Genomic DNA, 230,686 nt, shown 5'->3' with positions numbered 1-230,686 from the left:
TGGTGGTATTCCTGAAGTTATTGAACCAGGCATTTCAGGCTTGCTTGTGTCAGATCAAAGTCAACAAGAGATGGTGGAGGCTCTAAGATTTTATCTTACGAATAAGGAAGAAATTAAAGCTCATGGCATTGCGGCGAGACAAAGAGTTGAGGAAGCATTCAGTATTCAAAGAATGGTAAAAGAGCTAGAAGGAATTTATAGATCATTGATTGCTTAGATTGATAGTTGGATATATCCAAATCCATTTTCTTGCTTTATATTAAATGTCGTATTTTTGGGTAAATATTTAGTTTCTTGAAGAAAAAACTGGTTCGCATTACTACCATCCCATTATCCCTCAAGTATTTGTTGGGAGGTCAGTTGGGCTTTATGAATCAGCATTTTGATGTTACTGCCATCTCCAGTCCAGGAGTGGAATTAGACGAACTCGAAAGCGAAGGAATTAATATAGAGCGAGTATATATGACTCGTAAAATTACGCCCCTGCAAGACTTGCGAGCATTAATGGAGCTGTATCGAATATTCAAAAAAATTAAGCCTAATATAGTCCATACACATACTCCAAAAGCAGGTTTGCTAGGAATGCTCGCGGCTAAAATGGCGGGTGTTCCAGTGAGGCTGCATACTGTAGCTGGACTCCCGCTGATGGAGCGTGAGGGAATGGAGCGCTCCATGCTTGAAGGAATAGAGAAACTCACGTATTCCCTAGCTCATAGAGTTTACCCAAACTCACAAGGACTCAAGGGTTTTATTCTTGATAAGAAACTAGCTGAACCAAATAGAGTCGAAGTTTTGGCAAATGGCTCGAGCAATGGAATCAACTCTCAGTTTTTCGATCTCAATGATGAAATTGAAAAAGAAGCCAATTCCTTAAAGACTTATCTGAAGTTGAATGAAGGCGAAGTGATTTTTCTTTTTGTAGGTAGACTGGTGGCAGACAAAGGAATAAATGAGTTAATAAAAGCATTTGATTCTCTTTCCAGAAATTATTCAAATTCACGCCTCATTTTAGTGGGGTCAATGGAGGAAGACTTGGATCCTATCAGTGGTGAAAGCCTTATGATTCTAAAAAGGAATAAGCGCATTATCCAAACGGGGTTCAAAAAAGACATCCGGCCCTATCTACATTTGAGTAATATCTTTGTGTTACCAACCTACAGGGAAGGATTCCCAAATGTAGTACTGCAAGCCGGATGTCTCCACCTTCCATGCATTGTTACAGATATCAATGGGTGCAATGAAATAATAGAGGATGGAGTGAATGGTTTGATAATTCCTCCAAAATCTACAGAAAGACTCCAAAATGCAATGATAAAGTTGTTGAACCAACAAGAGTTGAGAAAGCAGATGGCTTCTCAAGCAAGGGCAATGGTGGTGAGAAGATACGAGCAAAACGTGGTTTGGGATAGTTTACTGGAAGAGTATCAGCGATTTTTAAGTCAGAACGTCGCTGGATGAAAAACCGCAAAACGATATACCACTTTTTTAAAAGGCTGTTCGATATTGCTGTATCAATTGTGGTTTTAATTGTTCTTTCGCCAATCATTTTAATATTAATTATAGGCTTATTTATTTCGCAAGGAGGAGTGTTTTTCCGGCAAGAAAGACCAGGCCTTAATGGTGAAATATTTACTGTTGTCAAATTCAAAACGATGTCTGATCAAAAAGATAGCAATGGCCAATTGTTACCTGATGCAGAGAGATTGACTAGAGTTGGTCGATTTGTAAGGAAGACTTCCTTAGATGAATTGCCACAGCTCTTGAATGTATTGTCAGGTAAAATGTCACTTGTTGGGCCACGACCATTGTTGGTTGAATATTTGGGTAGGTATAATGAATTTCAAATGAGAAGGCATGAAGTGAAACCTGGAATTACAGGATGGGCTCAAATAAATGGTAGAAACACTCTTACTTGGGATCAAAAATTCAATTATGATGTTTGGTATGTAGATAATTGTAATTTTATTTTAGATATAGAGATTATATTGAAAACTATAAAAAGAGTATTTGGGCAAAAGGGAATCAATGCAGATGGCCATGCAACTGCTGTAAAATTTAATGGAGATGGATAAATTCATTTTGTTTGGAGCAAGTGGTCACGCAAAAGTAATCGCAGATGGAATAATGGCGGGAGGAGGAAAAATAATTGGACTCATGGATGATGATTCCAATAAAGAAGGCTTTTTCGGGATACCATTTTTAGGAAATTACAATTCTGAACTGTTTACTGATAAGCCAATTTTAATTGCAATTGGGAATAATAGGCATCGTAAGTCAGTAGCTCAAAAAGTGAGACATACTTTTGGAAAATGGGTTGATAAAAGTGCTAAGGTTTCAAAGCACATAAAAATTGATGAAGGTACAGTAATCATGCAATCTGCTTGCGTTCAAGTAGACGTAAGTATAGGAAAGCATGTAATAGTAAATACAGGATCAACAGTTGACCACGATTGTTTTTTAGCTGATTTTGTGCATATTTCGCCTGGAACAACGTTATGTGGTAATGTAAAAGTAGGAGAAGGAACAATCATAGGGGCAGGTTCCGTAGTGATTCCAAACATAAGAATAGGAAATTGGGTTACCATTGGAGCTGGCTCTGTGATAATTGAAGACGTACCGGATTTTGCCGTAGTAGTTGGAAATCCCGGAAAAATTATAAAAATTGTAGAATGAAAGATCGGATTTACCTTTCCTCACCTCACATGGGCAATGACGAACAAAAGTTTGTTGAGGAAGCTTTTTTAACTAACTGGGTGTCTCCAATGGGTGAGAACATCAATTTTTTTGAGAAATCCATTTCAAATTATACTGGTGCGAAAGCAGTTGTTGCACTTTCGTCAGGCACTGCTGCAATTCATCTGGCACTTTCCATATTAGGCGTTTCTCAAGGAGATGAGGTTTTATGTTCCTCTTTCACTTTTGTAGCTTCGGCTAATCCGATTGTTTATTTAGGAGCTAAACCCATTTTTGTTGATAGTGAAAGCGAGACTTGGAATATTAGTCCAGACTTGTTGGAAGAAGCTATAATTGATAGAATTGCTCAAGGTAAAAAACCTAAAGCGATAGTTATTGTCCATTTATATGGCGTCCCAGCCAAAATGGATGAACTGATGACTATAGCAGCTAAATATGATATTCCTGTAATTGAAGACGCTGCTGAAGCTTTAGGTTCTACTTATAATGGCAAGCATCTTGGAACATTTGGTGACATAGGAGTTTATTCCTTTAATGGAAATAAAATTATTACTACTTCTGGTGGTGGAGCGTTAGTCTCCAATAATCAGATGTATGTTGAAAGAGCAAAATATCTCGCTACCCAAGCAAGAGATGATAAGCCTTATTATCAACACTCCGAAATTGGATATAATTATCGTATGAGCAATATCTGCGCAGGAATTGGTCGTGGCCAAATGAAAGTGCTAAATGAGCGAGTACAGCAAAGACGTGCAAATTATAGTTACTATAGAGAAAACCTTTCTGAATTTCCGGAAATTCAATTCGTTGATGAGCCAAAAGGTGGTTTTTCAAATCGCTGGCTTACTTGTATTACAATCGATGGCGACTTTGGCAGAAACTCAATTGAGGAATTAAGGTCACTCTTAGCTATTGATGAAATTGAAAGTCGTCCACTTTGGAAACCTATGCACCTGCAACCAATATTTGAAGATTGCCCATTTTATGGAGACGGCACATCTGATAAGCTATTTTTAAAAGGTTTATGCCTTCCTTCCGGAAGTAACTTGAGTGTGGCGGATTTAGATAGAGTAATTGATTGGGTAAAAATATTTGTAGAAAAGAAATACAGCAAAAAGGCAGTCTAATTCTGACCTTCGCAGTTTTCAAGTATTTCTACAATTTTCTCCGTTTCAATTAACCCAATTTCATTTCCCCAAGTATTGCCCACATAAGTTATGATTTGGGCAATATCCAAATTCTTTAGCGTTGGATTGGCTGGCATAGGTTGGTTATAAGTAATTCCATTTACTACAATTTCTCCTTTTAGCCCATTTTTAATTCCACAAACTGAGTTGGCCAAATTGTTTTTTAGATAATCAGCTCCTGCCAAAGGAGGAATTAGCTTTCCTAGTCCTGAGCCATCTTTTTGATGGCAATTGCTGCAATGTATCGTATATAGGTTTTGGCCTTCCAGCATGTACTGATTAAACCTGATTTTCGAATTATTATCGAGTTTTTGGTACGCTTCACTGTTACTTGCGGGGCCGGCATCACAAGAAATCATAAAGAATCCCATAAGTAAAAGACCAAGACTAAAGTTCAGTTTCATATTCTTTCAATAATCTCGGTATATCTTTTATTAATCTATCCACTTGGTCTTCTTTGGTGCCATCATAGATTCCGCGAATCCTTTGATCCTTATCTACTAGCAAAAAGGCTCCACTATGCACAAATCCTCCTGGTTCTGAGACATCTTCCGTTGCGCTTACCATGTATTTAGTTTGCCCAATCTTGTAAATCTCATCCTTATCTCCAGTCACAAATTTCCATTTCTTATTATCCATCACACCAATTCTTTCGGAGAAATCTTTCAGAAGAGCTACGGTATCATATTCAGGATCAATAGTATGGGAAAGAATCATTACTTCTGGATTGTCTTTAAACTCCTCAAATACGCGTAGCATTTGTGTTTTCATTATTGGGCAAATGGTAGGGCAGGAGGTGAAAAAGAAGTCTGCTACATATATTTTACCTTCAAAGCTTTCGGGTGTTACCCACGAGCTATCTTGATCGACAAAACGGAAATCGCCAATCGTATGGTAAATAGTATCTTGGATTGTTTCGCCATTTAACACTTTCTCAACCACTTCCTTGCGCCCTAAAATTGGCAGAGATTCTTGAGAACCGGAAGTGCTGCTTTCGCAACTTATTAGACCTGAAAAAAAAGTAATTGCAATTAAAATCGAGGAAGAGAATTTCATGATCAAAGGGAGTTGTAATCTCTTAAATACAAATAATGGAAGGTCAATGTTCCTTTTGGCGAAAAGATTTGTAAATACGAATTGCTAGCATCAGCACGGCAGTGAATAACACCAAACCTACCAATGCCCAAACCATATCTAAACTATTTTTCAGTACAATAAGAAACACAATAGCTACCAGAAAAATAGTGGCTACTTCATTCCAAATTCTCAATTGATTAGAAGTCCATTTTGCTTCTCCATTTTGTAGTTGTCTATAAATTCTCTGGCAGAAAAAGTGGTACAAGTAGAGGAAAAAGACAAATGTCAACTTCAAATGCATAAAGCCTTGCTGCAAATAGCCAGGCATTAATACGAGCATCCAAGTGCCAAATATCAAGGTTAGAATTGCGCTTGGCCATGTGATCCCAAACCATAATCTTTTCGCCATTATTTTGAATTGCGCTGTAAGAATACTCCGCTCTGGTTCTTTTTTACCTAAAGCTTCTGTTTGATAAATGAAAAGCCTTACGATATAAAACAAGCCAGCAAACCACGTAACAACGAAAATAATATGGAGCGATTTTACATAAAGTAATGACATAGGATCAAATAGATAAGGCAAAAATTTAGGCCTTGGTTAGTAGTTCTGTAATCAACATCACTCTTGAGTTTTCCTCTGCAATGCCAAAATGCTGGCGAATATCATTCACAAGTCCTTCTCTCACTACAAGCAAAATGGATCCAATTCCTTCCTCCATTTCAAGAATGCTTTTTAGTGTATCATAAAAACCTTCGTTTTTTAGTTCAAGTGGACCAATTTCATCGATAACCAATAATTCAGCAGTTTCGTTTTTTGCAGCATTTAGCAATACTTCAGAGGCTTTGTCGAAGGCCGATTTGGAGAAATTGTATTTGCCAATGGTTAAGCTTTCTTCATTTTCTGAAGCTTCCATCGCCCATTCTTCACCAGTTCTAATAGATTTGAAATACCTTTTTTCATTAATTTCTGGGCTCAAAATGCCAACAACTCCTCCCGCTTTTCTTTTTATCCAGTTTTCTACTGCGGTTGATTTGCCACTTCTTTTAGAGCCGGTTAGTATAATTACGTTTTTCATTTTCTGGGAATAAATTAATAAGTAGTACTTTACTAAAATAAGTAAATTGATTGAATTTCGTTTGATTTCTCGCCTGATTCCAAGATTCTTTTACAATCCATTTTGTTTCGGGCATTAAACCAAGTACTTGCGAAATATCTTTCGACATGTCCGATTGTTTCTTTGCCATCCAACTTTTGAAGTAGTTCATTAGTAATGGCCCAATTATGAAAAGCCAGCCAGCAATTACTAAAAATGATCGGATCAACAATTGGGCGATTCGTTGCTGAGGAAGTAGTTCAAGGTCTGAGTTGAATATTGGCATTATCAGTAGGATAAGCAAAATTATCCAAATCCACACAATTAGCTTTTTGCCTATCTTTTTTCTTCTGCTTTTCTTTTTTGGATTTATTTTTTCATCAGTTTCAATAAAATTAGCATCAAAAATCAGATCGGGATATTTGATTCTATACTGAGCGATTTTGTTTGGAACTGTTCCACCAAGCCAGCCAAAAAATAAACCTGCAATACTGTAAATACCTAAATACACAGCCAAAATAGTCCAAATATACTGTTCATTCGAAATGCCAAATTGCCCAAGTACATAGCTTACGAATTCATCCAATGCTACCCAAACATCTTGACCAAACACTATGGTAGTTACGATCAATTTTTGCAAAGCGGATTCTAATAAATTGATAAGTCCTAATAAGATGGCGCCAAATCTAAACGATGGTACGGTGGAAAAAATAAGCCAGCCCATCGAGCCCTGAAAAAACACAGCGAAGTATGCACCGAATGGTGAATGCGGTGCTAAAAGTCCTTTGATCAACATTACCAAAATAGTAGCAGTGAGTATGTCCTTGCGGGAGGAAGTGTAATAGGCTAACATGCAGATATATCCCACTGCCAATCCACCAACCAATATTCCGGTGATAGGAATTTTGAGACCATGCAAAATACCACCAAGCATCGATTCACTCAATGCCCAAAGTGCTGTGATTCTAAAAAAATGCTCTTTTTTGGCTGTATTCATTTAAGGATTTTCACTTCGTCTCCTATTCTAATTTTGCCTTTTTTGAGCGAAACCATATTTTGCCCAAACAATACCTTATTTCCATCTCTTCTATATTTACTTAGTGTGCGTAAAGGTTCTTTTCCTCGTTCAGCCGTTTGTTGGTTTATGGTTGTGATCTCACATCTTGCGCATGGTTTTACAATTTGGAAGATACATTCACCAATTTGGATTTCCTTCCATTTGTCTTCTTCAAATGGTTCTGATCCACTTACTACAATATTGGGCCGAAATCTATTCATTTCCACTGGCGATTCGAGCCGACTATTCAAATCGTCTAATGAGGCTTGAGAAATAATGAGAAAGGGAAAGCCATCAGCAAAACTCACTTGAATTTCGGAATCGACGAATCTAGAATCTGCCAAACGAGATGTATTTCTTCCAATCTTCACAAGCGAAACTTCCTGCTTTAGCATTTCCGATAGTTGCTGACTGGCTTCTTCACTCACATTTTCAGCAAACATGATATCATCCCAAAGAGCCACTTTGCTTGTGGCAAACATGCTTTCATTTAAGCCCAATTGAACGTGAAAATTTTTCTGAAACCGATGAGTAATCTTAAGTTTATCATTATCAATTTCTGTTGTCAACAGACTTAGTTCTTTGAACTCTCTTTGACTTATAAATTTCCCTTGTTTATTTACAAGCATCCAATTGCGATCGTAGAGGAGTCCTCGCTCGTTTACTTCTGATTCGGTAAGGTCAATTCCAGCAAAAGATTTTATGGGGTAAATTGTAATATCTTGTAAGCGCATGTGGTTTCAATCTGGCTCACAAGATAGCTATAAAACAAAAAACCCCGACATCTCGTGCCGGGGTTTCAACCTTAGTTCCTCCAGATTTACCTAATTGAGGATCTTCTGAAGTTCTTCCATCTTGGTTTTAGCTTCTTCATGGCCAAGATTAACGGCCTGTCTGTATAAATCCAAAGCTTCAAGATATGTTTCTCTTTTCTTTTTAGGAGCTAATCTAGTTCTGTTAGCAGCTTCTTCTACCGCCTGACCTCTTGCGAAAAGTGCATCAGCTTGGTTTACTTTAGCAGCTTCGAATAAACCCATTATGCGGTTTTCAAGTAGCTCAAGTTCTTGTCTTTTGATTTCAAGCTCAGTGTCCTTTTGCATGATTTCTTCTTCACGCATTGTCACCGCAGTGATCAGATCTTGATTTTCAACTTTGTAGCGAGTTACTTGTTCTTGTAAGCCTACCACTTCGTCATTTTTACTTTGCAACTGTTGTCTTAAGCGGCTAATTGTGCTAGCATACGCTTGACTTTGATTACTTGTTGTACTCAAATTTGCTTCCAGTTCAGATATTTTACTTTCTGAATCTTTTACATATTGATTGATCGCTTCCATACGAGCAACAAAATCGTCACTCTGAATTCCTCTTTCAAGGCTAAGCTCCAAGTTCTCTCTTCCGCTATCAATTGAATCCATCCAAGCACCTACTTGCTGTAGAGTTTGTACCGCCAAAGTAGTTGTTTGTAATTCAGCCCGAAGAGAGTCGGATTCTGCTCTTAATTGTTCGGTTTCCGTGTTATTTCCGCAAGAACTTACTAGAAGCCCTGCAATTACTACAAAAAGAGAATTACTGAGAATTTTCATTTTTGTGGTGTTTTTGATAGTTAACATAATTGGTTTGTTTGTTAATAGTTACGGCCTAGTATAGCAAATTATAGACCACAATTTTTAAATCGTAAATAATTGATTTTGAGTTTATAAACTCACCATATCATTAAACGAATTTTAGTGGTTTCCATTGTCAATCTGGGTCTTAATTCCTTAAAATATTTCTCTGCAATGATGTTTTTTTTCGCTTATTAGCTAATTTCATGCATGGCAATATCTCGCAAGCCCAAGCGCTTTCCTCCTGAATATTATGTTGATGGTATTTTAAATCACGATAGAGTAATTTTAAGTCAGTCGATTACTCTAGCTGAGAGTCATTTGCCTTCAGATCAAGAATTATCTTCGTTGATTTTGGACAAGCTGATTCCTCATAGCGGCAATTCCATAAGGATAGGAATTACAGGCGTGCCGGGTGTTGGGAAAAGCACTTTTATTGAAGCGCTAGGCACAAAACTAACCGAGGAAGGCAAGCGATTGGCAGTACTGGCGATCGACCCGAGTAGTCAGCGATCCGGTGGCAGTATTCTTGGCGACAAAACTCGTATGGTTGCTTTGGCTCATAATCCAAACGCTTACATCAGACCCTCAGCAGCTGGCAGGGCTTTGGGTGGGGTGGGATTCAAAACACGAGAAGCCATCATTTTTTGTGAAGCAGCAGGCTTCGATGTTATTTTTGTCGAGACAGTAGGCGTAGGACAATCCGAAACAATGGTGCATGGAATGGTAGATTTTTTCTTGCTGCTAATGCTTGCTGGTGCGGGGGATGAATTGCAAGGAATCAAGAAAGGGATCATGGAAATGGCCGATACCATTGTAATAAATAAGGCAGATGGCGAAAATGAGAAAATGGCCAAAAGAGCCAAAGTAGAATATCAGAATGCATTGCATCTATTTCCTCCCGCCGAAAATGGATGGTACCCGAAAGTGCTTACATGCTCATCTTTGCAGAAAAATGGTTTGGATGAAGTATGGCACTTAATAGAAAGTTATAAAACTGAAATGGAGCAAAACGGATTCTTCATCAAAAACAGGCAAGAGCAAAATGTTAATTGGATGTTCGATGCCGTGAAATTTCATTTGGAGCAGCGGTTTTACAGTTATGAATCTATACAAAAAGCCGCAACGGAACTAAAGCGGGAGGTTGAAGCTGGGGTGAAAGCTCCAATTAGGGCTGCCTTAGAATTATTGCGGCTTTACGATATTAAGTAGTAAATAAGAAATTGTGGTTTATAGCTTTCTGATTGAAGAAGCTCCACTTGTTTTCAATTGACCTGTTGTGGCGTTGCCTTTATAGCTGATTTTAGAACTTCCGCTTGCATTTACATCTATTCGTTCAGCTACATTTACATCTACTTTGCTCGCGCCTGATAGATCGAGAGAAGCTATATTAGAGGGAAGTTCAAAAGCTGAAAACTTACTTGCACCACTCAATTCCAAGTCTAGGTTATTACAGTTTCCTGCCAAAGTGGTATTACTTGCACCTGATCCGCTGAATTCCAGATCGTTCACATATAGCCTTAAATCCAGTTTGCTAGCACCGGAAAGGTCAATTTCCATATCATTACCTCGGATGTCGGTAGTAGCGGATACTTTGCTGGCGCCACTAAAACTCATTCTCTCTAATTGAGCGAATGTAATGTAAACTGCCATTTTTCTTTTGGTAGTGATTCTGCCATTGGTTTTTACATATAGTGTATTGTTTCTCACTTCTACATCTATTTTATCGTGAAGCTTGTCTTCTACTTCTACTACTACTTTGTGGTCATTTCCTTGGGTGAGAATTACTTCAAATGCACTTCCTACATCAATTCCTGTAAATGATCCTACAGGTCGATCTTGAGAAGTAGTTTGCCCATTTGCTACAAAAGCGATGGATATTAACGCATAAAAGAAAATGAAAAATTGGGAGCTGAATGTTGTTTTCATGATGTTGATATTTTTTGTGGTAAGATGCATAGCTTGTCCAAAAGGTTGCAGCAAGCTTCAGAAAATTTTAATATTCTTTTGAAATGATTTTAAGACTTATCTTTAGTTGAAAACGAATCTTAAAATCATTCTTATGAAAAACGTCGGTCTTACCCTAATTCTTATTTTATCTATTGTAACTAATGTCTTTTCGCAACAACAGGACTTCATCAATAATATGCGAGCTTATTGCGGAAAATCATTTGCAGGAGTCCCAGTTTTCCCAATTGAGGATAATCCGATGGGTAATGAGCGATTGATAGTGATATTCGAATCTTGCAATGATACAGAAATGAGAATGCCTTTCCATGTAGGTGCAGATAAGAGTCGCACTTGGATCCTTACACAAACTCCAGATGGCTTACTTTTTAAACATGATCATCGCCACGAAGATGGCACACCCGACGAGGTGACTAATTACGGCGGCTATGCCAATTCAGCAGGAAGCTCCCTCATACAGTATTTTCCAGCCGACAAATTCACTAAAGAACTGATACCCTACGCGGCAGGCAATGAATGGTCTTTTGAAATGGATCAAGAAAATAAGCAATTACATTACGTACTGAAACGAGATGGAAACCTTAGGTTTAAGGCTACTTTCGATTTGAGTAAGGAGGTGTTGTAGAAGAACTAAGAAAAATGCTTAGAAGGACCTTAGAATTAAGAGCCCTTCTAAGTTTAAAAATTACTTCGAAGCCGAACCTTCCAATGATAAATCTTTGATAGTATTTTGATAAGTATCAGCTGGTTTTGGGGCAGGTTTTTCCTTTTCAAGTGCCAAGGCAGCTTTTCGTTTTTTAGCTTGATCTATCTTGATTGGACTACCAAAAATGGCATATAACTTTTCCCCAAAAGTGTCGGCTTCTTTCACATCTTTCCAAATTTCCTTATACTCGTGAAAATTGATATGCAAAGGATTGGCTTTGTGTTCGATATTGGTGGTAAGTCCATAGGCTACTTTTTCTCCTTCAGGCTCATAGGTGCCAAATATTCTGTCCCAAATAATAAATGTTGCTCCAAAATTTCTGTCGATATACTGCTCTTGTGAGCCATGGTGTACTCGGTGATTACTTGGAGTCGCAAATATGTATTCAATGGCTGGATGAAGCTTACGGATGTATTCGGTATGAACCCAGAATTGGAATAGCACAGCGATTTGGTTCGTGACAAAAATGATAATTGGGTGAAAACCTATAAGCATCGCAGGTATAAAGAAAATTAACTTGATATGCTGCACCCAGCTTAGTCTGAATGAAACGGTCAAGTTATACTTCTCGCCTGAGTGATGTACGATATGGGTAGCCCACCAGAAACGCTGACTATGGGAAACTCTATGTGCCCAATAGCTACAAAAATCCCAAAATATGTATGCAGGAATGAATGTCCACCAGTTAAGGTGCATTCTCCAAGGTACCAGATTGTAAATAACTACTACCACTAACAATAGTGCCGCTTTTATCAGAAAGCTAATAAGAACATTTCCCAATCCTACTAAAACCGAACCGAGGGTTTCTTTAGATTCATAAAAGTCATGATTTTGCTTTTTCGAAATATAGTATTCTAGAATTGCAAAAAAGAACATGACAGGTGCTGCCCAAACAATAATTTCAGGTGCACTTTTTTCAATAAATCCTAAATCATCAAGAGATATTGGAGGAGCTCCGAATAGAGACACTAAATCCATAAATAATTTTATGTTATAATTCGATAAAAAATAAACCTCAATATAGGGATTATACGCTTAATGTGACAATAAAAAGTATGTAGATGGGATGAGCTTTTTGGATTTTAAATTAAGGAATTAATGCAAATACCCTACAAGGTGCACCATCGGCTTGATCAATTTTAAGCGGTGCTATAATTACTGAGAAGCGTTGAGTAGGTAACGTTTCTAAGCCAACTAAGTTCTCAACAATCAATATATCATTTCTAAAGAACAGTTTATGCTCATTGTAAGGTGCCCCATCCGGCGTAAAAGAATCTAAACCTACGATCCTTACTTTCTTATCCACCAGCAATTGTGCTGTTGCTGGACTTATTACAGGATTTCCAACAAAATAATCTCCGCTAATATTTTTAATATGGTCGGTATGGAAGAAAACAAAATCACCCTCCCTCACTTCTTCCAAATCATGCGCAATGCTAGATTGACCTCTCACATCAATGACAATCGCTTCACCTATAAATGTTTCTGGCGGAAAATCAGTTAGTTTTTTTCCATTTTCTAACATATGAAAAGGCGCATCTATATGTGTGGCAAAGTGCGTCCCAAACGAATATCGGAGTGCATTCCAACCTTGATTAGCTATAGTTGCAGCAGGTTCTATGGTTGGACGCTTGTCTCCTGGGAAAACAGGAATTTTATCTGTAATGCTCAATGTTAAGTCAATAACGGCCATTTCTATTCAAGATTTATTAAATTTTGAGCCTCAATTTGTAACCTTATTTGAAATTTATCAAAATACTTTTTGAAGGTTTAGTGAATTATTTTATTGGTGGTAAATCCAAAACAATTTTTCAAATGAGGCTTTATGTATAAATTACACAACTTTTAAAAAATCAATAGAATAATTTCTTCGTTACTGCCTTAATGACTCTTTTTCAAAGGCCCATATTTTACTTATCTTTAATGGTATTTTTGCAGTTTTTTGCGAATACGGATGTCTATGGACAAGATCCTCAATTCTCGCAATTTTATGCTTCACAGCTGTACCTAAATCCTGCCTTTACAGGAGGTGGAGAAGAAGGTCGTATGGGAATCAACTATCGCAACCAATGGCCTTCATTGCCTTCTTCATTTGTGACCTATACAGCTTGGGCAGATTTTGCGCTGCCTGAATACAATAGTGGCCTTGGCGTATTAATTATGACCGATCAAGAAGGAAAAGCCGGACTTAGATCTACGACGGCAGCACTTAGTTATGCTTATCAATTGCAACTGAACGAAGTGCTCACCTTTAGGCCGGGTGTATCTGTTGGCTATATGCGTAGGAATGTAGATTTTAGTCAATTAGTCTTTGCCAGTCAGTTGGATCCTACGGGAGGCTTCGACCCCAATTTGCCAAATCTCACAAACAGTGGCTTAAATACTAACCTACTATCTATTGATTTGGGAGGGCTTTTTTATACTAAAACTGCTTGGTTGGGAGCTTCATTTTCTCACGTGAACCAACCAAATGAAAGCCTTACAGGCGAGATTTCTACTTTACCAATGCGTACTTCCATTCATGGTGGTTGGAAGATTCCATTATCCTCAGGCCCAAGAAAATATGAGCTAGCTTATACATTCAAAGAAAGAGCTTTGGTTCCTGTATTTCAATACAGATCACAGGCGGATTTTCAGCAATTAGATATTGGTTCATATTTGTATTTGGAGCCTTTGGTTGTTGGCTTATGGTATAGAGGCTTGCCAATTAGCATGCTCAATACTTTGCCATACAATGAATCTGTAATTATGCTTGTGGGTCTTAGCTACGACAATCTCTCAGTCGGATATAGCTATGATTTCACAGTTTCACGATTCGGCTCAAGTTCTGGAGGTGCACATGAATTATCACTTACCTATTTGTTTCCGATAAGCGATGAAAGAAGACCTGTTGTAAACAAAAGGCCAATACCTCTACCAAAATTTTAGTGTATGAGTAGTACATCTATTTTAGTGATTATTCTAATCATCACCATTGCACACTTTCTTTTTGATCGTTGGTTATCTTGGTTGAATTTGAAACGTTTTTCACCAAAACTACCAAAAGAAGCGGGAGGAATTTACGATGAAGAGAAATATGCCAAGGCTATGGAATACCAGAAAGTCCGCAGCCGATTTGCATTGATTAGTTCTACCATTAGTGCGGCATTTACTATTGCTTTATTATCATTCGGGCTTTTTGGTGAGTTGGATATTTATCTTCGCCAATGGATCGAAAATCCCTTTTGGCAGCCATTTTTATTCTTTGCAGTGCTAGCGGTAGTTTCTGACCTTTTTGGCTTGCCATTTCAGTTATATAGCACTTTTGTAATCGAAGAGAAGTTCGGCTTTAACAAGACTACATTCAAGGTTTTTATTGCAGATAAGCTCAAAGGCTACTTGCTAGGAGCTATACTCGGTGGAGGGTTATTATTTGCATTTTTGTACATCATAGAAAAGCTAGGTTCAGATTTCTGGTGGATATTTCTCTTAGTCATGATGGCCTTCTCGCTGCTAATGAATCTATTCTATGCCTCGTGGATATTACCAATTTTCAATAAACTTAAGCCGCTTGCAGATGGCGAGCTAAGAAATGAAATAGCCGAATTCGCCAAAAAGGTTGATTTTCCACTCACAAAAATCATGGTAATTGATGGCTCCAAAAGATCTTCCCGTGCCAATGCATTTTTCTCCGGAATGGGTCGTAAGAAGCAAATTGTGCTTTATGATACATTGATCAACCAACACGAAACAAATGAGCTAGTTGCAGTATTAGCACATGAGGTCGGGCACTACAAATTGAAGCATATTCCTAAAAGTATGGCTCTATCTTTTTTCACCACCGGTCTAATGCTTTTTGTACTGTCGTTATTATTGTTTGAGTCTAAACTATCGCTTGCTTTGGGAGGAGACCAATGGGCAATTCATTTGAACTTACTCGCATTTGGGATTTTGTATAGCCCTATTTCTTTTTTGATTGGTCTGTTGGGTAATTTGCTAAGTCGCAAAAATGAGTTTGAGGCGGATAGTTTTGCAGCCAAATATTATGCAGCAGCGCCATTACAAAATGCTTTAAAAAAGCTGTCGGTGGAAAATTTAGCTCATTTGACACCGCATCCTTTGTATGTGTTTTTCAATTATTCACATCCGCCTTTATTACAGCGGCTGGCCAATTTAGAAAAGACGAAAAACGTAAATTGAACCTGATTGATATTACCTAAATTCACGCTGACCAGGGCGGGTGGTAATAAAATCGTTGAAGCGCGCCGAGGATGAGCCTGAAAAGTCTATGCCGAATGGATTGATATCTCCAGGTAAGTTTGGATAATAAGCCAAACGCATCTCAAAAGCACGGAAGGTCAAATTATCATTTCTGATTCGAAGCCCCAAGCCAATACCATTATACATTCTGCCCGAAAATATATTAACCTTACTTCTGTTAATATACCCTATATCTGCAAAGCCATAAAATGCTACTCTAAAGCCGACACCTTCAATAGGTGTGAAAGCAACTGTTTCTAAATTAAGTTTCAGTCGTTGTGTGCCTCGGAAAAAGGGACTACTTAAGCCTCTAACTCCATCTTGATTGTTGATTGTAATGAACTCATCATTGAATCGATTGAGTCCATGTGTGTATTGAAAAGTGATAAATTGGCGAAATCTCCATTTCTTTATTTCGAGTAAGTTGGTGAAAAATAATTGCTCCAAATCAATTCGGCCTTGCTCTTTGATTCCTCCCGCTTTGAGAAAGGTTTCATAAGAAAAGGATGTATATAAATAGCCTAATTGGTTGATAAAACCTCCCTTTGAAGCTTTAAATCCAACATAATTACGGTTATAAAATTCCCTTTTTTCTAAACCAAATGTAGCTTCAGCATAATATCCTATGGGAATATCCTCCGTACGTCCATATCCATAAATCAACCTATCTTTATAGTAGTTTCTTTGAGAAATTGCGATTGCTCCTAGGAATAAATTCGAATTTTGAAAAAGCTGGTTTGACTCTTCTGTTACAAAAAAGGGTCTATTGATATAGTCGGTGCGTTTGAACCTCCCGCTTAATATTAGTCGGGTTCTTTCATCAGCATCTTCATTGGCCAAGCCCAACTTGAAAGCGTGACCTAGCCAAAAATCTTGCTGATTGTAGGTGCTATAAAAGAATATTGTTGACGTGTCAATTGGCACAAATCTTTCACCGCGTTCTTGTAAATGGCTAAGTTCTAATCCTCCCGCCCATTTTATCTGAGGTGTGATGAAGTCTCTGTAAAAATTGGCTCGAACACCTCTTTCCCTATAATTATTGCTAAAAGAAAATTCGCCAACGGTAAACGATCTGCGAATGTTTGGTATCCTGATCAAACCTCTATAATTCACAACTTGATCTTGATTGTTGGAAATCTGAAGTCGATTGTCAAATTCATAGCCAAGACCAAATAAATTTCTTTGGTCTATATCTAAAATTCCTGCATCTATATCTCGCGGTTCGATATTGAAGGAGTAGGGAAATACATCTTGAGTGATAAGAACTAAATCAACTGTATCTGAATTTGGTCGGGGTACTACTTCGATACGAGCATCTCGGATAAAGGGCAGTTCACGTAAAATACGCTCAGCATCGGCAAGGCGGGAGGCGGTTACGGTTTCACCTTTTTTTACTGTAAGGTTGTTGCGAATCACATTACCACTTGTTTTCCAGTGTAATGCATTGAATGCGCGCTGAAATATCGTTTTAGCTGTTTTGGTAGTATCGTCGACTTCAGGGCCAAACACGGTTAGCTTATTCAAAGCTACATCGCCTATGATTTTTCCTTCGTAAGGATCAAATGGCTGGGTGCTTTTGGTGAGCTTTGCTGAATCCACGACAAACTGGTCTCTAGGTACAGAAATGAGCGCATCATAGATTGCCTTTGTAAGTTTTCGCCTTCCCATTCTCGTTTTCAAATCCTCAAGAATTTCTTTGGTTACTTGCTTGGAATCCCGCTTGTATTTGATAGTATCGGCCAGAATCAATACAGTATCCGATTCGAAAAAGTACATGGAGTCAGCTATTACGATATAGCTTTTTTCTGGCAATCTGAGCGTGTCATATCTAATAACTTTTGTGCGTTGAGCTATTCCCACATGGCAGACCAACAGGAGGAGAAAAAGTAGAAAATATGTAAGACAGATTTTGAACACCTAAGAATCGAAATAAGACTGTACTAATTACCCAAATGATATGCCAATAATAGGTATTGCAGCTAAACTTATAAGCTGATTTATTTTAATTCGAAGTTTGAATGCTTTTTTTTGAAGAAAAAGCCCTAGAGAAAGTCGATATCGACATTTAGTGGGTATTTCATCAGGTAGTTCAATGCGGTTTCTACAGGTAAATCTTCGAAGAGTACTTTATGTAGATTTTCGGTGATTGGAGCTCTCAAATTGGCGCTTGTCGTGAGTTTAGTTATGATTTTCACTGTATTCACACCTTCAGCTATTTCCTCCATACTTTCAATTATTTGCGGTAGGCTTTCTCCTTTGGCAAGTCTGTAGCCAACCGTAAAATTACGGCTGAGGGTACTGGTACAAGTGGCTACCAAATCGCCAACTCCGGCCAAGCCTATAAATGCTTCGATATTTCCACCAAAAGCTTTGCCCATGTGTATCATCTCCACAATGCCTCTGCTTATGAGTAAGGCTCTGGCATTATCGCCATAACCCAAACCGCTTAATGCGCCAGAAGCTATGGCAATTATATTTTTGAGCACACCGCAAAGTTCTACACCTGTGATATCCTGATTGCCATAAACCTGAAAACGATCGCTACGAAGGAGTTTCTGACCTTGTAATATCACTTCATTGTATCTGCTGGCAATTACCGTTGCTGCAGGCTGCTTGTCCGCCATTTCCCTTGCTAGATTGGGTCCTGCTAAGCAGCCCACTCTTACGACAGAGCTTTCGTCGGTGATTACCTCGCTCATTGTGCGAACATGCTCACGAGTAAGTTTGAAATCAGGATCATCTAATCTTGCGCCTTCGGGTAATTGAATATCCAAACCCTTGGTGCCATGAATCAAAATATGATAAGGATGTAAATATGGCCCAAATTGGCTCATCATTTCCCGAAAATTGGAGGATGGGATTATCGGGAATATAACCTCGCATTCCTCTGCAACTTGTTGGATATTATTAGTAATAATTACATTATCATGCAATTGCTGTTTACTGCTTTTTCGGCTTAGGTTTATTTCAGCCGCTTGTTCAGCCCTACGGACATACAAAAGAACTTTATTATTCTCTGCCAAGCAATTGGCTATCACAGTTCCAAAACTACCTGCGCCAATTACGCCAATAGGTTTTTCAGATGATTTTCTCAAGATCGTATCCCTCCAGTCTGTTGCGATAATAATATAGTAGATTGAGATCCTCACTTACCAAATCTCCATCTTTATTTTTCACCAAAGGTCTTTTGGCGTGGTACATTCCTACATTGCTCAAACCATGGGCTATTACCTCATCCAAATCCTCCGTAAGGTGGGGAGCTAAATCACAAATTCCATTTTCGTATTGTCTGAATAATTCCTCCCGCAATTTGAAAAAAGCATCCCGGAATTGATCATAAGGAATGATTAGCTCTTCTACTGGTAAGCGCAAAAATGAATATAAATCTAAACGCTTATGCTTTTTTCTCAGAATACTAAAGGCTGCATAGGCGACCAAATGGCTAGAAAACACACGACTAATTCGATGAAATTCTTTTACAATTACTCTCCCAAGATTATCGGTATATTCCTGCTCTCGCTGTTTGTCTTTCTGCACTTTTCCGCTGCTTAGGAAATAGTCTTTTGTGTCGATGATTTTGCCATGCTTATCGAGACTATTGCCTTGCATATCTACGGGATTGCCCAATATATCCATTCCTTTGCCTATCGAAACAGAAATGTCAGATCCTTTGGTGAAGAACTTCAATAGGAAAGTCAGAATTTTGTAGGAGCCTGAGTATTCATCTTTTTCTACATAATAACGCTCTTGACCTTCTTGTTTCAAATGCTCATTGATTAGTGCAGGAGCTTCCAATACGAAATGGTAATTGAGCACTACCGGAACGATGAAAATCTTGCGGTTTCCATTTTCTTCATAGATTTCTCGCTGTGCTTCCATTGCTGAGCCCAATAGTCCAAGTTTTAACTTGCTCTCGATCATACCTGAGCGAGAACGAGTCCCACCTGGGAAGAACAAACTATGGCAGCCATTTTTGATGGCAAGGCGGGAATAGGTTTTGAGTGTTTCGAGGTAAATTAGGTTCTTTTTGCGGCGATCTACTTTATAGGCGCCAAGGCTATTCATGAAATAGGCAAATATACCAATATTGAAAAGATTGAGCCCAGCGCCATAAATAAATGGTGGTAGACCCATCGTATTAATTACCCAGCCTATAAGTATCGAATCCAGATTGCTAAAGTGTGTGGGAACTACTACCACAGTGCCAATTTTTGATAGCTCTCGCATTTGCTCAGTCTCGCCTACTATGTGTATTTTATCCTGCATAGTAAGTTGATTGCTAAAAATGGATTTGAATCCTAAACGACTGGCATTTAGTAATCTCGAAAAGCCAAAATTTGCTACCGTTCTGGCAAATCGATAGCTCGAAGGCTTGAAATTACCTGCAATTTCGTTGGCGTATCTGCTTACAATCTGCTCCAGCAAATCTTTTACAACTTCCTCGTCGTAATCCTCAGCGCGTGAAAGTGCGATAAGCTGTGAGCGGATTTTATTCCAAAAAGGAAGTTCATCGTCAGGGTCGACCAACCAAGGGTTTTGCTTAATTCTAAGCCGCTCCTTGTACATAGTGAGCTCCACTTCATCTAGCAAGGCTTGTGGTGAAATGGTAAGCTCAGAGATTTTGGAATGGCTAGCTTGAATTACCTCTTCGATAAAATTTTTGCGATTTTTGGCCAGCTTTACTACCGGCCATTCATCCGACCCAGCCAATATAGGCTCATAGACCTTTTTGGTGTTAGGTTTTACTATGGGTTTGGTATAGCTATTCTTATTTTCCAAGACTTATTTAAAAATCCAAATATACGGCTATTTGTTACATCTTTAATGTTGGGGTAATCTTGGAAGTAGTTCTTTCAGTAAGTCCCTGAGCTGGAGTATTTCCTCTTCGCTGTTGTATTGATGTATTGTTACGCGCAGGCGTTCCTCACCTTCGGGAACTGTGGGAGACAAAACAGGTCGCACATCCAATCCATAGTCCAGAAGTTCCTGCGATAGCCATTTCACTCGATGATTGCCTGGAATGATCAATGGCTGAATTGCATAAGGCTGAGCTTTAAACGCCACATCATCAGCCCAGCTTTCAAGGTCGTTCAAATATTGATGGCACAGTTGGATATTCGTGTTGAGGCCATCTACCAACTCAGGGTGCACAGCTAAAAACCGAAATGCTTCTCGAATTGCCAGCAAACTGTGATTGTCCATAGCCGTAGTATAAATGAATGGCCTACTGAAATTGATCAGGTATTGAATTAGCTCTTCGCTACCAGTAATGCATGCGCCATGTATTCCCATAGCTTTACCAAAAGTATATACCACAGCCAAAAGCTCTTTTTGGATTCCCAGTTCGCAGGCAAGTCCATTTCCGTATCGGCCTGCTACGCCCGTGCTATGCGCTTCATCTACAATCAGATAGCATCCGTATTTATTGCACAAAGCGGCCATTTCTTTCATAGGTGCTACATCTCCATCCATAGAATACACCGATTCAATTCCTACATATACATTGCCTTTGGCTTTCTTTATTTTCCGCTCCAAATCTTCTAAATCATTATGGCGGAAGGAGTATCGGTCTGCGAAACTGAGGCGTGCACCATCTTTTACACATGCGTGAATAAGTTCATCGTGGATGATCGTGTCGCCTTTTTGCGGGAGGGCAGAGAAAATCGCCAAATTGGCCATATAGCCCGATTGAAATAGTAAACTTGCTGGAGCATTGAAAAGTGCGGCTAATTCACTTTCTATTTCTCTGTGCAGTTGATTGTTTCCAGTTAATAATCTACTTCCTGTAGCTCCGTTTTGATTGTGAGTGAGCTTATTATGAGCATCGGAAATGCGCATGCGGAGGCCTTCGGAGCGAGCCATGCCTAGATAATCATTCGATGAAAAATCAATATTGCTTTGAATGCTTGGTAGCTTCCTTAGATTACCTTTTGCTACTCTGTCGGCTAACTTTTTATGAATGTTTGGTGGGAGGTTTTTCATAATGCATTTTTAAAAAGTTTGTGCTTTCATTGACAATTTCTTGTGCATAGTCAGGCAGGTTTTCCTGCGTCCAAGGATGCTTACCACCAAATGTGTGGCCAGCTCCTTCCATTACTATCAGCTTAGCATCCGGTTTCCAGGATGCTAAAGTATAAGCTGTAGAAACCGCTAAAGTTTCGTCTTGATCACCATGAAAAAGCAGTAATGGCGTCGAAAGCGTTTTTATTCTATTTGGAATATCAAAGCGATCTTTACTAGCCAAAAAATCCTCGACTGTCTCCCAATATACGGGTAAATTTTTACCTGTACGACCATTTAGTACATAGAGTACGCCATCTTGTTTCCACTTTTGTAGCATTGCGGGTGGGTATCTTGTGGAGAAGTCATGCACACCTGCAAGACTTATGGTAGCTTTTACTCTCGGGTCTTCTGTGGCTTTCAATATGACCAACCCGCCGCCACGACTATGCCCCATTAGGCTAAGTTGATCCAGATTTAGTTCTTGACCTACAATTCCTCCCGCTTCTTTCTGTACCCAATCGATTACAGCGCCAAGGTCATTCATTTCATCGCTGAAGGTATTTCTTCCAAAGGCTTCTTCATCTTCAATTTCCATTGGACTGCTTTCTGTAATACCATTCATCGAAAAATTGAATCGAATAAATACAAATCCATTTTTCGCCATTTCAGCACTAAGCATGGGGAAATGTCCCCAATCCATAAATCCCTTAAAACCATGTGCGAAAATGATAATTGGCTTTGCTTTGCTATTTGGCCTAAAAGTCATTTTTCCAGTAATTTTTTTACCAGATCTAGCTCCCTCAAGAGAAAATGTACGTTCTTCAATTTGATTCATAACAATGTAGGCGCAATTCTATTTAATGTAATAAAATAAGAATCTTTGGCAAAGGAAAGTCAAGGTCGTAATATTGCAACAATTAAAACGGCATGTCGCAGAAAATAAAGCAAATTCAAGCACCCATTTTGACTGAGATGACGGAATTCGAAAAGCGATTCCGCCAGTATATGAAAAGTCGTGTGCTGCTTTTAGATAAAATCATGGGCTACATTGTGCGTCGCAAAGGCAAGCAAATGCGCCCAATGTTTGTGTTTTTGACTGCGGGTGCTGTTGGCACGATAAGCGATCAAACCTATCGTGGGGCGGCCTTGATCGAATTGCTACATACAGCTACTTTGGTGCACGATGATGTGGTGGATGATGCGAACTATCGTCGGAGCTTTTTTTCGCTAAATGCTTTGTGGAAAAATAAAATCGCTGTATTGGTCGGAGATTACCTTTTGTCTCGCGGACTATTATTGTCGGTAGATAATGGTGATTTTGAATTGCTCAAGATCGTGTCGGAAGCTGTGCGAGAAATGAGTGAAGGAGAATTGCTGCAAATAGAAAAGGCGCGTAAACTGGATATTACCGAAGATGTATATTATGACATCATCCGCCAAAAAACTGCCTCATTGATAGCAAGCTGTTGTGGTGTGGGAGCATGTACTGCTGGCGCATCTCCTGAGCAAGTAAGCTTAATGAAGGAGTTTGGCCTCAAAGTAGGCATGGCTTTCCAAATCAAAGACGATTTGTTTGACTACGGTGATGCTGAGATTGGTAAACCCGTGGGTATTGATATCAAAGAAAAGAAGATGACTCTGCCGCTAATTTATGCCTTACAAAATAGCAGTTGGCTGGAAAAGAGAAAGATAATCAATATTGTGAAAAACAATAGCGAAGAACCCTCTAAAGTGGCTTTTGTTATAGACTATGTTAAGCAGAGCGGCGGTTTAGAATATGCTCAAAAACGCATGATGGAATACTATGATGAGGCTATAGAAATTCTCAATAAATTTCCTGATTCAGAATACAAAACCTCCCTTGGAGAGTTGGTGAAGTTTACGATTGAGCGGGTGAAGTAGGGCTGTATTTGCTGTGGGGTAAGGCTCCTTCAATTAATAATTTCACTTATTTATTGAATCTTCTTTACCACCTGCTGCCGCATTCCCGTGGGCTGATGAATAATTTCCACAATAAAATAAGCATTTGAATACACACCGGGTAGTTCTATTTCCGAAGTATAGAGCAGAGATAATGGCGCATAGGCTTGAGAAATCATCTCACTATAAAAGCCAAATATGGCTTCTTCTCTAAAGTAATGTTCTTGTATATTTTTGATTTTTGCTTTTGCTGCAATTGAATGAAAAAAGGTGTTTGGGTAGGTAAACCAAGTTACAGGTCTTTCATGCGAAGTCCTATATTTTAATATCATTTCATTGGGCTTTGGGTTGTCATTTGGAACCCATAAATGTAGCGGTGTTGGCTTCATTGTATTAGGGTCTCTATTAACTGCAAGTGGCCCTGTGTAATGTTGAGCATTGAACCCTAGAAATGGTTCATGACTTGAACAATTTAAAACTAGGTGGTGGCATACATAATCAGTATTTCTATAATGTACAGAGTTTGGTTTTTCTCTTGTGTCTGTAGTTGTAGCTCTTTTTCTTTTTGCTGAAATACTTACTTCATCTAATAATACTCCTATACTTTCCAAACTGAAATCATACGATTTTTTATTACTCTGGATGGAAATGCGAGTAGGAATTTGAGAGAGAAGTTCGGGTAATTGATCTTGGATTTTTTCAATGTCAGGAAAGTTCAAATTAACATTAATATTTCCTTGAAAATTATCATGACTGACAATATGATAGTCATCATCGAGTAGGGCATAATCGTATTGATCAAAAAAGTAATTACCCTCTTTATCGCTGTTGTAATACAATTCTGCTTCTCTATTGAAAACAACAATTTTTTGATTGCCTTCCTGTTTTCCTTTTTTGTGAGAGTGAAGTATTGCAATCGTATTTTCTTCGAATTCATGTGAAGAAAATGGTATTTCACCTGCAAAGCTTTCATTCATCAATAGCTCGGGGAAATCAGTAATAGAAATTTTAAGAGAGAAGTCTTTCAAATCTACCCAAGGATTGATTAATTGAGTTAGTTCAAATTTACCTAAAGTGTCATTAAGTTTTTGAAAGTTAATATCGGTTTCATTGAGTGTGAGTAGCGGATTTTGAATAGTGAGCAAATCTAATTCTTCTCCACCGAACATTAAGGTGATATTGAGTTCTCCTGGAGGTAGTCTTCTAGCGGGAATGATCACACGTTGCTGTTCGCTGCTGCTATTGGCCGCAAATAGGACGCTATGTTTTTGGGAAAACTGTAATGTAAAATTTTCTGCACTATCAGGCTTTTCAATGATTATCTCCCAGTTGTCTTCAATAAGTTTTGCATTCAGCTTGGAAGACTCAATAGCGGGAGCTTGAGAAATTTTAGGGCCAAATTGAAAAGTGATATTACCTTCTGCTTCTGGATGATTTACCTTTTCCCAAGAAGTTTTATTAGTAGTAGAAAGTTTTTTCCATTCATCTAGTAAATCTGTTTTATTGGGCATTATATCCACATGTGCATAAGCAATGGTATTTGGAGCTACTTTGGGCAGGGCAAAAAGGATAAACTCACCATATCTTTTCCAATTTTCGTCTATATAGAAACTTCCTTTGGAAACTGGTGCGAATGGTATGTGAATATTGAAGTCAATAATTTTATTCTCTACAGGATCTACCCAAAGCACATAATGCGGCGTGTTGAGATAAGCACTGTCAACTTGCAAGTAATAGTCGATAGGCTCCTGTTGAAACACCACACTCTTTTTCAATTCTAAGGAATGTTGTGCGATGGCTATTCCTCCTAGAAACGAGATTGAGATGATTGCAAGAAATATTTTTAGATAAAGAGAATTCATTTATATGAATTAGTTGTTTCAATATAGTATTTTATTCTTCAACTGAAAAGATCGTTTGAATTATTTTTCAAATTTTCAATTATCTAAAACTGGATTTGGGATAATACATCTTATGAAACGTAATTTGCTGTATGACATTAGCTACCATCTTTTTCAAAAATCTAAAAGTCCTAGAATTAGCCTCAGTATTAGCAGGGCCTTCTGTAGGGCAGTTTTTTGCAGAGCTGGGTGCGGAGGTTATTAAAATTGAAAATCCTGAAACTAATGGGGATGTTACCCGATCTTGGCTAGCCAAAGATGAGCAGGGTCGTAAAGGTAGGTCCGCATATTTTTGTGCAGCAAATTGGGGTAAGCAATCTCTGGCTATAAATCTAAGCACAGCAGAAGGCCAGTCCATTGTAAAGGATTTGGCCAAGCAAAGCGATATAATTCTGTCCAGCTACAAAGTAGGTGATGCAGAGAAATTTGGGCTTGACTATCAAAGTCTAAGTCGCATAAATCCAGCTCTTATTTATGGCCATATTGTTGGCTATGGAGCAGATGATCCTCGCGTGGGTTACGATGCACTTATCCAAGCCGAATCTGGTTTGATGTCGATTAATGGAAAGGCAGGTAGCGATGGCTTGAAATTACCCATTGCATTTATCGATATTTTAGCTGCTCATCATTTGAAGCAAGCTATTTTGATTGCCCTAATCAATCGGCAATTCGAAGCCAAGGGAGTCTATATCCCAGTTTCACTTTTCGATTGCGCAGTGCAATCACTGGCTAACCAAGGCACCAATCATTTGATGAATAATTCTTTGCCGAAACCAATGGGAAATGAGCATCCGAATATTGTGCCTTATGGTGCCGTATATAAGACCATTGATAATCGTAAATTAATGGTTGCTATTGGTGGTAATCAACAGTTTAAAAGCTTCTGCGAAATTTTGACACTACCCATATTTGATAAGTTTGCCGATAATAAAATCCGTGTAGAAAAGCGGGAGGAATTGAATGCTATTTTGGCAAATCGAATCAAGCAATTAGAGGCTGATTTCATTCTCACCCAGTGCAACAAATTGCGCATACCAGTAGGCGAGTTGCGCAACATTTCGGAGGCGTTTTCAGAGCCCGAAATTCGTAATTCTCTACTCAAATCTGATGCTTTTCCAGCTGCTTTTGGACTGCCATCTTTGGCGGTTTCTATAGGGCTTTTTTCAACCTCCCGCTTACTCCCTCCGCCTATTTTGGGTGAGCATTCTGAGCAAATTCTAACAAGTAAATTAAACTATTCTAAGGAATATATTAATATCCTAAAGAGTAGTCGAATTGTTTTTTAATCTAATCCCACTCCATACCACTTTCTGCCATTTTTAATTTTGTCTTGATTTAAATAATTGTAAATGAATTGTTTACAAACTTATTATCCTGCGCTCATTTTTCTACAGAATTGAGAAATGAGACTGATTTTTTCATTTTTTAAAAAAATGTGGTAAAAAGTGGGAGAAAGTGGTGATAAATGTCAATTCTTTCGTTAAGTTTGCGTAAGGGACTAAATTTTAATCAAGCTCATGTCATTTTTCACAAGCGAATACGAATGCAAGCTAGACGCCAAAGGGCGCTTGGTTTTGCCGTCTCGCATCAAGGCGAACTTGCCGGAGTCAGCTCCAGGTGAGTTAGTGCTGCGCCGTGGATTTGAGCCTTGCTTGGTTTTGTACCCGATGATTGAGTACAAGAAGATTTTTTCACGTATTGCATCCCTTAGTGAATTCAACGAAGAGTACAGATCCCTTCAGCGTAATTTTTTCAGAGGCAATACGGAGGTTGAATTGGATAGCATGGGGCGTTTCCTAATTCCAAAATCCATGATGAAATACGGGCAGCTTGAGAAAGATGCTATCGTGGTGGGAATGGGCAATCGCATAGAGATTTGGAATCCGGACTTGTATGAGCAATACCTCATCAGCGATCCGAGTGAATTTTCGAAGCTGGCCGAAAAGTTTTTAGCTGAATAGCCATGATGGATTACAGTTATCACCGGCCAGTCATGTTAGATGAATGCATGGAAGGCTTGGCGCTTAAGCCAGGCGGAATCTATATAGACTTGACCTTTGGTGGCGGAGGCCATACAAAGGAAATACTTAGACAACTGCACGGAAAAGGAAAAGGCAGTGTGTTCGGCTTCGACCAGGACGATGACGCCCGGTCGAATGCCGAATTGATTGAGGATTCATCCTTCACGTTTGTGCAGGCCAACTTCAGGTATTTTGCGAAATACCTCAAGCTGTACAAAGTGAGCAAAGTGGATGGAATTTTAGCTGATTTGGGGGTTTCCTCACATCAGATCGACGAGCCGGAGCGTGGTTTCTCCACTCGATTCGAAGGCCCATTGGATATGCGAATGGATCGTAGCAAAGGACATACAGCTGCTGAAATTTTGAATGAATCTAGCGCAGAAGAACTGCAAAAGATATTTGGAATGTATGGCGAAGTACGAAATGCCAAAACCCTAGCCGGAGCAATTGTGAGTGCTAGAGTTAATAAGCCCTTTGAAGATACAGGAGCATTTGTAGCGTTTTTGAAATCTTTCGCTCCTCGGGGCAAAGATTTCAAATACTACGCCCAGGTTTTTCAGGCATTGCGCATAGCGGTGAATGATGAAATGGCAGCACTAGAAGAAATGCTGCTTCAATGTGGCGATGTACTCAATGAAGGCGGGAGGTTAGTGGTAATGTCATATCACTCGCTAGAAGATCGCTTAGTGAAAAACTACATTAATTATGGCAATGTAGAAGGTAATCCTGAAAAGGATTTTTATGGAAATCTATTGAGGCCTATCAAGCCAATCAATAAAAAGCCTATCGAGGCGAGTGAAGAAGAAACTAAGCTCAATAATAGGGCGCGTAGTGCAAAGCTGAGAATTGGAGAGAGACTATGAAAGGCAGCAACACCATACGGATAAAGGATACAAAGCAAAAGAGATGGAGTCTCTTTTCTGTGCTTTCAGGCTATTTCAAATTAGATGGCCTTTTTGGTGAAGGATTGCCGACTCGCTACCTCCCGCAAGCATTATTTATCTCCTTGCTAGCTATTATATACATATATAATACACACATGGCAGATCGCATGGCTCGCAATATCGATAAGCTTACGCTGGAAGTGGAAGATTTAAGAGCCGACTTTACTACACTGAAGTCGGAATATATGGTGCAAAGCAAGCGCTCTGAGATAAGCAAAAGAGTTGCGCCTATCGGATTAGAATTAAGCAAAGAACCTCCATTTAAAATTTTGGTGGATAAGAATGAATATTAAGAAGTCCATATTGCTCCGCGTACGAATTGCCTTTTTGGTGGTAGCCTTATTTGCTATGGCCATTATTGGTAAAATCGCGCACATCCAATTCAATGAGGGTGAGCATTGGACAGCTATGGCCGAGGAAGCCGGTATTCGCTATATGAAAGTAGGCGCCAGTAGAGGCAGCATTTTTTCTGACAATGGCAGTTTGATGGCGACTTCATTGCCATTTTACAGATTGGCCATTGATGCTACCATCGCATCAGATGAAAAATGGAGATCAGGAATTGACTCACTTTCATTGCTTTTGAGCAGACATTTCAGAGACGAATCACAAGCGAGCTATAAGCGCAAGTTGCAAAATGCTCGCAATCAAGGAAAGCAATACATCGCGATCAATAGCAAATCCATCGACTTTCAAGCCAAAAAGAAAATGGCGGATTGGCCAATTATCCGGGATGGTAGAATGCGTGGAGGGGTTATTTTCGAAAAAGTAGATGTACGATATAGACCATTCAATCAATTGGCTATGCGTACTGTCGGATACACGGATGATACTGGAAATGGAGTTGTAGGCCTTGAATACAGCTTTAATGATCAGTTAGCAGGCAGAGAAGGTGAAGCACTTTTCCAAAGAATATCTGGAGGCACATGGAAGCCATTATTTGATGGAAATGATATTGAGCCAGAAGATGGTCTTGACATTATCACAACTATAGATGTGAATTTGCAAGATGTAGCCGAGCAAGCTTTACTGAGTTCGCTATCAAAGCATGAAGCCGAATACGGCTCAGTGGTATTGATGGAGGTTTCTACCGGTGCTATCAAAGCAATGGCAAACCTGAGTCGCGATGCAAATGGCAATTATGGTGAGCGGTACAATTATGCAGTTCAAGGAACAATGGAGCCTGGTTCTACTTTTAAGCTAATCTCACTATTGGCTTTACTAGAGGATGCCAAGCTCAGCCTAAATGATACAGTTGATACTAAAAACGGAGCACATCGCTTTTACGATCGCATTATGCGTGACTCCAATGAAGGTGGCTATGGTATACTTACGCTAAAAGAAGTTTTCCAGAACTCTTCTAATGTTGGTATCTCCAAATTGATTCAAAGACACTTTGGCGCCAATCCGGGCAATTTCATTAAGTACGTAGAAAAATTTCACTTACATGAACCAATTGGCTTTCAGCTCAAAGGTGAGGGCATTCCATACGTTAAAAGTCCAGGCACAAAAGAATGGTACGGTACAACGCTACCTTGGATGAGCATTGGCTATGAGTTAAAACTTTCGCCGCTTCAAATGTTGAGTGCATACAATGCAATTGCAAATGACGGTGTGTTAGTGAAGCCTTATTTGGTTTCAGAAATCAGAAGAGGAAGTGAGGTTGAGCAAAAATATTCTGTAGAAGTGATTGAAAATTCGGTGGCTTCCGATCGTGCAATCAAAGCTTTGCGCGAAGCAATGGAAGGAGTGGTAGAAGAAGGAACCGCGACAAACCTGAAAGGTGCTCACTTCAAAATCGCTGGTAAAACAGGCACTGCACAAATCGCATTCGATCAGTCGGGCTACCGTCAAGGAAATAAGATTACTTACCAATCATCCTTTGCAGGATATTTTCCCGCTGATGATCCACGCTATTCATGTATTGTAGTAGTGGGTGCGCCATCTACGAGTAGCTATTATGGCAATGTAGTGGCAGGGCCGGTTTTCAGAGAAATTGCAGATATGGTATTCACGGGCAATAATGAATTCCATAAATCAATGGCTTTGACTTCTGACGAAGATAGCTATCCACTTATAAAGGCAGGCTATGCGGAAGATTTGGAGACCATAATTAATACGCTTCAAGTGAAAGCTGTAGCCAATTATAGTGAGCCGGTAGAATGGGTTCGTAGCTCGGTGCAAAATCAAGAAGTGAAATTTGCTCAAATGGCAAATACAGATGGCCTTATGCCAAATGTAGAAGGAATGACTTTAAGAGATGCGCTATTCCTATTGGAAAATAGAGGCATCTCTGTTCGATATAGCGGAAGAGGAAGAGTAAGTCAGCAATCAACTGCTGCTGGAACAAGAATAGCGGGTGGACATACAGTAAAGCTACAATTGAAATGAAGGGACTGAAGGACATATTATATAAGGTGCAATTACTTGCTACATCGGGAAATCCTGATGTAGAAGTTGCGGGCATCACTATGGACTCCAGACAAGTCCAGAAGGATTTTGCATTTGTAGCAATAATGGGTTCTATAATAGATGGGCATGCATTTATACTTAAGGCAATTGAAAATGGTGCTTCGGTAATTATATGTGAAGAAATGCCGGAAAAATTAGCGGGAGGTATTTCTTACGTCCAGGTTAAAGATGCTTCGAAGGCTTTGGGAATCATGGCTTCTAATTTTTATGATAATCCATCCTCCCGCCTTCAATTGGTGGCAATTACCGGAACTAATGGCAAAACGACTATTGTGACTTTGCTATATCAGCTTTTCCAGCAATTGGGCTATAAAGTTGGAATGCTTTCCACGGTTGTTAATCGAATAGACGGGAAAGATTTTCCCTCCCGCCTTACCACACCTGATGCTATTGAAACCAATCGACTATTGGCAGAAATGGTGAAAGCAGGCTGTGCATATTGCTTTATGGAAGCTAGCTCGCATGCGATTGTACAAGAGCGAATTAGTGGGCTTACTTTCAAAGGAGCTGTTTTTACAAACATTACACACGATCATTTAGACTATCATCAAACATTTGATAATTATATCAAGGCTAAGAAAAAGCTTTTTGATGAATTGCCCAAAACCGCTTTTGCGTTGGTAAATGCCGATGATAAACGCGGGCAAGTGATGTTACAAAATTGCAAAGCCAGTAAGCATACGTATGGTATTCATTTCCCTGCTGATTACAAGGCCAAGATTTTGACCAATTCACTGCAAGGCTTAGAGCTGGATATTGACAATAAGCAGGTTTGGTTTAGGCTAATTGGCGACTTCAATGCAAGCAATTTGATGGCTGTATTTGGTGTGGCTGATTTACTTGGTGAGGATGAGGAAGAAGCTTTGATGGCATTATCTCAGGCAGATCCTGCTTCAGGACGTTTTCAGCAGGTTGCCAATAATGCCGGAATTACGGCAATTGTAGATTATGCTCACACGCCTGATGCCTTGGAAAATGTCCTTGACACCATAAAATCGGTGCGAACTGGACAGGAGCAAGTGATTACGGTGGTTGGTTGTGGGGGCAATCGCGATAAAAGCAAAAGACCATTGATGGCGCAGATAGCTTGTAAGTTTAGCGACAAAGTGGTGCTTACTTCTGACAATCCTAGAGACGAAGATCCTGATCAAATACTGCAAGAAATGTATGATGGTGTGAGCGTGACTAATCGTCGTAAAGTACTCACAATTAGCGATCGGAAAGCGGGAATTAAAACCGCCTGCACATTAGCAAATAAGGGCGATATAATATTGGTGGCTGGAAAAGGCCATGAAACTTATCAAGAAATAAAGGGTGAAAGATTTCCTTTTGATGATAGGGAAATAGTAAAGGAATTTTTGGCAATGTTACACGAAAAGCAAGGATAAATGCTGTACAACCTATTCAGCTATCTCGACCAACAGTTTGACCTACCGGGAGCAGGTGTATTCCAGTACATCTCATTCCGTGCAGGTATGGCTGCTGTATTGTCTTTGCTGATTACGATTTTCTTTGGTAAAAAACTGATCGCCATGCTTCGCAAAAAGCAAATTGGTGAGGAAGTTCGTGATTTGGGATTACAAGGCCAGATTGAGAAAAAAGGTACACCAACAATGGGTGGACTGATTATTATCTCAGCCATTGTATTTCCAGCATTGCTTTTCGCAAGACTTGATAATATTTATATCATTTTGCTACTGACTGCTACTATTTGGTTAGGCTTGGTTGGCTTTGCAGATGATTATATTAAAGTGTTCAAAAAGAACAAAGCTGGCCTAGCAGGTAAATTCAAAATCATTGGGCAAGTAGGTTTGGGACTAATTGTAGGTCTCACATTATTCTATCATCCAGATGTGAAAGTAAGAGAATTTACGGGTCCTGTGGCAGTTGAGCAAACTGTTGATGGTGAAGCTATCAATTTTGAAGATGTGAAATCTAACAAAACCACAATTCCATTCTTCAAAGACAATGAGCTCGACTACACAAGAATTTTCGGTTTTCTAGGTGAAAATGTTACACCAATTCTATTTGTGCTTTGGGTGGTGCTAATCATCACTGCCGTATCCAATGGAGCAAATATTACCGATGGCTTAGATGGCCTCGCAGCAGGAACTTCCGCGATCATCGGTTTGGCTTTAGCTATTTTTGCTTATATCTCAGGCAATGCCATTTTCTCCCAATACTTGAATGTAATGTACATACCCGGTTCTGGCGAGTTGGTGATTTTCTGTGCGGCATTTGTAGGTGCTTGTGTCGGCTTTTTATGGTACAATGCCTATCCGGCTCAAGTTTTTATGGGAGATACAGGTAGTCTTTCCCTCGGTGGTGTTATTGCCGTCTTGGCTTTGACAGTACGTAAGGAGCTGCTCATTCCTGTGCTTTGTGGCATTTTCCTAATCGAAAATTTATCAGTGATTATACAAGTCTCTTATTTCAAATACACCAAAAGGAAATACGGAGAAGGTAGAAGAATATTTAAAATGTCGCCTTTGCACCACCATTATCAAAAGATGGAAATGCATGAGTCGAAAATAGTTACAAGGTTTTGGATTGTTGGGATACTCTTGGCAATCATCACATTGGCAACACTTAAGTTGAGATAATGAGCAAAAGAATCGTCATACTAGGAGCAGGAGAAAGTGGAACAGGTGCTGCGCTTTTGGCAAAAGCCAAAGGCTACAAAGTATTTGTGTCTGATGCTGGATCTATTGCCTCAAGCTATCGCGATGAGCTTATTGCCAACCAAATCAAGTTCGAAGAGGGTGGCCATAATTTGGAGAAAATTCTCAAAGCTGATGAAGTAATCAAAAGCCCTGGAATACCAGATTCTGTGCCTGTGATGCAAGCGATTATCCAGAACCGGATTCCAGTAATTGGTGAATTGGAGTTTGCTTGGCGTTTTGCGAAAGGACGCTTTATCTTGATTACGGGCACCAATGGCAAAACCACCACTACTTTGCTTACGCATCATTTATTGAAGCAAGCTGGCAGAAATGTGGGTTTGGGTGGAAATATCGGAACCAGCCTTGCCAGAATATTGCTTGATCAGAGCTACGAAACCTATGTGCTAGAAGTGAGCAATTTCCAGCTCGAAGGCATGTCCGAATTCAAAGCGGATACAGCTATTTTACTGAATATCACACCAGATCATTTAGATAGATATTACAATCATTTCCAGAGCTATGTAAATGCGAAGTTAAAAATCACGCAGAACATGACTGAGAATGATCGCTTCATTTTCTTCCAAGATGATGACGTGATAAGTAAGGAGGTAATAACTCGTGGTTTGGACGTGGATATGCTACGGGTCTCTAGAGAGCGGGAGGTAAACAATGGAGCCTACTTTAAAGACGGCCAATTGTTCTTTAAGAATCCTGATGGCAGTTTAGCTTTTACTATTTCAGAGGATGAAATTCCATTGCGTGGTCCACACAATATGGTAAATGTAATGAGTGCCATACTGGCTGCATGGAAAGAGGGACTTACTGAAAGTGAAATTAAAGAGGGTTTAAAAAGCTTCGTAAATGCCAAACATAGATTGGAGCCAGTTGGTGAAATCAATGGTATCAAATTCTTTAATGATTCCAAAGCTACAAATATTGATTCTACATTTTTCGCGCTGTCTAGTTTCCATGAGGATATTGTATGGATAGCGGGAGGAAAAGACAAAGGCAATGATTACAATACGTTATTGCCACTTGTGCAAGAAAATGTAAAGGCACTAGTTTGCCTTGGAGCTGACAACCAAAAGCTGATACAATTCTTCTCGCCATACTTGCCTGTTGAAGATACTCATAATGAAGTGGACGCTGTGGATGCAGCACTCAATTATGCTAACTCTGGCGATGTGGTAGTGCTTTCACCAGCTTGCTCAAGTTTCGACTTGTACAAAAACTACGAAGACCGCGGCGACAAATTTCGCAAAGCGGTTGCAAATAAAATATCAGGTACTCATTCAATAAACCAGGAGGTAGAATCATGAAAGAGTGGGTACAAAAGAATTTAAAGGGTGATCCGGTGATTTGGGGGATAGTATTCGCGCTCTCAATCATCAGTATTCTGTTGGTTTACTCCGCCACCGGAACCCTTGCATTCAAGCGAATGGGAGGAAATACTGAGCATTATTTATTCAAACATTCCGCATTGGTAGGCTTGAGTTTGATAGTAATGTGGGTAGCTCATAAAATTGACTATCGCTATTATTCCAAATTGGCAAGATTGAGCCTGTGGCTTTCTGTACCATTATTAGTAATTACTTGGCGCTACGGTCTCAATTTGAATGAAGCTAGCCGTTGGTTAACGATTCCGATTATCAACCAACCATTCCAGCCTTCCGATTTTGCCAAATTGGCTTTAATTGCCGGTTTAGCTAGTTATTTATCTAAACGTCAGGCCAACATTAGAGAAAATAAGGAAGCATTTATTTACATCTTATTGTGGAGTGGAGCTATCTGTGGCCTAATTGCTTTAGCCAATTTAAGTACGGCTATTCTATTATTTTCCACTTGCATGCTAGTGATGTTTATTGGCCGCGTACCCATGCGCTATTTGGGTATGATGATCCTGATTGGGGGATTAGCTGGGAGCTTAGCATTAATGGTTGGTCAAAGAAAGGAAACTGCCATTAACAGGGTAAAGACTTTTCTTTATTCTGAGGAAGTACCTTATCAAGCGCAACATTCATTTATCGCTATTGCCACAGGAGGTATTACTGGAAAAGGCCCGGGCAAAAGTGAGCAAAGAAACTTTTTACCGCATCCATACTCAGATTTCATCTTCTCTATTTTGGTGGAGGAATATGGGATGATAGGAGCAGTATTCGTAGTATTCCTCTATTTGGCATTGCTCTATCGAGGAATGCTTGCAGTATCCAGAAGTAATAGAGCCTTCGGTGGATTACTGTCTGCTGGACTCACTTTCGCATTGGTATTACAGGCCATGGTCAATATGGCAGTTGCAGTAGGATTGGGGCCAATTACCGGACTTACCCTCCCGCTTGTCAGCATGGGTGGTACTTCACTATTATTTACCGGCTTAGCATTAGGAATTATCCTAAGTGTAAGTCGTGGCGATATCGAAGAAGCCACCATGCAAACAGCTTCACCAAAACGCAAAAAATTAGCATTAGCATGAGCCAAGCAAAATTACATAGCGTCATAATAAGCGGTGGAGGCACAGGAGGTCACGTATTTCCTGCAATAGCAATTGCGAATGCTTTGAGGGAAATCAACCCTCACATTAATATCTTATTTGTAGGAGCAAAGGGTAAGCTGGAAATGCAGAAAGTACCTGAGGCCGGATATCCAATCAAAGGTCTTTGGATTAGTGGACTTCAAAGGAAATTAACTCTAAGCAATTTGTTATTCCCTGTTAAGTTGGTTTGGAGCTTACTAAGTGCTAATGCGATTATAAGGAAATTTAAACCTCAAGTTGCTATAGGTGTCGGCGGATATGCTAGCGGACCCTTATTGAGAGTTGCGGCATCAGCAGGAATTCCTTGTCTATTGCAAGAGCAGAATTCTTATGCAGGACTTACCAATAAATTATTAGCCAAAAAAGCGAAGACTATTTGTGTCGCTTATGAAGGAATGGAAAAGTATTTCCCGGCAGAAAAAATTGTTCTTACAGGTAATCCAGTAAGGTCAGATATTATGGTTTCTGGTGGAGATCAAGCCAAAGCAAGAACTCATTTCGGTCTTAAAGCTGACAAACCAACACTATTGATTTTGGGAGGAAGCCTTGGAGCTCGCTCTATCAACAATGCAATAGTTGAGCATTTGGAAACCTTGGCTGGCAGTCAGATTCAAGTGATCTGGCAAACGGGCAAATTGTACGAAGCTGAAATGCTCCAACATATAATTGATCATGGTGGGCCATTTGGTAATATTATTCCAACATCATTCATCAAAGAAATGAATATGGCTTATGCGGCTGCCGACGTGGTGATTTCGCGTGCTGGGGCATTGTCTATATCAGAACTGTGCATGGTTGGCAAACCGGTGATTTTTGTGCCGTCAGCCAATGTTGCCGAAGATCATCAAACCAAAAATGCAATGGCTCTTATGGCCAAAAATGCTGCTAAAATGATAACTGATGCTGATGCGAAAGCATCCTTAATCCCTGCAGCTTTAGAATTGCTTATTGATGAAACTGAGTGCAAAAGATTAGCAGAAAATATAAAAGGCATGGCTAAGCCAAATGCCGCAAAAGAAATTGCAAACGAAATATTAAAACTAGCGAGTTGATTTTCAATAAATACCATATCGTTTATTTCATTGGAGTAGGTGGCATCGGCATGAGCGCACTTTCTCGTTGGTTTATTTCCAATGGAAAGCGAGTGTATGGCTATGATAAAACGCCATCGGCAATTACTCAGAAATTAGAAACGGAAGGTATTGAAATCAGCTTTGAGGATTCGATAGAAGCCATTCCGGAAATGGTGAAATCGAACAAGGAACATACTTTGGTGATATACACACCAGCAATTCCAAAAGCGCACAAAGGCATTAATTATTTGCGGGAGGAAGGCTTTACGATTCTGAAAAGAGCGGAGGTTTTAGGCTTAATTACTAAGAGCCATCAAACGATTGCCGTAGCTGGTACGCATGGCAAAACCAGCACTTCTGGAATGATTGCCCATGCACTATATCATGCAGGAGCGAATGTTACTGGCTTTTTGGGTGGAATTATTCGGAATTACGAATCCAATTTCATTCAAAGTAAGAAAAATAGACCTGATTCTTTAATGGTAGTGGAGGCTGATGAATTTGATCGTTCATTCCTTCAATTGGAGCCAAATATTGCCATTATCACTTCTGCTGATGCCGATCATTTGGATATCTATGGAGACCGTGAGCAATTGGTACAAGCCTATAGAGATTTCGGAATGAAAGTGCGGGAGGATGGATATTTGATATTGAATGCAGCAATCGCTTCAACCATCAAAGAAGACACAGATTTTCCTGCCACAATCATTACCTACGGTATTGAAAAAGGTACTTACCAAGCAAAAAGAGTACGGATTGAAAAGCATCGTTTTGTATTCGATTTGCTAGGACCTGATTTAGATATTCAAGGCATCACCCTCCAAATGCCAGGCTTCCATAATATTGAGAATGCCGTTGCAGCCATTATTTCCATGCATTTGAGAGGTATTTCATCTGAAAAAATCAAAAAGGGTATCGAAAGTTACAAAGGTGTTAAGCGCAGATTTGAAACAGTTTATGCTGGTCCTGATACTATTTATATAGATGATTATGCTCACCATCCTGCGGAAATAGAAGCATTTATCAAATCGGTAAGAGCGATGTACAAAGGCAAAAGAATTACGGCTATTTTTCAACCGCATCTTTTCACCCGCACTAGAGATTTTGCCATTGGCTTTTCCAATAGTTTAAGCTTGGCAGACGAGGTGATATTACTACCCATCTATCCAGCAAGAGAAGAACCTATTTTAGGTGTAAAATCCGAAATGCTACTTGATGATATCAATGCTGATGATGTGCGATTAGTGGAGAAAGACGACTTGATTGATGAATTGGCAACTCGTCGATTAGAAATTCTGCTGACAATCGGCGCAGGAGATATAGACAGATTAGTAGAGCCTATTGCTAAACATTTAAAATCCAGAACCTATGCAGATTAAAAAATCGGTACGATATGGATTTACTTATGCGGTGGCGGTTCTGATGCTTATTGGACTGATTGGTTTGGTAGAGCATAAGCAAACCTCCCGCAATATTACCAGCGTGGCTGTGGAACTTGATCAGCCCAATGGACAATATTTCCTCGAGGAAGCAGATATCCTTTCGCTGATCACTGAAGGAGGGCATGTGGATTTTGCTGGAGTAAATATGTCAACATTAGACTTACGTCTTTTAGAAGAAAAATTAGAGAGCCACCAATACACAGAGAATGTGGCTGCATTTATCGATCAAAGAGGAAACCTAACAGTTCGCTCCAGTCAAAAGGTGCCAATGGTGCGTTTTGCCGATGAAAAAGGAAATGATATGTACATGGATGAGTTCGGAAGATTGCTTCCCTTATCTGAAAAATATACAGCCAGGGTGTTGATCCTTTCCGGGCAAAAAGCCTACGAAGCGATCAATGCAGCTATGAACTCTGAAGACAAATTGCAATTGATGAAGCTGCTAGATTTCATCCATGCCGATGAATTTTGGAAGGCTCAGATTGCAGAAGTGGTGTGGGAAAAGGACGATGTAGTCCTATATCCACAAGTTGGTAATCAGGTAATCGAATTCGGTGACCTGAGCAAAATAGAAGAAAAGTTTAGGAAACTGATGATCTTCTATAAGCGGATTTTGCCCTCACAGGGGTGGAACCGATACGCAAGAGTAAACTTAAACTATGAGAACCAGATCGTTTGTGAATAATAACTCAGCTATGTCAAACCAAGAAATAATTGTCGGACTCGACATTGGCACCACCAAAATATGTGCAATAGTGGGGTGCAAAAATGAATATGGTAAGCTCGAAGTGTTGGGAATGGGGAAAGCCGTTTCTGATGGCGTAAATCGAGGCATTGTTACCAATATTGATAAAACCGTAAGAGCTATTCAGAAAGCTGTAGAAGAAGCAGAAACTCAATCAGGCATTGAAATAAATGTGGTGAATGTAGGTATTGCAGGTCAGCATATCAAGAGTAGTATCTATCATGGAAGTATCACTAGAAATTCCAATGAAGATGAAATCAGTTTAGAGGATGTAAATCGCCTTACTGAGGACATGTATCGGATTGTGACGCCACCAGGTAGCCAGATTATCCATGTAATGCCGCAAGACTATATTGTGGATTACGAAGATGGTATTATGGATCCTGTTGGAATGACAGGAGTTCGTTTGGAAGCAGATTTTCACATAATTACCGCCCAAACGAATGCAATCAACAATATCAACAAATGCGTGAAGCGTGCAGGTCTCAAAATCCAAAATCTGATTTTGGAGCCTCTTGCATCTTCTCTTGCCGTGCTGAGCGATCAAGAGAAAGAAGCGGGCGTTTGCTTGGTAGATATTGGTGGGGGCACTACAGATATTGCCATTTTCCACGATAATATCATTCGCCATACGGCGGTGATTCCATTCGGCGGCAATATCGTAACAAGCGATATTAAGCAAGGCTGCATGGTGCTGGAAAATCAAGCAGAACTGCTAAAAGTGAAGTTTGGGAAAGCGATTGCTGAGGAAGCTAGCCTAAACGAAGTAGTATCTATTCCGGGTATGCACAATCGCCCACCAAAAGAAATCTCGATCAAGAATCTGGCTCATATTATTGAAGCGCGCATGCAAGAAATCATCGAGCATGTACATAATGAAATCATCACATCAGGCTATGTGAAAAAACTAGCAGGAGGAATTGTAGTGACTGGAGGCGGTTCTCAATTGCAAGGTGTGAAGCAGTTGTTTGAATTTATGACTGGTATGGATACTCGAGTTGGCCATCCAAACGAGCACATGGGCAAGGGAAAAGTAGATGAAGTGAAAAGTCCAATGTATGCTACTTCGGTAGGATTGGTATTGAGCGGATTCAAAGCGTTAGATGACAGAAACCCAAGTTGGGGATCGAATCCAAACGGCATGAATCGTCCGTTGGCCAAGCCAGTGAAAAAAGAGAATTACTTCTCAAGATTGATCACCAAGACCAAAAGCATCTTGATAGATGACTTTGAGGATGAAAGAGATTACTAAAACAAGGAACCCATTTTTTAAAATATATAAATAACCATTTGTCATGGAAGATACCTATAAGTTTGAATTACCAAAGCACCACAAATCTATCATCAAGGTGATAGGTGTGGGAGGAGGTGGCAGCAATGCTGTCAACCACATGTACAATCAGGGGATTAAGGACGTGGAGTTTGTAGTCGTGAATACTGACATGCAAGCGCTTCGTTTTTCACCTGTACCCAATAAATTACAAATTGGGACTAGCCTTACCGAAGGTTTAGGAGCTGGAGCAAATCCTGATAAAGGACGTCAAGCTGCTATCGAAAGTAAGGAAGATGTTCGCGATATGTTGAGCGATGATACCAAAATGGTATTTATCACAGCAGGTATGGGTGGTGGCACCGGCACAGGTGCTGCTCCAGTAATTGCGAAAATTGCTAAAGACATGGACATCCTTACTGTAGGGATTGTAACTGCTCCATTCTCTTTTGAAGGCAAGCGTAAAATTCAACAAGCCTACGATGGTATTCGCGAACTCAAGGAAAGTTGTGATACCGTATTGGTAATCCTCAATGATAAGTTGAGAGATATTTACGGCAACTTGTCCATCACTACAGCATTTGCGCAAGCGGATAATGTATTGCTTACAGCTGCGAAGGGTATTGCCGAAATCATCACAGTAATTGGCTATATCAACGTCGATTTTGAAGATGTGAAAACGGTAATGAAAAATGCTGGTGCTGCCGTAATGGGCTCCGCTACAACAGCTGGCGAAGGCCGTTCACTCAAAGCTGCCGAAGAAGCGATCACATCTCCATTACTTAATAGCGTTGATATCCTTGGCGCAAGGAAGATTTTACTTTCTATCATATCGGGAGAGCAAGCTGAGCTACAGATGGATGAGCTTACTGAGATTTCTGAATACATCCAATCCAAAGCAGGAGATGAAGCTGAAGTAATTTTCGGTCATGGTATCGACACTGATTTGGGTGAAAGTATTCGTGTTACAGTAATTGCTACAGGCTTCGATCAAGGTGAGGTGAAAAATAAAACTGAGCAAGAAGCTAGAGTAATAGATTTGGAAAGCGGAAAAGTTAAGCCAAAGAATCAAATGCCATTGTTTCCTGAAAAGAAGGTTGAGCAAAAGCCTGCAGGTTACACACCAATAACTAATCCTTCTATTGGCAGCAGACCAGCTCAGAGTTCGCCTTTTACTACTAAACAAGCTAGGCCTGCTGAGCCAGCAAAGCCTGTAGAAAAGCGGGAGGAAAGCTACACCAATAAAGTGCTTAGCGAGTTGGAAGGCTATGAAATTGAAGACAAAACACCTTCTAAAGTAGCAGAGCAGCCAACAGCTGATTCTACTCCAAAAGCAAAACCCGCGGATTCATTGGATGAAAAGCGCAAGCAATTGATCGAAGCTGCAAAGGAAAGAATCAACAGATTGAATGGCTTAAAAAGCTCTAGCATGAATCAAGATGAGTTCAAAGAAAAATTGGACACACCTGCTTATATGCGTAAGAAAGTAGCATTACAAGAAGTAACGCCTTCTAGAGAGAAAAATATCAGCAGATTTCAATTGAATGAAGACAGTCAGATACTCGGCAACAACCGTTTTCTGCACGACAATGTGGACTAAAGCTTAATAAGCTCGTCCATTTGAATTTCTAGAAACCGCTGATATATCGGATTCTGAAGTGTATCCTCTGACAAATGGGAAGCTATCTGGGCAAGACGTGGCTTAGTCGCCAATACGTTCATGCCCAGATAGTTTAATATATCAGTTAGATGGCTCAAGGCCAAGCTAGCACCTTGCACACCGGTGGATACACCCACCAAAGCCGCCCACTTTCCGGCCAATGGGCTTGGATAGGGCAATCCATCAAAAAATGTTTTTAATACGCCAGGGAAGGAATTATTGTATTCAGGTATTACAAATACTATTTTATTGGCTTCTCTCAATCGCTCTACAAATATATTGAATGCCTGGTTTTTACCCGTATTCTCATACAAAGCTGAAAAAGCAAAGTCTTCCGGTAACTCCTCCATACTCAGTATTTCCGCATCCTCCCGCTTTTCTTTCAACATGCGCTGATAAAGTTTCGCTACTGTTTCAGAGTTAGAGTTCTTCCTATTGGTGCCAATTACGATTTTTATCATGGATGCAAATGTATCATTAAGATGTCAAAACCATCAAAGCAATCGAATGGTTTACAATTGTAAATTGAAATTTTAACCTCCAAATGATATGGATTTCTAATTCCATTTATACAAGCTCATTATTCCTTAACTTTAGCCAAAATTTATAGCAGTGAAATACATAGATCAAGTAAAAGAAACGACTGAATTTTTAAGAAGCCGTATTCAAACTATTCCAGAAACGGGGATCATCCTAGGAACAGGTTTGGGTGCATTAGCTACAGAAATTGAAGTAGAAATTTCCTTTCCATATACTGAAATTCCCCATTTCCCGGTATCGACCGTAGAAAGCCATAGCGGGAGGTTGATTTTCGGCAAACTAGAAGGTAAGCCTATAATGGCGATGCAAGGACGTTTCCATTACTACGAAGGCTATAATATGAAGCAGGTTACTTTTCCAGTTCGTGTGATGAAGTTTCTCGGCGTCAAGCGCCTAATGGTAAGCAATGCAAGTGGAGGCCTAAATCCAGATTATAAAATTAGCGATTTGATGTTTATCAATGACCAAATTGATTTGTTTCCTGAGAGTCCACTTAGCGGCGCAAATGATAATGAATTTGGGCCGCGCTTTCCAGATATGAGCGAGGTTTACGACAAGGGAATGATTGCGGAAGCTCATAAGATTGCCAAAGAGCATAATATACCAGTACAAGAGGGAGTTTACATAGGAGTGAAGGGGCCCAATCTGGAAACACCAGCCGAGTATAAATACTTAAGGATTATAGGAGGAGATGCTGTTGGTATGAGTACAGTTCCAGAGATTACTGTAGCTTGCCAAATGGGATTGCCTGTATTCGCTATTTCTGCCATTACAGATTTGGGTGTAGAAGGGAAAATCAAAAAAGTATCATTGGAAGATGTAATTGGTGCGGCAAATAAGGCCGAACCAGGCATGACAAAAATTATTCGTGAATTAATCGCAAGACTTTAATAGACAAATATGAAATTAAAAAATAAGCTCGCCGTAGTAACAGGGGTATCAAAAGGAATAGGACTGGCGACTGTAAAGGCTCTTTTAGAAAAAGGAGTAATTGTAGCTGGTTGGGGAAGAACTGAGCCTGAGATTGAAAATCCAAACTTTCATTTTTTCCAAGTAGATGTAGGTAACTTTGAGCAAGTGAATGCAGCATGGAAAGCTACATCAAGCAAATTGGATATGCCTTGCCATATTTTGGTAAATAATGCGGGCTTAGGCTATGAGTCAACATTTGAGGAAATGGAAATTGGCCTTTGGGAAGAAATGTTCCGTACAAATGTCCATGGCCTTTTTTATTGCTCTAAAGTGATAATACCACAAATGAAGGTAATGGAAGCTGGGCATATCGTCAATATTGCTTCTATTGCGGGTACTACAGGTATAGAAGGTATGGCAGGTTATTGTGGAACCAAATTCGCAGTAAGAGGTATTTCACAATCGATGTTTAAGGAGCTTAGAAAATCCGGGATCAAAGTGACTACCATCAATCCTGGTTCTGTGAATACAAACTTCTTTGATCCGATCGAATCGGTGAATGCTAATGAGAATATGATGCGTGCGGAAGATGTTGCAGAGAGCATTATTTATGTGTTGCAAACTTCTGAAAACTATCATCCAGTCGAATTGGAGGTAAGACCACTTAGACCAAAAGGAAAATAAGCCTATGTCTGTAAGGGTTGAAAATCTTACCAAAATGTATGATGATCAGAAAGCGTTAGATGACCTAAGCTTTGAAGTGACCGAAGGCCGAATATTGGGCTTTTTGGGGCCAAATGGTGCAGGGAAATCTACCACTATGAAAATCGCCACCGGATACATACCGCCAAGCCAAGGTACTGTGTATGTAAATGGAATGGATGTGAGAAGTAATTCCCTTGCTATTAGAAAGATTACAGGCTATTTGGCCGAACAAAATCCGCTTTATTCAGAGATGTATATTGCGGAATTTCTACGTTTTTGCGGTGGCTTATACGAATTGAGCGGGAGGAAACTCAAGCAAAGAGTAGGTGAAATGATGGATTTGTGTGGGCTAATGCCTGAGCAGAAAAAGAAAATTGGGAAACTTTCCAAAGGTTACAAGCAGCGAGTAGGTTTAGCTCAAGCTCTCATTCACGAGCCAGATGTGATCATCTTAGACGAACCTACATCGGGCTTGGATCCCAACCAAATCACCGAAATCCGTAATTTGATAAAGCATCTAAGTTTGGACAAAACTGTATTGCTTTCCACACACATAATGCAAGAAGTAGAAGCGCTTTGTGAAGATGTCGTCATTATCAATAAAGGTAAAATTGTTGGCAGCGGCACAGTCGATGAACTCAAAAGCAAGTCGGAAAAAGGAATGGTGCTCATTGTGGAATTTTCTGATGTGCCAGCTGTAGAAGTTCTTATGAGAATCGATGGTATTTCTGAAATAGAGTTTGAGAGCAAGAGTAAAATCAGATTGTATTGCAGTAAAGATGTGGATCCTCGCTCGGCAATTTTTCAATATGCAAGCGAAGCCAAACTAGAATTACTTGGTCTCCAAGTTCAGAAAAATTCATTGGAAGAAATATTCACTCAATTAACCAAAAAATCGGATAAATGAGGAGGATATTAGCCAAAGAACTCAATGCTTTTTTCAGCTCAATTGCTGCTTATTTGGTGCTTGGAATCTTCTTGGTTGTTACCGGATTGCTCATGTGGGTTTTCCCTGATACTGCAGTTCTAAGCTACGGTTATGCTGATATGAGCACGCTGTTTACATTTGGGCCTTATATATTTTTGTTCCTTGTTCCAGCCATTACGATGAGGCTTTTTGCTGAAGAAAATAAAGGTGGAACAATGGAGTTGCTGCTTACTAAGCCACTTAGGGATTGGGATATTATTGTGGGCAAATACTTTGCAGGCATCATTATCATTTTGGTGGCATTAATTCCTACCCTTATTTATTATTACAGTGTGTATGCCTTGGGCAACCCTGTCGGCAATATAGATTCAGCAGGAGTTACGGGTTCATATATAGGATTATTTTTGTTAGCAGCAGTGTTCTGCGCTACAGGATTGTTCGCATCATCGCTTACCGAGAATCAGATATTAGCCTTTCTCTTAGGCGCATTTTTATGTTTTTTGATCTATGCAGGCTTCGATGGTTTGTCTCGCATGAGTTTATCAGGAAGTGCTGCTTATATGATGGAGCGAATAGGTATTTTGTATCATTACGAAGCCATGAGCAAAGGCCTTTTGGATTCACGTGATATTTACTATTTCATATGCACCATTTTGCTTTTTCTATTTCTCACCAAGATGAAAATATCCTCTAGAAAATGGTAAACTGGGAAAGCAAAAAACTGACAGATTACCTTGGGCTTGGGATATTGCTTGCCACTTTGAGCTTATTGGGTTTGTTTGGGAATGATTACTTTTTTCGATTAGACCTTACAGAGGAGAAGCGTTATACTTTATCGCCAACTACCGAGAATTTACTTGAGGAAACCACCGAAGAAATATATGTCGAACTGTATTTAGATGGCGACCTCCCGCCTGGTTTTATCCGATTGAGAAAAGCCATTATTGAGACTTTGGAGGAGTTCAAACATCAATCTGCTAGTGGATTGACCTATAGAATTATCGACCCAAATAAAACAAGCAGCGAAATAGCTAGAAATGAATTTATTCAGAAACTTGCAGAAAAGGGAATTCCACCTACTGATGTTTTTGCGACTGAAAATGCACAGCAAGTACAGAGACGAGTATTTCCTGGAGCCATTGTGACATATCGAGGAGAGGAAGTGGGCGTTAATTTCCTTAAAGGCGGCCGTATGGGATCTGCGGAGGAAGCTCTTAATCAATCCATTGAAGGTGTTGAATATGAATTAGCAGCTGCAATTCAGCAATTGTCAAGGCCAGCTAAAAAGCGGATTGGCATAGTGCAAGGGCATAATGAATGGGATTCTCTGGATATTGCTGGACTTACTGGCTTGCTAAACGATCGCTATGATGTATTCCGAATGAGACTAAGCGATAGACCGAAAGTTATCGGTTTTGATGCGTTGATTGTAGCAGGGCCAAAGGATAAATTCACTGAAGCTGATAAGTACAAGCTTGATCAATTCTTAATGAGTGGCGGTAAATTGCTCTTTTTTTTGAACTCGCTCTATGTGAATATGGACTCTGCGACCAATGCCGAGCAGAATAATTTTGCCATTGCTGTGGACTTGAATTTAGATGATTTGCTATTTAAATATGGCGTTCGAATAAACGGAAATTATATTCAAGATATCAATAGCGGTTTTTACCCTGTCGTCACTGGTAATTTTGGCGACAGACCCGATATCCGACTGATGCCCTGGCCTTTTTATCCCGTTATCAACAACTTTGCTAACCACCCGACGGTTCGTAATCTCGATGCAGTTTGGACACGTTTTGTTAGTAGTATGGATACCGTAAGAGCAGATGGAATTAAAAAGCATCCGCTATTGATGACTTCGCCATATACTCGAGTAATTACTGCACCAGCTCAGGTTCGAATTAACGATGTACGCGACCTTACTCCGAGTGATTTTCAAAGTGGAACAAAAGCTGTTGGCTATTTGCTTGAAGGCTCATTCAGTTCCCTTTTTAAAAATCGCTTTTTACCCGATTTGGTAGATACTACTGAGTTTAGAGGAGATGGTTTTCCAAGTCAAGTTTTGGTGGTGGCAGATGGAGATTTTGTGCGAAATGAAAAAAGTGTACAAACGAATCAGGCTTTCCCAGTAGGTTTCGATCCTTATGATAACCAACAATTTGCCAATGGCGATTTTATAATTAATGTATTGCAGTATATGCTCGATGAGCAAAATTTAATTTTGGCGCGCAACAAAACAGTACAAATACGCCCGCTAGATCGGGTGAAGGCCGAACAGGAAAAAACACTTTGGCAAGTATTGAACATAGCCCTCCCGCTGTTTTTCGTTTTGATTTTTGGTGTTGTTTGGCAATTATTTTATCGAGCAAAATATAGACGCTAATGGCACGCAAGAATAAAATATTGACTTTCATATTAGTGCTCTTGGTTTTTGCCAATATAATTTTCTGGCTTAATCCATTTTCATCAAATCAAAGCAATCAAGCCAACATGCAGTTTGCAGTTGCCGATACAGCCGCTATTACACACATTAGACTTACCAAAAATGACACAACGATAGTACTTTCTGAGCAAGAGGGAGTATGGAAGGTGGATGATAGATGGCCAATCGAAAAAAGCTGGGAAGTGAATTTGAAAGCGATTCTTTTGAGACAGCAGGTTAGAAGAACCTTGGGAGAAAGTGAAGTAGAATTGTTAAAAGATGAAGTGTCCAATTGGGTGAATGTAGAAGTTTATAATGGTGATGAGTTGATTCAGGCTTTCAAAGCTGGCGGGAATGCCACTCGAACCCAATCTTTGATAGAAGCGGGAGGTGAAATATACGCCACTTTTGTGCCCGGCTACGATAGCTACCTTACAAGTATTTATGAATTAGGGCCTTATGAATGGCGTGATCGAACATTGTATAGAGGTACCGAAGGTAGTTTGCGCACATTTACAGTCACAGCCATTAAGCAAGATTTGGCAAATTCATTTACAATAGCTTATGAAGCAGGCGCCTTTCGAAGTAAAGAAAATGGCGAATTGGATGAAGAAGAAATCAGGAATTTCATGAGAAACCTGAATGGTTTATATGCTGATGTTTGGGTGCCATACAATCAAAACGAAAAAGTACAACAATATTTGACTATGCCAATGGCTGAATTGACATTGGATGATTTATCAGAGGAAAAAAGTATTCAATTGAAGTTTTATGATTTGCCAGAAGATCCAAGGTTTTACTTAGGTGAAATTCTAGGTGAGGAAGATTACTTTTTGATAAGCAGACCAAGATTATTGCCCATTTTGCATGGACCCAGCAATTGATATATTGCTTATTTATTTGCTCGAAATCATGCTGAAAACATAAATTGAAAATCTCATTTGCAATAAACTGCTTATATTTTGATGTTTATTTTTAAATTTACCCATATTTGTTTCACACGAACCAAAAGCCATCAATAGATAATGAAGTTTATAGTATCATCAGTCGCGTTGCTTAAGCAATTGCAATCCATAAATGGTGTAATTACCACCAACCCAGTAGTTCCTATTCTTGAGAATTTCCTTTTCGAAATCGAAGACGGCCTTTTGACGGTAACAGCTTCTGATTTGCAAACTTCCATGACTACCCAAATGGGCGTGGAGGCAAAAGAAAACGGAAATATTGCAGTGCCTGCGCGAATTTTGATGGACACTCTCAAGAACTTACCAGAGCAGCCGGTAACATTTACTATAGACGATGAGACCTATAGCATTGAAATTAGCTCAGATAATGGTCGCTATAAATTGGCTGGTGAAAATGCCACTGATTTTCCGAAAGTGCCAAAAGTAGATAATGGCTTCAATGTGAAGCTATCTACCGATTTATTAGCTAGCGCAATTGGCAATACGATTTTCGCTACTAGCAATGATGAGCTTCGTCCAGCGATGACAGGTGTTTATGTAAATTTCTCTGATACCAACATAACCTTTGTAGCAACCGATGGGCATCGTCTTATCCGCTATCGCAGAGTAGATGTTACCTCAGATACCAATATGTCTATCATTATTCCTCGCAAAGCGCTGAATTTACTGAGAGCAACATTGCCAGCTGAAAATTTGGATGTAGATATGGAATTCAATGGCTCACATGCATTTTTCAGCTTTGGAAATATCCGCATGATTTGCCGATTGATAGATGAGCGTTTTCCAGATTACGAAAATGTAATACCAGGAGATAATAACAACCACATTATATTGGAAAAAGCTTCTTTCTTAAGTTCACTACGTCGTATTGCAATCTATGCGAATAAGACTACTCACCAAGTACGCTTAAAGATCACTGGTAGCGAAATGCAGATTTCGGCTGAAGATTTAGATTTTTCAAATGAAGCTCAAGAACGTATTAGCTGCGACCATACTGGCGAAGATATCCAAATCGGTTTCAACGCGAGATTCCTTGTGGAAATGCTAAACAACTTAGATTCTAAAGAAGTGAAACTTAGCTTGGGCAAACCAAATAGAGCAGGCTTAATTGTACCAACAACCAAAGACGATGCAGAAGACATTCTGATGCTCGTAATGCCTGTAATGCTTTCCAACTACGGATCATAAGAAAAAATATTTATACCAATCAACCTTCAAAAAGTCCCTTAATTGGGACTTTTTTTGTTTTACTTCCGATTTTCTGCTAATATGATAATCAATATGAAGGTGTAGTGTAGAAATGAATTTTGAAGCTTTTTTGCACAGTTCATAAATCAATCTAAATCCATATTTTCCATTACTATGATGAATACAATTAGGACATACGAGGAATATCAAGAAGCATATGATAAGAGCGTGAAAAACCCAGAAGGCTTTTGGAATGAAATAGCTGAAAGTTTTTATTGGAGAAAAAAATGGGATAAAACGCTTGAATGGGATTTCGAAGGGCCGAATGTAAAATGGTTCATCAATGGAAAATTCAATATCACCGAAAATTGTATCGATAGGCATTTAAAAACTCGTGGGAACAAGCTTGCATTGATTTGGGAGCCAAATGATCCTAAAGAGAAATATATCAGATTTACTTACAAAGAACTTCATGAGCGTGTTTGCCAAATCGCAAACGTGATGAAAAAGCATGGAGTCCAAAAGGGCGACAGAGTTTGCCTTTATATGCCGATGATTCCTGAGTTGGCTTTTTCTGTATTGGCTTGTGCTAGAATTGGCGCTATCCATTCAGTTGTATTTGCGGGTTTTTCAGCCCATGCCTTAGCAGATAGAATCCAAGATGCTGAAGCCAATTTCGTGTTCACCTCAGATGGATTGAATAGAGGCACAAAGCAAATTCCCGTAAAGCGGGTGGTAGATGAAGCACTGGAAAGATGCCCATCTGTGAAGAAAGTTATGGTAGTTGAAAGAGTTGGCTGGGCAGTGAATATGGTCGAAGGCAGAGACTTTTGGTTGCACGAAGAATTAGAGGGAATTAGCAAAGACTGTCCGGCAGAAATAATGGATACGGAGGATAATTTGTTTATTCTCTATACTTCTGGATCTACTGGCAAGCCAAAAGGAGTTGTTCACACTTGTGGTGGGTATATGGTTTATGCAGAATACTCTTTCCGAAATGTATTCCAATATGAAGAGAGCGATATATTCTGGTGTACGGCTGATGTAGGCTGGATTACAGGGCACACTTATCTGGTATATGGCCCTTTGTTGGCTGGAGCTACCACTGTGATGTTCGAAGGAGTGCCAAGCTATCCTGATCCAGGCAGATTCTGGCAAGTAGTAGATAAATGGGGTGTCAATATTTTCTACACGGCGCCAACAGCTATTCGCTCATTAATGGCAGCAGGCGAAGACCATGTGCTTTCGTATAGTTTGGATTCGCTCAAAACATTGGGAACAGTAGGCGAGCCTATAAATGAAGAAGCATGGAATTGGTACAACATAAATGTAGGAAAAGAGCAATGCCCGATTGTAGATACTTGGTGGCAAACTGAAACTGGAGGAATAATGATCACCTCACTCGCTGGAGTAACACCCCAAAAGCCTTGCCACGCCACCCTCCCGCTTCCTGGCATACAGCCTGTTTTATTAGATGCTGATGGGAAGGAAATTACCGAAAATGAGGTTGAAGGATATTTAGCTATGAAGTTTCCTTGGCCTTCACTTTTGCGCACCACTTGGGGCGATCATGAAAGATGTAAGTTGACTTATTTTAGCACTTATAAAAATTATTACTTCACAGGCGATGGTGCCAAAAGAAATGCCGAAGGCCAATATCGAATTATTGGACGTGTAGATGATGTGATAAATGTATCTGGTCACCGATTTGGAACCGCGGAAATTGAAAATGCCATCAACCAAAATAAGCATGTTGCAGAATCTGCAGTGGTCGGATATCCGCATGACATCAAAGGTCAGGGAATTTATGCTTTTGTGATCACTCGAGATAAGCCAAATTCTGAGGATAATTTGAGATCCGAAATTGTTCAAACTATTGTGGCTGAGATTGGTAAAATTGCTAAGCCGGATAAAATTCAATTTGTAAATGGCCTGCCAAAAACTCGATCGGGAAAAATAATGAGAAGAATTTTGCGCAAGATTGCTGAAGGAGAAACTAGTAGCTTAGGAGATACATCAACCTTGCTTGATCCGCTAATTGTAGATGAAATAATTGAAGGAGCAATAAAATAACGATTCGTTTACATGAGTAAGTTGTAACTAGGATTTAATTACCCGAATTTTGCGCCAAATTATTTTACAAATGAAAAACTTTAAGTCTATTGCCTTTTGCCTGTTATTGGCAGTAACAATTATTAGTTGTACTCAAGAAAAGGAACAAGAGCCAGAGAAAAATTTTCTTTTGCTTATTTCTTTTGATGGCTTCAAATATGATTACTTCGAAAGAGCTAATACCCCAAATTTTGACAAGTTTATAGCGGGAGGAGCAAAAGCTGATGGCTTGATTCCAGTTTTTCCTACCAAAACATTTCCTAACCATTATTCTATCGTAACTGGACTTTACCCTGAAAATTCGGGTATTGTATCCAACACCATGTACGATAAAGAAATAGACAAATATTACAGAATAGGTGATAGGGAAGCCGTAGAAAATCCTGCTTGGTATCAAGGTGAGCCAATTTGGAATACCGCCGAAAGACAAGGGCTGACTGCTGGAACATTATTTTGGGTAGGGTCCGAAGCTCCGATTAATGATAAATATGCTACCTATTGGAAAATATACGATACCAATATGGACGAAAGAGCTAGAATAGATACAGTTGTCAATTGGTTTACCCAAACAGATAAGCCAAATGTTGATTTTGCTACACTGTATTTTTCTGAAGTAGATACTCAAGGTCATGGCAGAGGTCCAAATGCTGATTCAGTAAATGTGTATATAGAGCAGGCAGATGAATTGCTTGGATACTTGGTGGATAGACTAGAAGAAAAGGGCATTTATGACCGTACAAACATTGTGATTGTTAGCGATCATGGAATGTCTGAATTGTCAGCTGATAGAGTCGTTTTAATTGATCAGATAATTGATGTTACTAGAGTACAAATGGTGGATTGGACGCCAGTTTCTATGATTAATTTCACGGATAGTACCTATAAGGATGAGGCCATTGCAAAGCTTAAAGAAGCTGAGAAAGAAAATGGAAACTTTCGAGTATTTACCAAAGAGGAAATTCCGGATTACTGGCACGTTAAAAATCATCCGCGAACGACAGACTTAATAGTAGTAGCAGATAATGGTTGGCAAATAACTAGTCGTAATAGGCTCAACTTTTTTATTCAAGGACTTCCTGCTGGTACGCATGGTTTTGATAACCAAGAAAAAGATATGCAAGGTATATTTTTAGCTCATGGGCCAAATATTGCAGAAGGCACCAAAATTGAAGCATTCGAAAATGTGCATATTTATGAAATGATGTGTGAGCTTTTGGGTATTGAACCAGCGAAGAATGACGGCAATATTGAGATATTAAAATCAATTTTAAGATAGTAAACTTTTGACTTGAAATATTGCTATTTCAACACAATTAGACTTTGGTATTCAACACATAACCGTATCCAGAATGATTGAATTCTGGCATGTTTTTCCTTAGCATTCAATGGAAAGAAGTGAATATGATGAAGCGAATTATGGTGGAGCCTGAGAGGTGATTGAAGATTGATGAGAGATTAACTTACAATCTCTCAATCTTTGCTCCTAGTGCTTGCAATCTTTTATCAATATGTTGGTAGCCACGATCAATTTGCTCCACATTGTCGATAATAGATTCGCCTTTGGCACTTAATGCCGCAATGAGCAATGCGACACCAGCTCTAATATCTGGACTACTCATTCTGATGCCTTTCAGATCATATTTACGGTCTAGCCCAATAACGGTAGCTCTATGTGGATCGCACAAAATAATTTGAGCGCCCATATCAATTAGCTTATCTACAAAGAAAAGTCTGCTTTCGAACATTTTCTGATGTACGAGCAAAGTGCCTCTTGCTTGTGTTGCAACCACCAAAACAATACTTAATAAATCTGGCGTAAAGCCTGGCCATATTGCATCGGAAATGGTCAGGATGGAGCCATCAATATAGGTTTCGATCTCGTAGCTGTCTTGAGCTGGAATATGAATATCATCGCCAATAATTTCCATCTTAATACCAAGCTGCTGGAATTTCAATGGAATTAATCCAAGGTGTTCAACACCGGCATTTTTGATGGTGATAGCAGATTGTGTCATTGCAGCTAGCCCAATAAAACTACCAACCTCAATCATATCAGGCAACATCGTATGTTCTGTTCCAGAAAGTGAATCAACACCTTCAATAGTCAATAGATTAGAGCCAACACCCGAAATCTGAGCCCCCATGCGATTAAGCATTTTGCATAACTGCTGTAAATAGGGTTCACAAGCGGCATTGTAAATAGTAGTAGTACCTTTGGCCATTACTGCCGCCATCACAATATTGGCAGTACCAGTAACGGAAGCTTCATCAAGTAGCATATAGCAGCCTTTCAAATCGGACCCATCGATGTAATACATACTTGAGTCAGATTCGTAGCGGAATTTTGCGCCTAATTTCTGGAAACCAATAAAGTGAGTATCTAGCCTGCGACGACCGATTTTGTCTCCACCAGGCTTAGGAGCTTTGCCTCTACCAAAGCGAGCCAACAATGGGCCTAATATCATTATGGAGCCTCTTAGTGATGAGGCTTGTTTTTCAAATTCAGCAGAATCGAGATAATCAAGATTTACATCTGATGCGGTAAATCGAAAAGTCTCTTCAGATAATTGTTCCACTTTCACGCCCATGTCTTTGAGCAGCTCTATGAGCTTAATTACATCACGGATTGCGGGAATACGGTGAATGGTTACTGGCTCAGAAGTGAGCAATACTGCGCAGATAATCTGGAGAGCTTCGTTTTTTGCCCCTTGAGGCGTGATTTCTCCACTAAGCTTTAGCCCTCCGGCTACCTTGAATGAACCCATTTAGTTTCTTCTTTTTTTGTAATGCGGCTTGCTGCCACGTCCTTTTTGATTTCTGTTACGCATGTTTTGTGGAGTTCCTCCCGCTTCTTTTTCTTGGTTGCGCTCTCTTATGTTCGAATCGAAGAGATTTTCAGCTCTTACTCTTTCCAAATCAATTTCGAGTTTGCCTCCAGACATTTCCTTTATGTTTTTCACAATCACACTATCATCGATATTGTCCTTGTTCCAAGTGCTGTAAAATGTCTTCATCAATTTACCTAAGTAAATAACGGCAGCATCAATCTCTTCTGGATCTTCCAACTCCATTGCTCTTTTTATCAGCAACTCCACGCTTTTGCCGTAGTGCTTATAACGAATGTTGGTAGCAGGATATTCTACCCTTTGAGGTCTCTTTTTTAAGAGTGTTGCTTCAGGGTTTGGAAATGGCGCATCTACATCTAATTCGAAATTAGACATGATATAAATGTCGTCCCAAAGCTTTTGCTCATATTCAGGATAATCCTGTACCGTTGGCGCAACTTGTTTCATCAAGCTTACCAAGGTATAAGCCAAACGAGTTCTTACATCGCGATCTGGCTCTTCTTTAATAAAGCTTACTATATTATGGATATTTCTGCCGTACTCTCTCAGAGTAATATTAATGCGGCTCGTATTGTATTCGTGCATCTAATATGTAATTAATGGGGAATTCGGATTCCTGTGGTTCAATTATCAATTATCCGAAGCTTTGCAAAGCTAAGTAATAATGTTTTCTCTCCAAAATGATCAAAACTAACCTTTGCTTTTCTGTTTGCTCCTTCTACTTGCATTTGGATTACAGAGCCTTCGCCAAATTTAGGATGCTCCACCCGCATTCCTTCTTTCAGACTTGATGTATCCGATGCCACAAAATCATCAGCGGGTTTTATGCCTTTAGGAGGTACAGAGCGGGAGGTTGTTCGCAATGGCATTTTTGGTAATGAACTCACTAAGTTTTTTGCATAATGGCTACTGCGCATAGCTGGTTCTCTACTGCTGTATAGTTTGTCTACTTTTATATATTGTCCATCTATTTCCTCCAAAAAGCGGCTTGGGTCACAGTTTTTCAAATTACCAAAACGATAACGGCTCAGAGCATAGGTCAAACTCAATTTTTGCTTGGCGCGAGTAATAGCTACATAAAAAAGCCTTCGTTCTTCTTCCAAATCGGCACGGCTGCTTAGCATCATTTGAGATGGAAAAAGTTCTTCTTCCATGCCAACTACATATACATGATTAAACTCCAAGCCTTTGGCCATATGGATGGTCATTAGCGTCACTTTATCTTGATCCTCGTCTTTATCTTCATCTACACTAGATACCAACGCGATTTCTTGCAGAAAGGCCGTCAAATCTTTGTTTTCGGTTTCTGGATTGTCCACAAATTCCTTAATTGAGTTTAGGAGTTCCTGTACGTTTTCATAGCGATTTAGCCCTTCGACTGTGCGATCCGAATAGAGTTCTTTTAGAATGCTCGAACCCTTGGCTATTTCCATTGATGCTTCATAAGCATCTTTTTCGCGAACTTCCACCATAAAACTCTTGATCATCACAGCAAAATCTTCCACAGCATTTGCCGCTCTGCCCGTAAGAAACTGGCGAATATTACAAAGGACTTCCCACAGTGATAATCCATGATCATCTGCCGCCACGATTATCTTATCTACAGTAGTATCACCAATTCCTCTTTTAGGATAATTGATTATTCGCCTCAGCGCTTGCTCATCATTTTGGTTGATGGTGAATCGCAAATAGGATATCAAATCTTTGATTTCTCTACGTTGATAAAACGAAAGCCCACCAATAATTTTATACTTAATACTCAACTTCCGTAGTGCTTCTTCCAAAGCTCTGGATTGGCTATTAGTACGATATAGTATTGCAAAATCTGTATTGCGTAAATTCTTTTGAGCCTTTTCTTCAAATATCGAAGTTGCCACCAATCGACCTTCTTCATTGTCACTGGCAGCTTTGATAAGCGAAATGTGGTCGCCATTATCATTGGCCGTCCAAACATTTTTCTGTAGCTGAGCTTTATTTTTCCCAATTACGGAATTGGCTGCATTTACAATTGTTTGAGTCGATCGATAGTTTTGTTCAAGCTTAATGATTTTCAGCTCTGGAAAATCCTTCTCGAAGTTCAGAATATTGCGAATGTCGGCACCTCTAAAAGCATATATACTCTGAGCATCATCGCCAACAACACAAATATTACGATGCACAGCCGCAAGTCTTTTGGTAATTAGGTATTGGCTAAGGTTGGTATCCTGAAACTCATCCACCATCACATATTCGAATCGATGTTGGTATTTGTGCAATATTTCGGGATGCCTTTTGAATAGCAAATTGGTGTTGAAAAGCAAATCATCAAAGTCCATCGCGCCAGCTTTGAAGCAACGCTCAGTGTAGGCCTTGTAAATATGAACTGTCTCGGGCCTATTGGTCATGGCATCATTTTCCATCAGCTCGGCATTAGCCATATATTGCTGCCAGCCTATCAAGTTGTTTTTAGCAGAGGATATTCTGCCAAAAACTGAATTTTTCTTGTAAGCCTTATCGTCCAGTCCTTTTTCTTTGATGATAGTATGAATAAGCGATTTGGAATCGTCTGCATCGTAAATAGTAAAATTGCTCGGATAGCCAAGCAAATGCCCTTCTGATCTTAAAAGTCTTGCGAAAACGGAGTGAAAGGTGCCCATCCAAAGACTCTTAGCATCGCCACCAACCATAGCTTGGATTCGGTGGCGCATTTCTCCTGCGGCTTTATTGGTAAATGTAAGTGCCAACACTTTGAATGGATCAACATTTTTTGCTTTGAGGAGATAAGCTATTCTATAAGTTAAAACACGAGTTTTGCCAGAGCCTGCACCTGCAATAATCATTGTAGGCCCATCAGTGTGGATTACTCCTTCTCTTTGAGGAGGATTCAATTCATCGAGAAAATCAATCGCTTCATTCATACCGTTGCAAGTTAATCAATACAGAGTTTACAGCGTAAGGATGAGCCTTTTTTTGGCGGGAGGAGGTGGATTATTCCACAATTTTAATTTGAGTTACTACAAATTTACGCTATTTGAAATTCAACATCACCCAAGTTTCACTTCAAAATCTCAGCGAAATACTTCTCATAAGCCTTCACGGTATTTTCCAATGAGAAATCTACCAAAGCGGTATGTTTGCCTTTGAGGGCAAGTTTATTTCTTAGAGTTGGGTTTTGGTATAGGAGGCTAATAGCACTGGCGAGTTCCTTGATATTTCCTTCTTGGAATAGCAGGCCGTTTACCTCCCGCTTTATCAAATCTGGATTGCCGGCAGCGTCTGTGGCGATAACAGGAATGCCCAGAGCCATTGCTTCAAGCAGCGATTGTGACAATCCTTCCATATTCGAAGCCAATATTTTTATGTCAAATAACGGGTAATAATTCAGTATTTCATTAGCGCCAATTTCTCCCTCGAAAAACACTTGATGTTTTGCAGGCAATTTCTCCAGCCATTTTTCTAGATCAGCTTCTTTTCTTATTCCAACAAAAATCATTTTCACTGGAAATTCAACAAAAGCCAATGCTTGCAATATTTGCTCTTGTTGTTTGCGTCTAGAAACACAGCCAATCACAAAGTCATTTTCTTTGATTTCAAATTTATTCCTGAGATTTTCAGTTTGAATAGGATCCAGATTTTGATATTTCTCTATTGGCGTACCATTATTGATCACTTTTATTTTTTTGGGGTCAAGTCCCATCTTTTGAAGGCCATCTGCCACTCCATTGCTCACGGCTACAAATCCATCAGCGCCTCTGTTGTATAAGAAGTTTTGCAAGAATCCACCCATACTCAATGGTCGCTGCCTTCGAGTATGGATAATCTTTACTGGGAGTTTATATCGCCATTTGGCAAATATGGATGTATATCGATCCCAACTACTTTGAGCGTTGATAAGTTGGATACTATATTTTTTTACAGCGAATTTTATCTGCTGCATATTTTGAAAGTCAATTTTGCCAGAGAAAGTCATGGCTATAAGATTGACCTTGCTACCTTCGAGCATTTGATATATAAGGCTTTCTTTGCGGCAACCAAGGTAGATTTGATGTCCCTTTTCGGCAAGTGCTTTGGCCAGCATAGCTATGGAATTGGTGCTGCCCGCCATGTCGCCTTGGTAGGTCAGAAACAAAATTTTGAGAGAAGGCATGGCGTAAAAATAACCATAATTGATACAGAAGGTATAATATTATGTGAAAGCAAACTGAAATTAAGTTTGCGGATAGTAATTGTTTAGTATTTTTGGAAATCTTATGTCGGAACAAGAAAAGCCTATTCTATCAAAAGTTGAGAAACAGCGCATATTCGAGAACGAATTTATGCCGCATATCAATAGCATGTACAATTTTGCGTACAGGCTTACTTTTGACGAAGACGACGCCAAGGATTTGGTGCAGGATACTTATTTGAAGGCATTCCGATTTATCACCTCTTTTCAGGCCGGAACTAATGCAAAAGCGTGGTTGTTCCGAATTTTGAAAAACAGCTTTATCAATGACTTCCGTAAAAAGAGTAAGCAACCTTCAAAAGTAGATTATCAGGAGGTTGAGAACTTTTACAACTCTGACGATGTAGATGAAGCAATCACCACAGATTTGCGCGTAGAAACCGTGCAGGATATGATTGGTGATGAAGTTGCCATAGCACTTAATGCACTAGACGTAGATTTCAGAACAGTAATAATTCTTTGCGACCTTGAGGGGTTCACTTACGAGGAAATGGCCAAAATATTGGACATCCCAATTGGTACCGTACGCTCCAGATTACACAGGGCTAGAAACTTGCTAAAAGAGAAATTGAAATCTTATGCTAAAACAATGGGTTATAAATAAAACGTAATTATGGGTTTACATTTTACAAAGTGGTTTCAGTGGTCGAGGGGAAAGCATGAAAAGCCATGTCCTGATAGAGAAGAATGCCTGAAAGCACTTCAGCTTTATATCGATGGCGAAGCTGATATGGAGTTGGAAGGAAAGCTGAAACTAAAGCTTGAGAAATGTATGTGTTGTATCGAAAACTACAACTTAGACAGAAGCATTAAAGAAGCGATTAAAACAAAGCTAGAAACCAAATGCTGCCCTGAAGAACTGGCGAATTCCATTCGAATAAAGATCAAAGAAAGCGTCTGATAGTTTCGGATTTTTCTTAAACCCAAGCCTCTTACATTATGCCGGAAGGAAAAGCCTTCATATTCGCCGCACCTTCTGGGTCGGGAAAAACAACCATCGTAAAGCATTTATTGGAAGCCTTTCCTACACTAGGATTTTCCATTTCGGCTAGTACTCGCGATCGACGCGGGAGGATGGAGCAAAATGGCAAAGATTATTATTTCCTCAGCAAAGACGAATTCAAACAAAAAATTGATCGGGATGAATTTGTGGAATGGGAGGAAGTGTACGAAGGAAATTATTACGGTACTCTCAAATCTGAAATAGAGCGAATTTGGTCTGAAGGCCGCCATGTGATATTTGACGTGGATGTAAAAGGAGCCCTCAACCTCAAGAAGTACTTTGGCGACAAAGCGCTGGCAGTTTTCGTGAAAGTGCCATCAATGGAAGTTTTGAAAGAGCGACTTACCGATCGTGGAACCGAATCGCCTGAGAGCTTGTCGAGGAGAATTTATAAAGCCGAGTTTGAAATGGGCTTTGCCAATAAATTCGATGTAATTTTACTCAATGACGATCTGGAAAGTTCAGTAAATCGTGCCAAGCAATTGGTAGAAGACTTCCTCAAAAAATGAAAGTAGGCCTTTTTTTTGGTTCTTTCAATCCCATTCACGTTGGGCACCTGATTATCGCAAATGTGATATTAGAGGAAGCCAAATTGGATGAGCTGTGGTTTGTAGTTTCTCCGCAGAATCCCTTCAAAGCAAGTAAGCAATTGGCACATGAATTTGATAGACTTCGAATGGTGGAGCTGGCCATCGAGGATCACTGGAAATTTCGTGCAAGTGATATTGAATTCCACATGCCTAGACCGAGTTATACAAGTGATACCCTAGCATGGCTTAGCGACCGATATCCAAATCATCACTTCCAAGTAATAATGGGAGAGGATAATCTGGTAAATTTCCCTCAATGGAAGAACCATGAAACCATCCTCAATCAGTATGGGCTAATTGTATACCCCCGCCCAGGTTCTAAAAAATCAGAGTTGCTGGAACATCCCAATGTCCATAGAGTGGAGTCCCCTCAATTCAATATCTCAGCAACGTTTATCCGTAAACTATTTAAGAAAAACCGCAGTCCAAAATATCTATTGCCAAATTCGGTAATTGATTATATTGTGGGAAAAGGGTTATACAATTAAGCTAAATTTTGTTTTCTCAGTATTTTCCTCCCGCTTTTGAATATTACCGATTTGGAAATAATCAATATCCATAGCTGAAATAGCTTGGGCAAAAAAGCACAAAAAAAGGTGCCCTTAAGAGGCACCCATTTGATATTTATTTAGACAGGTTTTTAAACAGTCATAATTTCAGCTTCTTTCTTAGTGTAGGCTTCATCGCATTTTCCGATAAACTTATCAGTAAGTTGCTGCACGGTATCTTCTGCTCTTTTCACATCATCTTCAGAAGCACCTTCTTTTTGCAATTTTCGCAAAGATTCATTTGTGTCTTTACGGATATTTCTAATGCTAATTTTGCCATTCTCAGTTTCCATTTTAGCCTGTTTGGCTAGTTGCTTTCTTCTGTCCTCAGTAAGCGGTGGAATGTTTAGACGAATGACCTCTCCGTCGTTTTGTGGGCTTAAGCCTAAATCAGAATTAATAATTGCTCTTTCGATTTCGCTCAACAAGGATTTTTCCCAAGGCTTGATCAATACTGTACGTGCATCGGGCACAGTAACAGATGACGCTTGATTTAGGGCAGTAGTTACGCCATAGTAATTGACGGTGAGTCCATCGAGCATTGAAGGTGATGCCTTGCCAGCTCTGATTTTACCAAGCTCCAAAGATGTATGCTGAACTGCTTTTTCCATGAGCTCTTTTGCTTCATCCAAAAATAATTGAATCTCTTCCATGATTTTCTATTATGCGGTTATGAGCGTTCCAATTTCTTCGCCCAGTATAAGTTTCTTTAGATTTCCCGATTTGTTCATATCAAAAACGATGATCGGTAGATTGTTTTCATGACAAAGAGTAAATGCCGTCATGTCCATTACGTTGAGGCCTTTTTCATATACTTCTTGAAATGAAATATTAGAGTATTTTATTGCGCTTGGGTCTTTTTCTGGATCGGCGCTATATACTCCATCAACTCTAGTGCCTTTTAATACAGCATCAGCTTCTATTTCAATCGCTCGCAAACTAGCAGCTGAATCTGTAGTGAAATACGGGTTGCCAATGCCAGCTCCAAAAATAACAATTCGCCCTTTTTCTAAATGTCTTACAGCTCTGCGTCTAATAAAGGGCTCACAAACTTGTTCCATTTTGATGCCTGCCATTAATCTGGTGAACATGCCATGTTTTTCGAGTGAACTTTGAATAGCCATTGAGTTGATAACTGTAGCCAACATGCCCATGTAATCTCCCTGTACTCTATCAATTCCACTTTTCTCAGCATCTACACCTCGGAAGATATTTCCACCGCCAATGACAATAGCGATTTCGATTCCGAGATCTTTAATCTCTTTGATTTCTTGGGCATATTGCTCAAGTCTTTGTGGGTCAATGCCGAACTGTCTTGTTCCCATCAGGGCTTCACCACTTAGCTTGAGCAAAATTCTTTTGTATTTCATATAAGGGGTAAATATAAAAGGTATGTGGGTTTATTTGTTAGTTTTCGAATTCAATTAGGATTTGATTTTTCTCAACGCTGTCTCCTTTTTTCACAATTATGGCCTTGACTACACCTTCACCTGGAGATTTGATTACATTTTCCATTTTCATTGCTTCCAATACCAATAGCTGATCTCCTTTGGCTACATTGTCGCCTGGAGCTACTTTTATATCCAGAATAAGACCCGGCATTGGAGCTTTCATTTTGCTTAGTTGTTGAGAATTGACTGCACTTAGTCCCATCTTATCTAGAAGCAGATCAAATTTGTCTTTTAGGGCAACTTCAAGGATTTGACCGTTAATCTTTAAAGAAACTAATTTTTCCTCCCGCTTTATTTCAACTACTTCGGCATTGTAAGAGACATTGTTTAATAGTATGTGGAAATGTCTATCTGAAATTCGAGATATATCCCAAGGGAAGTCTTTGTCTTCTATGGTGAAATTAGAGTCATCTCTTTGAACGCGGTATGATTTCTTGTCTATAGTTGCTTGATATTCCATAATAGGGTTGATAGGTTCAAAAAAATATTAAGGGTAAAATTAAGATGGATGATTGAAAATACTATTGTAATGGAGTATAGAATATCGAAATTTCGAGAAATTAGGCAGATGTTGAAAACTAAATGAAAGAAAGGGAGATATTTTATTTGAAAAATTTGATTAAACGAAAATTGCCATTAATTTTGCACTTCCTTTCTCAAAAGGCCTAGTTCGAAAGAGGTTTGAGAGGAAGAATTTGGGGAGATACCAAAGCGGCCAACTGGGACGGACTGTAAATCCGTTGTCTTATGACTTCGTAGGTTCGAATCCTACTCTCCCCACAACTCGAAAGAGTTTAATGTTATAAAAAGCGGGTGTAGCTCAGCTGGTAGAGCGGCAGCCTTCCAAGCTGCAGGTCGCGGGTTCGAACCTCGTCGCCCGCTCTTTTTATATAAGCGGATTGCGGGTAACCCATGATACTTACCGGTTCCCGAGTAGTTGGTGTAAGCCGATGTAGCTCAGAGGTAGAGTACTTCCTTGGTAAGGAAGGGGTCACGGGTTCAATTCCCGTCATCGGCTCAAGGCATTGAGAAATTTAAAAACGAATAATTTTTCATCTAAACTGAGACTTTTCAAATATGGCTAAAGAAAACTTTGACCGTTCCAAACCACACGTAAATATTGGAACAATTGGTCACGTTGATCACGGAAAAACTACATTAACAGCTGCAATTACAAAAGTGTTGGCTGAAAAAGGTTTTGCTCAAATGCGCGATTTCTCTTCAATTGACAATGCTCCTGAAGAGAAGGAAAGAGGTATTACTATTAATACATCACACGTTGAGTACACTACTGCTAACCGTCACTATGCACACGTTGACTGTCCAGGTCACGCGGATTATGTAAAGAACATGGTTACTGGTGCTGCTCAAATGGATGGTGCAATCTTAGTGGTTGCAGCTACTGATGGCCCAATGCCACAAACTAGAGAGCACATACTTCTTGCTCGTCAGGTTGGTGTACCAGCTCTTGTTGTGTTTATGAACAAAGTTGACCTTGTGGATGATCCTGAGCTTCTTGAGCTTGTTGAAATGGAAATCCGTGAACTTCTTTCATTCTATGACTTCCCAGGTGATGATATTCCTGTAATTCAAGGTTCTGCTCTTGGCGCGCTTAATGGCGAAGCTGAGTGGGTAGAAAAAGTAGTTGAATTAATGGAAGCTGTTGATAACTTTATTCCTCTTCCAGAGCGTCTAGTTGATCTTCCTTTCCTAATGCCTGTAGAAGACGTGTTCTCGATCACTGGTCGTGGTACAGTTGCTACTGGTAGAATCGAAAGAGGTATCGTTAACTCTGGTGAAGGTGTTGATATCTTAGGTATGGGTGCTGAAAACCTTAAATCTACTGTTACGGGAGTTGAAATGTTCCGTAAGATATTAGATAGAGGTGAAGCTGGTGATAATGTAGGTCTATTGCTTCGTGGTATTGAGAAATCAATGATTCGTCGTGGTATGGTTATTTGTAAGCCAGGTTCTGTTAAGCCTCACGATCACTTCAAAGCTGAAGTTTACGTACTTTCAAAAGAAGAAGGTGGACGTCACACTCCATTCTTTAACAAATACCGTCCTCAGTTCTACTTCCGTACAACAGATGTAACTGGCGAAATCAAACTTCCTGAAGGAGTTGAAATGGTAATGCCAGGTGATAACGTAACTATTGAAGTTAACCTTTTGAGCCCAATTGCAATGGAAAAAGGTCTTCGTTTTGCGATTCGCGAAGGTGGACGTACAGTAGGTGCAGGTCAGGTAACTGAAATCCTATAATATAAAATCAAATTAAACGGCGCGTTTCTGAGTAATTTCGGAAACGCGCTTGTTTATTACTTGAAATTCACTAATTTTGCAGTCCTTTTGGCTGTATACGGGTGTAGCTCAATTGGTAGAGTAGTGGTCTCCAAAACCATTGGCTGGGAGTTCGAGTCTCTCCACCCGTGCTAAGATTGATAATTTATCACTATGGTAAAACTAACAGATTTTATAATGGGCTCAATTGATGAGCTTAAGAATAAGGTGACATGGCCTGACTATAATAGCCTACAAAGTAGTGCAGCTTTAGTTTTGGTTGCTTCTCTTATCATATCACTAATTATTGGAGTGATGGATTTGGGATTCGAAAATGTTATGTCTTGGTTTTACCGTAACTTCTAAAATTATTTAGCTGGAATGAGTGAAACTAACTGGTATGTAGTAAGAGTAGTAAGTGGCCAAGAAAAGAAAGCAAAGACTTATCTTGAAAATGAAATTGCTCGTCAATCATTGGAAGAATTCATTCCGCAGGTAATGATACCATCGGAAAAGGTATATGAAATGCGTAACGGAAAAAAACGTGTACGTGAAAAAAACTTTTTCCCTGGTTATATGATGGTCCAAGCGGACCTCACACATGGTGAAGCTTACCACACTGTTACAAGTATTCCTGGTATCATTGGCTTCCTTGGTTCGGGCACTGGAACTTCAAAGACTCCCGTTGCTTTACGCCAAAATGAGATAAACAGGATTTTCGGTAAGGTTGATGAAATAGATGAAGAAGAAGTGACACATAGCACGCCGTTTATCGTAGGAGAATCGGTTAAAGTTATGGATGGGCCATTTAGTGGGTTTACGGGAACTGTGGAAGAAGTCTTCCATGAGAAGCGTAAACTAAACGTAATGGTTAAAATCTTCGGCAGGAACACACCTGTTGAACTTAATTACATGCAAGTAGAAAAAGTTGACTAGCAGATGGCTAAAGAAATAACTGGATATTTGAAATTACAGGTTAAGGGTGGCCAAGCCAACCCTGCGCCTCCGATTGGTCCTGCCTTGGGTTCGAAAGGATTGAACATTATGGAATTCTGTAAGCAGTTCAATGCAAGAACCCAAGAAAAGATGGGTCAAGTTTGCCCTGTTTTGGTAACCATCTATTCTGACAAGAGTTTTGAATTTGTTGTAAAAACTCCTCCAGCTGCTGTTTTGGTTCTTGAGGCTGCTAAAGCTAAAAAAGGATCAGAAGAGCCGAACAGAAAAAAGGTGGGTAGTATCACATGGGATCAGGTAAAAACAATCGCTGAGACGAAAATGCCTGATTTAAATGCCTTCAAAATTGAATCTGCCATGAAAATGGTAGCTGGTACAGCCCGTAGTTTAGGTATCACCGTAACAGGTGCTGCACCTTGGGACAATTAAATAAGAAGAAATAATGGGTAAGCTAACAAAAAACAGAAAAGCTGCACTAGAAAAATACAACCCTTCCCAGGCCTATTCGCTGGAAGAGGCCGCTTCCCTGGTGAAGGAAATTACCAATACTAAATTTGATTCATCTGTAGATATTGACATTCGTTTGGGTGTTGATCCTCGTAAAGCTGATCAAATGGTAAGAGGTGTTGTAGCATTGCCACATGGTACTGGTCGCGAAGTTCGTGTATTAGTATTGTGTACGCCTGACAAGGAAGAAGAGGCAAAGCAAGCAGGTGCTGATCACGTAGGGCTTGACGACTATATTGCTAAAATTGAAGGCGGATGGACTGATATCGATGTTATCATTACCATGCCTACAGTAATGGCAAAAGTTGGTAAGCTTGGTAGGGTTTTAGGTCCAAGAGGTCTAATGCCAAATCCGAAAGCCGGTACTGTAACACTGGATGTCGCAAAGGCTGTACAGGAAGTAAAATCTGGTAAAATTGATTTTAAAGTGGACAAGTTCGGAATTATTCATGCCAGCATTGGTAGAGTTTCTTTCGGCCCTGAGCAAATCAAGAAAAATGCTGAAGAAATGATTTTAACTATTTCAAGGTTAAAGCCTGCTTCATCAAAAGGAACTTACTTCCGTAGTATTTCATTGTCTAGCACAATGAGTCCGGGAATTAATATTGATAAGAACGGTATCCCAGGAGTGTAATCATGACGAAAGAAGAAAAAGCTGCGATAATTGAAGGCCTGGTAGAAAAGTTCCAGTCAAATGGACATTTCTATATTACCGATGCGGGTGGTCTTTCAGTAGCAAAAATCAATAACTTCCGCAAAATGTGTTTTGACAAAGGAGTGGAGTATAAAGTGTATAAAAACACTTTAATCGCCAAAGCTTTGGAACAAATGGACACAGATTATACAGATTTTTCTGATAAGGTATTAAAAGGTTTTTCAGGTGTTATTTTCTCTCAGGAGAATGGTAAGCTTCCTGCTCAAATCTTAATCGATTATCGTAAAAAGTCTGGTAAAGATAAGCCTTTGTTGAAAGGTGCCTCTATTGATAGAGATGTATTTGTTGGTGATGACCAATTGAAGACACTTAGTCAGCTTAAGTCTAAACAAGAGCTTATTGGTGAAATCATTGGCCTATTACAATCTCCTGCAACTAATGTTATTTCTGCTCTTCAAAGCGGTAAGCATACGTTGGCAGGCTTAGTAAAAACCCTTTCTGAAAGGGAATCATAATTTTCGAAATCTTTTCTTTTATCCTAAAATAAATAATAAAATGGCAGATCTTAAAGCGTTCGCTGAACAGTTGGTAAATTTAACTGTGAAGGAAGTTAACGAGCTGGCAACTATTCTTAAAGACGAGTATGGTATTGAGCCTGCTGCTGCAGCTGCACCTGTAATGGTTGCTGGTGGTGGCGGAGACGCTCCTGTTGCTGAAGAAAAATCAACTTTTGATGTTATTCTTAAGTCTCCAGGTGGTGCTAAGCTTGCTATCGTTAAGCTTGTTAAAGATCTTACAGGTCTAGGCCTGAAAGAAGCTAAAGAATTAGTAGACGGCGCTCCAAAAGCGGTTAAAGAAGGCATAGCTAAAGACGAAGCAGAAGCCCTTAAAAAGCAACTGGAAGAAGCAGGAGCTGAAGTTGAGCTTAAATAACTAGCTTGTCTATTTGCCCCTCACACGGACAAATAAGGAATTTAGGCCTGGCATTTTCGTCAGGTCTTTTCCCGTTTATACACTATACAACCTTGCTTCCCTGATTAAAAGCCGTTTCGGCGGCTTCTAATTTTTCTTAACCCTTTAAATTTCAAAGCCTTGGCTAAGATAGTTCATAACAACAGGATCAGTTACTCTTCCATAGTAACGTCCTTGGATTACCCAGATTTTTTGGACATCCAGTTACAATCATTCAAAGATTTTTTTCAACTTGATACGCCTCCTGAGCAGAGAAATCAAGATGGTCTTTTCAAGGTTTTCTCTGAAAATTTTCCAATTTCAGATTCCAGAGAAAATTTTGTCTTGAGTTTCGTTGATTACACTGTTGATCCTCCCAAATACAATATTGATGAATGTATCGAAAGAGGTCTGACTTATTCTGTGCCGTTAAAAGCCAAGCTTAGGTTGGAATGTAATGATGCCGATCATGAAGATTTTCAAACAATTGAACAAGAGGTATTCTTGGGTAACATCCCATATATGTCTGCCAAAGGTTCATTTGTTATAAATGGAGCCGAAAGGGTAATTGTAAGTCAGCTACATAGGTCACCAGGGGTATTCTTTGCTCAAAGTAAGCATACCAACGGTACTAAATTGTATTCTGGTCGTATCATACCTTTCAAAGGTTCTTGGATTGAGTTTGCAACAGACGTGAACAACGTAATGTATGCTTACATTGATCGTAAAAAGAAATTCCCTGTTACCACTTTGCTTCGTGCAATTGGTTTCGGTACTGATAAAGAAATCCTTGATCTATTCGGCTTATCTGAAGAAGTTCCAGCTACTAAAAAGGATTTGAAAAAAGTAGTCGACCGTAAATTGGCTGCTAGGGTTTTGAAAAAATGGCAAGAAGACTTTGTCGATGAAGATACTGGAGAAGTTGTATCTATCGAAAGACACGAAGTGTTATTAGAAAGAGACTCAGTTCTTGCAGAAGAAGATATTGAAATGATTATCGATTCTGGTAACAGCTCCATTATTGTACATCGTAAAGATGTAAATATTGCTGATTACACAATCGTTTACAATACCCTACAAAAAGACAATAGTAACTCTGAGAAAGAAGCAGTAGAGCAAATCTATCGTCAGTTGAGAAATACTGATGCTCCTGATGAGCAAACTGCGCGTGATGTAATTCACAATCTATTCTTCAGTGATAAGCGTTACGATCTAGGTGAAGTTGGTAGATATAGAATTAACAAGAAGTTAGGTCTTGACATTGATTTCAATACGAAAGTATTGACTACACAGGATATTATTTCTATCGTCAAGTATTTGATTGGTCTTATCAACTCAAAAGCTGTAGTTGATGATATTGATCACCTTAGTAATAGAAGAGTTCGTACAGTAGGTGAGCAACTTTATTCTCAATTTGGTGTAGGTTTGGCTCGTATGGCTAGAACCATCAAAGAGAGAATGAATGTAAGAGATAATGAAGATTTCAAGCCGGTTGATTTGATCAACGCAAGAACCTTATCTTCAGTAATCAACTCATTCTTTGGAACTAACCAGTTATCTCAGTTTATGGATCAAACCAATCCACTTGCTGAGGTTACGCATAAGAGAAGAGTTTCTGCTCTAGGGCCAGGTGGTCTATCGAGAGAGCGTGCAGGTTTCGAAGTTCGAGATGTTCACTATACTCACTATGGTCGACTATGTACCATTGAGACTCCTGAAGGTCCAAATATTGGTCTAATTTCGTCTCTTTGCGTGCATGCGAAGGTAAATCACATGGGCTTTATCGAAACACCATACAGAAAATCTGAAGGTGGAAAAGTTTCTCATGATGTAACTTATCTTACTGCAGAAGAGGAAGATACTCATAATATTGCGCAAGCAAATGCGCCACTTGACAGTAATGGCAAGTTTATCAATGATAGGGTTAAAGCTCGTTTCGAAGGTGACTTCCCAATTGTTGAACCGAATGAAGTTACATTTATGGATGTCGCTCCGAATCAGATTGTTTCGGTGGCAGCCTCACTTATCCCATTCCTTGAGCACGATGATGCAAACAGAGCCTTGATGGGTTCAAACATGCAACGTCAAGCAGTTCCTTTATTAAGACCACAAGCTCCAATTGTAGGTACAGGTCTTGAAAGAAGAGCTGCTATTGACTCAAGAGCATTGATATTGGCTGAAGGTGATGGCGAAGTTGCATTTGTAGATGCTACTAAAATTGTTATCAGATATTATCTCAACGAAGATCAAAAATTGGTGAGTTTTGGTGCTGAGGAAAAGACTTATGAATTGACAAAATTCAGAAGAACTAACCAAGACACCTGCGTCAACTTGAGACCAATTGTTCTTAAAGGAGATAAAGTATCCAAAGGACAACCGCTATGCGAAGGTTATGCAACTGAGGATGGTGAGCTTGCATTAGGTAGGAATCTAATGGTCGCATTCATGCCATGGCAAGGTTACAACTTTGAGGATGCAATTGTAATCTCCGAGAATGTTGTTCGTAATGATGTATTCACTTCAATACATATTGATGAATATGAACTTGAAGTAAGAGATACTAAGCGTGGTGAAGAAGAACTAACATCTGAAATACCAAACGTAAGCGAAGAGGCAGTAAGAAACCTTGACGAAAATGGTATAATCAGAATTGGTGCTGAAGTGCGGGAGGGTGATATCCTTATTGGTAAAATCACACCAAAAGGTGAATCTGATCCAACTCCTGAAGAAAAGCTACTTCGTGCAATCTTTGGTGATAAAGCTGGTGATGTGAAGGATGCTTCAATGAAAGTACCACCTTCTATTCGTGGTGTCATTATTAACACTAAGTTGTTCTCTCGTCCTAAAAAGGATAAAGATCAACGAGCGAAAGCTAAAGAAGAAGTTAAAGTACTACTTCAGAAATACGAGAAAGATCTTTCTAAGTTGAAGGAGCAAATGATTGAAAAAGTAATCGTGCTTCTTAATGGAAAGACATCTTTGGGTGTTCGTCACAAATTCAATGACGAGGTGATGAGCAAGGGAGTTAAATTCAACGAAAAGAATATACGTGAGAATTTATTCCCAGAGAGAAATCCTTATAGAGATGAAACCAATTATGCAGTACAAGCAGAAGTAAACCTTATAGGTGATCTTCTTTTGGATAATTGGACAAGCGATGAGAAGACCAATGAAATGGTTGCTCAGATCGTTAAAAATTATATAAATGCCCGAAACGAAATTACTGGTATTTTCAAACGCGATAGGTTTACACTAGAAGTTGGTGATGAATTACCAGCTGGTATTGTAAAACTAGCTAAAGTATATCTTGCTAAGAAGCGTAAGCTGAAAGTTGGTGATAAAATGGCTGGTCGTCACGGTAACAAAGGTGTGGTTGCTAAAATTGTCCGGGAGGAAGATATGCCATTCTTAGATGATGGTACTCCGGTAGATATTGTATTGAACCCACTTGGTGTACCTTCAAGGATGAATATTGGCCAGATATATGAAACCGTACTTGGTTGGGCTGGCTTGAAGCTTGGAAGAAAATATGCTACTCCTATATTCGATGGAGCTTCTGAAAAAGAAGTTGTAAGTGAACTACAGGAAGCTGGACTACCTGAATTCGGGCGTACATATCTTAACGATGGACTTACAGGTGATAAATTCCACCAAAAAGTTACCGTTGGGGTTATTTATGTGATCAAACTAGGTCACTTAGTCGATGACAAAATGCACGCTCGTTCAATCGGACCATACTCATTAATTACTCAACAGCCGCTTGGTGGTAAAGCACAATTCGGTGGTCAGAGATTTGGTGAAATGGAAGTTTGGGCTCTTGAAGCTTTTGGTGCTTCTCACGTATTACAAGAAATTCTAACAGTGAAATCTGATGATGTAATTGGTAGAGCTAAAACGTATGAAGCAATTGTTAAAGGAGAGAATTTACCTAAACCTAATATCCCAGAATCCTTTAATGTACTTGTACATGAATTACGAGGCCTAGCCTTGGAAATCACAATGGATTAAGTTTAAAAGGGTATTAGAAATTCCGAAAGGAAAGGTTTTTAACATTTGAATTACAAAAACTATGGCTTTCAAAAGAAATAAGAAAATAAACAATGACTTTAATAGAGTCATCATAAGCCTTGCTTCACCAGAGTCAATTCTTGAAAGCTCTCATGGAGAGATTACACAGCCAGAAACTATCAATTACCGGACATATAAACCGGAAATGGGTGGTCTCTTCTGTGAGAGGATTTTCGGACCTGTGAAAGATTGGGAATGCCATTGCGGTAAATATAAGAGAATAAGATATAAGGGTATTATCTGTGACAGATGTGGTGTTGAGGTAACAGAGAAGAAGGTTCGTAGAGAAAGAATGGGTCATATCGAACTTGTAGTGCCAGTTGCACACATTTGGTATTTCCGTTCATTACCAAACAAAATTGGCTATCTTCTTGGTCTTCCAACTAAAAAGCTTGATCAAATTATCTATTACGAGCGCTATGTAGTAATACAGCCAGGTATCAAAGAAGAAGATGGTGTAAACTATCTAGACTTCCTTACCGAAGATGAATACTTGGACATCATGGACAAGTTGCCTAGCGAAAATCGTCAGTTAGATAATAAGGATCCTCAAAAATTCATCGCTAAGATGGGTGCTGAGGGTCTTGAAGATTTGCTTTCTCGTATTGATTTAGATACACTTTCCTATGATCTACGCCACGCTGCTTCTACTGAGACTTCTCAGCAGAGAAAAGCTGAAGCACTGAAAAGATTGAAAGTAGTTGAAGCATTCAGAGATGCACGAACTCGTATAGAGAACAAACCAGAATGGATGATTATCAAGATGGTTCCAGTAATTCCACCGGAATTGCGCCCACTTGTTCCTCTTGATGGCGGACGTTTCGCTACTTCCGATTTGAATGATCTTTACCGTAGAGTAATTATCAGAAATAATCGTTTGAAGAGACTAATTGATATCAAGGCTCCTGAAGTAATCCTCAGAAATGAGAAAAGAATGCTTCAAGAAGCTGTAGATTCTCTTTTTGATAACTCTAGAAAAGTAAATGCAGTAAGATCTGATGGTAACAGAGCGCTAAAATCTTTAAGTGATATGCTTAAAGGTAAACAAGGTCGTTTCCGTCAAAACTTGCTTGGTAAGAGGGTTGATTATTCTGGCCGTTCAGTTATTGTAATTGGACCAGAATTGAAACTTCATGAGTGTGGCCTTCCTAAGGATATGGCTGCTGAGCTATTCAAGCCTTTCGTTATTCGTAAGTTGATCGAAAGAGGAATTGTTAAGACTGTGAAATCAGCAAAGAAAATTGTTGATAGAAAAGATCCAGTAGTGTGGGATATTTTGGAGAATGTATTGAAAGGACATCCAGTTCTTCTAAACCGTGCTCCAACTCTACACAGATTAGGTATCCAAGCCTTCCAGCCAAAACTGATTGAAGGAAAAGCAATCCAGCTCCACCCGCTTGCCTGTACTGCATTCAACGCCGATTTTGATGGTGATCAAATGGCGGTACACGTACCACTGGGACATGAGGCTGTTTTGGAAGCATCTTTATTAATGCTTGCATCGCACAACATTCTAAACCCAGCGAATGGTGCCCCTATTACTGTACCTTCTCAGGATATGGTGTTGGGTCTCTATTATGTAACCAAAGGAAGAAAATCCACTCCAGAGTATAAAATCAAAGGAGAGGGAATGACTTTCTATGGTCCAGAGGAAGTGATTATAGCTATTAATGAAGGAAGTATATCTATTCACGCTCATATTAAGGTGCGTGTAGATGTGAGAAAGCAAAATGGTGAAATTGTAAATGAACTTATTGAAACGGTTGCGGGAAGAGTAATCTTCAATCAATTTGTTCCAAAAGAAGTAGGATATATTGATGAGTTACTTACCAAAAAGAAATTACAAGTAATCATTGGTACCGTATTCAAAATTGCAGGTCAGGCTAAAACGGCAAACTTCTTAGATGATATCAAAACTCTAGGTTTCCAAATGGCCTATAAAGGCGGTCTTTCTATCGGTTTAGATGATATTAAGATTCCTGAAGTTAAAGAATCATTGATCGAAGAAGCTAAGGCCGAAGTAGAAGTAGTTTGGAATAACTACCTAATGGGTCTTATTACTGACAACGAAAGATACAACCAAGTTATTGATATTTGGACGCGTGTTAACTCTAAGATTACCAACACTCTAATGAAAGAGTTGGAGGAAGATCAAAGTGGGTTTAACTCAATCTATATGATGATGCACTCCGGAGCACGTGGTTCTAGAGAACAAATCCGTCAGCTAGGTGGTATGCGTGGTCTTATGGCTAAGCCACAGAAAAACCTTCAAGGTTCGGTAGGTGAAATTATTGAAAACCCAATTCTATCAAACTTTAAAGAAGGTCTTGATGTAATTGAGTATTTTATTTCTACTCACGGTGCACGTAAAGGTTTGGCTGATACAGCCCTTAAAACTGCGGATGCGGGTTACTTAACTCGTCGTCTAGTAGACGTTTCACAAGATGTTGTTATCAATGAAGATGACTGTGGTACCTTAAGAGGTCTTACTGTTTCAGCATTGAAAGACAATGAAGACGTAGTTGAGTCATTATTCGAAAGAATATTGGGTAGAGTATCGGTTCACGATGTTTTAGATCCGATTACTGATGAACTTATTGTGTCTGCTGGTGAAGAAATAAATGAAGAATTAGCTCAAATTATCGACGAAAGTAGCATCGAGGAAGTTGAAATTCGCTCTGTACTTACTTGTGAAACTAAGCGGGGGGTATGTGCTAAGTGTTACGGTCGTAATTTATCAACAGGATCTATGGTTCACATAGGTGAGGCTGTTGGTGTAATTGCTGCACAGTCTATTGGTGAGCCAGGTACTCAGCTTACACTTCGTACATTCCACGTTGGTGGTACAGCTTCCAACGTTGCTGTAGAGGCGACATTGAAAGCGAAATTTGATGGGATTGTTCAATTCGAGGAATTAAGAACTCTAGACACAACCAATAATGATGGTGATTCAGTCACTATCGTAATGGGCAGATCTGGTGAAATCAAGATAGTTGACGAAAAGTCTGGTAAGACTTTAGTTTCTAATCACGTTCCTTATGGAGCATTCCTTAAAGTGAAGGAAGGACAAAAAGTTGCTAAGAACGATGAACTTTGTAATTGGGATCCATATAATGCGGTAATCCTTTCTGAATTTGACGGTAAAATTGACTTCGATGCTATTGAGGAAGGTGTTACTTACAAAGAGGAATCAGATGAGCAAACAGGTCACAAAGAGAAAGTAATTATTGAGTCTAGAGATAGGACTAAAAATCCAGCACTTATCGTTGAAGGTAAAGATGAAACCAAAGGATATAATATTCCAGTTGGTGCTCACTTAGCTGTAGACAAAGGACAGAAAATTAAGGCAGGTCAAGTTCTTGTGAAAATACCAAGAATGATGAGCAAGTCTCGAGATATTACAGGAGGTCTTCCAAGAGTAACTGAATTGTTTGAGGCGAGAAATCCTTCAAACCCTGCAGTGGTTTCTGAAATTGATGGTGTTGTAACATATGGTACTATCAAGAGAGGTAATAGAGAAATCTATATTGAATCAAGAGATGGCGTTAAAAAGCGCTATATGGTGCCATTATCTAAGCACATTTTGGTTCAGGACAATGACTTTGTAAGAGCTGGACAACCACTTTCAGATGGAGCAATTACTCCTGCTGATATCTTATCGATCAAAGGTCCAACTGCAGTTCAAGAGTATGTTGTGAATGAGATCCAAGAAGTATACAGACTGCAAGGTGTGAAAATTAACGATAAGCACATTGAGTGTATCGTTCGCCAAATGATGCAGAAAGTAGAAATAATGGATGCAGGTGACACTAGCTTCTTGCCAGGACAGATTGTAGACAGGTTCTTGTTTAGAGAAGAAAATGATACAATTTTGGATAAGAAGGTTGTGATAGAAGCAGGTGATTCTGGTAAGATGAAGCCAGGTCAAATTGTAACAGCTAGAGAACTGAGAGACGAAAATTCAATGCTTAAGCGTAAGGATTTGAAAATTGTAGAGGTAAGAGGGGCTGAACCAGCTGTCTCAAAGCCAACACTACAAGGAATCACATCCGCTTCCTTAGGAACTGAAAGCTTTATCTCTGCTGCATCATTCCAAGAGACTACCAAAGTGCTTAGCGAAGCTTCTATTAGAGGTAAGGCTGATTATTTGAAAGGTCTCAAGGAGAATGTGATTGTAGGTCATTTAATTCCAGCAGGTAGTGGCTCAAGAGCTTACAGAAATCTAATTGTTGGTTCTCAAGAAGAATACGACAAATTGGTTGCGTCTAAAGAGACGTCTTCTGAAAAAAGTACAGTTGAAATTTAAATCGCCTCTAAATGGCAGATGATATAAAAGATAAAAGCAAGCAACAGGGCCAGATTAATATAGAACTACCAGAAGATATTTCTGAAGGTGTTTATAGTAATCTGGTTATGATTGCGCACTCTAATAGTGAATTTGTATTGGACTTTATTAGGCTAATGCCAGGGGTACCTAAAGCAAAGGTGAAAAGTAGAGTTGTAATAACTCCTGATCATGCAAAAAGGCTTTTGGCAGCACTTAAGGACAATATTAGAAAATATGAAGAGAGTTTTGGTCCCATCAAGCAAAATGATGAGGCACCAAAGTTTCCTTTAAATTTTGGAGGGACAATTGGTGAAGCGTAAAAAATCTATACTATACAATTTGTTTAGTTTCAGTATTTAATTACCTTTGCAGTCCCAATTTTGAACGTGAAATAGTTTAACGAATTTAATAAATGCCTACGATTCAACAGTTAGTAAGGAAGGGTAGGAAGAAACTTACTTCCAAGTCTAAGTCTCCTGCTTTGGATTCATGTCCTCAGCGCCGTGGTGTATGTACCAGAGTGTACACGACTACTCCTAAAAAGCCAAACTCAGCAATGAGAAAAGTGGCTAGGGTAAGATTGACAAATAGCAAAGAGGTCAATGCCTATATCCCAGGTGAAGGTCACAACCTTCAAGAGCACTCAATTGTGCTTATACGTGGTGGTAGGGTAAAAGATCTTCCAGGTGTACGTTATCACATCGTTCGTGGTGCATTAGATACGGCTGGTGTTAGTGGTCGTTTACAGTCCCGTTCAAAATATGGTGCAAAGCGTCCTAAACCAGGTCAAGCAGCAGCAACCGGTAAAAAAAAGTAAGATAAAATTATAGCTTACCTTAATAATGAGAAAAGCAAAACCTAAAAAGAGATACGTCCTCCCAGATCCTAAGTTCTCGGACGTAATGGTGACCAAGTTTGTCAACCATTTAATGTTGGATGGTAAAAAAAGTACCTCTGCAACAATTTTTTATGATGCCATTGAATTGGTTTCTAAAAGATCAGGTGAAGATGGGATTGAAGTGTGGAAAAAGGCTCTAGGTAATGTAATGCCTTCTGTGGAAGTAAAATCTCGCAGAGTGGGTGGAGCTACTTTCCAAGTGCCTCTTGAAGTTAGACCCGAAAGAAAAAGTAGCCTTGGAATGAAATGGCTTATTCTCTATTCTCGTAAAAGAGGAGAAAAAACCATGATGGAACGCCTTGCAGGTGAAATCATCGCAGCAGCTAAAGGTGAAGGCGCAGCTGTTAAAAAGAAAGAAGATACTCATAGAATGGCTGAAGCAAATAAGGCATTCTCTCACTTTAGATTTTAAATTGTAAATGGCTAAGAAAGATCTTCGGTATTTAAGAAACATCGGCATCATGGCTCACATTGATGCTGGGAAGACAACAACCTCAGAACGTATTCTTTTCTATACTGGACTTACGCACAAAATAGGTGAGGTTCATGATGGTGGAGCTACGATGGATTGGATGGAGCAGGAGCAAGAAAGAGGTATTACAATTACTTCAGCTGCAACTACTACATTTTGGAAATATCCAACTACTCAGGGGCAACCAAATGACGAGACAAAGGATTATAAAATCAATTTGATTGATACTCCAGGTCACGTTGATTTTACTGTAGAAGTTGAACGTTCTTTGCGTGTTCTTGATGGTGCTGTTGCATTATTTTGTGCAGTTTCTGGTGTTGAACCTCAGTCTGAAACGGTTTGGAGACAGGCTGATAAATACCATGTGCCACGTATTTGTTTTGTAAATAAAATGGATCGTTCTGGCGCTGATTTTTTCAATGCTGTTAAAGAAATAAAAGAAAAGCTAGGAGCTACTCCAGTTCCTTTGCAAATACCAATTGGTGCTGAAGATACCTTTAGAGGTGTGGTTGATCTAATCACTAATAAAGCACTAATCTGGAATGAAGAAGATCAGGGCATGACTTATAAAGTTATTGATATCCCTGAAGATATTGTAGATACTGTAAGAGAGTATCGTCAAGAATTGATTGAAAGAGTAGCTTCTTATGATGATGCTCTTCTAGAGAAGTTCTTTGAAGATGAGAACTCAATTACTGAGGAGGAAATGAGAGCTGCAATTCGTAAAGCAGTAATCAATATGGACTTCTCTCCAGTTTTGTGTGGTTCAGCATTTAAAAACAAAGGTGTTCAAGCCTTGCTTGATGCTGTTTGTTCTTTCTTGCCATCGCCTATGGATTTGCCTCCTGTTGTGGGACTAAATCCTGATACAGACCAAGAAGTTACTAGAAAACCAGATGTTGATGAGCCATTCGCTGCATTAGCTTTTAAAATTGCTACTGATCCATTTGTTGGTCGCTTAGCTTTTATAAGAGTGTATTCAGGTAAACTCGATTCTGGTAGCTATATACACAATATGCGTACTGGAAAGAAAGAGAGAATATCTCGTCTTCTTCAAATGCATTCCAATAAGCAAAATCCTATTGACAGAGTAGAAGCAGGTGATATCTGCGCCGGTATCGGATTCAAGGATATTAAAACTGGGGATACTTTAGTCGAAGAAAAGCATAAGATTATTCTTGAATCAATGACTTTCCCAGAACCAGTTATTGGTTATGCTATTGAGCCAAAAACTCAGGCTGACGTAGATAAGTTGGGTATGGCAATCTCTAAACTTGTTGAAGAAGATCCTACACTTAGAGTTGAGACTGACCATGAGACTGGTCAAACGGTTCTAAGAGGTATGGGTGAACTTCACCTTGAGATTATAATCGATCGTTTGAAGAGAGAATTCAAGGTTGAAATTAATCAGGGTGCACCACAAGTTGCATACAAAGAAGCTATTACTAAGACTGTTGAACATAAAGAAGTTTATAAGAAGCAGTCTGGTGGTAAAGGTAAATTTGCTGATATTGTTTTTGAACTTGGTCCAAAAGATGCAGATTACGATAAGTCAGGTTTACAATTTGTGAATAATATTGTTGGTGGTGTAATTCCAAAAGAATTTATCCAACCTATACAAAAGGGTTTTGAATCAGCAATGGTTAATGGACCTTTGGCCGGATTCCCAGTGCAGGAAATGAAAGTAAGATTGTATCATGGTAGTTTCCACGATGTCGATTCTGATTCACTTTCATTTGAGCTAGCTGCTCGTATTGGCTTTAAAGAAGCTGCGAAAAAAGCTGGACCTGTGTTGCTAGAACCAATTATGGCGGTTGAAGTAATCACTCCAGATGAATATACTGGTCCAGTTACTGGTGACTTAAATAAGAGAAGAGGTTTGATGAAAGGTATGGATACAAAAGGTGGAGCGCAAGTTGTAAAAGCTGATGTACCTCTTTCAGAACTTTTCGGATACGTTACCGATTTGAGAACTATCTCATCAGGTAGAGCTTCGGCTTCTTTGACATTCTCTCATTACGATCCAGTTCCGACTAATATTGCTGAGCAAGTTATTTTGAAGTTTAAAGGTGAGTCGGCTAAATAATTCAGGACATGACACAGAAAATTAGAATCAAATTAAAATCATATGATCACAGCTTGATCGACAAATCAGCTGAAAAGATTGTACGTGCAGTAAAAACTACTGGTGCTGTTATTAGCGGACCGATTCCACTTCCAACAGAAAAGGAAATCTTTACTGTCTTGAAATCACCTCACGTTAACAAAAAAGCTAGAGAGCAGTTTCAGATGTGTACTTACAAAAGATTGGTGGATATTTATTCATATTCAGCCAAAACTGTTGATGCATTAATGAAACTTGAATTGCCAAGTGGAGTTGATGTTGAAATAAAAGTTTGACGAAAAATTCTTATGAGAATAAGGGCCAATACGTTAAGATTATTGGTCCTTATTTTTTTGCCCGAGAGTAACGAAAATAGTTGCTTGAGGTTTTGTAAAGGCGTAAAATATTCATAACTTTGCAGTCCTTTCGCAGAAACACTAGCAAATTGATAGTTAGCGATTTATAAAAACTAAGACAAAATGTCTGGAATAATAGGTAGAAAAATAGGAATGACTAGCATCTTTGGTGCCGATGGACGTAATGTTCCATGCACAGTTATAGAGGCTGGTCCTTGTGTAGTAACACAAGTAAAGAACATGAGCAAGGACGGCTATAATGCTGTTCAAATGGGTTTTGGTGAGCGTAAAGAGAAAAACACTCCAAAGCCTTTGAAGGGACATTTTGCTAAGGCAAATACAACACCCTTATCTAAAGTTGTTGAATTTCGTGACTTCCGTGAGGAGTTTGAAGGACAGATTAAGATAGGTGATGTTGTTACGCTTGAGAGTGTCTTTAAAGAAGGTGACTTCTTGGATGCAATTGGTACTTCTAAGGGTAAAGGATTCCAAGGTGTAGTAAAGAGACACGGTTTTGCAGGTGTTGGTCAGGCTACGCACGGTCAGCACAATCGCTTAAGAGCACCTGGTTCTATTGGTAATGCTTCGTATGCTTCAAGAGTAATGAAGGGTATGCGTATGGCAGGTCAAACTGGTAATGCTCGCGTTAAGGTTATCAACCTTCGTGTTCTAAAAATAGTACCTGAGCAGAATTTACTCGTTGTGAGTGGCTCTATCCCAGGTGCAAAGAATTCATTTGTCATTCTTGAGAAATAGTATCATGGAATTGTCCGTAATAAAAAGCACTGGAGAAGATACTGGACGCAAAATTACTTTGCCGGAAGAGATTTTCTCAATAGATCCAAATGATCACGTAATTTACCTTGATGTGAAAAGTTACTTGGCTAATCAAAGACAAGGGACGCATAAAGCTAAAGAGCGTAACGAAATTGCTGGATCTACCAGAAAGATTAAAAAACAAAAGGGTACTGGTACAGCAAGAGCTGGTAGTATTAAAAATCCTTTGTTTAGAGGCGGCGGTCGTATTTTCGGCCCTGTACCACGCGATTATTCTTTTAAGGTCAATAAGAAGACCAAGAAATTAGCGCGTAAGTCAGCCTTGTCATATAAAGTAAAAGATAACGGTCTTGTTGTTTTAGAAGATTTCAACTTCGATAAACCAAGTACAAAAGCATATTTGAACCTATTAGGAGCTCTTTCTTTAAATGGGAAAAAGACTTTAATGGTTCTTCCTGAAAACAATAAGAATGTTGTTTTGTCAGGTAGAAACATCAAAGATGCTAAAGTTACCACAGCTTCTGATATTAATACTTATGATTTGCTAAACGCAGATTTTGTAGTCTTAAGTGAAGGTTCAGTAAGCATAATTGAAAACCTTTTGAAGTAAGAAGCTATGATACTTAAAAGACCATTGGTTACAGAAAAAGTCTCAGCTCTAAATGAAAGTGGAGTTTACGGATTTGTTGTTGAGAAAACAGCAAACAAAGTTGAGATTAAGAAAGCTATAGAGCAGCTCTATGGTGTAACTGTCGAAGGTATCCGTACTATGAGATACCAAGGAAAAAGTAAAACCAGACAAACCAAAAGTAAGATAATTGCTGGAAGGACTCCTTCTTTCAAAAAGGCTTATGTAAAGGTTAAAGAAGGTGATGTAATTGATTTTTATAGCGGCGTTTAATTTTTGAGTCTCAATGGGTACTAAAAAACTAAGACCAATGACTCCAGGGCAACGATTTAGAGTTGCCCCTGACTTTAAGGAAGTAACAGCTTCTACACCGGAGAAATCTTTATTGGTTTCTCTTAAGAGGTCTGGAGGAAGAAATAATTCTGGTAAAATGACCATGCGCTACATGGGTGGCGGTCATAAAAAGAAACTAAGACTTATCGATTTTAAGAGGAATAAGACTAATGTTCCTGCAGTTGTTCAATCGGTTGAGTATGATCCAAATAGATCTGCTCGTATTGCTTTGCTTTATTACGCTGATGGTGAAAAAGCATATATAATTGCTCCTGAAGGACTTAAAGTTGGTCAAACAGTTATTTCTGGTGAAGGTGCTGCTCCTGAAGTAGGTAATTCACTACCAATGGCTAATATACCTCTTGGTACTATAATTCATAATATAGAATTGAAGCCTGGTAAAGGTGCTTCTATGGCTCGTAGTGCAGGTACATACGCACAATTAGTCGCAAGAGATGGTAAGTATGTAACCCTCAAATTACCTTCTGGTGAAATGAGATTGGTACTTTCAACTTGCGTTGCTACAGTTGGTGCTGTTTCTAATTCAGATCACATGAACGTAAGTTTAGGTAAAGCTGGTAGAAATAGATGGTTGGGTAGAAGACCAAGAACAAGAGGTGTTGCAATGAACCCTGTAGATCACCCAATGGGTGGTGGTGAAGGCCGTTCTTCTGGTGGACATCCACGTTCTAGAAAAGGACTTTACGCTAAAGGCAAGAAAACTCGTACTCCTAAGAAGTACTCTAACAATTTAATCGTTAGTAAGAGGAAAAAATAATGGCAAGATCACTAAAAAAAGGACCCTATATTGACTTTCGCCTTGATCAAAAGGTAGTTAATATGAATGAGTCAGGCAAGAAGTCTGTAATCAAGACTTGGTCACGTAGATCCATGGTTTCTCCAGATTTTGTGGGTCATACTTTCGCTGTACATAATGGGAATAAGTTCATCCCTGTTTATGTAACAGAAAATATGGTAGGACACAAAATGGGTGAGTTTGCACCTACTAGGAATTTCAGAGGCCACGTTGGGAAAAAAGATAAAGGTAAAAGATAAGAGATGGAAGCAAGAGCTATACTCAAGGATATTCCTACCTCTCCTCGTAAAATGAGGTTAGTTGTGGATTTAATAAGAGGTCAAAAAGTAAACAATGCTTTAAGCATTTTGAAATTTGATTCTAAAATAGGTTCACAGTACGTTGAAAAGCTTCTTTTATCAGCTATTGCCAACTGGCAGTCTAAGCATGATGATGTGAAACTTGAAGATGCTGACCTTTTTGTGAAGGAAGTAAGAGTTGACGGTGGAAGAATGTTGAAAAGACTTCGTCCTGCTCCACAAGGTAGAGCACACCGTATTCGCAAGCGTTCTAACCACGTTACAATCGTGGTAGCTAACGCCGCTGCTAATGTTATTGAAAACGAAGAGAATTAATTAAGATAACAGGTCAATAAATAATGGGACAAAAAGTTAACCCGATTGGACTAAGACTTGGAATAGTTAGAGGATGGGACTCGAGCTGGTTCGGAGGAAAAGATTTTTCTGACAAGCTAGTTGAAGATCATAAAATAAGAAATTACCTCTCTGCTAGAATTCCTAAAGGTGGTATAAGTAAGGTTGTAATTGAAAGAACCTTAAAGCGTATTACACTAACCATTCACACTGCCAGACCAGGTGTTGTTATTGGTAAAGGAGGATCTGAAGTCGACAAGATTAAGGAGGAGTTGAAGAAGCTAACTGGAAAAGATGTCCAAATAAACATTTTTGAAATTAAGCGTCCTGAACTTGATGCGAAATTAGTTGGTGAAGCAATCGCTCAACAACTTGAGGCTAGAATTTCTTTCCGTAGAGCTCTTAAACAAGCTATTGCTTCCGCAATGCGTGTTGGTGCTCAAGGAATCAAAGTCAAAGCTTCGGGTAGATTGGGTGGAGCTGAGATGGCTAGATCAGAGCAATACAAAGAAGGTCGTATTCCTCTTCACACGTTAAGAGCTGATATTGATTATGCTCTTAGTGAAGCTCATACAGTGTATGGCAAAATAGGAATCAAAGTGTGGATATTTAAGGGTGAAGTCTTTGGTAAAAGAGATTTGTCTCCAAATATTGGCATGGGTAGTAATGAACCTCGCGGTGGTGCTCCTGGAGCGGGAGGTAATAGAAGAAAGCGTGGAGCAGACGCACCTCGCAGAAGTAAAAGAAAATAGCTTTTGGCGATAAATTAATATAGAAGATGTTACAGCCTAAAAGAACAAAATTTAGAAAGCAGCAAAAAGGTAGAATTAAAGGTATAGCCCAAAGAGGTCATACTCTATCCTTCGGCAACTTTGGTATTAAGTCGCTAGAGCCGGCTTGGATTACAAGTCGCCAAATTGAAGCTGCTAGGATTGCCGTTACACGTGCAATGAAGAGAGAAGGTAAAGTTTGGATTCGTATTTTTCCAGATAAGCCTATCACAAAGAAGCCTGCTGAGGTAAGGATGGGTAAAGGTAAAGGTGCTCCTGAATATTGGGTAGCAGTAATTAAACCTGGAACCATAATATTTGAATCATCTGGAGTAAGCTTAGAATTGGCTCAAGAGGCATTACGCCTTGCTGCTCAAAAGTTACCAGTGAGAACTAAGTTTGTGACAAGTAGAGATTATCAGGGTTAAGGTCATGAAGAACGCAGAAATTATATCATTAAGTCAGGAAGAATTGGCTGAAAAAATAGCTGTTGAAGTTGAAAATCTACAGAAGCTTAAATTCGCTCACGCTATTTCTCCTTTGGAAAACCCTATGAAAATAAGGGAAGCTAAAAAGCTTATTGCCAGGCTTAAGACGGAAGAAACGTCAAGAAACCTTTCAAATTAAACGACAATGGAGTCAAGAAATCTGAGAAAAGAAAGAATCGGAAAGGTAATAAGCAACAAGATGGAGAAAAGCATCACTGTTGCTATTTCCCGCAGGGTAAAGCACCCAATGTATGGTAAGTTTATCGGTAAAACGACCAAATTTATGGCTCATGACGACAACAATGAGGCTAATATTGGTGATACTGTTAAAATCATGGAAACTAGGCCATTGAGCAAGAATAAAAGGTGGAGATTGGTTTCAATTATTGAAAGGGCTAAATAACAATGATCCAGCAAGAAAGTAGACTATCAGTAGCAGATAATAGCGGTGCTAAAACTGTACTTTGTATAAGAGTATTAGGTGGCACGCGTAGAAGATACGCTAGTATTGGCGATAAAATCGTCGTTACCGTTAAAACTGCCCTTTCTTCTAGCAATATGAAGAAAGGTACGGTTTCTAAAGCCGTGGTTGTAAGAACCAAAAAAGAGATTAGAAGAAAAGATGGCTCATATATTCGCTTCGAGGATAATGCAGCTGTTTTACTTAATAATAATGATGAGCCTCGCGGAACTCGTATTTTCGGGCCAGTGGCTCGTGAATTGCGTGAAAAGCAATTTATGAAGATAGTTTCTTTGGCTCCTGAAGTTTTATAATAATGGAAAGAAAGCAAAATAAACAGCCTAAACTAAATATTCGTAAAGGAGATACTGTCAAAGTAATCACTGGAAACGATAAAGGTAAATCTGGGCAAGTTCTGCAGGTATTGCTTGAGAAACGTCAAGTATTGGTTGAAGGAATTCGTATGGTTACGAAACACGTGAAACCATCTGCTTCAAAACCTGAAGGTGGAATTCAAAAGAAAGAAGCCCCTATCCAAATCAGTAATGTGATGCTTGTTGACCCTGCTACAGGTGAAGCAACAAGAGTTGGTCGCAAGATGGATGATGCAGGTAAATTACAAAGGTATTCAAAGAAAACAGGGGAGGTTATCAAGAATGGCTAATCCAAGGCTAAAAGTAAAATACACTAGTGAAGTTGTTCCTATGCTTAAGGAACACTTTAATTATAAATCTGTAATGCAGGTACCTACGATTCAAAAGATCGTAATAAATAAAGGTATTGGTTTGGCAGTGTCAGATAAGAAAATGGTTGATGCTGGTGTTGAAGAGTTGACTTTGATCTCTGGTCAAAAGGCTGTTCCAACAATAGCAAAGAAATCTGTTTCAAACTTTAAGCTTCGTGAAGGCATGCCTATTGGAGCTAAAGTAACTTTACGTGGAGTGAAAATGTATGAGTTTTTAGATAGACTTGTATCTGTTGCCCTCCCGCGTGTTCGTGACTTCAAAGGGATAAATGATAAGGGTTTCGATGGCCGTGGTAATTATACATTAGGCGTAAAAGAGCAGATTATTTTCCCAGAGATTAGCATCGAAAAAGTAAATAGAATATCTGGTATGGATATTACAATTGTTACTAGTGCTAATACTGACGAAGAGAGCTTTGAATTGCTTAAGGCATTAGGAATGCCATTCGCATCAAAAAATAAAATTCAATAAACATGGCGAAAGAATCATTAAAGGCTAGAGAGCGCAAAAGAGCTAAACTTGTTGCCAAATATGCTGACAAACGTGCACAGTTAAAAGCTGCAGGTGATTACGAAGGGTTGGATAAACTTCCGAGAAATGCATCTCCAGTACGTTTACATAATCGTTGTAAGTTAACTGGTAGACCTCGTGGATACATGCGTAAGTTTGGTATCAATAGAGTTACCTTCAGGGAAATGGCCAGTGATGGTAAGATTCCTGGAATTACAAAGGCAAGTTGGTAAATTTTCCTTCGTTTGGTTTCAATACTCAATTAGTTTCTCTAAATTTGCAGGCCATTTTAAATTCGCCTTAAGTACATAATAGCAATGAGCGATCCAATAGCAGATTATCTTACAAGACTTCGTAATGCGATTAAAGCAAATCATCGCATTGTAGAGTTACCTGCTTCAAACTTGAAGAAGGAAATTACAAAGGTTTTGTATGAAAAAGGATATATTCAGAATTACAAGTTTGAAGACAGCCCAGTTCAGGGTTCAATCAAAATTGCATTGAAGTATAACCCTTCTACAAAACAGTCAGCAATCCAGAATTTAACTAGAATCAGCAAGCCTGGTTTGAGAAAATATTCTGGTAGCAGTGAAGTTCCTCGTGTTCTGAATGGTTTAGGTATAGCCATTCTTTCTACTTCTAAAGGCGTGATGTCTGATAAAGAAGCTAGAAAAATGAATATCGGTGGTGAAATTTTATGTTACGTCTACTAAAGTCCGACCAAAATGTCAAGGATAGGTAAGAAACCAATAAGTCTTCCAACGGGAGTAAGTGTTACAGTATCAGATAGCAATATCGTCACTGTTAAAGGTCCTAAGGGAGAATTGACTCAGGAGGTAAATCCTGATATCATCGTGAAACTTGAGGATGGAATGGTCGTTGTTGACCGTCCAACTGAACAAAAAAGACATAAAGCTCTACATGGGCTTTACAGATCTTTGATAAATAATATGGTGATAGGTACCAGTGAAGGGTACAAGAGAACATTAGAATTAGTTGGTGTAGGTTATAAAGCTACAGCTGCTAATAATATTCTAGAGTTAGCTCTTGGTTATTCACACAGTATCTATTTCTCCATTCCTGCTGAAATAAGCGTAGTTGCAGAAACTCCAAAAGGTAAAAACCCAACCATTACTCTAGAGGGTAGTGATAAGGAGCTTATCGGACAAGTAGCTGCTAAGATCAAAAATCTAAGACCTGTTGAGCCTTACAAAGGCAAAGGTGTACGTTTCGTAGGAGAATTTGTAAGACGTAAAGCTGGTAAAACTAGCGCTAAAAAATAATAAGTAATGGCTAAGAATAAACTAAGTAGAAGGTCACGAATTAGAAAGGGTATCAGAAAAAGAATTACTGGTAATTCTGGCAGACCTAGACTTTCTGTATTTCGTAGTAATACGGGAATTTATGCTCAACTTATTGATGATCTTACGGGTAACACATTAGCTGCAGTTTCATCTAGGGAGCTGGGTTTTGAGAAAAATGTGAATGTAGAGAAATCAAAAGAGGTAGGTAAGAAACTAGCTGAAAAAGCTCAAGGTGCTGGTATCTCTGCAGTTGTATTTGATAGAGGTGGTTACCTTTATCATGGTAATATAAAGGCCTTGGCAGATGGTGCTAGGGAAGGTGGTTTAAATTTCTAATTGAATTATTATGTACCAAAGCAATATTAAATCAGTTAAGGCCAGCGATATCGAGCTTAAAGAAAAGGTTGTAGCCATTAAGCGTGTAGCTAAAGTGGTAAAAGGTGGTAGAAGATTCAGCTTTTCAGCAATTGTAGTAGTTGGTGATGGTAATGGTGTTGTAGGTTATGGCTTAGGTAAAGCAAACGAAGTAACTGATGCTATTACTAAAGGTATCGATGATGCTAAGAAGAATCTTGTAAAGGTTCCTGTTTTGAAAGGAACTGTACCGCACGAATCCATTGGTAAATATTCTGGCGGATTAGTTCTAGTGAAACCCGCTGCTCCAGGTACTGGCGTAATAGCTGGTGGTGCGATGCGTGCTGTGCTTGAAAGTGCTGGTATTCATGATGTCCTTGCAAAATCTAAAGGATCTTCGAATCCGCACAATGTTGTAAAAGCTACTTTTGACGCTCTTACTAAAATGAAAGATCCATTTGCTGTAGCTCAGCAAAGAGGAGTTAAATTGTCTAAAGTATTCAACGGTTAATTCCATGGCTAGAGTAAAAATTACCCAAATCAAAAGTACTATTGATAGACCAAAGAAGCAGAAGCTAACTATTCAAGCTCTTGGTCTTGGTAAGATTAACAGAAGTGTAGATGTTGAGTTGACTCCCCAAATTGCTGGAATGATTAACAAAGTTGAACACCTCGTAACTGTAACTGAACTTTAATTATGAAACTTCATACATTAAAACCTGCAGAAGGTTCAATAAAAAATAGTAAGCGAATTGGTCGTGGACCTGGCTCTGGTAGAGGTGGTACTTCAACTCGTGGACATAAAGGTGCTAAATCAAGATCTGGTTATTCTAGAAAGCTTGGATTTGAAGGTGGTCAGATGCCACTTCAAAGAAGAGTGCCTAAATTTGGATTTAAAAATCCTAATAGAGTAGAATATAAAGCTGTGAACCTTGAGGCACTTGAGGCTTTAGCATCGAAATTAAATATAGCTGACATTACTGTTCAAGTTCTAATTGAAAATGGTATTGTCGGAAAAAGTGACCTCGTAAAAGTTCTAGGTCGTGGAGAGCTAACTGCAAAGATTAATGTGTCTGCACATAAATGTTCTGCAACAGCATCCCAAGCTATTGAAAAATTAGGAGGCACTGTAACTATTATTTCTGAATGAAACGGTTTTTCACCACCATACGAAACATTTTTGCAATAGAGGAACTAAGAACACGTATCTTCAACACGATTGCTTTATTAGCAATTTTTAGATTAGGTTCTTTTGTTGTATTGCCTGGAGTAGATCCAAATCTACTTACAGATGATGCGGGAGGATTTTTTGGACTTCTTGATACCTTCTTAGGTGGAGCCTTCTCTAGAGCCTCCATATTCGCATTAGGTATTATGCCATATATCTCCGCTTCAATTGTATTGCAATTGTTAACCGTGGCGGTGCCTTACTTCCAGAAACTTCAAAAAGAAGGTGAAACTGGTCGTAAGAAAATCACTCAATACACAAGAGTTCTTACTATTGTAATTACTCTTGCTCAAGGTTTTGGCTATTTGTCAACAGCAGTTCAGCCAGAAGCAATTCTTATTGATACTAGTTTCTTCTATTTCTCCTCACTTGTAATTTTGAGTGCTGGTACCATATTCTGTATGTGGTTAGGAGAAAGAATTACCGAAAGAGGTATAGGTAATGGTATTTCCATGCTTATTATGATCGGGATTATTTCTCGATTCCCAGGTAGTATTTTAGCGGAAGGTGCTTCAAAAGGATTTGGTGGTGGTTTAGCTTTAATTATTGAAGGTTTAATACTTTTTGCTGTTGTAATGTTCGTGGTAATGTTAACCCAAGCAACTCGTAAAATCCCAGTTCAATATGCGAAGCAGGTTGTAGGTAACAAAGTATATGGTGGACAAAGACAGTATATACCTCTTAAGGTGAATGCTTCTGGTGTAATGCCAATTATATTTGCTCAGTCTCTAATGTTCTTGCCAAGTACAGTGGCAAGTATCTGGGCTGATGATAGCGATACCGCTTCCTATATATTTACTACCTTCTCAAACTTTGAGTCTTGGCAGTATAATGTGTTGTTAGCATTTATGATTATCATATTCACATTTTTCTATACAGCAATCACTGTCAATCCAAACCAGATTTCTGAGGATATGAAGCGTAATGGTGGTTTTATTCCAGGGATCAAGCCAGGAAAACCTACCTCAAACTTTATTGATGATGTATTGACGAAGATTACTTTACCAGGTTCTATATTTCTAGCAATAGTTGCTGTATTACCTGCTATAGCTGTGATATTTGGTGTGACAAGGGAGTTTGCTCAATTTTATGGTGGTACTTCATTGCTAATCATGGTTGGTGTTGTATTAGACACCCTACAGCAAATTGAAAGCTATCTCCTAATGAGAAAATATGAAGGCTTGATGAAGTCTGGCAAATTAAGAGGTCGTTCACAAAATGTAGCCGTTGCCGGATGATTCATTTGAAGAGCTCAGAAGAGATTCAATTAATGCGTGAAAGCGCAGAGATTCTTGGAAAAGCTCATGGTGAAGTAGCCAAGTTGGTTGCTCCGGGTATTCAAACTGCTACTTTAGATAAAGTAGCAGAAGAATTTATAAGAGATTCAGGAGCCACAGGCTCTTTTAAAGGGTATCAGGGTTTTCCTGCTACACTTTGTATATCAGTGAACGAAGTCGTCGTTCATGGTTTTCCTGGGAAGTATGTTCTTAAAGAAGGTGATATTATCTCCGTTGATTGTGGTGTTTTCTATAAGGGCTTTCATAGTGATTGCGCCTATACTTACCCAATTGGAAATGTATCTCCTGAAATTAGTGCTTTATTAAAAGAGACGAAGGAATCCCTTTATCTTGGAATAGCCCAGGCGAAAGAAGGTAATAGAATCGGTGATATTGGTAACGCTATTCAGAGCCATGTTGAAAAGTTTGGCTATACTGTCGTTAGAGAACTCGTTGGACATGGAGTAGGTAAAAACTTACATGAGAGTCCTGAGGTTCCTAACTATGGAAAAAGAGGAAGCGGAACTAAATTGAAGAAGGGTTGTGTTATCGCCATCGAGCCAATGGTAAACCTAGGTACTAGGTTCATTTTTCAGGAAGCAGATGGCTGGACAATTAGAACGAAAGACCGAAAGGTTTCTGCTCACTTTGAACATACTGTAGCAGTAACTGAAAATGGTCCTGAGATCATAACAACTCATAAATACATTGAAGAGGTTTTAAAATTTTAGTATGGCCAAACAGTCATCAATAGAGCAAGACGGTACTATAGTTGAAGCATTATCTAATGCTATGTTTCGAGTTGAATTAGAGAATGGGCATCAAGTGATAGCACATATATCTGGTAAAATGAGAATGCACTACATTAAGATTCTTCCTGGAGACCGTGTTAAACTAGAAATGTCACCATACGATTTATCAAAAGGTAGAATTGTTTACCGATATAAGTAATCATGAAAGTAAAATCTTCCATCAAAAAGCGCAGCACCGAATGTAAGATCATTCGTAGAAAGGGCAAGCTGTACGTAATCAACAAGAAGAACCCTAAGTTTAAACAAAGACAAGGATAACTATGGCAAGGATTGCAGGCGTAGACATTCCGGATAAAAAAAGAGGCGAAATAGCTCTTACCTATATTTTTGGTATTGGGCGTAGTGCTGCACAGCAAATTTTGTCGAAAGCCGGTGTTGATAGTAACAAACAAGTAGCTGATTGGACTGATGAGGAATCAGTGGCAATACGTGCGGTAATTACTAATGAATTCAAAGTTGAAGGTGTATTGAAATCTGAAATTCAGATTAACATCAAAAGACTTATGGATATTGGTTGCTACCGTGGACTTAGACACCGTAAGAGTCTTCCACTAAGAGGACAGCGTACGAAAACTAATGCTCGTACTAGAAAAGGCAAGAGAAAAACTGTTGCTAATAAGAAGAAAGCGACTAAATAGTACTTATAAGCGATGAGTCAGAAAAGAAAAGATAAAGCGAAAAAGAGAGTTGTTGTTGTTGAGTCAATTGGTCAGGTACATATAAAATCTACCTTCAACAACATCATTATCTCCGTTACCAATAGCACAGGACAAGTTATTTCCTGGGCTTCAGCGGGTAAGATGGGTTTCAGAGGTTCTAAGAAGAACACTCCTTACGCTGCGCAAGTAGCTGCCCAAAACTGCTCCCAAACAGCTTTCGACCTAGGTTTACGCAAGGTAGAAGTTTTTGTAAAGGGACCAGGTGCCGGACGTGAGTCAGCCATCAGAACCATTCAGAATATTGGTATTGAAGTTACAATGATTAAAGATGTAACTCCACTTCCACATAATGGATGTCGTCCTCCAAAGAGAAGAAGAGTCTAATTCACTGTTAAGAATAAAAAGATAATATAATGGCTAGATATAGAGGCCCCAAGGCAAAAATATCAAGAAGATATGGAGAGCCAATTCTTGGTCCAAGTAAAGCTCTTCAAAAGAAAAGCTATCCTCCTGGACAGCATGGTAAAGGTCGCAGAAGAAAGCAATCTGAATATGCAGTACAGTTAATGGAAAAGCAAAAGGCTAAATACATCTACGGTGTTTTAGAAAGACAATTTGCTAATCTATTTGACAAGGCTTCCCGTAAAGATGGTATCACTGGTACTACTTTGTTACAGCTTCTTGAAGCTCGTCTTGACAATACAGTTTTCCGTCTAGGAATCGCTCCAACAAGAAGAGCAGCCAGACAATTGGTTTCACACAAACATATTACCGTAAATGGTGAACTTGTGAATATTCCATCTTACACTTTGAAAGAAGGTGATGTAGTTGGAGTAAGAGAAAAATCTAAATCTCTAGAGGCTATCTCTGATAGTTTAGCTGGTAGAGGTGGTAAAAGATATTCTTGGCTAGAGTGGGATGGAAAAGAGATGGTTGGTAAGTTTATTACCAAACCAACTAGGGATGATATCCCTGAAAACATTAAGGAGCAGCTAATTGTCGAGCTATACTCCAAGTAATAATTCTTTTGAATTTTTAAAATACTGACACATGTCTATTCTTGCTTTTCAAATGCCAGAGAAGGTAGTGATGGAAAAAGCCGATGATACCAAAGGCCTTTTCACATTTAAACCACTCGAAAAAGGTTATGGAACTACCATAGGTAATGCGCTAAGGAGAATTCTCCTTTCCTCTTTGGAGGGTTACGCAATTACTGGAATTTCTATTCCTGGTGTGCTTCATGAATTCTCCACTATAGAGGGAGTTGTTGAAGATGTAACTGAAATTATCCTAAACCTTAAAACTGTAAGGTTCAAAAAGGTTGACGATGCATTAGTTGATAACAAGATTCGTGTTCAAGTTAAAGATCAAAGTGTTTTTACTGCTGGTGATATCGCTAACTTTACGAATTCATTTGAAATACTGAATCCTGATGCAGTAATCTGCCATCTAGATGAGAACTCTTCATTTGAAATTGAATTGAATCTTGAGAAGGGTCGTGGTTATCTGCCTGCTGATGAAAATAAGCCAACAGAACAACTATTCGGTTATATCCCTATTGATGCTATCTTCACGCCTATCAAAAATGTGAAATATAGCGTTGAGAATACAAGGGTTGAACAGAAAACTGATTATGAAAAATTAATCATTGAAGTTGATACAGACGGTTCGATCCATCCGGAAGATGCTTTGAAAGGTGCTGCCGATATTCTGATTCATCACTTTAGATTATTTACGGATCAAGACATCACTATCGAGAAAGAGCCAACGGGTGAGCCTGATGTTGTAGATGAAGAATTATTGCATATGAGAAAGCTATTGAAGACTTCTCTAAGTGATCTTGATTTATCTGTTAGAGCTTACAACTGTCTAAAGGCAGCTGAGGTTAAAACTCTTGGCGATTTGGTTCGTCTTGAAATCTCAGATATGATGAAATTCAGAAATTTCGGTAAGAAGTCCCTTGCTGAGTTAGAGCAATTAGTTGCTGAAAAGAACCTAACTTTTGGAATGGATTTGAGTAAGTATAAACTTGAGGAAGACTAATATACCATGAGACACGGTAAGAAATTTAATCATTTAGGGAGAAAGACTGCACATAGACAAGCTATGCTGTCTAATATGGCAACCTCTCTTATAATAAGCAAAAGAATCTCCACTACGCTAGCAAAAGCAAAGGAGCTTAGAAAATACGTTGAGCCTCTTATAACGAAAGCAAAAGATAATACTACAAACTCTCGTAGAGTAGTATTTTCATATCTTCAGAATAAAGATTCAGTTACTGTTCTTTTTGATGAAGTAGCTGGAAAAATTGGTAGTAGACCAGGCGGTTACACTCGTATTTTGAAAACTGGCTCTAGATTAGGAGACAATGCTGAAATGGCAATCATTGAACTTGTTGATTACAATGAGGCTATGATGGCAGAATCTGCAGCTAAAACTAAAACTCGTCGTAGTAGAAGAGGTGGCAAATCCACAGCAACTGCAAAAACAGAAAAAGTGGAAGCTAAAGCAGATGTAGAAACAAAATCAGCTTCAGAAGAAACTGATACAACTGATACAACAGAAGAGAAAAAAGATTAATGTTTTCTCAACACATATTGAAAAAGGACTGGTTTTTAAATCAGTCCTTTTTTTATTTAAAATGATAGCCATATTTTTGAGTCAAATTTAAATTACATTATGTCTTATCCACTTCAATCAATCAACAGAAAACCTGCTTATTTACTTTTAGAAGATGGAAGCTTTTTCGAAGGTAAGAGTATAGGTAAAGAAGGTACTACTGGAGGCGAAATTTGCTTTAATACTGGTATGACCGGATACCAAGAAATTTATACTGACCCTTCTTACTTTGGTCAAATTGTAGTGAATACTACTTCTCACATAGGTAATTATGGCGTTGTTGAAGATGAACAAGAATCAAGTACTCCAAAAATTGCAGGACTTGTTGTAAGTGATTTCTCAATTACATTCAGTAGAAAGCAAGCAGACGAAAGTTTACAAGCATATTTAGATAAAAATAATGTTGTTGGTATTTCTGATATTGACACAAGGAAATTAGTGAAGCATATTCGTAGTAAAGGAGCTATGAATGCAATTATTTCGACCGAAATAAGTACACCTGAAGAACTTTTGAATGAATTGAAGAAAGTGCCATCTATGGATGGTTTAGAATTGTCTTCGATTGTGTCCACGAAAGAGGCGTATGAAGTTGGAAACCCAGAAGCAACATTTAAAATTGCAGCTTTAGATTTCGGTATTAAAACCAATATTCTTAGAAACTTCGTGGCGAGAGATTGTTTTGTGAAGGTTTTTCCTGCGAAAACCACTTTTGCTGAAATAGAGAAATGGAATCCTGATGGATATTTTCTTTCGAATGGTCCTGGAGACCCTGCAGTGATGGCTTATGCGGTGGATACTGTGAAAGAAATTTTGACTGCCGATAAACCAGTATTTGGAATTTGTTTAGGTCACCAAATTCTTGCCTTAGCATGTGGTTGTGGTACTTATAAAATGCACCATGGACACAGAGGCTTGAATCACCCAGTTAAAAACCATGTTTCAACATTAGGTGAAATTACTTCCCAAAACCATGGCTTTGTGGTTAATATGGAGGATGTGCTTAAATCTGATATTGTGGAATTAACTCACAGTCATTTGAATGATAATACTGTAGCAGGAATTAGGGTCAAAAACAAGAAAGCATTCTCAGTGCAATATCATCCTGAAAGCTCACCTGGGCCACATGATTCTCGTTACCTTTTTGATGAATTTATTGAATTACTAAAAAAATAAAATTTTTCTAATGAGTCTGATTGAATCAATACATGCCCGCCAAATATTAGATAGTAGAGGAAATCCAACTATTGAAGTGGATGTTGTGACTGCTGAAGGTTATGCAGGAAGAGCTGCTGTGCCTTCCGGCGCTTCTACTGGAGTGCATGAAGCAGTTGAGCTGCGTGATGGAGATTCCTCCCGCTTTATGGGTAAAGGTGTATTGAAGGCAATAGATAACGTGAATGGTCTAATCGCCGAAGAACTGATTGGCTTTTCTGTGCATGAGCAAAATTTGATTGATAAGATCATGCTCGAGTTAGACGGGACTGAGAATAAATCTAAACTTGGGGCCAATGCAATCCTTGCAGTTTCATTAGCTTCAGCGCGTGCTGCTGCTCAATCTTTAGGAATGCCATTGTATAGATATGTGGGTGGTGTAAGTGCCAACACGCTTCCAGTACCAATGATGAATATTTTGAATGGTGGCAGCCATGCAGATAATTCTATCGATTTTCAAGAATTTATGGTAATGCCCGTAAATGCTCCATCCTTTTCTGAATCTTTAAGAATGGGAACGGAAATATTTCACCATTTGAAAAGTGTTTTGAAGGCAAAAGGTCTTTCAACAAATGTTGGAGACGAAGGTGGTTTTGCACCAAATATTGCCTCAAATGTTGAAGCTATCGAAGTGGTGCTTATGGCCATTGAGAAAGCTGGCTACAGACCCGGCGAAGATGTTTTTATTGCGATGGATGCTGCAAGTTCTGAGTTTTACGATGCCACAAACAATGTTTACCATTTCAAAAAGTCCACTGGCGATAAGCTTACACCAAGTCAAATGGCGAGCTACTGGAAAGAATGGGTTGAGAAATATCCAATTATTTCTATCGAAGACGGAATGGCCGAAGATGACTGGGCTGGCTGGAAACTCCACACCGAGGCTATCGGCGATAAAGTTCAATTAGTTGGTGACGATTTATTTGTGACCAATGTGAAAAGACTCCAAAAAGGAATTGATGAGGGTATCGGTAATTCTATTCTAATTAAGGTGAACCAAATTGGAACCTTGACTGAAACGATTTCAGCTGTAAATCTAGCTAAACAGAATTCTTATACTTCTGTAATGTCCCATCGCTCTGGTGAAACGGAAGATTCTACCATTGCTGATTTAGCAGTAGCACTCAATACTGGACAAATTAAAACTGGTTCGGCTTCAAGATCAGATAGGATGGCAAAATACAATCAATTGCTCCGAATAGAAGAGGAATTAGGCGAAACAGCCTATTTTCCAGGTAAAAACTTTAGGTAATATGAGAGATTCCGGTTTTTGACCGGAATTTTTTTTATCTTTTCATCAACTATTAGATATTTTGAAAAAATTACCTTCCATATTTAAGAACTTCTACTTTCTGGCAAGTTTATCCTTCCTTATTTGGATAGCTTTTTTAGATGGGAATGACTTGATTTCTCAATTTAAGCTCAAATCTAAATTGAATAGCCTTGAAAATGAGAAGGAACATTATTCTCTTCAAATAGAACAAGTTAAGAAAGAAAGAGAAGCATTGTTCAATGATCCTGTCCTTTTAGAAAAATTTGCAAGAGAAAGGTATTTTATGAAGAAACCCACAGAGGATATCTTCGTAATTGAAGAAGATTAAATAATCTATCTCATGAATTTTTCCAAACTACTTTTCACCACATTATTTGTTCTACTTTTTCAGTCTGCAATTGCTCAAATCCAAACAGATGATGTGAAGGAACTTAGCACTATGGAGCGGATTTATGGAGGTGGAAATTTCAGTTTAGGTTTTGGGAATATCACTTTTGTGGATATTTCTCCTCTCGCCGGATATATGATTACTCCTCAGTTTTCAGCTGGCCTAGGAGCTACCTACCAATATTTGAGATATAACAACTTCGATCAGAGTGCGAATGTATACGGCGGACGGATTTTCATGCGCCATAACATAATGCAGCGCTTTTTCGCTCATGCCGAATATGAAAGCATGAGTGTGGAATACCCGCAATATGATGATAATCTAAATGTGGTAGTCCGTAGAGAATGGGTGCCCGGCTTATTAGTAGGCGGAGGAATATTTAACGGCTTTGGTGAGCGTGGCGGAATGAATCTAACTGTGCTCTACAATTTAGTCCACGACAATATTCGCTCACCATACGGAAGTCCATTAATAATTCGTGCTGGTTTTATTTTCTAAGCTTACCAGCCGAATTCTACATCTAGTTTTTTAGCAACTTCTCTTAAGTCCTTTTTCACTGCTTCCAATAGTGGTATTCCTTCATTTACTCTTATTGCTTCTAAAAGTCTTTCAGGGTCGCCTGGTATTAATACTTCTTTTCCTTCCACAGGAGTTGCATTTCTAAATCGATTGATCCAATTGTCCATATTAGCTTTGAATTCATCAGCCGGCCTGAAAGCGTCCACCCTCATAGCACCAACAAAATGTCCAATTCCTTCGCCTACAGGATCCGATGGAGGTTCAAGAAATGCTACAAACGGTGGAACCCAAGGGCCATAATTTGCTCCAGACAATACTGCCGAAAATATATCTACAATAGAACCCAAGCAATAACCTTTGTGGCTTCCATGGTCTCTATCCGAACCGAGTGGAAGCAATGCACCACCACTTTTTAGCTCATCGGGATTGATCGAAGAATGGCCTGTTTTATCCTGAATCCAACCCACAGGAGCCAATTCAGATTTGCGCTGTAGTATTTCTAATTTCCCATTCGCCGCTGTGGTAGTTGCAAAGTCAGCAACAAATGGTGGTTGGTGTTTGGCTGGAATTGCTACGGCAATTGGATTAGTACCCAGCATTCGCTCTGTCGAAAATGTAGGTGCTACCAATGGGCTTGCATTGGTCATTGCCATACCAATCATATCTTTCTCCAATGCCTTCATTGCATGATAGCCGGCTATGCCAAAGTGGTTAGAATTTTTTATGGAAACCCAACCTGTTCCTACTTTCTCAGCTTTTTCCATCGCTACTTTCATTGCAAATGGTGCTGACACTAGACCAAGCGCTCCATCCGCGTCTATGACAGCCGTTGAGGGAGTTTCATGCACTATACGAATGACTGGAGTGGCATTTATCCTCCCGCGCTCCCACAGCCTTACATAGCCTGTTAGTCGTGCGACTCCATGAGAGTCTATTCCACGCAAATCTGCCGCAATCAAAACTTCTGAGGCGAGCTTAGCATCTGTTTCAGAACAGCCTATTTTCAAAAAGACATTTTTCGTAAATTCTTGTAAATCCTTAAAATCTATCATTGAAATTTTTGACCAAAATTAATAAGCTTTTTTGGAATGAGTATTGTAATGACTGAATTGATTCTGGCTGAAGATCGATTCTTTTCGTATGCATCAATGAAATCCATTTCTAATTGATTTAAGACTTGCTCAACGCCAAATTCATTTTTATCCACCATTAAATTTTTTATTATGCGCTTAATTCCAACTTTGCTGATTTTGCTATGCCTTGGTGCTCAAGCCTTAGCTCAGCAAACCATTTCATCCAAAGTGAGTGATGTAGTGGTTTTTCCAAATGCAGCTCAAATTAACCGAACTGGTGTTTTGACACTTACGCCTGGCAATCAAAGTATCCGCATAGGCGGCTTACCTGCTGACTTAGATGTGTCTCAATTTACATTTAATATTAAGGATGCTGACTTTAGAATAATTAGTCAAAGTTTTAATCGAAATTTTTTGACTGAAGCTAAGCTTAGCTCAAAGGAGAGAGAATTCAAAGAAAGAATGGATGCCATTGCAGTTGAAATGTCTACTCTAGAAAACAGCAAAATGGTATTGAGGCGGGAGGAACAATTCCTTGCCGATGCCTATGCCAAACAAGCCTCCAACCTAAATGCAATTACGGAAGCAGCGAGGCTTTTATCTCAAAGGCTTGCAATTATATACGCTGAAATTACAAAGATTGATAAAAAACTAGCTGAACTACATAGTGAGCGATTGCAGATTGAACGCCAGCAATCTCAACTTTTTCCAACCAAGGTTGAAAATAATGGAGAACTCACTTTAATAATCAACTCAAGTTTGCGTGGAAATTTTGCATTTGAACTGGCTTACCAAACCAATAGGGCAAGATGGGAACCTAGATACGATATCTACTCCAATGGCTATGGCGAGGATTTGAGTATTGCACTGAAAGCAAATATCCACCAAGCTACTGGCGAAGATTGGGACGGAATAAAGGTTGTATTAACTACCGCTAACCCAAATAGTTGGAATACTCTGCCTGAGTTGTATCCATGGGTTTTGGATTTTGTGGATGATAGGGTGATGGTTAGGCTTAGAGGGCAAGCCAAAGGAATGCAAATAATGGAGGTGGCTGATGAAGAGAGTATCTCTGACTTTAATGTGGAGGCTGGAGAATCAGCCACAGCATTAAGCTTTACGCTTACAGGTGATTATTACGTGCCTACTTCAATTGCTCCTTTTGAAACAGTGCTAACAGAAACTAATAAAACAGCTAATTACAGGTATCAGATTGCGCCGAAATTTAATCCAAAGGCATTTTTAGTCGCAGAATTGACGGAATGGCGGGAGGTTTTTACCTTATCAGCACAAGCAAATGTGTATTTTCAGAATCAGCTTAGCAACAGAACTTATGTCAATGCAAATATGATAGAGGATGAAATGCTTATTTCACTAGGCGCAGATGAAAGAATTGTAGTGGAAAGAAAGCAAATTTTGGATAATACGGGAAGAGGTTTCTTAGGATCTAAACGTACCGATATTCAAGATTTCGTAATTTCTATTTATAATCCGCGCAGTGAGGAAATTGAAGTGCGAGTACAAGATCAAATTCCTTTAAGTAGAAATGACGAATTGGTAATTAAACTTCGTGACGGACAAGGCGCTGAATTGGATACAGAAACTGGTATTCTTACTTGGAACTTGAAAATTGGTTCTAAAGAAACGAAGGAAATTAAATTCGGCTTTAGTGCGGAATATTCTAAAGACAAAAAGGTAAGATACTAAGCTAATTTAAATAAGTAATCTTGGACTGCTCCATATTCACAGTATGGAGCAGTACTCCTTCCTTTAAAGCGTACGCAGAAGCACGAAGCTTTTTGATGCTCGTTTTGTTCAGGATAAATTGAATTAAACAACAAGCTACTACAATCATATCTACCCGCATTTCTACCATCCCGGGAATAGCAAGTCTTTCTTCCCGCGTTTTACTTATTAAATCTAAATATATCTCATCGAAACTAGTTTTGTCTAATGGCAACTCAGTTTCGTCAATATACTTCAAGATTCCCTTTTTCAATCTATGGATATCACTTAAGGTATCAAATGTACCAGAACATCCAATAAGTGTTTTTGGCTTGTGCTTTTTTACTGCTACAAAGAGGTCTGCCAATTGAATTTCTAGATAACTGTATAGTTCTTCAATCTCACCCTGTTCTATTGGATCCGATTGATGATAGAGATCAAGCATTCTTTGTGCACCAATTTCAAAACTACCTACCCATAAAATTGCATTTTGTTTGCAAATAATAAACTCGACACTACCACCGCCGATATCCACAATTAAGCTAGTACTATCACCAATTTTCAATGCTTTATTTACTCCATAGTAAATTAGTTCAGCTTCCTCTTCTCCACTTATTATCCGTACATTAATAGCCGTCTCTTCGTAAATTTTATTAGCTAGGTCTTGTCCATTTTTAGAGATGCGCATTGCACTCGTGCCAGTTGCGTATGTAGCAAAGACCTTTTCTTTATCAATTATTTTCTTAAAAGCTTTTATTGTATTTATGGCTCTTTCCTGCGCTTCTTCTGTGATTAAGCCTTTGCTAATTCCGTCTTTTCCCAATCGAACAGCAACCTTTTCTTTTAACAGAATTTTAAAACCATACTGATCTAATGATGCCACCATTAGATGAAATGTATTGGTACCCATGTCTATTATGGCAATTTTTCTATTCATACATTCCGCAATTCAAAGCGCGCGCAATATACAATTTTTACTAAGTTTAATAGGATAATGTATGTTACTGTTGTTTTAATTGTAATGTTTTGTCCCACCGATAAAAGTGTATTTCGGGAAATGGGCTTACGGGACTATATTTGAAAATATTTAACAATAACAATAATCGCTACAATGGACGAAACCAAAAGAATATATACCATGCCTACCAATGAGCAGAAATACGAATTGCTCAAAAGTAAAAATGCTGAAGCACTTGTTGGTGGTGGAGAAAAAAGGATTGAGTCACAACATAAAAAGGGAAAATTGACTGCCAGAGAGCGGATCGATTTATTGATAGATGAAGGTACTTTCGAAGAGATTGGGAAATTTGTAGTCCACAGAGCAAAGGATTTTGGATTAGACAAGGAACATTATCTTAGTGATGGGGTTGTTACAGGCTACGGAAATGTAAATGGTAGATTGGTCTATGTTTTTTCTCAAGATTTCACCGTTTTTGGTGGGTCTTTATCGGAAACACATGCCGAGAAAATTTGCAAGATTATGGATTTGGCCATGAAAAACGGTGCACCCGTAATTGGTTTGAATGATTCTGGTGGCGCAAGAATTCAAGAAGGTGTAGTGTCCCTTGGTGGCTATGCAGATATCTTTTATCGTAATACCTTGGCATCTGGAGTAGTTCCTCAAATATCTGGAATCATGGGTCCCTGTGCTGGAGGTGCTGTTTACTCTCCAGCCATTACGGATTTCATCTTGATGGTAGAAAATACTTCTTACATGTTCGTAACAGGACCAAATGTAGTAAAGACTGTAACTCAAGAAAATGTAAGTTCAGAAGAGCTTGGTGGAGCAAGTACGCATAGTGCCAAAAGTGGTGTGACTCATTTCAGCTGTGCAAATGAGGTCGAAGCCATCAACAACATAAAACAGCTTCTTTCTTATGTTCCTCAAAATTGTGAAGAGCAAGCTCCAATTTACCCTTATGAAGAGAAGGCTGATGAATCGAGGCCAGTATTGGACAAAATAATTCCTGATAACCCTAATCAGCCGTATGATATGCGGGAGGTAATCGAAGGCATAGTTGATCAAGAATCCTTTTTTGAAGTTCATAAAAACTATGCAGAGAATATTGTAGTTGGTTTTGCAAGAATTGGCGGTCGATCAATTGGTGTAGTGGGCAATCAGCCTGCGAGTATGGCCGGTGTGTTAGATATCGATTGCAGTAAAAAAGCAGCTCGATTTGTTCGTTTCTGCGATTGCTTCAATATTCCATTGTTGGTAATGGTGGATGTGCCGGGCTTCTTGCCAGGTACTGATCAGGAGTGGAATGGAATTATTACTAATGGAGCTAAGTTGTTATACGCGTTCAGTGAAGCAACGGTACCTCGTGTTACGGTAATTACGCGCAAAGCTTATGGTGGAGCTTATGATGTAATGAACTCTAAGCATATAGGTGCAGACTTCAATTATGTATGGCCAACAGGTGAAATTGCAGTAATGGGAGCTAAAGGAGCGGCTGAAATTATTTTCCGTAGAGAGATTTCCGAAGCGGAAGATCCAGAAGCTAAGTTGCAAGAAAAGGTAGATGAATACACGTTGAAATTTGCTAACCCGTACCGCGCTGCGCACAGAGGATTTGTAGATGAGGTAATATTGCCATCTGATACGCGTAAGAAGCTTTTGAGATGTTTCAAAATGCTTGAAAACAAAGTAGATAAGTTGCCAAGAAAGAAACATGGCAACATACCTTTATAATGATTGATAATGGAAAACAACGAAAAATTTTTATTTGAATACCTTAATAATCCTTCGCCTACAGGTTTCGAAGCCTCAGGCCAAAAGTTGTGGATAGATTATGTAAAACCATTTGTTGACTCTTATTTCACCGATTCCTATGGTACTGCTGTAGGTGTGGTAAATGACGGCCAAGAGTGTAAAGTTGTAATTGAAGCCCATGCTGATGAAATCTCATGGTTTGTAAATTACATATCTTCAGAAGGCTACATTTATGTTCGACGCAACGGAGGGTCTGATCATCAGATCGCACCTTCCATGCGAGTAAATATTCATACAGACAAAGGTATTGTTCATGGTGTATTTGGTTGGCCAGCCATCCATGTTCGCGATGCAGCCAAAGAAGAATCTCCTACACTCAAAAACATCTTTATTGATATTGGCGCTACATCCAAAGAAGAAGTAGAGAAAATGGGCGTACATGTGGGTTGTGTTGTAACATTCAAAGACGAGCTACTCGACCTCAATGGTAAATACTATGCTGGCCGAGCATTAGATAATAGAATTGGTGGCTATATGATTGCTGAGGTGGCTCGACGACTGAAAGAAGAAGGAGTAAAACTTCCATTCACATTGTATGTGGTAAATTCAGTTCAAGAGGAAATTGGTCTACATGGCGCTCAAATGATTGCTCAGCGATTGAAGCCCTCATTAGCTATTTGTACGGATGTTTGTCACGATACTACCAGTCCAGGTTACAATAAAGTGGTAAATGGTGACCTTACCGCTGGCAAAGGGCCTGTACTAACCTATGGTGCTGCCGTACACAAAAAGCTTCTCGATTTGATCATTGATTCTGCAAAGAAAAATGATATCGCATTTCAACGAGCTGCAGCATCAAGAGCAACTGGCACAGATACGGATGCATTTGCCTATAGTAATGAAGGCGTACCTTCAGCACTTATTTCCCTCCCGCTTAAGTATATGCACACTACAGTGGAAACGGCAAGCAAATCAGATATCAATCAGGTTATTGATTTGATCTTTAATTTCTTGAAAGAGTTCGATCCTGAATATGATTTTCATTATTTGAGATAATGCTTAACAGTGTATTTACAGATCAAATAAACAGAAAAATAGAGCTAAACGATGTGCCCAAGCGGATAGTCTGCTTGGTGCCATCGCTTACTGAATTACTTTTTGATTTAGGCTTAGAAAATGAGGTGGTGGGAATCACCTTTTTTTGTGTACACCCGAAGGAAAAAGTGGAGAATGTAGCCAAGATTGGAGGAACAAAAACAGTCAAAATAGACAAAGTTCAAGAATTAAAGCCCGATCTTGTAATCGCCAGTAAAGAAGAAAACATTAAGGAACAGGTTGAAGCAATTGAAGAGTTTTGCCCAGTTTGGGTAAGCGATGTGGTTGATTTGACATCTGCTCTAGAAATGATCAAAATGCTAGGTCAAGTACTTAATAAAACGGATCAAGCAGCAAGTCTTATAGAGAAAGTAGCGGGAGGATTTGAGGCAATTGCTCCAATTGATGCATCAGCTATTTATCTGATTTGGCGTAAGCCATGGATGTGTGCAGGAAACGATACTTTCATCCATGATGTGATGTTAAGAGCAGGTTTTCAAAATGTAATTCAAGACCCACGCTATCCGCAATTGAACGATGAGGAAATTCGAAGTCTGAACCCAGAATTCATATTACTATCATCAGAACCGTATCCGTTCAAGCAAAAGCATATGGAGGAAGTAGCGAAAATCGCCAGTAATAGTAAAGTAGTCCTAGTAGATGGCGAAATGTTTTCTTGGTATGGAAGTCGATTGCTCAAAACTCCGGATTATATCAATGAATTACAGGCTAATCTTGGCGTGTGATTATCTCCTCAATTTTCTCATGAGCTTTGAGAACATTGTTTTTTAGTGGCTCCAATCCTTGTCTTTTATACGAAACTCCTCCATCACTTTTCACTGTGAGTTTCCATTCAGCACCTAATTTTTGAATTACAATTGTAAGTCGCTCATTTTTCTGCCAAATCTTTTCGTCTAAGCGAAATTCAAGCTTCAATTGATTATCAGTTTCTTTTTGGTTGGTGATTTTCCAGCTACTTTCAGCCAATTTAGAAATCAACAAATGTTTTAAATCAGTGAAGGTGTTATTGGTAATAATTTCATTGGAATAAATCCATTCGTCTCTATAGCTAGAATATGAAACTGGAAAAAAACTAAAAATCAAAGCGAGAGCAAAACCGAAAAAGAGTGAGAAATAGGGATCATATCCTTCTCTATTTACGAAATAGGTGATCAAAAAATGAAAGCCACTTAAAAGCAAAAACGTGATGAAAAATAGTAAAGGTGATTTTTTATTTATCGACTTCATAACTACGCAATTTCAAAACCAGCGAATTTAAGATCGTCCCAAAAGCTAGGGTAGGATTTTACTACCACATTCGGCTCTTTAATTTTAACATCCATCAAAGTACATAATGGAGCAAAAGCCATTGCCATTCGGTGGTCTTCGTAAGTTTCAATTTCTACTTCAGCGGGTAGCTTTTCAGATGGTATCAATGTCCATTCGTTATTGCTTTCAATAAGCGATGCGCCTATTTTATGAAGTTCATTTTGCAAAGCTGCAATCCGGTCGGTTTCCTTAATCCGTAAGCTTTCCAAGCCAGTAAAAGTGCATTTCTTACCTAATGCAGCACAAGTCAACGCAACGGTTTGCGCCAAATCTGGGCAATCGCTAAAATCAATATGATTGAAGCTGTTTTGCGATTTTTTGAAAATTCGAACACCAGTCGAGCTAAACTCAGAGCCAACTCCCAGTTTATCCATTATCATCACAATGCGAATATCTGCTTGCAGTGAATTTGGTCTTAGTCCTTTCAAAGTGAACTCAGCACTGCTTGCCAAAGCCACTATACTATACCAATAGCTCGCTGCTGACCAATCTGATTCGATGCTAATATTACCTCCCGCATATTTTTGGTTTGCTATACGGATTGTATTTCCATTCCATTCATTTTGCACACCAAATCTTGACATTAATCCCAAGGTCATTTCTATATAGGGCCTGCTTCCAATTTTACCTGTCAGCTCTATTTCTAATCCATCCGGCAAACTGGCTGCAATCATCAGCAATGCAGAAATATATTGACTGCTAATATCACCACGAACTATTATCCTATCTTTTTTCTGGCGGGTAATTCCTTTTATTTGGATTGGAGGATAGCCTTCTTTATCTAAATATTGAATTTCTGCACCAATTTCCCTTAGGGCATCTACTAATATTTTCAACGGTCTTTGCTGCATTCTTTCTGAGCCAGTGAGTTGTTTTGGTTGGTTCGTTGCTGCTAAATAAGCTGTGAGAAAACGCATCGTAGTTCCTGCATCAATCACATCTAATATCGCATCTGAGGATGCCAATAACCTTAGCATCGTTTGCGTATCTCGAGCGTCTGATAGGTTTTGGATATTGATTTTCTCATCCGATAGCGCTTGAATTATCAACATCCGATTGCTTTCGCTTTTTGAAGCAGGTAAGGCAATCTCACGTACCCGAGGCTTAGGACAGTTTTTTAAAAGTATTTGGTCTTTCATGCAATTCAAGAAAAGATAAAGGTAAATAATGAAACCTTACGGGGTGTTTTGGCCGTTGTATATAGTGTATTAGATAAATTCATTTAATTATAAATACTATTTTTTATGGAAGATAAGTTAAAATCAGCATTAATGTTTTTAGGCGGAGTAGCCGTAGGTACCATGGTAGGTGTATTACTTGCTCCAGAATCAGGTGAAAAAACTAGAAAAAGATTAGGAAAGCAATTCGACGATTTAAAGGACGATTTGGAAGGCCAATGGACTTCCAGCAAGTCTAAGTTGCAAGGTCTCAAAGACGAAGCACTCGCTGAAGCTGAGAGATTGAGTAAAAAAATATCCAAAACTACAGAATAATTTTAAGGTGCTTCGGCACCTTTTTTTATGCAATAAACCTTAGAGACTCTAGTATTTCTGAGCTGTTTATCTTTATATCAAATTGAGGGCTGCCAAATCCAGCCAATAAGCAGCAAAGAACTTCACCATCTTTATTTTTCTTATCTTGTAGCGTCAAACTGACAATTTTTTCCAGATCATCATTTTCAATACTTAGCTCAGAATAAGTGTTTTTGATATAGTTATAAACTTGATTTGCTTCATTCTGATCCATATCAAGTTTCTTTACTGACAACCAAGTCTCAGCCATCATTCCAAGTGCAATAGCCTCGCCATGCAGAAATGGCTCGTCACTTTCCAATCTATATGACTCAATAGCATGCCCAATTGTATGGCCGAAATTGAGCACTTTTCTCAATCCTTTTTCAGTCGGATCTTGGGCAACGATATTACTTTTTACTTTAATTGAAGATTCAATAATCTCCTTCCAATTAAGATTCGGAAAATCTGAGTTTAGAAGGATTTCTCTACCAGCCTCATTACTGATTAATGCATGTTTTATTACTTCAGCAAATCCCGATCGTAATTCGCGGGAGGGAAGAGTTTTCAAAAATACATCATCAATCAGCACTGCATCAGGATCTTTAAAAAAGCCGATGTGGTTTTTAAATCCTTGAAAATCTATTCCCAATTTTCCACCTATGCTAGCATCGACCATCGATAGGAGAGTGGTTGGAATATTGATAAACGGAATGCCACGCTTATAAGCTGCAGCTGAAAATCCACCCATATCGCCAATAACTCCACCACCTAGATTTATCAACAATGCATGTCTATCCCAGCCTTCTGCTGTCATCCATTCCCAAATTTTCTCACAAGTTCCAAGACTTTTCCATTTTTCACCATCTGGAATTTCTAGGATACTATGATTTGGCAATAAGCTTTTGATAATTGGATAGCAAAGCTCAATGGTATTTGAATCTGCTAGAACTCCAATCTTACTATAGGAAGTTTGTTCTAAGTAAGAGGCTAGTTGATTTTCAATATTTCCAATCTTAGGATATTGCATTGTTCAATGTCGGTTTTTTACTGATTTGGAACTCTTGTCTCTTTACAGATTCCTCGTGAATTGCAAATAAGAGGTTTTTCATAAACTTTTCACTCATCTTTTTCTTCAATCCTTCTTCTATTCGTGAATTCATCACCTCTTGCCATCTGTCCGGTTGGAATACGGCCAATTTTCTTTCACTTTTAAATTCACCAATTTGATCTATCACCTCAAACCGTTCACTCAGCAAATCTAACAATTGCTTGTCTAAATGATCCACTATCCATCTGAATTGGTTCAAATGCTCATCTGAAGTTTGATCTTCAATTACCTTTCTGTAATCCAATGATGCTAAAATCTCCTCAAGCTTAGCTGGTGTAATTTGTTGTGCGGCATCGCTCCAAGCTTGATCCGGATTTGGGTGAGTTTCTATCATAAGTCCATCCAAGCCGTAATTCATGGCTTTTTGGGCGACTTCTTGGATCATTTCTCGCTTCCCGCAGATGTGACTAGGGTCGTTGATCACTTGCATTCCGGGCCACTCTCTTTTCAAGTGAATAGCCATGCTCCAATTGGGTTTATTTCTGAAGCGCTTATCGTATGCGTCCGCAAAACCTCTATGGATAGCAGCAAGTTTTCTAATTCCTACTGCTTCTAGTCTTTCCAAGGCTCCAAGCCAAAGTTGAAGATCCGGATTCAAGGGATTTTTCACCATCACTGGCACATTTGTCCCTCTCAGTACTTCAGCAATTTCCTGTACGGAAAATGGATTTACGGTAGTTCTAGCACCAATCCATAATACATCAATTCCTGCTTTTAGAGCTGCTTCCGCGTGTTGTGCATTGCCAATTTCTACAGTTACAGGAATTCCAGATGCTTCACGAAAATCAACCATCCACTCCAGAGCTTTTTCGCCCAAACCTTCAAAATTTCCTGGTCTTGTTCGTGGCTTCCAAACTCCACCTCTGAACAATTGCACCTCCCGCATTTTTTTCATGGGTTCTACCATGCTTTGGATTTGCGCTTGTGTTTCGACACTACAAGGGCCTGCAATTACAAGTGGTGCAGTCAAGCCTAACCCCCAATCTTCAATTTTTGTGTGACTCATATTTTTAGTTTTTGGACATAAAAAAAGCCCGACTCTGTGTGAATCGGGCTGTAAATTTTTTTGTTGGTTTTTGATTATAGCAGCAAGCTCCGATCCATCTGATGTTGGGCGGTGTAAAAATAAAAGTAAAAATATGTTGCTTGCGTGTTGCTCATCGAGTCAAATATAGAAATTATTTTTATTTCAAAAACTTATTTTCTTTTTTCGAAAAGGACAAACTCAGTAAAATTTCGATTGCTGGAATGAATATTCTCTTGAATGATGGTGAGATTATACAAGTGTGCAGTTTGAGTTGCGCAAATAACAGCCACATCTGATTTTTGAGAATTCAGTAATTTGGAAGCTGCTGAGGAGGTGCTATTAAATTCTTTCCATAGTGCAGTGGGAAGTTGCGAATTGAGAAAAGGCAAGCATTCTTGTAATGCTTTTGCATGTGACCAAACTTGCTTAAAATTCTCAATTGGTGAATCATTTAGACTGGCCAGACAAAGCTTGACAAGAAAATTGTAGCACTTGATTTTGTTGAAAGATTGATCAATAATGAGCTGATTATTTTCCACCAATCCGGCAATTGAATTCCTTACGGCAATCCAACCTCGACCTTCATTTTTTGTGGCAGCAAATATCTGATCAAAATTATCATGTAGTTGAATATCAACAGCACCATGATGATGCTCCAAAGCCAAATGGTGAAAAGAACCTTCTGGGCCAAGTGTGTGAAAACGATTATTCAAGCTCTCCATTCCCATTGAAAATTTCTGTTTGAGATTTTATTGAGGCCTGATGAATTTGCCTATAAATATCCAAGATAAATTCCTTATCCAAATTCATTGAATCGCCCCATTCGGGTCTGCTTTTGAATACCTCTTTCCATCGTTCTAATTGGAATATAGCCACATTATTCTCCTTTTTGTAATGACCAATTTCCTCAACCAATCGCATCCTACGTGCAATTGCCTCAAGGATTTCCTGATCAGCATTGTCAATCTGATGACGGATTTCTTCCAGACGATTTATGGAAAAGCTATTTCTAAATGAAGAGTCCCGCATTTTGAGTTTGCCAAGTAAATCAATGAGCACTTCTGGCGTGATTTGTTGAGCAGCATCACTTAGAGCTTTTGGTGGATTTGGATGCGTTTCTATTATCAATCCATCATAATTCAAATCCATAGCCTTTTGCGACACATTGGCTATTAGATCCCTATTGCCTGTAATATGACTTGGATCGCAAATAAGCGGGAGGTCGGTTCGGAGGCTTTTTAGTTCTAAAGGAATTTGCCAAAGTGGGATGTTTCTGTACTTCGATTGTTGCAATGAACTGAAGCCTCTATGGATTGCGCCAGTTCTGCTAATTCCAGCTTTCTCAATCCGCTCTATTGCGCCAAGCCATAAAGCCAAGTCTGGATTGATTGGATTTTTCACCAATACAGGAATGTCAACTCCCACTAATGAATCAGCTATTTCCTGAACAGTAAATGGATTTACTGTGGTTCGTGCTCCTAGCCAAAGCAAATCGATTTCATATTTTAAGGCTAGCTCCACGTGATGTGGATTGGCTACTTCTATGGCGAATTTTACCTTGAATTCTTTCTTAAGCTCAGCAAGCCATGGCAAGGCTTCTGCGCCCATACCTTCGAAACTGCCAGGTCTAGTACGAGGCTTCCAGATACCTGCACGGATAAATGGGATATTGCTGGCAGCAAGCTTTTCTACAACCTCCCGCATTTGTTCAGGTGACTCAGCACTACACGGGCCGGCCAAAACAAAAGGCTTCGTAAATTGATTCCACCAATAGTTTTTTACCTGTGTACCGTTAAAATTATTTCTTGACATATGGTAGAATAACTAATTTATTGGAGCATCTGTTTGTTATATATTTGCATGCTGATTTCTAAAAATATGGAACCACAAAATACTATATCTTTTGATAACCTAGAGGTAGCTTTTGCTTCTAAATCAAATAATGCATTAAAGAAAATGTATTTGCTTTTCGCTACCCTCAACAATAATACTTTGGTAAAGGTAGGTTCTGCGCTTACAAAGTTTGCATTAAAAATTCATTTGCCAATTAAGGGTATTATACGGAATACGGTTTACGAACAGTTTTGTGGTGGAGAAACCATCGAAGATTCTGAACCGACAATACAAGAATTGGCTCAATTCAACATAGGCACTATTCTAGATTATTCTGTGGAAGGTGCTACTACGGAGAAGGGCTTTGAATCAACTGCGAATGAGATAATCAAAACGATTGAAAAAGCAGCTGTAAGTAAGCATATTCCTTTTTCAGTATTTAAAGTAACTGGTATTGCTTCAACGCCATTGTTGGAAAAAGTGCAAAGCAAAGCAAAATTGACAGATGCTGAAGTGAAGGCTTTTCAAGCAATAAGAGAGCGAGTTGATCGTATTTGCGGTAAAGCTTATGAGCATAGCGTTAGAATTTTTATTGATGGCGAAGAAAGTTGGATACAGGATGTGATTGATGACTTGGTATATGAAATGATGGAGAAATACAACAAGGAGCAAGTGATTGTATATAACACCTATCAAATGTATCGCCATGAAATGCTTGGAAAACTGAGAAATGCCCATCAATTGGCTACTATGAAACAGTTTTATTTAGGTGCCAAATTAGTGCGTGGTGCTTACATGGAAAAGGAAAGAGAAAGAGCTGCCGAAAAGGGTTATCCAGATCCAATAAATAAAACAAAAGAAGCTACAGACAAAGATTATAATGAGGCATTGAAGTTTTGTCTAAATAATAAAGCAAGAGTTGCGCTTTGCTCAGGTTCTCATAACGAATACAGCAATTACTATCTAACTGTGTTGATGGAAAAGCATAGCGTGAAGCGCAATGATCCAAATGTATATTTTGCGCAGCTTTATGGAATGAGCGATAATATTTCATTCAACTTGGCAAAAGAAGGTTACAATGTTGCCAAATACGTTCCTTATGGTCCGATAGTACATGTAATGCCCTATTTATTTAGAAGAGCAGAAGAAAATACTTCTGTGGCCGGACAAAGCAGTAGAGAGTTTACCTTAGTAAAAAGGGAAATGGATCGCAGAAAAAAACAGAACAAAGCAGCATAACGAGCAATTTTGTACTTTTGCAAAATTCTTTATTTCACCGAAACTTAAGGCATGAGTATTTTACTAAGCGAGCAAGAAATTATTAGAAGGCAGGAACGTGAAGAACTTCTAAAATTAAATATAAATCCATACCCAGCAGAAACCTTTGAAGTAAGTCATACTGCGGAGGATATTTCCCAAAATTTTCAAAAATATATTGATTCTGGTGAAGATTTGACGTTGGCAGGCAGATTAATGTCTCGTAGGGTTATGGGCTCAGCTTCGTTTGGTGAGTTGCAAGACTCCACCGGCAAAGTCCAAGCATATTTCAGAAGAGATGATATTTGCACAGGAGAGGACAAAACGTTATATAATACGGTATTCAAAAAGCTGCTTGGAATTGGCGACATAATTGGGATTACAGGAAAAGTATTCCTCACTCAAACCGGTGAGGTATCTATCCATGTGTATGATATGAAAGTGCTTACCAAAGCGCTAAAACCATTGCCAGTGGTAAAGGAAGTAACGGATGAGGAAGGCAATAAAAAGACCTATGATGCCTTTTCTGACCCAGAGCAAAGATACCGTCAGCGTTATGTTGATATGATTGTGAATCCGCAAGTGAGAGAGATTTTTGTAAAGAGAACTCGCTTGGTGAATACCATGAGGGATTTCTTGGCACAAAAAGGATACTTAGAAGTGGAAACGCCAATTCTTCAACCAATCTATGGTGGTGCGGCTGCGCGTCCTTTCAAGACACATCACAATACTTTGGATATGACGCTTTATTTGAGAATTGCTAACGAGCTATACCTCAAAAGGCTGATTGTAGGTGGATATGATGGTGTATTTGAATTCTCCAAAGATTTCAGAAATGAAGGAATGAGTCGCTTTCATAATCCTGAATTTACTCAAGTGGAGCTTTATGTAGCCTACAAAGATTATTACTGGATGATGAATTTGGTGGAGGAAATGGTCGAAAAAGTGGCTATTGCACTACATGGAGATACCAAAGTAAAAGTGGGCGAGCATACAATTGATTTCCAAAGACCTTGGAAGAGGTACACAATGTTCGAAGCAATTGAGCATTTTACTGGAATTGATATTTCACAAATGGATGATGCTGAGCTTAAAAAGACAGCAAAAGACTTGGGCGTTCCTGTGGATGATTCCATGGGTAAGGGAAAGTTGATAGATGAGATATTTGGTGAGAAATGCGAGAAATTATTGATTCAGCCAACTTTCATTACTGATTATCCGGTTGAGATGTCGCCATTGGCTAAGAAGCATAGAAGCAAGCCTGGTTTGGTAGAACGATTTGAAGCAGTATGTAATGGCAAAGAAATTTGCAATGCATTCTCAGAGCTGAACGATCCTATCGATCAAAGACAACGCTTTGAGGAGCAATTGGAGCTTGGAAAGCGCGGTGATGATGAAGCGATGGTGTTGGATGAAGATTTCCTTCGTGCACTTGAATATGGCATGCCTCCTACAGCTGGCTTGGGTGTCGGTATCGACAGATTGAGTATGATCATGACCAATTCGCCATCTATCCAAGAAGTGCTATTTTTCCCGCAAATGCGTCCTGAGAAACAAGTGAAATTAGTGACTGATGAGGAATTAACTGAGCGTGGTGTTAGGGCAGATTTGATTCCTGTATTGCGTAAAGTGGGCATAAATACATTGGAAGAATTAGACGAGAAAAACGCGAATAAGCTCTTCAATGATGTGTGTGGAACGAGAAAAAAATTAAAGCTTAATGATGTGAAAAACCCAAGTTTAGAAGAAGTTCAATCTTGGCAACGTTAAGCTTTTAAGGAGATAAACAATTTAGCCATGTGATTATTCGCATGGCTATTTTTTTGCCCAAAAATGGCGGGAGGTAAACTTTTAGAATTGATCGAGTCTCTTGCTGAGTTGGCCAATTACCTATCATTCAAGTTTCTTCGTCTGTTGATTTTCAAGTCTTGAAGTAGGGAGGATTTAACTTGTAAATCCACTGAATAGGAAGTAAATCGGCCAAAAGGCACCCAATTAACACGTAGCTCCCAGCAATGGAGATCTCTATTGATACTAATTGTGGTGTGAGTTAATTCTTTCGTAGCTAAGTCATAACCCGAATTAAAATTGATTTTCCACTTTTCAGTAATGGAGACATCACCATTAAAAGTTAACGCCTGGGTGACGTCTGCTTCACGGAAACCATCTCGCCTATAATTTAGGTTGTAGCTAATATTAATGTTCCATGGAATAGTGAAGTCAACGTAGTTGTAAGGTGAGTTCATTATCATCATTGCTTCTAAGTCTCCGCTATCTGCAAGGTTTTGGGCTCCAGCTAAGCCAGTATCACTTACGCCGTCTCCCATCATTCCTGTGGGACTCATTCTATTGAGACCTGCGCTTGAGGCCCCACCTTGGGTTCCTTTGGCTGCAGGGTTTAGGTTAGTGCTTAAGTTTAAAGTCACATTACGAATTCTGCCAATACCTTGTCCATTATTCCATGCAAATTTGTCTAACCTTCTTTGAAAAACTTGCCCTGTGTCACTTATAGAATCGAGCTGAGTAAGGTACGGATCTATTTCTGCTCCTATATTCACATTAAGTGCTCCTTGGAAAAGATTAGTCCTTAATGCCGTCCTGATATTGGATAAACCGAAAGAATCGGCAAGAAAATTATAGGAAGTGCTGATTCCAAAGTTATCTATCAATTTCACTTTTTCAGCCTTGGTAGCACTATCTCCTTTGGCTGCTTTTTTCGCTTCTAGGTTGTTCTCCAATGAGAAGTTCAGAGAAGCACTCTCTCCAATTGATGGAGCTCCGTATGCGAACCCTTCATATTTAGAAAGTAAACGAGTGTCTCCCTCTTCATTAATCTGGACTTCTTGAAAGTAGCCGTACTTACTATTAGAGTAATCTGGCCTATAACTAAATCCCACAGTTGGAGTTACCATATGCCTAATAGCCTGGATGTTCCCTTTTTTCAAATTATAAGTACCATAAATTCTAGTAGCAGCTCCAATACTTGCATTATAAGTTCCAGCTCTTTTGAAACCAGGAATTGTATCTAAACGCACAGCATTCTGATCTGCCTGCCAAGTATAACGAAGCTCTTGTAAATACCATAGTTCTTCATAATTGAAGCTTGGACTGACATTAATATGCTTTAATACATTGAATGTGGTAGAAACAGGGATTTGATGTCTGCCACCAATTCGCGCATTTCTCAATAAATAAGGAAGTGTCTCAAAATTGAACGGCATAATCGAATCGGTTGGGATGTCGCTAGGATTCGATAAGGTAATACCACTAGGAACCCTCCCGCTTGGTCTGTTCGAAATATTGCTTGTGAGATTGAAGTTCCAGGCAAAATTTAAGGAATTCACAAAATCAATATCTGAATCTTTAAAGGGTGTTATCCTATTCATGTTGAAAGCTGCTTCTGGCAAAGTTACTTGTACTCTTCCATCTCTCACATTCTGACTATGCCTAGCATTTGCCGACATATTGAATGGCGTGCCTGTGAAGTTTTTTTGATATTGAACAGAAGATGAAAATTCAGAATTCACATTTCGTTCAAAATTTAAAGTGTTGTTATTGTTGTAAGTTGATGTACCTGCTCGTACGGAAGCGGAAAATCTACTGCTTCCTTTAGGAACTGGTCTGTGGCTCCAATCCACCCAAAAATCATTAATGGCAATTGGATTAAGTTCTGTTTCATCACTATTGAAGCGCGAATAATTGAAACGGAAGCTGCCTTGATAGGAATATCGCTTGTTATAGGTAGACTGTAATGTGGCTCCATAGCCACCTTTTGAATATACTTCACCCATCACACTTAAGTGTATGATGTCGTTTAATGCCAAATAATAACCACCATCTCGTATGAAGAAACCTCTAACTCTTTCCTCTCCATAGGTAGGAAATATGATTCCTGAGCTACGTTTTTTCTTTTGATCTGGAAACATCCCAAAGGCAAAACCTAGCGGCGTAGGAATATCATTAAATCTAAGGTGGAAAGGTCCAGAAACCAACTTATTTCCTGGAATGGCCTTAATCATTTCGGATTGGATGTGAAAGTGAGGATGCTCTAAATTACAAGTCGTGTAGCGTCCATAATATGTGAAAAGCTCTCCAGATTGAGTTTTCTTAATGGATTCTGCTTGCAAAAAACCTTCCCCTTGTTGAGTTACAGCTCCAGTAATATAAGCTTTGCCAGTGGTGAAATTATAACGGAGGGTAGTGGTTTCATATGTTTCTATTCCTTCCTTGAAAATAGGCTTTCCTTGTAGCTTACCAGTAGTATCTGGAATTCCCGTGGCATATAATATGTTGTTTGCCCAGTCGAGTTCTATGTAATCAGCTTTGAGCTCAATTGGCCCGTATTTGATCTCAGCATTGCCATACAGATATGCAATGTTTTTGATCACATCGAGTCTTATGGAATCTTCGGCATTGTAAATGATAGTAGTCTTTACATCACCAATAGTATCTCTAACTATGCGCTGCCTTGTAATTAATAAACTGTCAGGAGGAATGGTATCGAGCAAATTTGGAGGAATTGAAAGCTCTAAACTGTCCCTAAAGGGAATAGGAGGCAGGTTTTCGGTTTCAAGTACTCTCTCTTGCGCACCGACCCAACTGCCAAAGAATAATAGTAATAGAAAAAAACCGTTTTTATATCTAAGCACCCTAACTTTCGGTTTATCCGAGAAATTCACAAATTTGCATTCAAAGTTATTTATTCTCCACCAACTAAGTCGTATTGCGTGAAAAATATTGTAATTATATTCTTTCTGTCCACTGCGCTGCTGCTCGGTACTACAACACAAGCTGGATTAAGAGCCTATTCAGTTAAAAGGGTAGTAATTGATGCAGGACATGGCGGGCATGATTCGGGAACACTTGGTCGATCTTCAAAAGAGAAAGACGTCGCTTTAAAAATAGCTCTAGAGCTAGGCCGAATTATGAATGAATACCTGCCTGATGTTGAAATTATCTACACCCGTAAATCTGACAAATTCCTCGATCTCAAAGAACGAGCCAGAATAGCCAATAGAGAGAATGCAGATCTATTTATTAGTGTCCATTGTAATGCAGCAGGAAATAGGAGTGTATATGGTACTGAAACTTTTGTAATGGGTTTGTCCAAAGTAGCCGGAAATTTTGAAGTGGCAAAGAGAGAGAATGCGGTGATATTACTAGAAGATAATTATGAAGAAAAGTATGAAGGCTTCGATCCCAATAAAGAGGAATCCTACATTCTATTCAACATGTATCAAAAGGCATTCTTAAGAAATAGCCTTTCATTGGCAGCTAATGTCGAAAATCAATTTGCTACTCGAGTTGGTCGTAAAAGTAGAGGTGTGAAACAAGGGCCGTTTTGGGTACTTTGGGATACATCCATGCCTAGTGTTTTGATAGAAACAGGCTTCCTTTCTAATCAATCTGAAGAGAATTATCTAAATAGTGAAAAAGGACGTGTGTATATTGCATCTGGTATTTTTAGAGCGGTACGGGACTACAAGAATGAACTTGAAGGAACAAACTAATTCTTCAGCCTAATTTTAGGCTTTAATAAATTTTTTAAAGATATAGCTAGTCAATTTTGCTAAATTATTTTGATATTAGAATATGAGATTCTCAAAGGAATTTAAAGTAGGTTTATTAGTTACTGCTGCCATCGCGATATTCTACATTGGTTTCAATTATCTTAAAGGCATTGAAGTATTTAATAAGTCAGCAAAATATTATGCTTTATATGAAAATATAGATGGACTTACAGTTTCCAATCCTGTAGTCATTAATGGTCTGAGTGTCGGCCGTGTTTCATCCATACGTTTGGATCAAAAGAATAATAATCAAATAGTAGTGGAAATCCAAGTGGAGGAAGGCTTGGAGTTAGGAGATAGTACGGTTGCACTTCTAATCAATAGTGATTTCTTAGGAAGTAAAGCGATTGAACTGCAAATTGGGTCTTTAACAAATAGACTAGTAAGCGGAGACACATTAATAGCCCAAATAGATCCAAGTATTACTGAATTTTTGAAAGACAATGCTTTACCTGTGGCCAATAGTTTGGGAGCCACGCTTAGAGCAATCAATAATATTCTAGAAGATTTTTCAGGCAACGGACCAAAAGTAAATGATATGGTAGATCAAGTACAAGCTACTACCCATATCATCAGAGATATGGCGCAAGAAAATAGGCGAAATGTGCGTGTGCTCACCCAAAATCTATCCGAATTAAGTGCTGAATTAAATCTAATCTCAAAAGACATAGGTCCTTTATTGGGCAAAATGGATGTGGTGGCAGATTCTCTTCAACAATTAAGCTTTTCAGAATCATTTAATAAAATAAACCAATCGCTTGATGAGCTAAATTTATTTCTCGCCAAGCTCAATGAAAATGACGGTACACTTCAAAAAATGCTTGAAGATGAAGCTCTCTATAACAATCTGAATAAGAGTGCAGCAAGCCTGGATAGTTTACTAAAGGATATGAAGGATAACCCTAATCGTTATGTTCATTTCTCTGTCTTTGGTCGCAAGAATGAAGATTAAGTCATTTTACCTTTCTTCCATATTCCTTTCCAAAATTCATTCTGATTGTTGTATTTTGGCTTCCAAATACACGCAAACAGGAATTTGATATGGACTTAAATTATCTTCGCAACGAGGACGAAATGAAGCAACTTTGCTACAAGCTTAGCGAAAGGAGAAAGAAGGTTTTTGAAGGAGGTGGCCAAAAGCGAATTGATTCACATCATAAAAAAGGCAAACTCACTGCTAGAGAAAGAATTGACTACCTGACAGATGAGAATAGTAATTTTCTCGAAATCGGCACATTTGCAGGCGATGGTATGTACGAGGAGGAGGGCGGCTGTCCATCTGGAGGAGTCGTAATGGGAATTGGATACGTAAGTAGCAGGCAGTGTGTAATTGTGGCCAATGATGCCACAGTGAAAGCTGGTGCATGGTTTCCAATTACTGCCAAAAAGAATATGCGTGCGCAGGAAATTGCGATGGAAAATAGATTGCCAATCATCTATTTAGTAGATAGTGCAGGCGTTTATCTTCCCATGCAAGATGAGATTTTCCCTGATAAAGAGCATTTCGGAAGACAGTTTAGAAATAATGCTAAAATGACCTCCATGGGCATCGTGCAGATCGCGGCAATTATGGGAAGCTGTGTGGCGGGAGGAGCATATCTACCCATAATGTCCGACGAGGCATTAATAGTAGATGGTACTGGCTCGATATTCCTTGCGGGTTCTTATTTAGTAAAAGCTGCAATTGGTGAAGATGTAGATAATGAAACACTTGGTGGTGCTACCACGCATTGCGAAATATCAGGTGTAACCGACAATAAATACCCTGATGATAAAACTTGCCTAGATGCAATCAGAGGAATGTTTGATAAAATGGGACATGATCAGAAGGCAGGCTTCGATCGAACTGAATCTGCACTTCCCGCTGATACTGGCAAAGACTTGAGAGGCTTGATGCCAGCTGACAGAACCAAGCCTTATGACACATTAGAAGTTATCAAGCAAATTGTAGATAAATCAGAGTTTGATGAATACAAAGCGCTTTACGGCAAGTCGATAATTTGTGGATACGGTAGAGTAGATGGCTGGGCAGTTGGTATTGTTGCAAATCAGCGTTTAATAGTGAAAAATAAAAAAGGGGAGATGCAAATGGGTGGAGTAATCTACTCAGATAGCGCAGATAAAGCAGCTCGTTTTATAATGAATTGCAATCAGCGTAAAATACCGCTAGTATTCTTACAAGATGTGAGTGGCTTTATGGTTGGTTCAAGAGCAGAGCATGGTGGCATTATTAAGGATGGAGCCAAAATGGTAAATGCCCTTGCCAATTCTGTAGTTCCTAAATTCACCATTGTAATGGGCAACTCCTATGGAGCAGGCAATTATGCAATGTGTGGCAAAGCTTATGACCCACGATTGATCGTGGCTTGGCCTACAGCTCAAATTGCCGTAATGAGTGGTGCAGCAGCAGCTAAAACCCTGTTGCAAATAAAAGTAGCAAACCTCAAAGCAAAAGGAGAGGTAATCAATCCAGATGTTGAAAAGGAATTGCTAGATAAAATCACGGCAAGCTATAACGAACAATTGAGCCCATACTATGCAGCATCTAGACTTTGGGTAGATGATATTATCGACCCGATGGAAACAAGGAAAGTGATTTCAATGGGAATTGAAGCAGCGAATAACGCGCCGATTACCGAGAGATTTAATGTAGGTGTTATCCAGACCTAATATCGTATGACAGGAGAAGAATTGAATAATAATGAGCTAAGTGCACTGGTTTCTCTTTTGGAAGATGATGACAGAGAAGTACTTCATCATGTGCAAGACAAAATCATTTCGCTTGGCTCAGGTATTATTCCATTTTTGGAAGATAAATGGGAAAATAGCTTTAATCCTTCTCTCCAAAAGCGAATTGAAGAACTCATTCACACGCTTCAGTTTACAGAGGTAAAACAGCGCCTACTGCAATGGAAAAGTAGCGAAGAGCAAGACCTACTCGAAGGACTTTGGGCCATTGCTACCTACTCTTATCCCGATTTGCTTCTAAGTGATTTGCGTAAAGAAATTGAGCAAATCTACTATGAAACTTGGATGCAATTTAAGGATGACGCCCACCCGCTGGATTTGGTTAAAATCATCAATAGCGTCATTTTTTCAAAACTACGTTTCAGCCCAAATACCAAGAATTTTCATTCGCCAGGCAATTCAATGATTAACGTGGTGCTGGAAACTAAGAAGGGAAATCCAATTTCTCTTTGTGCGGTTTATTTGTTGATTTCTCAAAAATTGAAAATGCCGATATTCGGAGTCAATCTGCCCAATTTATTTATTTTAACTTATAAAAAGGGCGATGTTCAATTTTATATCAATGCCTTCAATCGTGGAATTATTTTTTCGCGGGAGGATATAGATCAGTATATTTCTCAATTGCAGATTCAGCCGGAGGAGAAATTCTATCAGCCTTGCAGCAATTTCGATTTGATCTCTCGAAGCTTGCGCAATCTTGCGATGTCCTTCGAAAAGCTTGGAGAGCTCACCAAAAAAGAAGAGATCAACGAATTGATCTCCCTTTTGAATGACAATGAATAATTTTAGTTTTTGATAATACAGTCAACCAAGCTTCATCCTTTTTCACAGGTTTTATAAGTTCTTTACTTTAGGTCACCTCTTTTTAAGAAAATTGTTTTTAGAATTTTGGCTGTTTGCGGGATGGAGGACAAAAAGGCCAGCCGACCGAAGGCCTTGTGCGCAGAAGCTTCTTTGGGTCTAGACTTTTTTGGTTGCCTTTTGTGGCAATGACAAAGAGTGATGAGAAAATTTCCGAAAAGAATTGAATTTCAATAACTTAATTAAATGCATAAGGAACTATTTGTATTTAAAAGGTTGCAATTTCTAATAGTGAAATCTACAGATAAACTCATCTTTTATGTTCTTTTGCCTTGATGCCAAAGAATCAAAAAATCAAGGCTGAGGATCTTTTCCCTAAAATATGTTCCATAAATAGGCGATTCAAAGAAACTCGCTGCGCTCAAACAGTCTTTGAATCAAGAGAGCCTATTTATTCCACATATTTCTTGGCGGGAAAATCTCCTAGGCCGATTGGGAAAAAGAAAGGAAAAAAAGATTAACAATGGCTGTTTGCAGGTGGGAGGACAAAAAGGCGAGCCGGCGCTGGCCTTGAGGGTGGAAGCTTCTTTTTGTCTAGACTTTTTTGTTTCTTTTTGTGGCAATGACAAAAAGAAAAAAGGAAACTTCCAAATAACATTGAATTTCAATTCCTTAACGAAATTTATAAGCAACTCTTTGTATTGAAAAAGAGTGCGATCGTAATAGCAAAATTGATAGCTAAACTCTTCCTTTCTTTTGATACGAAATAAGCAAAAACCCAAGGCTGCTTGGGTAGTCAAGGCTGAGGATCTTTTCCCTAAAAATATGCTTCACAAATTTCTTAACTGAAAAATCTCCTAGGTAGGCCAAATAAAGAAAATATTAAGAAGGAATTTGCCTAAAATATTGCAAAATTAAATTAAGGTGTTCCCACCCATCAATTAAGTGGATATTTTCCAATACGTTGGAAGACCTCTTTTTAAGAGGATTTTTAATATTCGCAATAAGGATTATCTCTAATGGTTTTAATTCCAATAGATAGAAAAAAAGAAGAGATCAACGAATTGATCTCTTTACTCAGTGACAATGAATAATTTTAGTTTTTGATAATACAGCCTACGGGTCTTACAAAAGGCTTGGCTGGATCTCTACCTGCAAGCAAAGCGTCAATAGCACCAGCCAAATATTGCTCTCTCACCTGATCCGCAACTTGCGGATTATCATCAATTGCTCCACTATATACAACAGCAAAGCCATCTGCTGAAGGCTTCAACAAAAATGCTTCGGGAGTTTTGCTAGCCTTGAATATATCTAAGGCTTTGCGTTCCTTATCACTCAAATAAGGAAATGTATAAGAGGATGAGCTCACTTTTGCGGCCATCTCTTCAATGGATTCTGCAGGATTGTCATCAGGGCTGTTAGAATTGATTAGCACCATTTGAATTCCTTGCGATGAGTACTTATTGGCCAAGTCATTAATTCTATCTTCGTACAATTTCGAAAATGGGCAATAATTACTCGTGAAAATTACGACAATCCCTTTTTTAGCGGAGAAGCTCGATAAGGAAATTTCAGTTTTATCACTTGCATTTATCAGGCTCACGTCGCTTACGGCTTTCACTTGAGCAATACTTGCTGAATGAATAAAAAAGGCTGCAAATAGGAGGGAAAATATTTTTTTCATATTAGTCTAAGTTAAAAGCAACTATGCAATCTTCGTACCGCCTAATTTCCATGCTATGGGCTGACACCTGATTGTTTTTTGCCACTGTTCCTGCAAAATACATTGGATATCCATCATTTGCCACTTTTATATGCATGTGCTCTCTGAAATCCAGCTTTTTGCGACCCCATATTTTATAAAGTGTTTCCTTTAGACACCAGGCAATGAGTGCGTTTTCAGCTGAATTCCCAAATGCGGCCATTTCATTTTCATTCAGAAATTTGTGTTTGATCCGAAATGCCCTTTCACCATGCGTTTCAATGTCTATTCCTACCGGATATGTTTTGTGCAGAATCACTGCCGCATATCCATGACTATGAGAAAAGGAAATATGATAAGAGCGTTTGAGTAATTTAGGTTTGTTGAATTTGGTTTTGTAAACGCTTGTAGCTTTGAGTTTTGCATTTTCGAAAATTTCATGTAGCGCCATTCGCAAACTAAGCCATTCTAATCGGCGGGAGGAAAGGTTAATCGTTTCGAAATCCTCCCGCTCATTTTCTAGCCAATTATAGGCGGCAGCCAATTCTTCTTCCGACTCAGCAATCTTCCAAATACTTATATATCCTCCATTTTCTAATTTTTCTAAATGGAACAGCGGCATAAAAATGTATGTTTGTGCAGGGTAAAGTAAAGGATTTTGCTTGTAAATTTACCATAATGATTAGACCTGAGGTAGAAAAACTGCATACGCTGCGAGGACATTCCGATTGTGTTTACACTTTGGTGGCAGGCCCGAGCGAGCATGAATTTTTCTCGGCGGGAGGTGATGGATTTGTTGTAATGTGGGATTTGCATAAGCCCGAAACAGGCCGGTTGATAGCCAAAGTAAGTGCTTCGGTTTATGCGCTGCATTTTGATAAGGTTAGTAATGAGCTGATTATAGGGCAAAACTACGAGGGCATCCAAATAGTGAATGTGGAGGAAATGAAAGTGATTGGCTCAGTGAAAATTACCTCTGCGGCCATTTTTGATATACAGAGAATTGGCAACGATATTTTCGTAGCCACGGGTGACGGCGTAGTGATCGTAGTCGATAGGCAAACAATGGCTGTTCGCAAGCATATCAAAGCTTCTGACAAAAGTGCACGAACGATGGCAATTGATGCGCCTTCAAACCAATTAGCAGTAGGCTATAGTGATAATAATATCAGGCTTTTCGATTTGCAGAGTTTCGAACCCAAAGCATTGATCAAAGGGCATGAGAATTCGGTGTTTACCTTGCAATTTCAAGGTGTAAATGCTGATTTGATTAGTGCGGGCAGAGATGCTAATTTCAAAGTTTGGGATGGAGAAAATAATTATCAGCCGAAACATTCCGTTGTAGCTCATATGTTTGCCATCAATCATCTAGACTTTAGTCCTGATAATAAACATTTCGTAACTTGTAGCATGGACAAATCCATAAAGATTTGGGATGCTCAAAATTATAAACTTTTGAAAGTGATTGACAAATCGAGGCATGCTGGTCATGGCACAAGTGTAAATAGGTTGCTTTGGACGGATTATCAAAATCAAGTGATTTCCGCTTCGGACGATCGTACACTTTCGGTTTGGCAAATAAATTTCCCATCTTCATTATAATCGACTTCTAATATCAGCATATACTATGAAAATTACACCTCTTGAAATACGACAAAAGACCTTCGAAAAAGCATTCAGAGGATACGATAAAGATGAAGTGACGTCTTATCTCAATTCGCTTTCGATGGCATGGGACAGAATGATCGAGGACAATAATGAGCTGAAAGCAAAGCTTGATGCCGCCTTGAAAGATGTAGAAAAAATGAAACAAGTAGAATCTACACTTTTTAAAACCTTACGAACAGCCGAAGAGACTGGTGCTACAGTAGTGCAGCAGGCCAACAAAGCTGCAGAGCTAAGCATCAAAGAAGCCGAAATGAAATCGCAGCAGCTAATTAGTGATGCGCAAAAAAGAGCAAGAGAAATTCAAGAACAAGCTGAAGACAATGCAAAGGATATCATTTCAGCCATGGAAGCAGAAGTGAAATTACTAGAGGAGGCGTTTAAGGACATCCAAGGCACTCGCAATGATTTTATCACAGATATGCGTAATACAGTGAACGACTTACTCAAGAAAGTCGATAAGCTAGAATTACGTGCAGATGACTACGATGTAGGTGGGATATTGAAGCAAGCACGCAGTGTTTCTCGCAAAGTAAAAGGACTAGAATCATGGGATAATGTGCATGAGAGATCCGAGGAATTGCCTATGGCAGAAGTGGAGGATATTGATGTTGAGGACAATCAAAAGTTTGCAAGAAAGGAAGAAATTGAGGCAGACTTCGATGAGCATTATGGTAGTGAGGAAATTGTAGAAGAGAAAGAGGAAGAAAGTCCAGAGGAAGAAGAAAAAATAGAAACTCGTTTTGTTTCACCTCCCGCCAATCCTAACAACCAGAAAATTGTGCATCAATTGGGTGAAGAAGACGACGCTGAAATAGAAAACACTGATAATTCAATTAGTAAGCCTAAAAAAGGAGGCTCATTTTTCGATGAAATATAAATTGGCTCCTGGAGAGGTAAGACTCAAAAGTATTGAATTCTTTGCATTCCATGGAGTGCAAGCCGAAGAACAAAAAATAGGTAACCGATATGTGGTTGATATTTCTGCAAAAGGCGATTTAGGCTTGGCTGCCAAAGAAGACAATCTAAATGGTACTATCGACTATTGTATATTGTATCGTATCACTAGGGAAGTGATGACGCAACCTGCTAAGCTTTTGGAACATCTTGCTTTTAAAATTGCCGAGAAAGCTCTTAACGAAATTACACTTATAGATTCTATAGAAGTAAAAGTAGCCAAAATGAATCCGCCAATTGGCGCCTTGGCTAAAGAATCATCCGCCACCTTAACCTTATCAAGATGAAAAAAATATTTACCCTAATTTTTACCCTCAGCTTTTCAATTTTCTCTTTTGCGCAGGATTTGCCAAGCTATCGTATTTTGGATAAGGATGGCAACAGCACCGATTTTCAGCAATTGGTCGATGCTAGCAATGTACATCAAGTTGTCCTTTTTGGTGAATTGCATAATAATGCCATCGGCCATTGGTTGCAATTGAAGTTGAGTGAGGCGATGATGGAGGCAAATAGCAATTTGGTATTTGGAGCCGAAATGTTTGAATCGGATAATCAGCTGCTGATGAATGAGTATTTGAATGGAACCATCACCTTGGCTCAGTTTGAAGCGGAAGGTAAAATGTGGAATAATTTCAAAACGGATTATAAACCGCTGCTTGATTTGGCTAAAAATAACAATAGACCATTTATTGCCACAAATATTCCTCGTCGCTATGCAAGCGTTGTAAATAAGCAAGGCCTTGATGGTTTGGCTACACTAGATGCATCAGCTAAGCAATACATTGCTCCGCTTCCTTTTCAGGTAGATTTGGACTTGCCAGGCTACAAATGGATGATCAAGACCATGGGTGCTCATGCTCCAGGTGGACAATCAGCCAATATTGCCATGGCGCAAGCCTCAAAAGATGCGACTATGGCTTATTTTATCTTGCAGAATTTGCGGGAGGATGCGCCATTCATTCATTATCATGGCACCTTTCACTCAAATAACTTTGAGGGAATTTACTGGTATCTGAAGCAAGCCAATGCAGACTTGAAAATACTTACCATTGCTATGGTAGAGCAAGCAGATATTTCAAACTTGACTGAGGAGAATTTAGGCTTAGCAGATTTTATCATTTTGCTGCCGAGTGATAGCCCGAAAAGCTATTAAGACTCCACCTTTGGGTTGTCGCTAGGTTTCACAAAGATGAAGATCACGCTGGCGCATCTAACGCTGGCGCACGTGTGCCGCATGTGACTCTGTGTAAATGTAATTGAAATTCAAATATTTACAATAAAATTATTAAATTGAGAAGATCAAAAAGTCCAAGCGGACGCCTGCCTGCAGTAGGTAGGCTTGAACTAGTGGAATTTAGTGATTTTGGTTTCTTCTCTGCGCTCTCCGCGTCTTCCCTCTGTATTCTCTCTGCGTTTAAATTCTTCTTTCCTTAACCTAATAAAGTCCAAGCCAGCGCCTGCCTGCAGTTGGTGACTTCATGTTAATATCTATGAATATCAATTACTTGCAATAGAATTTTTGGATTGCGTAGCTATAGAGGTCCAAGCGGTCACTTGAATTAGTGGGGTGGAAACAGTGGAAATTATGTCGTAACCAACCAGTAATTAAGAATTTTCGGTTGATGAATTTTCTTGCTGTTTCACAAAGGTGAATCCTCTGGCATCATCGCCATTATAAAAAGAGACTTCTAAGCCAATCAAATACATCAAATCCTTTTTTTCGATATATACAGGAATGCCATCTATTTCATAGGCATTGTCCTTTTCCTTTTGCTTGTCGAAACCCAAGATATAGGAAATACCCGCACAGCCAGCACCACGAATACCCACCCGCAATCCGTAGTCATTAGGGATGTTTTTGTGCGACATTATATGCTTAATTTCTACTGCGGCTTCGGGCGATATAGTAATGGGTGTAAACATTTCTTTAATTTTCTATCAGAGATTTAACCAAGCAAGGGCATTTCAAGTTCATAAATCTTGTAATTGCATATTTCTCGCTAATTTCGCTAAATATTAAATCAGAAACATGGAGGCAATGATTCAACTTTTGACAATTCTTATTCCCGCAGGCTTGGTATTGTATGGAATGTATTTAGTGGTAAGATCCTTTTTGCAAAAGGAATTTGAACGTAACTTATTAGAAATAAAGAATAAAAGTATTGAAGTTGCGCTTCCTATCCGCTTGCAAGCCTATGAGCGGATGACGCTATTTTTAGAGAGAATTTCGCCAAATAACCTTGTGTTGAGGCTGAATAGACAAGGATTATCTGCGCAGGAATTTCGCCAAATATTGGAGCAAGAAGTGCGGGAGGAATTGAGCCACAATTATTCGCAACAAGTATATATGAGCGATACTTGCTGGCAAAATATTAGAAATGCAGCAGATCAAGTACAAAGCCTTATACAAGAGGGCTTTTCTTCACTGCCAGCAGGCGCTAGTGGTGTAGAGCTAGGCAAAGCCATCCTCCAAAAAGCCATAGAGCAAAATGCCAATGCTTCCCAAGCTGCGATAATCGAATTGAAGAGAGAGGTTAGGGGGATTTATTGATTAAAGTAGAATCAATTTTCTTGATCAATCCTCTAACTCATACACATCAATAGCACCACTCTCAGCACTATACATTAGCAATTCCTTTCCATCAGTGCCAAAAGAATAATATGAAATTCCTTCATTTTGGAAGTAGATAAGCTTGGTGAGCTGAAGTGAATTACCCTTGTCTAACTCAAATACAGCGAGGTCTTTCGTTAGGCTATTACCATTCTCAAAAAAATGCATATACTGAATGAAAATTTGATTGCCAACTACTACTATTTCGTTAATAACACCTACGCTTAGTAGTTGGTTGGTGGGTCCCAATTCTTTGAATTTATCAATAGCGCTTTGGAAAATATCATAGCCGGACAAATCGCCTGTAAATAGAACCTCGCCATTGTCATCAAAGACTTCATAAGAAGGGAAGTTTTCTCTAGCAATTCGGAGAAACTTACCTTCTACTTTAAACATGTCTCTAGTTACATAGTTTGTGGTTTCAGGAAATGATAAATTACCTTTCCATACTTGTTCAGCTTTACCTTCCTTATTTATATGCAGTACAGCACTTTGTTCAGAAAACTCAGAGCTAATTGGGTCTAGGATAAGTTTGCCATTATAGTAGGAGAAATTCCCATCTGAGAGCCTTGTGTTCTTTAAAGTTATGTAATTCAGTTTTTCACCTGATGAACTCATTATTAGAAAGCTTTTTTTTCTAATGTCATGAACTGCAAACGAATTATTAGTAGGATCTATATTACTTATTTTTATGATTGATCTTACTTCAAAAGGGCCATCTCCTACAGTTAAAAACTCCTCAATTAATTCGAAGTTCTTATTTGTTTTAAATATTTTATTGATGTGTCTATCAAGGAAAATATAAGAATCAGGCAAAATTCGAATGCTATTAATCCGTGTGAAAAATATACCATCTCCAAAATCAAAGTGAGCTGATTTTTTTGTGAGGGTTAAAACTTCTAGTTCCCTTTCCTTTTGAATGTTACAAGAGGATACTATTAAAACAGAAAGTATAATCAGATGTATTTGTTTTTTCATTTTTAAAATATTTAAAAATAAGAAAGTGGCTGTTTCAGAAGTGAGATGGCTTTTTTATTCCGAAATAATTCTTAGAAATAAAAAATAGAGGCTGCCCTTTTGAGACAGCCTCTTTTAAATCAGGTTTGAATTGGATTACCTGGGCCACAGTTAGGGCAATTATGTGTATAGAATTTCATTCCATTACATAAAATGTAATCACATTCCACATGTTCGCATGTGCCAGTTGTTGCATTACACTGAATTGTAACACCGTCCCCACAATCTTGCGATGCAGAACATCCAGACCTAGCATCAAATGATACTAATGTAAACATTAGTACGAATAGTGAGCTAGCAAAAATGGTAGCAATAGATTTTTTCATAGGAATATTATTTAGTGATAGTTCAATAATAATAATAATAATAATAATACACAAAATTTATTTAAATAATTTTTAATAATGGGCACTTAATAGTTTGATAATATTATCTAATTCAGCAGTAATTATTGCTTTTAGAGTTTATTGCCAAATATTATTGACCCATCAAATGAACAAAAATTTCGATATTATTATGAACTTATCTATGAATAATTCTGAAGTCGAGTGTATTTCCTTTTGTTTTAATTTCCTTTAAGATTATTATTTAGTATAATTTATTGTACTTATAAATTTTATCATATCATTACTGTACTTTGAGAAATTTCGAGCCTCTAATTAGATAATTACCAACTCTTCCGAACCCTTTCACCTCCTGCAGGGTTTATTCGCTATGCAAAAATATATTGATTTGGCTGCTTCCGATAGCGCTATGGACTATCCGCAGTATTTCGAATTTACCGAGAAATTATTAGCACAAGGCAAAACTACAGGGCCTAATCAATCTCCCGAAATGATTGCTTATACCAAGCTCAACCTCAAGCGTATGAAGCGTTGGAACAAAACCTACACGCCCTCAGCTGCAATGAGTGAGGCTGTAGTGCTAGCTAAACCAATGATATGGCTGGTAATCACCGAGCCTTGGTGCGGCGATGCTGCGCATAATATACCGGCATTGGCGAAAATTGCAGATTTGAGCGATGCAATTACAATGAAACTTGTGCTTAGAGATGAGCACCCGGAGCTTATGGATGAGTTTCTTACCAATGGCAGCAAATCTATTCCAAAATTAATTTGCCTAGATGCCACGAATGCAGAGTTGCTGGGCACCTGGGGCCCAAGACCTGAAATAGTACAAAATCGGGTAATGGCATACAAAGCAGCTCCAGACAAAACAATGCCTGAGCTATATGAGGAAATCCATGCATGGTACAATGGCAATAAGCAAGCAGCCCTAGAAGCGGAATTCGTGCAGTTGCTAGCCAATTGGGCAAATAAGCAAAGTCAATTGCAAGAAATATAGTAGATTGAAAATGATAATTGAAATGATATGAAAGCATTAATTGCGGGAGCCACGGGATTGATAGGAAAGGAGTTGTTACAGATGCTTCTTGAGGATGATTATTATACATCAGTCCACAGCATAGTGCGGATGCCTACAGAGCTTAAGCACTCTAAGCTCAAGGAATTTGTGGTGGATTTTGATCAGTTACAGAGCTATCCTGAGGCTTTTGCGGTGGACGATGTATTTTGCTGTTTGGGTACTACCATGAAAAAGGCAGGCACAAAAGAGGCATTCCGCAAGGTAGATTATGATTATCCGCTTGCTATTGCCGAGCAATCGCTAGAAGCTGGAGCAAAACAATACCTGATAGTAACCGCAATGGGTTCAGATGCAGACTCACGAATATTTTACAATAAAGTTAAAGGTGAAATTGAACGAGAGTTGAAGAAGTTGCCCTTTGAAAGCCTGCTAATATTTAGGCCTTCGTTATTACTTGGTGATAGAAATGAAAAACGGGTGGGTGAAGATATAGGCAAAGTAGTGATGAAATTGATCCCATATATTGGGCCTTTGAAAAAGTACAAACCTATAATTGGAAAACAAGTAGCCTTTGCGATGCAGATTCAAGCTAAAAGAGCTCATAAAGGAACGCAAGTTTTTGAGTCGGGTCGTATACAAGAGTTCTAATTATGGAATCTTTATCATGTCGAAATAGGAATAATATTCTTTGGTCTTCCCGATAAGAAATCTCGCTAAGGCGCCAGGACGCAAAGGTTTTGGTTTCTTCTCTGCGTTTTCTGCGTCTTCCCTTGGCGAACTCCGCGTTTAAATTCTTCTTCCTAAAATCGCTAAGGCTGAAGTTTTACCTTGACTTCCTGCTTAAAAAATGAAAAATGACTGCTAATGTCAAATTAACAATCACTCCATAAATCAAGTAAGACCATACACCCTCAATGACTCCATATTCCGGAAAAAGAGCTTCAAATTCCTCCCGCTTTTTTAAGGGATCGTAAATGTGGCCAATCAAATGCAGAAAAGGTAAGGAAACGAGTAAGCTCAGCATCCAGACCCATTTTTCTTTATCCACATTTTTTATCCCAAATGTGAAAAGAACAGGCGCTGAAAACATAATCAACCGAGTATAATCTTGCCCACCAATTAGGCTCAAGGTAAGAATTGAAAGGCCTGTAATTACTAAAATCTTATCTGCAGTATCCCATTCCCAATACTTGCGGGAGGAAAATACCAAAGCTGGAATACCACCAAAAACCACAAAAAATGCTGCAATCCATCGTAATAAGAGCTGTGGATCATTCAGCAATAAACTCAGATTGTTGTAGATGGAATAAATGGCTCCTTTGCTAGGTGTACCTGAGCCGGAAAATTGAGCATTTATAACTATCAGCTCAATAAAAGTGAGTAGGACAGCAACAGCTATAAGGGTGATATTTTTCTTGGACTCACCCAACCAAATTGCTAAAAGCAAAAAAGCAAAAATGAGCACCAATGTTGATTCTTTAATTGGTAGGGCTAAAAGCGCGAAGGGAAGAAAATATGCATACTTTCGATAAAGCATTAGGTAAATTCCAATGGAATAAATTGCCATTTGAGCAGGATCGGTACTTACAGGATCGAAAACATGCAGGCGTAACCAGCCAGCAAAGTGAAGTGAAAAGAAGAGTAGGAGAGCAATGATTTGGAGCTGAGAGAATTTAAGGAAACCCCAGATTTTGAGCCAAAAATAGGCGCCTATCATTGTGAATACAAGATTGATAAGCAGAAATGCATGAATGGGATTTGCCACAGGCAATTGAGCTGCAAGCCATGAAATCAAAATGCGCTGATTATATGGATAACGTACTTCAAAAGCATCTACATAGCCAGCGAAATAATCGAAAGCCGCTAAATAATGATGATAGTCTGCCAAGGGCAATTCCTCAAAATTAGGAATGGGCTGAAGAACAAATGCAGCCAAGCAAGCCAAACCGACAAATGCCAAATATACCATTCCAAATCTTGGCAAAGGCTTCATGTAATTTATGTTTAGTTTTACATGAAATTAGTATTTATTTCCGAATCAAAGCAGAGAAATGATCGTAGTAATTCAGCGCACAAGCGAAGCAGCAGTGAAAGTGGATGGTGAGGTGATTGGGCAAATCGCCAAGGGTTTATTGATATTGCTTGGAATAGAAGAGGCCGATGGGCAAGAGGATATTGAGTGGCTCAGTAAGAAAATCTTGAACCTAAGAATATTCGAAGATGAAAATGGTGTAATGAACAGAAGTCTGCTTGAAATTGATGGCGAACTCTTGGTTGTGAGCCAGTTTACCCTACATGCCAGTACCAAAAAGGGAAATCGACCAAGCTATATCAAAGCCGCTAAACCTGACATAGCCATTCCATTGTACGAGCAATTTGTAGAAACCATTCAGCTCGGGCTAGGTAAGAAAGTAGCCACTGGTTCCTTCGGTGCCGACATGAAGGTGAGCCTTATAAATGATGGTCCGGTTACGATTATTATAGACAGTAAAGACAAAAAATAATGGCGGATCTAAGCATAAAAGAAGCCCAGGAAAAAGTGGACGAATGGATCAAAACCATTGGCGTTCGATATTTCAATGAATTGACCAATATGGCCATTCTCACCGAGGAAGTGGGTGAGGTAGCTCGGATTATTTCAAGGAAATATGGAGAGCAATCTTTTAAGGAAGGTGAATCGGATGCAAAGCTGGCGGATGAATTTGCGGATGTGCTTTGGGTGTTAATGTGCCTGGCAAATCAAACAGGAGTCGATTTGGAAGACGCTTTTAGGAAGAACCTCGAAAAGAAAACCGATCGGGATAAAAATAGACACAAGAACAATCAGAAATTACAATAATATGCTTTTAAAGAGATTGCTAGTATTTTTTGCAAGCCTGTTGCTATTGCAAGCCTGTGCAGAGCGGGAGGAACCCATCGATCAAGTCGCCTATGCGCAAGAAATGAACGAATGGCTCAAGAGTAGATTTAATACCTTGAATGCACCTGATGGCTGGCTTTCATTGGTTGGCTTAGAGTGGATGGAAGAAGGTGAAAATACTTTTGGCGGGAGTGAGGAGAATAACTTGAAAATTGCTGGTGATAATGTGCCTGATCAATTGGGTAAGCTAGTACTGGAAAATGAGCAAGTGAGGATTTTTCCAATAGCTGACAGCCTGATGACCATAAATGGAGAAGGTATTGAGGATGGACAAGTTATTTGGATAAAAGGTGAGGAAACACCTATTGTTGAACTTGGCAGTATTTCTTTTTTGGTAATCGAGCGACAAGGTAAAGTTGGGCTTCGAGTGCGTGATAGTAAAAGCAAAACCCTACGAGCATTTCAAGGCACAGATTTTTTCCCAATTGATCCTGCTTGGCGTAAAATAGCTACTTTCAAACCGTATGAAGGAGGTAAGGAACTGAAAGTACAAAATATCATCGGCACGGTAGAAACGCAGATTTGTCCAGGCTATTTGGAATTCAGTCATGATGACAGCGATTATCAATTAGATGTAATCATCGAAGACGATCAATATTTTATCATTTTTGGTGACTTGACCAATGGTGAAGAAACCTACGGTGCAGGTAGATATATGTACACCACTTTTCCTGATGAAAACAATAAGGTGGTGCTCGATTTTAATAAGTCTTACAGTCCACCCTGTGTATTTACTGAATTTGCAACCTGCCCATTGCCCCCGCAACAAAATATGCTTCCAATAGCAATTCCTGTGGGAGAGCTTACCTATGGGGAGCATTGAGGAGTCATGGATAAAACGCTAACGCTGGCGCACGCGTGTCGCGTGTGTCCCCTATGATGAGATCGAGGATTGGGTCTGCTAAACAAAAGCCAATTGCAATAACTAAATATAATCAATTTCTAAAAGCCCTTTTCCTCCACTATAATCAATTGCGCTGCTGTATTTCCAATAAAATGGCTCTGTAACAAACCCTGCTTTAACAGGATTATTGTGAATATAATCGACTTTTTGGTCAATAACTTGAGCACTCCAAAGTTCTATCGGTTTATTGGTATGTTGCCATAATTGCCTGCTTTTAACTTTGCTGCTTTTTAGCCCAGCTCTTTCGAACATCCACAATATCCATTCTTTGCGGCTTTCTTGAATATTCTCTTCTAGCTCTTTTTGTAATTTTTTTGAAGTGAACTCTTTGAATCTACCAATCACAGTTTCTGGATTGTTTTCGGTGGCTCTTATTATTAAATGAACATGACTTGGCATAATACACCAGCAATAAATTTCCAGACCCTTGTTTTTTCTACAATAATCTAGACTTTCAATGAGTATTGAAAAGTACTCTTCTCTAACAAATAAATCTATCCAATTGACCGTAGCAAAGCTGACAAAATACAATCCTTCCTTGTTGTAAAATTTATACTTTCCGCTCATTTGGTTTTTGGTTAAAGCATTGATTACTTTAAGCAATTCAACTACTGATTACCTATTATATCAAATAAATTTAATAGCTGATCTCTAATTATTCAAAGATACCCACTTGAAATGGAGTCACTTGTGACAGGCAAACCATAAAGGATCAAGGCTTGTGGTAGTTTTAAGACTAGCATTGAGATATGGCTTCAAACGGAGACACACGCGACACGCGTGCGCCAGCATTAGCCAGCGTTATGTAATGTTAAGTCCCTACGGGACTGAAAACCATTGATGAATCAATTATAAAACCCTCAATTTCCCGTTTTCAAACACAGGCAAAATTGGGAATAGATCGAATTGGAGAGAAAATTTCATGTCTTTTTCTAAGCCCAATCGGCTGAGCCTTAGGTAATGGGAGGATTTTTGTAAATAGCTAAAAAGGTCGAATTTGGCTAATTGGATTAGCGATTGTGTAGCCAATGCAGCATCGCATTCTATTTTATGTGTTCTGCTGAGATCTTCTACTAATGATCCTGCAAAGAGGCTATCCTCCATGCTGAATTTTCCTTTCCAACCTGCACAAACTATTACCACAGATTCTTCTTTATTTCTCAGATAATTGGCGACAGTTTTTATATTCAGAAAAGAGCCAACTAATACTTGCTTGGCGGTATGTGCTGCCATCGTAAGTGCAACCGTGCCATTGGTAGTAGTCATGGCAATTTTCCTCCCGCTATATTTAGCTTTCAAGTAGTGGTATGGACTATTTCCCAAATCAAAGCCTTCTACTTTTTCGCCATTTCTTTCTCCAGCTAATACATAGCCTTGATCCTTTAGCGCAATACATTCTTCCAATTTTGCCACAGGTACTATATGATCCACGCCATTTGCCAAGGCAGTAACGATGCAAGATGTTGCTCGAAATATATCCGTTACCACTACAATTTTTCCCTGCAAATCATATAAATGAAGTAGCTCTGGACTTAAACAAACTTCAATTTCGGTGGAGGATTGCGATGAGATTATCAATTGATCTAAATGAGATTTATACTTAATTTCCTTTGTAAAGTGGGAATTTTTCTATCCGGGCTTTCAGGTTCTTATTACGAACTTGAATGTAAATTTCAGTGCCAGGTGCTGCAGAATCAGTTTTCACATAACCCATACCAATGCCCACGCCCATAGATGGTGAACTTGTGCCGGAAGTTACTTCACCAATCACATCGCCTGCTGCATTTACAATTGGGTAATGCGAACGTGGAATGCCTCTATCTTCCATGATAAAGCCAATAAGCTTGCGGCTTACACCAGCAGCTTTGATTTCAGCTAGTTTGTCTGAGGCTATAAAGTCTTTTGAGAATTTGGTAATCCAGCCTAGACCAGCTTCCAGCGGGTTGGTTTCGTCGGTGATGTCATTGCCATACAAGCAATAGCCCATTTCCATGCGCAAAGTGTCACGTGCTCCTAGCCCTATTGGTTTGATCCCAAACTCTGCTCCAGCTTCCATTATGGCATTCCAAGTAGCTTCGGCTTTGTCGTTTTTCACGTAGATTTCGAATCCGCCAGCGCCAGTGTAGCCAGTTGCCGAAATGATCACATAGTCCACGCCAGCCATTGGGCCTACTACGAAATGGTAAAATTTGATTTCTGATAAGTTAACCGTTGTAAGCTTTTGCAATGTGGTTATTGCCTTTGGTCCTTGCACCGCAAATAACGAATAATCATCAGACAGATTTTTAATTTCTGCACCTACCGTTTCATTTTGCTTGCTTACCCAAGCCCAATCTTTATCAATATTGCCGGCATTTACTACCAAAAGGTATTTTTCATCAGCAATTTTATAGACAAGCAAATCATCTACAATGCCTGCATTTTCATTGGGCATGCATGAATATTGCGCTTGCCCATCTATCAATTTGCTAGCATCGTTACTGCTGATAAGTTGAATAAGGTCGAGGGCTTTTGGACCGGTAATTAAAAACTCGCCCATGTGCGAAACGTCAAAAATACCTACCGCTTCGCGAACAGTTTTGTGTTCTTCTATATCGGAGCTATAGCGAACAGGCATATTGTATCCCGCAAAAGGAACCATTTTAGCACCAAGATTTTGATGCAGATCATTAAGGGCAACAGTTTTTAATTCCATTATATCTTCATTTGATATCCAAAGGTAAAAGCGGGAGGTGGATTCGGCAAATAATTGGAATTAATATGGCAATTTGTAGCCTATTGCTGCTAAATCCTCAGCAGTCATTTCCACCACCGATACATTCAATTTGATGTCTTCGATGGGTCTATTACTTCTATCGCGATCTACTGCTACAATCGCATCAATGATGTCCATTCCCTTAATCACCTGCCCAAAAATGGTATAGTCACCATCCAATCGATGCACACCATCTTTGTTTTGCACAATATAGAATTGGCAGGCTGCGGATAGCTTATCTGGATTATCATCTCGGCCAGCTCCTACAGCTCCGTAGACGTGAGTAAGGCTATCTACAAATTCTGGTTCGAGCAAGTAGGGAGAATCTCCAAAACCTTCTTCGGTATCCGGACAGCCACCTTGAGCGACAAAGTTTGGGATTACCCTATTGAAAGTAAGCGAATCCCAATATCCTTGACTTGCTAGGTCGATAAAGCTTTGATTGTGATTGGGAGTGCCTTCATGTAGCCAAATATATACCTCGCCAAGTCGAGTTTCAATTTTGCCGATTTGATAGGTTTGCTGCTGTTGACATGAGCTTAAAACTAAGAAGAGCCCAAGCACAAATAATAGATTTTTCATGGTTTATGTATTTTCAATAAATATAGAATTGAAAATATGCTTGGGCAATTATTTATTAGTCAATGTGGCTTTGCATTACTTTAAATTGTGACATTTAGAAAAATTTCGTTTGATTGAAATTTTATTATCTAAAAGATTTGAATGAACAAAATTAAAAAGCTGTATGCTTATTTGAGGTCAGCTTTATTTGCTTCACTATATACCAAATAATACATCTCAAAAGCGTCCATATTACCTTGCTCGGCTTGAATGTGGGCTCTTACAAAAATAGCAAAACGGCTTTCGGAGGTTTTTTCATAGATGTAGCCATTCCATAAGGGCTCTGGGCTGCCCATTGCTTGCCAAGTGTCTGTTTTTACTAAAGCAAGTAATTCACCTGCTGTATTATAGCTATTTACTAATTCCTCCTTACTCGCATCGCGGATCATTTTCCTTTTGGCATAAAAGGGCAAATTATGCAGGATGCGATCTTGCATAAAAATAGGCGTGGAGGCGGAAGGAACGGTTTGGTTTATAATCGTACCGATCTCCTTGTAGGGTCTGTACTTTTCTAGTTGAGGCAATACTGCTAAACTGAAAATAAATAGCGGTACAAAAACACACATAAATGGAATTAAGCGGATGGTGTTTTCTTTCCCAGCTCTATAACTAAGCCAGCCAATAAGTAGCGCAATTACTAAAGGTATTTCTAACCAATTGCGACTTAAGTCAAGGTAAATGACTAATGCAATTCCACTCGCAAAAAGTAGGATAGCTGGAAACAGTAAGCTCACATTCCAAGCAATTTTCCACTTACGATTAGGCAGTATATCAGGATTTACAAAAACCCAAGCAACCATTATTGCCATTGCAGGATGCGCTTGAATAAAATAGGTCGGTATTTTCCCACTGCTTATGGTGAAAATAAGTAGCATAGCAAAAAACCAAGCTAGTGGTAAGGCCAACTCCTCCCGCCATTTTTTTCTCCTTACGATCAGGATAAGAGCCAAATAAAAGGCCAAGGAATATGGCAAGAAACTCCAAGAAATTACGGCAGGATAAAAGAATGGATCTTCCCATGAAAAAGGCTTTTTTCCTACAGCTCTATTGATTGTTTCGGCATTGAGTACTTCTTGAAAAGCCTCTCCGTATGCAGAATTCATATAAATAATCCAGCTCAGTCCGATTAACAAACTGATAAGAATACCCGGAATGTGGATGAAAAACCGTAGCTCCTTCCAAGCGTTTTTGATTTGCCAGTTTTGATAAAAAAGCACAAATAATGTGATAATAGCACCTATCACGATAAAATATGGATAGCCTTTTACAAGGACTGTAAATCCGAGGGTAACAAAAGCTAAAAACAACCACCATTTATTACGGCTTTGCCATGCGATTACAAAAAGCAACATACATAATGTAAAAAAGAAAGTAAGCGGCGTTTCAGGTGAGGCATATTGCTTATTCCCTACAAATTGAAAGGAAAAGGCCATGGTAATAAAAGTCCATAAGCTGGCTTTTGGGCCGTATAATCTGCCTGCAATTCCTGCGGCTGCAAAATTGGTGAGATAAGCGAGCAGGACTATCGGCAAGCGAATGGCCCATTCGTTGAGCCCAAATAGTATAACTGAACTTGCAATAAGCCAATAGGTAAGCGGAGGTTTGTTGAATCGTGGTTCATAATTGTAAAAGAATTCCAAGTAATTACCACTCTCAAACATTTCTCTGACGGCCTCTGCATAGAAACTCTCATTGGGTGTCCAAATAGCATTGGTGCCGAAATTGGTGAAATACAATAAGGCAGTTAGTCCATAAATAGCATATTTGAACCAAGGTTGATCCATAACGGTAATTTCCTGTGGAGCTAGTTTTGCCATATTATAATTGTTGCTTGCCTTGCTGATGAAGATAACGGTAGCCGTATTTCAGAAATGTGCTGTATCCGCTGATAGTGGCTATAAAAAAACCTTCGAAGCCATCTTTGAATCCGACTTTCAATAAGTAATCTCGCCAAAACCGATAGCTTGGACTAAAGATAATTTGCCAGATGGAAGCTTTTTTACCCAATTTGGCCATCGCTCCTGCTGCGATAAATGCATATTTTTCGGAGCGCTCTACATGTTCTCGCGCAGTATAATAGGAGTAATGCAGCAAATCTCCATTCAATTTGGCGAGGGAGCTGCCATCAGCTAATGTCACTTGGTCGTGCGGATTCATTCCTCCCCATTGGCCTTTTCGTCTATCCCAGAGCCTCGTTTTGGTATCGGGATACCAGCTGCCGTGGCGAATCCACCTCCCGCAATAGTTTGTGAGTCGGTTCATTCTCCAGCCGTCATTTTGCCAATTATTCTTGGCTGCGATGATGGATTTTTTCAATTCATCCGACAAGGCCTCATCTGCATCCAAGGCCAGTACATGATCGTATTTTGCTAATGAAACCGCCTTATTTTTTTGCTCTATATGCCCTACAAATGCCTGCGAATGAAAGGCGACATTGTATTGAAGACAAATATCTTTGGTGCTATCCGTAGAGTTGGAATCCAGCACCACAATTTCATCCACCACGCCCTGCAATGAAGCCAAACATCGCTCGATATTCCGCTCTTCATTGTAGGTGATAATTACAGCCGATAGTTTTACAGCTTGGGACATAGGCTACAAAATTAAACAAATTTGATTGCCGTAGATTCTTTAATTTAGAAGATTGCGATACCAAGCGGTATTATCGTAATTTTGTATCAAATATTTAGAAATGATAATTGTAGATAAGACGGTACTGAGCGATGATGTGGCGGAGCAGGCATTTGTATGCGACTTGGCAAAATGCAAAGGAGCATGCTGTGTGGAGGGTGATTCCGGAGCACCACTAGAAGATGATGAGTTAAAGATTTTTGAAGAAATTTACGATGATGTAGAGCCATTCTTAAGTGAGGAGGGCAAAAGAGAAATCAAAAAGCAAGGCCTATATTTGAAGGACATTGAGGGAGATTATACCACGCCGACCATTGGCGGGAGGGAATGTGCCTATGCGGTGTACGACAAATATAAAATGCTCCAATGCGGTATTGAACTAGCGTGGAAGGCTGGAAAAACCCATTATCGCAAACCAATAAGTTGTCAGCTTTACCCAATCAGAGTAACCAAATATGATCAATATGATGCTATCAATTATCATAGATGGCATATTTGTAGTGCAGCTTGTGATCTGGGAAATAAGCTTCAGGTGCCAGTGTATAAGTTTTTGAAAGATGCGCTTGTAAGAAAATACGGAGAAGAATGGTATGCTAAATTGGAAACTGAAGTTGCCAAGAAAAATCGAAAACAATATGAATAGAAGCCGTTTTGCTGGTGTCGTATCATTACTATTATCTACTTTGATTTTAAGTAGTTGTGCTGCCTTATTTGGAATAGAGGAAGAAATCGTTTTTGAGCCAATACCTGGCAAGTTGAAAGGCACTGAGTTAGTGGTAGAAACAGGAGCGGAATTCAACAGAGGCTATCCAGGCTTGGTTAGAGATATTTCAAGAAGTATAAAATACCCGGATATTTCCAGAAGAATGTCCAAACAAGGAACAGTTTTCGTGAAATTTGTAGTGGACGAAAACGCCAAAGTGATAGATGTAAGTGTAGAGAGCGGTGTTGATTTCAATCTAGACCAAGAAGCTGTGAGAGTGGTGAGAAACCTTAAACCATGGCAGGCAGGAACGCACAATGGTGAGCCCGCAGCATTTGAATATACGGTGCCGGTTTCCTTTAGGCTTTAATAGCAAATAAACTTCCGATTGAATTCTAAAAAGGGAGAACTTAAACGCAGAGGCCGCCAAGGGAAGACGCTAAGTTTGCAGAGAAGAAACTAAACCCTTTGCGAACTTTGTATAAAATTCTGCGCTCATTGCGGTTAAAAACAAGAAATTTTGCCCGCAGATGTCGCAGATTTGCGCAGATTAGAAACTGTTCGACATTTGTAATGTGGAACTTTAGATAAGGAGGATTTGCAATCCGACTGATCGTAATCAAAAGAGAGAAGTAATGGTAAAGAGGCCACCACCGATCCTGACGCTAAGGATTTTGTTTGATTACCAGCCGGGAGTGAAGTTCAGCCCGAAGCTGCCACGACTCAAACCTTTGCCTTGAAGTGGAATAGCGTAGAAAGGCTCTAGAATCATGGCATTGAACACATTCACACGCATTGCCACTCCAGTACTGAAAATAGGTTTTCGTTTACCGAAGGATGAGCTCTGCGAGAAGACCGATTGCTCAAATTGATTTTCATTATTCCAATTGCCCCAAGCCATGCCACCATCCAAGAAGAGCGTCAACTCACTAAACAAAAACTTAGATTTGATAGGCGTCAATCTTTCAGGCCCTGTAAATGGAATTCGGATTTCTATGTTTCCAACAAGCATTTTGCTGCCAAGTAAGTCATCAGTATTAAAACCTGATTCTCCCTGTTCAAGCAAATACAAATTGTTCCAGCCGTAGCCACGAACCAAGGTTGGGTAGAATACAGCAAAAGGAGGAAGTATTCCATTGGCAGCGTCATTGCCAATTCTATTTTGATGCAATGCGCGGAAACTGATATTGAAAGGGTCTATCCAAAAATACCTTCGGTAATCAACCAGAAGACTATAAAAATCCAGTCCACCGAAGTACTTCTCTACTTGGAAGCGATGTCTAAATCCATTCATTGGTGAGGCAATCCCAAATTGAGAATTGTCACCAACATAAGCTACGTCAACTTGTTGCAGATTAAAACCATTTGGAGCAGGCAGTTTTTCTCGGTCTTGCAATACACGGTTTCCATCAAGGAAGTAATTATTGAATTTATCTCTTCGGTAGGAGTATCTGGAAAATGACGCTCCAGCTTCGAATCGCAGTGATTTAGAAATTGGGAAATACGCAAATGCAGCGGCTCGATCTTGGAAGGTTCGCCAAACTTCCTGAGCGAGATTCATTACTTGTAATGTGTCTCCATTCACTCTAATGGTATCTTGCTGCCAATAGGTTCTGTAGGCAGGATAGGGAATATGAGAAACCGATGCTCCCCAGTTCACCTTGTTTTTTTGGTTTACAAATGCAATTTGTCCTCCAAAGTCATACACTTCGCCATTTACTGCAAAGCCACCAAATAACTGATTGTCACCTAGCATATCACTGAAAATCATATTGACACCTCCCGCTAGCCCTCCACCCAAGCGATTGGTAGATATACCAGCGCCAGCTTGCTGACTAATATGGTCTAATTTGAAGCGTTTTTCATAAGGAATATGCTCAATTTGATCATCAGTAGGAATAGAAAACAGCTGCGGCTGTTTCAGATTTGTTACAACTAAATCTCTTCCCATTCTCAAAGAAGGCGGGAGGATGGCTGCATCAAAAGTCACATCTTTCGGGTCAACTATTTGATATACAAAGTCATCCGGTTGAGCTGTGTAAATGGTGTATTGCCCATTGTTGAAATGCGAATAACTCAACTTATTTTCATCCCTTGCGATACTAACTGCTGGTGATAAAGCTGTAATTCCGCTTATGCCAGTGAAATATCTAGTGAGTTGGTTTAGCTCCTCTGTTTTTAAATTGTAATTGTAAAGATTCCTAAACCCATCTCTATTGCTCAAAAAATAGATTGAATTTCCGTCGGGTGCAAAAATCGGATTCAAGTTTTCAGCACCTTCGAATATATCGATGAAATTATCATTACCAGTATTCAAATCGTAAATAAGAATATTGTAACCACGAGAAGAGGTTCCATTTTGGTTTCTTTCAGTAGCCATGATTAGTTGGTTTCCATCGGGCGACCAATTGGGCTGTAGATAGGAGTACTTATCGTTGGTGATTTGCTTTACCCGTTGCGTTGTAATGTCAAAAAGAAAAATATCAGATTGGCCATTTACTAATCCCGTAACAGCGATTTGCTTAGCATCTGGCGACCAAGCTGGATTGCTGAATGCATCGAGTCCTTCCAAATCATAAGTTTCAGTCTTATTCGGATGGTTTGCATCTACCACGATCAACTTATTTTTACCACCGCTAAATGCAGTAAAGGCGAATTGATCGCTATTTGGCGACCAAGTACCGGCTGATTCTAAAAAGTTCAAATCATCAATATGGCCATTTCTGCTAGTGCTATATAGCTTTTTGATAATCTTCCCAGTTTCTGCATTTGCTAGAAAAAGGTCTATGGAAAAGATATTTTTTTCTGAAAGAAAGGCTACCATTTTGCCATTAGGACTTATAGCTGGCGATATATTCATAGTACCTGAATTGTTGGCATTGAGAATATTTTTTCCGGCAGCTACTGTATCTATTCCTTCCCAGAAATCACCATAAAATTCCTTTAGGTTAGTTCTCCACATATTAGAAAGGACATCTGCTTCATATCCTAATACCATCGGTATGGCTTTTTCGTATCCGTATTTTGCAGTAGTGGTAAATAAAGGCTCGATGATTTGGTCGCCCCAAATGCCAGTAACATAAGCCCAAAAAGCCTGGCCGTACCGATAAGGAAAATATTTACCGTTTGTGGTTAATTGCTCCAAAGTGGGAAGGTCATCATTTTGATAACTATCGCGCATCCACATGGCTGTGTGGCTGTCCAAATAGCCAATTGACATGTATTCCGCCATTCCTTCCACCATCCAAAGCGGGAGGTTTCGAATATTGTTGAGACTTGTGGAATCTCCAGTTCGTAGCAAGTGATATTGGAAAGCATGCACCAATTCATGCCCAAGCACATGATCAGTCTGGTGATTTGATTCATTTATTGGCATAACCACTCGATTTTTCAAGCCTTCAGTTACGCCACCAGTGCCTACGCCAATGTCTCCAAAAATGGTATTTGTTTGCTGGAAATCAGCGTGATTGTTGTAAAAAATTACTGGGTTCAAAGTATTGAATGTATCCTTCAATACTATTTGGTGCATTTGATACCATCTCTCAGTATCGTTTATGAGTTTTCTCAGTACCTCATCATTTTGTAGGTAATGATATATTTCGAAATTTGGCGTTTGAGTAACAGAGAAATCAAGCCGCTTATTTTTAATTCTATTTTGCCCAAAGTACTGAGCTTGACTTTGGCTGAATGAAGCCAAGATAAAAATAAAGGCAAGTGAATATTTTATTATTCTTCCAGTAATCTTCATGGTAAACAGGTCTTCAATTTTTCATGGTGCGAGCGAAGACAGTTAATAACGAATCTGCAAGAATTTTACGTATGATTGGAGTAAACGGTTTTTAGAAATTTTATCATAAAGCAAAAAAAAAACCGCTTCTGCGGTTTTTTAATTTATTTTAAGTCGGAGAAATCAAAGCTTTCTAAGAATTTTGTGGTGAATTTTCCAGCTTTGAATTGAGGATCATCCATTAATTTGATATGGAAAGGAATGGTAGTTTTTACTCCTTCAATTACAAATTCCTGTAATGCTCTCTTCATTCTTACCAGTACTTCCTCCCGCGATTGTCCCGAAACAATAAGTTTGGCAATCATGGAATCGTAGTTTGGTGGAATGGTATAGCCAGCGTATACATGGCTATCAACTCTTACACCATGTCCACCTGGTAAATGCAGGTTGGTGATTTTACCTGGGCTTGGCATAAAGTTTCTTCCTGGATCTTCCGCATTGATACGGCATTCCATCGAATACAACTTAGGCGTATAGTTTTTACCTGAGATTGGAATTCCAGCAGCTACTTTAATTTGTTCTTTGATCAAATCAAAATCGGTAACTTCTTCAGTAATTGGATGCTCTACCTGGATACGCGTATTCATTTCCATGAAGTAGAAATTCAAGTCTTTGTCTACCAAAAACTCGATAGTTCCAGCACCTTCATACTTGATTGAGCTAGCACCTTTGATGGCAGCTTCACCCATTCTTTTTCTTAAGTCATCTGTCATTATTGGAGAAGGTGTTTCTTCAACTAATTTCTGATGTCTTCTTTGGATGGAGCAATCTCTCTCAGAAAGGTGGCACACTCTGCCTGTAGAATCGCCTACTACTTGGATTTCGATATGCTTAGGTTCTTCGATGAATTTCTCCAGATAAAGTCCATCATTGCCAAATGCAGCACCGGATTCTTGGCGTGCATCGTCCCAAGCTTTTTTGAATTCTTTTTCTTCTTTTACAATACGCATTCCACGGCCACCACCTCCGGCTGTTGCTTTCAGGATTACCGGGTAACCCATTTCATTGGCTATTTTGATTCCTTGTTCCATAGAACTAAGGATGCCATCAGAACCTGGAATAGTAGGTACACCAGCTGCATGCATGGTAGCTTTTGCAGTGGCTTTATCACCCATTTTATCAATCATCTCTGCACTTGCACCTATGAATTTGATACCCGATTCGGCACAAATTCTAGAGAAGTCGGCATTTTCCGAAAGGAAACCATAGCCTGGATGAATTGCATCTGCATTGGTGATTTCTGCTGCAGCGATAATGTGAGGTATATTTAAGTAGGAGAGCTTACTTGGAGCTGGGCCTATGCAAACTGCCTCGTCGGCAAATCGTACGTGAAGGCTTTCTTTATCGACTGTTGAATATACTGCAACAGTCTTTATTCCCATTTCTCTGCAGGTACGAATTATCCTGAGAGCAATTTCGCCTCTGTTTGCTATTAATATTTTATTGAACATGAATGAGAAAGCTAAATGAAAGAATGATTAAGAAGGATCGACTAAGAAAAGTGGCTGATCGTATTCTACCGGATTGGCATTTTCTACGAGCACTTTTACAATGGTGCCAGATACTTCAGATTCAATTTCATTAAACAATTTCATTGCTTCAACTATACACACTACTTGACCAGCCGTTACTTTGTCACCTATTTGGACAAATGAAGGTGATTCTGGGTTTGGTGTGCGGTAGAAAGTACCAATCATTGGAGACTTAATTTCAACGTAGTTTTTGTTGCTTTCTTCAGCTGCAGGTGCTGCTGGAGCCGGAGCTGCCGGAGCAGGACTAGGCGCTTGTGCGGCTGCTGGAGCCGGAGCACTTGTTTGAGGCCTAGCTGCTTGCTCTACAATTTGAGGAGCATCATTAGACCTTTTTACTTTTATCTTAAATTCCTCTGTTTCAATATTAACTTCTTCAAGTCCAGTTTTGGATATGAAATCGATAAGTTCTTGGATGTCTTTTGCTTTCATATTTTGTAAGGTTAATTTTCAGAAAACCATGTGAAGGGATTATTTAAACCTTCACTCTCTCAACATAAGATTTGTCACGAGTATCTACTCTGATATATTCGTCTTGATCTACAAATAATGGAACCATAACAGTAGCTCCTGTTTCAACAGTAGCAGGTTTCAGTGCATTGTTTGCTGTATCGCCTCTAAGGCCAGGCTCAGTATAAGTTACTTGTAGCACAACATTAGCAGGAAGATCTACTGTAAGCGGAGTTTCAGTTTCAGCATGATATAGAATTTCGCATTCTTGGCCGTCTTTTAATAATTCCGCTGCATCAATTAGTTTTTCTTCGATCACCACTTGATCGAAGGTCTCTGAATCCATGAAGTTATAGCCGAGATCATCTTTATACAAGAATTGGAAAGGTCTTCTTTCTATTCTAGCTGTTGTGATTTTTACGCCTGAGTTAAAGGTGTTGTCAATTACTTTACCAGTGCGTAAGTTTTTTAGTTTGGTCCTCACAAAGGCAGGTCCTTTACCAGGCTTCACGTGCATAAATTCAGTGATGATATAAAGATCACCGTTATACTCAATGCACAAGCCATTTCTAAAGTCAGCAGTTGATGCCATTATTAATTTTTGATAAGGGTTAACAATTTACTCAATTTATTCGAAATCTAGCTATACAGATTTGCCATCGTAGCACCATTTTACATATATGGCGCCCCAAGTGAAGCCACCACCAAAGGCAGCTAATATAAGATTATCTCCTTTTTTCAATTGATTTTCGTACTCCCACAAGCAAAGAGGAATGGTGCCGCTAGTAGTATTGCCATATTTATGGATATTTAGCATCACCTTTTCTTTGTCTAAGCCCATACGGTTTGCTGTGGCGTCGATAATTCTTTTGTTCGCCTGATGTGGAACTAGCCAAGCTACTTCATCGGCTGTGAGATTATTACGCTCCATCACCTCAGCTGCTACATCCGCCATATTGGTTACTGCAAATTTGAATACTGCAGAGCCTTCTTGAAACACAGAATGTTGACGTTTATCAACGGTTTCGTGGCTGGCAGGGAGTCTACTACCTCCCGCTTTCATATGAAGGTATTGTGCACCGGAGCCATCCGAATGAAGCTTGAAATCCATTATTCCAAAATCATCGGTTGTAGGTTCTAGCATTACAGCGCCACCACCATCGCCAAATATGATGCAAGTGGTACGATCCTGATAATCAATGATCGAAGACATTTTGTCTGCACCTACTACAATTACCTTTTTGTATTTACCTGTTTCGATAAATTGAGCTCCTGTAGATAGGGCATATAAAAAACCTGAGCAAGCTGCTTGTATATCATATCCAAAGGCATTTTTCGCACCTACTTCATTAGCGATAATATTGGCAGTAGCTGGGAAAACAAAGTCTGGAGTGGTCGTGGCACAAAGAATCAAATCAATCTCCTCGGCTTTTGTATTGGTTTTTTCTAATAAACCATTTATCGCATTTACAGCAATAACGGATGTACCTTGACCTTCACCTTTAAGAATCCTTCTCTCTTTGATGCCAGTGCGGGAGGTTATCCACTCATCATTGGTGTCAACTAGTGTTTCAAGTTCTTTGTTGGTAAGTACGTAGTCGGGTACCCAGCCATTGATTCCTGTAATTGCAGCTCTGATTTGTTCTTTCATAGTAAGGGGTATAATAAAAAAAGGCTTATTCGTCGTAAGCCTTCTTAATGATTTCATGAATTTTAGAGTCAGCCATATTCTTAGCTTGTAATAGCATATTTTTTATGGCAATACTACTAGACACTCCATGACCAATTATCACATTGGCGTTCACCCCTAGAATAGGACTACCCCCTACGGCCTCGTAGTTGAATTTATCGAAAAACGGATCGCTAATATTCCGTTTTTTCATTAATGCATAAATCGATTCGGCTTGTTTGAGGATTACATTTCCTATAAAACCATCGCAAACGATTACATCAGACTTATCTGAAAATATATCGTTGCCTTCGATATTGCCAACAAAATTAACTTTGCTGTTAACCTTGAAAAGCTGATAGGCTGCTTGAGTAAGCAATGTGCCTTTTTGTTCTTCTTCGCCCAAGTTCATTAAGGCAACTTTTGGATTGTCGATTTTCATCACATGCTTGGCATATAATGATCCCAATTCTCCAAACTGAACAAGCACATCAGGTTTTACATCAGCATTTGCACCTACATCCAATATTATTCCGTACTCACCATTTTCGCGAGGAACAAAGCTTGCAATTGCAGGCCTTATAATTCCCTCAATGGCTTTGATGGTAAACATAGAGCCAACCAGCATGGCACCTGTGTTTCCTGCCGAGCAGAATACATCAATTTGTTTTGTTTTGAGCAATCCAAACCCAATAGCTATTGAAGAACGGGGCTTTTGTGAAAATGCCTTTGTTGGATGCTCGCCCATACCAATTACGTCCGGCGCATCGTAAATTGATATCCTCCCGTTATATTCCTCCTCATTAACTTTAGAGCGGATAAGCTCCTCAGGGCCTATAAGAATGATGTGAACATTGGAGTCAAGTTCAGCCAAAGCAGTAATAGCTCCTTCGATAGTTACATCGGGAGCAAAATCACCGCCCATTACGTCTAATGCGATTTTCATCGGCTATTAAACGGCCACTTCTTTTTCTATAGCTGGTTTACCTTTGTAATGTCCACACTCAGAACAAACTCTGTGACGAAGTACAGGTGCTCCACAGTTTGAGCATTCCATAAATGTAGCAGCTACACTTTTATAATGTGTTCTTCTTTTGTCTCTTCTAGTTTTGGAAATTTTCCGTTTAGGATGTGCCATGACAATATTTGTAATTAAAGTTTTCCTTCGTTTTTCAATTTTTCGAGTGCCGCCCACCTTGGGTCGACTGCCTCTATTGGAGCTTCTTCTTCCTCGACATCTGTCTGGAAAATAAACTCCTCATCCTTATCTTCACCATCGTATCGAGGATGAAGTTTTTTCATCGGTATAGCCATAGTAATCAGTTCGTAAACTGTCTGTGCTACATTGATCCGATGTGCATCTCTGCTAATTATTTGTATCTCATCTGTAAGCTCACCTTCTTCATCACCGTATTTGAAAATGACTCTTTCATTTACATTGAGTGGAAAATCAAACAAATCGAGGCTTCTATCACAAGTCAATTTTATAAAGCCCGTAATTGCAAAGGTAGCGGAAATCATTGATTCGCTCTTATCGAGCTCCAAATCTACCTTTCCCTCACCTTCAGAAATAAGGCTATTTTCAAATTCTGCAAAAAAATCATTATCAAAATCGAAGTCATACTGATGCTTTTTATTGCTCAGTCGCACTATTTCGATATTAAATTTTTTTAGTTGATCCACCTCAGTATTTTTAAAGGGACGCAAAATTAATCATAGATTTCTAAATAATAAAAGATTGTGCGATTTAGCTTTGACCAATTCCAGCTTTATTTTGCTCGCGACGGTTTTTTACGATATCGGCAGCTAGAAAATAGGCCGCTCTGAATGATTCTTCATTTGCCAATCCTTTGGTCACAATGTCATAGGCCGTTCCATGGTCTGGCGAGGTTCGAACTATTGGCAAGCCGGCGGTAAAGTTCACTCCATTATCGAAAGCCAATTGCTTAAAAGGGATCAGTCCTTGATCATGATACATGGCCAATACTCCATCAAATTGCTTTTGTGAGGCTGTTCCAAAAAATCCATCAGCAGGAAACGGCCCAAAAACTAAATTGCCTTTTTGTTTGAATTCTTCGATTACTGGTTTGATAACATCAATTTCTTCATTGCCGAGCATTCCATCTTCGCCGGCGTGAGGGTTGAGACCCAATACTGCTACTTTTGGCTTTTTGATTCCAAAGTCAACTTTCAAGCTGTTGATCATTAGTTTCAATTTTTTGCGCACCAAATCGCTGGTGATTGCTTGGCTAATATCCTTTATCGGAATATGGCCTGTTACTACACCAATTCTGAAATCTTCATTTACCAAAAACATTAGACTATCGTCAGCTTTGAATCTGCTGGTGAGAAATTCTGTATGGCCTGGGAAATTGAAATCTTCACCTTGCATACTATGCTTATTGATTGGAGCAGTGACTAATGCATCAATATTTTCATTATCCAGATCTGAGCATGCAGCTTCTAGAGATTGGAGGGAGCGTTTGCCGCTTTCCACAGTTCCGACACCTGGAGTAATATCCACATGATCGTCCCAGACATTGATCACATTCACTTTATGCTTGGCAAACTGCCCATCTCGTGGATTGAAATAAACAAAGTCGTTGTTGTCAAGCGCCTTTTTGTAATATGAAAGCACTTTTGTATTGCCGTATATTACTGGTGTATATAATTTGGAAACGCGAGTGTCAGACAAAGTTTTGATTATCACCTCCGGGCCAATGCCGTTTACATCGCCTATGCTTATTCCAATTGTTATGTCGTCGTTATTTCTTTGTGGATTTTCCATTTTTTTCTTCTACCAACGATTGAATGAAACGATAAATTAATCTAACTCCAAAACCTGTCCCGTTTTTTCCTCTATAGCTATCAACTCCTTTAATATAAGCTGGTCCAGCCAAATCTACATGAGCCCATGGTTTTTTGGTGAATTTACTCAAGAATACTCCTGCTGTAATTGCTCCTGAATATTGGCCACCCAAGTTCTTAAAATCAGCTATATCAGATTCAATTTGCTTGTGATAAACCTTCCATAGTGGAAATTCTACTAAGCGTTCTCTGCATTTATTTCCAGCTTCTGTTAATTGCGTCTTCAATTGGTTGTCCATAGTGCCCATCATTACTGCTCCTTCTGGACCAATTGCAGCAACGGCTGAACCAGTAAGCGTAGCAAAGTCCATAATCCATTCTGGGTCATATTTGTCTGCATATGCAATAGCATCTGCCATTATCAATCGGCCTTCTGCATCGGTATTGAGTACTTCTACTGTTTGTCCGTCGAACATGGTGATGACGTCGCCTGGGGTAATGGCATTCTGGCCTGGACGATTATCTGTAGCAGGAATAAGACCTATTACATGCACGGGAAGTTTATTTAATGCAATGGCATGAATTCCTCCCGCTACAGTTGCAGCTCCTGCCATATCGCATTTCATCATGTCCATAGAATTGGGCGTTGGTTTCAAGCTCAATCCTCCAGTATCATAAACTACTCCTTTGCCTACCAATACGTAGGGTTTGGTGTTGATGGCATTTTTAGGTTTGTATTCTAAAATCGAAAAAGTAGGAGGGAGTAAGCTGCCCAAATTCACTGAAAGCAAACCGCCCATTTTTAGCGCTTTTATTTTGCTGTGATTCAATACTTCTACTTTTACACCACTTATTTTTCCTTGCTCGATTAGCTCTTTTCCCAATTGCTCCGCAGTAAGGGAAATCACAGGCTCATTCACCAAATCTCTCGCTACAAAAGTAGCTTTCACCACATTCAGCAATTCCTCTGTATGCTTTGCCGTAATCTTCGACGAAACCAAACTGATATTTGTTAAGCTAAAATCAGATTTTTTGGATTTATACTTCTCAAATGTGTAGCAACTCAAAAGCAAACCTTCCAAAAAGTCCAAAGCCTGAGCTTCATTTTTTAGCTCCAATCTGATTTGAATACTAACCTGCTGGTTTTCTTTGAGCTTCTGAAAACACTCCCATCCTGCATGTCTAAGGCTTTCTGCTTCCTCATAGGCATCCTCATCACTTTCCTTCAAAAAATAGGCTTCGAAAGATACTCCACTATTGATATACAGTTTTTTGTTTTTGGCGAATTGAGCTTGTAATGCTGATAATTGATCTTTCCCAAAATAGTTTGCAAGAGCTTTCTTTTTCTCCAGCAATATTACTTTACAGTCAGAATCCTTCGCTTGATTTAAAATTTCTATGGTTGGCAACATGAATTGTTTTAGCTTTATCGCTTCTAGTTCTGCAATAATAAGAAGATTTAAAATGACCTCTGTAAAACCAAAAAAGTTCCTTGGTCAACATTTTTTGAAAGATGAAGGAATTGCCAAGAAAATAGTAGATAGTTTGCTACCTAATGACCAATACAAAAAGGTATTGGAAATAGGTCCAGGAATGGGTGTGCTCACCAAATATCTAATGAAGCGGGAGGAAGAATTATACCTCATTGAGCTAGATAGAGAGTCTATTCCCTATTTGCAGAAACATTTTCCGGCTTTGGAAGATCGGATAATTGAAGGTGATTTTCTTCAATTTCATTTGCTCAAAACTATAAGTTCGCCACTTTCAATAATTGGAAATTTTCCATACAATATATCTTCGCAAATATTTTTTCGGATACTAGAATACCGAGATGATATCCCGCAAGTAGTTGGCATGTTGCAGAAAGAGGTAGCTGAGAGAATTTGTGCTAAACCCGGTAAAAAGGATATCGGCATTTTAAGTATTCTATTGCAAGTTTGGTACGATTGTGAATATCTTTTTAGCGTCGATCCAAGCGTTTTTAATCCGCCACCGAAAGTGCAATCGGGTGTAATTCGCTTACAAAGAAACGATCGTAAAACCCTAGACTGCGATGAATCACTTTTCAAAAGTGTGGTAAAATCGGGCTATCAACAAAGACGAAAAACATTGCGGAATGCACTGAAAAGCCTAAATTTGCCTACCGAAATGGCAGAAATGCCAATTTTGCAAAAAAGAGCCGAGCAGTTGAGTGTGGAGGATTTTATTACGCTTACCAAAGACATCGAAAAATTTAGAAGCCTATGAAATTTGAATTGTCCAAAGAATACGTAGAGTTGCTGCAAGAAGCTATCACTTCGCAGGATTCCGCTTTTATAGTGGAGTCGCTGGAGGATGTGAACCATGCGGATATCAGCACCTTGCTTTACGAATTTGATTCGGAGGACTCCAAATTTGTCGTAGACTTATTAGATAAAGAGCGTGGTGCTAGAATCATCAGCGATTTGGAAGATGATACAAGGATTAAATTCCTGAAGCATTTTTCTAGCAATGAAATCGCTCGCTTTATAGAATATCTCGATTCTGATGACGCGGTTGATATACTAAATGAACTCAACGTACAGCAGCGGGAGGAAATAATTGGTGTATTAGAGGACGCAGAAATTGCTTCGAATATCAAAGAACTACTCCACTATCCGGAAGACTGTGCGGGTGGTTTGATGGCAAAGGAATTAATAAAAGCCAACCTCAACTGGACCGTAGTTCAGTGTATTGAAGAAATTCGCAGACAAGCCGAAAATGTTGAGAAAATTTACTCCGTATATGTAGTAGATAATTCCAATCGACTATTGGGTAGAGTTGGCCTTAAGAAAATCATTTTGGCCGATGACAAAACCAAAATTGCTGATATCTACGATCCCAATGTTATAAGTACCGAAACGCATGTAGATCAACGGGAGGTTGCGGAAATTATGCGAAGGTATGATTTTGAAGCTATTCCCGTAGTAAATGTAAAAGGAAAACTTGTTGGTAGAATTACCATTGATGACGTGGTGGATGTGATGCAGGAATTGGCCGATGAAGAAAGACAAATCATGGCGGGTATCTCTGCTGATGTGGAGGAGAGCGATTCAGTGTGGATGCTTACAAAAGCAAGATTGCCTTGGTTAATGGTAGGCTTGGGTGGAGGTATGCTTGGTGCTCGTTTTATAGGCTTGTTCGAAGCCGATATTATTGCCATCCCAGCCGTAGCTTTTTTTATTCCTCTTATTACTGCAACAGGTGGTAATGTTGGTATTCAGAGTTCATCCATTATCGTACAATCGCTTGCAAGCAAATCGATCTTCGATAGCACCACAAAAGAGAGAATGCTCAAAGGCTTAGCAGTTGCTGTATTGAATGGACTAGTACTAGCACTATTCGTTTTGGGAGTGAATTTGCTAATTGGTCACGAAGCTCGCTTGGGTTTTGTCGTGTCTATTGCCCTATTTAGTGTAGTTCTTTTGGCTTCTTTTATGGGCACAATCACACCAATCGTTTTAGATAAATTTGGAATTAATCCTGCCTTAGCCTCAGGGCCATTTATTACTACGGCAAACGATTTACTCGGGCTACTCGTTTACTTCTCCGTTGCTCATGCATTATATGGGCTTTGATATCTATGAAGAAAAGAATTTTAATAATTGATAAAATGCATCCTGGCATTGAGCCGATGCTAATTGAGCGTGGTTTTGAAGTGGATTTGGTTCCCTCTATCTCCAAAAAAGAGGTGTTTGAAATTATCCCAAAGTATCATGGATTGGTCGTGCGATCTAAGATGACTATTGGTAAGGAGCTTATTGATAAGGCTGTAAATCTAGAATTTATTGCACGAGCTGGCGCAGGTATAGATCAGATTGAACCGGAAACTTTGGTGCAGCGAAATATCACTTTGCTGAATGCACCCGAAGGCAATAGAGATGCGCTTGGAGAACATGCAGTGGGCATGCTACTGTGTATGCTCAATAAAATCCATATAGCTCATCAGCAGATAATGGAAGGTAAATGGGATCGTGAGGCTAATCGTGGCTATGAAATTATGGGCAAAACCATCGGGCTGATAGGTTTTGGCAATATGGGTCAATCCTTTGCTAAAAAGTTGCAAGGCTTTACCTCCCGCATCATAGCCTACGATAAATATAAAGCAGACCTTAAAACCTCATTGGCGCAAATGGTAGATCTTTCTGCTATTTTCGAGGAATCTGATATTTTAAGCATTCATGTTCCTTTAACACCCGAAACCAAGAGCATGGTGAATTATGAATTTCTATCTACTTTTTCCAAACCCATCTTTTTAATAAATACTAGCAGAGGAGAAGTATTGCCGCTTAAGGATTTGCTAAAGGCCATAAATGAAGGAAAAGTAAGAGGAGCTGCCTTGGATGTACTGGAAAATGAAAAATTGGACGAGTTATCCATAGAAGAAGCAGAAACACTCAATGCACTGAAAGCAACAGGTAAGGTTTTATTCACTCCACACGTTGGCGGATGGACTTTCGAATCTTACGAAAAGATTAATTTGGTTTTGGTTGACAAAATTCACTCACTGTATAGAACTGAGAACGAATAATTTTTCTTTACAGGACAAAATAGTACCTTTGCAAAAGCTTTTAACATAAAGGATTGCCAGTACAACTTTAGTTAATAAAAGAACGTAAAATCACAGATAACGCCCACCTACGAGAAACGGTTTCCATCGGATGCCGTTCTTTTGTTTTTTAAGGCCGAAGGGTAACCTGTTGATTTCACAATATAATTTGATAATACAGAGCAAGGGCTCAATAAAATTTTAAATACGTACATATTATGTCAGTATCTTATTACACAGAGGAAGGTCTTAAAAAAATTAAAGACGAACTCCAATTTCTAAAAACTAAAGGTAGAGCAGATATCTCCAAGCAAATTGCAGAAGCTAGAGATAAGGGAGATTTGAGTGAAAATGCCGAATATGATGCAGCAAAAGACGCACAGGGCTTACTTGAATTGAAAATTTCTAAGCTTGAAGAAGTGGTAGGTAATGCGAGGTTGATTGACGAATCTCAAATTGACACATCAAAAGTTTCTGTCTTGAGTACAGTTAAAATCAAGAACAAGAAAAATGGCATGCAAGTATCATATATGCTTGTTTCTGAGGAAGAAGCTGATTTAAAAGCAGGTAAGATTTCAGTAAAGTCGCCAATTGGAAAAGGCTTGCTTGGAAAGAAAGTAGGTGAAACGGCTGAGATTCAAGCCCCAGCTGGAAAAGTTGAATTCGAAATTCTAGATATTAGCTTATCTTAATTATCTATTATGGCATCTATATTCACGAAAATAATCAATAGAGAAATTCCTGGGCAGATTGTAGCTGAGGATGATAATTTCATTGCCTTTTTGGATATCATGCCATTGGTTGAAGGTCACGTGCTTGTGGTGCCAAAACGGGAGGTTGATTACATTTTCGATATTGAAGATGATACTTATACAGGCCTGATGCTGTTTGCTAAAAAGGTGGCAAAAAGCTTGAAAAAAGCAATTCCATGCAAACGAATTGGAGTTGCAGTAATTGGCTTAGAAGTGCCACACACGCATGTGCATTTGGTGCCATTGCAAACCATGAACGACATTAATTTTACAAGAGCTAAACTAAAGCCTAGCCAAGAAGAATTGGCTGCCACTGGCGATAAAATTAGAAAAGAGATTTCGTTTTAAACCTTAAAACGATCCGGATTATCTTTGAGAAAGGCCTTCCATGTGGACTGGCCTTTTTGTTTTATACCACCATTATAATAATGACAAACTGCTACAGCCAAAGCATCCGTAGCATCAAGCAATTTGGGAGCATCATCAAACTTGAAGATATTTTTAAGCATCGCCGCAACTTGTTCTTTGGATGCATTACCATTACCAGTGACTGACTGCTTAATTTTACGAGGAGCATATTCTGTAATTGGTATTTCCCTAGCCAATGCAGCAGCCATTGCAACTCCCTGCGCTCTGCCCAATTTCAACATGGATTGCACATTCTTTCCATAAAATGGCGCTTCGAGAGCGACTTCGTCGGGCAAGTATTCTTCAATTAAACTGGTAATTCTTTCAAAAATCTTTTTGAGCTTCAATTCGTGGACAGTGTATTTACTTAGTTGAATCACACCGAATTGTAATAATTTCAGCTCTCTACCTTCCACTTCGATGATGCCGTATCCCATTACTGTGGTGCCAGGATCCACCCCAAGTATAATCTTTCCTCCTACTTTATTCTTATTTTGCATCGATGCAATTTAAACAGATAGCACCGTACAGAAAAGAAAAGGTTTTTCGCTTTATCAATATTGCGATCAGAATTGCCACTCTTGTTGCTGTAGCGCTATTTATTTATATGAAATTAGAAGAGCAATCTGTTTCATTTGAAAATACTTGGAGCGAACTGCAAAGTGTCTTTAATCGTGGCTCAATTTGGATTATCGCCTTCATCCTTTTGTTGATGCTCGCCAATTGGCTAGCAGAAGCATGGAAATGGAAAGTAGTCGCAGCTAAGATTGAAAAATTGAGTATTTGGCAGGCACTAAAGGGAGTACTTACCGGACTTTCGCTGGGCTTCGTCACGCCACATAGCTGGGGAGACTATGCAGGCAGGATCTGGCAAATGGAAGAAAAAAATCGTGAAAAGGCTTTAGGCGGAATTCTTCTTTCTCGGGGTGCTCAATTGGCTATAACCTTGATTTTTGGTCTTCCAGGTTTCTTTTATTTACTCAGCAATTCAGGAAATATCACACCGGGAGCAGATAATCTGTTTTTATTCTTGTGCGTTGTTTTTGCTATTATTACGCCTTTATGCATTATTTATATTGGAAACATTTCTTCATGGCTTGGGATATTTTTGAGTCAATTTAAGTGGTACTCATTTATGGAAGTGCTCACACATTTTTCGTCTAAAGATTCCCTACAGTTACTCGCCATTTCTCTACTTCGCTATTTGATTTTTTCTGCTCAGTTTCTAATTGTACTTCTACTATTTAATGTCGATCTGCCAATTGAGATTTTAAGCATGGGCATTGGATTTATATTTCTAGCGAAATCAGTAATCCCTGCATTTAATTTTCTGAGCGATTTGGGAGTGAGAGAATTCTCAGCACTTTTATTTTTCGATACTACAGGCGTGGATCCATTGCTCATTATCTCTGCCAGCTTGTTCGTATGGATCGTCAATATTTTGATACCCACTATTGTAGGAACCACTTTCGTATTTAGCATGAAAACCATTAGAACCAACAGATAATTTATGGCTTGGATCATATTAATAGCGAGTTTGATTTATGCCTATTGGGTATTGAAACTGAGAAATGCTTGGCACGACATACCCATCAAATTTCCAGATGCAGGCCTTGAATTGAAAAGTCGATTTTCTGTGATTGTACCAATGCGCAATGAGGAAGGAAATATTGAAAAGCTCCTTCAAGATTTACTTAAGCAAAACTATTCCAATTTCGAAGTCTTGGTAATTGACGATGCCTCTACAGATAATAGTAGATCTGTTGTAGAGGCTTATTCTACTCAGTTTTCACAGCTTATTAAACTCATTCCCCTTGATGAACCGACAACAGGAAGTCCAAAAAAGAGAGCTATTGCTGAAGGGATCAAAGTTAGTACGGGTGATATTATTTTAACCACAGATGCCGATTGCAGAGTAAATGATTTATGGCTGCAAACTATAGCTATGGAGTTTTCTGATAAAAAGGTGAAAATGCTAAGCGGACCAGTTACATTTCATGAGGGAGAATCGGTGTGGAGGAATTTTCAAATAATTGAGTTCGCATCATTAGTAGGAACAGGTGCGGCATCTATGCATTTGAAATCACCCAATATGTGCAATGGCGCAAATCTAGCTTACCGCAAAAGCAGCTTTGAACAGGCGGGAGGATTTGCAGGCACAGAGCATATTGCTTCAGGCGATGATGAGTTCCTTATGCATAAGATATTTGCTTTGGATGGCGAAGGTGTCAGATTCTTGAAGAATCCTGAGGCTATTGTTCGTACCAATCCACCCGCTAGTTTGCGTGAGTTTATTCAGCAGCGAAGGCGCTGGGCTGGTAAATGGGGACAGTACAAAAATAAAGATGCTTCCAAATTAGCAGCTTCTATTTTCGTCTATCATTTTCTTTGGATACTGAGCTTGGCTTTTCTCTTTTTTGGTCAAGCACAAACCGATATCATATTGGCAGCTTTTGTATTAAGAATTTTTACCAATTGGTTATTTCTGAAGGACATCACCGAGTTTTTCGGCCATCGTATTAAATTTTTTAATTTTCTCCTTTTAGAACTTATATACTCCTTCTATGTGGTTTTCTTTGGATTGCTTGCTAATTTTGGGAAATATGAGTGGAAAGGAAGAGTTTTTCGTCGATAATATGACCTCCGATGAATTTGATTTGTTGGATGAGCTCTATTTTGTGACTTCATTTGATGAGTTGAAGCGCGCTCTGGGCTGGACGGAAGATAGACTTTACACATCACTCATTACATTGTTTCGCAAAGACTGGATCAAATGCATGAATGCCAAAAGTGAAGAATTGCCTTCGAGAGAAATTGATTTGGAAAATGCGTTTCGCAAATATCACTACCTAGCTACAAAGCAAGGTTTACTTGCCCATAACGGTCGATGAATATATTACAGAGTACTAATAAGAAGATTGAAATTGTGCATCTCGAGCTTAAATCGCTTTTAGAGATTACGCAGGCTATAAACCAAAATTTACCGGAAAATGACCTTTTTAAGATATTTCAATTCACCTTATTGGCTAATTTGAATATCCAAAAGCTCTGCTTGTGCATTCGAGATGAAAATGAGGACTGGGACTGCAAAGTGAAGCATGGACTGGATCATGAACCCGATCTTACCGAACTCAAAGCTCGATTTGATAAGCTTGATAAAATTGCTGAATTAAATTCAGATGCAGAAAGCTGTTTCGATAAAGAATTTAGATTCGCCATACCTGTGCTTCATAAGAAAAAGCCGCTTGCAATTATCTTCATTGAGTTAAAAGACAATGGAGCAAAAAATGATAAGCCACAGGAAATTCTGGAATTTGTGCAGACGCTTGCCAATGTAATTATGGTGGCCATTGAGAATAAAAAGCTGGCTCGCAAGGAAACCATACAACAAGCATTGCGAGAATCACTTCGAAAGGAACTGGAAATTGCGCGTAATGTGCAGAACTATCTCTTCCCGGATTTTTTGCCGAGCTCAGGAATTGTACAATGTTTTGCGAGCTATTTGCCTCACGAGACAGTTGGTGGCGACTACTATGATTATATCCCATTGGATGACGGCAGGTTTCTTATTTGCATAGCCGATGTTTCAGGCAAAGGGATCCCAGCAGCTCTTTTAATGTCCAATTTTCAAGCGTCGCTTAGAACGCTGGCTCGTCGAGCTATCGATTTGGAAGATATGGTTCGCGAACTCAATTTCCAGATTAAACAAAATGCAAAAGGCGAGCATTTTATCACTGTTTTTATTGCTCTGTTTGATCCAAATACTAAGGAATTGAGCTATGTAAATGCCGGGCACAATCCACCAATATTGATTAATGGAGATATGAAATCTGAGATGCTGGAAGCGGGCACTACTATTTTAGGATTCTTCGATCCTTTGCCATTTATCGAGTCGGTAAAAATTGAAAATGTAGATAATTTCTTGATTTTCACTTATACCGACGGCCTCACAGAAGCCATGAATGTGAATGATGAGCAGTATGGTATTGAGCGAATTGAAAAGTATATTTCTGAAAATGCTTCGGTAAGTTTAGATCAATTGCATGAAGGTTTGCTGCATGAAATTCAGCTTTTCAAAGGCAATTTGGCCTATCACGATGATTTAACCATTCTTTCATGCCGTGTGAGTACTACAGAGGATGAATTATGATTCCCGCTTATTTTCATAAGACACCTTTTTGGTTGAGGAAAATTTATCCTTCGCTAACTTGGAGAATGAATGGAAATGAAAAAGTAATTTACCTCACATTCGACGATGGACCAATTCCCGAGCTCACACCTTTTGTGCTCGACACACTTCAGAAAGCCGGAGTGAAAGCTACATTTTTCTGTGTAGGAGAAAATATCAATAAACATCCAAGCATTTTTGAACAGATAATAAGTGATGGGCATAGCATTGGAAACCATACCCACAATCACTTAAATGGCTGGAACCACAGTACATCTGAGTATGTAGATAATGTGGAAAAGACGACTGAGCTAATTCAGCAGTTTTTACCCGATTGGCAATTGATGATGCGCCCTCCTTATGGGAAAATCACCAAAGCACAAATCAAAAATCTAACACATTATAACATATATATGTGGGATGTATTGAGTGGAGATTTCGATCTTAGCTTAAGTGCCGATAAATGCCTAGCAGAAAGTATTAAAGCTAGTGAAGCTGGTTCCATAGTGGTGTTTCACGATAATATAAAAGCTGCTGAAAGATTGCAAACTGCCTTACCACGCTACATCAATCATTTTTTGGCTCATGGCTTTTCATTCCTCCCGCTATGACTGCCTTGCTATATTTTGCCATCATCACTGTATGCATTACCGCTACATTGGATTTGGTTTTGATTTTTCTTTGGAAATCAAATCCCACTAAATTTTTCACTCAAATTTCTTCATTCCCTCAAATATCCATTTTAATTGCAGCCAGGAATGAAGAGAAAAACATCAGGCAATGTATTGAGTCCATGCTTGCGCAAGATTATCCTGCGGATAAGATGGAAATCTTGGTAGGAAATGATGCTTCTGAAGATGATACCTTGAAAATCCTCAACGAACTTAAAGGGCATTTTCCAAACTTAAAAATTTTAAATATCACCACGCAGCTGGGTACTGCCAAAGGTAAATCAAATGTGTTGGCTCAACTGGCACAAATAGCTAATGGTGAGTATTTCCTCATTACAGATGCAGATGTAGTGCAGCCAAATTCTTGGACAAAATGCATGGTTGTCAAAGCTGTGGAGGGTTTTGATGTAGTTACAGGAATGACCGTAGTCCGAGGGAATTCATTTTTTGCCTCTATGCAGCGGATCGATTGGATGCTGGCGTTGGGAATGGTGAAAGTGGTGAGCGACTTAGGTACGCCAATTACAAGTATGGGTAATAATATGCTGATAAGTAAAGCGGCATACGAGCAAACAGGCGGCTATCATCAATTGCCATTTAGCATCACAGAGGATTTTCAGCTTTTTCGCAAAGTGGTAGAAGCGGGAGGTAAAACCATTAACCTGATGCAAATGGAAATCACGGGCTACACAAATGCAATTACCTCGCTCGGTGAACTGCTTCACCAACGCAAACGCTGGATGACTGGCGCAGTGCAGCTGCCATTTATTATGGTACTTACCTTATTGATTCAAGCTTTATTTTTCCCATTTATTATCATTGTAGCTTTTCAGAACCTTGGATTGGCCGCTTTGATATTAGGATTCAAAATTTTCTCCCAATCTATTTTCATCAGAAAAGTAGGCAATAGTATATCTGTAGATACTCCTTGGTGGAGTTTATGGCTATTTGAGTTTTATTCGGCATGCTTATCCTTATCTTTGATGTTTTTCTATATAATGCCAACTTCGGTGGTTTGGAAAGGCCGCAAATATTGAGGCATGTAGCATTGTATAATTTGAGAATTTTCTGATGAATCCAATAATAGATACACATTCGCACTTATATCATAAGCAGTTTCAAGAAGACATAGATTTGGTAATTGGCCGTGCGAAAGAAGCAGGACTTACCGATATTTATTTGCCTAATATTGACTTAGAATCTATCGAGCCAATGCTTCGATTAGAGGAGCGTGATCCAATCTTTTTCCATGCAGCTATGGGTCTGCACCCCAGTCATGTAGATGAAAACTTTGAGAAAGTATTAGCTGAAATGGAAAATTGGCTCCATAAAAGAGATTTTGTGGCAATAGGAGAAGCCGGGATAGATTTGTATTGGGATAAAACCTTTTTCGAACAACAGAAAGCAGCGCTAAGGATACAATGTGCTTGGGCTGCAAAATGGCAAAAGCCCATAATTTTGCACACACGAGATGCAACAGACGAAACTATCGAGTTGATAGAGGATGAATTGAAAAAGCACAGTTTTCATGGGGTATTTCATTGCTTTGGAGGTGATGCGGTACAAGCAAAAAAGATAATGGAAATGGGCTTTTATCTCGGTATTGGTGGAGTGCTGACTTTTAAAAACACCAATTTGCCAGAAATATTGCGGGAGGTTGGTTTGAGTAAGATAGTATTGGAAACGGATAGCCCATACCTTGCGCCTGTTCCTTATAGAGGCAAAAGGAATGAAAGTGCATACACAGCTTTTGTTGCCGAGAAGTTAGCTGAAGTGTTCAATTGTAGTTTAGAAGAAATATGCCGGACAACAACCGAAAACGCCAAAAGGCTATACCAGGCTTAAATTATAAGATTGTAAATATTCGTACTCAAGCAATTGGTGCCGATAGTGGATCCATATTGATCATCTACACAGGTGGTACTTTGGGAATGTCTTACGATGAAAATGGCTCACTTATTCCATTTAACTTTGGTAAAGTAGTCGAGAAAATCCCGTCCCTAGAATTTCTAAACCTTCGATTGACAGTAATTTCTTTTCCAGAACCGATTGATTCAAGTAATGTGTTGCCAAGTCATTGGCAAAATATAGCTTATATTATCGATCATAATTACGATAGTTACGATGGGTTTATAATAATTCATGGTACAGATACCATGGCATATAGTGCTTCGGCATTAAGTTTTATGCTCGAAGGACTTTCCAAACCTGTGATTTTTACGGGTGCGCAGCTGCCAATTGAGATGGCAAGAACCGATGCAAGGGAGAATTTGGCGACAGCTTTAGAGATTTCAGCCGAAAAAACTGCTGATGGGCAACCATTGGTAAAAGAAGTTTGTATTTTTTTTAACCATATTTTGCTTCGTGGCAACCGTTCAAAGAAAGTTCAAAGTACCCATTTCGATGCTTTTGAGTCTGAAAATTACCCTAATTTAGCTGAAGCAGGAATAAAAATTGAGTATAATTTTTCCGCTTTAAAACAAGTAGAAAACAAGCCAAAATTGCGGGTTCAAAATCAAATTAGTTCTAATGTTGCCTTGCTGAAAATATTTCCAGGAATCAATGAAGAGTTTGTAAATGCAGTATTAAATACAAAAGGATTGAAGGGTTTAGTTTTAGAAACTTTTGGTTCTGGCAATACGCCTACATATCCTTGGTTCTTAGCATGTTTGAAAAGGGCAATAGACCGTGGGATAATTATTTTCAACGTGTCTCAATGTAATGGAGGGCATGTATTACAAGGGAAATACGAAACGAGTAGTGCATTAGAAAAGATGGGAGTGCTAAGCGGAATGGATATTTCCGCAGAAGCAGCTATCACTAAAATGATGTATTTATTTGGGAAATATTCGGACATTGAAATGGTGAAGAAAAGCTTACAAATTCCTATTGCAGGGGAGATGTCTGTAAATGATTCTCACCTAAAATAAACTAAGTACTTGCATTGCGAGTAAATTTGTAATTTATTTGTTCCGTTTCATTCGAAAGATGAAAAACGGAGAGGTGTCCGAGTGGTTGAAGGAGCACGCCTGGAAAGTGTGTATACCTCTAAAGGGTATCGAGGGTTCGAATCCCTCTCTCTCCGCACAAATTGAAATATTAGTTTCATTTGAATTTTGAAATCTCTAAATTTAGAACCTTTAAACCTTAAAGCAGTCTACTAAAACTTAAACTATGAAAAAGTTACTTGCCTTAATCACTTTGACCGGAATATTAGCTTTCGGTTTCTCATCAGTAGCTTCGGCAGATGTTGCCAATGCAAGCGCTGAACTGGCGTTTATCGATGCCACTATGTTACAAGATGCAATGGCTGACGAAGTCGCTACCGAAGAACTCGGTTTCCATCAAGTTGTAAAAGAAAAATTTATTGAAGGTGGATGGCAGTTCATGGGTATCGTACTTGTATGTTTGATCCTAGGTCTTGCAATCTCCATCGAAAGAATCATCACATTGAACTTAGCGACTACTAATACTAAGAAGTTGTTAGCAAGAGTTGAAGAAGCTCTTGAATCAGGTGGAGTTGAAAAAGCAAAAGACGTTACTAAAGGAACAAGAGGCCCAGTTGCTTCTATCTTTACGCAAGGTCTTATGAGAATGTCTGAGGGCATCGAAATGGTTGAGAAGTCAATCATTGCTTACGGCTCTGTAGAAATGGGACGTCTTGAAAAAGGTCTTGTATGGATTTCACTTATGATCTCCCTAGCTCCAATGCTTGGTTTCATGGGTACTGTAATCGGTATGATCGAAGCCTTCGATTCAATTGAAGCTGCTGGTGATATATCTCCTGCTCTTGTAGCACGTGGTATTAAAATCGCCCTTTTGACAACAGTTGCTGGTTTGATTGTTGCGGTAATTCTTCAGTTATTCTACAACTACCTTGTTTCTAAAATTGATGGGTTGGTTAACTCAATGGAAGATGCATCTATCTCCCTTGTTGACATCCTAGTAAGATACAATCTTACAAAGAAGTAATATTCACCATCTAAATTAATCGTATTCATGGAATCATTTATAGGTCCAGCACTTTATATAACTTACGTACTAATTATCGTTGGTGCGGCTGCAGCTGTATTACTTCCACTGATCCAGTCCTTTAGTAATCCTAAGGAACTCTTAAAGGCAGGTATTGGTGTTGTTGCTCTTCTTGTTGTATTCTTTATAGCGTACAGCATTTCAGGAGACGAAGTTCTTCCAACTTATATTGACAGAGGCGTTGACGCCAGCTTGTCGAAAATGGTTGGAGGTATTATGACAATGATGTATATATTATTGTTCGGAGCACTTTTAGGAATTGTTTATACCGAAGTATCAAAAGCATTTAAATAATGGCAAGAAGCAGAAATAAGGGAAGCCAAGAAATAAACTCAGGGTCGATGGCAGATATTGCCTTCCTTCTCTTGATTTTCTTTCTTGTGACTACCACTATCGCATCCGACAAGGGCTTGCCTTTGATATTGCCGCCCAAACAGGATCCGAATGTACCGCCACCGGAAGTTGAGTTTAATCAAAGAAACATCTTTAAAATTCTTATCAATTCCAACGATCAATTATTGGTGGAAGATGAGCCTTTCACAGACGATATTACAACTCTCAAAAATCCGATAAAGAGGTTTCTTACTAATAATGGGCAAGATCCAACATTATCTGATAGCCCGAAGGATGCAGTGGTTTCCGTTAAACCAGAAAGGGGAACAAGCTATGATGTCTATATCCAATTGTATGATATAATCTTAGCAGCATACAATGAATGTTATGCAGAAAAAGTTGGTCTAACTCCTGATCAGTTCAGAAACCTTGATTTGAACAATCCTAGAGAGAAAGCTTTGTATGATCAAGCTAGAGAGGATTTTCCTAGACAAATCTCAATTGCAGAACCTACTAAAACAGCAGGAGGAAGTTAATCATGTCGAAGTTTAAAAAGAAATCGAAAGCAGATACTAATATACCTACGGCAGCATTGCCGGATATTATCTTTATGCTCCTGTTCTTTTTCATGGTAACTACTGTGTTGAGAGAAACAGATATTCTTGTGAAGCAAAATGTGCCAAGAGTAGAGGAGCTCACTAAACTTGAAAAGAAGTCATTGGTAAGTTACATCTACATTGGTGAGCCAAAGAATCCAGAGTTATATGGAACTGAGGCAAGAATTCAGCTAAATGATGTTCTAGCAGATCCATCTGACGTTGTTTTGTTTGTGCAACAAGAAAAGGATAAAATGAACGAGGCGGAACGAGATGCAATTTGGATTGCCATGAAAGTAGATGTTGATACCAAAATGGGTATTGTGTCTGATGTTCAGCAAGAGTTAAGAGAGGTTAATGCCTTGAAAGTTCTTTATACCTCTGTTCAAAGGCTTGACAGATAATCAAATCAATCTTAATAAAAAGTCTTCCTAGTTTTGGGAAGACTTTTTTTATTTCAAGCCAATGGTAAATCAAAAGAAGCAGATTAATGGCTGGGCTATGTACGACTGGGCAAACTCAGTGTATAGTCTGGTGATTACTTCGACCATTTTCCCTATTTACTTTAATAATGTAACCTCTACAGATGATTCTGATATGGTTACTTTCTTCGGTATTGAAGTCATCAATACTGTATTGTACTCCTATTCGCTCTCGGCCTCTTTTTTAGTTATTGCTTTTTTATCCCCATTATTATCAGGTATTGCTGATTATGGTGGAAAGAAATTAACCTTCCTGAAATTCTTTGCCTATTTAGGCTCCATTTCTTGTTTGCTACTATATTTTTTTGACGGTTCAAGTGTAGAATATGGAATTATTCTGTCAGCATTGGCCAGTATTGGTTATGCGGGCTCTATTGTTTTCTATAATGCTTATTTACCGGAAATCACCACTCCAGATCGTTTCGACTTTGTGAGTGCAAAAGGCTTTTCATTAGGCTATATTGGCAGCGTATTGCTCCTTATAGTGAACTTGGTGATGATAAGCAGTCCTGAAACTTTCGGTCTTGTAGATGCTGGTCAAGCCTCTCGAATTTCCTTTTTAATGGTAGGAGTATGGTGGGCAGGTTTTGCTCAAATTACATTTGCTGCTTTACCTAACAATCCGCACGGAAGGAAACCAAAGGGAAGTTTATTGAAGAAAGGATACCATGAGATTCGTAAAGTATTCCAAAGTCTCAAAGAGCTGAATACTATGAAAAGATTTCTTTTATCTTTTTTCTTCTATTCGATGGGTGTGCAAACTACCATGTATCTGGCAGCAAGCTTTGGTGATAAGGAATTAAAACTGTCGGGCGATCAATTGATTTTGACTGTTTTGATTATCCAACTTGTAGCAATTATAGGATCATATTTGTTTGCCTATGTCTCCAAACTAAAAGGCAATAAATTAAGCTTGCAAGCTATGATTCTCATTTGGATTGCAATATGCTTTTTAGCCTATTTTGTTTATACACCAACTGAATTTTATACTCTTGCCTTTTTTGTAGGGATGGTAATGGGTGGAATTCAATCTTTATCTCGAGCAACATTCTCTAAATTGATTCCAGCAAATACGATTGATAATACTTCTTATTTTAGTTTTTTCGATGTTACAGAAAAGCTGGCGATTGTAATTGGCACTTTCTCTTATGGTGTGATTGAACAATTAACTGGCAGTATGCGCAATAGCACAGTGGCTTTAGGGTCTTTCTTTGTGCTTGGCTTTATCTTTCTTTGGCTTACCAAAATGCCAAAGACTCACTTCGATAAGGAATAGTTACTACATCAACTCCTTTTGGCACAGGCTTTGTTTTAAAGCAAGTAATTGTGACAGAGCGCGAATTCAGTTCACAATTACTGAAAGGAATTAAACATTAAGCGGGAGACATATCCCAAAAAGATTCATGGTTGTTGGTTGTAAAAGAGGCTTTCTCAATTAAATGGGAAAGCCTCTTTTTTATTCCTGAAGATGTATATATCAGCTTAATTACCGCCTGTTTTCAACATCGATTGAGCTCCTATCTTTTCCACAATCTCACCACTTATATTCATCTTGATAAGTTCTTTACTATTTGCTCCATAGAGAATCAATTCATCTTTGAAGTCGCCAATCTTTTGAGCCAGTAGTTGAAATTTAACCTCCCGCTCTTCTCCAGGTTGCACTAAACTTTCTGAAGTTGGATCTAATCTGATGCAATTGCAGGTAGATTTTAAGGCTACAATTAACACTTTGGTGTTCTCCGGGCTGGTAAGCTTTGCCGTAAATGGTACCCAAGAACCTTTTTCCATTTTACCCAATACAAAATCTGAATTGGCAGCTGTTAGTGTCTGATTTGTATTCTGAATTTCTGCTGCAATATTGGAAACGGTTCCTTTTATGTAAAGAACTTTATTGCCATTTTCCGCATTGGACCATACAGAAATACTTTTATTGAAATTTCCTGGTCTATTTCGACTATCGTATTCCGCTACAATCACACCCGTTTCGCCTGGCTTTATTGGCTCCTTTGTCCAAGTAGGAGTGGTGCAACCGCAGCTAGCATTTACCCCCGAAAGAATCAGCGGAGCAGTGCCAATATTCTTAAATTTGAACTCATGTCGAGCTACTGGCCCTTCAGGAATTTCTCCAAAGTTGTGAGTCTCAGCTTCAAATTCAATCTTGGCTTGAGAAAAAGCTGCTATACTCGAGAAAAAAAATATTAGTAAGCTAATCGTGATTTTATTTTTCATAGCAATATTATTTTGTGCTAAATGCTTGTACTACAAATATAAATTGAATGTTCGGATAAATACCAAATGCCAAAGATATTCGACTTTTCTCTTTACGTTTCTACTTGATAGAGGTTAAATTTTTGGCTATTTTTGGGGACGGTGAGAAATCCCTACGAAATTTTATTCTGATTAACGAAAGGAAATTGTGGCTACGACAAAAACTATAAAGAAAACAAGGGCATTTGTAGAAGAAATTTTGGCAGATTATAGATTGGCCAATGAAAGTCGGCAAGCAAGTTTGCTTGGTCGAAAAGAAGTATTTATGGGTAAAGCCAAATTTGGAATTTTTGGCGATGGTAAAGAAGTAGCCCAACTTGCCTTATCCAAGATTTTCAAAAATGGCGATTTTAGAAGCGGATACTATCGTGATCAAACATTTATGTTTGCAATTGGTGAGCTTACCATGCAGCAGTATTTCGCCCAATTATATGCCCATCCAAGTGTAGAAGCTGAACCTGCCTCAGCAGGACGATTGATGAACGGCCACTTTGGAACCCGTTCGTTGGATGAAAATGGCGAATGGAAGGAATTGGCTGCAATGAAAAATTCCAGCTCTGATGTGTCTCCTACGGGCTCTCAAATGCCACGTTTGCTGGGCTTAGCTTATGCATCCAAACTCTATCGTCAAAACAAAGCTCTGGCAGATTTCTCTCAATTTTCCATAAATGGAAATGAAATCGCAGTAGGTACTATTGGCAATGCCTCCAGCTCGGAAGGCATGTTTTACGAAACCATAAATGCTGCTGGAGTATTGCAAGTTCCTATGCTTATCAATGTTTGGGACGATGAATACGGTATTTCAGTACCTCAAAAATATCATACGACGAAGCAGTCCATTTCAGAAGTTCTCAAAGGCTTCCAAAGAAATGAAGGTGGGCAAGGATACGAGATTTTCAAAGTGAATGGTTGGGATTATCCAGCATTGCTTGAAGCATATCGTAAGGCTGAGAAAATCTGCCGTGAGGAGCATGTGCCTGTATTATTTCACGTGGTGCAAATGACGCAACCGCAAGGGCACTCTACATCTGGCTCGCATGAGCGCTACAAGTCTAAAGAGCGTTTGGCTTGGGAAGATGAGTTCGATTGCATTAAGAAAATGCGTGAATGGATATTAACTGAAGAAATTGCTGATGCAGCTAAATTGGATACTATCGAAGCCGAAGCAGTAACTGCGGCAAAAGCAGCAAGAGATGGAGCATGGAAGGCATTTATAGGCGAAATCAAAGAAAAGCAAAAGGAAGTAAGTGCTCTCCTTCAAAATTTGGCTGAAAATAGTCAAGAGTCTGAAGCGCTTTTCACTATCAAAAAGCAAGTGGATGAGGCATTGAACCCAATCCGCATGGACAATATTCGCGCTGCAAAAAAGGCTTTGAGACTAGTGCGTAATGAAAACTCGAGTGAGAGAAAAGCATTGCTTGATTGGCTTAATACTAATTTGGAAGAGAATGAAGATTTCTTCAGCTCACATTTGTATAGCCAATCCGACAAAAGCGCACTGAAAGTTCAAGAAATAATACCTGAATATAATGATGACTCACCACGTGTAGATGGGCGGGAGGTATTGCAAGCCTGCTTCGATGCAGCCTTTAGTCGTGACCCAAAAGTGTTTGCCATAGGCGAGGATGTCGGTAAAATCGGTGATGTGAATCAAGCCTTTGCTGGCCTACAGGAAAAATTTGGTGAAATAAGGGTAACTGATACAGGTATTCGTGAATGTACCATTATTGGGCAAGGGATTGGCGCAGCATTGCGTGGTCTAAGACCTATCACAGAGATTCAATACCTTGATTATTTACTCTATGCTATTCAGATATTATCTGATGACCTAGCCTGTTTGCAATACAGAACCAAGGGCGGTCAAAAGGCACCTTTAATTATTCGTACGCGTGGGCATAGGCTTGAAGGAGTTTGGCATTCAGGCTCACCAATAGGAATGATTTTAAACAGCATTCGCGGTATTTATGTACTCACTCCTAGAAATATGGTTCAGGCGGCAGGTTTTTATAACACAATGCTACAATCTGACGATCCTGCATTGATCATAGAATGCTTGAACGGTTACAGATTGAAGGAGCAAATCCCTTCCAATATTGGAGAGCTTACAGTTCCATTAGGTGTACCGGAAATATTGCGAAAGGGTGAAGACCTTACTGTAGTCACTTATGGCTCCATGTGCAGAGTAGTGATGGAAGCTGCTGAGCAATTGGCTGAATTAGGAATTTCTGTGGAGGTAATCGATGTACAAACTTTATTGCCATTTGATATACATCATAGCATTGTAGATTCTGTAAAGAAAACCAATAGAGTGGTATTTGCAGATGAAGATGTACCAGGTGGAGCCTCTGCATATATGATGCAGAAAGTATTGGAAGAGCAAAAGGCTTATTTCCATTTAGACTCCGAGCCAGTTACCATTGCGGCTAAAGAACATAGGCCAGCCTATTCATCAGATGGAGATTATTTCTCGAAGCCAAATGTAGAAACGGTATTTGATAGAATTTACCAATTGATGCACGAGGTAGATCCCAACAGATTCCCAGAGATTTACTAATCGATAAAGTTCTTATAGTAAGAAAGGTGCGGATGGAAATTCGCACCTTTTTTTATGGCTGTGTGGTTGAAATTTATTTAAAATTAAATCCTCTATGGACAAATAAAGCATTATGCTCAATCATGCATTTGGCTAAAGCCAAGAAATAAACAAACTATTTCCCCCAGATAAATCTGGGGGAAATTCAATTTTTAGAAAATAATTTGAATAGAACTATTGCGGCTGTTCGACATTTGTAGTGGCGAGCTTCAGATAAATAGGATTTGCAATCCGAGAATGTGTTTTAGCGAATTATATACAGCCATCGAAATTGTCTGGATTAGGATTTATGGATTTGTCTCTCCTACGGAGCGAAATATCCATAGCCTGTGGTTTCAATCATAGGGTAATGGATTAGCGCAAGTCATCCTGTACCTTCTGTAGCCCATTCTGTAAACCCAATTTGAATAGGAAGCCGGCTTTAGCTGAATGTTAATGATTCAATTCATTCCCTTAACATCAGATTTTGTCTAAAGCCAGAAAATGAACAAATTTTACCTTCAGATAAACTTGGAGGTAATTCAATTTCCATAAATCAAAATGAATAAAATAAAGCTCTTATGATTCAGGATCCAATTTGAATAGGCATGGAGGCATAAATTCATTCTATAAACCAACCTAAATAGGAATGTGGCTTTAGCCCGTTCCTAACAAAAAAAGAGAAAACCGGCTTTAGCCGAATGTTGATGGATGTCAATCAATCCCTTAAAATCTCAGCCAAAGTAAATTCATTCGATTCGATGGTATTGCTTCTATTGAGAGCTCTGTCTTGTATTTGGATTCTCAGTTTGATGGTTTTGTTGCCAAACAAGTTAGTAAACTGCGATGAAACCATGCCGTAACGCAAAGTGCCAGCAAGTGGTCTAGTCTCTCCAGTGCGATTCAGAAGTGGGAATCGGCCATTGAACGTTTGATAAAATGGAGGATCTCGTGGATCGAATAAGGTGAAATTTCCTCCCGCTTGCTTTACTAAAAACTCCACGAAATAATTGTAGTGATTTTCATTGGTTTGAATTAACAAAGTGTCTTGAACTACCTCACCGTTTATTTCAGGATTAATAATCCAATCTATCGGATTATAAGGCGGTAATCCCGGCCTACTTCCAAAGCTTATCAAATCTCCATCATTATCTCTTACAAAATCAAAAGCTTGATAAGGAGGGAAAGTTTCGTCACCTGTAAGTCCCAAATCGCCATCGCCATCTTCAAATTTGACGAAAACAATCAATGAATCGAGGAAACCGGCTTCCACGAATTCCACTCGGTCGAAGTCTATTTTTGGAGCAAAGCCTAAATTTGGCTCTTCAAAACATGATACCGTAATGCAGATAATTAAAAGCGAAAGGCCGCCTAGAGAGAGTAATTTCTTCACATTCAATTTATTTTCAATCAATATAAAAGCAAAATTAGCAATTCCTCAATAATAACGATATTTGAGCGAATTTGATCTGAACAATTCGAAATTTCTCTACATGCATTCATTCGATTCTCGCGCATTAGCACTTTTTCATCAGCAGGCTTCGGCTAACCCCATTTACAAAGCCTATATAGAGGCCTTGGGCAAAGATGCGAAGAGCATTAATCGAATCAGTGAAATTCCATTTTTACCCATTCAATTTTTCAAAGAGCATGAAGTAAAAACGGGTAATTGGCGAGAGGAAACAATTTTTACAAGCAGCGGAACCACAGGATCAATTACTTCTCAGCATTTTGTGAAATCTACAGCAGATTATTTGCGACAATGTGAAAAATGCTTTCAACAATATTATGGCGCCATCGAAGATACCGTTTTTCTCTGCTTGTTGCCATCTTATCTTGAGCGGGAGGGATCTTCCCTGGTTTTGATGGCGGAGCATTTTATTGAAAAAAGTGGTGTACAAGCTTCAGGATTTTATTTGTACGACTTTGAGCGATTGAAAAATGAATTGCTTCAATTGAAAGGAGGAGGGAAGCGGGTGGTTTTGCTGGGAGTGACTTTCGCACTGCTCGACTTTGCAGATCGCTACTCAATATCCTATCCAGAGTTGATTGTAATGGAAACTGGCGGGATGAAAGGTCGGCGCCGAGAAATGATCCGAGAAGAAGTGCATGATCAATTGAAGTGTGCATTTGATGTCAATTACATCCATTCTGAATATGGAATGACGGAGCTTTTTTCGCAAGCATATTCTATGGGAGATGGTATTTTCAAACCAACTTCAGATATGAGAATTATTCTTCGAGATGTAAATGACCCTTTTGATTTCCAACCCAGTCGTGCTTATGGGGCAATTAATGTAATAGATCTAGCAAATTTCCATACATGTGCATTTATTGAAACACAAGATTTGGGAAAGCTACATTTGGATGGTACTTTTGAGGTGTTGGGTCGAATTGATAACTCAGATTTGCGAGGTTGCAATTTGCTGGTTTATTAAATTGCTTATACCAAAGCACTCAACCCAACGTTTAAACACGAGATTCCAAATAAATTTTTACTATGAAAAAGGCATTTTTTATCCTTGCATTGGTTTTTGCTACTTGTATTTTTTCATCTTGTGCTCGCAAGGCGCCTTGCCCAGCATATACAGATGCTACTGAAATGCCAGGTGATCGTAGCGTACGTCACGTATAAAGCAAATTTGAAATAAGGCTTTAGCTTATTTCAAATCCCCATATTTCTTCACGTCAGCCTCGGTAATTTCCTTTTCGGACATTATAACCAGTCGCTCTACCACGTTGCGTAGTTCACGGATATTTCCAGTCCAGTCATGACCTTGTAGAGCTTTTAATCCTCCTTTTTGTATTTCCTTTTTCGCTGCTCCATATTCCTTGGCGATATCACCTAGAAATTTGTCAACCAAAAGTGGAATATCATCTTTACGCTCTCTTAATGGAGGCACTTGGATGAGGATTACACTCAAACGATGATAAAGATCTTCTCTGAAAAGCTTTTCCTCAATCATCTTTTTCAAATCCTTATTAGTAGCAGCAAGTATTCGCACATCTACTTTTATATCCTTATCGCCACCTACCCGGGTGATTTTATGTTCTTGCAAAGCGCGCAATACTTTGGCTTGAGCCGATAGACTCATATCGCCAATCTCATCTAAAAATAAAGTGCCGCCATTGGCCTGCTCAAATTTCCCGATTCGCTGCTTCACGGCCGATGTAAAACTCCCTTTTTCGTGGCCAAACAATTCACTTTCTATCAATTCCGAAGGAATAGCAGCGCAGTTTACCTCAATAAATGGAGCTTCTGCTCTTGCACTTTTATCATGCAGCCATCTTGCAACAAGTTCTTTTCCAGAGCCATTTTCGCCAGTTATTAAAACTCTTGCATCTGTTGGGCCTACTTTCTCGATCATGGCTTTTACCTCCATTAGTGGAGCTGATTCGCCTATGATGTCATAGGTTTTGTTAAGCTTTTTCTTCAGCTTTTTGGTTTCAGTCACCAAAGTAGATTTGTCCAAGGCATTTCTCAATGTCAATAGCAGTCGATTAAGATCTGGCGGTTTTGGGATAAAATCGAATGCGCCTTTTTTAGTAGCTTCTACGGCAGTTTCAATGGTGCCGTGAGCAGAAATCATTACGAACTGAGCTCCATGGCCGGCTTCCATTGCTTTTTCGAGCAATTCCACACCATCCATTTTGGGCATTTTCACATCGCAGAGCACGAGGTCGTAATTGCCTTTACTTATTTTTTGTAAGCCTTCTTCTCCATCCGATGCTTCATCAACTTCATACTTTTCGTACTCAAGTATTTCTCTCAGTGTAGCTCTTATGCTTTTTTCATCGTCAACGATCAGAATCTTTGTCATAATTTCAATTTGTGTAAATATAAAAAATAGATGTAAGCCTATAAGCCGGGTTCTGTATTTGCCCGTAGACAAATCCTTATCATTTATCTAGTTGTGCAGTCACCCACACAATCCATCGATCTACCCGTTTCATATCGATACGAGCCGCATCGCTCCACCCAAAGGTAGATATGAAACCTATTTGATCTTTCAACCCATGAGGTTTACCCTGCCACCAATGTCACCATTGGCGCGGTGAGCTCTTACCTCACCATTTCACCCTTACTCTAGCCGAGACCAAAGCGGTATATTTTCTGTGGCACTTTCTGTATTCCGTTTGCACGAAACCCTTCCCGTTAGGAAGCATGGCGCTCTATGTTGCCCGGACTTTCCTCCTCCCGCATTCAGGAGGCGATAAGACGGCTTACATCTTTGCAAAAATACAATATAATTAACCCTTACGGTATTTTATTAATTCTTATTGATAGTGAAATTTTAAATTCTCAAGACCCAGAATTTAATTATTGCAACCCACATTCAGTGAACTTAGGCCAATATGGCATTTAGAAGATTGAATATGGCCATATTGGCTGGAATATTTTAGTAAAAATCCAATGGAATGATCTATGCGTAAGTAAACAAAAAAAGGAGGAAGAATGCGTTTTGCAAATGATTTCAAATTAGACATGAAGGTGCTAGATGTACAGAATACGCTTGCGGGAGGATGTGCAGCGCCTTATATCAAATTGCAGAAGGAGGATGGATTTTGGCTGGTTTATGCTAAAATTCCCGGCCTGAGAGAAAACAGATTCGATGTGGAGTTGGATAAGCGAAATTTGCGCATCAATTACAAACTTGAAATGCCGAATGTAGGCAATCAAGTAGATGGACATATTCGCTTGATGGCAGGTTATATGGAATTGCCAAGCGAAGTGAATATGCAAGCAATCGAAGCTGAATTTGAAGATGGTTTGCTCAAGATTATTATGCCGATAGATGCATATTTAGACAGTAATCTTGAAAATCCCTTTTCTGACAATTAATGTCTTTGATGCTGAAAAAGAGAAGCTCTGATAGATGCTTCACTTAATTCTAAAAATTCACCGGGCTGCAATTCACCTAATTGCAGCCCTTCTATTGCTACACGAATTAGACGCAAAGTAGGATGCCCAACCAAGGCCGTCATTTTTCTAACTTGTCGGTTTTTACCTTCACGTAATTTAATTTCTATCCAAGTTCTTTCAGGGTGCTTGAGATAATTCACTGGCGGATTGCGCTCTGCAATAACGGGTTGCGGATGTAAAATTTTCACTTTCGCTGGTGCAGTTCGGTGGATGGTACCCTTCATATTTATTTCCACACCCTTTTCTAATTTGCTCAGAGCAAATGCACTGGGCTTGCCTTCCACTTCTACCCAATAGCTTCGCCAATGCATAAATTTTGGATTAAGCAATTGATTATTCAAGCTCTTATCATTAGTGATAATCAACAAACCTTCGCTATCCTTGTCCAGCCTGCCTACGGGATATACATCTTTCGGAAGCTTAAATACACTCCCCAAACCGGGATTGCCATCTTCATCGGTAAACTGCGACAAAACCCCATAAGGCTTGTGGATAATGAAATATTGATTGGTCATGATTTTATGGTTTGAAGTATTGGTAATGGGTTATTTATAGACGCTTCGAGCAACTCATCCATTCCCATTCTGATGCGCCAGTTTGTAGCCCAATAATTATTTGCACGGTTGCCGATTTTCTTGATCCAACCTAATGGAATTTGCTGATAACTAATAAGATTCCACCCATTTTTGGCTTCACTATGATCAAAATCCTGACGAGATAGAAATGCCAAAGCATTCTCTAAATCAAGCTCAAGGCTAGGGAAGTTTTTGGAGAGAAAGCGGGAGGATAAAGCAAGTTCCGCAGCGGGTTTAAATTTGCCGTGAATAACAGATCCCACAGGGCAACCAGCCTGTAATACTTTTACTTGTGCAGCGAGTTGGTAAAGTGCATCTTCCCAATATTGCGGAAAGGCAGTAAGTTCATTGCCAACCATATAATAGCCCAAATCATCTCCATCGAAAAGCACAGGTAAAGACTCAGTAGCCTTTTTTGAAGCATTGCTTATCCAGTTTTGCTTTACTTTGCCGTAGCTGTACGACTCATCAGTTCCTTTTTTACGTATGCCGGCAAAGAAAAATCCTTCACCTTTTATCTTATGCGGATAGCATTGATAGCCAACAATCTTTCCTCCCGCTTCTTTTGGCGTGAGCTGATGGATATCAGGACTGGCTAATTGCAGAATTTCTAAATTATTGGCTTTGGCGAATTTTTCTATTAAAAGCTCATTTTCCAATGGATTGTATGTACACGTGCTATAAACGATCGTTCCGCCATCTTTCAAAGCGGGAAGTATATCTTCCAAAATACGCATTTGTCGACCTTCGCATAGTTTGCAATTATCTTCCGACCATTCCTTTATAGCTTCTTCATCTTTTCGAAATAAGCCTTCACCAGAGCAAGGAGCATCCACAACAATAAGATCGAAAAATGAAGGCAATCCTTTGAATCTTGAGGCATCGCTTTGGGTAATCACACTATTTGAGTGACCCCATTTGCTCAAGTTTTCTTGCAAAATATGCGAGCGTGATTTGATTACTTCATTGCTTACAAGGCAAGCATCTGGCGAAAGTAAACTGCGTAAATGGGTAGATTTGCCGCCTGGCGCTGCACACAAATCAAGAGCTAGAAGGGCTTTATTACTATCGATCCATTGATTAATGGCCAATTCCAAACTCATGCTCGAAGCTTCTTGCACATAGTATGCACCAGCGTGCAAAAATGGATCGGCAGTGAAAAGAGGCCTTTGAGGGAGGTAATATGCATTTTTTGCCCATGGGACAGCTTCTAAGGAATCAAGGGACTTCACCTTGTCGCAATTGATTCGGATAGAAGTGGGCGAAGGCGATTGAAGTGAATGCTCGAAGGCAGCAAATTGGTCTCCCAATAGTTGTTGCATTCGAGCGGTAAAGCTGACAGGTAAAACACTCATTAGCCCAATAATTTCACTAAAGTTGCGCCATAGCCAAACTTCTCCCTTTGAGCATCCTTAAAGGTAAGTCTAGGAGCAAGTTTGCTTAATCTTTTGTGGATTTCATGGCGGAGTATGCCATTGCCGACGCCGTGCACAAAAGTAATTTCATTCATATTATGATAGATTGCTCCATCCAATGCTTTTTCGAAAGCTTCCAATTGAATTTGCAGCATATCTTGATTACCAAACAAATGCGCATTGGGTACCAAAGCCTCAATATGTAGGTCAACAATCGTATCGGGCACGGCTTTTCGGCCATCCTCTTTAGAAGTGATTTTGTGACCATCTCCACTTAGCGCTTCCTTCAATTGCTGGATTGGCACTTCTATATGTTCGGCATCAAGCTGGTACAAATGAGCCTCCTGTTTAATGACTGGAGCCATGGCTTTGAGCTTGAAAAAGTTATTCGCCTTAGGTTTTAGGTTTTTGCGCAGGGTTGATGGCCTACTTTTGCTTTCAGCTGCATAATAAATAGCCTCTACTATAAATTCTGGCCAGTTTTCGAATCCTTCAAGGAAATAGGAAGTGCTTTTTACGGCACTTTTAGGTTCTAATATTCCATTTGCAAGACCTGTTTCTTCTATTCCTCGTTTCTCGAATAGAGCGAATATCAGTCTATAATCCGTGTTATTTATTAGTTGGCAATCCAGCTCTCGATCGTTTTTGGGAACAAAGGCTAGATAAATACCTTGCCTAGATTTAATTTCCCTCTTGGGTGTAAATACGCTGTCCTGTCTGATTGGGATCACTTTTTCATCTTCAAAAAAGCTGTTTTCTTCCCTCGCTACGAGTACTAGTTCTCGCACAGAAACCGGAATAACGAATCCATCTTCAATTTCAACTTCTACAATTCCGTTATTCTGAATTTTCCTGATTACACCTTGTCCTTTGCTATGGAGCATACGGACTTTATCACCTACATGCATTTTTAGATCTTTTGGCAAAGATAGGGATTATGGAAGTGAAAGCGCTTTCTAGGCTAAATTAATAGGAGAAGTGAATACTCAAATTTGCAATTTTTGATTATCCTGATAGGTAAGATTTGCTTAATTATTTCAAGAAAAACTTTGAGTGGAAGTTTTTTTTTGACTGATAATTTAATTTCTTGTGCTATGAAAAATAATTTAAAAACCATTATTATTCTACTTTTCACATGGCTTGTTTATGGCTGCAACTCTGTGGAGGAAAATGTAAATTCATTTAAACCAGACTTGATTGAGTTTGATGAATTTACAGTTCCTATTCCTCCATACATGACCAATGCTTGGAATGTAACTTCAGAAGTACCCAATTCTGACACAAAGAATATCATTATATGGGATGATTATAGAAAGACCTTTTTTGAGTATTCGATTGATAAGAAGGCCGTAGTAGATAGTTTAGTCCTGAATTCAGATACCTTGAATTTGAATGGCTTTAATACATTTGCTAAGAATGATCAAGGGTATTTTATACAAACTAATTTTGATTTTTTCTGGCTTGATAATAATGGAAAACTACTATCGAATTGGAGTAAAACTACTCGAGGGAGTAAATCAATGAAAAATCATGATTACACAAAAGCAATTTTAGGCTCAGATGGATTAAAGCAATCAGTGTTAAATAGTACTTCTTTTCCTTTAGGGTTCAGACTAATAAATGAACTTGGTATGGGCGTATATGAAGATGTTTTTTATGAATTTCCCGTATTGGGCTCTATGGATATGCAAACTGGTGAGGTGATTCAGTATGAAGTTTATTTCCCAAAAGATGAATATCAAATTGGAGATGGATCTTTCCCTACAGAAGGATTTCTGCAATTTACGGTCTGTGGTAAGGATTGCTTAGCTTTTAGTTTTGGAATAGACGATAAGATTCACATACTAAATACCAAATCAGGTGAAGTTCGATCACACTCTCTAAAAAACGAATATTTTGTTGTTGAAATTGCTCCTATTAGCAAAAGTAATTTTGAGAACCAATCAACAAAAATGGCCTATTACTCCTCCACTTCAAGGACTTACGGTAAAAATTTTTACAATCCATACACAGAAGGCTTTGTAAGAGTTGGGAGTGAAAAGATACAAGGAAACCAAAAGAGGATTTGTGAAATAATCAATAAGGATATGGAGATAGTTGGTTATACATTTCTTCCTAATAATTATCTTCTATCTCCATTATTTTTTAAAGATGAAATTCTGTTTCCTTATTTCCAAGGCTACAAAGAAGATGAAATGAAATTTTTGCGAATTAAGCTTGAGAATAATTAAAAATACAAACCATATCCCCTCAATCCATCTTTGCGATTGTATTCTAAAGTCGGTGCAGGGATTTTAATTAGATTGAGTGCATCGAGCAGGGTATTTAGGAAATTGTTTTGACCTTTGAAAGCTCTAAAATCTACATCTACTGATAAGAAATATCGTCTGTAAGGGTCTAAGCCGGCGGCTATATTTTCTTGATCACGGCCATAGATCATATCTGCTGCTCCGTAGCCTATAGAAATATTTAGCCATTTGGGTAAATTACTTTTCCTGTTGGATAGCAAATAGGGATTGGCTGAGAACCAATAGGTTTGTCCATTATAATCTTTGAGCCATTCCTCATGCAGGCCATCTCCCAAGGTGCCAGGTCTTTGGGAGGCGTAGCCCGTCCGCTGGAATGACAATTTGGGTTGTATGCGAGCTTCGCCCCAAGCGAGCTCTTGTACTAGGAATATTCCAGCACCTAGGCTATTTGCCGCCAGGTCGCTCCAAGAGAAGCCATAATCTTCAGAAAATCCATCCAAAACCTCTACCGGCAGCATCATTATTCCACTTGTAGCTGCTCCCCAAATAGCTGCTTTTCGATTGTCCATTCCTGCCCATCGAAAAGTGCCAGCTGCAGCAAAACTGATATGATAGGCCGAGTAAATATGTCCCAGCTTATCCATTTGTTTCCATTGAGCTAAGTCATCGAAAAAGTGAAAACTTCTTGTGGATTGATCGGAATACCAAGTGGCACTCAGTCCTGCCATGCCTAATGCATAGGTGGCTCCACCTCCCGCCAATACCCAAGTCAATCGCTTATTATCAATGCTATCACTATTAATGTGCTCCACATTGCCAATAGCCAATATTGGATTGCCAATAAGTAAGAGCAGGATCAATAGCCTTGATTTCATGTGGCGAAGATACTAAGCAAGCGCTTCTTTATAGGTGTCAATCGCTCTTTGTCTAGCAAATTTATGCTCCACCATGGGTTTTGGATATTTGCTCGTACCATATTCTGGGATCCATTTTTTGATGTACTTTAGCTCTTTGTCAAACTTATCAGTTTGCGAGCTTGGGTTAAATACTCTAAAATAAGGCTGAGCATCAGTGCCCGTGCCAGCCGCCCATTGCCAGCCGCCATTGTTAGATGCCAATTCAAAATCCAGCAGTTTTTTGGCAAAATAGGCTTCTCCCCATCGCCAGTCAATCAGCAAATGTTTGGTTAGGAAACTTGCCACCACCATACGCACTCTATTGTGCATATAACCAGTTTGGTTCAGTTCGCGCATGCCGGCATCTACTATGGGATATCCAGTTTTACCTTCGCACCATTTATGGAAATCCTCCTCGCTATCACGCCATGGAATCTGATCGTATTGAGGCTTGAAAGCATTGTTCACCACTTGAGGATTGTGATAAAGAATCATCATATAGAACTCTCGCCAAATAAGTTCTGACAAATAAGTCTCATTGAGTTTATATGCCTTTAGCGCTAATTCACGAACGCTTATAGTGCCAAATCGCAGATGGATACCCATTCGTGTGGTTCCTTTTTTTGCCGGGTAATCCCGCGTTTGGTCATATTGGGCAATGATGCTTTCATCCACTACGGCAGATGGAATGGAAATACTTGATGGACTAAATCCCATTTGCGCTAAACTCGGTACTTCAAATGGTTCGGTTTGGAAGAAAGGCGCTTGAGGTTTTGGCAATCCTAACGATGAAATATTGCTCTCTTCAAATGCTTGAATCCACTTTCTTTTAAATGGAGTGAACACTTTATAGAAATCTCCAGCATCGGTGAGGATCTCACTTTTTTCAAAAATCACTTGATCTTTGAATGTGTAAAAGCCAACGTTTTTTATTTTCAAAAATGCATCGATTTCGCTATCCCGCTCCTTGGCATAAGGCTCATAATCGCGGTTGGTATACACGCCATCTATTTGATATTCAGTGATTAATTTCTCAAATACCTCCCGCGGATTTCCATAAAATACGTGCAAACTGCTTCCATATTTTTGCAATTGTTTTGAGATTTCAGTAATGCGGTCATGAAGGAAGTTCACTCTAGCATCATCTTTATCTGCTAGCTTATCGAGTATCTTTTTGTCGAAAATGAAAATCGGTAAAACGGCTTTCCCATCTTGCAAAACATAATGTAAACCGATGTTATCATTTAGTCGAAGATCTCTTCTAAACCAGAATATGTTAATTTTTTCCATCATGAATCAAAACAGGAATGTGGAGGCAATGTTCCGCTAAATTGCTTCATTTGCTCGGACAGCTATCAATTTACTGGAAAAAGAAGCGGGAGGTTAAATTTGGCTAATCTTAAATTGGAAAGCTCCATCATTCATTCAAATCCCAATTGTAGTCTATGTAGCTTACTTTAGCATTTGGGCTTATTTGCGTCTTGCTGTATTTATTCAAATAGTCAATTAGGTTGCCATTTTTAGTGAAATCACCTGAAAACCACGAGAATATTTTTGAAACTTCGATCTGAGTCGATTGTATTTTGTTGTATGCAGGGTTGTTGATGTATTGCTTGGCTTGCTCTTCCAATTGCTGCTCAAGTTTGGCTGCGGTATAAGCTTCGTTTCTGAGTGGCGGGCAGGAAATTGAAGCACAATTAATGGCAAAGTGGATTCGAGGTTCTTCAAATTCTTTGCGGAGAATTTTATGCTCTATTTGGTCTAAGCTGGCATCTTCGCCACCAATTTTGAAGAATTTTTTATGCCATACGGTATTGAGCATAGGAATTTTGAGTGTGGGATGTAAATCTTGAATGCTCTTGACTGGATAATTATCCACAATCAATTTTACGGTAAAGGCATTGTAAGCATTAATCCAATAGGCTAGTTGCTCTGCTTCAGTCCATGTGGCTCTATCAGGTGGAGTATTACTGAGGGTACTTAGGTAGCTCTCAAGTTTTGCTTTATCACGAATGAATCCATGATAATTTACTTTCCCATTTTCGTCCACATGATTTTGCAAAAGAGTTGTCCATGCATCATGATTTGGAGCTTGTGTACCAGCTTGCCCTAGACTTTCGCCTTGGCAAGCAATGAGTGATGTAATAAGTAGAAGGAGGGAAAACAATCGGAGCATTGAATATATTTTGGATGATATACGCATGATTTGCCAATTCAGATTACAAGAAAGAAATTATTTATTCGTCCCCGGTTTCTCTATTGTTTTCTTCGTTCTTTTCAGCTTCCAATTCTTCTTCTGTTAGGCTTTCCCTGCGAATCGCTTCACGCTTGTTTTTGCTTCTAATGCTTGAGAAAAGTTCATTTAGCTTATCGAAACTTTGGGTGTACATTAAGCTGATTCCCGTAGTTGTGGCTGTATTATTCAATGCAGTTGACGCCATGTTTAAGTTTGTACGGCTAAATATTTTCACCCTGAATGCGCCATCTGCACTCAAAAGATATTCAGCTGTCCAGTCTCCTGCCAGACTTGAAACATTCACTTCATTACTCAAATTGGTAATGGCACCATCACGAGTAATGCGTAGTCTTCCATTAAGGAAGGTATAGGAAAGCCGTAGCTGGAAGGTATTTAAGGCTTGCTCATCAAGGCCAGCCAAGTCTATGTTTACCTCTAAGTTCTCATCTATTTGCGATACGTAATGGCTCAATTGACTGGAGAAGAATTCACTTACAGAGCGACCAAATCCGCCCCCGCCTCCAGTATCGAAAGAGTTTTCAGGTGAGAATTTTCGCAAAATGATCAAAGAGAAAACCTGCCTATTTAACTCCTGTTCATCGTTTTCGAGTCTGAATTTGAAGCTCGAAACCAAAGTTTCTAATTCTATATTCCCTTGAGGGTATTCGTCGATGGCAATGCCAAACTTGATTTCTGGAGAAAGCATAGAGCCAGTAAGATCCATGGTAACTCTGGTCGGATATCTACGCTGAACAGCAGGGTCGTTCAAGGCGGTTTCATTTCGGACTAATGGCGCAAGTGAGGCCATTTGTCTGTAAGAAGCCTGAATGTCGAGTATAGCTTCATATGGGTCACCAAGCCAACTGATTTTACTGCCGGGCTCAATAATAAATTCTTTGGTGATGATACTATACAGAGCAAAATTGTAAGCTCCTTCTGTAATTTCATAATCACCAAACATATTAAATTGACCATTTGTATCAATCTGCAATTTTAAATTTCCTCTGCCACGAGCTCTAATAATATCACCTGCTTTTTGATCAAAAATGATTTCTGCATAAGCATCTGGAGTTACCGCAATGTCAAAATCCAGCTTAAGTCCAGATAATACTACATCTCGCTCCATATTGATTTCCGCCAATACAAGGCTGTCACGAAAATCGACGAAGTGAATAAACTCGCTTTGCTCAACACTTGTAGAAGAGCTAATTGGAATGAATAGATTGGTACCGCGATTGGTAGTGGCTCTTACGCCAATTTCCAGATTACTAAACGGTCCGAGAACATTGAAAGTGCCTGTGGCGACAGCTGTACCATAATACAATTCATTTTCCTGAATAGTAGTATTTAGCACAAGTAGGTTGTCCATACTACCTCGAAGATCAACAACGAAATTCTTGAAGCCGTCATGGAAAATACCACCATTTATTTGCCCATTATTGTTGTCCTTATCTGTCAAAGTCAAGCCTCTAAAACCTATTTCATTTTGCGTAAATACAATGCTTCCATCAATATCATATAGGGTGTTTAAATAGTTGAATTTAAGCTGTCCAGCATCAATTTCTCCCGTACCTTCTACAATTGGGTTATCTAAGGAGCCTGTTACTTTAATCTGTCCAGTTGCAGTGCCAGCCATTTCTGAAAATAGCTCTGCTAGAAATGGCTCAGCAATATTAATATTGGCATTATCTAAGTTTGCGATTATGTTCAGCTGATCATTAGTTTGATTTGGATAATAGAACCCATCAATGGCAATTACTTTGCGGCTTTCTCGAACTATCCCAAGTGCAATCTCTACTAGCTGCTCTTCAGTATTCCATTCAGAAACTAAACTAAAATCACCTGCCAAGAATTTGTCAATACTGAATTTCAAAATATCCAAATTCGCATCAAATATCTGATTGTTATAGAAATCTTGGATGTCTAAATATCCATCGGCAGTTCCAAAGAATGGATAAGGACTAAAAGGGTTGAGGTTTTCGATTTGGAAATTGTCCATTTCTAAGCGTAGGTGCTTACTAGGATCTTCTGAAATGCTGCCAATTAGAGAGATGCTCTGATCTTGGGAAACGATCCTCAAATTCTCAAAATCGATTTCGCGTCCAGCAATAAAAATTCTGTTATTGTCGGCAAATTGCCAATCTTGCTCCAAAGCCAATAAATTGGAAGGCTGGAATTTGATTTCAGTACCCTCCCGCAATAAGTTAATCGAGCCAAATACCTCCGCAATACTATTGGTTGGTTCTTGAACTACTCGGCTACTAAAGTCTATTTTCTTTTCACTCCAAACTAAGTTTACATACATATCTTCCAATGTTCCTTCGTCTGAACCTGCATCGTATCTTTTTGACTCGATATATGCACTCGCCAGTATGTCTGTACTATCTGCGATTTTGGAAGTGTTGATGTCAATCAGGTTATCATTGAAAGTATTGGTGCCCATGCGGAATGTCTCAATGTCAGAATTCAAGGCAAACATGGAAGTGTAACCATTGATGAAGCTTCCCTCCACCCGCGTATTCTCTGAAACATATATGTATGGGTCAAAAAGTTGAATGATGGGGTTGGCGTCCTTTAAGGTGAAAGTGAAATCGGCTCGATAGTATTCAGTTTCTTCTTCAAGTTTTTTCTCTGCGTAATATGCATTGATTGCTTCTTGATCATTAATCAACGCCAGCTCAATTTCTTTGGCGTAGATTTGAGCATCTTCAATAATCGTGGTGAAATTAAATTGACCAAATATTTCTGCATCCAATAAGCTAGAAGTCAGTTTGATTTGACGATCTTGATTTTTCTTAATGCTCTGAAATTCTAGCGAGTCAAGCGTAAAGCTCCTACCGTTGTACACTACATAATTGTCGAGAAACTCCGCATAGCCAGTTAGACTGTCGATTTGTAAGCCTCGTAAATCCGTGTAGATGCGGGTGCTGATGAAAATATCTTCTTCAGTAAGGTTCAATTCTCTTAGAAATGCAGTATCAAGCTGAGCAGTGATATTGATCAAATCAAGATTGTTGCGGAGGTCAATAAATGCTGTTGCGGTGAATTTAAGGTTCGGATCTTCAATATCTATATCACCTTGGAATAGGTTATCTGCAAAGCGAATATCCGTTGTAATATTGGTGTAGTCATAGCCTTTGAGTCCAAGTTTGGAAAATGAAGCATCAAGTAAAACATCCGCATCTTCTTGGGTAAAGCCCTTCCCTTCGATATTGCCTTTCATGCTTACGCTTCCAATATTTTCGGTGTCATTGATAAACCTACCCAAATTGAAGTTTTGCAATGCCAAGGCACCTTTATATTGTGGGATCTGCCCAGGAATCAATTTCATGTTGATATCGGAATCGATATTGCCTATTGCTGTTTTGAAACTTCCATTGGCGACAAAGTCTTGGAATAGACCAATGAATTCTCCAGTAAAATTTACTCTACCAAGTGGTGCGATTTGCTGCAAGGTTTCGCGATCTAGGTATGGACTCAGATCATTCATCACCACAGATGAATTGAGCAAATTGGCAAATACGAATGTATTGTCAATATCAGGTAATCCTTCGAAAGAGAGGTTGCCAGATACGTGGCTGGCTCTACCAAAACCAAGTCGGAAATCACTCATCGCTATATTGCTGATTGGACCAGATACGATACCATCCAAAATGAAAAATTGATCGTAACCCGCTAGGGCAGGAGCAAAAAGCGCCAAGTCTTCAGAATAAATTCTAGAATTACTCAAGCTAGCCTCTATTGAAACGCTATCTATGAAATTGCTCAAATTAGATGGATTACTATATCTGAAAACTAGTGAATCCTTCACTACACTTGTACCAGCTGACAAATTGAGCTCTGTCAAGCCCATTTTGGTGTTGGAATAATGGAAATTGGTGCGGAGGTTATTGATTCGAAAGCCTGTTTCAGGTTCTAATCCTTCAAGACCTAATATTCTCAACTCTACCGTATCATTGCTTACACGCAGATCTCTAATATCTCCAAAAAGATCAGCAAAGTGTAAGTGATTGTAATCCATGCCACTTTCAATTGTGTCGAGGTTTGGGTTACTTATTATGAAATCGCTTTGCAGTAATCGAATTTGATCAATTTCGAAAGGTTTTGCTGCTGCAGTTGTATCTGATGATTTAGAGAGGTTACTAATTTGAGCGATAAACTCATTGATATTTAAGTCGCCATCTTCAGCATTGTTTATGAGCTGGACTTTTAGCTTTTCGGCTCGGAGCTCATCTAAATTGATGCTTTGCTGTGAAAATAAATCGGTGATATTGAAATCAAGCAAAATCTTATCAGCCCCCAACATCAAACTGTCTTGAGTGTCTCTTATTTCGAGCCCTTGTAGTTCAATTTCATCTAGCCATTTGATGCTAACTTTACTTAACTTTGTTTCGAAACCTGTCTTTTCAGTGAGGTAATCTGCTGCCTTTGTAACTACATATGTTTGAAAAGAAGGAACTTGTAGTAGTAGTACCAATCCTAAGACTAAGGTCAATAAGGTTATAATCGTCCACGATATTGCTCTAGCAATACCTTTTTTGATAACTTGCGCCTTAGATTTCTTTTCTGACAAAGCCTAAAAATGAGTGAAATTATACTTGCAATAGAGTCTTCTTGTGACGAAACATCTGCCGCAATAATTGCGGGTGGAAAATTAGTCAATAATATAATAGCAACGCAACGAATACACGAGAGTTACGGAGGAGTTGTACCTGAACTTGCTTCTCGTGCACATCAGCAAAATATCGTGCCAGTAGTGAGTGAAGCCCTAAAAGGAGCAAATATTGAAGCTAAAGATTTATCGGCCATTGCATTTACACGTGGGCCGGGCTTGTTGGGATCACTTTTGGTAGGAGCATCTTTTGCAAAAGGTTTAGCGCTTTCATTGGAGATACCATTAATTGAAATTAATCATATGCAAGCGCATATCTTAGCGCACTTTATTGAAGACCCAAAGCCGACTTTCCCATTTCTGTGCCTGACAGTAAGTGGCGGTCATACGCAGATAATCAATGTGAGGAGTGCTACAGATATGGAAATAATTGGGCAGACACAGGATGATGCAGTTGGTGAGGCTTTTGATAAAGCTGCCAAAATGCTAGGCTTGCCTTATCCTGGTGGACCTCATTTGGATAAACTGGCTCAAAAAGGTAATCCTGATCGTTTCACTTTTTCTGAAACTCAAATGCCTGATTTAGATTATTCTTTCAGTGGAATCAAAACCTCTATTTTGTATTTCTTGCGCGATGAACAAAAGAAGAATCCGAACTTTATTCAAGAGAATCTGGAGGATTTGGCAGCGAGTATTCAGAAATCATTGGTGTCAATGCTTTTGGGTAAATTAGTAAAAGCCACTCAATTACATTCAATCAATCAGATTGCCATTGCGGGTGGAGTTGCAGCAAATAGTGGTTTGAGAGGCCGATTGCAGGAATTAGCCGAGACGCATAATTGGTCTATTTTTATTCCATCATTCGAGTATTGTACAGACAATGCAGGAATGATAGCCATGGCAGCCTATTTTAAATACCAAGCAAGCGATTTTGTAGGGCAAAATGTAAGTCCAAATCCACGAATGGCTTTTTAGTAGCAGAGTTTTCTTCTTGTTTAATAGAGTGTTAAATAGCCTAATTTTGAAAAATGAAAAGCATCTTTAAAAAGGGTGACAAAAAAGTTTATATTCATAAGGTAAGTGAACAGGATGTTGCGGCATTTCATGGAGAAACAGTGCACCCAGTATATGCTACCTTTGCGCTTGCTCGGGATATGGAATGGAGCGGGAGGTTATTTGTCCTCGATATGTTGGAAGATGACGAACAAGGTATTGGTACTTTTATAAATATAGATCATAAATCGCCTGCATTCGTTAATGAGGAAGCTCAGATTACAGCAATTATTGAGGAAATCAACGGGCATGAAATTATTTGTAACGTAGAAGTGACAGTAGCATCTAGAGTAATTGCCAAAGGCTCTACAGGGCAAAAAATTCTAAAAAAAGAGAAGTTGGAGAGATTATTTAATTCGATTAAAAATGGCTAAAAAGGACGAGAGATTCTCAAATATTATAAATATCAAAAATCGCCGAGCTTCATTTGAATATGAGTTTATAGAAAAATATGTGGCTGGTATTCAATTATTGGGTTCGGAAATTAAGTCTATCAGAGAAGGAAAAGTGAATATTACCGATGCCTTTTGCTTTGTTGCCAATGAGGAAGTTTTTGTCAAAAATCTTCACATCACAGCTTACAGCAATTTGAGTTTCAATGCACCGGATCCCATGCGCCAGCGTAAATTATTACTCAACAAGAAGGAAATCAGGAAGATCGTAGCCAAAACGGAAGAAAAAGGATTGACCATAATACCCACCCGCCTTTTCATCAACGATCGAGGATTGGCCAAATTGGAAATTGCCATCGCCAAAGGCAAGAAGATTCATGACAAAAGAGATTCTATCAAAGACAAGGACATGAAGCGCGAAATGGATCGCATTAAATACTAATAGTCCATTTTTACACTTGCCATATTATAAAGAATAAAATACCTTTAGTAGATTTTATTCCTTTTATATGTTTGGTATTATTCGTCAGTCTCTTGTCCCTATTCGTGCCGAAGCTTCCCACCGAAGCGAAATGGTTTCCCAACTTTTGTTTGGTGAACATTATCGTGTTTTAGATAATGATACGGAAAAGGACTGGATCAGAATTATCTGTGCATTCGATAATTACGAAGGCTGGATTTCTCGTTTACAGCATACAGAAATTAGCGAAGCCTACTTCGAGCAAATCGAATCATCTGATTATAAAGTAAGCCTAGATTTATCTTCACCAATTCTTTTCAAAAAGGAGAGGATGAATATTTTGTTGGGTTCGGTATTGCCATTTGGAAGCAATGAGCTTTTTAAAATGGAGGAAACCTTGGCCTTTGGTGGAGAATCGAAACCGCTGAGCCAAAAGTGGAAAATGCCTCAAATGAAGGAGTTGGCGCTGAAATATCTAAACACACCTTATTTGTGGGGTGGCCGAAGCCCATTCGGGATCGATTGCTCAGGATTCACCCAAGAGGTATTTAAAATTTGTGGCTACAAGCTAAACAGAGATGCTTCACAACAGTTTTTGCAAGGAGTAGAAATTGAATTTGAAAATGCAAAAGCAGGAGATTTAGCATTTTTCGGAAATGATGATAAAATTGATCACGTGGGTTTGATATTAGAAGAAAATAGAATAATCCATGCAAGTGGTCATGTGAAAATAGACACGATAAGTGAGGTAGGTATTCAGAATGCGGGAGGTGAATTTACCCATAAATTAAAAGGAGTTAGACGACTCATAAATAAATGATATGAAGCAACGGGTGTTGGTTTTGAATCAAGATTACAGTCCTATTACTATTTGCACAGTACATAGAGGCTTTTTGTTGGTTTTTCTCAACAAAGCAGAATTAATTGCTCCCTATAAAGCTGCCAAAATACGAACCGTGGATAGGCAATTTGAAATGCCCGCTGTTATCAGAATTCAACGCTACATAAATGTGCCTTACAAAGGTGTAATGCTCACACGGCAGAATATCTTCAAGCGTGATAAACATTCCTGCCAATACTGCACAGCCACTAAAGATCTTACGATTGATCATATTATTCCAAGATCAAAAGGTGGAAAATCTACTTGGGCCAATTTGATTACGGCTTGCAAGAGATGTAATTCTCGTAAGGGCGATTTCTCTCCTGAGCATGCTGGAATGAAACTGCTGAGCAAACCTTACAAGCCCAGCTATACGATATTTCTGCGTGATCATTCAGGATATACTTGTGAGGAATGGGAGCCATTTCTGGCAGAAAAGGTATCTTTGTTATAAGATCATTTCCAAACCTCCCGCTGTTTTTCTATCTAGGAGGTTCAATGTTTTAGTGTCCGATTATGAGTGTTAACTGTACGTTTTTGAACAAATTTATAATCCTGTAAATCATGAAACCTTCAAAATTTAGCTTTTTAGGCAGTTTTTATTTTCTGCACCGCGTTTGTAATCCTTTTGGCAACAAACAAACAACAGCAATGAAAACGATACCATCCATCCCATTAGTATTTTTGATCTTTTTGTTCACCGCCTGCACCATCGATATGTCCTTTGGCGATATCTCGAATAATGCAGTGGTCACGAAGGAATTCCCCATCAATAAAGGAGCAAATGTGGAGCTGATTACTTCCGGCGGTTCTATTAAAGTAACAGGTGAAAAGGGCTTAGATAGAGCCATTGTTGATTTCCGGATAGGAGGAAATAAAGCCAATGACCTAACTGAAGGTGAAATAGAACGCTTGTTCGATGAGCTGGATATTGATATTGAAAGCAGTGCAGACAGATTGTACATAAAATACAATAGCTCAAGCAGTGGTTCATGGTTATTTGGAGGAATGAAATTCAGATCGGTGTCATTCGATGTAAGAGTGCCTGAGGAAATTTTTGTGAATTTGCATACTTCAGGTGGTTCATTGACAATAGATAATTTGGTTGGCCATCAGCAAATGAAGACAAGTGGCGGTTCTATTAGAGTAAGTAATACTGAAGGAGAAGTTACAGGTAAAACGAGTGGCGGTTCTATCAAAGTGAATAATTCGCATGGAATTATGAGCTTGTATACATCTGGAGGTAGTGTAAGATTTGAAGACTGCTCAGGTGAGATTGAAGGCAAAACGAGTGGTGGGTCAATAAGAGCAAATGGCTTGGCTAGACTGGATAAACTGGACTTGAAAACAAGCGGAGGCTCAATTTCTATAGATTTGGATAAAACACAAGATATGAATTTGTATGCCAGAGGTTCACGCGTGAGAGTGAATGACCTAAGCAATTTCCGTGGTGATATAAAGAAAGATAAGATTGATGGAACCATCGGCAACGGAGGTACACCTGTGAGCTTGGTTACATCAGGCGGTTCAGTAACGATTAATTTCAACTAAGTCATTTATCAAATACAGATAAGAAAGGCTGAGAATTTCTCAGCTTTTTTTATGTCAAAAAATACCTAATATTCAGATTTTTAGTACCTTTGCAGTCCGTTCAAAATGGATGGTTCACAAATTGTGAAAATTTACCAAAAAAGCATTCTGTTTTTTGATCCGAGAGCAGAATCGTAATTAATGGATCGACAATAATATTATGTCAAATTCTCCTGAAGATTTTAACTGGGAAGACTACGAATCAAAAGGTTTTGGCGAAGGCTATTCCAAAGCTAAGCGCGAAGAACTAGAAAAGATTTACGAAGAAACCTTAACTGAAATCACTCCACGTGAGGTAGTTACAGGTGTTGTGGTAGGTGTAAACGACCGCGACGTAATCCTAAACATTGGCTTCAAATCAGATGGTTTGGTGCCTCTTTCTGAATTCCGTGATTTACCTAAATTGAAGGTTGGTGACGAAGTACAAGTGTTCATCGAGGAGCAAGAAGATGCTAATGGACAGTTGGTGCTTTCTCGTCGTAAAGCTAAGATTGTAAAAGCATGGGAAACCATTACTAAGGCTCATGAAGAGGATTTAGTAATCGAAGGTGTTGTAAAAAGACGTACAAAAGGTGGTCTTATCGTGGATGTTCATGGTGTGGAATCCTTCCTGCCAGGTTCTCAAATCGATGTGAAGCCTATTAGAGATTTCGATGTATTTGTAGGTAGAACGATGGAATTGAAAGTTGTGAAAATCAACTATGCAAATGACAACGTTGTAGTATCTCACAAAGTACTAATCGAGAAAGATATCGAGAAGCAAAAAGCTGTAATCTTGAACAACCTTGAGAAAGGTCAAGTACTTGAAGGTGTAATCAAAAACATGACAAACTTCGGTGTATTCATCGATTTGGGTGGTGTAGATGGTCTATTGCACATTACAGATATTTCTTGGGGTCGTATCAACCATCCGGAAGAAGTGCTTAAGCTTGATCAGAAAGTTAATGTTGTTGTACTTGACTTTGATGATGAGAAGAAGCGTATCTCTTTAGGTATGAAGCAGCTTGAAGCTCATCCTTGGGATTCATTAAGTGAAGAAACTGTAGTGGGCTCTAAAGTAAAAGGTAAAATTGTAAATGTAGCTGATTACGGTGCATTCCTTGAAATCCATCCAGGAGTTGAAGGTTTGATTCACGTATCAGAAATGAGCTGGTCTCAACATTTGCGTAATCCATCAGACTTTATCAAAGTAGGTGACGAAGCGGAAGCGGTAGTACTTACTCTTGATCGTGAAGAGCGTAAAATGTCATTGGGCATTAAGCAATTGAGCGAAGATCCTTGGACTAAGAAAGATGTATTGACTAAATATGGTGTAGGAACAATACACAAAGGTATCGTTCGTAACCTTACAAACTTCGGCTTGTTCTTAGAGCTTGAAGAAGGTATTGACGGATTAGTACACGTTTCTGACCTTAGCTGGACTAAGAAGATCAAGCATCCATCTGAATTTGTGAAAGTAGGAGATGAGTTGGAAGTACAAGTTCTTGAACTTGATGTTGACAACCGTCGTCTTGCGCTTGGTCACAAGCATTTGGAAGAAAATCCTTGGGATACTTTCGAAACAGTATTTACAGTAGGTTCTGAGCACAAGTGTACCATCACTAGCAAAAATGATAAAGGAGCAGTACTTGAGTTGCCATATGGTATCGAAGGTTTCGCTTCTATTAAGCATTTGAAGAAAGAAGATGATACAGTTGCTGAAGTTGGCGAAACGTTAGATTTCAAAGTATTAGAATTCTCTAAAGATGATAAGAGAATAGTACTTTCTCATACTAATACGCATGCTGCTGAGCCAGTGAAAGCTGCTGCTCCTAAGAAGAAAGCTGCTGCTAAGAAAGAAGCTCCAAGTGCTAAAGAAGCTGATAAAACAACTTTAGGTGATTTGGACGCATTAGCTGGTTTGAAAGAGCAATTGAAAGACGGCAAAAGTGAATAATCGCTAAATTTATATTATTACAAAAAGCCCGATTAATTTCGGGCTTTTTTATTTTCTCTGAACCTTTTGATTAGAAAAGGTATTTACTAATTTTGCAATCCATTAAAAAATGGTCCTGTGGCCGAGTGGCTAGGCAGAGCTCTGCAAAAGCTCCTACAGCGGTTCGAATCCGCTCGGGACCTCACAAGTCAAAAGCTTCATCTGAAAAGGTGAAGCTTTTTTCGTTAATACGATAGCTAAGGAAGGAGCGGATGCGAACCGCTCGGTTCGAACCGAACGTCAGTGAGCTCGCCTGCACCTTTAAAATAAACACATGCAGGCAATCCGCTCGGGACCTCACAAGTCAAAAGCTTCATCTGAAAAGGTGAAGCTTTTTTCGTTAATACGATAGCTAAGGAAGGAGCGGATGCGAACCGCTCGGTTCGAACCGAACGTCAGTGAGCTCGCCTGCACCTTTAAAATAAACACATGCAGGCAATCCGCTCGGGACCTCACAAGTCAAAAGCTTCATCTGAAAAGGTGAAGCTTTTTTCGTTAATACGATAGCAAAGGGAAGAGCGGATGCGAACCGAGCGCAGCGAACTCGCCAGCACGAAAATCGAACTTTGGTTTTAATTCTTTTCTAAAAATTAAATTGCCTCCAGATTTATCTGGGGGAATTCAATTGTGTGTTTTTTGGCTTTAGCCTAAGTCAGCAATTAAGCTTCTATTAAGGCAATGAATAGCCTCATCATCATTTGGCTAAAGCCGGATTTTATGGTTTACAATGTGAATGGGCTAAAGCCGCATTCCTATTCAATTTAGTTTTGCAGAATGGGCTATTCCATTATCCCACCCACGGTTGAAGCCATGGGCTATGGATATTTCGCTCCAATTAAAAAAGAATCCGTGAAATCCGCCTAATGCCCGCCTGACAGGCAGGCGTGATTCAAACAAATGCGGTAAAATGACTTGTTCCATTCCCTTACCCCACTGTTATAACCTTAGGCTATTGATATTTCCGCTTTTATGGCTGAAGGAAAGATCAGGTGCGAAAATAGTAATGTAAAGTAGAGGCAATTTTGGCAACAGCACAACAAGCCAATTGAGTTAAGGAGTGCAAGTGTATTTAGGCAAAACTTGATTATCTACATAATAATCTTGTTGAAGCTAGTTTCCTAAAGAAACTATTAAGGACGAAGAATAAGATTTTATGATTTTTTTTGCAAAATCACCCTCAAATAATTACATTAATGGCTTCGTTGATACCAAAACCTATATTAAATGATCAAACAAAAGAAACCTCTACAATTCCTAGCCCTAGCTTTTGGACTAATCATCATTATAAGTTGCTCTTCAGATGATAATGTCGGAGGAGCTACAAAGAGCACAGCGATTTATTCATTGCAAATTATTGACTCACTCCAAATTGAATATCTTGGTCAAATTCAACTGATTGATAGGAATGAAAGAGGGCAATTTTTGCTTCTAGATCCTCAGAGAGAGACCTATCTGGTAGCCAATGAAAAGGGCGAAATTATTCATCAATTTATCATGACCGCCGATAATAAGAATTTCCCGGGTGCTATCTTTGAGAACCCAGCCTTTTTTCAAAATGATTTGATCATTTTTTATGCATCTAAAGGATTATATTTCTTTGATTTTGACGGCAACTTTCAATTCAAGACCTCCGAGCCACTAGAAAGTAATGTCTTTGCTTTGCGCATGGGCCCCAAAGCCATTTTTGAAGCAAGTATTGAGGGGGAAGAGTACCTCTTGGTCAACAGGATGGGTTTCCTTAATGGGGATGCTAATACCCAAGAATATTATGATAGTTTTCAAGCGATCAACCGCTTTAATCCCTCTTCACAGCAAACTAAAGGCCTTGTTGGATTGGAAAATGAAAGTACCTACAGGGATGGTAAATACCATGATCCATACCGAATGCAGAATCGATTTGATATTGAAGGAAATCAGTTGGCGATTGTGTTCAAGAAAGATCCTAATGTGTATCACTATACTTTGACAAAAGATTCAGCTTTATTGAATCAGACCTTATCCATGAAAGACGAAATCCTCTATTTGGATGAGCAAAAAGATAAGGGTGTACCCAATAAGCCAGGTGCGCCACCACCCCCAATAAATACTTTTACCTTAAAACTGGGAGAGTCTGAGGTTAGAAACGTGGCCTTATTAAAAGAGAACCTTATCATGGTTCAATATAATCCAGGTCTGCCTGAGGAAGAACGCGAATTAGCCAAAACCATAGAAGGCATTGATGGCAGCCGGATTGAAGATCCCGACAATATACCAAGAGATCACTATGTGGTATTTAAGGATGGAAAAAAAGCGGGAGGAGGGGAATTGCCTTCTCAGCTGGAAAGTTTCATTTTCGAGGGCGATGGCTTTCTGTGGTTTTCATCTGTACCCAATGAAGAAATGGAAGAAGATGTCGTAAAATGGTATAAAGTTAAACTGTTGCCGGAATGATATTTTGAAATAAGAGAATTATGAGAAATATAATTACCATTTTTTTTCTCCTGCCTATTGCCTTTGTTTTTGCTTGTCAAAGTCCTGAAAAGCTTGAAAATACAACAAATGAAAATGCACAAGAGGCACTTGTTAATATTGACAGTATCCAAATTGACATTTTAGGTCGAGTTAGTTTACTGGATGTTTCAAGTGATGCATCCTTATTTTTCCTTGTAGATTATGCAAGAAGTTCTTACATAATTTGGGATCGAGATGCTGCTGAAATAACATATAGTTTCGAAATAAATACAGATAAAGAACATCCGGGTTACACACTTCGAACGCCCTCATTTCATAATGAATCTGAACTTTTATTTGGAGGCATAAGAGGTCTTATTTTTTATGATTATAATGGAAATGTAGAACGATATTTTGCACATGAAAAACCACTTTTCCCAGCCCTACTTTACCCTTTACCAAGTAATTATATCTATCCAATAAATTTTCAAAATAAAGAGAAATTCCTTTTTCCACCAGTAAAGCATATGCCACATAGTCCTTCTGAAGAAATTTTTTATGACGAATGGCGAAGCCTGAGTGTATTGGATCCTGAAAGTGGAAAATTGGAGCACATTCTTCCATTACCTAAGGACAGCAGGTTTTTCAATGGAAGGGCATATAATTATTCACATCTAAATTCTACCTACACAGTAATCAATGATACCTTATGGTTAAATTTAGGTGGAGAGGATATATTAAGAGCTTATAGCATTATTAATGATCTCGAACCCATCGCATCTATTTCCCTAAAAATGCTTGGTTATGAATTGCCAGAATCACTCAGTCCTGAGGATCTTGATTTGCATAGTGTCATCAGCTATAAAAAGGGCATGCAAGGTGTGAAAAGCATATTTGCCTATGGTGATGATTTGGCTTTGGTATATTTTCCAGGTTATAGCAAATCACAAAGAGAAAGTATGAACTTGGTAAAAGATACCGATGGAATGGCTGCACATCAGGAATATGCCACAAAATTATTTGAATCAATCCCTAGCCGTTTACAAATCATAAGTAAAAGTGGAGAGATAATAAGGGATGTTGCCATTCCTGTAACACATAAAGCTTTCGAACTTATTATACGAAATGAGGAAATATGGGTGCAGAAAAAAGAAAGCGTAGAGTTTGAGGAAGATTTTATTCAATTGTACAGGTTGGACTTTTAATTTTTTGCCATCCTGAAAATTATTCTTTTAGTATGTTTTTTACAAATACCATCAGTTAGATACACTTTAGAATATTGAATTACGGAATTATGAGAAGTAAAATTACTTTTGTTTTTGGTCTAAAAGCATCCTTATTTTTTGCTTGTCAAAGTTCTGAAAGAGAAGAAAAGATAGATAAGCAAACTAGTGAAGCCCTATGATTTAAAGATTGTAGATTCCCTGCAAGTTGATTACTTAGGATATTTGAGTTTACTCGACATCAATGATCGTGGTGAATACCTACTCAATGACCAACGAAGAGGGGCATACCTTGTCGTTGATGAAAATGGTGAAATCATCCAGCAATTCATATTGGATCCAGGCTCTAAGAAATTTTCGAGCAGACCTTATCATGGCCCGGCATTCTTTAGGGATAGTCTCCTCGTGTTTAATGCGCCCAATGGCATCTCTTTTCATAGGTTTGATGGAAGCCTTCAATCCCGTTCCTGAAGTGATGAGCCCCAAGGTACGCCCATCATCATGGGAGGTTCCAAAGCTGTATTTGATGTGACAATCAATGGTAAACCAAAGGTACTTTATCGAAACATAGCCGTTTTAGGTGATTTTCCAAGCGAGGAAGAGGTTTATCTAAAAGATTTCAAGGCTGCCATGCTTTTTGAACTTGAGGAAAAGACAACCTAGCACAAAAACCTCATTATCAAAAACCTCAAAGCAAAAACAGCAACCAAAGTCAATATTTTTTTGGCACTTATGTCAAAATTTTTGAAAGTTGTATTCTAGGATAGCATTATCTGAACTAGATTTTACGCCGTATATTTTTCCTCTACTTTCATCTACCGTAAAGTTTGCTAAATAATCAGGTATCCTGAACAAACCAACTGGATTTAACTCCCAATCAAATACTCTTATCTCCACAGGCTTTTCTGTACCATAATCTCTAAATAGTTGGTTTTGGTATAGTGCATATATGTAGTCTTTAGTGCCGAAAGCATCAACATAGTAACTCTTTATGTCAGAATCATTCACATTTTCAACTGTTAAATAATTGTCAATAACACCATTTTCATTAAAAGATGAATAGGATATTGAATTTTGAAGGTTGAGTTGCGTGTCAAACACATCCATTCTATCAAACCTGTTAAGGAGTGAAGCTATCTTATTCCTTTCAGGATGAATTACAGGCTTTCCTACATATAGGTAGTTGTGACGAAAGTATAGGTAATTGACGTCATCAGACTTTTTTTCAACTTCTGGGAAATTTTCGACAGTTTTAATAATTTCCTCTTCCAAAGGATTATATAGCCTCATCCTGCCCATCTTTATATCCATATTGGTTATAGTCCCGATAAGTTTTGTACTGTCTAAATAGAAGACTTTACTAAAATTTGCTTTTTGACTAAGTGGAATAATGTCTTCAATTACTAATTCCCCTTCTTTTAGCGACTCGCTTAGATTAACCTTATGAAGTTTATATTTATTTAATTCATAAAACCAACACATGTAATTTTCATTTTCAATAGTAAAATCTGTAAAATACAACGGAATAATAAATTCATCCGGGCCACTTCCTTCAATTGCAAATTTGAAAAGCTGTGTAAAATCATTGGGATTGTAAACAGCATAAAGATGAGAGTCTCCCCTTAACTCAGCCAAGAGTAGTGTGTCAATAGAGTGTAATCTATTTACAGTGATATCATCCTCCAATATTGTTTTTCCGACCAAATCTACCTCTATAGGAAAAACTATATTTTTAGGATTTTCATTGGAATTTGTGTTGCATGAAAAGATTATAATGCACAAAAGAAATATTAACTGTATTTTCATAAGAATATTTTAAAGAAGAGGAGAGCTGTGTTTACTCTCCAATTTACCTAGGTCCATGGCATTTGTCTTTGTTGGCATTAAGGCTAAACGCAATAGATTTGACAGTCCTAATGCTAAGCGTAAGATTTTCTTTTAAGCTTTTTTATAAATTTTTGTTTTAATTGGTTAATAACCTTTTAAAATTAGTTTAATGAAATTATAAATCAAAATTTTAATCTCTGAAAATATTAGGATCTAGTAATACATTAATGTAACAGATAGCCTTTGCTTTGATAATGAACAAGAGGTGAAAATAGCGAATGAAGTCTTAAATGAAACGGATCAAGATTTCAGAAGCCTTCATGTTCAGATTCTTAAGAAATTGATGTTATTTACTACTGTACTTCTTTAACTGATAGAAGATATCAGAAATTGTTGAATCCTGTCCCTAAATTTATGAATACTAGAAATGCAAGGTCAATATTCTAGTCGCTTCATACTGCTTAAAACTCAAAACACATATTTCTTATCCAGTAATAATATAAAATGAGGCTATTATAATATCTTAGTCATATTTGGTTTTTCTATGAAAATGATACCTTGCAGCATAATTTGTTGATAGTCTGAACCTTATATAATCCAGTGGCGTATGGCAATGAGTATCCTTATTATCATAATGATCATTTAGCTAATATCCGTCAGGTGTTTAGAGCGGAGAGCGCTTTCGAAAAAAATTATAACCTATCATTTAATCATAAAAATCATAGTTCAGACAATTGTGTATTGCCTAAGTCGGCAATTAAGCTACTATTAAGGCAATAAATAGCCTCATCAACATTTGGCTAAAGCCGAATTTCTTGGTTTACATTGTGAATGGGCTAAAGCCGCATTCCTATTCAATTGGAATTGCAGAATGGGCAATTCCATTATCTCTTGGTTTCAACCATGGGCTATGGATCTTTCGATCCGTTTAAAAAAATCCGTGAAATCTGTGAAATCCGCCTAATCCCTGCCTGCGGCAGGCAGGCGTGATTCAGACAAATGCAGTGGCATTGGACATTTCCGCTTGAATCAAACCAATCATTTAATTAGCCTAATTCTAAAAGCTATCGCCAGCGAGAGTATAATTTAAGGTGGGTTAACCTTCAAATAAGTAATTAAAGCCGCTGTAATACTTTATTATAAGCCAAGCTAATTTTCAAGCGAATAATCAAGCGGCAATAAGTTGCCTGTTTTTTCCCAACCCCAATAGCCTTCAAAGAAAATATCAAGTGGATTAATTGGAATTCCATTTGAATCGATTATTGCAGAATCACCTTGTAGTAATAAGAGCGTAGTGCGTGGTGCTCGTTTTCTTGATGTTTGACCAGTAGATAGTAAATACTCCTGTTCTTCATATTGCAAGTTGTATTGAACTTGTAATATATCATCAAAATTCAATGCATACTCTCCATTATTAGCAATGAAAAAATCAGCAGGAGATAACTTGTCGATAATAAGCTGATCCTGCATTCTTTTTCGTGAAGTTGGAGTGACTCTAACCGATTGGTTCTCTTGCGAAGAAATGCTTATTCCTCCCGCTTTTCTTGGTTCTTCTACTTCTTTTCTGATCACTTTTCTTACTATATAGCCCTCATCCTCTAGGTTTTTATCTTCAATCAGTGTTTTTAGAAAATGAGTGAATGAGCCTAAATAAGCTTCTTTTCTATTTTCCTCCCATCTTCTTTCTTGTCTTTTATTACCTTCCATTTCACGAAAGAAAGGATAACCAATAAAACTTACTCGCCCTTCTCTACCATTATAAGTGAAATCGGCCAATAGGTATTCAATATTATATCCTAAAGCTTTATTTTCAATTTTTATCGGTTCATTACTCATTACTTTGAGGATGCTAGTAGCTGGGTCGAAATCCATGATTAACCTTTCTTTATTCAGTATTTCACAGTCCTTAGAAAAGGAGGTTTCACCTAAAAAGAAAGTTTCGAATACTTTAAGGTTGTCGTACCAAACTTTATCTCTTTTCGAATCTACCACTACCTCATCTAAGTCCATGGCTAGTGGCACTAATTTAAAGGTGATTTTCGAAGGCGTGTTTTCAGAACTTATACCATATACCAAGGATTGATAGCCTGTGAATGATGCTACAAGTTCAAAATTTCCAGCAGGAAGTGTTAACTCAAATTGCCCTGATTCATCCGCTATTTTACCGATGGTGCTACCATTTACATAAACACTTGCATAAGGTATGGGCTGCTCAGTTTCGGCGTCGAGAATGGTGCCTTTAATTGTAGATTGTGTAATGCCTATAAAAGGCAAAATAATGAGCAATAAGGATAGAAATAATTTATTCATTAGGCTCTTGTACGAAAGAATTCGTGATTAGGTTAGCCGTGTATATAAATTTGAAAATTCACCTATTCCATGAACACAATATGTGGTAGATTTGCCCTCGATTTTAAAGTTAAAGAGGTGTTCGATTTCGGGTTATTTTATTTATAATGATTCTAAATTACGCTCACAAGGGTGATATTTAAGATAAAAGCATGAAATACCTCGAATTAGTGATAAAAATAGGCACCTTAGACTATGCTCAAACATCACTACTTTCTTTGTAATAAAAACAGTCCGATACTACCTTTGTGCAACCTTAGGTAAATGGGTCAAGAGTAATATAAATTGTAAAAACATGCTCAAAAAGTTCTTAAAAACGCGTATTACATTAAGCCTTATGCTTTTATGCGGCGTTTTGATGATTACGGGTGTTACAGCTCAAGCGCAAGAAATTCCTACAGATGAAGCTATTATTGCTAAGGGTGCAACGCTATTCGTTGAGAATCAGTGTAATACCTGCCATGCTGTAGAAAGAAAATTGGTTGGTCCTGCGCTGAAAGGTATCAACGATCGTCGAGAAGTGCCTTGGTTATTAAATTTCATTAAAAACTCGTCAAAAGTAATCCAAAGTGGAGATGCTTATGCAGTAGCATTGTACAATGAGTACAACAAAACGCTGATGCCTTCACATGAGTATTTGACCGACGATGAGGTTATCGCAATGCTAGCTTGGATTCAAGCTGAAGGAGACAAACCTGCGGAGGTTGCAACGGCAGATGCTGGTGCCGCAGTTACTGGCGGTGGTGATGGAGGCGGAATGCCTTCTGAATACCTTACTGTAATCCTAGTTGCCTTAGTCATCATATTAGTATTGATTCTTGTAGTTCTGTTCTTATTGATCTCAGTAATGAACAGATTCTTAAAACAAAGAACAGACTTAAGTGAAGAGGATCAAGAATTAGTAAACCAGAAATTTGATGTTGGAGCTTTCTTGAAAAGTCCACCTTTTGTTGGTTTAATCACTATGATTTTTGTTGCTGTAATGGGCAAAGTTGTTATTGATGGTCTATACACAGTAGGTGTACAGCAAGGCTATCAGCCGACTCAGCCAATAGCTTTCTCTCATCAATTACATGCTGGTCAATATGAAATCGATTGTCAGTATTGCCACACTGGTGTTGAAATCTCAGCAAGTGCAAATATTCCTTCAGTAAACATTTGTATGAACTGTCACAGTGCAATCCAGAATGTAGGCGGTCAGCCAGGAATGTCACCTGAAATTCAAAAGCTTTATACGGCAATGGAAGAAAACAAACCTATTGAATGGGTTCGTATTCACAACCTTCCAGACTTAGCTTATTTCAATCACTCCCAACACGTAAAAGTGGGTGGTGTTGAATGTCAAACTTGTCATGGGCCAATTGAAGAAATGGATGTAGTCTATCAATATTCATCGCTTACAATGGGATGGTGTATTGATTGTCATAGAAATACTGAAATTAAGGTAGAGAATGGTTATTACGACAAATTATCGGCCTTGCATGCTGGAGCTCAAAAGACAGCTCTTAGAGTACAAGACATCGGTGGTTTGGAATGTGCTAAATGTCATTATTAATTAATTGAACTTTCGACTCCTTATATATATAGAGATGGAAAAATCGAATAAAAGATACTGGAAAGGTATCGAAGAGCTAACAAACGATCCTGCCTTCGTAAAGAATGCAGATAAGGAATTTCCTGACTATTTGCCAATTTCAGAAAGAAATGGATCTGAATCAGAAGGAAATTCTCGTAGGGATTTTCTTAAAATGATGGGATTTGGTATTGCAGCTGTTTCCCTAGCTGCTTGTGAAACACCTGTCAGAAAAGCCATTCCTTACCTAAATAAGCCTGTTGACGTAGATCCAGGTGTGCCAAACTACTACGCATCTACTTATTCATCGGGTGGGGATTATTGCTCGGTAGTAGTAAAAACTAGAGAAGGTCGTCCAATTAAGATTGAGGGAAATAAATTCTCAAAAATCACTCAAGGTGGAACAAATTCTCAAGTAGAGGCTTCAGTACTTTCATTATACGATAAGCATAGATTCACCGACCCAATGGCGGGAGGTGAAAAAACAACTTGGGAAGATTTAGATAAATCGATCTCTACCCAGTTGCAAAATATATCTGCTCAAGGCGGTCAAATTCGAATCGTAACAAATTCAATTTTAAGCCCAAGCACAAAAGCAGTAATTGGTGATTTTATCACTGCATTCCCAGGAACACAACACGTTACTTACGATGCAGTTTCTTCTTATGGAATTAGTAAAGCTAATGAACTTTCATTTGGCCAAGCAATCATCCCATCATACGACTTCAGCAAAGCAAAATCTATTGTAAGTTTTGGAGCTGATTTCTTAGGTACATGGTTGTCGCCAATTGAGTTTACCAAGCAATACAGCAAAACACGTAAGATCAATAGTGAGAAGCGTGAGATGTCAAGACATTTCCAATTCGAATCTACATTATCGCTTACAGGTGCAAATGCTGATTATAGAACTGCCATTAGAGCTTCTCAAGAAGGTCTAGCAGTAGCAGCTCTTTACAATGAAATTGCAAAAAGAGCAGGTAGAACATCAGTTTCCGCAAATGGTGACTTTGCTAATATCACAGAAGCAGCGCAAAGTCTTTGGGCTAACCGTGGCGAATCTATTGTAGTGTCAGGATCGAATGACACTAACGTTCAGATTTTGGTGAATGCAATAAATGAAATGTTGGGCAATTACGGCGCAACGATCAATTTGTCAACGCCAATGCACAATAGACTAGGTAATGATGAGCAAATGGCAACATTTGTTACTGATTTGAAAGCTGGTAGAGTTAAAGGTGTGATTTTCTATGACTGTAATCCAGCATATGATCACCCAATGGCCAAAGACATTACCGAGTCCATATCAAAAGCTACATTAAAAGTTGCAATCACAGATCGACCAGACGAAACAACTGGACTTGTAGATTTTGTTGCAGCTGATAATCACTTCCTAGAATCATGGAATGATGCTGAGCCAAGAAGAGGAACTTATAGCCTTGCTCAGCCAACAATCACGAATATATTTAACACTCGTCAAGGTCAAGATAGCCTTCTTACTTGGGCTGGCAGTGCTTCAGATTATTACACTTATTTGAGAGAAAACTGGAGAGCAGGCTTCTTCGCTTCTCAAAGTGTATTAAGTGATTTTGATCTTTTCTGGGATAAAGCTTTACACGACGGTGTATTAGAAATGGAAGCTGAAGCAACTGCTGAAGCAATGGCATTTGCAGGTGACGTAACTTCTGCTGGTGCAGCTATTTCTAGAACTTATAAAGCTGATAATACTAACCTTGAGTTAGTTCTTTATAGCAAACTCGCAATTGGATCAGGAAGACAAGCCAACAACCCATGGTTGCAGGAAATGCCGGATCCAATCTCAAAAGCAACTTGGGATAACTACATTACCATTTCTCAAAGACAAGCAACTGAGCTTGGAATTGAAATGAAGGAAGGCTTTACAGAAAAAGCCAACCTTACCGTAAATGGAGTTACGCTAAATCTTCCAGTAGTTGTTCAGCCGGGACAAGCTTATGGCACTATTGGTTTGGCAATTGGGTATGGACGCAGCAATGCTGGCCGAGTAGCTGATGGACTTGGTGCTAATGCTTTCCAATTGGCTTCTATCAAGGATGGCGCAGTTTCTTTCTCAGTTACCGAAGGTGTAACTGTAGAGCGTACTGGAGAGAAATATCAAATTGCGCAAACTCAAACTCACCAAACCTATATGGGTCGTGATTTTGTAGTTCAAGAAGCTACCCTTCCTGAATATAAAGAAGATGCTTTTGCTGGTAGATATCAACCAAGAATTTATAAAGAAGGTGAATTTGTAAAGCCATCGTCCATTTCATTATGGAAAGGCCATAAATATTCTAATCACCACTGGGGTATGACTATCGATATGAACTCTTGTACTGGTTGCAGTGCATGTTCAATCGCTTGTCAAGCCGAAAACAATATTCCAGTAGTTGGTCGCCAAGAGGTGATCAATAGAAGAGAAATGCATTGGATCAGAATCGACCGCTATTATAGCAGTGATGCAGAAGTGGGTGATTTGAAAGCCATGGAACAAGCTTCGGACAACCCTGAAGTTATATTCCAACCAATGCTTTGTCAGCAATGTAATAATGCTCCTTGCGAAACTGTATGTCCAGTAGCTGCTACAACGCATAGCTCAGAAGGACTTAACCAAATGACTTACAACAGATGTATAGGAACTCGCTATTGTGCGAATAACTGTCCGTATAAAGTACGTCGTTTCAACTGGTTCAAGTACCATGACAATACACAGTTTGACAAAAACCTTGCAATGAACAACGATTTGGGTAAAATGGTCTTGAACCCAGATGTGACAGTAAGAGCAAGAGGTGTAATGGAAAAATGTACATTCTGTGTTCAGAGAATTCAAGCAGGCAAATTGAAAGCTAAGCAAGAAGGTCGTCGTCCAATAGATGGCGAAATTGTAACGGCTTGTCAGTCGGCTTGTCCAGCAGATGCAATCACGTTTGGTGATATGAATGATGCGGAAAGCATGGTTTCTCAAACATTGAAGATCAGTGAAACTGAAGATTCAAAAGTTGTAGGTGAAGAAAGAGCTTACCACATGTTAGAGGAAATTAATGTGAATCCTAACATCTGGTATTTCACCAAAATCAGAAATAAAGAAAAAGTTAACGCTTAATCATAATCGAATTAAGGAAATGCAAGTAATATCAACTGTACGCGATCCATTAGTTACCGGCGGCAAAACCGTTCATGACGTTACGCATGATGTGTGTCGTCAGGTAGAGGGCGCTCCAACCAAATTTTGGTTATTAGCATTCACTTTAGCCTCTGGAGCTTTATTAGTAGGTCTATATGCCGTGGCCATGACCCTGTGGGAAGGTATCGGAATGTGGGGCTTAAATAAAACTGTAGGTTGGGCTTGGGATATCACAAACTTCGTATGGTGGGTGGGTATTGGTCACGCTGGAACACTAATATCAGCTATCCTGATGCTATTCCGCCAAAAGTGGAGAATGTCTATCAACCGTGCGGCTGAGGCGATGACAATATTTGCGGTAATTTGTGCTGCAATGTTCCCAGTACTTCACATGGGTCGTCCGTGGTTAGGCGCATATTGGGCCCTCCCGCTTCCTAATACATTCGGTTCGCTATGGGTTAACTTCAACTCTCCACTTTTATGGGACGTATTTGCGATTTCGACCTACTTTACCGTTTCTTTAGTATTCTGGTATATTGGTCTTATTCCAGATTTCGCAACCATCAGAGATAGAGCAACTGGCTTACGCAGAACTATTTACGGGGCATTGAGCTTCGGTTGGGATGGCGCTGCAAGAACTTGGTCCAGATACGAATCTGTAGCCTTGATTTTAGCGGGTTTAGCAACACCACTTGTACTTTCGGTTCACACTATCGTATCTTTTGACTTTGCTACATCTGTAATACCAGGCTGGCACACGACTATTTTTCCTCCTTACTTCGTAGCAGGAGCGATTTTCTCGGGTTTTGCCATGGTACTTACCCTTATGATTATTACTCGTAAGGTTTTCAAACTTGAAGACTATATTACAATATACCATATCGAAATGATGAATATTGTAATCATCATAACTGGTTCTATTGTAGGTATTGCTTATATCACTGAGTTCTTTATTGCTTGGTATTCTGGTGTAGAAGCTGAACAATATGCATTTATAAATAGAGCAACTGGCCCTTATTGGTGGGCATATTGGTCTATGATGACGTGTAATGTTATTTCTCCACAGCTATTCTGGTTCAAGAAAATTAGAAGAAATATTGCTGCAACCTTTATCATTTCAATTATTGTAAACATTGGGATGTGGTTTGAGCGATTTGTAATTATTGTAACCTCATTGCATAGAGACTTCCTTCCGTCAAGCTGGGTGATGTTCTATCCAACTAGATATGATGTAGGCGTGTATCTATTCACATTTGGTTTATTTTTCACCCTTTTCTTACTGTTCGCCAAATTCTTCCCTGTAGTGAATATGGCAGAAGTGAAAAGTATTGTAGGCTCTGATTCAGAAAAAATTAAAAAGGAAGTAAATGGATAATTCAAATAAATACCTCGTAGGTATTTTCGATAATGAAGATATCCTGCTAAAAGCCGTTTCGGGCATAAGAGGCAAGGGCGTTAAAATTGAAGAAGTATATACTCCTTTCCCTGTTCACGGGTTGGATGAAGCATTAGGTTATAAGAGAAGTAGATTGCCAATTGCCGCATTTATGTTTGGCGTATTGGGTACTTCATTAGCTTTGACTATGCAGTTCTACATGATGGGCATAGATTGGCCTATGATTATTGGTGGTAAGAACTTTACGCCACTAATTACATTCGTGCCTGTAACATTTGAATTAACAGTTCTTTTAGCTGCCCTAGGTATGGTTGCTACATTCTTTATATCTAGTAATCTTAAGCCATACGGTACGCCGCGTACTTTTGATTTAAGAAGTACGGATGATAAGCATGTGATGGCAATCAATCTTTCTAAAAACGCTCTTCCTGAAATGGATTTAAGAGGAATTTTAGGAGAAGCTGGAGCTAGTGAAGTGAACGAGAAAATTTTTGACGAGGAATAATCTTAAGATGATGTTAAGAAAAAAATACATTTTACCCGCCTTAGCTTTTATTGCTTTTGGTATTGCAGGTTGTTCTGCCTCTGGAGATGATCCAGGTGTAGAATATGCTCCTCAAATGTATCATTCAGTTGCCTATGCTCCGCTTTCTCAAATACAAGATGAGAATGCGGGAGGGTGGTTGAGTAATAGAGAAGATGAGAAAGGTGAGTTTCATAACTCAAACCCTTACAACCCAAACAAAATCAATATGAGAACTCCTCCCGCTAATACCGTAAGGAGAACTTCATCTGGTATGCTTCCTTATAGAATGCCTGTAGAAGAATATGATAGAGCTGGAGTAGAAGTGACAAATCCATTCGAAGTTACAGATGAATTTATAGCTGAAGGACAAGTTCTTTATAATAAATTTTGTCAGCAATGTCATGGAGCAAATGGTCAGGCTGCCGGTAAAGTTGGTGAGGTATTCTTAGGTGTGCCTGCATATAATGTGGGTCGTGTTGCTGAACTTACAGAAGGTAATATATTTCATACTATTACTTTAGGTCGAGGTCGTATGGGTGCTCATGGCTCTCAAATACAACCTGAAGATCGTTGGAAAATCGTTTCCTTTGTTCAAACCCTGCAAAAACAATAGTTCAAAAGGTAAAAACCTATATCATGCAAGAAGAAAGATTTTTATTCACCGCCGGAGCTAAAAAGAACCTCACAATATTGGGGATCGTTGGTGTTGTCTTGTTAGCCTTAGGAATTGTAATGCTAAATGTCGGTGGACATGATGAGCATGAAGCAGCTCATGAAGCTTCTGGCCATGCTTTTCATTGGACACAAAGACTTTTCGCCGGCCTTTGGATCAACAATATTTATTTTATAGGAATTAGTGTAATAGGTGTATTTTTCGTGGCAATACAATATGCTGCGCAAGCTGGCTGGTCTGCTGGTATCAAGAGAATTCCATTAGCATTTGGTGCTTGGTTACCTTATGGTGGAATTTTAATTCTTGCTGTATTTCTAGTAGCTAATCACGACTTGTTTCACTGGACACATTCCGAACTTTATGATCCAACTAGTCCAGAATTTGACCCTATATTAGACGGGAAGAAGTCCTACCTGAACTTTCCTTTCTTCCTTGTGAGAATGGTTATCTTTTTGGGTTTATGGTATATTTTCCATCGACTAATAAGAAAAAATGCATTGCTTGAAGACAATAATATTGGTGATGGGCAGTGGAGAAAATTGAGGAAGCTTTCAGCTATTTTCCTTATCATTTTTGCTGTTACTTCTTCTATGTCTGCCTGGGATTGGATTATGTCAATCGACTCTCACTGGTTCAGTACATTATTTGGTTGGTATATGTTTGCTAGTTGGTTTGTTTCTGGCTTAGCAGTAATCACCCTGTTGGTAGTAATACTAAAGGAGAAGGGCTACTTAGCTGTTGTGAACCAAAACCATATTCATGATCTAGGTAAATTCGTATTTGCTTTCAGTATATTCTGGACTTATACTTGGTTATCGCAGTACCTTTTGATTTACTATGCGAATATCCCAGAAGAGTCAGTTTATTTCGTAGAAAGAATGCAAAGCGAAACTTATGCTCCTGTATTTTATATCAATCTTATCCTAAACTTTTTCTTTCCATTTCTAGTTTTGATGACGAGAGATGCAAAACGCCACAATATCTTCTTGAAGGTAGTTTGTACGGTAGTTTTGATTGGTCACTGGATTGACTTTTATCAAATGGTCACTCCGGGAACGTTGGGTGAGAATGGTGGGTTTGGCTTCCTGGAGATTGGTCTTATAATGATTTATACAGCCGCCTTCCTATTTGTAATCCTTGGTTCATTGGCGAAGGCGCCACTAGTAGCAAAGAATCATCCGATGCTACAGGAAAGTCTTCATCATCACATTTAATTGGTAAATTTTAAGCACTCAATAATATGTTGAAGTTCGTAATAGCAATAGGTGTAATTCTGGTAATAGCAATTCTTTTGACCATTTTCAGGATTCAAACTCTTGTAAGTGTAGCCAAAAGTTCAGAGAAAAAAACCAAGGCACCTACAGGAAATAATACCAATGCACTATTATTCTTATTGTTTTTGGTAGTTAGTTTCATTGCAATGTTTTGGTATTCCATTAAGGAATTTGATAATTATCAATTACCAATAGCTTCAGAACACGGTGTAGTTACTGATCAGCTATTCTGGATTACAATGGCAATTACCGGAGTAGTTTTCCTAATCACTCACATTCTTTTATTCTGGTTTTCTTATAAATATAAGTTCCAAGAGAGTAAAAGAGCTTATTTCTTTCCTCACAACGATCGCTTAGAAGTAATTTGGACTATTGTACCAGCACTTGTACTTACGGTACTTGTAATTAGTGGATGGCAAGCTTGGTCTGACATTACGAGCAAGGCTCCAGACGATGCGGAAGAAGTTGAGATAATGGGTTATCAGTTTGCATGGAGAGTTCGCTACCCAGGTATGGATGCTAATCTTGGAAATTATGACTTCAGATTAATTGATGCTGAGAATGAATTTGGAATGGACTTTAGTGATAAAGCATCATTCGATGATTTTACTCCGAGAGATATGGTTTTACCTAAAGGTAAGCCTGTATTACTAAGGATTAGAGCTAGAGATGTATTGCATAGTGTATTCGCTCCTCACTTTCGTCTGAAAATGGATGCAGTACCAGGTATGCCTACACAATTTTGGTTTGTTCCCACCAAGACTACCGAAGAAATGAGAGCTGAAACAGGTAATCCTGATTTCACATATGAAATTGCTTGTACTGAAATTTGTGGTAGAGGTCACTTTTCTATGAGGCTCCAAGTGGTAGTTTTAGAACCTGAAGAATACGAGAAGTGGAAATCCGAGCAACAACCTTGGTTGGCTAACAAGCCAGACTATTTGGCAAAAGTGCCGGATCATTTGAAGGAATTGGCGACAATTACTTCGGGTTTAAATCAAGTTGAAGAATAATTTAAAGGGGATTAAGTAATGGCAACATCAAACGCAATGGCGCACAGTCACGAAGCTGAACATGATCACGATCATGAGCACAGTGATAATTTCTGGACAAAATACGTTTTCAGTACTGACCATAAAATGATTGCAAAGCAATTCCTGATCACAGGTTTGCTTTGGGCTTTTCTTGGCGGTGCACTATCAGTAATATTTAGATTACAGCTAGGTTTTCCTGATATGGATCTTGGATTCCTCCGTACCTTCTTAGGTAAATGGATATCAGCAGATGGCCAGTTGGATCCTGAATTTTACTTAGCATTAGTTACAATGCATGGTACCATCATGGTATTCTTTGTATTGACAGCTGGCTTAAGTGGTACTTTTAGCAATTTCTTGATTCCATTACAAATTGGAGCAAGAGACATGGCATCAGGATTTATGAACATGCTTTCTTACTGGTTCTTTTTCCTTTCCAGTGTTATCATGTTTACTTCTTTGTTCTTGGAAACAGGTCCTGCAGCGGGAGGTTGGGTAGTTTACCCACCACTAAGTGCATTGCCACAAGCGATACAAGGAAGCCAAATGGGTATGACTTTATGGTTAATAGCCATGACCTTCTTTATTGTCTCTACATTGTTGGGTGGCATCAACTATATCGCTACAGTAATTAACATGAGAACAAAAGGAATGTCATTCTCAAGACTTCCACTTACTATCTGGGCATTCTTCCTTACTGCTATTATTGGTTTACTGTCTTTCCCTGTATTGTTAGCCGCAGCTCTTTTATTAGTATTTGATAGAAGTTTTGGTACAAGTTTTTACTTATCTGATATCTACATTAATGGCGAAGCACTTTCTAACACAGGTGGTAGCCCAATATTATATCAACACCTTTTCTGGTTCTTAGGTCACCCTGAGGTATATATTGTATTATTACCAGCATTGGGTATTACATCCGAAATTATTTCAACTAACTCTCGTAAGCCAATCTTTGGTTATAGAGCGATGATTGGTTCTATGTTGGGTATTGCGGTACTATCATTTATAGTATGGGCTCACCACATGTTTGTTACAGGCATGAACCCATTCTTGGGTACAATTTTCATGTTCTTAACATTGATCATTGCCATACCTTCAGCTGTTAAGGTTTTCAACTATTTGACAACACTCTGGCGAGGTAATCTTGTGTTTACTACAGGTATGTTGTTTTCAATTGGACTAGTATCATTCTTTATTTCCGGAGGTCTTACAGGTATTTTCTTAGGAAATGCAGCGGTTGATATCCAGCTTCATGATACATATTTTGTAGTTGCTCACTTTCACCTTGTAATGGGTAGCGCATCATTCTTTGGTATGATGGCGGGTGTTTATCATTGGTTCCCTAAAATGTTTGGTAGAATGATGGATCCTAAATTGGGTTACATCCACTTCTGGGCGACATTCATTGGTGTTTATTTGGTTTTCTTCCCAATGCACTACATCGGTATTGCAGGCTTCCCAAGAAGATATTATTCTTTTACATCATTTGATGCATTTAGCTCATTTACTGATTTGAATGCATTTATAAGTGTCGCTGCTATTCTAACTTTCTCTGCTCAGTTGATTTTTGCTTTCAACTTCTTCTACAGCATATTTAGAGGGAAGAGAGCAACTGCCAACCCATGGAGATCGAATACTCTAGAGTGGACTACACCGATCAATCCTGGACATGGTAACTGGGTAGGTGAAATTCCAACAGTATATCGCTGGCCATACGATTATAGTAAGCCAGGTGCACCTGATGATTTTATTCCACAAAATGTTCCATTTTCAGATACAAGGGAAAGTAACTTCCCTCACGAGAACGATATGATTCCTACGGAAAAAGAATGGGATGAGATTGTAGTGGATGAGCCAGCTCATTAAATTACCGAGCCTTAAAAAAATTAGTTTTCTTACTGTACTAGCTGTTTATTTTCTTATTGCAGTTGGTGGAATTGTAAGAAGTACTGGATCGGGAATGGGATGTCCTGATTGGCCTAAATGCTTTGGGAACTGGGTGCCTCCAACAGAGGCTTCCCAGCTACCACCAGATTATAAAGAGCATTATGCCAGTTTAAGAGCTGAGAAGAATGAACGTTTCGCTCTATATCTTGATAAGTTTGGTTTTGTTGAACAGGCAGAATTGATCCGAACAGATGAATCAATCTTAGTCGAAGAGGATTTTAATGCAGCTAAGACCTGGACAGAGTATGTGAATAGACTAATTGGGGCCTTAATTGGTGTTTTTATTATTCTCACTTTTCTATCTTCGATCAAAACCTTCAAGACAAAACCTAAGCTGACATATTTATCATTCTTTATAGTGTTGTTGGTTGGTTTTCAGGGTTGGATTGGCTCTATAGTAGTATCAACAAATTTGCTAGAGTGGATGATTACCATTCACATGCTACTAGCAATAGCAATAGTTTTATTGCTTATATATATCTACCAGCAATCGAAAGAAGATACTGGTAGTAAACTTAAAAAAACTAGTTATTTGAATAGAGCTAGTTGGTTTATAGTAATTTGTATGGTTTTAACCACTGTACAAGTTGTATTAGGTACACAGGTAAGAGAGATGGTAGATCAGGTTTCTAATTTATTAGGAGAAGCAAATCGGCATCTTTGGATTGATTCATTAGGATTGAATTTTAAAATCCATAGATCATTTTCGATTTTAATTTTGATAGCCCATTTCTTTATGTTTAAATATTTGTTTGCAGCTACAGAGAAGAATAGTGGGTTTAGATCAACATTTTTTCTACTTGCAGCAGTTGTATTACTTGAAATTTTTAGTGGAGTAATTATGGCTTATTTTGCCATTCCTCCCGCATTACAACCAGTTCATTTATTATTAGGAACTGTGGCTATTGGGATTCAGTTTTTCATTCTTCTTGAGTTGAATAAGTTTTATCAACCAGTAAAAATGAAAGATTCTTTAATTTATTCATAAATGAGGTCAACAACTGAGCAGTTATCATTTACAGATATTCTCCTTGATAAGGTGAAGGCATATCCTGTATTATTAAAGGCACGATTGTCCTTTGTTGTTTCTTTCTCATCTGCCTTTGGCTATATTTTGGGAACTGGTGGTGTTATAGATTGGCAAACTCTCATAGCTCTTTTTATTGGTGGGTTTTTAGTATCCGGCGGGGCTGGGGCAATCAATCAAGTGTTGGAATCAGATCTAGATGGACTGATGAAGCGAACGCTCAACCGCCCTATTCCGATGGGTAGAATCGGTAAGCAAGGTGCAATTACTTTCGCCGCGATTGTGTCTCTTTCAGGCTTGGCCTTATTGAGTATTTACACAAATCCTCTTACTACCTTTTTAGCATTCCTATCTTTAGTGCTTTATAGCTTTGTATATACCCCGCTCAAAAGAGTTGGCCCAATTGCCGTATTTGTGGGTGCTATTCCGGGTGCGATGCCTCCACTATTAGGATGGGCTGCTGCTACAGGAATGATCGGACATGAAGCATTAATTATTTTCGGCATACAATTTATCTGGCAGTTTCCTCATTTCTGGGCAATTGCTTGGGTAGCTGATGAAGATTATAAGAAAGCTGGCTTCAAACTATTGCCTTCTGGCGGTGGTAAAGACTTCAACACTGCAATTCAAATAATGATTTATACATTATTCTTATTGCCTTTAGGCCTATTACCGTCATATTTCGGATTAACAGGAATTAACTCGGCAGTAGTAGTGACACTTTGTGGAGTACTTTTCCTGGCAACAACTTTTAATCTGATGCGCGATCATTCAAGAAAATCCGCACTCTGGATTATGTTTAGTTCATTCATTTACTTACCTGTTGTACAGATTGCTTACCTTTTAGATATGATGTAGTATGACAAGTGATTATAAATTGACCGAAGAAGCATTACCAACCTACTCAATGAACCCTAAAAAGTTTATTTTGTGGCTTTTTATTGTTTCTATAGTGATGATTTTTGCAGCACTAACGAGTGCTTATATTGTAAGACAGGCCGAAGGAAATTGGTTGCAATTCGAAATGCCAACGATGCTTTATATAAGCTCTGTGGTGATTTTATTAAGCAGTGCAACTTTACATTGGTCTTACCTTGCTGCCAAGAAAGATAAATTGGCAAATCTTAAAATAGGGATCATCATTACGACCATTTTAGGTTTTATCTTTTTAGCTACACAATTCGAGGCTTGGAAAGAGCTTGTAGCAATGGATGTGTATTTTGTAGGCAATCCTGCCGGCTCATTTCTATATGTTCTCACAGGATTACATGCCTTCCACCTAATTTTTGGTGTGATATTTTTGATTATTGTGTTAATTTCGTCCTTCAGAGATAAGGTGCATTCGAAGAACCTAAATCTTATGGAAATGGGAGCCACTTTTTGGCATTTCCTAGGAGGACTTTGGATTTACTTATTTTTGTTTTTATTACTCAACCATTGAACCTAATCGATTGAATTAATTGTAATGGCAACATCTACTGGAATTAAACTTAAAAGGAGTATTTGGGATGGAGGAACATCTCCTCTAAAAGCCAGCTATGGAAAACTGATGATGTGGTTTTTCTTGCTATCAGATACTTTCTCATTTTCTGCCTTATTAATTACTTACGGCGTAATTCGTTTCACTTATCCGGCCTACCAAGGCGAAGCTGCGGATTTTGTGGCTTCTCCAGAATACTGGCCGATTCCTGAAATGATTTATGAAGCTTTCCCTTTCCTACATGGTGTTCACGCACCTTTGGCTTTCGTAGGTTTGATGACTTTTATTTTGATTTTGAGTTCTGTTACAATGGTATTAGCCGTTGAAGCTGGCCACAGAATGGATCGTAAAGGTGTAGTGAAATGGATGCTTTGGACGATTATTGGTGGTATTACTTTCCTAAGCTGTCAGGCTTGGGAATGGTCTCACTTTATTCATGGAACTGAAGCTGGAACTTTCGGTAGATACTTTGTAGAAGGTGAGTGGAAGGAAATTCTGGTTCACGGAGCCAATCTTTCGTATAATGAGTATGGGCCACCTGCATTTGCAGCCTTATTCTTTTTTATCACTGGTTTTCACGGTACACACGTGTTAAGTGGTGTTATATTAAATATCATAATTTTTTATAATGCTGCAGTTGGAACCTACGATAGAAGAGGCCATTACGAAATGGTAGAGAAAGTAGGCCTTTACTGGCACTTTGTAGATTTAGTTTGGGTATTTGTTTTCACATTCTTCTACCTTATCTAATCACCACTAAAAACCAGAAATCATGAGCTCAGAAAATACAAACAATATAGTAGTACAACCTGCCGATCCAGCCAAAATTAGAAAAATCTGGAAAGTAGCACTTCTTCTAGGCGTAGTTACAGCAATCGAATTCGTGTTTGCCTTTACCATGCCAAGAGGCCTTTTACTGTATGCAATTTTCATTGGTCTTACATTCGTGAAGGCGTTCTATATAATTGCAGAATTCATGCACCTTAAGCATGAGGTTAAATTCCTAATTTGGTCAATTGCTTTACCAGTAATTTTCGTGATTTGGTTGATTATTGCTCTTCTCTATGAAGGTAGTGGGATTTATGAAATCCGGGAATTGATGAATTTCTTCTAAAGAAAAATTCAACGCTAATAATATTGGGCTAGGGGACAACCTTAGCCTATTTTTTTGTGTTAACCTTGAAACCTGAAATCAGCTTCAAATGCGTAAGGAAATAAAAATCATTGTATTAGTAGTCCTGCTCATATTACCTGTTGCAATAGCAATTTTCCTAATATCTTTTGGTGAGAATGAGTACGAACTAGATGTCTATTATCCGGATGGCGTTATCTCTACAAATACCTTTTGCAATTACGTTGAAGGTGAGCAACACTATATTCCTAATTTCAATTTGATAGATCAGGATAGCTCGACTATTACACAAGCGAAACTAGAAGGTAATATTACAGTTGTAAGCTTTTTCTTCACTAGCTGCCCAACTATTTGCCCCACTATGAATTCTGAAATGCTAAGAGTTCAGGAAACTTTCGAAGGAAATGAAAATATCCAAATGGTATCTTTTTCTGTAGATCCTGAATATGATACACCATCAGTGTTGCGGGAATATGGTGGGAGGTTGGGTGTAGACCATAGCCAATGGAGTATGGTTACTGGCCCACGTGAGGATATTTATATGCTAGCTCGTTGTGGTTTTATATTACCAGTAGAGCATGGCGGAAATGATCCTTATGAATTTATCCATAGTGAGAAATTCATCTTGGTGGATCGTGAAAAGAGAATCAGAGGCTATTATGATGGTACATCTAGAAAAGATGTAGACAGACTTATAATTGAAGCGCAAGTGTTAATGACGGAATACGAATAAATTCAATGAATATGGAAGTTTTGCAAAATGAAAAGAAGTCAGTAAGACTCATTACTATACTTTCTGTTTTTATACCAGTAGCTGTTGCAATATTAATTTTCATGCCTTTCAGACTAGATTTGGGCAGCGATTTCGTTTATTTCCTCCCGCATTTGAATGGTGTGATCAATTCGGCGACATCTTTAATTCTTATTGCTGGTTTTATTTTTATTAAAAACAAGCAAAAGGAATATCACCGTGCCTCAATGACTGCAGCCTTTATTTTAGGCTCCATTTTTCTGGTTTCTTACATCGTATATCATGCAAGTGCCGAATCCACTTCATTTGGTGGCGAAGGTTGGGTGAAATCTGTTTATTATTTTATACTTATCTCGCATATCATCTTAGCAGCTATTGTTGTTCCATTCGTGCTTTTCGCTTTCTATTATGCGTTGAAAGGAGATTTTACAAGGCATAAGAAAGTAGTAAAATATACCTTTCCAATCTGGCTTTATGTGTCCATTACTGGGGTTGTCGTATATTTGATGATAAGTCCATATTATTCTTTTTGATAAAGAACTCTATCTGAATTAAGGCTGTTGATTTGAGTATAATGAAGCCATTATGAAACTTGCAAAAAAAGTGTTTTTCTTATCTATTTTTACGGTTTTAGCATCTACAATAGGAGCCTTTGCCCAATGTGCTATGTGTAGAGCTACTGTAGAAACTAGTATGGCCGATGGAGACGTAACCATTGCGGCTGGCTTGAATACCGGAATATTTTATCTATTAGCAACTCCATATATCGTAATCTCTGTTATCGCATATTTGTGGTACAAAAAAAGTCGTGAAAATGCCAAAAAGGTCAAGGCTGTCCGCTATCGCTAAGGGCAAATGCCCTCGTTGCCGCCAAGGCGATATGTTCGTTTATCCTCATTTGAATTATTTGCATTTCAAAGAAATGAATGAATCTTGTCCTCATTGCAACCTAAGGTATGAGCAAGAACCAGGATTTTTCTATGGAGGTGCTATGTACTTTTCTTATGCCTTCTCGGTGGCTCTATTTGTTACCGTTTTTGTGGCAATGAATTTTTTATTCGAAAAGCCTCCTCTTTATGCCTATGTAGGTGTTGTGATAGGAATCAACCTACTTTTATTCCCTTTAATGTTCCGCTATGCACGAATTTTGTTTCTCCATTTATTTGGGGGAGTGAAATATCAAGCGAAATACGAAATTTGATTTATTTTTTAATAATTTCCCTAATTGCGAATCAGTATGGGGAAATATAGCATTAAGCAGATTCCTGGAATAAAATATTTAAGCTTAGCATTGCTTAGCTTAATACTTGCTGCCCTTTTCCGTTTTATAATTATTGATTTGGCTTTTAATGAGGCTACTATCGCCAGTAATTTGCAAGCTGATATCGAAAGGGAGCTATCCAAATTAGATGCAGATGCCGTAAAGGTACTGGAAGAACTAAGCCAGCGTACCATGGTTCGGGAAATGAATCCCATTGAAACTAATTATCCCTATTTTATTTTTCAAGGTGGTGCGTTGGAGTTTTGGTCGGCATACAATTATGTACCAAACTACTATGACCTCGATGGTATTTTAGATGTAGGCTTACTCAGAGCTCGCAACGGCTATTATCTTGCAAAGCGCATCAATCCTCCTGCTGACGACTATCGTAGCACTGAAATATTCTTTCTAGTTCCCGTATTTTGGAGTCCAGGTATCGAAAATCAATACTTAAGATCAAGCTTTAATCCCGCATTGATTAGAAGCAATTACTTCACAATTCTGGAGGATCCATCCGTTTTTAACGAAAGGAATATCTTTTACAATGACACTTATTTGTTTTCGATATCTTTTCCGGCAGGCTTCAGAGGAGCAAACCCAATATTCAATATCTTATCTCTTATACTCAGCTTATTCAGCCTTCTTTTTCTGGTACTGTTCTTCCAAAAAGTACTGCAATACTTCAATCGAAGGGAGCATTACTGGACTGGCTTTTTCTTTTTATTGATTGCTCTAAGCGGCTTTCGAATAGCAATGCTATATGGAAATTTCCCATTTTCTGCTTCACAAATGGGCTTGTTTAACCCGCAAAACTATGCTTCTTCATGGTTTAACCCTTCGCTAGGTGATTTGCTTTTGAATGTAGCAGCATTGACATGGCTGGCACTTTACTTAATGAAGGTTTTCTTTAAGTCAAGTTTTTTTCGATTCTTGAAAAGAAGATCTACATCATGGTCCATAATTTTTATTTTTCTGTTAGGAATTTTTTCCTTTATCAGTTTATTAAGTGTATTTCATTACGCCCAAAATATCTCTGCTCACTCTAATTGGAGCTTGGACATTACCTCCAGCCTCAATATCTCTTATTTAAGGGTGACTAGTTTTTTGATATTATTCCTTCTCGGTGGAGTTTATTTTGTAACGACGCATTTGTTCTATAGAGCCTGTCAAATCAAATCTCGTGAGTCTCGCTCCTTTAATCAACTGTTTTTGTTAGGTGGCTTAGCTCCTTCATTTTTGGCGCTTATAATTTTGCCTTCTGGCTGGCCGGTTACTTTAATTCACTCATTGTATTTGATTATTCTACTATTCTCCAAAGTGCCTGAACTACTGGGTAAAAGAGGCTATTTCTCTTTCTCTTATATTCTAATTACTTGTATGGCTGTTTCAGCAGCAGGGAGTTCTGGCGATTTCAATTATCAGCATATTCAGCAATCAGCAGAAATGCAGCAATTGGGAGAACAACTTTTGATGGAGAACGATCCATTGGCTGAGTATATGCTCAATGAACTGAGTTATAAAATTGAAGACGACATTTTCATCCGTAATCGCTTGCTCAATCCTTATTTGAGCAATGATGTAATTGAACAAAAAATAAGACGAACCTACATTCTTAATGATTTCGATAAGTACGATGTGAAAATTCATCTTTTCGATAGTCGTGGATTTCCTTTATTGGAAAACTCCGTGGATCTTACTTTTTCTCAATGGTTAAGAACTTTTGCTCTGGAAGAATTCAAGACCGATTATATGAATATCTATTTGGTGCCAGATCAAGGTTTATCTTTTTCAAGAAGATATATTTCCTATATCAATTTGCAGAGCGGTGATAATTTCAACTTAGGTTATGTGGTGGTGGAACTGTCACGTAAACGCTTTTTTGCAAATACTGTATACCCCGAGTTATTAGTAGATGTCGCAGTTTACGATCAAAATCTTGAGCGCAAATATGACTTTGGTATTTATAAAAGTGGCCTATTAGCTCAATCTGGGGGCATTTATTCTTATCCTAGATATCTATTCAATACGCCGTTTGAGCAGGCAAATACAAGCGAAAGCGACATAATAGTTGATAAGTACAGGCACTTTACATTCACAGGCAATGAAAAGGTGGCCGTAGTTTCTACACCAATATTGCCTTTCCGTAATTGGTTGGCAAATTTCTCATTACAATTCCTGCTTTTAGTTTTTATTATCTTTTTGATAATAGCCATTTACAATCTAAAAGTGGTAAGGAAGTCTACAACGGTAAGTTATGTTTCTAGAATACAGTTGTATCTCAATTTGGCATTCTTTATTCCACTGATTGTTGTCAGCATTACTACTTTAAGCAGAATTAATTCCGTTTCGCGGGAGGAGATTACTGAAAATTATTACAAGAAAGCTGAATCCGCCACCAATAATTTATCTAGTGCAATAGACACTTATGGTGTAGGAAATATAAGCCAGGACGAACTCACCGAAAACGTATTTAATCTGTCCAGAATTCTGGAATCAGATATCAATATTTTCAGTATTGATGGCCGATTGATCACCACAAGCCAGCCATCCATTTACGAGAATTACCTACTCTCCAGATACATAAACCCACGGGCAAAGAATATAATTGTAAACGAAGATAGAAATCGAGTGATTCTGGAAGAATCTATTGGAACACTTAACTTTAGGACTGTTTATCGCCCTATTCGATCATTCGAAACGGGAAATATTATTGGGCTTTTGAGCATGCCATTTTTCGAATCGGCTACCGATTTGGAAAGTCAGCAATCCTCTGTTCTTTCCAATATTTTAATCACTTTCACGGCAATATTCATTTTCTTTTTGGTGATTGCCTATTTGGTTTCGGAAGTGCTCACACATCCTTTCCGCTACATAGCTGATAAAATCAAAAAGACCTCTTTATCCTCATTGAACGAGCCTTTGGAATGGAAAAGTGATGATGAAATTGGGCTGATGGTAGCGGAATATAATCGAATGCTAATAAATCTTGAGCGTAATAAGGAAGCTCTAGCCAAAACAGAAAAGGAATCTGCATGGCGGGAAATGGCGCAACAAGTAGCGCATGAAATTAAGAACCCACTCACACCGATGAAGCTTACCTTGCAACAAATGCAAAGAGTAATTGCTCTAAAAGATCAAGACAGATTGCTGAATTTGGATAAGCAGGTGAAAACCTTGCTCACCCAAATCGATAATCTGAGTGAAATTGCCTCTTCATTCTCTGCTTTTGCGCAAATGCCAACTCCAAAAGCAGAGCTTTTCGATATAGTTGTATTACTCAAAGAAACCTCCCGCCTTTTCCAAAATGATCCCAAGGTCACATTACATGAAGATATTCGCGAAAAAAGCATGTGGGTAATTGCGGATCGGAAATTATTCAGCCGTATTTTTTCAAATTTGATAATCAATGCCATTCAAGCAACCAAAGATGATCAAAAAGCAGAGGTAACTGTTCTACTTAAAAAGTTGCAAAATCATAAAGTAATCGTAAGTATAAAGGACAACGGTAGTGGAATTCCAGAAGAGATTCAAGACAAAATTTTCCTCCCAAGTTTCAGTACCAAAGCAAGTGGATCAGGCCTAGGTTTGGCCATGGCAAAGCACGGAGTGGAGAATGCAAAAGGATCGATTTGGTTTGATTCTAATTCAGAATGGGGAACCGTATTTCATATAGAGCTACCAATAGCACGAAATTGATTAAGAAGCTGATTTTCAGTTTTCTTATTGTGCTGATGCATGCCAGCTTCCTATATGCTCAAGAGGATAACAGACGCTGCGTACAATTCCGGCATAGCGAACAGCAAATGATAATAGATAGTGTGCTGATCGAGCCAAATTCCCTCATTATTACAGATAGATACGGCGACACACTAGCCCATCGGTTTAGTACCGAATCCAGAACTCTTGAATTAGAAAAATTGCCTGACAATGAGCCAATTCTATTATGTTTTAGAATTTTGGCTTTGCCAGATAGACTGGACTCTCGATATACCTTGCAAACCGATAGCTCCAAAATAGTTGAGCAAATTCCCACAACATCCAGCGGCTTAGTAACATCGCGGGAGGAATTATTTTCAACCGGCGATATTGAAAAAACTGGTGTTCTGAGTCGTGGAATCACCTTTGGTAATACCCAAAATGTGTTTGTCAATTCCGTCCTCAACTTGCAAATGGAAGGCGCACTTACGGATAATTTATTTCTGCGAGCTGCCATCACCGATCAGCGAGTGCCATTCCAGCCGGAAGGCAATACACTGCAAATTCAAGAGTTCGATCGAGTATTTTTGGAGGTTTATAATGATAATTTTTCGCTCACTGCTGGGGATGTGGTCTTCCAAAATCCAGAATCTAACTTTTTGCGCTACTACAAAAACGTACAAGGAGGTCTATTTCGAAGCAACTATAAAATCGGCGAGAAATCAGAAGCCAATACGTATGTAGGCGCCTCTCTTGCCAAAGGGAAATTTGCATCTACAGTAGTGGAAGCCCTCGAAGGAGTTTCAGGTCCATACCGACTTCGTGGTCCAGAAGCGCAGCGATTTATTGTGATTATGGCCAATTCCGAAAAAGTATTTGTAGATGGCCGCCTTTTGCAACGTGGCTTCGATTATGACTATGTAATTGATTATAATCTAGCCGAGATCACTTTTATGCCCAAAGTGCTGATCACCCGATACACACGAATTAGAGTCGATTTCGAATATGCTGATCAGAATTTTAGTCGTAGCATAATCACTGCGGGCCATTCCCAGCAATTGGGAAAATTCGAGTTGTATGGAAATTTCTATCGAGAACAAGACAACCGAAATCGTCCGTTATTGACGGAGCTTTCTCTTGCAGACCAAGAATTACTAAGCGAAATCGGTGATAATATTGACGCTGCATTTCGGGAAAGTGCCACACCCCAGCCTTTCAATCCCAATCAGATCCAATATATCGAAAAAGATACATTACTTACTGATGGACAACAATTTAGAGTTTATGCTCGTGCTACTTCAGAATCACAGCAAGTGTATTCAGTTTCATTCACTGAAATAGGGCAGGGCGGAGGCGATTACCGAATTCGTCGGACTACCGAAAATGGCCGAGTATTCGAGTGGGTGGCACCACAAAATGGAAACTCTATTGGAAACTATGCACCAATAAACACCTTGCCGGTTCCAAATAAGCGTGAAATGGCAACTTTTGGCACTCGTTGGAATGTAAGCGAAAAAGATCAATTGTATGTGGAAACTGCTTTTTCCACCAGAGATAGGAATCTATACTCCGAAATTGACAATGAGAATAACAGTGGTCAAGCGATTAAGCTGGGTTATGAAACCTCCCGTCGACCTATTTCACTTTGGCGGGAATACTCCCTTTCTGCCAATGCCAATGCCGAATACAATAGCAAGGATTTTCAATTTATAGATCGCCTTCGTTCCATCGAATTCGACCGAGATTGGAGTTTGGATCCTCGTGTCAATTTGACGCCAGCCACAGAACAAATTTTCACCTCCCAAGCCAATCTCGTAGCTGATGGTGACCGGAATATCCTTTACCAATTCGTAGCTCGAAATCGAGGTGATGTGGTGAATGGAATTCAACAAACAATGCAGATAAATGAGCGATTTGGTCCTATTCGTCTTCAATCAGATGCCTTTATAATGCATAATAGTCAAGAAACTCGCGATGCTGAATGGAATCGAGCCAAAATTGATTTGTCCTATAGAAATGCATTTTTGTCGCCTGGATATAGATATGAGGTAGATAGAAATGCTGTGAGAGCAGTGAATAGAGATTCGGTCATAAGTACTGCGATGAATTTTATGGAACAGATGATTTATCTGGAAAGTCAAGATACGGCTAAGGTTCAATTCCGAGTTTCGCAGAGTTGGCGGGAGGATAAATTACCGTTTTTTGGTGAGCTCAGTCCGGAAAGTCGAGCGCAGAATTCGCAAGTGAATTTGCAGTCCCATGGAAAATCTCAAGATGTCAATTTGGTGCTTACCTATCGGCAATTAGAAAATTTGTTGCCAATAGCGGAGGAACGATGGGAGCAAACCTTATTAGGCAGGATCGATTGGTTGGGCAATTTTTGGGATAACAATATGCGATCAGAACTTTCTTATCAGGTAGGAGATGGTCGAGAATTGCTACGAGAATTTATCTTTCTGCAAGTGCCAACCGGAGAAGGTACTCATACTTGGCGAGATGAAAATGGTGATGGCATTCAAGATTTGAATGAATTCTATGAGGCGATCAACCCAGATGAAAAAAATTACATAAAGGTTTTTGTGCCTACGGATGAATACACTCGGGCGTTTACACAAAATTTCAATTACCGATTGAATATCAGTCTCCCACAAGCTTGGAAAGAAGCAGGAGGATGGAGGGCTTTTGCTTCCCGCTTTTCCAATATCAGCAGCTATGCATTAGATAAGAAAATCACCGACGATAAAATTGCCGCCCGATTACTTCCTTCCATTGGTATTTCCAATCAAGAAGATATTCTTTCTTACCGAAAACTCATTCGAAGCAGTTTTTTCTTCAATCGAGCAGTGGCAAAATATGGAGCTGATTTCAATATTCAACAAAGTGAAAGACAGCAACTACTCACCCAAGGATTTGAGGAATTTAGAAATAATGAATACCGCCTAAATATGCGCTACAGTATTGATGGAGAAGTGAATGTGCTATTTGGACTTTTTAATGGACAAAAATCCACCGTTTCGGATTTTTTGAGTTTGCGGAATTATACCATCGAAAGCAGAGGATATAAGCCGGAACTGAGCTGGCAGCCAAGTCTACAAATGAGGATTTCGGCAAGTTATGGCAATACCTATCGAGAAAATAGGCTATCTGCCGAAGGCCTTGATGAGTTTGCCAGAATCAATGAATGGATGTTTGATTTTAGGTTTATGAAGGTGAATAAAACTACACTTTCAAGTAATGTTCGCTATCTGAATATCGATTTTGAAGGGATAGAAAATAGCCCTGCTGGTTATGAACTATTGCAAGCTTTACGACCTGGCAATAATTTCACATGGTCGCTTGCCTTAACCCAACGTTTACTGAATGGTCTACAAATTGGCCTAAATTACGAGGGTCGAAAATCACCCAACCAAACCATGATCCACACCGGCAGAATGCAGGTGAGCGCTTTGTTTTAATTCTACTTCTAGATTCTCGTAATTTCCTTTCTTTGTGTATACTCTCGCTGAGTCGCAAAGCCGCAGAGGTTTTGCTTCTTTGCGCCTTATGCGCCTTCTCGAGCTATTCTACTCATCTAGGATACTTCTTTGCTACTCACTCAGAGCTAATCAGCGTAATCTGCGGGAGAAAATTGCCCGTTTATTTCACAGAATGACGCCGAAAATCCTTGAAGTAATATCAAAGAAAATCCCTGCCCTCCTAGGTGGGATAGTTTATCATTTAATCAACCTAATTATAGTTCAGACATTCTCCGCGAACTCAGCGTCTTTCCTCTGGGTTCTTTGCGTTTAATCTCTTCTTTCCCAAAATCAATTTTCCCGCTTCCCTTCTCTATAAGTTTGCATTAATGTATTTGCAAAGAAGAAATCATTTAGAATCTCAAGATTAGATTTCATAATTGAATCTCTGTTGCCTTCCCATACTTTCTTGGCATTGGCCAGGTAGAGTATTTGATCGCCAAGCTCAATCACAGAATTCATATCATGCGTTACCACAATAGTTGTTATATCATATTCCTGAGTGATTTCTCGAATCAGATAATCGATTTTGAGTGAAGTAGCAGGATCAAGTCCAGAATTAGGCTCATCGCAAAAAAGATATTTGCTACTATTGACAATGGCACGAGCAATACCCACCCGCTTTTTCATCCCCCCGCTTATTTCAGAGGGCATTTTAGTATTAGTATTTTCAAGTCCAACCCTTTTCAAACAGAAATTTACTCTGTCCATTTTCTCGTCCATTGGCATTTTGGTCAATACATCCAATGGAAAGCGCACATTCTCCTCAACCGTTTTCGAATCAAACAAGGCACTACTTTGAAACAACATCCCTATTTCTCTGCGAATATCAGTTTTTAAGTCTCGATTTGCTGTGATCAGATTTCGTTCATCAAATAAAACTTCCCCTTCATCTGGAGGAATTAAACCCACTATACATTTAAGCAGAACGCTCTTTCCCGATCCACTTGCACCAATGATCAGATTGGTTTTTCCTTTGTGAAATTGCCCATCAATCCCATCTAAGACGAGTAATTTGCCGAAACTCTTTTTTATGCCCTTGATCTCAATCATAATAGTAATTGGGCTAAAAGGTAATCGGCTAATAAGATGGCAATACAGCTACTAGTAACAGCTTGAGTACTCGCTCGACCTACCTCCAATGCACCGCCACGTGTGTAAAAACCTTTATATGCAGCAATGGAAGCAACCAAGAAAGCAAAGATTAAAGCTTTGATCATCATAAAAGTGACCATGTATTCATTGAATTGTGAGCGAATGCCATAAATATAATCGGCACCTGTAACAACTCCAGTAATGGTCGCTGCCAGATACCCACCACCTATTGCTAAGAAAGCTGCAATAATCACTAGTACCGGAAACATAATAACAGAAGCTACTATTTTAGGCAGCACCAAATACGAACCGGCATTAATTCCCATCACCTCCAAGGCATCTATTTGCTCCGTAATTCGCATAGTGCCCAACTCACTAGCGATATTCGATCCAACCTTCCCGGCATATACAATCCCAATAATCGTTGGTGCCAACTCCATTATAGTCAAATCACGAACAACTAAGCTCACTATATAATTGGATATCAACGGACTCACTAAATTGTAGGCAGTCTGCAAAGTGGAAACTGCGCCCATGAAAGTGGATACAATGGCAATAAGCACTAAGGAATTCCAACCAATACTTACAGCTTCGCTCAGCGTTAATTTAAAGTAAGTGCCAAAGCTTTCCCTATTTTTGAACAGGTGAAAAATGAAAATGAAGTACTTACCTAGTGAAGACATATTGATTAATTTGGCATCAAGTGAACGAAATTACATTATTTTGCTTGTAATAATGTTCTCTCAATGACAATTTCAACAATAACGAATATTCATGCAAAATTCAGATAACAAATTAGTCGTAGTAAGTGGTGGAAGCAAGGGAATAGGCAAAGCTATATTGATGAAATTCGCATCAGAAGGATTTGATATAGTTACTTGTTCGCGCGGTTTAGACAATCTAGCAAAGCTGAAAGACGATATTTTATTGAAATATCCAACAGTGCAAGTACATACTTTTCAAGCCGATTTAGGTGTAAAGGAACAAGTATTTGCCTTCGTAGATTTCGTAAATAGACTCAAACGCCCCATCGATGTATTGGTGAATAATGCAGGGCTATTCCTACCAGGCACCATTCACGACGAGCGGGAGGGAAATTTAGAGTTTTTGATCAATGCCAACTTGATGAGCGCTTATCACCTCACGAGAGGCTTGATTGATCAAATGAAAGAACGAAAAAGTGGCCATATTTTCTTTATGGCTAGCACAGCAAGTATTATGGCCTACCCAAATGGCGGTTCATATTGCGTATCTAAATTTGCATTACATGGCTTTGCCAA

The 230,686-nt window shown here is 39.0% G+C and carries 231 protein-coding genes, 6 tRNA genes and 1 other RNA gene (2 of these 238 running past the window's edge); 167 read left to right on the top strand and 71 right to left on the bottom strand.

Features of this window, described 5'->3' with window-relative positions:
* The 5 genes from ACOXY8_RS04995 to ACOXY8_RS04975 form a co-directional block, all read left to right on the top strand.
* A protein-coding gene (locus ACOXY8_RS04995) for a glycosyltransferase (protein WP_458330445.1) crosses the window boundary here: on the top strand, positions 1-217 show its 3' portion. Its footprint begins 899 nt before the window's first position; only the last 217 of its 1,116 coding nucleotides appear in the window; the start codon falls outside the window, past its left edge; it ends in the stop codon at positions 215-217.
* Positions 218-294: 77 nt separating this feature from the next.
* Positions 295-1,458, top strand: coding sequence for a glycosyltransferase family 4 protein (locus ACOXY8_RS04990; protein ID WP_458330444.1), 1,164 nt, complete (start codon positions 295-297; stop codon positions 1,456-1,458).
* The gene (locus tag ACOXY8_RS04985; RefSeq protein ID WP_458330443.1) at positions 1,455-2,072 is read left to right on the top strand and encodes a sugar transferase; all 618 of its coding nucleotides are present in this window, start codon (positions 1,455-1,457) and stop codon (positions 2,070-2,072) included. The genes ACOXY8_RS04990 and ACOXY8_RS04985 overlap by 4 nt, the downstream gene beginning before the upstream one ends.
* Positions 2,065-2,673 carry an acetyltransferase gene (locus tag ACOXY8_RS04980; RefSeq protein WP_458330442.1) on the top strand — a complete coding sequence of 203 codons (609 nt, stop codon included), beginning with the start codon at positions 2,065-2,067 and terminating at the stop codon, positions 2,671-2,673. The genes ACOXY8_RS04985 and ACOXY8_RS04980 overlap by 8 nt, the downstream gene beginning before the upstream one ends.
* Entirely contained in the window at positions 2,670-3,821 is a 1,152-nt protein-coding gene (locus tag ACOXY8_RS04975) for an aminotransferase class I/II-fold pyridoxal phosphate-dependent enzyme (protein WP_458330441.1), read from the top strand. Before ACOXY8_RS04980 ends, ACOXY8_RS04975 begins: the two co-directional genes overlap by 4 nt.
* On the opposite strand, the gene ACOXY8_RS04970 is transcribed toward ACOXY8_RS04975, so the two are convergent.
* The 7 genes from ACOXY8_RS04970 to ACOXY8_RS04940 form a co-directional block, all read right to left on the bottom strand.
* On the bottom strand, positions 3,818-4,285 hold the full coding sequence (locus tag ACOXY8_RS04970) for a c-type cytochrome (protein ID WP_458330440.1): 468 nt from the start codon (positions 4,283-4,285) through the stop codon (positions 3,818-3,820). The genes ACOXY8_RS04975 and ACOXY8_RS04970 overlap by 4 nt on opposite strands.
* The gene (locus ACOXY8_RS04965; RefSeq protein WP_458330439.1) at positions 4,269-4,937 is read right to left on the bottom strand and encodes an SCO family protein; all 669 of its coding nucleotides are present in this window, start codon (positions 4,935-4,937) and stop codon (positions 4,269-4,271) included. Before ACOXY8_RS04965 ends, ACOXY8_RS04970 begins: the two co-directional genes overlap by 17 nt.
* A gap of 43 nt (positions 4,938-4,980) precedes the next feature.
* A complete protein-coding gene (locus ACOXY8_RS04960; protein ID WP_458330438.1) occupies positions 4,981-5,520 on the bottom strand; it encodes a CopD family protein in 540 nt (179 codons plus the stop codon).
* 25 nt (positions 5,521-5,545) lie between these two features.
* Positions 5,546-6,034 carry a nucleoside-triphosphatase gene (locus ACOXY8_RS04955; RefSeq protein ID WP_458330437.1) on the bottom strand — a complete coding sequence of 163 codons (489 nt, stop codon included), beginning with the start codon at positions 6,032-6,034 and terminating at the stop codon, positions 5,546-5,548.
* The gene (locus ACOXY8_RS04950; protein WP_458330436.1) at positions 6,003-7,049 is read right to left on the bottom strand and encodes a hypothetical protein; all 1,047 of its coding nucleotides are present in this window, start codon (positions 7,047-7,049) and stop codon (positions 6,003-6,005) included. Before ACOXY8_RS04950 ends, ACOXY8_RS04955 begins: the two co-directional genes overlap by 32 nt.
* Positions 7,046-7,843 carry an MOSC domain-containing protein gene (locus ACOXY8_RS04945; RefSeq protein ID WP_458330435.1) on the bottom strand — a complete coding sequence of 266 codons (798 nt, stop codon included), beginning with the start codon at positions 7,841-7,843 and terminating at the stop codon, positions 7,046-7,048. Before ACOXY8_RS04945 ends, ACOXY8_RS04950 begins: the two co-directional genes overlap by 4 nt.
* A 90-nt stretch (positions 7,844-7,933) precedes the next feature.
* A complete protein-coding gene (locus tag ACOXY8_RS04940) occupies positions 7,934-8,692 on the bottom strand; it encodes a hypothetical protein (RefSeq protein ID WP_458330434.1) in 759 nt (252 codons plus the stop codon).
* 231 nt (positions 8,693-8,923) lie between these two features.
* On the opposite strand from ACOXY8_RS04940, the gene meaB reads away from it, so the two are divergent.
* Positions 8,924-9,925 carry a methylmalonyl Co-A mutase-associated GTPase MeaB gene (gene meaB / locus ACOXY8_RS04935; RefSeq protein WP_458330433.1) on the top strand — a complete coding sequence of 334 codons (1,002 nt, stop codon included), beginning with the start codon at positions 8,924-8,926 and terminating at the stop codon, positions 9,923-9,925.
* Positions 9,926-9,943: 18 nt separating this feature from the next.
* On the opposite strand, the gene ACOXY8_RS04930 is transcribed toward meaB, so the two are convergent.
* The gene (locus ACOXY8_RS04930; protein ID WP_458330432.1) at positions 9,944-10,642 is read right to left on the bottom strand and encodes a head GIN domain-containing protein; all 699 of its coding nucleotides are present in this window, start codon (positions 10,640-10,642) and stop codon (positions 9,944-9,946) included.
* A gap of 133 nt (positions 10,643-10,775) precedes the next feature.
* Here ACOXY8_RS04930 and ACOXY8_RS04925 point away from each other — a divergent pair, with 133 nt between their 5' ends.
* The gene (locus tag ACOXY8_RS04925) at positions 10,776-11,306 is read left to right on the top strand and encodes a hypothetical protein (RefSeq protein ID WP_458330431.1); all 531 of its coding nucleotides are present in this window, start codon (positions 10,776-10,778) and stop codon (positions 11,304-11,306) included.
* Between the two features lie 60 nt (positions 11,307-11,366).
* On the opposite strand, the gene ACOXY8_RS04920 is transcribed toward ACOXY8_RS04925, so the two are convergent.
* Complete coding sequence (locus ACOXY8_RS04920) at positions 11,367-12,365, bottom strand: sterol desaturase family protein (RefSeq protein ID WP_458330430.1); 999 nt, start codon at positions 12,363-12,365, stop codon at positions 11,367-11,369.
* A gap of 109 nt (positions 12,366-12,474) precedes the next feature.
* Entirely contained in the window at positions 12,475-13,080 is a 606-nt protein-coding gene (locus ACOXY8_RS04915) for a cyclase family protein (protein ID WP_458330429.1), read from the bottom strand.
* Between the two features lie 230 nt (positions 13,081-13,310).
* On the opposite strand from ACOXY8_RS04915, the gene ACOXY8_RS04910 reads away from it, so the two are divergent.
* Together ACOXY8_RS04910 and ACOXY8_RS04905 are read left to right on the top strand one after the other, a co-directional pair.
* On the top strand, positions 13,311-14,315 hold the full coding sequence (locus ACOXY8_RS04910) for a PorP/SprF family type IX secretion system membrane protein (protein ID WP_458330428.1): 1,005 nt from the start codon (positions 13,311-13,313) through the stop codon (positions 14,313-14,315).
* 3 nt (positions 14,316-14,318) lie between these two features.
* Positions 14,319-15,566 (top strand): M48 family metallopeptidase, encoded by a 1,248-nt coding sequence (locus ACOXY8_RS04905; protein ID WP_458330427.1) that lies wholly within the window; start codon positions 14,319-14,321, stop codon positions 15,564-15,566.
* A gap of 12 nt (positions 15,567-15,578) precedes the next feature.
* On the opposite strand, the gene ACOXY8_RS04900 is transcribed toward ACOXY8_RS04905, so the two are convergent.
* The 5 genes from ACOXY8_RS04900 to ACOXY8_RS04880 all read right to left on the bottom strand — a co-directional run bounded on the left by ACOXY8_RS04900 (position 15,579) and on the right by ACOXY8_RS04880 (position 22,464).
* A complete protein-coding gene (locus ACOXY8_RS04900) occupies positions 15,579-17,402 on the bottom strand; it encodes a hypothetical protein (RefSeq protein ID WP_458330426.1) in 1,824 nt (607 codons plus the stop codon).
* 266 nt (positions 17,403-17,668) lie between these two features.
* Positions 17,669-18,721, bottom strand: a complete 1,053-nt coding sequence (locus tag ACOXY8_RS04895; RefSeq protein WP_458330425.1) for an NAD(P)H-dependent glycerol-3-phosphate dehydrogenase — start codon at positions 18,719-18,721, stop codon at positions 17,669-17,671.
* Positions 18,705-20,405, bottom strand: coding sequence for a 1-acyl-sn-glycerol-3-phosphate acyltransferase (locus ACOXY8_RS04890; RefSeq protein ID WP_458330424.1), 1,701 nt, complete (start codon positions 20,403-20,405; stop codon positions 18,705-18,707). Before ACOXY8_RS04890 ends, ACOXY8_RS04895 begins: the two co-directional genes overlap by 17 nt.
* Before the next feature lie 42 nt (positions 20,406-20,447).
* Positions 20,448-21,608: an aminotransferase class I/II-fold pyridoxal phosphate-dependent enzyme gene (locus ACOXY8_RS04885; RefSeq protein WP_458330423.1), complete on the bottom strand. Its 1,161-nt coding sequence runs from the start codon at positions 21,606-21,608 to the stop codon at positions 20,448-20,450.
* Positions 21,580-22,464, bottom strand: coding sequence for an alpha/beta hydrolase family protein (locus tag ACOXY8_RS04880; RefSeq protein WP_458330422.1), 885 nt, complete (start codon positions 22,462-22,464; stop codon positions 21,580-21,582). The genes ACOXY8_RS04885 and ACOXY8_RS04880 overlap by 29 nt, the downstream gene beginning before the upstream one ends.
* Before the next feature lie 92 nt (positions 22,465-22,556).
* Between ACOXY8_RS04880 and ACOXY8_RS04875 the strand changes: the two genes are divergently transcribed.
* Positions 22,557-23,531 (top strand): polyprenyl synthetase family protein, encoded by a 975-nt coding sequence (locus tag ACOXY8_RS04875; RefSeq protein WP_458330421.1) that lies wholly within the window; start codon positions 22,557-22,559, stop codon positions 23,529-23,531.
* Between the two features lie 50 nt (positions 23,532-23,581).
* Here ACOXY8_RS04875 and ACOXY8_RS04870 read toward each other — a convergent pair whose 3' ends face one another.
* Entirely contained in the window at positions 23,582-25,411 is a 1,830-nt protein-coding gene (locus ACOXY8_RS04870; protein ID WP_458330420.1) for a hypothetical protein, read from the bottom strand.
* 131 nt (positions 25,412-25,542) lie between these two features.
* On the opposite strand from ACOXY8_RS04870, the gene ACOXY8_RS04865 reads away from it, so the two are divergent.
* The 14 genes from ACOXY8_RS04865 to ftsZ all read left to right on the top strand — a co-directional run bounded on the left by ACOXY8_RS04865 (position 25,543) and on the right by ftsZ (position 42,210).
* Complete coding sequence (locus ACOXY8_RS04865; protein ID WP_458330419.1) at positions 25,543-26,736, top strand: CaiB/BaiF CoA transferase family protein; 1,194 nt, start codon at positions 25,543-25,545, stop codon at positions 26,734-26,736.
* 231 nt (positions 26,737-26,967) lie between these two features.
* On the top strand, positions 26,968-27,411 hold the full coding sequence (gene mraZ, locus ACOXY8_RS04860) for a division/cell wall cluster transcriptional repressor MraZ (RefSeq protein ID WP_458330418.1): 444 nt from the start codon (positions 26,968-26,970) through the stop codon (positions 27,409-27,411).
* A 2-nt stretch (positions 27,412-27,413) separates the two neighbouring features.
* On the top strand, positions 27,414-28,334 hold the full coding sequence (gene rsmH / locus ACOXY8_RS04855) for a 16S rRNA (cytosine(1402)-N(4))-methyltransferase RsmH (protein ID WP_458330417.1): 921 nt from the start codon (positions 27,414-27,416) through the stop codon (positions 28,332-28,334).
* A complete protein-coding gene (locus ACOXY8_RS04850; RefSeq protein WP_458330416.1) occupies positions 28,331-28,708 on the top strand; it encodes an FtsL-like putative cell division protein in 378 nt (125 codons plus the stop codon). The genes rsmH and ACOXY8_RS04850 overlap by 4 nt, the downstream gene beginning before the upstream one ends.
* Positions 28,698-30,806 (top strand): penicillin-binding protein, encoded by a 2,109-nt coding sequence (locus ACOXY8_RS04845; protein ID WP_458330415.1) that lies wholly within the window; start codon positions 28,698-28,700, stop codon positions 30,804-30,806. Before ACOXY8_RS04850 ends, ACOXY8_RS04845 begins: the two co-directional genes overlap by 11 nt.
* Positions 30,803-32,275: a UDP-N-acetylmuramoyl-L-alanyl-D-glutamate--2,6-diaminopimelate ligase gene (locus tag ACOXY8_RS04840; protein WP_458330414.1), complete on the top strand. Its 1,473-nt coding sequence runs from the start codon at positions 30,803-30,805 to the stop codon at positions 32,273-32,275. Before ACOXY8_RS04845 ends, ACOXY8_RS04840 begins: the two co-directional genes overlap by 4 nt.
* Positions 32,276-33,490 carry a phospho-N-acetylmuramoyl-pentapeptide-transferase gene (gene mraY / locus ACOXY8_RS04835; RefSeq protein ID WP_458330413.1) on the top strand — a complete coding sequence of 405 codons (1,215 nt, stop codon included), beginning with the start codon at positions 32,276-32,278 and terminating at the stop codon, positions 33,488-33,490.
* A complete protein-coding gene (gene murD, locus ACOXY8_RS04830) occupies positions 33,490-34,869 on the top strand; it encodes a UDP-N-acetylmuramoyl-L-alanine--D-glutamate ligase (protein WP_458330412.1) in 1,380 nt (459 codons plus the stop codon). Before mraY ends, murD begins: the two co-directional genes overlap by 1 nt.
* Positions 34,866-36,020: an FtsW/RodA/SpoVE family cell cycle protein gene (locus tag ACOXY8_RS04825; RefSeq protein ID WP_458330411.1), complete on the top strand. Its 1,155-nt coding sequence runs from the start codon at positions 34,866-34,868 to the stop codon at positions 36,018-36,020. The genes murD and ACOXY8_RS04825 overlap by 4 nt, the downstream gene beginning before the upstream one ends.
* On the top strand, positions 36,017-37,132 hold the full coding sequence (murG, locus tag ACOXY8_RS04820) for an undecaprenyldiphospho-muramoylpentapeptide beta-N-acetylglucosaminyltransferase (RefSeq protein WP_458330410.1): 1,116 nt from the start codon (positions 36,017-36,019) through the stop codon (positions 37,130-37,132). The genes ACOXY8_RS04825 and murG overlap by 4 nt, the downstream gene beginning before the upstream one ends.
* The gene (gene murC / locus ACOXY8_RS04815; RefSeq protein ID WP_458330409.1) at positions 37,129-38,532 is read left to right on the top strand and encodes a UDP-N-acetylmuramate--L-alanine ligase; all 1,404 of its coding nucleotides are present in this window, start codon (positions 37,129-37,131) and stop codon (positions 38,530-38,532) included. Before murG ends, murC begins: the two co-directional genes overlap by 4 nt.
* The gene (locus ACOXY8_RS04810) at positions 38,522-39,280 is read left to right on the top strand and encodes a cell division protein (RefSeq protein ID WP_458330408.1); all 759 of its coding nucleotides are present in this window, start codon (positions 38,522-38,524) and stop codon (positions 39,278-39,280) included. Before murC ends, ACOXY8_RS04810 begins: the two co-directional genes overlap by 11 nt.
* Before the next feature lie 10 nt (positions 39,281-39,290).
* The gene (gene ftsA / locus ACOXY8_RS04805) at positions 39,291-40,592 is read left to right on the top strand and encodes a cell division protein FtsA (RefSeq protein WP_458330587.1); all 1,302 of its coding nucleotides are present in this window, start codon (positions 39,291-39,293) and stop codon (positions 40,590-40,592) included.
* A 43-nt stretch (positions 40,593-40,635) separates the two neighbouring features.
* A complete protein-coding gene (gene ftsZ, locus ACOXY8_RS04800) occupies positions 40,636-42,210 on the top strand; it encodes a cell division protein FtsZ (RefSeq protein WP_458330407.1) in 1,575 nt (524 codons plus the stop codon).
* On the opposite strand, the gene ACOXY8_RS04795 is transcribed toward ftsZ, so the two are convergent.
* Positions 42,207-42,731, bottom strand: a complete 525-nt coding sequence (locus tag ACOXY8_RS04795; RefSeq protein ID WP_458330406.1) for an NADPH-dependent FMN reductase — start codon at positions 42,729-42,731, stop codon at positions 42,207-42,209. The genes ftsZ and ACOXY8_RS04795 overlap by 4 nt on opposite strands.
* 151 nt (positions 42,732-42,882) lie before the next feature.
* On the opposite strand from ACOXY8_RS04795, the gene ACOXY8_RS04790 reads away from it, so the two are divergent.
* The 9 genes from ACOXY8_RS04790 to ACOXY8_RS04750 all read left to right on the top strand — a co-directional run bounded on the left by ACOXY8_RS04790 (position 42,883) and on the right by ACOXY8_RS04750 (position 53,318).
* Positions 42,883-43,701, top strand: a complete 819-nt coding sequence (locus ACOXY8_RS04790; protein WP_458330405.1) for a purine-nucleoside phosphorylase — start codon at positions 42,883-42,885, stop codon at positions 43,699-43,701.
* A 9-nt stretch (positions 43,702-43,710) separates the two neighbouring features.
* A complete protein-coding gene (locus ACOXY8_RS04785) occupies positions 43,711-44,406 on the top strand; it encodes an SDR family oxidoreductase (protein ID WP_458330404.1) in 696 nt (231 codons plus the stop codon).
* A 4-nt stretch (positions 44,407-44,410) separates the two neighbouring features.
* Entirely contained in the window at positions 44,411-45,334 is a 924-nt protein-coding gene (gldA, locus tag ACOXY8_RS04780) for a gliding motility-associated ABC transporter ATP-binding subunit GldA (protein WP_458330403.1), read from the top strand.
* Entirely contained in the window at positions 45,331-46,059 is a 729-nt protein-coding gene (gene gldF, locus ACOXY8_RS04775) for a gliding motility-associated ABC transporter permease subunit GldF (RefSeq protein ID WP_458330402.1), read from the top strand. The genes gldA and gldF overlap by 4 nt, the downstream gene beginning before the upstream one ends.
* Positions 46,053-47,738, top strand: a complete 1,686-nt coding sequence (gene gldG / locus ACOXY8_RS04770; RefSeq protein WP_458330401.1) for a gliding motility-associated ABC transporter substrate-binding protein GldG — start codon at positions 46,053-46,055, stop codon at positions 47,736-47,738. The genes gldF and gldG overlap by 7 nt, the downstream gene beginning before the upstream one ends.
* The gene (locus ACOXY8_RS04765) at positions 47,738-48,661 is read left to right on the top strand and encodes a hypothetical protein (RefSeq protein WP_458330400.1); all 924 of its coding nucleotides are present in this window, start codon (positions 47,738-47,740) and stop codon (positions 48,659-48,661) included. The genes gldG and ACOXY8_RS04765 overlap by 1 nt, the downstream gene beginning before the upstream one ends.
* Before the next feature lie 141 nt (positions 48,662-48,802).
* A complete protein-coding gene (dnaN, locus tag ACOXY8_RS04760; protein WP_458330399.1) occupies positions 48,803-49,930 on the top strand; it encodes a DNA polymerase III subunit beta in 1,128 nt (375 codons plus the stop codon).
* 174 nt (positions 49,931-50,104) lie between these two features.
* Positions 50,105-52,003 carry an acetate--CoA ligase gene (gene acs, locus ACOXY8_RS04755; protein WP_458330398.1) on the top strand — a complete coding sequence of 633 codons (1,899 nt, stop codon included), beginning with the start codon at positions 50,105-50,107 and terminating at the stop codon, positions 52,001-52,003.
* A 70-nt stretch (positions 52,004-52,073) separates the two neighbouring features.
* Complete coding sequence (locus ACOXY8_RS04750; RefSeq protein WP_458330397.1) at positions 52,074-53,318, top strand: alkaline phosphatase family protein; 1,245 nt, start codon at positions 52,074-52,076, stop codon at positions 53,316-53,318.
* 184 nt (positions 53,319-53,502) lie between these two features.
* Here the strand turns inward: ACOXY8_RS04750 and murA are convergent, their stop codons facing one another.
* The 4 genes from murA to ACOXY8_RS04730 form a co-directional block, all read right to left on the bottom strand.
* Positions 53,503-54,807 (bottom strand): UDP-N-acetylglucosamine 1-carboxyvinyltransferase, encoded by a 1,305-nt coding sequence (murA, locus tag ACOXY8_RS04745; RefSeq protein WP_458330396.1) that lies wholly within the window; start codon positions 54,805-54,807, stop codon positions 53,503-53,505.
* Positions 54,808-55,473, bottom strand: coding sequence for a DUF4290 domain-containing protein (locus ACOXY8_RS04740; RefSeq protein ID WP_458330395.1), 666 nt, complete (start codon positions 55,471-55,473; stop codon positions 54,808-54,810).
* 38 nt (positions 55,474-55,511) lie between these two features.
* On the bottom strand, positions 55,512-57,773 hold the full coding sequence (locus ACOXY8_RS04735; protein WP_458330586.1) for an ATP-dependent helicase: 2,262 nt from the start codon (positions 57,771-57,773) through the stop codon (positions 55,512-55,514).
* 149 nt (positions 57,774-57,922) lie between these two features.
* Positions 57,923-59,014, bottom strand: coding sequence for a glycosyltransferase family 4 protein (locus ACOXY8_RS04730; protein WP_458330394.1), 1,092 nt, complete (start codon positions 59,012-59,014; stop codon positions 57,923-57,925).
* A 103-nt stretch (positions 59,015-59,117) separates the two neighbouring features.
* On the opposite strand from ACOXY8_RS04730, the gene ACOXY8_RS04725 reads away from it, so the two are divergent.
* From ACOXY8_RS04725 to nadD, 4 genes are read left to right on the top strand one after another with little or no spacing between them, the layout of a single operon-like run.
* Complete coding sequence (locus ACOXY8_RS04725; protein ID WP_458330393.1) at positions 59,118-59,696, top strand: sigma-70 family RNA polymerase sigma factor; 579 nt, start codon at positions 59,118-59,120, stop codon at positions 59,694-59,696.
* Positions 59,697-59,705: 9 nt separating this feature from the next.
* Positions 59,706-59,993, top strand: coding sequence for a hypothetical protein (locus ACOXY8_RS04720; protein ID WP_458330392.1), 288 nt, complete (start codon positions 59,706-59,708; stop codon positions 59,991-59,993).
* 38 nt (positions 59,994-60,031) lie between these two features.
* The gene (gmk, locus tag ACOXY8_RS04715; RefSeq protein ID WP_458330391.1) at positions 60,032-60,604 is read left to right on the top strand and encodes a guanylate kinase; all 573 of its coding nucleotides are present in this window, start codon (positions 60,032-60,034) and stop codon (positions 60,602-60,604) included.
* Positions 60,601-61,173: a nicotinate (nicotinamide) nucleotide adenylyltransferase gene (nadD, locus tag ACOXY8_RS04710; protein ID WP_458330390.1), complete on the top strand. Its 573-nt coding sequence runs from the start codon at positions 60,601-60,603 to the stop codon at positions 61,171-61,173. The genes gmk and nadD overlap by 4 nt, the downstream gene beginning before the upstream one ends.
* Positions 61,174-61,325: 152 nt before the next feature.
* Here nadD and frr read toward each other — a convergent pair whose 3' ends face one another.
* The 3 genes from frr to ACOXY8_RS04695 are packed head-to-tail and all read right to left on the bottom strand — an operon-like array spanning position 61,326 to position 63,144.
* A complete protein-coding gene (gene frr, locus ACOXY8_RS04705) occupies positions 61,326-61,886 on the bottom strand; it encodes a ribosome recycling factor (protein ID WP_458330389.1) in 561 nt (186 codons plus the stop codon).
* A 9-nt stretch (positions 61,887-61,895) separates the two neighbouring features.
* Positions 61,896-62,603 (bottom strand): UMP kinase, encoded by a 708-nt coding sequence (gene pyrH / locus ACOXY8_RS04700; protein WP_458330388.1) that lies wholly within the window; start codon positions 62,601-62,603, stop codon positions 61,896-61,898.
* A gap of 37 nt (positions 62,604-62,640) precedes the next feature.
* Positions 62,641-63,144 carry an acetyl-CoA carboxylase biotin carboxyl carrier protein subunit gene (locus tag ACOXY8_RS04695; RefSeq protein ID WP_458330387.1) on the bottom strand — a complete coding sequence of 168 codons (504 nt, stop codon included), beginning with the start codon at positions 63,142-63,144 and terminating at the stop codon, positions 62,641-62,643.
* A gap of 237 nt (positions 63,145-63,381) precedes the next feature.
* Here ACOXY8_RS04695 and ACOXY8_RS04690 point away from each other — a divergent pair.
* The 51 genes from ACOXY8_RS04690 to ACOXY8_RS04440 all read left to right on the top strand — a co-directional run bounded on the left by ACOXY8_RS04690 (position 63,382) and on the right by ACOXY8_RS04440 (position 98,041).
* A tRNA-Tyr gene (locus ACOXY8_RS04690) sits at positions 63,382-63,464 on the top strand.
* A 29-nt stretch (positions 63,465-63,493) separates the two neighbouring features.
* Positions 63,494-63,566 (top strand) — tRNA-Gly (locus ACOXY8_RS04685).
* A gap of 64 nt (positions 63,567-63,630) precedes the next feature.
* Positions 63,631-63,702: transfer RNA gene (locus ACOXY8_RS04680), tRNA-Thr, on the top strand.
* Between the two features lie 59 nt (positions 63,703-63,761).
* Positions 63,762-64,946 (top strand): elongation factor Tu, encoded by a 1,185-nt coding sequence (tuf, locus tag ACOXY8_RS04675; RefSeq protein ID WP_458330386.1) that lies wholly within the window; start codon positions 63,762-63,764, stop codon positions 64,944-64,946.
* A 97-nt stretch (positions 64,947-65,043) separates the two neighbouring features.
* Positions 65,044-65,116, top strand: a tRNA-Trp gene (locus ACOXY8_RS04670).
* Positions 65,117-65,138: 22 nt separating this feature from the next.
* The gene (secE, locus tag ACOXY8_RS04665) at positions 65,139-65,330 is read left to right on the top strand and encodes a preprotein translocase subunit SecE (RefSeq protein ID WP_458330385.1); all 192 of its coding nucleotides are present in this window, start codon (positions 65,139-65,141) and stop codon (positions 65,328-65,330) included.
* A 15-nt stretch (positions 65,331-65,345) separates the two neighbouring features.
* Positions 65,346-65,900 (top strand): transcription termination/antitermination protein NusG, encoded by a 555-nt coding sequence (nusG, locus tag ACOXY8_RS04660; protein WP_458330384.1) that lies wholly within the window; start codon positions 65,346-65,348, stop codon positions 65,898-65,900.
* Between the two features lie 3 nt (positions 65,901-65,903).
* Positions 65,904-66,347 carry a 50S ribosomal protein L11 gene (gene rplK, locus ACOXY8_RS04655; protein WP_458330383.1) on the top strand — a complete coding sequence of 148 codons (444 nt, stop codon included), beginning with the start codon at positions 65,904-65,906 and terminating at the stop codon, positions 66,345-66,347.
* 13 nt (positions 66,348-66,360) lie between these two features.
* Positions 66,361-67,059: a 50S ribosomal protein L1 gene (gene rplA / locus ACOXY8_RS04650; protein ID WP_458330382.1), complete on the top strand. Its 699-nt coding sequence runs from the start codon at positions 66,361-66,363 to the stop codon at positions 67,057-67,059.
* Between the two features lie 2 nt (positions 67,060-67,061).
* On the top strand, positions 67,062-67,595 hold the full coding sequence (rplJ, locus tag ACOXY8_RS04645) for a 50S ribosomal protein L10 (protein ID WP_458330381.1): 534 nt from the start codon (positions 67,062-67,064) through the stop codon (positions 67,593-67,595).
* A gap of 40 nt (positions 67,596-67,635) precedes the next feature.
* Entirely contained in the window at positions 67,636-68,013 is a 378-nt protein-coding gene (gene rplL, locus ACOXY8_RS04640) for a 50S ribosomal protein L7/L12 (protein ID WP_458330380.1), read from the top strand.
* A 159-nt stretch (positions 68,014-68,172) separates the two neighbouring features.
* A complete protein-coding gene (gene rpoB / locus ACOXY8_RS04635; protein ID WP_458330379.1) occupies positions 68,173-72,039 on the top strand; it encodes a DNA-directed RNA polymerase subunit beta in 3,867 nt (1,288 codons plus the stop codon).
* 61 nt (positions 72,040-72,100) lie between these two features.
* Positions 72,101-76,405 carry a DNA-directed RNA polymerase subunit beta' gene (gene rpoC / locus ACOXY8_RS04630; RefSeq protein ID WP_458330378.1) on the top strand — a complete coding sequence of 1,435 codons (4,305 nt, stop codon included), beginning with the start codon at positions 72,101-72,103 and terminating at the stop codon, positions 76,403-76,405.
* An 11-nt stretch (positions 76,406-76,416) separates the two neighbouring features.
* Positions 76,417-76,746: a DUF3467 domain-containing protein gene (locus tag ACOXY8_RS04625; RefSeq protein ID WP_458330377.1), complete on the top strand. Its 330-nt coding sequence runs from the start codon at positions 76,417-76,419 to the stop codon at positions 76,744-76,746.
* A gap of 92 nt (positions 76,747-76,838) precedes the next feature.
* A complete protein-coding gene (gene rpsL, locus ACOXY8_RS04620) occupies positions 76,839-77,243 on the top strand; it encodes a 30S ribosomal protein S12 (RefSeq protein WP_458330376.1) in 405 nt (134 codons plus the stop codon).
* Between the two features lie 25 nt (positions 77,244-77,268).
* Positions 77,269-77,736 carry a 30S ribosomal protein S7 gene (gene rpsG / locus ACOXY8_RS04615; protein WP_458330375.1) on the top strand — a complete coding sequence of 156 codons (468 nt, stop codon included), beginning with the start codon at positions 77,269-77,271 and terminating at the stop codon, positions 77,734-77,736.
* A gap of 7 nt (positions 77,737-77,743) precedes the next feature.
* Positions 77,744-79,882: an elongation factor G gene (fusA, locus tag ACOXY8_RS04610; RefSeq protein ID WP_458330374.1), complete on the top strand. Its 2,139-nt coding sequence runs from the start codon at positions 77,744-77,746 to the stop codon at positions 79,880-79,882.
* An 8-nt stretch (positions 79,883-79,890) separates the two neighbouring features.
* Entirely contained in the window at positions 79,891-80,196 is a 306-nt protein-coding gene (gene rpsJ, locus ACOXY8_RS04605; protein ID WP_458330373.1) for a 30S ribosomal protein S10, read from the top strand.
* Positions 80,197-80,379: 183 nt separating this feature from the next.
* On the top strand, positions 80,380-81,012 hold the full coding sequence (gene rplC / locus ACOXY8_RS04600) for a 50S ribosomal protein L3 (protein WP_458330372.1): 633 nt from the start codon (positions 80,380-80,382) through the stop codon (positions 81,010-81,012).
* 4 nt (positions 81,013-81,016) lie between these two features.
* The gene (gene rplD, locus ACOXY8_RS04595; RefSeq protein WP_458330371.1) at positions 81,017-81,643 is read left to right on the top strand and encodes a 50S ribosomal protein L4; all 627 of its coding nucleotides are present in this window, start codon (positions 81,017-81,019) and stop codon (positions 81,641-81,643) included.
* Positions 81,644-81,649: 6 nt separating this feature from the next.
* Positions 81,650-81,934 carry a 50S ribosomal protein L23 gene (rplW, locus tag ACOXY8_RS04590; RefSeq protein ID WP_458330370.1) on the top strand — a complete coding sequence of 95 codons (285 nt, stop codon included), beginning with the start codon at positions 81,650-81,652 and terminating at the stop codon, positions 81,932-81,934.
* A 13-nt stretch (positions 81,935-81,947) separates the two neighbouring features.
* Positions 81,948-82,772, top strand: a complete 825-nt coding sequence (rplB, locus tag ACOXY8_RS04585; RefSeq protein WP_458330369.1) for a 50S ribosomal protein L2 — start codon at positions 81,948-81,950, stop codon at positions 82,770-82,772.
* Entirely contained in the window at positions 82,772-83,050 is a 279-nt protein-coding gene (gene rpsS / locus ACOXY8_RS04580; protein ID WP_458330368.1) for a 30S ribosomal protein S19, read from the top strand. The genes rplB and rpsS overlap by 1 nt, the downstream gene beginning before the upstream one ends.
* A gap of 3 nt (positions 83,051-83,053) precedes the next feature.
* Positions 83,054-83,425 carry a 50S ribosomal protein L22 gene (gene rplV / locus ACOXY8_RS04575; protein WP_458330367.1) on the top strand — a complete coding sequence of 124 codons (372 nt, stop codon included), beginning with the start codon at positions 83,054-83,056 and terminating at the stop codon, positions 83,423-83,425.
* A 23-nt stretch (positions 83,426-83,448) separates the two neighbouring features.
* Positions 83,449-84,195 carry a 30S ribosomal protein S3 gene (gene rpsC, locus ACOXY8_RS04570; RefSeq protein WP_458330366.1) on the top strand — a complete coding sequence of 249 codons (747 nt, stop codon included), beginning with the start codon at positions 83,449-83,451 and terminating at the stop codon, positions 84,193-84,195.
* 26 nt (positions 84,196-84,221) lie between these two features.
* The gene (gene rplP, locus ACOXY8_RS04565) at positions 84,222-84,641 is read left to right on the top strand and encodes a 50S ribosomal protein L16 (RefSeq protein WP_458330365.1); all 420 of its coding nucleotides are present in this window, start codon (positions 84,222-84,224) and stop codon (positions 84,639-84,641) included.
* Between the two features lie 4 nt (positions 84,642-84,645).
* Complete coding sequence (gene rpmC, locus ACOXY8_RS04560; protein ID WP_458330364.1) at positions 84,646-84,840, top strand: 50S ribosomal protein L29; 195 nt, start codon at positions 84,646-84,648, stop codon at positions 84,838-84,840.
* 6 nt (positions 84,841-84,846) lie between these two features.
* Positions 84,847-85,104 carry a 30S ribosomal protein S17 gene (gene rpsQ, locus ACOXY8_RS04555; protein WP_458330363.1) on the top strand — a complete coding sequence of 86 codons (258 nt, stop codon included), beginning with the start codon at positions 84,847-84,849 and terminating at the stop codon, positions 85,102-85,104.
* 2 nt (positions 85,105-85,106) lie between these two features.
* Positions 85,107-85,475: a 50S ribosomal protein L14 gene (rplN, locus tag ACOXY8_RS04550; protein WP_458330362.1), complete on the top strand. Its 369-nt coding sequence runs from the start codon at positions 85,107-85,109 to the stop codon at positions 85,473-85,475.
* 2 nt (positions 85,476-85,477) lie between these two features.
* Positions 85,478-85,825 carry a 50S ribosomal protein L24 gene (rplX, locus tag ACOXY8_RS04545; RefSeq protein WP_458330361.1) on the top strand — a complete coding sequence of 116 codons (348 nt, stop codon included), beginning with the start codon at positions 85,478-85,480 and terminating at the stop codon, positions 85,823-85,825.
* The gene (rplE, locus tag ACOXY8_RS04540) at positions 85,818-86,378 is read left to right on the top strand and encodes a 50S ribosomal protein L5 (protein ID WP_458330360.1); all 561 of its coding nucleotides are present in this window, start codon (positions 85,818-85,820) and stop codon (positions 86,376-86,378) included. The genes rplX and rplE overlap by 8 nt, the downstream gene beginning before the upstream one ends.
* Before the next feature lie 2 nt (positions 86,379-86,380).
* Positions 86,381-86,650, top strand: coding sequence for a 30S ribosomal protein S14 (rpsN, locus tag ACOXY8_RS04535; protein WP_458330359.1), 270 nt, complete (start codon positions 86,381-86,383; stop codon positions 86,648-86,650).
* A gap of 84 nt (positions 86,651-86,734) precedes the next feature.
* Positions 86,735-87,130 carry a 30S ribosomal protein S8 gene (rpsH, locus tag ACOXY8_RS04530; protein WP_458330358.1) on the top strand — a complete coding sequence of 132 codons (396 nt, stop codon included), beginning with the start codon at positions 86,735-86,737 and terminating at the stop codon, positions 87,128-87,130.
* 12 nt (positions 87,131-87,142) lie between these two features.
* A complete protein-coding gene (rplF, locus tag ACOXY8_RS04525; RefSeq protein ID WP_458330357.1) occupies positions 87,143-87,700 on the top strand; it encodes a 50S ribosomal protein L6 in 558 nt (185 codons plus the stop codon).
* A gap of 6 nt (positions 87,701-87,706) precedes the next feature.
* Positions 87,707-88,057, top strand: a complete 351-nt coding sequence (gene rplR / locus ACOXY8_RS04520; protein ID WP_458330356.1) for a 50S ribosomal protein L18 — start codon at positions 87,707-87,709, stop codon at positions 88,055-88,057.
* A 10-nt stretch (positions 88,058-88,067) separates the two neighbouring features.
* Positions 88,068-88,586: a 30S ribosomal protein S5 gene (rpsE, locus tag ACOXY8_RS04515; RefSeq protein WP_458330355.1), complete on the top strand. Its 519-nt coding sequence runs from the start codon at positions 88,068-88,070 to the stop codon at positions 88,584-88,586.
* Positions 88,587-88,590: 4 nt separating this feature from the next.
* Positions 88,591-88,770: a 50S ribosomal protein L30 gene (gene rpmD, locus ACOXY8_RS04510; protein WP_458330354.1), complete on the top strand. Its 180-nt coding sequence runs from the start codon at positions 88,591-88,593 to the stop codon at positions 88,768-88,770.
* Between the two features lie 2 nt (positions 88,771-88,772).
* Positions 88,773-89,225 (top strand): 50S ribosomal protein L15, encoded by a 453-nt coding sequence (rplO, locus tag ACOXY8_RS04505; protein WP_458330353.1) that lies wholly within the window; start codon positions 88,773-88,775, stop codon positions 89,223-89,225.
* Positions 89,222-90,541, top strand: a complete 1,320-nt coding sequence (secY, locus tag ACOXY8_RS04500; protein ID WP_458330352.1) for a preprotein translocase subunit SecY — start codon at positions 89,222-89,224, stop codon at positions 90,539-90,541. The genes rplO and secY overlap by 4 nt, the downstream gene beginning before the upstream one ends.
* Positions 90,538-91,311 (top strand): type I methionyl aminopeptidase, encoded by a 774-nt coding sequence (gene map, locus ACOXY8_RS04495; RefSeq protein ID WP_458330351.1) that lies wholly within the window; start codon positions 90,538-90,540, stop codon positions 91,309-91,311. Before secY ends, map begins: the two co-directional genes overlap by 4 nt.
* A gap of 1 nt (position 91,312) precedes the next feature.
* Positions 91,313-91,531 (top strand): translation initiation factor IF-1, encoded by a 219-nt coding sequence (gene infA / locus ACOXY8_RS04490; protein ID WP_458330350.1) that lies wholly within the window; start codon positions 91,313-91,315, stop codon positions 91,529-91,531.
* 2 nt (positions 91,532-91,533) lie between these two features.
* Positions 91,534-91,650: a 50S ribosomal protein L36 gene (gene rpmJ, locus ACOXY8_RS04485; RefSeq protein WP_458330349.1), complete on the top strand. Its 117-nt coding sequence runs from the start codon at positions 91,534-91,536 to the stop codon at positions 91,648-91,650.
* A 2-nt stretch (positions 91,651-91,652) separates the two neighbouring features.
* Positions 91,653-92,030 carry a 30S ribosomal protein S13 gene (gene rpsM, locus ACOXY8_RS04480; protein ID WP_458330348.1) on the top strand — a complete coding sequence of 126 codons (378 nt, stop codon included), beginning with the start codon at positions 91,653-91,655 and terminating at the stop codon, positions 92,028-92,030.
* A 12-nt stretch (positions 92,031-92,042) separates the two neighbouring features.
* Positions 92,043-92,435, top strand: a complete 393-nt coding sequence (gene rpsK / locus ACOXY8_RS04475) for a 30S ribosomal protein S11 (RefSeq protein WP_458330347.1) — start codon at positions 92,043-92,045, stop codon at positions 92,433-92,435.
* 29 nt (positions 92,436-92,464) lie between these two features.
* The gene (gene rpsD / locus ACOXY8_RS04470) at positions 92,465-93,070 is read left to right on the top strand and encodes a 30S ribosomal protein S4 (RefSeq protein ID WP_458330346.1); all 606 of its coding nucleotides are present in this window, start codon (positions 92,465-92,467) and stop codon (positions 93,068-93,070) included.
* Between the two features lie 31 nt (positions 93,071-93,101).
* The gene (locus ACOXY8_RS04465; RefSeq protein WP_458330345.1) at positions 93,102-94,094 is read left to right on the top strand and encodes a DNA-directed RNA polymerase subunit alpha; all 993 of its coding nucleotides are present in this window, start codon (positions 93,102-93,104) and stop codon (positions 94,092-94,094) included.
* Between the two features lie 6 nt (positions 94,095-94,100).
* Complete coding sequence (gene rplQ / locus ACOXY8_RS04460) at positions 94,101-94,631, top strand: 50S ribosomal protein L17 (RefSeq protein WP_458330344.1); 531 nt, start codon at positions 94,101-94,103, stop codon at positions 94,629-94,631.
* Positions 94,632-94,730: 99 nt separating this feature from the next.
* On the top strand, positions 94,731-95,843 hold the full coding sequence (gene carA, locus ACOXY8_RS04455; protein ID WP_458330343.1) for a glutamine-hydrolyzing carbamoyl-phosphate synthase small subunit: 1,113 nt from the start codon (positions 94,731-94,733) through the stop codon (positions 95,841-95,843).
* 10 nt (positions 95,844-95,853) lie between these two features.
* Positions 95,854-97,134, top strand: coding sequence for a phosphopyruvate hydratase (eno, locus tag ACOXY8_RS04450; RefSeq protein ID WP_458330342.1), 1,281 nt, complete (start codon positions 95,854-95,856; stop codon positions 97,132-97,134).
* A gap of 61 nt (positions 97,135-97,195) precedes the next feature.
* Positions 97,196-97,483: an FtsB family cell division protein gene (locus ACOXY8_RS04445; RefSeq protein WP_458330341.1), complete on the top strand. Its 288-nt coding sequence runs from the start codon at positions 97,196-97,198 to the stop codon at positions 97,481-97,483.
* Between the two features lie 12 nt (positions 97,484-97,495).
* Positions 97,496-98,041 (top strand): hypothetical protein, encoded by a 546-nt coding sequence (locus ACOXY8_RS04440; protein ID WP_458330340.1) that lies wholly within the window; start codon positions 97,496-97,498, stop codon positions 98,039-98,041.
* Between the two features lie 2 nt (positions 98,042-98,043).
* On the opposite strand, the gene ACOXY8_RS04435 is transcribed toward ACOXY8_RS04440, so the two are convergent.
* Together ACOXY8_RS04435 and ACOXY8_RS04430 are read right to left on the bottom strand one after the other, a co-directional pair.
* Complete coding sequence (locus ACOXY8_RS04435) at positions 98,044-99,114, bottom strand: Ldh family oxidoreductase (RefSeq protein WP_458330339.1); 1,071 nt, start codon at positions 99,112-99,114, stop codon at positions 98,044-98,046.
* Complete coding sequence (locus ACOXY8_RS04430) at positions 99,111-99,272, bottom strand: hypothetical protein (RefSeq protein ID WP_458330338.1); 162 nt, start codon at positions 99,270-99,272, stop codon at positions 99,111-99,113. Before ACOXY8_RS04430 ends, ACOXY8_RS04435 begins: the two co-directional genes overlap by 4 nt.
* 13 nt (positions 99,273-99,285) lie before the next feature.
* Between ACOXY8_RS04430 and ACOXY8_RS04425 the strand changes: the two genes are divergently transcribed.
* Entirely contained in the window at positions 99,286-100,842 is a 1,557-nt protein-coding gene (locus tag ACOXY8_RS04425) for a mucoidy inhibitor MuiA family protein (protein ID WP_458330337.1), read from the top strand.
* Between the two features lies 1 nt (position 100,843).
* Here ACOXY8_RS04425 and ACOXY8_RS04420 read toward each other — a convergent pair whose 3' ends face one another.
* Complete coding sequence (locus tag ACOXY8_RS04420; RefSeq protein WP_458330336.1) at positions 100,844-101,797, bottom strand: Ppx/GppA phosphatase family protein; 954 nt, start codon at positions 101,795-101,797, stop codon at positions 100,844-100,846.
* A 174-nt stretch (positions 101,798-101,971) separates the two neighbouring features.
* Here ACOXY8_RS04420 and ACOXY8_RS04415 point away from each other — a divergent pair, with 174 nt between their 5' ends.
* From ACOXY8_RS04415 to ACOXY8_RS04405, 3 genes are read left to right on the top strand one after another with little or no spacing between them, the layout of a single operon-like run.
* On the top strand, positions 101,972-103,552 hold the full coding sequence (locus tag ACOXY8_RS04415) for an acyl-CoA carboxylase subunit beta (RefSeq protein ID WP_458330335.1): 1,581 nt from the start codon (positions 101,972-101,974) through the stop codon (positions 103,550-103,552).
* Between the two features lie 9 nt (positions 103,553-103,561).
* Positions 103,562-104,629, top strand: a complete 1,068-nt coding sequence (locus ACOXY8_RS04410) for a M42 family metallopeptidase (RefSeq protein WP_458330334.1) — start codon at positions 103,562-103,564, stop codon at positions 104,627-104,629.
* Positions 104,629-105,414, top strand: a complete 786-nt coding sequence (locus ACOXY8_RS04405; protein WP_458330333.1) for an ABC transporter substrate-binding protein — start codon at positions 104,629-104,631, stop codon at positions 105,412-105,414. Before ACOXY8_RS04410 ends, ACOXY8_RS04405 begins: the two co-directional genes overlap by 1 nt.
* Here the strand turns inward: ACOXY8_RS04405 and ACOXY8_RS04400 are convergent.
* Both ACOXY8_RS04400 and ACOXY8_RS04395 read right to left on the bottom strand, forming a co-directional pair.
* Positions 105,398-105,916, bottom strand: a complete 519-nt coding sequence (locus ACOXY8_RS04400; RefSeq protein ID WP_458330332.1) for a hypothetical protein — start codon at positions 105,914-105,916, stop codon at positions 105,398-105,400. The genes ACOXY8_RS04405 and ACOXY8_RS04400 overlap by 17 nt on opposite strands.
* 2 nt (positions 105,917-105,918) lie before the next feature.
* Positions 105,919-107,136: a 3-phosphoshikimate 1-carboxyvinyltransferase gene (locus ACOXY8_RS04395; RefSeq protein ID WP_458330331.1), complete on the bottom strand. Its 1,218-nt coding sequence runs from the start codon at positions 107,134-107,136 to the stop codon at positions 105,919-105,921.
* Between the two features lie 105 nt (positions 107,137-107,241).
* On the opposite strand from ACOXY8_RS04395, the gene ACOXY8_RS04390 reads away from it, so the two are divergent.
* Positions 107,242-107,490, top strand: coding sequence for a YtxH domain-containing protein (locus tag ACOXY8_RS04390; RefSeq protein WP_458330330.1), 249 nt, complete (start codon positions 107,242-107,244; stop codon positions 107,488-107,490).
* Between the two features lie 25 nt (positions 107,491-107,515).
* Here ACOXY8_RS04390 and aroB read toward each other — a convergent pair whose 3' ends face one another.
* The 4 genes from aroB to ACOXY8_RS04370 form a co-directional block, all read right to left on the bottom strand.
* A complete protein-coding gene (gene aroB / locus ACOXY8_RS04385; protein WP_458330329.1) occupies positions 107,516-108,538 on the bottom strand; it encodes a 3-dehydroquinate synthase in 1,023 nt (340 codons plus the stop codon).
* A complete protein-coding gene (locus ACOXY8_RS04380) occupies positions 108,525-109,625 on the bottom strand; it encodes a chorismate mutase (protein WP_458330328.1) in 1,101 nt (366 codons plus the stop codon). The genes aroB and ACOXY8_RS04380 overlap by 14 nt, the downstream gene beginning before the upstream one ends.
* Before the next feature lie 191 nt (positions 109,626-109,816).
* Positions 109,817-110,368: a prephenate dehydratase domain-containing protein gene (locus tag ACOXY8_RS04375; protein WP_458330327.1), complete on the bottom strand. Its 552-nt coding sequence runs from the start codon at positions 110,366-110,368 to the stop codon at positions 109,817-109,819.
* Positions 110,352-111,458, bottom strand: coding sequence for a chorismate mutase (locus ACOXY8_RS04370; protein WP_458330326.1), 1,107 nt, complete (start codon positions 111,456-111,458; stop codon positions 110,352-110,354). The genes ACOXY8_RS04375 and ACOXY8_RS04370 overlap by 17 nt, the downstream gene beginning before the upstream one ends.
* A 66-nt stretch (positions 111,459-111,524) precedes the next feature.
* Here ACOXY8_RS04370 and ACOXY8_RS04365 point away from each other — a divergent pair, with 66 nt between their 5' ends.
* Both ACOXY8_RS04365 and lysS read left to right on the top strand, forming a co-directional pair.
* Positions 111,525-112,718 carry a proline dehydrogenase family protein gene (locus ACOXY8_RS04365; RefSeq protein WP_458330325.1) on the top strand — a complete coding sequence of 398 codons (1,194 nt, stop codon included), beginning with the start codon at positions 111,525-111,527 and terminating at the stop codon, positions 112,716-112,718.
* 51 nt (positions 112,719-112,769) lie between these two features.
* Positions 112,770-114,506, top strand: coding sequence for a lysine--tRNA ligase (gene lysS / locus ACOXY8_RS04360; RefSeq protein WP_458330324.1), 1,737 nt, complete (start codon positions 112,770-112,772; stop codon positions 114,504-114,506).
* A gap of 116 nt (positions 114,507-114,622) precedes the next feature.
* Here lysS and ACOXY8_RS04355 read toward each other — a convergent pair whose 3' ends face one another.
* Complete coding sequence (locus ACOXY8_RS04355; protein ID WP_458330323.1) at positions 114,623-117,385, bottom strand: putative LPS assembly protein LptD; 2,763 nt, start codon at positions 117,383-117,385, stop codon at positions 114,623-114,625.
* A gap of 78 nt (positions 117,386-117,463) precedes the next feature.
* On the opposite strand from ACOXY8_RS04355, the gene ACOXY8_RS04350 reads away from it, so the two are divergent.
* The 4 genes from ACOXY8_RS04350 (at position 117,464) to ACOXY8_RS04335 (ending at position 121,837) form a co-directional block, all read left to right on the top strand.
* Positions 117,464-118,246, top strand: coding sequence for an N-acetylmuramoyl-L-alanine amidase family protein (locus ACOXY8_RS04350; protein WP_458330322.1), 783 nt, complete (start codon positions 117,464-117,466; stop codon positions 118,244-118,246).
* A gap of 82 nt (positions 118,247-118,328) precedes the next feature.
* Positions 118,329-119,258 carry an MlaD family protein gene (locus ACOXY8_RS04345; protein ID WP_458330321.1) on the top strand — a complete coding sequence of 310 codons (930 nt, stop codon included), beginning with the start codon at positions 118,329-118,331 and terminating at the stop codon, positions 119,256-119,258.
* 89 nt (positions 119,259-119,347) lie between these two features.
* On the top strand, positions 119,348-120,976 hold the full coding sequence (locus ACOXY8_RS04340) for an acyl-CoA carboxylase subunit beta (protein WP_458330320.1): 1,629 nt from the start codon (positions 119,348-119,350) through the stop codon (positions 120,974-120,976).
* A gap of 6 nt (positions 120,977-120,982) precedes the next feature.
* Positions 120,983-121,837 carry a transglutaminase-like domain-containing protein gene (locus ACOXY8_RS04335; protein WP_458330319.1) on the top strand — a complete coding sequence of 285 codons (855 nt, stop codon included), beginning with the start codon at positions 120,983-120,985 and terminating at the stop codon, positions 121,835-121,837.
* 1,114 nt (positions 121,838-122,951) lie between these two features.
* Here ACOXY8_RS04335 and ACOXY8_RS04330 read toward each other — a convergent pair.
* Together ACOXY8_RS04330 and ACOXY8_RS04325 are read right to left on the bottom strand one after the other, a co-directional pair.
* Positions 122,952-123,539 (bottom strand): thioredoxin family protein, encoded by a 588-nt coding sequence (locus ACOXY8_RS04330; protein ID WP_458330318.1) that lies wholly within the window; start codon positions 123,537-123,539, stop codon positions 122,952-122,954.
* Position 123,540: 1 nt separating this feature from the next.
* Positions 123,541-124,179, bottom strand: a complete 639-nt coding sequence (locus ACOXY8_RS04325) for a 4'-phosphopantetheinyl transferase family protein (protein WP_458330317.1) — start codon at positions 124,177-124,179, stop codon at positions 123,541-123,543.
* Positions 124,180-124,235: 56 nt separating this feature from the next.
* Between ACOXY8_RS04325 and ACOXY8_RS04320 the strand changes: the two genes are divergently transcribed.
* From ACOXY8_RS04320 to ACOXY8_RS04305, 4 genes are read left to right on the top strand one after another with little or no spacing between them, the layout of a single operon-like run.
* Positions 124,236-125,159 carry a WD40 repeat domain-containing protein gene (locus ACOXY8_RS04320; protein ID WP_458330316.1) on the top strand — a complete coding sequence of 308 codons (924 nt, stop codon included), beginning with the start codon at positions 124,236-124,238 and terminating at the stop codon, positions 125,157-125,159.
* Positions 125,160-125,184: 25 nt separating this feature from the next.
* Positions 125,185-126,102 (top strand): DivIVA domain-containing protein, encoded by a 918-nt coding sequence (locus ACOXY8_RS04315; RefSeq protein WP_458330315.1) that lies wholly within the window; start codon positions 125,185-125,187, stop codon positions 126,100-126,102.
* Entirely contained in the window at positions 126,092-126,466 is a 375-nt protein-coding gene (folB, locus tag ACOXY8_RS04310) for a dihydroneopterin aldolase (RefSeq protein WP_458330314.1), read from the top strand. Before ACOXY8_RS04315 ends, folB begins: the two co-directional genes overlap by 11 nt.
* Positions 126,463-127,332 carry a ChaN family lipoprotein gene (locus ACOXY8_RS04305; RefSeq protein ID WP_458330313.1) on the top strand — a complete coding sequence of 290 codons (870 nt, stop codon included), beginning with the start codon at positions 126,463-126,465 and terminating at the stop codon, positions 127,330-127,332. The genes folB and ACOXY8_RS04305 overlap by 4 nt, the downstream gene beginning before the upstream one ends.
* 452 nt (positions 127,333-127,784) lie before the next feature.
* Here the strand turns inward: ACOXY8_RS04305 and ACOXY8_RS04300 are convergent, their stop codons facing one another.
* Positions 127,785-128,102, bottom strand: coding sequence for a HesB/IscA family protein (locus tag ACOXY8_RS04300; RefSeq protein WP_458330312.1), 318 nt, complete (start codon positions 128,100-128,102; stop codon positions 127,785-127,787).
* A 106-nt stretch (positions 128,103-128,208) separates the two neighbouring features.
* Here ACOXY8_RS04300 and ACOXY8_RS04295 point away from each other — a divergent pair, with 106 nt between their 5' ends.
* Entirely contained in the window at positions 128,209-128,730 is a 522-nt protein-coding gene (locus tag ACOXY8_RS04295) for a DUF7935 family protein (RefSeq protein WP_458330311.1), read from the top strand.
* Between the two features lie 24 nt (positions 128,731-128,754).
* Here the strand turns inward: ACOXY8_RS04295 and ACOXY8_RS04290 are convergent, their stop codons facing one another.
* Positions 128,755-129,768 (bottom strand): hypothetical protein, encoded by a 1,014-nt coding sequence (locus ACOXY8_RS04290; protein ID WP_458330310.1) that lies wholly within the window; start codon positions 129,766-129,768, stop codon positions 128,755-128,757.
* 753 nt (positions 129,769-130,521) lie between these two features.
* Here ACOXY8_RS04290 and ACOXY8_RS04285 point away from each other — a divergent pair.
* Entirely contained in the window at positions 130,522-131,151 is a 630-nt protein-coding gene (locus ACOXY8_RS04285; RefSeq protein WP_458330309.1) for a thioredoxin family protein, read from the top strand.
* Positions 131,152-131,178: 27 nt separating this feature from the next.
* Positions 131,179-131,820: an oxidoreductase gene (locus ACOXY8_RS04280; protein ID WP_458330308.1), complete on the top strand. Its 642-nt coding sequence runs from the start codon at positions 131,179-131,181 to the stop codon at positions 131,818-131,820.
* 175 nt (positions 131,821-131,995) lie between these two features.
* Here ACOXY8_RS04280 and ACOXY8_RS04275 read toward each other — a convergent pair whose 3' ends face one another.
* Positions 131,996-133,165, bottom strand: coding sequence for a hypothetical protein (locus ACOXY8_RS04275; RefSeq protein ID WP_458330307.1), 1,170 nt, complete (start codon positions 133,163-133,165; stop codon positions 131,996-131,998).
* Between the two features lie 58 nt (positions 133,166-133,223).
* Here ACOXY8_RS04275 and dtd point away from each other — a divergent pair, with 58 nt between their 5' ends.
* Genes dtd through ACOXY8_RS04260 form a run of 3 tightly spaced genes read left to right on the top strand, consistent with a single transcriptional unit; the run spans position 133,224 to position 134,915 of the window.
* The gene (gene dtd, locus ACOXY8_RS04270; protein ID WP_458330306.1) at positions 133,224-133,676 is read left to right on the top strand and encodes a D-aminoacyl-tRNA deacylase; all 453 of its coding nucleotides are present in this window, start codon (positions 133,224-133,226) and stop codon (positions 133,674-133,676) included.
* A complete protein-coding gene (locus tag ACOXY8_RS04265) occupies positions 133,676-134,011 on the top strand; it encodes a nucleotide pyrophosphohydrolase (RefSeq protein ID WP_458330305.1) in 336 nt (111 codons plus the stop codon). Before dtd ends, ACOXY8_RS04265 begins: the two co-directional genes overlap by 1 nt.
* 1 nt (position 134,012) lies before the next feature.
* Entirely contained in the window at positions 134,013-134,915 is a 903-nt protein-coding gene (locus ACOXY8_RS04260; protein WP_458330304.1) for a DUF1684 domain-containing protein, read from the top strand.
* Positions 134,916-135,017: 102 nt separating this feature from the next.
* On the opposite strand, the gene ACOXY8_RS04255 is transcribed toward ACOXY8_RS04260, so the two are convergent.
* The 6 genes from ACOXY8_RS04255 to ACOXY8_RS04230 all read right to left on the bottom strand — a co-directional run bounded on the left by ACOXY8_RS04255 (position 135,018) and on the right by ACOXY8_RS04230 (position 140,964).
* Positions 135,018-135,599, bottom strand: a complete 582-nt coding sequence (locus ACOXY8_RS04255; protein ID WP_458330303.1) for an REP-associated tyrosine transposase — start codon at positions 135,597-135,599, stop codon at positions 135,018-135,020.
* Between the two features lie 246 nt (positions 135,600-135,845).
* Complete coding sequence (locus ACOXY8_RS04250) at positions 135,846-136,574, bottom strand: 2-phosphosulfolactate phosphatase (protein ID WP_458330302.1); 729 nt, start codon at positions 136,572-136,574, stop codon at positions 135,846-135,848.
* 22 nt (positions 136,575-136,596) lie between these two features.
* Complete coding sequence (gene gcvT, locus ACOXY8_RS04245) at positions 136,597-137,691, bottom strand: glycine cleavage system aminomethyltransferase GcvT (RefSeq protein WP_458330301.1); 1,095 nt, start codon at positions 137,689-137,691, stop codon at positions 136,597-136,599.
* 60 nt (positions 137,692-137,751) lie between these two features.
* On the bottom strand, positions 137,752-138,333 hold the full coding sequence (locus ACOXY8_RS04240; protein WP_458330300.1) for a peptidylprolyl isomerase: 582 nt from the start codon (positions 138,331-138,333) through the stop codon (positions 137,752-137,754).
* Between the two features lie 167 nt (positions 138,334-138,500).
* The gene (locus ACOXY8_RS04235) at positions 138,501-140,189 is read right to left on the bottom strand and encodes an ArnT family glycosyltransferase (RefSeq protein WP_458330299.1); all 1,689 of its coding nucleotides are present in this window, start codon (positions 140,187-140,189) and stop codon (positions 138,501-138,503) included.
* A gap of 1 nt (position 140,190) precedes the next feature.
* Entirely contained in the window at positions 140,191-140,964 is a 774-nt protein-coding gene (locus ACOXY8_RS04230; RefSeq protein ID WP_458330298.1) for a glycosyltransferase family 2 protein, read from the bottom strand.
* A gap of 100 nt (positions 140,965-141,064) precedes the next feature.
* Here ACOXY8_RS04230 and ACOXY8_RS04225 point away from each other — a divergent pair, with 100 nt between their 5' ends.
* Positions 141,065-141,646, top strand: a complete 582-nt coding sequence (locus ACOXY8_RS04225) for a DUF3109 family protein (RefSeq protein WP_458330297.1) — start codon at positions 141,065-141,067, stop codon at positions 141,644-141,646.
* Complete coding sequence (locus ACOXY8_RS04220) at positions 141,639-142,076, top strand: energy transducer TonB (RefSeq protein WP_458330296.1); 438 nt, start codon at positions 141,639-141,641, stop codon at positions 142,074-142,076. The genes ACOXY8_RS04225 and ACOXY8_RS04220 overlap by 8 nt, the downstream gene beginning before the upstream one ends.
* Before the next feature lie 312 nt (positions 142,077-142,388).
* Here the strand turns inward: ACOXY8_RS04220 and ACOXY8_RS04215 are convergent, their stop codons facing one another.
* From ACOXY8_RS04215 to ACOXY8_RS04170, 10 genes are all read right to left on the bottom strand, one after another.
* The gene (locus tag ACOXY8_RS04215; RefSeq protein WP_458330295.1) at positions 142,389-145,454 is read right to left on the bottom strand and encodes a DPP IV N-terminal domain-containing protein; all 3,066 of its coding nucleotides are present in this window, start codon (positions 145,452-145,454) and stop codon (positions 142,389-142,391) included.
* A gap of 143 nt (positions 145,455-145,597) precedes the next feature.
* The gene (accC, locus tag ACOXY8_RS04210) at positions 145,598-146,944 is read right to left on the bottom strand and encodes an acetyl-CoA carboxylase biotin carboxylase subunit (protein WP_458330294.1); all 1,347 of its coding nucleotides are present in this window, start codon (positions 146,942-146,944) and stop codon (positions 145,598-145,600) included.
* Positions 146,945-146,971: 27 nt separating this feature from the next.
* Entirely contained in the window at positions 146,972-147,454 is a 483-nt protein-coding gene (accB, locus tag ACOXY8_RS04205; protein ID WP_458330293.1) for an acetyl-CoA carboxylase biotin carboxyl carrier protein, read from the bottom strand.
* A gap of 43 nt (positions 147,455-147,497) precedes the next feature.
* Complete coding sequence (efp, locus tag ACOXY8_RS04200; RefSeq protein WP_458330292.1) at positions 147,498-148,064, bottom strand: elongation factor P; 567 nt, start codon at positions 148,062-148,064, stop codon at positions 147,498-147,500.
* 51 nt (positions 148,065-148,115) lie between these two features.
* Positions 148,116-149,123: a beta-ketoacyl-ACP synthase III gene (locus ACOXY8_RS04195; RefSeq protein ID WP_458330291.1), complete on the bottom strand. Its 1,008-nt coding sequence runs from the start codon at positions 149,121-149,123 to the stop codon at positions 148,116-148,118.
* Positions 149,124-149,148: 25 nt separating this feature from the next.
* A complete protein-coding gene (gene plsX / locus ACOXY8_RS04190) occupies positions 149,149-150,087 on the bottom strand; it encodes a phosphate acyltransferase PlsX (RefSeq protein ID WP_458330290.1) in 939 nt (312 codons plus the stop codon).
* A 6-nt stretch (positions 150,088-150,093) separates the two neighbouring features.
* Complete coding sequence (gene rpmF, locus ACOXY8_RS04185; protein WP_458330289.1) at positions 150,094-150,279, bottom strand: 50S ribosomal protein L32; 186 nt, start codon at positions 150,277-150,279, stop codon at positions 150,094-150,096.
* A gap of 14 nt (positions 150,280-150,293) precedes the next feature.
* Positions 150,294-150,824, bottom strand: a complete 531-nt coding sequence (locus ACOXY8_RS04180) for a YceD family protein (protein ID WP_458330288.1) — start codon at positions 150,822-150,824, stop codon at positions 150,294-150,296.
* 64 nt (positions 150,825-150,888) lie between these two features.
* The gene (pdxA, locus tag ACOXY8_RS04175; RefSeq protein WP_458330287.1) at positions 150,889-151,929 is read right to left on the bottom strand and encodes a 4-hydroxythreonine-4-phosphate dehydrogenase PdxA; all 1,041 of its coding nucleotides are present in this window, start codon (positions 151,927-151,929) and stop codon (positions 150,889-150,891) included.
* Positions 151,907-153,361, bottom strand: a complete 1,455-nt coding sequence (locus tag ACOXY8_RS04170; protein WP_458330286.1) for a leucyl aminopeptidase family protein — start codon at positions 153,359-153,361, stop codon at positions 151,907-151,909. The genes pdxA and ACOXY8_RS04170 overlap by 23 nt, the downstream gene beginning before the upstream one ends.
* A 52-nt stretch (positions 153,362-153,413) precedes the next feature.
* On the opposite strand from ACOXY8_RS04170, the gene rsmA reads away from it, so the two are divergent.
* From rsmA to ACOXY8_RS04145, 5 genes are all read left to right on the top strand, one after another.
* Positions 153,414-154,196, top strand: coding sequence for a 16S rRNA (adenine(1518)-N(6)/adenine(1519)-N(6))-dimethyltransferase RsmA (gene rsmA / locus ACOXY8_RS04165; protein WP_458330285.1), 783 nt, complete (start codon positions 153,414-153,416; stop codon positions 154,194-154,196).
* Positions 154,193-155,545 carry a magnesium transporter gene (mgtE, locus tag ACOXY8_RS04160; RefSeq protein WP_458330284.1) on the top strand — a complete coding sequence of 451 codons (1,353 nt, stop codon included), beginning with the start codon at positions 154,193-154,195 and terminating at the stop codon, positions 155,543-155,545. The genes rsmA and mgtE overlap by 4 nt, the downstream gene beginning before the upstream one ends.
* A gap of 5 nt (positions 155,546-155,550) precedes the next feature.
* Positions 155,551-156,498 carry an NAD(P)-dependent oxidoreductase gene (locus ACOXY8_RS04155; protein WP_458330283.1) on the top strand — a complete coding sequence of 316 codons (948 nt, stop codon included), beginning with the start codon at positions 155,551-155,553 and terminating at the stop codon, positions 156,496-156,498.
* A 233-nt stretch (positions 156,499-156,731) separates the two neighbouring features.
* On the top strand, positions 156,732-157,208 hold the full coding sequence (greA, locus tag ACOXY8_RS04150; RefSeq protein ID WP_458330585.1) for a transcription elongation factor GreA: 477 nt from the start codon (positions 156,732-156,734) through the stop codon (positions 157,206-157,208).
* A gap of 9 nt (positions 157,209-157,217) precedes the next feature.
* On the top strand, positions 157,218-157,616 hold the full coding sequence (locus tag ACOXY8_RS04145; RefSeq protein WP_458330282.1) for an HIT family protein: 399 nt from the start codon (positions 157,218-157,220) through the stop codon (positions 157,614-157,616).
* On the opposite strand, the gene ruvC is transcribed toward ACOXY8_RS04145, so the two are convergent.
* Positions 157,613-158,176: a crossover junction endodeoxyribonuclease RuvC gene (gene ruvC, locus ACOXY8_RS04140; RefSeq protein WP_458330281.1), complete on the bottom strand. Its 564-nt coding sequence runs from the start codon at positions 158,174-158,176 to the stop codon at positions 157,613-157,615. The two genes, ACOXY8_RS04145 and ruvC, sit on opposite strands and share 4 nt — an antisense overlap.
* 2 nt (positions 158,177-158,178) lie before the next feature.
* Here ruvC and ACOXY8_RS04135 point away from each other — a divergent pair, with 2 nt between their 5' ends.
* From ACOXY8_RS04135 to ACOXY8_RS04070, 14 genes are all read left to right on the top strand, one after another.
* The gene (locus tag ACOXY8_RS04135) at positions 158,179-159,183 is read left to right on the top strand and encodes a lysylphosphatidylglycerol synthase domain-containing protein (protein WP_458330280.1); all 1,005 of its coding nucleotides are present in this window, start codon (positions 158,179-158,181) and stop codon (positions 159,181-159,183) included.
* A 3-nt stretch (positions 159,184-159,186) separates the two neighbouring features.
* Positions 159,187-160,311, top strand: coding sequence for a glycosyltransferase (locus tag ACOXY8_RS04130; RefSeq protein ID WP_458330279.1), 1,125 nt, complete (start codon positions 159,187-159,189; stop codon positions 160,309-160,311).
* Complete coding sequence (locus ACOXY8_RS04125; RefSeq protein WP_458330278.1) at positions 160,280-160,567, top strand: hypothetical protein; 288 nt, start codon at positions 160,280-160,282, stop codon at positions 160,565-160,567. Before ACOXY8_RS04130 ends, ACOXY8_RS04125 begins: the two co-directional genes overlap by 32 nt.
* Complete coding sequence (locus ACOXY8_RS04120; RefSeq protein WP_458330277.1) at positions 160,564-161,826, top strand: SpoIIE family protein phosphatase; 1,263 nt, start codon at positions 160,564-160,566, stop codon at positions 161,824-161,826. The genes ACOXY8_RS04125 and ACOXY8_RS04120 overlap by 4 nt, the downstream gene beginning before the upstream one ends.
* A gap of 32 nt (positions 161,827-161,858) precedes the next feature.
* Positions 161,859-162,455 (top strand): polysaccharide deacetylase family protein, encoded by a 597-nt coding sequence (locus ACOXY8_RS04115; RefSeq protein WP_458330276.1) that lies wholly within the window; start codon positions 161,859-161,861, stop codon positions 162,453-162,455.
* The gene (locus ACOXY8_RS04110) at positions 162,452-163,552 is read left to right on the top strand and encodes a glycosyltransferase (RefSeq protein WP_458330275.1); all 1,101 of its coding nucleotides are present in this window, start codon (positions 162,452-162,454) and stop codon (positions 163,550-163,552) included. Before ACOXY8_RS04115 ends, ACOXY8_RS04110 begins: the two co-directional genes overlap by 4 nt.
* A 34-nt stretch (positions 163,553-163,586) precedes the next feature.
* Complete coding sequence (locus ACOXY8_RS04105) at positions 163,587-164,360, top strand: TatD family hydrolase (protein WP_458330274.1); 774 nt, start codon at positions 163,587-163,589, stop codon at positions 164,358-164,360.
* The gene (locus ACOXY8_RS04100; RefSeq protein ID WP_458330273.1) at positions 164,315-165,445 is read left to right on the top strand and encodes an asparaginase; all 1,131 of its coding nucleotides are present in this window, start codon (positions 164,315-164,317) and stop codon (positions 165,443-165,445) included. The genes ACOXY8_RS04105 and ACOXY8_RS04100 overlap by 46 nt, the downstream gene beginning before the upstream one ends.
* 67 nt (positions 165,446-165,512) lie before the next feature.
* Positions 165,513-165,600: transfer RNA gene (locus ACOXY8_RS04095), tRNA-Ser, on the top strand.
* A gap of 89 nt (positions 165,601-165,689) precedes the next feature.
* Positions 165,690-166,487, top strand: a complete 798-nt coding sequence (locus tag ACOXY8_RS04090; protein WP_458330272.1) for a MotA/TolQ/ExbB proton channel family protein — start codon at positions 165,690-165,692, stop codon at positions 166,485-166,487.
* Between the two features lie 27 nt (positions 166,488-166,514).
* The gene (locus tag ACOXY8_RS04085) at positions 166,515-166,841 is read left to right on the top strand and encodes a hypothetical protein (RefSeq protein WP_458330271.1); all 327 of its coding nucleotides are present in this window, start codon (positions 166,515-166,517) and stop codon (positions 166,839-166,841) included.
* Positions 166,841-167,416, top strand: a complete 576-nt coding sequence (locus ACOXY8_RS04080; RefSeq protein ID WP_458330270.1) for an ExbD/TolR family protein — start codon at positions 166,841-166,843, stop codon at positions 167,414-167,416. The genes ACOXY8_RS04085 and ACOXY8_RS04080 overlap by 1 nt, the downstream gene beginning before the upstream one ends.
* A 2-nt stretch (positions 167,417-167,418) precedes the next feature.
* Positions 167,419-167,880 carry an ExbD/TolR family protein gene (locus ACOXY8_RS04075; RefSeq protein ID WP_458330269.1) on the top strand — a complete coding sequence of 154 codons (462 nt, stop codon included), beginning with the start codon at positions 167,419-167,421 and terminating at the stop codon, positions 167,878-167,880.
* Positions 167,881-167,941: 61 nt separating this feature from the next.
* Positions 167,942-169,234, top strand: a complete 1,293-nt coding sequence (locus ACOXY8_RS04070; protein WP_458330268.1) for an MFS transporter — start codon at positions 167,942-167,944, stop codon at positions 169,232-169,234.
* A 206-nt stretch (positions 169,235-169,440) separates the two neighbouring features.
* Here the strand turns inward: ACOXY8_RS04070 and ACOXY8_RS04065 are convergent, their stop codons facing one another.
* Complete coding sequence (locus ACOXY8_RS04065; RefSeq protein WP_458330267.1) at positions 169,441-170,187, bottom strand: DUF1573 domain-containing protein; 747 nt, start codon at positions 170,185-170,187, stop codon at positions 169,441-169,443.
* Positions 170,188-170,374: 187 nt separating this feature from the next.
* Here ACOXY8_RS04065 and ACOXY8_RS04060 point away from each other — a divergent pair, with 187 nt between their 5' ends.
* A complete protein-coding gene (locus tag ACOXY8_RS04060; protein ID WP_458330266.1) occupies positions 170,375-172,780 on the top strand; it encodes an alpha-ketoacid dehydrogenase subunit alpha/beta in 2,406 nt (801 codons plus the stop codon).
* A 736-nt stretch (positions 172,781-173,516) separates the two neighbouring features.
* Here ACOXY8_RS04060 and ACOXY8_RS04055 read toward each other — a convergent pair.
* Complete coding sequence (locus tag ACOXY8_RS04055; protein WP_458330265.1) at positions 173,517-174,191, bottom strand: hypothetical protein; 675 nt, start codon at positions 174,189-174,191, stop codon at positions 173,517-173,519.
* A gap of 100 nt (positions 174,192-174,291) precedes the next feature.
* On the opposite strand from ACOXY8_RS04055, the gene ACOXY8_RS04050 reads away from it, so the two are divergent.
* Together ACOXY8_RS04050 and ACOXY8_RS04045 are read left to right on the top strand one after the other, a co-directional pair.
* A complete protein-coding gene (locus ACOXY8_RS04050) occupies positions 174,292-175,236 on the top strand; it encodes an acyl transferase (RefSeq protein WP_458330264.1) in 945 nt (314 codons plus the stop codon).
* A gap of 62 nt (positions 175,237-175,298) precedes the next feature.
* Positions 175,299-175,433, top strand: a complete 135-nt coding sequence (locus ACOXY8_RS04045) for a hypothetical protein (RefSeq protein WP_458330263.1) — start codon at positions 175,299-175,301, stop codon at positions 175,431-175,433.
* A 25-nt stretch (positions 175,434-175,458) separates the two neighbouring features.
* Here the strand turns inward: ACOXY8_RS04045 and ACOXY8_RS04040 are convergent, their stop codons facing one another.
* Together ACOXY8_RS04040 and rnpB are read right to left on the bottom strand one after the other, a co-directional pair.
* On the bottom strand, positions 175,459-176,619 hold the full coding sequence (locus tag ACOXY8_RS04040; RefSeq protein WP_458330262.1) for a sigma-54-dependent transcriptional regulator: 1,161 nt from the start codon (positions 176,617-176,619) through the stop codon (positions 175,459-175,461).
* Positions 176,620-176,644: 25 nt separating this feature from the next.
* An RNA gene (gene rnpB / locus ACOXY8_RS04035) (RNase P RNA component class A) lies at positions 176,645-177,029 on the bottom strand.
* 225 nt (positions 177,030-177,254) lie between these two features.
* Here rnpB and ACOXY8_RS04030 point away from each other — a divergent pair.
* The gene (locus tag ACOXY8_RS04030) at positions 177,255-177,641 is read left to right on the top strand and encodes an Hsp20/alpha crystallin family protein (protein ID WP_458330261.1); all 387 of its coding nucleotides are present in this window, start codon (positions 177,255-177,257) and stop codon (positions 177,639-177,641) included.
* Here the strand turns inward: ACOXY8_RS04030 and ACOXY8_RS04025 are convergent.
* Genes ACOXY8_RS04025 through ACOXY8_RS04015 form a run of 3 tightly spaced genes read right to left on the bottom strand, consistent with a single transcriptional unit; the run spans position 177,638 to position 180,620 of the window.
* Entirely contained in the window at positions 177,638-178,237 is a 600-nt protein-coding gene (locus tag ACOXY8_RS04025) for a pseudouridine synthase (protein WP_458330260.1), read from the bottom strand. The genes ACOXY8_RS04030 and ACOXY8_RS04025 overlap by 4 nt on opposite strands.
* A complete protein-coding gene (locus ACOXY8_RS04020; RefSeq protein ID WP_458330259.1) occupies positions 178,234-179,652 on the bottom strand; it encodes a methyltransferase RsmF C-terminal domain-like protein in 1,419 nt (472 codons plus the stop codon). The genes ACOXY8_RS04025 and ACOXY8_RS04020 overlap by 4 nt, the downstream gene beginning before the upstream one ends.
* Entirely contained in the window at positions 179,652-180,620 is a 969-nt protein-coding gene (locus tag ACOXY8_RS04015) for a DUF2027 domain-containing protein (RefSeq protein WP_458330258.1), read from the bottom strand. The genes ACOXY8_RS04020 and ACOXY8_RS04015 overlap by 1 nt, the downstream gene beginning before the upstream one ends.
* A gap of 186 nt (positions 180,621-180,806) precedes the next feature.
* Between ACOXY8_RS04015 and ACOXY8_RS04010 the strand changes: the two genes are divergently transcribed.
* A complete protein-coding gene (locus ACOXY8_RS04010) occupies positions 180,807-181,943 on the top strand; it encodes a hypothetical protein (protein WP_458330257.1) in 1,137 nt (378 codons plus the stop codon).
* Here the strand turns inward: ACOXY8_RS04010 and ACOXY8_RS04005 are convergent.
* From ACOXY8_RS04005 to ACOXY8_RS03990, 4 genes are all read right to left on the bottom strand, one after another.
* Positions 181,940-182,836 carry a DUF2279 domain-containing protein gene (locus tag ACOXY8_RS04005; RefSeq protein WP_458330256.1) on the bottom strand — a complete coding sequence of 299 codons (897 nt, stop codon included), beginning with the start codon at positions 182,834-182,836 and terminating at the stop codon, positions 181,940-181,942. The two genes, ACOXY8_RS04010 and ACOXY8_RS04005, sit on opposite strands and share 4 nt — an antisense overlap.
* Before the next feature lie 12 nt (positions 182,837-182,848).
* Positions 182,849-184,147, bottom strand: coding sequence for a cryptochrome/photolyase family protein (locus ACOXY8_RS04000; RefSeq protein ID WP_458330584.1), 1,299 nt, complete (start codon positions 184,145-184,147; stop codon positions 182,849-182,851).
* A gap of 127 nt (positions 184,148-184,274) precedes the next feature.
* Positions 184,275-185,033 carry a DUF547 domain-containing protein gene (locus tag ACOXY8_RS03995; RefSeq protein ID WP_458330255.1) on the bottom strand — a complete coding sequence of 253 codons (759 nt, stop codon included), beginning with the start codon at positions 185,031-185,033 and terminating at the stop codon, positions 184,275-184,277.
* A gap of 61 nt (positions 185,034-185,094) precedes the next feature.
* Positions 185,095-189,666 (bottom strand): translocation/assembly module TamB domain-containing protein, encoded by a 4,572-nt coding sequence (locus ACOXY8_RS03990; protein WP_458330254.1) that lies wholly within the window; start codon positions 189,664-189,666, stop codon positions 185,095-185,097.
* Between the two features lie 9 nt (positions 189,667-189,675).
* On the opposite strand from ACOXY8_RS03990, the gene tsaD reads away from it, so the two are divergent.
* The 12 genes from tsaD to ACOXY8_RS03930 all read left to right on the top strand — a co-directional run bounded on the left by tsaD (position 189,676) and on the right by ACOXY8_RS03930 (position 200,371).
* On the top strand, positions 189,676-190,680 hold the full coding sequence (gene tsaD, locus ACOXY8_RS03985; protein WP_458330253.1) for a tRNA (adenosine(37)-N6)-threonylcarbamoyltransferase complex transferase subunit TsaD: 1,005 nt from the start codon (positions 189,676-189,678) through the stop codon (positions 190,678-190,680).
* 53 nt (positions 190,681-190,733) lie between these two features.
* On the top strand, positions 190,734-191,132 hold the full coding sequence (locus ACOXY8_RS03980) for a thioesterase family protein (RefSeq protein WP_458330252.1): 399 nt from the start codon (positions 190,734-190,736) through the stop codon (positions 191,130-191,132).
* Positions 191,125-191,592 (top strand): SsrA-binding protein SmpB, encoded by a 468-nt coding sequence (smpB, locus tag ACOXY8_RS03975; protein ID WP_458330251.1) that lies wholly within the window; start codon positions 191,125-191,127, stop codon positions 191,590-191,592. Before ACOXY8_RS03980 ends, smpB begins: the two co-directional genes overlap by 8 nt.
* Positions 191,593-191,659: 67 nt before the next feature.
* Positions 191,660-192,430 (top strand): C40 family peptidase, encoded by a 771-nt coding sequence (locus ACOXY8_RS03970; protein ID WP_458330250.1) that lies wholly within the window; start codon positions 191,660-191,662, stop codon positions 192,428-192,430.
* Between the two features lies 1 nt (position 192,431).
* Complete coding sequence (locus ACOXY8_RS03965; protein WP_458330249.1) at positions 192,432-192,944, top strand: HNH endonuclease; 513 nt, start codon at positions 192,432-192,434, stop codon at positions 192,942-192,944.
* A gap of 197 nt (positions 192,945-193,141) precedes the next feature.
* The gene (locus ACOXY8_RS03960) at positions 193,142-194,041 is read left to right on the top strand and encodes a DUF4097 family beta strand repeat-containing protein (protein ID WP_458330248.1); all 900 of its coding nucleotides are present in this window, start codon (positions 193,142-193,144) and stop codon (positions 194,039-194,041) included.
* Between the two features lie 199 nt (positions 194,042-194,240).
* The gene (gene rpsA / locus ACOXY8_RS03955; RefSeq protein ID WP_458330247.1) at positions 194,241-196,016 is read left to right on the top strand and encodes a 30S ribosomal protein S1; all 1,776 of its coding nucleotides are present in this window, start codon (positions 194,241-194,243) and stop codon (positions 196,014-196,016) included.
* Between the two features lie 111 nt (positions 196,017-196,127).
* Positions 196,128-196,198 (top strand) — tRNA-Cys (locus ACOXY8_RS03950).
* Positions 196,199-197,279: 1,081 nt separating this feature from the next.
* A complete protein-coding gene (locus ACOXY8_RS03945; RefSeq protein WP_458330246.1) occupies positions 197,280-198,485 on the top strand; it encodes a hypothetical protein in 1,206 nt (401 codons plus the stop codon).
* A 20-nt stretch (positions 198,486-198,505) separates the two neighbouring features.
* Positions 198,506-199,690 (top strand): hypothetical protein, encoded by a 1,185-nt coding sequence (locus ACOXY8_RS03940; protein WP_458330245.1) that lies wholly within the window; start codon positions 198,506-198,508, stop codon positions 199,688-199,690.
* Positions 199,691-199,876: 186 nt separating this feature from the next.
* Entirely contained in the window at positions 199,877-200,179 is a 303-nt protein-coding gene (locus ACOXY8_RS03935; RefSeq protein WP_458330244.1) for a hypothetical protein, read from the top strand.
* Between the two features lie 30 nt (positions 200,180-200,209).
* A complete protein-coding gene (locus tag ACOXY8_RS03930; protein WP_458330243.1) occupies positions 200,210-200,371 on the top strand; it encodes a hypothetical protein in 162 nt (53 codons plus the stop codon).
* Positions 200,372-200,443: 72 nt separating this feature from the next.
* Here the strand turns inward: ACOXY8_RS03930 and ACOXY8_RS03925 are convergent, their stop codons facing one another.
* Both ACOXY8_RS03925 and ACOXY8_RS03920 read right to left on the bottom strand, forming a co-directional pair.
* On the bottom strand, positions 200,444-201,514 hold the full coding sequence (locus ACOXY8_RS03925) for a BF3164 family lipoprotein (RefSeq protein ID WP_458330242.1): 1,071 nt from the start codon (positions 201,512-201,514) through the stop codon (positions 200,444-200,446).
* 1,170 nt (positions 201,515-202,684) lie between these two features.
* The gene (locus ACOXY8_RS03920) at positions 202,685-203,845 is read right to left on the bottom strand and encodes a carboxypeptidase-like regulatory domain-containing protein (protein ID WP_458330241.1); all 1,161 of its coding nucleotides are present in this window, start codon (positions 203,843-203,845) and stop codon (positions 202,685-202,687) included.
* A 334-nt stretch (positions 203,846-204,179) separates the two neighbouring features.
* Between ACOXY8_RS03920 and ACOXY8_RS03915 the strand changes: the two genes are divergently transcribed.
* The 19 genes from ACOXY8_RS03915 to ACOXY8_RS03825 all read left to right on the top strand — a co-directional run bounded on the left by ACOXY8_RS03915 (position 204,180) and on the right by ACOXY8_RS03825 (position 228,251).
* The gene (locus ACOXY8_RS03915; protein ID WP_458330240.1) at positions 204,180-205,439 is read left to right on the top strand and encodes a c-type cytochrome; all 1,260 of its coding nucleotides are present in this window, start codon (positions 204,180-204,182) and stop codon (positions 205,437-205,439) included.
* A gap of 34 nt (positions 205,440-205,473) precedes the next feature.
* Positions 205,474-208,575, top strand: a complete 3,102-nt coding sequence (locus ACOXY8_RS03910) for a TAT-variant-translocated molybdopterin oxidoreductase (protein WP_458330239.1) — start codon at positions 205,474-205,476, stop codon at positions 208,573-208,575.
* Between the two features lie 19 nt (positions 208,576-208,594).
* Positions 208,595-209,971: an NrfD/PsrC family molybdoenzyme membrane anchor subunit gene (nrfD, locus tag ACOXY8_RS03905; protein ID WP_458330238.1), complete on the top strand. Its 1,377-nt coding sequence runs from the start codon at positions 208,595-208,597 to the stop codon at positions 209,969-209,971.
* Positions 209,964-210,497 (top strand): DUF3341 domain-containing protein, encoded by a 534-nt coding sequence (locus ACOXY8_RS03900; RefSeq protein ID WP_458330237.1) that lies wholly within the window; start codon positions 209,964-209,966, stop codon positions 210,495-210,497. Before nrfD ends, ACOXY8_RS03900 begins: the two co-directional genes overlap by 8 nt.
* Positions 210,498-210,504: 7 nt before the next feature.
* Complete coding sequence (locus ACOXY8_RS03895; RefSeq protein ID WP_458330236.1) at positions 210,505-211,131, top strand: c-type cytochrome; 627 nt, start codon at positions 210,505-210,507, stop codon at positions 211,129-211,131.
* A gap of 23 nt (positions 211,132-211,154) precedes the next feature.
* Positions 211,155-212,405 (top strand): quinol:cytochrome C oxidoreductase, encoded by a 1,251-nt coding sequence (locus tag ACOXY8_RS03890; RefSeq protein ID WP_458330235.1) that lies wholly within the window; start codon positions 211,155-211,157, stop codon positions 212,403-212,405.
* Positions 212,406-212,431: 26 nt separating this feature from the next.
* Positions 212,432-213,478, top strand: coding sequence for a cytochrome c oxidase subunit II (locus tag ACOXY8_RS03885; RefSeq protein ID WP_458330234.1), 1,047 nt, complete (start codon positions 212,432-212,434; stop codon positions 213,476-213,478).
* 18 nt (positions 213,479-213,496) lie between these two features.
* On the top strand, positions 213,497-215,368 hold the full coding sequence (locus ACOXY8_RS03880) for a cytochrome c oxidase subunit I (RefSeq protein WP_458330233.1): 1,872 nt from the start codon (positions 213,497-213,499) through the stop codon (positions 215,366-215,368).
* The gene (locus ACOXY8_RS03875; RefSeq protein ID WP_458330232.1) at positions 215,352-216,437 is read left to right on the top strand and encodes a COX15/CtaA family protein; all 1,086 of its coding nucleotides are present in this window, start codon (positions 215,352-215,354) and stop codon (positions 216,435-216,437) included. The genes ACOXY8_RS03880 and ACOXY8_RS03875 overlap by 17 nt, the downstream gene beginning before the upstream one ends.
* Positions 216,438-217,334, top strand: a complete 897-nt coding sequence (gene cyoE, locus ACOXY8_RS03870) for a heme o synthase (RefSeq protein ID WP_458330231.1) — start codon at positions 216,438-216,440, stop codon at positions 217,332-217,334.
* Position 217,335: 1 nt separating this feature from the next.
* Complete coding sequence (locus ACOXY8_RS03865; protein ID WP_458330230.1) at positions 217,336-217,917, top strand: cytochrome c oxidase subunit 3; 582 nt, start codon at positions 217,336-217,338, stop codon at positions 217,915-217,917.
* A gap of 24 nt (positions 217,918-217,941) precedes the next feature.
* Positions 217,942-218,706, top strand: coding sequence for a cytochrome c oxidase subunit 3 (locus tag ACOXY8_RS03860; RefSeq protein WP_458330229.1), 765 nt, complete (start codon positions 217,942-217,944; stop codon positions 218,704-218,706).
* 22 nt (positions 218,707-218,728) lie between these two features.
* Positions 218,729-219,070: a cytochrome C oxidase subunit IV family protein gene (locus ACOXY8_RS03855; protein WP_458330228.1), complete on the top strand. Its 342-nt coding sequence runs from the start codon at positions 218,729-218,731 to the stop codon at positions 219,068-219,070.
* Between the two features lie 88 nt (positions 219,071-219,158).
* Positions 219,159-219,821, top strand: a complete 663-nt coding sequence (locus ACOXY8_RS03850) for an SCO family protein (protein ID WP_458330227.1) — start codon at positions 219,159-219,161, stop codon at positions 219,819-219,821.
* An 11-nt stretch (positions 219,822-219,832) separates the two neighbouring features.
* Positions 219,833-220,372, top strand: coding sequence for a DUF420 domain-containing protein (locus tag ACOXY8_RS03845; protein ID WP_458330226.1), 540 nt, complete (start codon positions 219,833-219,835; stop codon positions 220,370-220,372).
* A gap of 52 nt (positions 220,373-220,424) precedes the next feature.
* Positions 220,425-220,688 carry a hypothetical protein gene (locus ACOXY8_RS03840; protein WP_458330225.1) on the top strand — a complete coding sequence of 88 codons (264 nt, stop codon included), beginning with the start codon at positions 220,425-220,427 and terminating at the stop codon, positions 220,686-220,688.
* Positions 220,654-221,040 (top strand): DUF983 domain-containing protein, encoded by a 387-nt coding sequence (locus ACOXY8_RS03835; protein ID WP_458330583.1) that lies wholly within the window; start codon positions 220,654-220,656, stop codon positions 221,038-221,040. Before ACOXY8_RS03840 ends, ACOXY8_RS03835 begins: the two co-directional genes overlap by 35 nt.
* Positions 221,041-221,076: 36 nt before the next feature.
* Complete coding sequence (locus ACOXY8_RS03830; protein WP_458330224.1) at positions 221,077-224,796, top strand: ATP-binding protein; 3,720 nt, start codon at positions 221,077-221,079, stop codon at positions 224,794-224,796.
* The gene (locus ACOXY8_RS03825) at positions 224,793-228,251 is read left to right on the top strand and encodes a hypothetical protein (protein WP_458330223.1); all 3,459 of its coding nucleotides are present in this window, start codon (positions 224,793-224,795) and stop codon (positions 228,249-228,251) included. Before ACOXY8_RS03830 ends, ACOXY8_RS03825 begins: the two co-directional genes overlap by 4 nt.
* A 351-nt stretch (positions 228,252-228,602) precedes the next feature.
* Here the strand turns inward: ACOXY8_RS03825 and ACOXY8_RS03820 are convergent, their stop codons facing one another.
* Both ACOXY8_RS03820 and ACOXY8_RS03815 read right to left on the bottom strand, forming a co-directional pair.
* A complete protein-coding gene (locus tag ACOXY8_RS03820; RefSeq protein WP_458330222.1) occupies positions 228,603-229,364 on the bottom strand; it encodes an ABC transporter ATP-binding protein in 762 nt (253 codons plus the stop codon).
* Positions 229,361-230,089, bottom strand: coding sequence for an MlaE family ABC transporter permease (locus ACOXY8_RS03815; protein ID WP_458330221.1), 729 nt, complete (start codon positions 230,087-230,089; stop codon positions 229,361-229,363). The genes ACOXY8_RS03820 and ACOXY8_RS03815 overlap by 4 nt, the downstream gene beginning before the upstream one ends.
* Before the next feature lie 91 nt (positions 230,090-230,180).
* Between ACOXY8_RS03815 and ACOXY8_RS03810 the strand changes: the two genes are divergently transcribed.
* Positions 230,181-230,686, top strand: partial view of an SDR family oxidoreductase gene (locus ACOXY8_RS03810; RefSeq protein ID WP_458330220.1) — the 5' portion only. 214 nt of this gene lie beyond the right edge of the window; only the first 506 of its 720 coding nucleotides appear in the window; the start codon lies at positions 230,181-230,183; the stop codon falls past the right edge of the window.

The organism is Peijinzhouia sedimentorum, assembly GCF_049340005.1.
GTDB lineage: Bacteria > Bacteroidota > Bacteroidia > Cytophagales > Cyclobacteriaceae > CAXBDP01.
The sequence above is the reverse complement of the archived record's forward strand: the minus strand, read 5'-3'. Positions and strand labels throughout refer to the sequence as shown.

What these genes read in the sequence shown, in the direction of transcription:
- ACOXY8_RS04985 (WP_458330443.1), top strand. Translation starts at nt 1,455, where the DNA reads ATGAAAAACCGCAAAACGATATACCACTTTTTTAAAAGGCTGTTCGAT.
- ACOXY8_RS04980 (WP_458330442.1), top strand. Translation starts at nt 2,065, where the DNA reads ATGGATAAATTCATTTTGTTTGGAGCAAGTGGTCACGCAAAAGTAATC.
- ACOXY8_RS04975 (WP_458330441.1), top strand. Translation starts at nt 2,670, where the DNA reads ATGAAAGATCGGATTTACCTTTCCTCACCTCACATGGGCAATGACGAA.
- ACOXY8_RS04970 (WP_458330440.1), bottom strand. Translation starts at nt 4,285, where the DNA reads ATGAAACTGAACTTTAGTCTTGGTCTTTTACTTATGGGATTCTTTATG.
- ACOXY8_RS04965 (WP_458330439.1), bottom strand. Translation starts at nt 4,937, where the DNA reads ATGAAATTCTCTTCCTCGATTTTAATTGCAATTACTTTTTTTTCAGGT.
- ACOXY8_RS04960 (WP_458330438.1), bottom strand. Translation starts at nt 5,520, where the DNA reads ATGTCATTACTTTATGTAAAATCGCTCCATATTATTTTCGTTGTTACG.
- ACOXY8_RS04955 (WP_458330437.1), bottom strand. Translation starts at nt 6,034, where the DNA reads ATGAAAAACGTAATTATACTAACCGGCTCTAAAAGAAGTGGCAAATCA.
- ACOXY8_RS04950 (WP_458330436.1), bottom strand. Translation starts at nt 7,049, where the DNA reads ATGAATACAGCCAAAAAAGAGCATTTTTTTAGAATCACAGCACTTTGG.
- ACOXY8_RS04945 (WP_458330435.1), bottom strand. Translation starts at nt 7,843, where the DNA reads ATGCGCTTACAAGATATTACAATTTACCCCATAAAATCTTTTGCTGGA.
- ACOXY8_RS04940 (WP_458330434.1), bottom strand. Translation starts at nt 8,692, where the DNA reads ATGAAAATTCTCAGTAATTCTCTTTTTGTAGTAATTGCAGGGCTTCTA.
- meaB (WP_458330433.1), top strand. Translation starts at nt 8,924, where the DNA reads ATGGCAATATCTCGCAAGCCCAAGCGCTTTCCTCCTGAATATTATGTT.
- ACOXY8_RS04930 (WP_458330432.1), bottom strand. Translation starts at nt 10,642, where the DNA reads ATGAAAACAACATTCAGCTCCCAATTTTTCATTTTCTTTTATGCGTTA.
- ACOXY8_RS04925 (WP_458330431.1), top strand. Translation starts at nt 10,776, where the DNA reads ATGAAAAACGTCGGTCTTACCCTAATTCTTATTTTATCTATTGTAACT.
- ACOXY8_RS04920 (WP_458330430.1), bottom strand. Translation starts at nt 12,365, where the DNA reads ATGGATTTAGTGTCTCTATTCGGAGCTCCTCCAATATCTCTTGATGAT.
- ACOXY8_RS04915 (WP_458330429.1), bottom strand. Translation starts at nt 13,080, where the DNA reads ATGGCCGTTATTGACTTAACATTGAGCATTACAGATAAAATTCCTGTT.
- ACOXY8_RS04910 (WP_458330428.1), top strand. Translation starts at nt 13,311, where the DNA reads ATGGTATTTTTGCAGTTTTTTGCGAATACGGATGTCTATGGACAAGAT.
- ACOXY8_RS04905 (WP_458330427.1), top strand. Translation starts at nt 14,319, where the DNA reads ATGAGTAGTACATCTATTTTAGTGATTATTCTAATCATCACCATTGCA.
- ACOXY8_RS04900 (WP_458330426.1), bottom strand. Translation starts at nt 17,402, where the DNA reads ATGTACTTTTTCGAATCGGATACTGTATTGATTCTGGCCGATACTATC.
- ACOXY8_RS04885 (WP_458330423.1), bottom strand. Translation starts at nt 21,608, where the DNA reads ATGAAAAACCTCCCACCAAACATTCATAAAAAGTTAGCCGACAGAGTA.
- ACOXY8_RS04880 (WP_458330422.1), bottom strand. Translation starts at nt 22,464, where the DNA reads ATGAATCAAATTGAAGAACGTACATTTTCTCTTGAGGGAGCTAGATCT.
- ACOXY8_RS04875 (WP_458330421.1), top strand. Translation starts at nt 22,557, where the DNA reads ATGTCGCAGAAAATAAAGCAAATTCAAGCACCCATTTTGACTGAGATG.
- ACOXY8_RS04870 (WP_458330420.1), bottom strand. Translation starts at nt 25,411, where the DNA reads ATGAATTCTCTTTATCTAAAAATATTTCTTGCAATCATCTCAATCTCG.
- ACOXY8_RS04865 (WP_458330419.1), top strand. Translation starts at nt 25,543, where the DNA reads ATGACATTAGCTACCATCTTTTTCAAAAATCTAAAAGTCCTAGAATTA.
- mraZ (WP_458330418.1), top strand. Translation starts at nt 26,968, where the DNA reads ATGTCATTTTTCACAAGCGAATACGAATGCAAGCTAGACGCCAAAGGG.
- rsmH (WP_458330417.1), top strand. Translation starts at nt 27,414, where the DNA reads ATGATGGATTACAGTTATCACCGGCCAGTCATGTTAGATGAATGCATG.
- ACOXY8_RS04850 (WP_458330416.1), top strand. Translation starts at nt 28,331, where the DNA reads ATGAAAGGCAGCAACACCATACGGATAAAGGATACAAAGCAAAAGAGA.
- ACOXY8_RS04845 (WP_458330415.1), top strand. Translation starts at nt 28,698, where the DNA reads ATGAATATTAAGAAGTCCATATTGCTCCGCGTACGAATTGCCTTTTTG.
- ACOXY8_RS04840 (WP_458330414.1), top strand. Translation starts at nt 30,803, where the DNA reads ATGAAGGGACTGAAGGACATATTATATAAGGTGCAATTACTTGCTACA.
- mraY (WP_458330413.1), top strand. Translation starts at nt 32,276, where the DNA reads ATGCTGTACAACCTATTCAGCTATCTCGACCAACAGTTTGACCTACCG.
- murD (WP_458330412.1), top strand. Translation starts at nt 33,490, where the DNA reads ATGAGCAAAAGAATCGTCATACTAGGAGCAGGAGAAAGTGGAACAGGT.
- ACOXY8_RS04825 (WP_458330411.1), top strand. Translation starts at nt 34,866, where the DNA reads ATGAAAGAGTGGGTACAAAAGAATTTAAAGGGTGATCCGGTGATTTGG.
- murG (WP_458330410.1), top strand. Translation starts at nt 36,017, where the DNA reads ATGAGCCAAGCAAAATTACATAGCGTCATAATAAGCGGTGGAGGCACA.
- ACOXY8_RS04810 (WP_458330408.1), top strand. Translation starts at nt 38,522, where the DNA reads ATGCAGATTAAAAAATCGGTACGATATGGATTTACTTATGCGGTGGCG.
- ftsA (WP_458330587.1), top strand. Translation starts at nt 39,291, where the DNA reads ATGTCAAACCAAGAAATAATTGTCGGACTCGACATTGGCACCACCAAA.
- ftsZ (WP_458330407.1), top strand. Translation starts at nt 40,636, where the DNA reads ATGGAAGATACCTATAAGTTTGAATTACCAAAGCACCACAAATCTATC.
- ACOXY8_RS04795 (WP_458330406.1), bottom strand. Translation starts at nt 42,731, where the DNA reads ATGATAAAAATCGTAATTGGCACCAATAGGAAGAACTCTAACTCTGAA.
- ACOXY8_RS04785 (WP_458330404.1), top strand. Translation starts at nt 43,711, where the DNA reads ATGAAATTAAAAAATAAGCTCGCCGTAGTAACAGGGGTATCAAAAGGA.
- gldA (WP_458330403.1), top strand. Translation starts at nt 44,411, where the DNA reads ATGTCTGTAAGGGTTGAAAATCTTACCAAAATGTATGATGATCAGAAA.
- gldF (WP_458330402.1), top strand. Translation starts at nt 45,331, where the DNA reads ATGAGGAGGATATTAGCCAAAGAACTCAATGCTTTTTTCAGCTCAATT.
- gldG (WP_458330401.1), top strand. Translation starts at nt 46,053, where the DNA reads ATGGTAAACTGGGAAAGCAAAAAACTGACAGATTACCTTGGGCTTGGG.
- ACOXY8_RS04765 (WP_458330400.1), top strand. Translation starts at nt 47,738, where the DNA reads ATGGCACGCAAGAATAAAATATTGACTTTCATATTAGTGCTCTTGGTT.
- dnaN (WP_458330399.1), top strand. Translation starts at nt 48,803, where the DNA reads ATGAAGTTTATAGTATCATCAGTCGCGTTGCTTAAGCAATTGCAATCC.
- acs (WP_458330398.1), top strand. Translation starts at nt 50,105, where the DNA reads ATGATGAATACAATTAGGACATACGAGGAATATCAAGAAGCATATGAT.
- ACOXY8_RS04750 (WP_458330397.1), top strand. Translation starts at nt 52,074, where the DNA reads ATGAAAAACTTTAAGTCTATTGCCTTTTGCCTGTTATTGGCAGTAACA.
- murA (WP_458330396.1), bottom strand. Translation starts at nt 54,807, where the DNA reads ATGGGTTCATTCAAGGTAGCCGGAGGGCTAAAGCTTAGTGGAGAAATC.
- ACOXY8_RS04740 (WP_458330395.1), bottom strand. Translation starts at nt 55,473, where the DNA reads ATGCACGAATACAATACGAGCCGCATTAATATTACTCTGAGAGAGTAC.
- ACOXY8_RS04730 (WP_458330394.1), bottom strand. Translation starts at nt 59,014, where the DNA reads ATGCCTTCTCTCAAAATTTTGTTTCTGACCTACCAAGGCGACATGGCG.
- ACOXY8_RS04725 (WP_458330393.1), top strand. Translation starts at nt 59,118, where the DNA reads ATGTCGGAACAAGAAAAGCCTATTCTATCAAAAGTTGAGAAACAGCGC.
- ACOXY8_RS04720 (WP_458330392.1), top strand. Translation starts at nt 59,706, where the DNA reads ATGGGTTTACATTTTACAAAGTGGTTTCAGTGGTCGAGGGGAAAGCAT.
- gmk (WP_458330391.1), top strand. Translation starts at nt 60,032, where the DNA reads ATGCCGGAAGGAAAAGCCTTCATATTCGCCGCACCTTCTGGGTCGGGA.
- nadD (WP_458330390.1), top strand. Translation starts at nt 60,601, where the DNA reads ATGAAAGTAGGCCTTTTTTTTGGTTCTTTCAATCCCATTCACGTTGGG.
- frr (WP_458330389.1), bottom strand. Translation starts at nt 61,886, where the DNA reads ATGGAAGAGATTCAATTATTTTTGGATGAAGCAAAAGAGCTCATGGAA.
- pyrH (WP_458330388.1), bottom strand. Translation starts at nt 62,603, where the DNA reads ATGAAATACAAAAGAATTTTGCTCAAGCTAAGTGGTGAAGCCCTGATG.
- ACOXY8_RS04695 (WP_458330387.1), bottom strand. Translation starts at nt 63,144, where the DNA reads ATGGAATATCAAGCAACTATAGACAAGAAATCATACCGCGTTCAAAGA.
- tuf (WP_458330386.1), top strand. Translation starts at nt 63,762, where the DNA reads ATGGCTAAAGAAAACTTTGACCGTTCCAAACCACACGTAAATATTGGA.
- secE (WP_458330385.1), top strand. Translation starts at nt 65,139, where the DNA reads ATGGTAAAACTAACAGATTTTATAATGGGCTCAATTGATGAGCTTAAG.
- nusG (WP_458330384.1), top strand. Translation starts at nt 65,346, where the DNA reads ATGAGTGAAACTAACTGGTATGTAGTAAGAGTAGTAAGTGGCCAAGAA.
- rplK (WP_458330383.1), top strand. Translation starts at nt 65,904, where the DNA reads ATGGCTAAAGAAATAACTGGATATTTGAAATTACAGGTTAAGGGTGGC.
- rplA (WP_458330382.1), top strand. Translation starts at nt 66,361, where the DNA reads ATGGGTAAGCTAACAAAAAACAGAAAAGCTGCACTAGAAAAATACAAC.
- rplJ (WP_458330381.1), top strand. Translation starts at nt 67,062, where the DNA reads ATGACGAAAGAAGAAAAAGCTGCGATAATTGAAGGCCTGGTAGAAAAG.
- rplL (WP_458330380.1), top strand. Translation starts at nt 67,636, where the DNA reads ATGGCAGATCTTAAAGCGTTCGCTGAACAGTTGGTAAATTTAACTGTG.
- rpoC (WP_458330378.1), top strand. Translation starts at nt 72,101, where the DNA reads ATGGCTTTCAAAAGAAATAAGAAAATAAACAATGACTTTAATAGAGTC.
- ACOXY8_RS04625 (WP_458330377.1), top strand. Translation starts at nt 76,417, where the DNA reads ATGGCAGATGATATAAAAGATAAAAGCAAGCAACAGGGCCAGATTAAT.
- rpsL (WP_458330376.1), top strand. Translation starts at nt 76,839, where the DNA reads ATGCCTACGATTCAACAGTTAGTAAGGAAGGGTAGGAAGAAACTTACT.
- rpsG (WP_458330375.1), top strand. Translation starts at nt 77,269, where the DNA reads ATGAGAAAAGCAAAACCTAAAAAGAGATACGTCCTCCCAGATCCTAAG.
- fusA (WP_458330374.1), top strand. Translation starts at nt 77,744, where the DNA reads ATGGCTAAGAAAGATCTTCGGTATTTAAGAAACATCGGCATCATGGCT.
- rpsJ (WP_458330373.1), top strand. Translation starts at nt 79,891, where the DNA reads ATGACACAGAAAATTAGAATCAAATTAAAATCATATGATCACAGCTTG.
- rplC (WP_458330372.1), top strand. Translation starts at nt 80,380, where the DNA reads ATGTCTGGAATAATAGGTAGAAAAATAGGAATGACTAGCATCTTTGGT.
- rplD (WP_458330371.1), top strand. Translation starts at nt 81,017, where the DNA reads ATGGAATTGTCCGTAATAAAAAGCACTGGAGAAGATACTGGACGCAAA.
- rplW (WP_458330370.1), top strand. Translation starts at nt 81,650, where the DNA reads ATGATACTTAAAAGACCATTGGTTACAGAAAAAGTCTCAGCTCTAAAT.
- rplB (WP_458330369.1), top strand. Translation starts at nt 81,948, where the DNA reads ATGGGTACTAAAAAACTAAGACCAATGACTCCAGGGCAACGATTTAGA.
- rpsS (WP_458330368.1), top strand. Translation starts at nt 82,772, where the DNA reads ATGGCAAGATCACTAAAAAAAGGACCCTATATTGACTTTCGCCTTGAT.
- rplV (WP_458330367.1), top strand. Translation starts at nt 83,054, where the DNA reads ATGGAAGCAAGAGCTATACTCAAGGATATTCCTACCTCTCCTCGTAAA.
- rpsC (WP_458330366.1), top strand. Translation starts at nt 83,449, where the DNA reads ATGGGACAAAAAGTTAACCCGATTGGACTAAGACTTGGAATAGTTAGA.
- rplP (WP_458330365.1), top strand. Translation starts at nt 84,222, where the DNA reads ATGTTACAGCCTAAAAGAACAAAATTTAGAAAGCAGCAAAAAGGTAGA.
- rpmC (WP_458330364.1), top strand. Translation starts at nt 84,646, where the DNA reads ATGAAGAACGCAGAAATTATATCATTAAGTCAGGAAGAATTGGCTGAA.
- rpsQ (WP_458330363.1), top strand. Translation starts at nt 84,847, where the DNA reads ATGGAGTCAAGAAATCTGAGAAAAGAAAGAATCGGAAAGGTAATAAGC.
- rplN (WP_458330362.1), top strand. Translation starts at nt 85,107, where the DNA reads ATGATCCAGCAAGAAAGTAGACTATCAGTAGCAGATAATAGCGGTGCT.
- rplX (WP_458330361.1), top strand. Translation starts at nt 85,478, where the DNA reads ATGGAAAGAAAGCAAAATAAACAGCCTAAACTAAATATTCGTAAAGGA.
- rplE (WP_458330360.1), top strand. Translation starts at nt 85,818, where the DNA reads ATGGCTAATCCAAGGCTAAAAGTAAAATACACTAGTGAAGTTGTTCCT.
- rpsN (WP_458330359.1), top strand. Translation starts at nt 86,381, where the DNA reads ATGGCGAAAGAATCATTAAAGGCTAGAGAGCGCAAAAGAGCTAAACTT.
- rpsH (WP_458330358.1), top strand. Translation starts at nt 86,735, where the DNA reads ATGAGCGATCCAATAGCAGATTATCTTACAAGACTTCGTAATGCGATT.
- rplF (WP_458330357.1), top strand. Translation starts at nt 87,143, where the DNA reads ATGTCAAGGATAGGTAAGAAACCAATAAGTCTTCCAACGGGAGTAAGT.
- rplR (WP_458330356.1), top strand. Translation starts at nt 87,707, where the DNA reads ATGGCTAAGAATAAACTAAGTAGAAGGTCACGAATTAGAAAGGGTATC.
- rpsE (WP_458330355.1), top strand. Translation starts at nt 88,068, where the DNA reads ATGTACCAAAGCAATATTAAATCAGTTAAGGCCAGCGATATCGAGCTT.
- rpmD (WP_458330354.1), top strand. Translation starts at nt 88,591, where the DNA reads ATGGCTAGAGTAAAAATTACCCAAATCAAAAGTACTATTGATAGACCA.
- rplO (WP_458330353.1), top strand. Translation starts at nt 88,773, where the DNA reads ATGAAACTTCATACATTAAAACCTGCAGAAGGTTCAATAAAAAATAGT.
- secY (WP_458330352.1), top strand. Translation starts at nt 89,222, where the DNA reads ATGAAACGGTTTTTCACCACCATACGAAACATTTTTGCAATAGAGGAA.
- map (WP_458330351.1), top strand. Translation starts at nt 90,538, where the DNA reads ATGATTCATTTGAAGAGCTCAGAAGAGATTCAATTAATGCGTGAAAGC.
- infA (WP_458330350.1), top strand. Translation starts at nt 91,313, where the DNA reads ATGGCCAAACAGTCATCAATAGAGCAAGACGGTACTATAGTTGAAGCA.
- rpmJ (WP_458330349.1), top strand. Translation starts at nt 91,534, where the DNA reads ATGAAAGTAAAATCTTCCATCAAAAAGCGCAGCACCGAATGTAAGATC.
- rpsM (WP_458330348.1), top strand. Translation starts at nt 91,653, where the DNA reads ATGGCAAGGATTGCAGGCGTAGACATTCCGGATAAAAAAAGAGGCGAA.
- rpsK (WP_458330347.1), top strand. Translation starts at nt 92,043, where the DNA reads ATGAGTCAGAAAAGAAAAGATAAAGCGAAAAAGAGAGTTGTTGTTGTT.
- rpsD (WP_458330346.1), top strand. Translation starts at nt 92,465, where the DNA reads ATGGCTAGATATAGAGGCCCCAAGGCAAAAATATCAAGAAGATATGGA.
- ACOXY8_RS04465 (WP_458330345.1), top strand. Translation starts at nt 93,102, where the DNA reads ATGTCTATTCTTGCTTTTCAAATGCCAGAGAAGGTAGTGATGGAAAAA.
- rplQ (WP_458330344.1), top strand. Translation starts at nt 94,101, where the DNA reads ATGAGACACGGTAAGAAATTTAATCATTTAGGGAGAAAGACTGCACAT.
- carA (WP_458330343.1), top strand. Translation starts at nt 94,731, where the DNA reads ATGTCTTATCCACTTCAATCAATCAACAGAAAACCTGCTTATTTACTT.
- eno (WP_458330342.1), top strand. Translation starts at nt 95,854, where the DNA reads ATGAGTCTGATTGAATCAATACATGCCCGCCAAATATTAGATAGTAGA.
- ACOXY8_RS04440 (WP_458330340.1), top strand. Translation starts at nt 97,496, where the DNA reads ATGAATTTTTCCAAACTACTTTTCACCACATTATTTGTTCTACTTTTT.
- ACOXY8_RS04435 (WP_458330339.1), bottom strand. Translation starts at nt 99,114, where the DNA reads ATGATAGATTTTAAGGATTTACAAGAATTTACGAAAAATGTCTTTTTG.
- ACOXY8_RS04430 (WP_458330338.1), bottom strand. Translation starts at nt 99,272, where the DNA reads ATGGTGGATAAAAATGAATTTGGCGTTGAGCAAGTCTTAAATCAATTA.
- ACOXY8_RS04425 (WP_458330337.1), top strand. Translation starts at nt 99,286, where the DNA reads ATGCGCTTAATTCCAACTTTGCTGATTTTGCTATGCCTTGGTGCTCAA.
- ACOXY8_RS04420 (WP_458330336.1), bottom strand. Translation starts at nt 101,797, where the DNA reads ATGAATAGAAAAATTGCCATAATAGACATGGGTACCAATACATTTCAT.
- ACOXY8_RS04415 (WP_458330335.1), top strand. Translation starts at nt 101,972, where the DNA reads ATGGACGAAACCAAAAGAATATATACCATGCCTACCAATGAGCAGAAA.
- ACOXY8_RS04410 (WP_458330334.1), top strand. Translation starts at nt 103,562, where the DNA reads ATGGAAAACAACGAAAAATTTTTATTTGAATACCTTAATAATCCTTCG.
- ACOXY8_RS04405 (WP_458330333.1), top strand. Translation starts at nt 104,629, where the DNA reads ATGCTTAACAGTGTATTTACAGATCAAATAAACAGAAAAATAGAGCTA.
- ACOXY8_RS04400 (WP_458330332.1), bottom strand. Translation starts at nt 105,916, where the DNA reads ATGAAGTCGATAAATAAAAAATCACCTTTACTATTTTTCATCACGTTT.
- ACOXY8_RS04395 (WP_458330331.1), bottom strand. Translation starts at nt 107,136, where the DNA reads ATGAAAGACCAAATACTTTTAAAAAACTGTCCTAAGCCTCGGGTACGT.
- ACOXY8_RS04390 (WP_458330330.1), top strand. Translation starts at nt 107,242, where the DNA reads ATGGAAGATAAGTTAAAATCAGCATTAATGTTTTTAGGCGGAGTAGCC.
- aroB (WP_458330329.1), bottom strand. Translation starts at nt 108,538, where the DNA reads ATGCAATATCCTAAGATTGGAAATATTGAAAATCAACTAGCCTCTTAC.
- ACOXY8_RS04380 (WP_458330328.1), bottom strand. Translation starts at nt 109,625, where the DNA reads ATGAGTCACACAAAAATTGAAGATTGGGGGTTAGGCTTGACTGCACCA.
- ACOXY8_RS04375 (WP_458330327.1), bottom strand. Translation starts at nt 110,368, where the DNA reads ATGGAGAGCTTGAATAATCGTTTTCACACACTTGGCCCAGAAGGTTCT.
- ACOXY8_RS04370 (WP_458330326.1), bottom strand. Translation starts at nt 111,458, where the DNA reads ATGTCAAGAAATAATTTTAACGGTACACAGGTAAAAAACTATTGGTGG.
- ACOXY8_RS04365 (WP_458330325.1), top strand. Translation starts at nt 111,525, where the DNA reads ATGGAACCACAAAATACTATATCTTTTGATAACCTAGAGGTAGCTTTT.
- lysS (WP_458330324.1), top strand. Translation starts at nt 112,770, where the DNA reads ATGAGTATTTTACTAAGCGAGCAAGAAATTATTAGAAGGCAGGAACGT.
- ACOXY8_RS04345 (WP_458330321.1), top strand. Translation starts at nt 118,329, where the DNA reads ATGAGATTCTCAAAGGAATTTAAAGTAGGTTTATTAGTTACTGCTGCC.
- ACOXY8_RS04340 (WP_458330320.1), top strand. Translation starts at nt 119,348, where the DNA reads ATGGACTTAAATTATCTTCGCAACGAGGACGAAATGAAGCAACTTTGC.
- ACOXY8_RS04335 (WP_458330319.1), top strand. Translation starts at nt 120,983, where the DNA reads ATGACAGGAGAAGAATTGAATAATAATGAGCTAAGTGCACTGGTTTCT.
- ACOXY8_RS04330 (WP_458330318.1), bottom strand. Translation starts at nt 123,539, where the DNA reads ATGAAAAAAATATTTTCCCTCCTATTTGCAGCCTTTTTTATTCATTCA.
- ACOXY8_RS04325 (WP_458330317.1), bottom strand. Translation starts at nt 124,179, where the DNA reads ATGCCGCTGTTCCATTTAGAAAAATTAGAAAATGGAGGATATATAAGT.
- ACOXY8_RS04320 (WP_458330316.1), top strand. Translation starts at nt 124,236, where the DNA reads ATGATTAGACCTGAGGTAGAAAAACTGCATACGCTGCGAGGACATTCC.
- ACOXY8_RS04315 (WP_458330315.1), top strand. Translation starts at nt 125,185, where the DNA reads ATGAAAATTACACCTCTTGAAATACGACAAAAGACCTTCGAAAAAGCA.
- folB (WP_458330314.1), top strand. Translation starts at nt 126,092, where the DNA reads ATGAAATATAAATTGGCTCCTGGAGAGGTAAGACTCAAAAGTATTGAA.
- ACOXY8_RS04305 (WP_458330313.1), top strand. Translation starts at nt 126,463, where the DNA reads ATGAAAAAAATATTTACCCTAATTTTTACCCTCAGCTTTTCAATTTTC.
- ACOXY8_RS04300 (WP_458330312.1), bottom strand. Translation starts at nt 128,102, where the DNA reads ATGTTTACACCCATTACTATATCGCCCGAAGCCGCAGTAGAAATTAAG.
- ACOXY8_RS04295 (WP_458330311.1), top strand. Translation starts at nt 128,209, where the DNA reads ATGGAGGCAATGATTCAACTTTTGACAATTCTTATTCCCGCAGGCTTG.
- ACOXY8_RS04290 (WP_458330310.1), bottom strand. Translation starts at nt 129,768, where the DNA reads ATGAAAAAACAAATACATCTGATTATACTTTCTGTTTTAATAGTATCC.
- ACOXY8_RS04285 (WP_458330309.1), top strand. Translation starts at nt 130,522, where the DNA reads ATGCAAAAATATATTGATTTGGCTGCTTCCGATAGCGCTATGGACTAT.
- ACOXY8_RS04280 (WP_458330308.1), top strand. Translation starts at nt 131,179, where the DNA reads ATGAAAGCATTAATTGCGGGAGCCACGGGATTGATAGGAAAGGAGTTG.
- ACOXY8_RS04275 (WP_458330307.1), bottom strand. Translation starts at nt 133,165, where the DNA reads ATGAAGCCTTTGCCAAGATTTGGAATGGTATATTTGGCATTTGTCGGT.
- dtd (WP_458330306.1), top strand. Translation starts at nt 133,224, where the DNA reads ATGATCGTAGTAATTCAGCGCACAAGCGAAGCAGCAGTGAAAGTGGAT.
- ACOXY8_RS04265 (WP_458330305.1), top strand. Translation starts at nt 133,676, where the DNA reads ATGGCGGATCTAAGCATAAAAGAAGCCCAGGAAAAAGTGGACGAATGG.
- ACOXY8_RS04260 (WP_458330304.1), top strand. Translation starts at nt 134,013, where the DNA reads ATGCTTTTAAAGAGATTGCTAGTATTTTTTGCAAGCCTGTTGCTATTG.
- gcvT (WP_458330301.1), bottom strand. Translation starts at nt 137,691, where the DNA reads ATGGAATTAAAAACTGTTGCCCTTAATGATCTGCATCAAAATCTTGGT.
- ACOXY8_RS04240 (WP_458330300.1), bottom strand. Translation starts at nt 138,333, where the DNA reads ATGAAAAATCTATTATTTGTGCTTGGGCTCTTCTTAGTTTTAAGCTCA.
- ACOXY8_RS04235 (WP_458330299.1), bottom strand. Translation starts at nt 140,189, where the DNA reads ATGGCAAAACTAGCTCCACAGGAAATTACCGTTATGGATCAACCTTGG.
- ACOXY8_RS04230 (WP_458330298.1), bottom strand. Translation starts at nt 140,964, where the DNA reads ATGTCCCAAGCTGTAAAACTATCGGCTGTAATTATCACCTACAATGAA.
- ACOXY8_RS04225 (WP_458330297.1), top strand. Translation starts at nt 141,065, where the DNA reads ATGATAATTGTAGATAAGACGGTACTGAGCGATGATGTGGCGGAGCAG.
- ACOXY8_RS04220 (WP_458330296.1), top strand. Translation starts at nt 141,639, where the DNA reads ATGAATAGAAGCCGTTTTGCTGGTGTCGTATCATTACTATTATCTACT.
- ACOXY8_RS04215 (WP_458330295.1), bottom strand. Translation starts at nt 145,454, where the DNA reads ATGAAGATTACTGGAAGAATAATAAAATATTCACTTGCCTTTATTTTT.
- accC (WP_458330294.1), bottom strand. Translation starts at nt 146,944, where the DNA reads ATGTTCAATAAAATATTAATAGCAAACAGAGGCGAAATTGCTCTCAGG.
- accB (WP_458330293.1), bottom strand. Translation starts at nt 147,454, where the DNA reads ATGAAAGCAAAAGACATCCAAGAACTTATCGATTTCATATCCAAAACT.
- efp (WP_458330292.1), bottom strand. Translation starts at nt 148,064, where the DNA reads ATGGCATCAACTGCTGACTTTAGAAATGGCTTGTGCATTGAGTATAAC.
- ACOXY8_RS04195 (WP_458330291.1), bottom strand. Translation starts at nt 149,123, where the DNA reads ATGAAAGAACAAATCAGAGCTGCAATTACAGGAATCAATGGCTGGGTA.
- plsX (WP_458330290.1), bottom strand. Translation starts at nt 150,087, where the DNA reads ATGAAAATCGCATTAGACGTAATGGGCGGTGATTTTGCTCCCGATGTA.
- rpmF (WP_458330289.1), bottom strand. Translation starts at nt 150,279, where the DNA reads ATGGCACATCCTAAACGGAAAATTTCCAAAACTAGAAGAGACAAAAGA.
- pdxA (WP_458330287.1), bottom strand. Translation starts at nt 151,929, where the DNA reads ATGGAAAATCCACAAAGAAATAACGACGACATAACAATTGGAATAAGC.
- ACOXY8_RS04170 (WP_458330286.1), bottom strand. Translation starts at nt 153,361, where the DNA reads ATGTTGCCAACCATAGAAATTTTAAATCAAGCGAAGGATTCTGACTGT.
- rsmA (WP_458330285.1), top strand. Translation starts at nt 153,414, where the DNA reads ATGACCTCTGTAAAACCAAAAAAGTTCCTTGGTCAACATTTTTTGAAA.
- mgtE (WP_458330284.1), top strand. Translation starts at nt 154,193, where the DNA reads ATGAAATTTGAATTGTCCAAAGAATACGTAGAGTTGCTGCAAGAAGCT.
- ACOXY8_RS04155 (WP_458330283.1), top strand. Translation starts at nt 155,551, where the DNA reads ATGAAGAAAAGAATTTTAATAATTGATAAAATGCATCCTGGCATTGAG.
- ACOXY8_RS04145 (WP_458330282.1), top strand. Translation starts at nt 157,218, where the DNA reads ATGGCATCTATATTCACGAAAATAATCAATAGAGAAATTCCTGGGCAG.
- ruvC (WP_458330281.1), bottom strand. Translation starts at nt 158,176, where the DNA reads ATGCAAAATAAGAATAAAGTAGGAGGAAAGATTATACTTGGGGTGGAT.
- ACOXY8_RS04135 (WP_458330280.1), top strand. Translation starts at nt 158,179, where the DNA reads ATGCAATTTAAACAGATAGCACCGTACAGAAAAGAAAAGGTTTTTCGC.
- ACOXY8_RS04130 (WP_458330279.1), top strand. Translation starts at nt 159,187, where the DNA reads ATGGCTTGGATCATATTAATAGCGAGTTTGATTTATGCCTATTGGGTA.
- ACOXY8_RS04125 (WP_458330278.1), top strand. Translation starts at nt 160,280, where the DNA reads ATGAGTGGAAAGGAAGAGTTTTTCGTCGATAATATGACCTCCGATGAA.
- ACOXY8_RS04120 (WP_458330277.1), top strand. Translation starts at nt 160,564, where the DNA reads ATGAATATATTACAGAGTACTAATAAGAAGATTGAAATTGTGCATCTC.
- ACOXY8_RS04110 (WP_458330275.1), top strand. Translation starts at nt 162,452, where the DNA reads ATGACTGCCTTGCTATATTTTGCCATCATCACTGTATGCATTACCGCT.
- ACOXY8_RS04105 (WP_458330274.1), top strand. Translation starts at nt 163,587, where the DNA reads ATGAATCCAATAATAGATACACATTCGCACTTATATCATAAGCAGTTT.
- ACOXY8_RS04100 (WP_458330273.1), top strand. Translation starts at nt 164,315, where the DNA reads ATGCCGGACAACAACCGAAAACGCCAAAAGGCTATACCAGGCTTAAAT.
- ACOXY8_RS04090 (WP_458330272.1), top strand. Translation starts at nt 165,690, where the DNA reads ATGAAAAAGTTACTTGCCTTAATCACTTTGACCGGAATATTAGCTTTC.
- ACOXY8_RS04085 (WP_458330271.1), top strand. Translation starts at nt 166,515, where the DNA reads ATGGAATCATTTATAGGTCCAGCACTTTATATAACTTACGTACTAATT.
- ACOXY8_RS04080 (WP_458330270.1), top strand. Translation starts at nt 166,841, where the DNA reads ATGGCAAGAAGCAGAAATAAGGGAAGCCAAGAAATAAACTCAGGGTCG.
- ACOXY8_RS04075 (WP_458330269.1), top strand. Translation starts at nt 167,419, where the DNA reads ATGTCGAAGTTTAAAAAGAAATCGAAAGCAGATACTAATATACCTACG.
- ACOXY8_RS04070 (WP_458330268.1), top strand. Translation starts at nt 167,942, where the DNA reads ATGGTAAATCAAAAGAAGCAGATTAATGGCTGGGCTATGTACGACTGG.
- ACOXY8_RS04065 (WP_458330267.1), bottom strand. Translation starts at nt 170,187, where the DNA reads ATGAAAAATAAAATCACGATTAGCTTACTAATATTTTTTTTCTCGAGT.
- ACOXY8_RS04050 (WP_458330264.1), top strand. Translation starts at nt 174,292, where the DNA reads ATGCATTCATTCGATTCTCGCGCATTAGCACTTTTTCATCAGCAGGCT.
- ACOXY8_RS04045 (WP_458330263.1), top strand. Translation starts at nt 175,299, where the DNA reads ATGAAAAAGGCATTTTTTATCCTTGCATTGGTTTTTGCTACTTGTATT.
- ACOXY8_RS04040 (WP_458330262.1), bottom strand. Translation starts at nt 176,619, where the DNA reads ATGACAAAGATTCTGATCGTTGACGATGAAAAAAGCATAAGAGCTACA.
- ACOXY8_RS04030 (WP_458330261.1), top strand. Translation starts at nt 177,255, where the DNA reads ATGCGTTTTGCAAATGATTTCAAATTAGACATGAAGGTGCTAGATGTA.
- ACOXY8_RS04025 (WP_458330260.1), bottom strand. Translation starts at nt 178,237, where the DNA reads ATGACCAATCAATATTTCATTATCCACAAGCCTTATGGGGTTTTGTCG.
- ACOXY8_RS04020 (WP_458330259.1), bottom strand. Translation starts at nt 179,652, where the DNA reads ATGAGTGTTTTACCTGTCAGCTTTACCGCTCGAATGCAACAACTATTG.
- ACOXY8_RS04015 (WP_458330258.1), bottom strand. Translation starts at nt 180,620, where the DNA reads ATGCATGTAGGTGATAAAGTCCGTATGCTCCATAGCAAAGGACAAGGT.
- ACOXY8_RS04010 (WP_458330257.1), top strand. Translation starts at nt 180,807, where the DNA reads ATGAAAAATAATTTAAAAACCATTATTATTCTACTTTTCACATGGCTT.
- ACOXY8_RS04005 (WP_458330256.1), bottom strand. Translation starts at nt 182,836, where the DNA reads ATGAAATCAAGGCTATTGATCCTGCTCTTACTTATTGGCAATCCAATA.
- ACOXY8_RS04000 (WP_458330584.1), bottom strand. Translation starts at nt 184,147, where the DNA reads ATGGAAAAAATTAACATATTCTGGTTTAGAAGAGATCTTCGACTAAAT.
- ACOXY8_RS03995 (WP_458330255.1), bottom strand. Translation starts at nt 185,033, where the DNA reads ATGCTCCGATTGTTTTCCCTCCTTCTACTTATTACATCACTCATTGCT.
- tsaD (WP_458330253.1), top strand. Translation starts at nt 189,676, where the DNA reads ATGAGTGAAATTATACTTGCAATAGAGTCTTCTTGTGACGAAACATCT.
- ACOXY8_RS03980 (WP_458330252.1), top strand. Translation starts at nt 190,734, where the DNA reads ATGAAAAGCATCTTTAAAAAGGGTGACAAAAAAGTTTATATTCATAAG.
- smpB (WP_458330251.1), top strand. Translation starts at nt 191,125, where the DNA reads ATGGCTAAAAAGGACGAGAGATTCTCAAATATTATAAATATCAAAAAT.
- ACOXY8_RS03970 (WP_458330250.1), top strand. Translation starts at nt 191,660, where the DNA reads ATGTTTGGTATTATTCGTCAGTCTCTTGTCCCTATTCGTGCCGAAGCT.
- ACOXY8_RS03965 (WP_458330249.1), top strand. Translation starts at nt 192,432, where the DNA reads ATGAAGCAACGGGTGTTGGTTTTGAATCAAGATTACAGTCCTATTACT.
- ACOXY8_RS03960 (WP_458330248.1), top strand. Translation starts at nt 193,142, where the DNA reads ATGAAAACGATACCATCCATCCCATTAGTATTTTTGATCTTTTTGTTC.
- rpsA (WP_458330247.1), top strand. Translation starts at nt 194,241, where the DNA reads ATGTCAAATTCTCCTGAAGATTTTAACTGGGAAGACTACGAATCAAAA.
- ACOXY8_RS03945 (WP_458330246.1), top strand. Translation starts at nt 197,280, where the DNA reads ATGATCAAACAAAAGAAACCTCTACAATTCCTAGCCCTAGCTTTTGGA.
- ACOXY8_RS03940 (WP_458330245.1), top strand. Translation starts at nt 198,506, where the DNA reads ATGAGAAATATAATTACCATTTTTTTTCTCCTGCCTATTGCCTTTGTT.
- ACOXY8_RS03930 (WP_458330243.1), top strand. Translation starts at nt 200,210, where the DNA reads ATGGGAGGTTCCAAAGCTGTATTTGATGTGACAATCAATGGTAAACCA.
- ACOXY8_RS03925 (WP_458330242.1), bottom strand. Translation starts at nt 201,514, where the DNA reads ATGAAAATACAGTTAATATTTCTTTTGTGCATTATAATCTTTTCATGC.
- ACOXY8_RS03920 (WP_458330241.1), bottom strand. Translation starts at nt 203,845, where the DNA reads ATGAATAAATTATTTCTATCCTTATTGCTCATTATTTTGCCTTTTATA.
- ACOXY8_RS03915 (WP_458330240.1), top strand. Translation starts at nt 204,180, where the DNA reads ATGCTCAAAAAGTTCTTAAAAACGCGTATTACATTAAGCCTTATGCTT.
- ACOXY8_RS03910 (WP_458330239.1), top strand. Translation starts at nt 205,474, where the DNA reads ATGGAAAAATCGAATAAAAGATACTGGAAAGGTATCGAAGAGCTAACA.
- nrfD (WP_458330238.1), top strand. Translation starts at nt 208,595, where the DNA reads ATGCAAGTAATATCAACTGTACGCGATCCATTAGTTACCGGCGGCAAA.
- ACOXY8_RS03900 (WP_458330237.1), top strand. Translation starts at nt 209,964, where the DNA reads ATGGATAATTCAAATAAATACCTCGTAGGTATTTTCGATAATGAAGAT.
- ACOXY8_RS03895 (WP_458330236.1), top strand. Translation starts at nt 210,505, where the DNA reads ATGATGTTAAGAAAAAAATACATTTTACCCGCCTTAGCTTTTATTGCT.
- ACOXY8_RS03890 (WP_458330235.1), top strand. Translation starts at nt 211,155, where the DNA reads ATGCAAGAAGAAAGATTTTTATTCACCGCCGGAGCTAAAAAGAACCTC.
- ACOXY8_RS03885 (WP_458330234.1), top strand. Translation starts at nt 212,432, where the DNA reads ATGTTGAAGTTCGTAATAGCAATAGGTGTAATTCTGGTAATAGCAATT.
- ACOXY8_RS03880 (WP_458330233.1), top strand. Translation starts at nt 213,497, where the DNA reads ATGGCAACATCAAACGCAATGGCGCACAGTCACGAAGCTGAACATGAT.
- ACOXY8_RS03875 (WP_458330232.1), top strand. Translation starts at nt 215,352, where the DNA reads ATGAGCCAGCTCATTAAATTACCGAGCCTTAAAAAAATTAGTTTTCTT.
- cyoE (WP_458330231.1), top strand. Translation starts at nt 216,438, where the DNA reads ATGAGGTCAACAACTGAGCAGTTATCATTTACAGATATTCTCCTTGAT.
- ACOXY8_RS03865 (WP_458330230.1), top strand. Translation starts at nt 217,336, where the DNA reads ATGACAAGTGATTATAAATTGACCGAAGAAGCATTACCAACCTACTCA.
- ACOXY8_RS03860 (WP_458330229.1), top strand. Translation starts at nt 217,942, where the DNA reads ATGGCAACATCTACTGGAATTAAACTTAAAAGGAGTATTTGGGATGGA.
- ACOXY8_RS03855 (WP_458330228.1), top strand. Translation starts at nt 218,729, where the DNA reads ATGAGCTCAGAAAATACAAACAATATAGTAGTACAACCTGCCGATCCA.
- ACOXY8_RS03850 (WP_458330227.1), top strand. Translation starts at nt 219,159, where the DNA reads ATGCGTAAGGAAATAAAAATCATTGTATTAGTAGTCCTGCTCATATTA.
- ACOXY8_RS03845 (WP_458330226.1), top strand. Translation starts at nt 219,833, where the DNA reads ATGGAAGTTTTGCAAAATGAAAAGAAGTCAGTAAGACTCATTACTATA.
- ACOXY8_RS03840 (WP_458330225.1), top strand. Translation starts at nt 220,425, where the DNA reads ATGAAACTTGCAAAAAAAGTGTTTTTCTTATCTATTTTTACGGTTTTA.
- ACOXY8_RS03835 (WP_458330583.1), top strand. Translation starts at nt 220,654, where the DNA reads ATGCCAAAAAGGTCAAGGCTGTCCGCTATCGCTAAGGGCAAATGCCCT.
- ACOXY8_RS03830 (WP_458330224.1), top strand. Translation starts at nt 221,077, where the DNA reads ATGGGGAAATATAGCATTAAGCAGATTCCTGGAATAAAATATTTAAGC.
- ACOXY8_RS03820 (WP_458330222.1), bottom strand. Translation starts at nt 229,364, where the DNA reads ATGATTGAGATCAAGGGCATAAAAAAGAGTTTCGGCAAATTACTCGTC.
- ACOXY8_RS03815 (WP_458330221.1), bottom strand. Translation starts at nt 230,089, where the DNA reads ATGTCTTCACTAGGTAAGTACTTCATTTTCATTTTTCACCTGTTCAAA.